Origin of the sequence: Citrobacter sp. L55, assembly GCF_002850715.1 — a bacterium.
In the GTDB taxonomy this organism is placed as follows: Bacteria; Pseudomonadota; Gammaproteobacteria; order Enterobacterales; family Enterobacteriaceae; genus Citrobacter; species Citrobacter braakii.
This window is the reverse complement of the sequence record NZ_KZ559399.1, coordinates 403,701-634,386: the sequence shown is the minus strand read 5'-3', so window position 1 is coordinate 634,386 and position 230,686 is coordinate 403,701. Positions and strand designations below refer to the sequence as shown.

At 51.8% G+C, this 230,686-nt stretch carries 209 protein-coding genes, 4 tRNA genes, 2 other RNA genes, 12 pseudogenes and 1 riboswitch (2 of these 228 only partly in view); of the genes and pseudogenes, 101 read left to right on the top strand and 126 right to left on the bottom strand.

The window, feature by feature from the left end:
- The 5 genes from B9P82_RS28430 to B9P82_RS03130 form a co-directional block, all read left to right on the top strand.
- Positions 1-148 carry the 3' portion of a hypothetical protein gene (locus tag B9P82_RS28430; protein WP_016156199.1) on the top strand. The gene continues 5 nt to the left of window position 1, outside the view, so the window shows 148 of its 153 coding nt (coding positions 6-153); the start codon falls outside the window, past its left edge; it ends in the stop codon at positions 146-148.
- A gap of 113 nt (positions 149-261) precedes the next feature.
- Positions 262-337: transfer RNA gene (locus B9P82_RS03145), tRNA-Asn, on the top strand.
- Between the two features lie 208 nt (positions 338-545).
- Complete coding sequence (shiA, locus tag B9P82_RS03140) at positions 546-1,862, top strand: shikimate transporter (protein ID WP_016156198.1); 1,317 nt, start codon at positions 546-548, stop codon at positions 1,860-1,862.
- 118 nt (positions 1,863-1,980) lie between these two features.
- Positions 1,981-3,435, top strand: a complete 1,455-nt coding sequence (locus tag B9P82_RS03135; RefSeq protein WP_016152657.1) for an AMP nucleosidase — start codon at positions 1,981-1,983, stop codon at positions 3,433-3,435.
- 15 nt (positions 3,436-3,450) lie between these two features.
- The gene (locus tag B9P82_RS03130) at positions 3,451-5,229 is read left to right on the top strand and encodes an aminopeptidase P family protein (RefSeq protein ID WP_101699925.1); all 1,779 of its coding nucleotides are present in this window, start codon (positions 3,451-3,453) and stop codon (positions 5,227-5,229) included.
- Positions 5,230-5,284: 55 nt separating this feature from the next.
- Here B9P82_RS03130 and ptsG read toward each other — a convergent pair whose 3' ends face one another.
- From ptsG to yceD, 14 genes and pseudogenes are all read right to left on the bottom strand, one after another.
- Complete coding sequence (gene ptsG / locus B9P82_RS03125; protein ID WP_016152655.1) at positions 5,285-6,718, bottom strand: PTS glucose transporter subunit IIBC; 1,434 nt, start codon at positions 6,716-6,718, stop codon at positions 5,285-5,287.
- 293 nt (positions 6,719-7,011) lie between these two features.
- Entirely contained in the window at positions 7,012-7,809 is a 798-nt protein-coding gene (locus B9P82_RS03120; protein WP_016156196.1) for a metal-dependent hydrolase, read from the bottom strand.
- Positions 7,810-7,819: 10 nt separating this feature from the next.
- Positions 7,820-8,824 carry a DNA polymerase III subunit delta' gene (holB, locus tag B9P82_RS03115; protein WP_016152653.1) on the bottom strand — a complete coding sequence of 335 codons (1,005 nt, stop codon included), beginning with the start codon at positions 8,822-8,824 and terminating at the stop codon, positions 7,820-7,822.
- On the bottom strand, positions 8,821-9,462 hold the full coding sequence (gene tmk, locus B9P82_RS03110; protein ID WP_016156195.1) for a dTMP kinase: 642 nt from the start codon (positions 9,460-9,462) through the stop codon (positions 8,821-8,823). The genes holB and tmk overlap by 4 nt, the downstream gene beginning before the upstream one ends.
- Entirely contained in the window at positions 9,452-10,474 is a 1,023-nt protein-coding gene (gene yceG / locus B9P82_RS03105; RefSeq protein WP_101699924.1) for a cell division protein YceG, read from the bottom strand. Before yceG ends, tmk begins: the two co-directional genes overlap by 11 nt.
- Positions 10,475-10,476: 2 nt before the next feature.
- Positions 10,477-11,286, bottom strand: coding sequence for an aminodeoxychorismate lyase (gene pabC / locus B9P82_RS03100; protein ID WP_101699923.1), 810 nt, complete (start codon positions 11,284-11,286; stop codon positions 10,477-10,479).
- 135 nt (positions 11,287-11,421) lie between these two features.
- Positions 11,422-12,662 (bottom strand): annotated as a pseudogene (gene fabF, locus B9P82_RS03095) (beta-ketoacyl-ACP synthase II).
- An 85-nt stretch (positions 12,663-12,747) separates the two neighbouring features.
- Entirely contained in the window at positions 12,748-12,984 is a 237-nt protein-coding gene (gene acpP, locus B9P82_RS03090) for an acyl carrier protein (RefSeq protein WP_000103754.1), read from the bottom strand.
- Between the two features lie 155 nt (positions 12,985-13,139).
- Entirely contained in the window at positions 13,140-13,874 is a 735-nt protein-coding gene (gene fabG / locus B9P82_RS03085; RefSeq protein ID WP_016152641.1) for a 3-oxoacyl-ACP reductase FabG, read from the bottom strand.
- Between the two features lie 12 nt (positions 13,875-13,886).
- Positions 13,887-14,816, bottom strand: coding sequence for an ACP S-malonyltransferase (gene fabD / locus B9P82_RS03080; protein WP_016152640.1), 930 nt, complete (start codon positions 14,814-14,816; stop codon positions 13,887-13,889).
- 15 nt (positions 14,817-14,831) lie between these two features.
- Positions 14,832-15,785, bottom strand: a complete 954-nt coding sequence (gene fabH / locus B9P82_RS03075) for a beta-ketoacyl-ACP synthase III (protein WP_016152639.1) — start codon at positions 15,783-15,785, stop codon at positions 14,832-14,834.
- 77 nt (positions 15,786-15,862) lie between these two features.
- Positions 15,863-16,942, bottom strand: coding sequence for a phosphate acyltransferase PlsX (gene plsX, locus B9P82_RS03070; RefSeq protein WP_071601761.1), 1,080 nt, complete (start codon positions 16,940-16,942; stop codon positions 15,863-15,865).
- A 122-nt stretch (positions 16,943-17,064) separates the two neighbouring features.
- Positions 17,065-17,238 carry a 50S ribosomal protein L32 gene (gene rpmF, locus B9P82_RS03065; RefSeq protein WP_003036242.1) on the bottom strand — a complete coding sequence of 58 codons (174 nt, stop codon included), beginning with the start codon at positions 17,236-17,238 and terminating at the stop codon, positions 17,065-17,067.
- A 16-nt stretch (positions 17,239-17,254) separates the two neighbouring features.
- Positions 17,255-17,776: a 23S rRNA accumulation protein YceD gene (gene yceD / locus B9P82_RS03060; protein ID WP_003036239.1), complete on the bottom strand. Its 522-nt coding sequence runs from the start codon at positions 17,774-17,776 to the stop codon at positions 17,255-17,257.
- Between the two features lie 197 nt (positions 17,777-17,973).
- Here yceD and B9P82_RS03055 point away from each other — a divergent pair, with 197 nt between their 5' ends.
- Positions 17,974-18,558 carry a Maf family protein gene (locus B9P82_RS03055; protein WP_016152637.1) on the top strand — a complete coding sequence of 195 codons (585 nt, stop codon included), beginning with the start codon at positions 17,974-17,976 and terminating at the stop codon, positions 18,556-18,558.
- Positions 18,559-18,649: 91 nt separating this feature from the next.
- Here the strand turns inward: B9P82_RS03055 and rluC are convergent, their stop codons facing one another.
- Positions 18,650-19,603: a 23S rRNA pseudouridine(955/2504/2580) synthase RluC gene (rluC, locus tag B9P82_RS03050; RefSeq protein ID WP_049259723.1), complete on the bottom strand. Its 954-nt coding sequence runs from the start codon at positions 19,601-19,603 to the stop codon at positions 18,650-18,652.
- A gap of 698 nt (positions 19,604-20,301) precedes the next feature.
- Between rluC and rne the strand changes: the two genes are divergently transcribed.
- A complete protein-coding gene (gene rne, locus B9P82_RS03035) occupies positions 20,302-23,550 on the top strand; it encodes a ribonuclease E (protein ID WP_101699922.1) in 3,249 nt (1,082 codons plus the stop codon).
- A 242-nt stretch (positions 23,551-23,792) separates the two neighbouring features.
- Here rne and flgL read toward each other — a convergent pair whose 3' ends face one another.
- From flgL to flgB, 11 genes are all read right to left on the bottom strand, one after another.
- Positions 23,793-24,746, bottom strand: coding sequence for a flagellar hook-associated protein FlgL (flgL, locus tag B9P82_RS03030; RefSeq protein WP_016152634.1), 954 nt, complete (start codon positions 24,744-24,746; stop codon positions 23,793-23,795).
- Between the two features lie 14 nt (positions 24,747-24,760).
- Positions 24,761-26,419, bottom strand: coding sequence for a flagellar hook-associated protein FlgK (flgK, locus tag B9P82_RS03025; protein WP_046274758.1), 1,659 nt, complete (start codon positions 26,417-26,419; stop codon positions 24,761-24,763).
- 64 nt (positions 26,420-26,483) lie between these two features.
- On the bottom strand, positions 26,484-27,434 hold the full coding sequence (flgJ, locus tag B9P82_RS03020) for a flagellar assembly peptidoglycan hydrolase FlgJ (protein WP_016152632.1): 951 nt from the start codon (positions 27,432-27,434) through the stop codon (positions 26,484-26,486).
- On the bottom strand, positions 27,434-28,510 hold the full coding sequence (locus B9P82_RS03015) for a flagellar basal body P-ring protein FlgI (protein ID WP_019076467.1): 1,077 nt from the start codon (positions 28,508-28,510) through the stop codon (positions 27,434-27,436). Before B9P82_RS03015 ends, flgJ begins: the two co-directional genes overlap by 1 nt.
- 33 nt (positions 28,511-28,543) lie before the next feature.
- On the bottom strand, positions 28,544-29,242 hold the full coding sequence (locus B9P82_RS03010) for a flagellar basal body L-ring protein FlgH (RefSeq protein WP_046274759.1): 699 nt from the start codon (positions 29,240-29,242) through the stop codon (positions 28,544-28,546).
- Between the two features lie 57 nt (positions 29,243-29,299).
- Positions 29,300-30,082 carry a flagellar basal-body rod protein FlgG gene (gene flgG / locus B9P82_RS03005; protein WP_003036202.1) on the bottom strand — a complete coding sequence of 261 codons (783 nt, stop codon included), beginning with the start codon at positions 30,080-30,082 and terminating at the stop codon, positions 29,300-29,302.
- A 13-nt stretch (positions 30,083-30,095) separates the two neighbouring features.
- The gene (locus B9P82_RS03000; protein WP_016156188.1) at positions 30,096-30,851 is read right to left on the bottom strand and encodes a flagellar basal body rod protein FlgF; all 756 of its coding nucleotides are present in this window, start codon (positions 30,849-30,851) and stop codon (positions 30,096-30,098) included.
- A gap of 20 nt (positions 30,852-30,871) precedes the next feature.
- On the bottom strand, positions 30,872-32,125 hold the full coding sequence (gene flgE / locus B9P82_RS02995) for a flagellar hook protein FlgE (RefSeq protein WP_016152628.1): 1,254 nt from the start codon (positions 32,123-32,125) through the stop codon (positions 30,872-30,874).
- A 26-nt stretch (positions 32,126-32,151) separates the two neighbouring features.
- The gene (flgD, locus tag B9P82_RS02990) at positions 32,152-32,850 is read right to left on the bottom strand and encodes a flagellar hook assembly protein FlgD (protein ID WP_016152627.1); all 699 of its coding nucleotides are present in this window, start codon (positions 32,848-32,850) and stop codon (positions 32,152-32,154) included.
- A 12-nt stretch (positions 32,851-32,862) separates the two neighbouring features.
- A complete protein-coding gene (flgC, locus tag B9P82_RS02985; RefSeq protein ID WP_006685091.1) occupies positions 32,863-33,267 on the bottom strand; it encodes a flagellar basal body rod protein FlgC in 405 nt (134 codons plus the stop codon).
- A 3-nt stretch (positions 33,268-33,270) separates the two neighbouring features.
- Positions 33,271-33,687, bottom strand: a complete 417-nt coding sequence (gene flgB, locus B9P82_RS02980; RefSeq protein ID WP_016152626.1) for a flagellar basal body rod protein FlgB — start codon at positions 33,685-33,687, stop codon at positions 33,271-33,273.
- Between the two features lie 157 nt (positions 33,688-33,844).
- Between flgB and flgA the strand changes: the two genes are divergently transcribed.
- The 3 genes from flgA to flgN all read left to right on the top strand — a co-directional run bounded on the left by flgA (position 33,845) and on the right by flgN (position 35,317).
- The gene (gene flgA, locus B9P82_RS02975) at positions 33,845-34,504 is read left to right on the top strand and encodes a flagellar basal body P-ring formation chaperone FlgA (RefSeq protein WP_016156187.1); all 660 of its coding nucleotides are present in this window, start codon (positions 33,845-33,847) and stop codon (positions 34,502-34,504) included.
- A 93-nt stretch (positions 34,505-34,597) separates the two neighbouring features.
- The gene (gene flgM / locus B9P82_RS02970; RefSeq protein ID WP_016152624.1) at positions 34,598-34,891 is read left to right on the top strand and encodes a flagellar biosynthesis anti-sigma factor FlgM; all 294 of its coding nucleotides are present in this window, start codon (positions 34,598-34,600) and stop codon (positions 34,889-34,891) included.
- 3 nt (positions 34,892-34,894) lie between these two features.
- On the top strand, positions 34,895-35,317 hold the full coding sequence (gene flgN, locus B9P82_RS02965; RefSeq protein ID WP_016152623.1) for a flagella biosynthesis chaperone FlgN: 423 nt from the start codon (positions 34,895-34,897) through the stop codon (positions 35,315-35,317).
- A gap of 85 nt (positions 35,318-35,402) precedes the next feature.
- Here flgN and murJ read toward each other — a convergent pair whose 3' ends face one another.
- The 4 genes from murJ to rimJ form a co-directional block, all read right to left on the bottom strand.
- Entirely contained in the window at positions 35,403-36,938 is a 1,536-nt protein-coding gene (gene murJ / locus B9P82_RS02960) for a murein biosynthesis integral membrane protein MurJ (protein ID WP_016152622.1), read from the bottom strand.
- Positions 36,939-37,161: 223 nt separating this feature from the next.
- Positions 37,162-38,085, bottom strand: a complete 924-nt coding sequence (locus B9P82_RS02955) for a Gfo/Idh/MocA family protein (RefSeq protein WP_101699921.1) — start codon at positions 38,083-38,085, stop codon at positions 37,162-37,164.
- Between the two features lies 1 nt (position 38,086).
- Positions 38,087-38,734, bottom strand: a complete 648-nt coding sequence (locus B9P82_RS02950; protein ID WP_047359336.1) for a YceH family protein — start codon at positions 38,732-38,734, stop codon at positions 38,087-38,089.
- 34 nt (positions 38,735-38,768) lie between these two features.
- Positions 38,769-39,353: a ribosomal protein S5-alanine N-acetyltransferase gene (rimJ, locus tag B9P82_RS02945; RefSeq protein ID WP_006685101.1), complete on the bottom strand. Its 585-nt coding sequence runs from the start codon at positions 39,351-39,353 to the stop codon at positions 38,769-38,771.
- A 259-nt stretch (positions 39,354-39,612) separates the two neighbouring features.
- Here rimJ and mdtH point away from each other — a divergent pair, with 259 nt between their 5' ends.
- The 9 genes and pseudogenes from mdtH to B9P82_RS02900 all read left to right on the top strand — a co-directional run bounded on the left by mdtH (position 39,613) and on the right by B9P82_RS02900 (position 46,357).
- Positions 39,613-40,821, top strand: coding sequence for a multidrug efflux MFS transporter MdtH (gene mdtH, locus B9P82_RS02940; protein WP_016156184.1), 1,209 nt, complete (start codon positions 39,613-39,615; stop codon positions 40,819-40,821).
- A 114-nt stretch (positions 40,822-40,935) separates the two neighbouring features.
- The gene (locus B9P82_RS02935; protein WP_016152618.1) at positions 40,936-41,496 is read left to right on the top strand and encodes a lipoprotein; all 561 of its coding nucleotides are present in this window, start codon (positions 40,936-40,938) and stop codon (positions 41,494-41,496) included.
- A gap of 105 nt (positions 41,497-41,601) precedes the next feature.
- Positions 41,602-42,648, top strand: coding sequence for a dihydroorotase (gene pyrC / locus B9P82_RS02930; RefSeq protein WP_101699920.1), 1,047 nt, complete (start codon positions 41,602-41,604; stop codon positions 42,646-42,648).
- Between the two features lie 65 nt (positions 42,649-42,713).
- Positions 42,714-42,959 (top strand): DNA damage-inducible protein I, encoded by a 246-nt coding sequence (dinI, locus tag B9P82_RS02925; RefSeq protein WP_003036157.1) that lies wholly within the window; start codon positions 42,714-42,716, stop codon positions 42,957-42,959.
- Between the two features lie 339 nt (positions 42,960-43,298).
- Positions 43,299-43,553, top strand: coding sequence for a biofilm formation regulator BssS (gene bssS / locus B9P82_RS02920; protein WP_003036154.1), 255 nt, complete (start codon positions 43,299-43,301; stop codon positions 43,551-43,553).
- Between the two features lie 114 nt (positions 43,554-43,667).
- Positions 43,668-44,785: pseudogene (solA, locus tag B9P82_RS02915) on the top strand (N-methyl-L-tryptophan oxidase).
- 52 nt (positions 44,786-44,837) lie between these two features.
- Positions 44,838-44,951, top strand: coding sequence for a YceO family protein (locus tag B9P82_RS02910; protein ID WP_003036148.1), 114 nt, complete (start codon positions 44,838-44,840; stop codon positions 44,949-44,951).
- A gap of 262 nt (positions 44,952-45,213) precedes the next feature.
- Complete coding sequence (locus tag B9P82_RS02905; RefSeq protein ID WP_016152615.1) at positions 45,214-45,780, top strand: cytochrome b; 567 nt, start codon at positions 45,214-45,216, stop codon at positions 45,778-45,780.
- 1 nt (position 45,781) lies between these two features.
- Positions 45,782-46,357, top strand: a complete 576-nt coding sequence (locus B9P82_RS02900; RefSeq protein WP_101699918.1) for a YceI family protein — start codon at positions 45,782-45,784, stop codon at positions 46,355-46,357.
- A gap of 46 nt (positions 46,358-46,403) precedes the next feature.
- On the opposite strand, the gene B9P82_RS02895 is transcribed toward B9P82_RS02900, so the two are convergent.
- On the bottom strand, positions 46,404-47,456 hold the full coding sequence (locus tag B9P82_RS02895) for an oxygen-dependent tRNA uridine(34) hydroxylase TrhO (RefSeq protein WP_016156181.1): 1,053 nt from the start codon (positions 47,454-47,456) through the stop codon (positions 46,404-46,406).
- 220 nt (positions 47,457-47,676) lie between these two features.
- Between B9P82_RS02895 and B9P82_RS02890 the strand changes: the two genes are divergently transcribed.
- From B9P82_RS02890 to B9P82_RS02880, 3 genes are all read left to right on the top strand, one after another.
- Complete coding sequence (locus tag B9P82_RS02890; RefSeq protein WP_016152612.1) at positions 47,677-48,597, top strand: Kdo(2)-lipid IV(A) acyltransferase; 921 nt, start codon at positions 47,677-47,679, stop codon at positions 48,595-48,597.
- 155 nt (positions 48,598-48,752) lie between these two features.
- Complete coding sequence (gene mdtG, locus B9P82_RS02885; RefSeq protein ID WP_101699917.1) at positions 48,753-49,973, top strand: multidrug efflux MFS transporter MdtG; 1,221 nt, start codon at positions 48,753-48,755, stop codon at positions 49,971-49,973.
- A gap of 81 nt (positions 49,974-50,054) precedes the next feature.
- Positions 50,055-50,432 carry a MysB family protein gene (locus B9P82_RS02880; protein ID WP_016152610.1) on the top strand — a complete coding sequence of 126 codons (378 nt, stop codon included), beginning with the start codon at positions 50,055-50,057 and terminating at the stop codon, positions 50,430-50,432.
- A gap of 1 nt (position 50,433) precedes the next feature.
- On the opposite strand, the gene B9P82_RS02875 is transcribed toward B9P82_RS02880, so the two are convergent.
- The 3 genes from B9P82_RS02875 to mdoG form a co-directional block, all read right to left on the bottom strand.
- Positions 50,434-50,661: a YceK/YidQ family lipoprotein gene (locus tag B9P82_RS02875; protein ID WP_016152609.1), complete on the bottom strand. Its 228-nt coding sequence runs from the start codon at positions 50,659-50,661 to the stop codon at positions 50,434-50,436.
- A 75-nt stretch (positions 50,662-50,736) separates the two neighbouring features.
- On the bottom strand, positions 50,737-53,265 hold the full coding sequence (mdoH, locus tag B9P82_RS02870; RefSeq protein ID WP_019076449.1) for a glucans biosynthesis glucosyltransferase MdoH: 2,529 nt from the start codon (positions 53,263-53,265) through the stop codon (positions 50,737-50,739).
- Positions 53,258-54,793 carry a glucans biosynthesis protein MdoG gene (mdoG, locus tag B9P82_RS02865; RefSeq protein WP_085951042.1) on the bottom strand — a complete coding sequence of 512 codons (1,536 nt, stop codon included), beginning with the start codon at positions 54,791-54,793 and terminating at the stop codon, positions 53,258-53,260. Before mdoG ends, mdoH begins: the two co-directional genes overlap by 8 nt.
- A gap of 271 nt (positions 54,794-55,064) precedes the next feature.
- Between mdoG and mdoC the strand changes: the two genes are divergently transcribed.
- Positions 55,065-56,225: a glucans biosynthesis protein MdoC gene (mdoC, locus tag B9P82_RS02855; RefSeq protein ID WP_101699916.1), complete on the top strand. Its 1,161-nt coding sequence runs from the start codon at positions 55,065-55,067 to the stop codon at positions 56,223-56,225.
- A 24-nt stretch (positions 56,226-56,249) separates the two neighbouring features.
- Here mdoC and B9P82_RS02850 read toward each other — a convergent pair whose 3' ends face one another.
- The 6 genes from B9P82_RS02850 to csgB all read right to left on the bottom strand — a co-directional run bounded on the left by B9P82_RS02850 (position 56,250) and on the right by csgB (position 60,127).
- Complete coding sequence (locus B9P82_RS02850) at positions 56,250-57,689, bottom strand: phospholipase D family protein (protein WP_152903216.1); 1,440 nt, start codon at positions 57,687-57,689, stop codon at positions 56,250-56,252.
- Complete coding sequence (gene ymdB / locus B9P82_RS02845) at positions 57,673-58,215, bottom strand: O-acetyl-ADP-ribose deacetylase (protein ID WP_101699915.1); 543 nt, start codon at positions 58,213-58,215, stop codon at positions 57,673-57,675. Before ymdB ends, B9P82_RS02850 begins: the two co-directional genes overlap by 17 nt.
- 100 nt (positions 58,216-58,315) lie before the next feature.
- Positions 58,316-58,636 carry a type 1 fimbrial protein gene (locus B9P82_RS02840; protein ID WP_016152603.1) on the bottom strand — a complete coding sequence of 107 codons (321 nt, stop codon included), beginning with the start codon at positions 58,634-58,636 and terminating at the stop codon, positions 58,316-58,318.
- 151 nt (positions 58,637-58,787) lie between these two features.
- Entirely contained in the window at positions 58,788-59,120 is a 333-nt protein-coding gene (gene csgC, locus B9P82_RS02835; RefSeq protein ID WP_016152602.1) for a curli assembly chaperone CsgC, read from the bottom strand.
- A gap of 61 nt (positions 59,121-59,181) precedes the next feature.
- Positions 59,182-59,631, bottom strand: a complete 450-nt coding sequence (gene csgA / locus B9P82_RS02830; RefSeq protein ID WP_006685125.1) for a curli major subunit CsgA — start codon at positions 59,629-59,631, stop codon at positions 59,182-59,184.
- A 40-nt stretch (positions 59,632-59,671) separates the two neighbouring features.
- Positions 59,672-60,127 (bottom strand): curli minor subunit CsgB, encoded by a 456-nt coding sequence (csgB, locus tag B9P82_RS02825; protein WP_101699914.1) that lies wholly within the window; start codon positions 60,125-60,127, stop codon positions 59,672-59,674.
- Between the two features lie 759 nt (positions 60,128-60,886).
- On the opposite strand from csgB, the gene csgD reads away from it, so the two are divergent.
- Genes csgD through csgG form a run of 4 tightly spaced genes read left to right on the top strand, consistent with a single transcriptional unit; the run spans position 60,887 to position 63,232 of the window.
- Positions 60,887-61,537: a biofilm master transcriptional regulator CsgD gene (gene csgD, locus B9P82_RS02820; protein ID WP_003036091.1), complete on the top strand. Its 651-nt coding sequence runs from the start codon at positions 60,887-60,889 to the stop codon at positions 61,535-61,537.
- A gap of 4 nt (positions 61,538-61,541) precedes the next feature.
- Positions 61,542-61,934, top strand: coding sequence for a curli production assembly/transport protein CsgE (gene csgE, locus B9P82_RS02815; RefSeq protein ID WP_016152600.1), 393 nt, complete (start codon positions 61,542-61,544; stop codon positions 61,932-61,934).
- A gap of 25 nt (positions 61,935-61,959) precedes the next feature.
- Complete coding sequence (csgF, locus tag B9P82_RS02810) at positions 61,960-62,373, top strand: curli production assembly/transport protein CsgF (protein ID WP_016152599.1); 414 nt, start codon at positions 61,960-61,962, stop codon at positions 62,371-62,373.
- A 25-nt stretch (positions 62,374-62,398) separates the two neighbouring features.
- Complete coding sequence (gene csgG / locus B9P82_RS02805) at positions 62,399-63,232, top strand: curli production assembly/transport protein CsgG (protein ID WP_016152598.1); 834 nt, start codon at positions 62,399-62,401, stop codon at positions 63,230-63,232.
- Between the two features lie 46 nt (positions 63,233-63,278).
- Here the strand turns inward: csgG and B9P82_RS02800 are convergent, their stop codons facing one another.
- From B9P82_RS02800 to ghrA, 4 genes are all read right to left on the bottom strand, one after another.
- Positions 63,279-63,761: a DUF1097 domain-containing protein gene (locus B9P82_RS02800; protein WP_016156175.1), complete on the bottom strand. Its 483-nt coding sequence runs from the start codon at positions 63,759-63,761 to the stop codon at positions 63,279-63,281.
- A 101-nt stretch (positions 63,762-63,862) separates the two neighbouring features.
- Complete coding sequence (locus B9P82_RS02795; protein WP_016152596.1) at positions 63,863-64,417, bottom strand: TorD/DmsD family molecular chaperone; 555 nt, start codon at positions 64,415-64,417, stop codon at positions 63,863-63,865.
- A gap of 23 nt (positions 64,418-64,440) precedes the next feature.
- Complete coding sequence (locus B9P82_RS02790) at positions 64,441-65,178, bottom strand: phosphatase (RefSeq protein WP_016156173.1); 738 nt, start codon at positions 65,176-65,178, stop codon at positions 64,441-64,443.
- Between the two features lie 86 nt (positions 65,179-65,264).
- Positions 65,265-66,203 carry a glyoxylate/hydroxypyruvate reductase GhrA gene (gene ghrA, locus B9P82_RS02785; RefSeq protein WP_101699913.1) on the bottom strand — a complete coding sequence of 313 codons (939 nt, stop codon included), beginning with the start codon at positions 66,201-66,203 and terminating at the stop codon, positions 65,265-65,267.
- 235 nt (positions 66,204-66,438) lie between these two features.
- Here ghrA and B9P82_RS02780 point away from each other — a divergent pair.
- The 7 genes and pseudogenes from B9P82_RS02780 (at position 66,439) to B9P82_RS29345 (ending at position 70,457) form a co-directional block, all read left to right on the top strand.
- Positions 66,439-66,526: transfer RNA gene (locus B9P82_RS02780), tRNA-Ser, on the top strand.
- A 44-nt stretch (positions 66,527-66,570) separates the two neighbouring features.
- Positions 66,571-66,707: non-coding RNA, RtT sRNA (locus tag B9P82_RS02775), on the top strand.
- 457 nt (positions 66,708-67,164) lie between these two features.
- Positions 67,165-67,519: pseudogene (locus B9P82_RS28815) on the top strand (tyrosine-type recombinase/integrase); the annotation flags it as partial.
- Between the two features lie 11 nt (positions 67,520-67,530).
- Positions 67,531-67,758: pseudogene (locus tag B9P82_RS02765) on the top strand (tyrosine-type recombinase/integrase); the annotation flags it as partial.
- Between the two features lie 148 nt (positions 67,759-67,906).
- Complete coding sequence (locus B9P82_RS02760) at positions 67,907-68,782, top strand: toll/interleukin-1 receptor domain-containing protein (protein ID WP_101699912.1); 876 nt, start codon at positions 67,907-67,909, stop codon at positions 68,780-68,782.
- 678 nt (positions 68,783-69,460) lie between these two features.
- Positions 69,461-70,225 (top strand): annotated as a pseudogene (locus B9P82_RS02755) (IS66 family transposase); the annotation flags it as partial.
- Complete coding sequence (locus tag B9P82_RS29345; protein ID WP_094762258.1) at positions 70,161-70,457, top strand: transposase domain-containing protein; 297 nt, start codon at positions 70,161-70,163, stop codon at positions 70,455-70,457. The pseudogene B9P82_RS02755 and the gene B9P82_RS29345, both read left to right, overlap by 65 nt.
- Before the next feature lie 277 nt (positions 70,458-70,734).
- On the opposite strand, the gene B9P82_RS29340 is transcribed toward B9P82_RS29345, so the two are convergent.
- Together B9P82_RS29340 and B9P82_RS02735 are read right to left on the bottom strand one after the other, a co-directional pair.
- Positions 70,735-70,980 carry a colicin E3-like toxin immunity protein gene (locus tag B9P82_RS29340; RefSeq protein WP_094762257.1) on the bottom strand — a complete coding sequence of 82 codons (246 nt, stop codon included), beginning with the start codon at positions 70,978-70,980 and terminating at the stop codon, positions 70,735-70,737.
- Between the two features lie 7 nt (positions 70,981-70,987).
- Positions 70,988-72,574 carry an S-type pyocin domain-containing protein gene (locus tag B9P82_RS02735; RefSeq protein ID WP_246842088.1) on the bottom strand — a complete coding sequence of 529 codons (1,587 nt, stop codon included), beginning with the start codon at positions 72,572-72,574 and terminating at the stop codon, positions 70,988-70,990.
- Between the two features lie 764 nt (positions 72,575-73,338).
- On the opposite strand from B9P82_RS02735, the gene B9P82_RS02730 reads away from it, so the two are divergent.
- Positions 73,339-73,707, top strand: a complete 369-nt coding sequence (locus B9P82_RS02730) for a hypothetical protein (RefSeq protein ID WP_080858584.1) — start codon at positions 73,339-73,341, stop codon at positions 73,705-73,707.
- A gap of 57 nt (positions 73,708-73,764) precedes the next feature.
- Here the strand turns inward: B9P82_RS02730 and phoH are convergent, their stop codons facing one another.
- The 6 genes from phoH to putP form a co-directional block, all read right to left on the bottom strand.
- Positions 73,765-74,553 (bottom strand): phosphate starvation-inducible protein PhoH, encoded by a 789-nt coding sequence (phoH, locus tag B9P82_RS02725; protein ID WP_016152592.1) that lies wholly within the window; start codon positions 74,551-74,553, stop codon positions 73,765-73,767.
- Positions 74,532-74,828: a hypothetical protein gene (locus tag B9P82_RS28425; RefSeq protein WP_168188430.1), complete on the bottom strand. Its 297-nt coding sequence runs from the start codon at positions 74,826-74,828 to the stop codon at positions 74,532-74,534. Before B9P82_RS28425 ends, phoH begins: the two co-directional genes overlap by 22 nt.
- A 246-nt stretch (positions 74,829-75,074) precedes the next feature.
- Positions 75,075-76,358: an iron uptake transporter deferrochelatase/peroxidase subunit gene (efeB, locus tag B9P82_RS02720; RefSeq protein WP_101699910.1), complete on the bottom strand. Its 1,284-nt coding sequence runs from the start codon at positions 76,356-76,358 to the stop codon at positions 75,075-75,077.
- A gap of 5 nt (positions 76,359-76,363) precedes the next feature.
- Complete coding sequence (efeO, locus tag B9P82_RS02715; RefSeq protein ID WP_101699909.1) at positions 76,364-77,497, bottom strand: iron uptake system protein EfeO; 1,134 nt, start codon at positions 77,495-77,497, stop codon at positions 76,364-76,366.
- A 51-nt stretch (positions 77,498-77,548) separates the two neighbouring features.
- On the bottom strand, positions 77,549-78,382 hold the full coding sequence (efeU, locus tag B9P82_RS02710; RefSeq protein ID WP_019076441.1) for an iron uptake transporter permease EfeU: 834 nt from the start codon (positions 78,380-78,382) through the stop codon (positions 77,549-77,551).
- 214 nt (positions 78,383-78,596) lie between these two features.
- Positions 78,597-80,105 (bottom strand): sodium/proline symporter PutP, encoded by a 1,509-nt coding sequence (gene putP / locus B9P82_RS02705; RefSeq protein WP_016152586.1) that lies wholly within the window; start codon positions 80,103-80,105, stop codon positions 78,597-78,599.
- A gap of 422 nt (positions 80,106-80,527) precedes the next feature.
- On the opposite strand from putP, the gene putA reads away from it, so the two are divergent.
- Both putA and B9P82_RS02680 read left to right on the top strand, forming a co-directional pair.
- Positions 80,528-84,490: a trifunctional transcriptional regulator/proline dehydrogenase/L-glutamate gamma-semialdehyde dehydrogenase gene (putA, locus tag B9P82_RS02695; RefSeq protein ID WP_101699908.1), complete on the top strand. Its 3,963-nt coding sequence runs from the start codon at positions 80,528-80,530 to the stop codon at positions 84,488-84,490.
- A gap of 776 nt (positions 84,491-85,266) precedes the next feature.
- The gene (locus tag B9P82_RS02680) at positions 85,267-85,662 is read left to right on the top strand and encodes a lysozyme inhibitor LprI family protein (protein ID WP_101699907.1); all 396 of its coding nucleotides are present in this window, start codon (positions 85,267-85,269) and stop codon (positions 85,660-85,662) included.
- Here B9P82_RS02680 and rutR read toward each other — a convergent pair.
- The 3 genes from rutR to B9P82_RS02665 form a co-directional block, all read right to left on the bottom strand.
- A complete protein-coding gene (rutR, locus tag B9P82_RS02675) occupies positions 85,659-86,297 on the bottom strand; it encodes an HTH-type transcriptional regulator RutR (protein WP_016156165.1) in 639 nt (212 codons plus the stop codon). The two genes, B9P82_RS02680 and rutR, sit on opposite strands and share 4 nt — an antisense overlap.
- 58 nt (positions 86,298-86,355) lie before the next feature.
- The gene (locus B9P82_RS02670) at positions 86,356-87,270 is read right to left on the bottom strand and encodes a DMT family transporter (protein WP_075847077.1); all 915 of its coding nucleotides are present in this window, start codon (positions 87,268-87,270) and stop codon (positions 86,356-86,358) included.
- 165 nt (positions 87,271-87,435) lie between these two features.
- The gene (locus B9P82_RS02665) at positions 87,436-87,609 is read right to left on the bottom strand and encodes a con-10 family general stress protein (protein WP_003036022.1); all 174 of its coding nucleotides are present in this window, start codon (positions 87,607-87,609) and stop codon (positions 87,436-87,438) included.
- 386 nt (positions 87,610-87,995) lie between these two features.
- On the opposite strand from B9P82_RS02665, the gene wrbA reads away from it, so the two are divergent.
- Positions 87,996-88,592, top strand: coding sequence for an NAD(P)H:quinone oxidoreductase (gene wrbA / locus B9P82_RS02660; RefSeq protein WP_003832057.1), 597 nt, complete (start codon positions 87,996-87,998; stop codon positions 88,590-88,592).
- 20 nt (positions 88,593-88,612) lie between these two features.
- Positions 88,613-88,840 (top strand): YccJ family protein, encoded by a 228-nt coding sequence (locus B9P82_RS02655; protein ID WP_016152581.1) that lies wholly within the window; start codon positions 88,613-88,615, stop codon positions 88,838-88,840.
- Positions 88,841-88,878: 38 nt separating this feature from the next.
- Here B9P82_RS02655 and agp read toward each other — a convergent pair whose 3' ends face one another.
- The 8 genes from agp to B9P82_RS02615 all read right to left on the bottom strand — a co-directional run bounded on the left by agp (position 88,879) and on the right by B9P82_RS02615 (position 95,757).
- Positions 88,879-90,120, bottom strand: coding sequence for a bifunctional glucose-1-phosphatase/inositol phosphatase (gene agp, locus B9P82_RS02650; protein ID WP_016156163.1), 1,242 nt, complete (start codon positions 90,118-90,120; stop codon positions 88,879-88,881).
- 87 nt (positions 90,121-90,207) lie between these two features.
- Positions 90,208-90,915 carry an ArsR/SmtB family transcription factor gene (locus B9P82_RS02645; RefSeq protein ID WP_101699906.1) on the bottom strand — a complete coding sequence of 236 codons (708 nt, stop codon included), beginning with the start codon at positions 90,913-90,915 and terminating at the stop codon, positions 90,208-90,210.
- A gap of 69 nt (positions 90,916-90,984) precedes the next feature.
- Complete coding sequence (locus tag B9P82_RS02640; RefSeq protein ID WP_049042390.1) at positions 90,985-91,740, bottom strand: sulfite exporter TauE/SafE family protein; 756 nt, start codon at positions 91,738-91,740, stop codon at positions 90,985-90,987.
- A 134-nt stretch (positions 91,741-91,874) separates the two neighbouring features.
- Complete coding sequence (locus tag B9P82_RS02635; protein ID WP_101699905.1) at positions 91,875-92,381, bottom strand: protein disulfide oxidoreductase; 507 nt, start codon at positions 92,379-92,381, stop codon at positions 91,875-91,877.
- A complete protein-coding gene (locus B9P82_RS02630; protein ID WP_016156160.1) occupies positions 92,371-92,994 on the bottom strand; it encodes a DsbA family protein in 624 nt (207 codons plus the stop codon). The genes B9P82_RS02635 and B9P82_RS02630 overlap by 11 nt, the downstream gene beginning before the upstream one ends.
- Complete coding sequence (locus B9P82_RS02625; protein WP_101699904.1) at positions 92,991-94,871, bottom strand: protein-disulfide reductase DsbD family protein; 1,881 nt, start codon at positions 94,869-94,871, stop codon at positions 92,991-92,993. Before B9P82_RS02625 ends, B9P82_RS02630 begins: the two co-directional genes overlap by 4 nt.
- A gap of 48 nt (positions 94,872-94,919) precedes the next feature.
- Entirely contained in the window at positions 94,920-95,282 is a 363-nt protein-coding gene (locus B9P82_RS02620; protein WP_016152574.1) for a hypothetical protein, read from the bottom strand.
- Between the two features lie 70 nt (positions 95,283-95,352).
- Positions 95,353-95,757, bottom strand: a complete 405-nt coding sequence (locus tag B9P82_RS02615; RefSeq protein ID WP_016156158.1) for a VOC family protein — start codon at positions 95,755-95,757, stop codon at positions 95,353-95,355.
- A gap of 397 nt (positions 95,758-96,154) precedes the next feature.
- Between B9P82_RS02615 and dsbA the strand changes: the two genes are divergently transcribed.
- From dsbA to B9P82_RS02595, 4 genes are all read left to right on the top strand, one after another.
- A complete protein-coding gene (dsbA, locus tag B9P82_RS02610) occupies positions 96,155-96,778 on the top strand; it encodes a thiol:disulfide interchange protein DsbA (protein WP_047359508.1) in 624 nt (207 codons plus the stop codon).
- Between the two features lie 206 nt (positions 96,779-96,984).
- Positions 96,985-97,911, top strand: coding sequence for a curved DNA-binding protein (gene cbpA / locus B9P82_RS02605; RefSeq protein WP_101699903.1), 927 nt, complete (start codon positions 96,985-96,987; stop codon positions 97,909-97,911).
- The gene (gene cbpM / locus B9P82_RS02600; RefSeq protein ID WP_016152570.1) at positions 97,904-98,197 is read left to right on the top strand and encodes a chaperone modulator CbpM; all 294 of its coding nucleotides are present in this window, start codon (positions 97,904-97,906) and stop codon (positions 98,195-98,197) included. The genes cbpA and cbpM overlap by 8 nt, the downstream gene beginning before the upstream one ends.
- A 121-nt stretch (positions 98,198-98,318) precedes the next feature.
- Positions 98,319-99,005, top strand: coding sequence for a Crp/Fnr family transcriptional regulator (locus tag B9P82_RS02595; RefSeq protein ID WP_016152569.1), 687 nt, complete (start codon positions 98,319-98,321; stop codon positions 99,003-99,005).
- Positions 99,006-99,052: 47 nt separating this feature from the next.
- Here the strand turns inward: B9P82_RS02595 and B9P82_RS02590 are convergent, their stop codons facing one another.
- From B9P82_RS02590 to B9P82_RS02575, 5 genes and pseudogenes are all read right to left on the bottom strand, one after another.
- The gene (locus B9P82_RS02590) at positions 99,053-99,889 is read right to left on the bottom strand and encodes an outer membrane protein OmpK (protein ID WP_016152568.1); all 837 of its coding nucleotides are present in this window, start codon (positions 99,887-99,889) and stop codon (positions 99,053-99,055) included.
- A 95-nt stretch (positions 99,890-99,984) separates the two neighbouring features.
- Positions 99,985-101,139: an MFS transporter TsgA gene (gene tsgA, locus B9P82_RS02585; protein ID WP_016156155.1), complete on the bottom strand. Its 1,155-nt coding sequence runs from the start codon at positions 101,137-101,139 to the stop codon at positions 99,985-99,987.
- Positions 101,140-101,177: 38 nt separating this feature from the next.
- Positions 101,178-101,885, bottom strand: a complete 708-nt coding sequence (gene deoD / locus B9P82_RS02580) for a purine-nucleoside phosphorylase (protein ID WP_101699902.1) — start codon at positions 101,883-101,885, stop codon at positions 101,178-101,180.
- A gap of 184 nt (positions 101,886-102,069) precedes the next feature.
- Positions 102,070-102,177: pseudogene (locus B9P82_RS28805) on the bottom strand (hypothetical protein); the annotation flags it as partial.
- 147 nt (positions 102,178-102,324) lie between these two features.
- Positions 102,325-103,134 carry a CatB-related O-acetyltransferase gene (locus B9P82_RS02575; protein ID WP_101699901.1) on the bottom strand — a complete coding sequence of 270 codons (810 nt, stop codon included), beginning with the start codon at positions 103,132-103,134 and terminating at the stop codon, positions 102,325-102,327.
- A 552-nt stretch (positions 103,135-103,686) separates the two neighbouring features.
- Here B9P82_RS02575 and B9P82_RS02570 point away from each other — a divergent pair.
- The 8 genes and pseudogenes from B9P82_RS02570 to B9P82_RS02535 all read left to right on the top strand — a co-directional run bounded on the left by B9P82_RS02570 (position 103,687) and on the right by B9P82_RS02535 (position 110,881).
- The gene (locus B9P82_RS02570) at positions 103,687-104,226 is read left to right on the top strand and encodes a GNAT family N-acetyltransferase (protein WP_016156152.1); all 540 of its coding nucleotides are present in this window, start codon (positions 103,687-103,689) and stop codon (positions 104,224-104,226) included.
- A gap of 211 nt (positions 104,227-104,437) precedes the next feature.
- A riboswitch (cobalamin riboswitch) is annotated at positions 104,438-104,662 on the top strand.
- 220 nt (positions 104,663-104,882) lie between these two features.
- The gene (locus B9P82_RS02565) at positions 104,883-105,938 is read left to right on the top strand and encodes an ABC transporter substrate-binding protein (protein WP_016152563.1); all 1,056 of its coding nucleotides are present in this window, start codon (positions 104,883-104,885) and stop codon (positions 105,936-105,938) included.
- 66 nt (positions 105,939-106,004) lie between these two features.
- The gene (locus tag B9P82_RS02560) at positions 106,005-107,072 is read left to right on the top strand and encodes a FecCD family ABC transporter permease (RefSeq protein ID WP_016156150.1); all 1,068 of its coding nucleotides are present in this window, start codon (positions 106,005-106,007) and stop codon (positions 107,070-107,072) included.
- Positions 107,069-107,884, top strand: a complete 816-nt coding sequence (locus B9P82_RS02555) for an ABC transporter ATP-binding protein (RefSeq protein WP_101699900.1) — start codon at positions 107,069-107,071, stop codon at positions 107,882-107,884. Before B9P82_RS02560 ends, B9P82_RS02555 begins: the two co-directional genes overlap by 4 nt.
- Positions 107,885-107,894: 10 nt before the next feature.
- The gene (locus B9P82_RS02550; RefSeq protein WP_047501117.1) at positions 107,895-108,335 is read left to right on the top strand and encodes a pseudoazurin; all 441 of its coding nucleotides are present in this window, start codon (positions 107,895-107,897) and stop codon (positions 108,333-108,335) included.
- A 27-nt stretch (positions 108,336-108,362) separates the two neighbouring features.
- Positions 108,363-108,914 carry a ubiquinol-cytochrome c reductase iron-sulfur subunit gene (gene petA / locus B9P82_RS02545; protein ID WP_101700007.1) on the top strand — a complete coding sequence of 184 codons (552 nt, stop codon included), beginning with the start codon at positions 108,363-108,365 and terminating at the stop codon, positions 108,912-108,914.
- Position 108,915: 1 nt separating this feature from the next.
- Positions 108,916-110,076 carry a cytochrome b gene (locus tag B9P82_RS02540; RefSeq protein ID WP_047501122.1) on the top strand — a complete coding sequence of 387 codons (1,161 nt, stop codon included), beginning with the start codon at positions 108,916-108,918 and terminating at the stop codon, positions 110,074-110,076.
- A 2-nt stretch (positions 110,077-110,078) separates the two neighbouring features.
- Positions 110,079-110,881 (top strand): annotated as a pseudogene (locus B9P82_RS02535) (cytochrome c1).
- Between the two features lie 387 nt (positions 110,882-111,268).
- Here B9P82_RS02535 and B9P82_RS02530 read toward each other — a convergent pair.
- Together B9P82_RS02530 and B9P82_RS02525 are read right to left on the bottom strand one after the other, a co-directional pair.
- Positions 111,269-111,904 carry a hypothetical protein gene (locus B9P82_RS02530; RefSeq protein WP_101699899.1) on the bottom strand — a complete coding sequence of 212 codons (636 nt, stop codon included), beginning with the start codon at positions 111,902-111,904 and terminating at the stop codon, positions 111,269-111,271.
- Between the two features lie 62 nt (positions 111,905-111,966).
- Positions 111,967-112,323, bottom strand: a complete 357-nt coding sequence (locus tag B9P82_RS02525; protein WP_101699898.1) for a hypothetical protein — start codon at positions 112,321-112,323, stop codon at positions 111,967-111,969.
- Between the two features lie 478 nt (positions 112,324-112,801).
- Here B9P82_RS02525 and B9P82_RS02520 point away from each other — a divergent pair, with 478 nt between their 5' ends.
- Positions 112,802-113,032: a type II toxin-antitoxin system Phd/YefM family antitoxin gene (locus tag B9P82_RS02520; RefSeq protein WP_049040815.1), complete on the top strand. Its 231-nt coding sequence runs from the start codon at positions 112,802-112,804 to the stop codon at positions 113,030-113,032.
- Between the two features lie 26 nt (positions 113,033-113,058).
- Complete coding sequence (locus B9P82_RS02515) at positions 113,059-113,388, top strand: type II toxin-antitoxin system RelE/ParE family toxin (RefSeq protein WP_049040818.1); 330 nt, start codon at positions 113,059-113,061, stop codon at positions 113,386-113,388.
- Between the two features lie 110 nt (positions 113,389-113,498).
- On the opposite strand, the gene B9P82_RS02510 is transcribed toward B9P82_RS02515, so the two are convergent.
- Both B9P82_RS02510 and B9P82_RS02505 read right to left on the bottom strand, forming a co-directional pair.
- A tRNA-Ser gene (locus B9P82_RS02510) sits at positions 113,499-113,586 on the bottom strand.
- A 142-nt stretch (positions 113,587-113,728) separates the two neighbouring features.
- Positions 113,729-115,357 (bottom strand): ABC transporter substrate-binding protein, encoded by a 1,629-nt coding sequence (locus tag B9P82_RS02505; protein WP_101699897.1) that lies wholly within the window; start codon positions 115,355-115,357, stop codon positions 113,729-113,731.
- A 270-nt stretch (positions 115,358-115,627) separates the two neighbouring features.
- On the opposite strand from B9P82_RS02505, the gene yccA reads away from it, so the two are divergent.
- Positions 115,628-116,287, top strand: coding sequence for an FtsH protease modulator YccA (yccA, locus tag B9P82_RS02500; protein ID WP_016152501.1), 660 nt, complete (start codon positions 115,628-115,630; stop codon positions 116,285-116,287).
- Between the two features lie 56 nt (positions 116,288-116,343).
- On the opposite strand, the gene B9P82_RS02495 is transcribed toward yccA, so the two are convergent.
- On the bottom strand, positions 116,344-116,820 hold the full coding sequence (locus tag B9P82_RS02495; protein ID WP_019076424.1) for a hypothetical protein: 477 nt from the start codon (positions 116,818-116,820) through the stop codon (positions 116,344-116,346).
- The gene (locus B9P82_RS02490) at positions 116,817-117,572 is read right to left on the bottom strand and encodes a winged helix-turn-helix domain-containing protein (RefSeq protein ID WP_016152499.1); all 756 of its coding nucleotides are present in this window, start codon (positions 117,570-117,572) and stop codon (positions 116,817-116,819) included. Before B9P82_RS02490 ends, B9P82_RS02495 begins: the two co-directional genes overlap by 4 nt.
- A 308-nt stretch (positions 117,573-117,880) precedes the next feature.
- Here B9P82_RS02490 and B9P82_RS02485 point away from each other — a divergent pair, with 308 nt between their 5' ends.
- From B9P82_RS02485 to tusE, 6 genes are all read left to right on the top strand, one after another.
- Positions 117,881-118,624: a fimbrial protein gene (locus B9P82_RS02485; RefSeq protein WP_168188429.1), complete on the top strand. Its 744-nt coding sequence runs from the start codon at positions 117,881-117,883 to the stop codon at positions 118,622-118,624.
- 74 nt (positions 118,625-118,698) lie between these two features.
- Positions 118,699-119,205, top strand: coding sequence for a CS1 type fimbrial major subunit (locus B9P82_RS02480; RefSeq protein WP_016152497.1), 507 nt, complete (start codon positions 118,699-118,701; stop codon positions 119,203-119,205).
- Between the two features lie 72 nt (positions 119,206-119,277).
- A complete protein-coding gene (locus tag B9P82_RS02475) occupies positions 119,278-121,995 on the top strand; it encodes a TcfC E-set like domain-containing protein (RefSeq protein ID WP_101699895.1) in 2,718 nt (905 codons plus the stop codon).
- A gap of 1 nt (position 121,996) precedes the next feature.
- Complete coding sequence (locus B9P82_RS02470) at positions 121,997-123,154, top strand: CfaE/CblD family pilus tip adhesin (RefSeq protein ID WP_019076420.1); 1,158 nt, start codon at positions 121,997-121,999, stop codon at positions 123,152-123,154.
- Between the two features lie 10 nt (positions 123,155-123,164).
- Entirely contained in the window at positions 123,165-123,716 is a 552-nt protein-coding gene (locus B9P82_RS02465; RefSeq protein ID WP_016152494.1) for a LuxR C-terminal-related transcriptional regulator, read from the top strand.
- Positions 123,717-123,785: 69 nt separating this feature from the next.
- Positions 123,786-124,115, top strand: coding sequence for a sulfurtransferase TusE (tusE, locus tag B9P82_RS02460; protein WP_016152493.1), 330 nt, complete (start codon positions 123,786-123,788; stop codon positions 124,113-124,115).
- Here tusE and yccX read toward each other — a convergent pair.
- On the bottom strand, positions 124,112-124,393 hold the full coding sequence (gene yccX / locus B9P82_RS02455; protein ID WP_016152492.1) for an acylphosphatase: 282 nt from the start codon (positions 124,391-124,393) through the stop codon (positions 124,112-124,114). The genes tusE and yccX overlap by 4 nt on opposite strands.
- A gap of 34 nt (positions 124,394-124,427) precedes the next feature.
- A pseudogene (locus B9P82_RS28800) lies at positions 124,428-124,574 on the bottom strand (AraC family transcriptional regulator); the annotation flags it as partial.
- A gap of 113 nt (positions 124,575-124,687) precedes the next feature.
- Between B9P82_RS28800 and rlmI the strand changes: the two are divergent.
- Together rlmI and hspQ are read left to right on the top strand one after the other, a co-directional pair.
- Positions 124,688-125,899, top strand: coding sequence for a 23S rRNA (cytosine(1962)-C(5))-methyltransferase RlmI (gene rlmI, locus B9P82_RS02445; protein ID WP_101699894.1), 1,212 nt, complete (start codon positions 124,688-124,690; stop codon positions 125,897-125,899).
- Positions 125,900-125,956: 57 nt separating this feature from the next.
- Positions 125,957-126,274 carry a heat shock protein HspQ gene (gene hspQ / locus B9P82_RS02440; RefSeq protein WP_016152490.1) on the top strand — a complete coding sequence of 106 codons (318 nt, stop codon included), beginning with the start codon at positions 125,957-125,959 and terminating at the stop codon, positions 126,272-126,274.
- Between the two features lie 67 nt (positions 126,275-126,341).
- On the opposite strand, the gene B9P82_RS02435 is transcribed toward hspQ, so the two are convergent.
- A complete protein-coding gene (locus B9P82_RS02435; protein WP_101699893.1) occupies positions 126,342-126,755 on the bottom strand; it encodes a CoA-binding protein in 414 nt (137 codons plus the stop codon).
- Between the two features lie 171 nt (positions 126,756-126,926).
- Here B9P82_RS02435 and B9P82_RS02430 point away from each other — a divergent pair, with 171 nt between their 5' ends.
- Together B9P82_RS02430 and mgsA are read left to right on the top strand one after the other, a co-directional pair.
- Positions 126,927-127,589, top strand: a complete 663-nt coding sequence (locus tag B9P82_RS02430; protein ID WP_016152488.1) for a curli synthesis inhibitor — start codon at positions 126,927-126,929, stop codon at positions 127,587-127,589.
- A gap of 93 nt (positions 127,590-127,682) precedes the next feature.
- Positions 127,683-128,141 carry a methylglyoxal synthase gene (gene mgsA / locus B9P82_RS02425; protein ID WP_016152487.1) on the top strand — a complete coding sequence of 153 codons (459 nt, stop codon included), beginning with the start codon at positions 127,683-127,685 and terminating at the stop codon, positions 128,139-128,141.
- Positions 128,142-128,173: 32 nt separating this feature from the next.
- On the opposite strand, the gene helD is transcribed toward mgsA, so the two are convergent.
- Positions 128,174-130,228: a DNA helicase IV gene (helD, locus tag B9P82_RS02420; RefSeq protein ID WP_101699892.1), complete on the bottom strand. Its 2,055-nt coding sequence runs from the start codon at positions 130,226-130,228 to the stop codon at positions 128,174-128,176.
- 125 nt (positions 130,229-130,353) lie between these two features.
- Between helD and B9P82_RS02415 the strand changes: the two genes are divergently transcribed.
- Together B9P82_RS02415 and yccS are read left to right on the top strand one after the other, a co-directional pair.
- Positions 130,354-130,800, top strand: coding sequence for a YccF domain-containing protein (locus B9P82_RS02415; protein WP_016152485.1), 447 nt, complete (start codon positions 130,354-130,356; stop codon positions 130,798-130,800).
- 18 nt (positions 130,801-130,818) lie between these two features.
- Entirely contained in the window at positions 130,819-132,972 is a 2,154-nt protein-coding gene (gene yccS, locus B9P82_RS02410; RefSeq protein WP_016152484.1) for a YccS family putative transporter, read from the top strand.
- Here yccS and B9P82_RS02405 read toward each other — a convergent pair.
- The gene (locus tag B9P82_RS02405; protein WP_016152483.1) at positions 132,950-133,564 is read right to left on the bottom strand and encodes a TfoX/Sxy family DNA transformation protein; all 615 of its coding nucleotides are present in this window, start codon (positions 133,562-133,564) and stop codon (positions 132,950-132,952) included. The genes yccS and B9P82_RS02405 overlap by 23 nt on opposite strands.
- Positions 133,565-133,780: 216 nt before the next feature.
- Between B9P82_RS02405 and sulA the strand changes: the two genes are divergently transcribed.
- Positions 133,781-134,290, top strand: coding sequence for an SOS-induced cell division inhibitor SulA (gene sulA / locus B9P82_RS02400; RefSeq protein WP_019076414.1), 510 nt, complete (start codon positions 133,781-133,783; stop codon positions 134,288-134,290).
- A 357-nt stretch (positions 134,291-134,647) separates the two neighbouring features.
- Positions 134,648-135,706 (top strand): porin OmpA, encoded by a 1,059-nt coding sequence (gene ompA / locus B9P82_RS02395; protein WP_016152481.1) that lies wholly within the window; start codon positions 134,648-134,650, stop codon positions 135,704-135,706.
- A 98-nt stretch (positions 135,707-135,804) separates the two neighbouring features.
- Here ompA and matP read toward each other — a convergent pair whose 3' ends face one another.
- Positions 135,805-136,257: a macrodomain Ter protein MatP gene (gene matP / locus B9P82_RS02390; protein ID WP_016152480.1), complete on the bottom strand. Its 453-nt coding sequence runs from the start codon at positions 136,255-136,257 to the stop codon at positions 135,805-135,807.
- 185 nt (positions 136,258-136,442) lie between these two features.
- Between matP and B9P82_RS02385 the strand changes: the two genes are divergently transcribed.
- On the top strand, positions 136,443-138,203 hold the full coding sequence (locus tag B9P82_RS02385) for an AAA family ATPase (RefSeq protein ID WP_101699891.1): 1,761 nt from the start codon (positions 136,443-136,445) through the stop codon (positions 138,201-138,203).
- A 68-nt stretch (positions 138,204-138,271) separates the two neighbouring features.
- Entirely contained in the window at positions 138,272-138,790 is a 519-nt protein-coding gene (fabA, locus tag B9P82_RS02380; RefSeq protein WP_003035875.1) for a bifunctional 3-hydroxydecanoyl-ACP dehydratase/trans-2-decenoyl-ACP isomerase, read from the top strand.
- Positions 138,791-138,897: 107 nt separating this feature from the next.
- Here fabA and rmf read toward each other — a convergent pair whose 3' ends face one another.
- From rmf to rlmKL, 6 genes and pseudogenes are all read right to left on the bottom strand, one after another.
- Positions 138,898-139,065, bottom strand: a complete 168-nt coding sequence (gene rmf, locus B9P82_RS02375; RefSeq protein ID WP_003035871.1) for a ribosome modulation factor — start codon at positions 139,063-139,065, stop codon at positions 138,898-138,900.
- A 257-nt stretch (positions 139,066-139,322) separates the two neighbouring features.
- Positions 139,323-139,886 carry a membrane integrity-associated transporter subunit PqiC gene (gene pqiC, locus B9P82_RS02370; RefSeq protein WP_101699890.1) on the bottom strand — a complete coding sequence of 188 codons (564 nt, stop codon included), beginning with the start codon at positions 139,884-139,886 and terminating at the stop codon, positions 139,323-139,325.
- Positions 139,883-141,523 carry an intermembrane transport protein PqiB gene (pqiB, locus tag B9P82_RS02365; RefSeq protein ID WP_003836843.1) on the bottom strand — a complete coding sequence of 547 codons (1,641 nt, stop codon included), beginning with the start codon at positions 141,521-141,523 and terminating at the stop codon, positions 139,883-139,885. The genes pqiC and pqiB overlap by 4 nt, the downstream gene beginning before the upstream one ends.
- Positions 141,524-141,527: 4 nt before the next feature.
- On the bottom strand, positions 141,528-142,775 hold the full coding sequence (pqiA, locus tag B9P82_RS02360) for a membrane integrity-associated transporter subunit PqiA (protein WP_016152477.1): 1,248 nt from the start codon (positions 142,773-142,775) through the stop codon (positions 141,528-141,530).
- Positions 142,776-142,790: 15 nt separating this feature from the next.
- Positions 142,791-144,697, bottom strand: a pseudogene (locus tag B9P82_RS02355) (ABC transporter ATP-binding protein).
- A 12-nt stretch (positions 144,698-144,709) separates the two neighbouring features.
- Positions 144,710-146,818 carry a bifunctional 23S rRNA (guanine(2069)-N(7))-methyltransferase RlmK/23S rRNA (guanine(2445)-N(2))-methyltransferase RlmL gene (gene rlmKL / locus B9P82_RS02350; RefSeq protein WP_016152475.1) on the bottom strand — a complete coding sequence of 703 codons (2,109 nt, stop codon included), beginning with the start codon at positions 146,816-146,818 and terminating at the stop codon, positions 144,710-144,712.
- Positions 146,819-146,916: 98 nt separating this feature from the next.
- On the opposite strand from rlmKL, the gene B9P82_RS02345 reads away from it, so the two are divergent.
- Positions 146,917-148,023 (top strand): YcbX family protein, encoded by a 1,107-nt coding sequence (locus B9P82_RS02345; protein WP_101699889.1) that lies wholly within the window; start codon positions 146,917-146,919, stop codon positions 148,021-148,023.
- On the opposite strand, the gene zapC is transcribed toward B9P82_RS02345, so the two are convergent.
- Positions 148,020-148,562 carry a cell division protein ZapC gene (gene zapC / locus B9P82_RS02340; protein WP_016152473.1) on the bottom strand — a complete coding sequence of 181 codons (543 nt, stop codon included), beginning with the start codon at positions 148,560-148,562 and terminating at the stop codon, positions 148,020-148,022. The two genes, B9P82_RS02345 and zapC, sit on opposite strands and share 4 nt — an antisense overlap.
- A gap of 165 nt (positions 148,563-148,727) precedes the next feature.
- Positions 148,728-149,738, bottom strand: a complete 1,011-nt coding sequence (gene pyrD / locus B9P82_RS02335; protein ID WP_016152472.1) for a quinone-dependent dihydroorotate dehydrogenase — start codon at positions 149,736-149,738, stop codon at positions 148,728-148,730.
- A gap of 242 nt (positions 149,739-149,980) precedes the next feature.
- Here pyrD and ssuE point away from each other — a divergent pair, with 242 nt between their 5' ends.
- The 5 genes from ssuE to ssuB are packed head-to-tail and all read left to right on the top strand — an operon-like array spanning position 149,981 to position 154,232.
- Complete coding sequence (gene ssuE / locus B9P82_RS02325; protein WP_016156133.1) at positions 149,981-150,556, top strand: NADPH-dependent FMN reductase; 576 nt, start codon at positions 149,981-149,983, stop codon at positions 150,554-150,556.
- Positions 150,549-151,523, top strand: a complete 975-nt coding sequence (locus B9P82_RS02320) for a sulfonate ABC transporter substrate-binding protein (protein WP_016156132.1) — start codon at positions 150,549-150,551, stop codon at positions 151,521-151,523. The genes ssuE and B9P82_RS02320 overlap by 8 nt, the downstream gene beginning before the upstream one ends.
- Entirely contained in the window at positions 151,520-152,665 is a 1,146-nt protein-coding gene (ssuD, locus tag B9P82_RS02315) for an FMNH2-dependent alkanesulfonate monooxygenase (protein ID WP_101699888.1), read from the top strand. Before B9P82_RS02320 ends, ssuD begins: the two co-directional genes overlap by 4 nt.
- Positions 152,666-152,676: 11 nt before the next feature.
- Positions 152,677-153,468 (top strand): aliphatic sulfonate ABC transporter permease SsuC, encoded by a 792-nt coding sequence (ssuC, locus tag B9P82_RS02310; RefSeq protein WP_101699887.1) that lies wholly within the window; start codon positions 152,677-152,679, stop codon positions 153,466-153,468.
- Positions 153,465-154,232: an aliphatic sulfonates ABC transporter ATP-binding protein gene (gene ssuB / locus B9P82_RS02305; protein ID WP_101699886.1), complete on the top strand. Its 768-nt coding sequence runs from the start codon at positions 153,465-153,467 to the stop codon at positions 154,230-154,232. The genes ssuC and ssuB overlap by 4 nt, the downstream gene beginning before the upstream one ends.
- 103 nt (positions 154,233-154,335) lie before the next feature.
- Here the strand turns inward: ssuB and pepN are convergent, their stop codons facing one another.
- Positions 154,336-156,948 (bottom strand): aminopeptidase N, encoded by a 2,613-nt coding sequence (pepN, locus tag B9P82_RS02300; RefSeq protein ID WP_101699885.1) that lies wholly within the window; start codon positions 156,946-156,948, stop codon positions 154,336-154,338.
- A gap of 265 nt (positions 156,949-157,213) precedes the next feature.
- Here pepN and pncB point away from each other — a divergent pair, with 265 nt between their 5' ends.
- From pncB to aspC, 4 genes are all read left to right on the top strand, one after another.
- The gene (pncB, locus tag B9P82_RS02295) at positions 157,214-158,416 is read left to right on the top strand and encodes a nicotinate phosphoribosyltransferase (RefSeq protein ID WP_101699884.1); all 1,203 of its coding nucleotides are present in this window, start codon (positions 157,214-157,216) and stop codon (positions 158,414-158,416) included.
- 165 nt (positions 158,417-158,581) lie between these two features.
- Positions 158,582-159,982 (top strand): asparagine--tRNA ligase, encoded by a 1,401-nt coding sequence (gene asnS, locus B9P82_RS02290; protein WP_016152464.1) that lies wholly within the window; start codon positions 158,582-158,584, stop codon positions 159,980-159,982.
- A 601-nt stretch (positions 159,983-160,583) separates the two neighbouring features.
- On the top strand, positions 160,584-161,660 hold the full coding sequence (gene ompF, locus B9P82_RS02285) for a porin OmpF (protein ID WP_016156126.1): 1,077 nt from the start codon (positions 160,584-160,586) through the stop codon (positions 161,658-161,660).
- Between the two features lie 183 nt (positions 161,661-161,843).
- A complete protein-coding gene (gene aspC, locus B9P82_RS02280) occupies positions 161,844-163,034 on the top strand; it encodes an aspartate transaminase (RefSeq protein WP_016152462.1) in 1,191 nt (396 codons plus the stop codon).
- 54 nt (positions 163,035-163,088) lie between these two features.
- Here aspC and B9P82_RS02275 read toward each other — a convergent pair whose 3' ends face one another.
- The 7 genes from B9P82_RS02275 to cmoM form a co-directional block, all read right to left on the bottom strand.
- On the bottom strand, positions 163,089-163,736 hold the full coding sequence (locus B9P82_RS02275) for an MBL fold metallo-hydrolase (protein ID WP_101699883.1): 648 nt from the start codon (positions 163,734-163,736) through the stop codon (positions 163,089-163,091).
- Between the two features lie 28 nt (positions 163,737-163,764).
- Positions 163,765-164,313 (bottom strand): peptidoglycan L,D-endopeptidase MepK, encoded by a 549-nt coding sequence (locus tag B9P82_RS02270; protein ID WP_016152461.1) that lies wholly within the window; start codon positions 164,311-164,313, stop codon positions 163,765-163,767.
- A gap of 177 nt (positions 164,314-164,490) precedes the next feature.
- Entirely contained in the window at positions 164,491-166,242 is a 1,752-nt protein-coding gene (ldtD, locus tag B9P82_RS02260) for a L,D-transpeptidase (protein ID WP_101699882.1), read from the bottom strand.
- A gap of 257 nt (positions 166,243-166,499) precedes the next feature.
- The gene (gene mukB / locus B9P82_RS02255) at positions 166,500-170,960 is read right to left on the bottom strand and encodes a chromosome partition protein MukB (protein WP_101699881.1); all 4,461 of its coding nucleotides are present in this window, start codon (positions 170,958-170,960) and stop codon (positions 166,500-166,502) included.
- On the bottom strand, positions 170,960-171,664 hold the full coding sequence (mukE, locus tag B9P82_RS02250; RefSeq protein WP_016152457.1) for a chromosome partition protein MukE: 705 nt from the start codon (positions 171,662-171,664) through the stop codon (positions 170,960-170,962). Before mukE ends, mukB begins: the two co-directional genes overlap by 1 nt.
- Positions 171,645-172,967, bottom strand: a complete 1,323-nt coding sequence (mukF, locus tag B9P82_RS02245) for a chromosome partition protein MukF (protein WP_016156123.1) — start codon at positions 172,965-172,967, stop codon at positions 171,645-171,647. The genes mukE and mukF overlap by 20 nt, the downstream gene beginning before the upstream one ends.
- Complete coding sequence (gene cmoM / locus B9P82_RS02240; RefSeq protein ID WP_016156122.1) at positions 172,960-173,763, bottom strand: tRNA uridine 5-oxyacetic acid(34) methyltransferase CmoM; 804 nt, start codon at positions 173,761-173,763, stop codon at positions 172,960-172,962. Before cmoM ends, mukF begins: the two co-directional genes overlap by 8 nt.
- Before the next feature lie 135 nt (positions 173,764-173,898).
- On the opposite strand from cmoM, the gene elyC reads away from it, so the two are divergent.
- Positions 173,899-174,663 carry an envelope biogenesis factor ElyC gene (gene elyC, locus B9P82_RS02235; protein ID WP_019076401.1) on the top strand — a complete coding sequence of 255 codons (765 nt, stop codon included), beginning with the start codon at positions 173,899-173,901 and terminating at the stop codon, positions 174,661-174,663.
- Between the two features lie 35 nt (positions 174,664-174,698).
- Here the strand turns inward: elyC and B9P82_RS02230 are convergent, their stop codons facing one another.
- From B9P82_RS02230 to B9P82_RS02165, 13 genes and pseudogenes are all read right to left on the bottom strand, one after another.
- Positions 174,699-175,592, bottom strand: a complete 894-nt coding sequence (locus B9P82_RS02230; RefSeq protein ID WP_016156120.1) for a YcbJ family phosphotransferase — start codon at positions 175,590-175,592, stop codon at positions 174,699-174,701.
- Between the two features lie 168 nt (positions 175,593-175,760).
- Positions 175,761-176,501: pseudogene (gene kdsB / locus B9P82_RS02225) on the bottom strand (3-deoxy-manno-octulosonate cytidylyltransferase); the annotation flags it as partial.
- Positions 176,498-176,680: a protein YcaR gene (gene ycaR / locus B9P82_RS02220; protein WP_003035793.1), complete on the bottom strand. Its 183-nt coding sequence runs from the start codon at positions 176,678-176,680 to the stop codon at positions 176,498-176,500. The pseudogene kdsB and the gene ycaR, both read right to left, overlap by 4 nt.
- 51 nt (positions 176,681-176,731) lie before the next feature.
- Entirely contained in the window at positions 176,732-177,964 is a 1,233-nt protein-coding gene (locus B9P82_RS02215) for a winged helix-turn-helix domain-containing protein (protein ID WP_101699879.1), read from the bottom strand.
- A gap of 41 nt (positions 177,965-178,005) precedes the next feature.
- The gene (lpxK, locus tag B9P82_RS02210) at positions 178,006-178,983 is read right to left on the bottom strand and encodes a tetraacyldisaccharide 4'-kinase (protein WP_101699878.1); all 978 of its coding nucleotides are present in this window, start codon (positions 178,981-178,983) and stop codon (positions 178,006-178,008) included.
- Positions 178,980-180,728 carry a lipid A ABC transporter ATP-binding protein/permease MsbA gene (msbA, locus tag B9P82_RS02205; RefSeq protein WP_101699877.1) on the bottom strand — a complete coding sequence of 583 codons (1,749 nt, stop codon included), beginning with the start codon at positions 180,726-180,728 and terminating at the stop codon, positions 178,980-178,982. The genes lpxK and msbA overlap by 4 nt, the downstream gene beginning before the upstream one ends.
- Positions 180,729-180,764: 36 nt before the next feature.
- The gene (locus B9P82_RS02200) at positions 180,765-183,029 is read right to left on the bottom strand and encodes a ComEC family protein (protein ID WP_101699876.1); all 2,265 of its coding nucleotides are present in this window, start codon (positions 183,027-183,029) and stop codon (positions 180,765-180,767) included.
- Positions 183,030-183,235: 206 nt separating this feature from the next.
- Positions 183,236-183,520, bottom strand: coding sequence for an integration host factor subunit beta (gene ihfB, locus B9P82_RS02195; RefSeq protein ID WP_003035780.1), 285 nt, complete (start codon positions 183,518-183,520; stop codon positions 183,236-183,238).
- A gap of 160 nt (positions 183,521-183,680) precedes the next feature.
- The gene (rpsA, locus tag B9P82_RS02190; RefSeq protein WP_003035776.1) at positions 183,681-185,354 is read right to left on the bottom strand and encodes a 30S ribosomal protein S1; all 1,674 of its coding nucleotides are present in this window, start codon (positions 185,352-185,354) and stop codon (positions 183,681-183,683) included.
- 113 nt (positions 185,355-185,467) lie between these two features.
- Positions 185,468-186,151: a (d)CMP kinase gene (cmk, locus tag B9P82_RS02185; protein WP_016152447.1), complete on the bottom strand. Its 684-nt coding sequence runs from the start codon at positions 186,149-186,151 to the stop codon at positions 185,468-185,470.
- 233 nt (positions 186,152-186,384) lie between these two features.
- Positions 186,385-187,668, bottom strand: a complete 1,284-nt coding sequence (gene aroA / locus B9P82_RS02175) for a 3-phosphoshikimate 1-carboxyvinyltransferase (protein ID WP_049042999.1) — start codon at positions 187,666-187,668, stop codon at positions 186,385-186,387.
- Positions 187,669-187,736: 68 nt separating this feature from the next.
- A complete protein-coding gene (gene serC, locus B9P82_RS02170; protein WP_016152445.1) occupies positions 187,737-188,825 on the bottom strand; it encodes a 3-phosphoserine/phosphohydroxythreonine transaminase in 1,089 nt (362 codons plus the stop codon).
- Positions 188,826-189,037: 212 nt separating this feature from the next.
- Positions 189,038-189,730 carry a DUF421 domain-containing protein gene (locus B9P82_RS02165; RefSeq protein WP_016156114.1) on the bottom strand — a complete coding sequence of 231 codons (693 nt, stop codon included), beginning with the start codon at positions 189,728-189,730 and terminating at the stop codon, positions 189,038-189,040.
- A 136-nt stretch (positions 189,731-189,866) separates the two neighbouring features.
- Here B9P82_RS02165 and ycaO point away from each other — a divergent pair, with 136 nt between their 5' ends.
- The 4 genes from ycaO to pflA all read left to right on the top strand — a co-directional run bounded on the left by ycaO (position 189,867) and on the right by pflA (position 196,157).
- Positions 189,867-191,627: a 30S ribosomal protein S12 methylthiotransferase accessory factor YcaO gene (gene ycaO / locus B9P82_RS02160; RefSeq protein ID WP_047414124.1), complete on the top strand. Its 1,761-nt coding sequence runs from the start codon at positions 189,867-189,869 to the stop codon at positions 191,625-191,627.
- Between the two features lie 404 nt (positions 191,628-192,031).
- Positions 192,032-192,889 (top strand): formate transporter FocA, encoded by an 858-nt coding sequence (gene focA / locus B9P82_RS02155; protein ID WP_003831909.1) that lies wholly within the window; start codon positions 192,032-192,034, stop codon positions 192,887-192,889.
- A 59-nt stretch (positions 192,890-192,948) separates the two neighbouring features.
- Positions 192,949-195,231, top strand: a complete 2,283-nt coding sequence (pflB, locus tag B9P82_RS02150) for a formate C-acetyltransferase (protein ID WP_016152441.1) — start codon at positions 192,949-192,951, stop codon at positions 195,229-195,231.
- A 185-nt stretch (positions 195,232-195,416) separates the two neighbouring features.
- Complete coding sequence (gene pflA, locus B9P82_RS02145; protein WP_003035751.1) at positions 195,417-196,157, top strand: pyruvate formate lyase 1-activating protein; 741 nt, start codon at positions 195,417-195,419, stop codon at positions 196,155-196,157.
- Between the two features lie 61 nt (positions 196,158-196,218).
- On the opposite strand, the gene B9P82_RS02140 is transcribed toward pflA, so the two are convergent.
- Positions 196,219-197,067 (bottom strand): MurR/RpiR family transcriptional regulator, encoded by an 849-nt coding sequence (locus B9P82_RS02140; RefSeq protein ID WP_016156113.1) that lies wholly within the window; start codon positions 197,065-197,067, stop codon positions 196,219-196,221.
- A 121-nt stretch (positions 197,068-197,188) separates the two neighbouring features.
- Between B9P82_RS02140 and B9P82_RS02135 the strand changes: the two genes are divergently transcribed.
- Genes B9P82_RS02135 through B9P82_RS02115 form a run of 5 tightly spaced genes read left to right on the top strand, consistent with a single transcriptional unit; the run spans position 197,189 to position 200,997 of the window.
- Entirely contained in the window at positions 197,189-197,464 is a 276-nt protein-coding gene (locus tag B9P82_RS02135) for a PTS sugar transporter subunit IIB (RefSeq protein ID WP_016152439.1), read from the top strand.
- A gap of 16 nt (positions 197,465-197,480) precedes the next feature.
- Entirely contained in the window at positions 197,481-198,746 is a 1,266-nt protein-coding gene (locus tag B9P82_RS02130; RefSeq protein WP_046274698.1) for a PTS ascorbate transporter subunit IIC, read from the top strand.
- 12 nt (positions 198,747-198,758) lie between these two features.
- Entirely contained in the window at positions 198,759-199,556 is a 798-nt protein-coding gene (locus B9P82_RS02125; protein WP_019076395.1) for a transketolase, read from the top strand.
- Positions 199,556-200,467, top strand: coding sequence for a transketolase family protein (locus B9P82_RS02120; RefSeq protein WP_019076394.1), 912 nt, complete (start codon positions 199,556-199,558; stop codon positions 200,465-200,467). Before B9P82_RS02125 ends, B9P82_RS02120 begins: the two co-directional genes overlap by 1 nt.
- Before the next feature lie 53 nt (positions 200,468-200,520).
- Positions 200,521-200,997 (top strand): PTS sugar transporter subunit IIA, encoded by a 477-nt coding sequence (locus B9P82_RS02115; protein ID WP_016152435.1) that lies wholly within the window; start codon positions 200,521-200,523, stop codon positions 200,995-200,997.
- 45 nt (positions 200,998-201,042) lie between these two features.
- Here B9P82_RS02115 and B9P82_RS02110 read toward each other — a convergent pair whose 3' ends face one another.
- Positions 201,043-202,191 carry an MFS transporter gene (locus tag B9P82_RS02110; protein ID WP_019076392.1) on the bottom strand — a complete coding sequence of 383 codons (1,149 nt, stop codon included), beginning with the start codon at positions 202,189-202,191 and terminating at the stop codon, positions 201,043-201,045.
- 385 nt (positions 202,192-202,576) lie between these two features.
- On the opposite strand from B9P82_RS02110, the gene ycaC reads away from it, so the two are divergent.
- Complete coding sequence (ycaC, locus tag B9P82_RS02105) at positions 202,577-203,203, top strand: isochorismate family cysteine hydrolase YcaC (RefSeq protein WP_016152433.1); 627 nt, start codon at positions 202,577-202,579, stop codon at positions 203,201-203,203.
- 30 nt (positions 203,204-203,233) lie between these two features.
- On the opposite strand, the gene B9P82_RS02100 is transcribed toward ycaC, so the two are convergent.
- The 8 genes and pseudogenes from B9P82_RS02100 to lrp all read right to left on the bottom strand — a co-directional run bounded on the left by B9P82_RS02100 (position 203,234) and on the right by lrp (position 215,400).
- Entirely contained in the window at positions 203,234-204,097 is an 864-nt protein-coding gene (locus B9P82_RS02100; RefSeq protein WP_016152432.1) for a dimethyl sulfoxide reductase anchor subunit family protein, read from the bottom strand.
- 1 nt (position 204,098) lies between these two features.
- Positions 204,099-204,716 carry a DMSO/selenate family reductase complex B subunit gene (locus B9P82_RS02095; protein ID WP_003035741.1) on the bottom strand — a complete coding sequence of 206 codons (618 nt, stop codon included), beginning with the start codon at positions 204,714-204,716 and terminating at the stop codon, positions 204,099-204,101.
- Positions 204,717-204,726: 10 nt separating this feature from the next.
- On the bottom strand, positions 204,727-207,171 hold the full coding sequence (dmsA, locus tag B9P82_RS02090) for a dimethylsulfoxide reductase subunit A (RefSeq protein WP_101699875.1): 2,445 nt from the start codon (positions 207,169-207,171) through the stop codon (positions 204,727-204,729).
- A gap of 236 nt (positions 207,172-207,407) precedes the next feature.
- Positions 207,408-208,699 (bottom strand): annotated as a pseudogene (serS, locus tag B9P82_RS02085) (serine--tRNA ligase).
- 92 nt (positions 208,700-208,791) lie between these two features.
- On the bottom strand, positions 208,792-210,135 hold the full coding sequence (rarA, locus tag B9P82_RS02080; protein WP_101699874.1) for a replication-associated recombination protein RarA: 1,344 nt from the start codon (positions 210,133-210,135) through the stop codon (positions 208,792-208,794).
- Between the two features lie 10 nt (positions 210,136-210,145).
- The gene (lolA, locus tag B9P82_RS02075; protein ID WP_003831898.1) at positions 210,146-210,757 is read right to left on the bottom strand and encodes an outer membrane lipoprotein periplasmic chaperone LolA; all 612 of its coding nucleotides are present in this window, start codon (positions 210,755-210,757) and stop codon (positions 210,146-210,148) included.
- A gap of 111 nt (positions 210,758-210,868) precedes the next feature.
- Complete coding sequence (gene ftsK / locus B9P82_RS02070; RefSeq protein WP_101699873.1) at positions 210,869-214,771, bottom strand: DNA translocase FtsK; 3,903 nt, start codon at positions 214,769-214,771, stop codon at positions 210,869-210,871.
- Positions 214,772-214,905: 134 nt separating this feature from the next.
- Positions 214,906-215,400, bottom strand: coding sequence for a leucine-responsive transcriptional regulator Lrp (gene lrp, locus B9P82_RS02065; RefSeq protein ID WP_002439523.1), 495 nt, complete (start codon positions 215,398-215,400; stop codon positions 214,906-214,908).
- Between the two features lie 547 nt (positions 215,401-215,947).
- Here lrp and trxB point away from each other — a divergent pair.
- The 6 genes and pseudogenes from trxB (at position 215,948) to infA (ending at position 221,772) form a co-directional block, all read left to right on the top strand.
- Entirely contained in the window at positions 215,948-216,916 is a 969-nt protein-coding gene (gene trxB, locus B9P82_RS02055) for a thioredoxin-disulfide reductase (RefSeq protein ID WP_101699872.1), read from the top strand.
- 114 nt (positions 216,917-217,030) lie between these two features.
- Positions 217,031-218,797, top strand: coding sequence for a heme ABC transporter permease/ATP-binding protein CydD (cydD, locus tag B9P82_RS02050; protein WP_047359392.1), 1,767 nt, complete (start codon positions 217,031-217,033; stop codon positions 218,795-218,797).
- Positions 218,798-220,519 (top strand): heme ABC transporter ATP-binding protein/permease CydC, encoded by a 1,722-nt coding sequence (cydC, locus tag B9P82_RS02045; RefSeq protein WP_049283208.1) that lies wholly within the window; start codon positions 218,798-218,800, stop codon positions 220,517-220,519.
- A 44-nt stretch (positions 220,520-220,563) separates the two neighbouring features.
- Positions 220,564-221,268, top strand: coding sequence for a leucyl/phenylalanyl-tRNA--protein transferase (gene aat, locus B9P82_RS02040; RefSeq protein WP_016152424.1), 705 nt, complete (start codon positions 220,564-220,566; stop codon positions 221,266-221,268).
- Positions 221,269-221,626 (top strand): annotated as a pseudogene (locus B9P82_RS02035) (hypothetical protein).
- Positions 221,554-221,772 (top strand): translation initiation factor IF-1, encoded by a 219-nt coding sequence (infA, locus tag B9P82_RS02030; RefSeq protein ID WP_002211347.1) that lies wholly within the window; start codon positions 221,554-221,556, stop codon positions 221,770-221,772. The pseudogene B9P82_RS02035 and the gene infA overlap by 73 nt, the downstream one beginning before the upstream one ends.
- Positions 221,773-221,851: 79 nt before the next feature.
- Here infA and B9P82_RS02025 read toward each other — a convergent pair whose 3' ends face one another.
- Positions 221,852-222,763, bottom strand: a complete 912-nt coding sequence (locus B9P82_RS02025; protein WP_101699871.1) for a LysR family transcriptional regulator — start codon at positions 222,761-222,763, stop codon at positions 221,852-221,854.
- 108 nt (positions 222,764-222,871) lie between these two features.
- On the opposite strand from B9P82_RS02025, the gene B9P82_RS02020 reads away from it, so the two are divergent.
- The 4 genes from B9P82_RS02020 to B9P82_RS02005 all read left to right on the top strand — a co-directional run bounded on the left by B9P82_RS02020 (position 222,872) and on the right by B9P82_RS02005 (position 224,844).
- Positions 222,872-223,732, top strand: coding sequence for a pirin family protein (locus B9P82_RS02020; RefSeq protein WP_019076384.1), 861 nt, complete (start codon positions 222,872-222,874; stop codon positions 223,730-223,732).
- 16 nt (positions 223,733-223,748) lie between these two features.
- Entirely contained in the window at positions 223,749-224,426 is a 678-nt protein-coding gene (locus tag B9P82_RS02015) for an isochorismatase family protein (protein WP_016156101.1), read from the top strand.
- 149 nt (positions 224,427-224,575) lie between these two features.
- Positions 224,576-224,663 (top strand) — tRNA-Ser (locus B9P82_RS02010).
- A 44-nt stretch (positions 224,664-224,707) separates the two neighbouring features.
- Positions 224,708-224,844: non-coding RNA, RtT sRNA (locus B9P82_RS02005), on the top strand.
- A gap of 141 nt (positions 224,845-224,985) precedes the next feature.
- Here the strand turns inward: B9P82_RS02005 and rlmC are convergent.
- The 6 genes from rlmC to potF form a co-directional block, all read right to left on the bottom strand.
- Positions 224,986-226,113, bottom strand: coding sequence for a 23S rRNA (uracil(747)-C(5))-methyltransferase RlmC (gene rlmC / locus B9P82_RS02000; RefSeq protein ID WP_046274662.1), 1,128 nt, complete (start codon positions 226,111-226,113; stop codon positions 224,986-224,988).
- Between the two features lie 41 nt (positions 226,114-226,154).
- Positions 226,155-226,643, bottom strand: a complete 489-nt coding sequence (locus tag B9P82_RS01995; RefSeq protein ID WP_016152418.1) for a YbjO family protein — start codon at positions 226,641-226,643, stop codon at positions 226,155-226,157.
- 59 nt (positions 226,644-226,702) lie between these two features.
- Complete coding sequence (gene potI / locus B9P82_RS01990; RefSeq protein WP_016152417.1) at positions 226,703-227,548, bottom strand: putrescine ABC transporter permease PotI; 846 nt, start codon at positions 227,546-227,548, stop codon at positions 226,703-226,705.
- On the bottom strand, positions 227,545-228,498 hold the full coding sequence (potH, locus tag B9P82_RS01985) for a putrescine ABC transporter permease PotH (protein ID WP_016152416.1): 954 nt from the start codon (positions 228,496-228,498) through the stop codon (positions 227,545-227,547). The genes potI and potH overlap by 4 nt, the downstream gene beginning before the upstream one ends.
- Positions 228,499-228,507: 9 nt before the next feature.
- A complete protein-coding gene (potG, locus tag B9P82_RS01980; protein ID WP_016152415.1) occupies positions 228,508-229,641 on the bottom strand; it encodes a putrescine ABC transporter ATP-binding subunit PotG in 1,134 nt (377 codons plus the stop codon).
- Positions 229,642-229,779: 138 nt separating this feature from the next.
- A protein-coding gene (gene potF / locus B9P82_RS01975) for a spermidine/putrescine ABC transporter substrate-binding protein PotF (RefSeq protein ID WP_101699870.1) crosses the window boundary here: on the bottom strand, positions 229,780-230,686 show its 3' portion. The gene runs 206 nt beyond the window's last position; the window shows 907 of its 1,113 coding nt (coding positions 207-1,113); its start codon lies off the right edge, out of view; the stop codon is at positions 229,780-229,782.

Here is a 230,686-nt window from a genome sequence, read left to right as displayed (position 1 = left end):
TGCCAGTTTAGTCAGCAGCCGTGTTTTACGGTTAAAACCGCGTAAAGTCAGGCTCAAAGGTGAAGAATGGACTTTTTGCACACCTGAATCTCTCATTCTGGCTGCCCTGGAAGAGGTAGACGCGCACCAGAATGGGGCAAAAGCATAAAAAGACGGAAAGATCGCCGCTTTGCTGATTTTGTCAGCAAACGAACGCACAAATGTATTTCCCCCTTTGACAAGCCTCATCGCCCTCGCTAATATGCGCCTCGTTCAAACGATTCCTCTGTAGTTCAGTCGGTAGAACGGCGGACTGTTAATCCGTATGTCACTGGTTCGAGTCCAGTCAGAGGAGCCAAATTTAGAGAAGCCCGCTTTTAAGCGGGCTTTTTGCTTTTCTGTTTTTCATTCGTCTTATTTTTCATGTAGCCCTCTGGTGAGGGAGATAATCGTTTTCTCTTCCCGTCTGTCGCGGTAATCTCATAACGGTCGTTAATATATCGACTGCAATGTGTGTAGCCCAATTCAAATACTAATAACTAAAAGACAGTACAGACAGGATAACTATGGATTCCACTCTCACCTCCGCGGGTCCCCAAGAGGACGTCTCTTCGCTTCATCGTGCCCGACGCGCTGCGCTTGGTAGCTTCGCTGGCGCCGTGGTCGACTGGTATGATTTTCTGCTTTATGGCATCACCGCCGCACTGGTCTTTAATCGCGAGTTCTTCCCGCAGGTTAGCCCGGCAATGGGAACACTTGCCGCATTTGCCACCTTTGGCGTCGGATTTTTGTTCCGTCCGTTAGGCGGGGTTATCTTCGGCCACTTTGGCGATCGCCTTGGCCGTAAACGCATGCTGATGCTCACCGTCTGGATGATGGGGATTGCCACTGCGCTGATAGGGATTATTCCTTCTTTTGACACTATTGGCTGGTGGGCCCCTGTGCTGCTGGTGACGCTACGCGCCATTCAGGGATTCGCCGTTGGTGGTGAATGGGGCGGCGCGGCGTTGCTCTCGGTCGAAAGCGCGCCGAAAAATAAAAAAGCCTTCTACAGCAGTGGCGTTCAGGTCGGTTACGGCGTCGGACTGCTGCTTTCTACCGGTCTGGTCTCACTGATTAGCTCGCAAACTACCGATGAGCAGTTCCTGAGCTGGGGCTGGCGTATTCCGTTCCTGTTCAGCATCGTACTGGTTTTGGGCGCGTTGTGGATGCGTAACAGAATGGATGAATCAGCCGAATTCGAACAGCAGCAACAGGCAGCGCAACCAGAGAAAAAGCGGTTACCGGTGGTCGAGGCGTTAATCCGTCATCCAGGCGCATTCTTAAAAATTATCGGCTTGCGCTTATGTGAACTGCTGACGATGTATATCGTCACCGCGTTTGCCCTTAATTACTCTACGCAGAACCTGGGCCTACCGCGCGAGCTGTTTCTGAATATCGGTTTGTTAGTGGGAGGACTGAGCTGTCTGACCATCCCCTGCTTTGCCTGGCTTGCCGACCGCTTTGGTCGACGGCGCGTGTACATTACCGGTGCACTGGTCGGTACGCTGAGCGCCTTCCCGTTCTTTATGGCGCTGGAAGCACAGTCTATTTTCTGGATCGTGTTCTTCGCGATTATGTTGGCCAATATTGCGCACGATATGGTGGTCTGCGTACAACAGCCTATGTTTACCGGTTTGTTTGGCGCAAGTTATCGCTACAGCGGCGCAGGCGTTGGCTATCAGGTGGCAAGTGTGGTTGGCGGTGGTTTTACCCCTTTCATTGCTGCAGCACTGGTAACATTCTCGGGCGGAGACTGGCACAGCGTGGCCATTTATCTGATGGCCGGGTGTCTTATTTCCGCCGCCACTGCATTGCTGATGCGGGATAAGCAGCACAGTTAAGCCCTGATGCGAAGGTCATTCGGCCTTCGCACAATCTTCCTCAACGTCTGACTTTTGTTTCATATTCCTGTGACATACTATCGGGAGAGCAGTACATCTGTGGAACAAGGAGACAGACATGAACAATAAGGGCTCCAGCCTGACCCCAACTCAGGCACTGGATAAACTGGACGCGCTGTACGAGCAGTCGGTTAAAGCACTGCGTAGCGCCATTGGTAAGTACATTGAAACAGGGACGCTCCCTGACATAATCGCCCGCCATAATGGTCTTTTTGTTTACCCATCGCTTTGTGTCACCTGGGATGGCAGCGCCACCAATCCTCCGAAAACCCGCGCCTATGGCCGTTTTACCCATGCGGGCAGCTATACCACTACGATCACCCGTCCGTCGCTTTTTCGTCCCTATCTTGAAGAACAACTCACGCTGCTGTATCAGGATTATGATGCGCATATCTCCGTCGAACCGTCGCAGCATGAAATCCCTTATCCCTATGTGATCGACGGTTCTGAACTGACGCTCGACCGCTCAATGAGCGCCGGATTAACGCGCCATTTCCCCACTACCGAGTTGTCACAGATCGGCGACGAAACAGCCGATGGTACCTATCATCCGGCGGAATTCTCCCCGCTGTCGCACTTCGACGCCCGACGAGTTGATTTTTCGCTCGCACGACTGCGTCACTACACGGGAACGCCGGTTGAACATTTCCAGCCATTTGTGCTGTTCACCAACTACACCCGCTATGTCGATGAGTTCGTGCGCTGGGGCTGCAGCCAGATCCTCGATCCGAACAGCCCTTATATCGCGCTGTCATGCGCAGGCGGGATCTGGATCACCGCTGAAACGGAAGCTCCGGAAGAGGCCATCTCCGATCTCGCCTGGAAGAAACATCAGATGCCCGCCTGGCATTTAATCACCGCCGACGGTCAGGGGATCACGCTGGTCAATATCGGCGTTGGCCCTTCTAACGCCAAAACCATTTGCGATCATTTGGCCGTCCTACGCCCTGACGTCTGGCTAATGATTGGACACTGTGGCGGCCTGCGCGAAAGCCAGGCGATTGGCGACTATGTTCTGGCCCACGCTTATCTGCGTGACGACCATGTGCTGGATGCCGTACTACCGCCGGATATTCCGATTCCGAGCATTGCGGAAGTACAACGCGCACTGTATGACGCCACCAAAGAAGTCAGCGGCATGCCCGGCGAAGAGGTTAAACAGCGCCTGCGTACCGGTACCGTCGTCACCACCGACGATCGCAACTGGGAGTTACGCTATTCCGCTTCTGCGCTGCGTTTTAACCTCAGTCGCGCGGTGGCTATTGATATGGAAAGCGCCACTATCGCCGCCCAGGGCTACCGCTTCCGCGTCCCTTACGGCACGCTGCTGTGCGTTTCCGATAAACCGCTGCACGGCGAGATCAAACTGCCTGGTCAGGCCAACCGTTTTTATGAAGGTGCCATTTCCGAGCACCTGCAAATAGGTATCCGGGCAATTGATCGTCTGCGTGCTGAAGGCGATCGACTGCACTCCCGTAAATTACGTACGTTCAACGAACCGCCGTTCCGTTAAGGCCTGAAGGTAACTATGCACAACTCAACTCCTCTTTCCGCTCTGCGCAACCTGCTGTTAGCGCAAGGGCTGGATGGCATGATTGTTCCGCGCGCCGACGCTCACCAAAGCGAAGATTGTACACCGCATGACAATAAGCTGGCCTGGCTGACCGGTTTTAGCGGCTCCGCTGGTCTCGCGTTGGTCCTGCGCGACCGCGCATTAATGTTTGTCGATGGACGCTATCAGGTCCAGGTGCGCAATGAAGTCTCGTTGGATGATTTTGAAATTCACCATTTACATGACGAACCGCTGGCCGACTATTTGCAGTCTCACGTTGCTGCGGGCGCGCGTATCGGTTTTGAACCGTTGCTGATGGTCAACAGCCAGTTTGAAGCACTGTCGGCGACCCATTGCGAGCTGGTGCCTCTTGAGCAAGATCCTTTCGACCAGGTATGGCTTGACCGGCCGGCAGCACCCTGCGGCATCATTCATGAAATGCCCATTGAAATCAGCGGGGAAAGCAGCACACAAAAACGTGCCCGCGTCGTGGATCTGCTCACGCAACAACAGGCCGACGTTCTGGCGATCACGCTGCCGGATAACATTGCCTGGCTGCTGAATGTGCGCGGTTCCGATCTGCCAATGGTGCCAGTGCCGTTTTCGTTCGCCCTGCTCCATCGCAGCGGCGAGCTGGAATGGTTTGTGGATAGCAACAAAACCCAGCAGCTCCCTGCTGCACTGCTGAATACGCTCACGCTGGCCCCACAAGAGAGTTTTCTTGCCCGCTGCCAGCAGTTGGCCAAAGGGAAACGCTTTTTGGTCGATAAAGACTACGCCCCGGTCGCGCTGCGTTTTGCCATTGTAGAACACGGTGGCGAGGTCTTATGGGCACCCGATCCCATCACCTTGATGAAAGCGCACAAGAATGACGTTGAACTGGCGGGCTATCGGGAATGCCATGAACAAGATGGCGCGGCCTGGGTTAACTTTCTGGCATGGCTTACGCATGAAGTTCCCTTGCGCGAAGCGGCAGGCAATCCGGTCACTGAGCTGGAAGCGCAGGCCAGGCAACTGGAATTTCGCCAGCAGCAGCCGGGATTTATCGAGCAAAGCTTCAACACGATTTCGGCCTCAGCCAGCAATGCCGCAATGTGCCATTACCATTCCAGTGAAAAAACCAATACGCCCATTACCTCTCAGGCCATGTATCTGAATGATTCCGGCGGCCAGTACCATAATGGTACGACGGATACAACGCGCACCCTCGCGTTTGGTCCACAGGATCCGCAGCGTCGTCTGCATTACACCGCTGTGTTGAAAGGCTTTTTGTCGCTTATCTCGCTGCAATTTCCCAGCGGCACTCAGGGTCATCAGCTGGATGCCTTTAGCCGTCGGGCGCTGTGGGATCTGGGTCTGGATTTTGATCACGGTACGGGACACGGCGTAGGCCATCAGCTCCTGATCCATGAGCAGCCCCATCGCATTGCCAAAAAAGTAAACCCCTGGCCCCTGGTTGCGGGCAATATCATTACCATCGAGCCGGGTTATTATCTGGCCGGAGAATATGGGATCCGTATTGAGAATCAGGTGGAGATTATCAACAGTCGTCCTGGCTTCTGTCGCTTCTCAACGCTGACGCTGGTGCCGATTGATTTAAGTCTGGTTGAACTGCATCTGCTAAGTGAGGCTGAAAAGCAGTGGATTGATGATTATCATCAGCAGGTCAGAGAGACGTTATCCCCACGCGTGAACGCAGAGGCTCGTCCGTGGTTGTTCGCCGCCACTGCGCCGATTCGCGTTCAGGCCAATTAATGCATTAAAAAAGGCAGCCCGCAGGCTGCCTTAATTCTCCCCAACTTTTTACTGCTTAGCTGTGACGGATGTACTCATCCATTTCAGTTTTCAGGTTATCGGACTTAGTACCGAAGATAGCCTGAACACCGGAACCCGCCACTACAACGCCCGCCGCACCCAGTTTCTTCAGGCCAGCCTGATCCACTTTGGCAACGTCAGCGACGCTGACACGCAGACGAGTGATGCACGCATCGAGGTTAGTGATGTTTTCTTTACCGCCGAATGCCGCAACCAGGGCCGGAGCCATTTCGCCGGACGCACCTGCTTTGGTGTCTTCGGTAGCATCTTCACGACCCGGAGTTTTCAGGTCCAGCGCTTTGATCAGCACACGGAAGATGGTGTAGTAAACAATCGCATAACCGATACCGACAATCGGGAACAGCCACAGTTTGCTGCTGTTACCGGACAGAACGATAAAGTCGATCAGACCGTGGGAGAACGACGTACCGTCACGCATACCCAACAGGATACAGATCGGGAATGCCAGACCAGCCAGAATTGCGTGGATGATGTACAGGATCGGCGCCACGAACATGAACGAGAACTCGATCGGTTCGGTAATACCGGTCAGGAACGAGGTCAGCGCCGCGGAGATCATGATACCGCCCACTTTCGCGCGGTTTTCTGGTTTAGCAGAGTGCCAGATAGCGATAGCGGCAGCCGGCAGACCGTACATTTTGAACAGGAAGCCACCGGACAGTTTGCCCGCAGTCGGGTCACCCGCCATATAGCGAGGGATATCGCCGTGGAATACCTGGCCCGCAGCATTGGTGTATTCACCGATCTGCATCTGGAATGGAACGTTCCAGATATGGTGCAGACCAAACGGCACCAGGCAGCGTTCAATGAAGCCATAGATACCGAACGCTACGACCGGGTTCTGGTATGCAGCCCACTGGGAAAACGTCTGAATAGCAGTCCCGATCGGCGGCCAAATGAAGGACAGAACCACACCGGTGAAGATAGCGGCCAGACCAGAAATGATAGGAACGAAGCGCTTACCCGCAAAGAAGCCAAGATACTCAGGCAATTTGATACGGTAGAAACGGTTGAACATATACGCTGCAATCGCACCGGAGATAATCCCCCCGAGAACACCCGTATCAGCAAGGTGTTTAGCTGCGATCTCTTCAGCAGGTAAATGCAGAACCAGCGGCGCAACAACAGCCATGGTCTTAACCATAATGCCGTAGGCAACAACGGATGCCAGTGCAGATACGCCGTCGTTATTGGTGAAGCCTAACGCGACACCGATGGCAAAAATCAGCGGCATGTTTGCAAAAACAGAACCGCCTGCTTCTGCCATTACGTGCGATACAACGGCTGGCAGCCAGCTGAAGTTAGCGGAACCGACACCCAGCAGGATACCTGCAATCGGGAGTACGGATACCGGCAGCATCAGCGATTTACCGACCTTTTGCAGGTTAGCAAATGCATTCTTAAACATAATTGAGAGTGCTCCTGAGTATTTGTGCTTTTCTACGTTCTCACGCATTAGCGAGGGGGGAGAACCTCGCCGTGTACAGGGCATCTAAGTACCCTTTATTTATTACACAGAGTAAAATAATTCAGTTTGTTTTTGTTTGACGGCTATCACAATTCAGTCGTGGATGGCCGTAAAATCCGCACATTCCGATAAAATGCGTTTCTGAATGTGTCAAACCGGTTATTCACCGCCCATTTTGAGGCGGTGAACTTTACTCGCTTTGCTTATTAATTACGAGCTTTAAAAAAAGTCAGTTAACGAACGGATTGCAGGCGAGAAGCGTCGATGTGAAACAGGCGAGCAAAGTTATCAGTGGTTGCCTGCGCCAGTTCTTCAACGGCAACACCTTTCACTACGGCCATATACTCCGCAACGTCACGGGTCATGGCAGGCTGGTTCTCTTTTCCACGATGCGGTACAGGCGCAAGGTAGGGAGAATCCGTCTCAACCAGCAACCGATCCAGAGGAACATAGCGGGCGGCATCACGGAGCTGATCTGCGTTACGGAAAGTGACGATGCCGGAAAACGAGATATAAAATCCGAGGTCCAGCAATTTGCCCGCCGTTTCTCTGTCTTCTGTAAAACAGTGTAGTACGCCACCACAATCCGTCACTTTTTCTTCGCGCAGAATAGACAGCGTATCGGCCCGCGCATCGCGGGTATGTACGATAACTGGCTTTTGTAACTCACGGCCAATCTGAATATGATGGATAAAAGATTCCTGCTGGCGCACCTTTGTTTCCGGCGTATAGAAATAGTCCAGCCCGGTTTCCCCCATCGCCACAACGCCCTCTTCGGCGGCAAAACGGCGCAGGTCTTCAACATCATAGGCTTCATCCTGATTTAACGGATGCACGCCGCAGGAGAACACCACATTGTCACGTTCACCGACCAGTTCGCGCATACTGCGGTATCCTGGCAGAGTGGTCGCGACGGCAAGACAGAATTTCACATCGCGTGCGGCTGCTTTCGCCAGCACGTCATCCACGTCCTTATGCAGAGATTGATAATCCAGGCCATCAAGATGGCAGTGTGAGTCGACTAAAAACATAATGTCTCTCTCAAAGATGGGGAACAGGCAGTACGGTGCCTGGTTGCAGGTAATGCTCAATACGCAGGATAAGATCGGTTAACACCAGTTCACGGTTTACGCCTGTTACGTTCAGCAACTGCTGACGGCAATGACAAACGTCACCGAGTATCGCCTGTATCCGGGCGACGGATAACCGTTCTGCGATAGAAGATATCAGGTCCAGCGCATCAGGATTGGTTAAATGGGAAACCCCATACGGACGCTTCAAGGCATCCGTCAACAACGTTGCCAGCCAGTGTAAACGGGCGGCGGCCTGATCGTGGTTTAACGCCGCGAGCAGGATATACCAGTCACCTGCGTTTAATGTGTTTGCCAGTGCCGCACAAAAATCTGTGCGATGCGCCCAGCTTTCAGCCTGTAATAACGAGAGTGCCGCACCAGGCGAACCCGCGCTCAGGCGTAATGCGCTCAACAGAGCTTCTGGAGATGCGGTCACTTCGCGGGCGAGCCAGGAGATAGCGTACGACTCAGCCGGCGGCGCAAGATGGTGTAACCGGCAGCGGCTGCGCAATGTCGCCAGCAATCGCGCAGGCTCTGTGCTGGCGAGGAAAAACCAGGTTTGTGCCGGCGGTTCTTCCAGCGTTTTTAGCAGAGCATTGGCAGCAGCATCAGTTAACTGGGCGGCATCAGGGATCCACACCACTTTCGCACCGCCAAGGCGTGAATGCTCGTACAGCTTTTCACTCACTTCACGTACCGCATCAACCCCCAGCGTGCTTTTGCCTTTTTCCGGCAGCAGCGAATAGTAATCAGGATGCGTCCCCGCCTGCATCAATTGACAGCCCCGGCAGTGTCCGCAGCTTTTATGCCCTTCCGGCTGCTGGCACATTAAATAGCGACTGAGCGCGTAAATCAGCGCGTCGTCACCCATTCCGGGTAACGCCTGAATCAGTAACGCATGGTGACCACGACCCGCCTGGTAGCTAGCTACCAGTTTTTCAAAATCTGGCCGTAACCATGGGTACCATTTCATGCGCCCTGCTCCTGCACCCACTGGGTGATGGTATTGCGGATATCAGCCATCACCGCTTCCAGCGGCTGCGTAGCGTCGATGGTACGAATGCTGGCATCTTTGGCAGCCAGTTCAAGATAGCGCGCGCGGGTGCGATTAAAGAAATCGAAAGATTCCTGCTCAATACGATCCAGCTCGCCGCGCGCACGGGCACGCTTCAATCCGACTTCTGGAGTCACGTCCAGATAGAGCGTCAGGTCCGGGCGAAAATCACCGAGCACAGCATCGCGCAGGGTTGCCAGCATGTTTTGATCGATGCCGCGTCCGCCCCCCTGATACGCCTGGGTCGACAAATCGTGACGGTCGCCAATTACCCATGCGCCTTTTGCCAGCGCAGGTTTAATAACGGTTTCGACCAGCTGTACGCGCGCAGCGTAAAACATCAGAACTTCAGCTTTGTCAGTGATGACCTCGTCACCCACCGACTTAATGTCCAGCACCAGACTTCTTAGTTTCTCCGCGAGCTGAGTTCCCCCCGGTTCGCGGGTAAAAACCATGTCACGAATACCGAGTTGCTCAAGTGTCTCTACCACCACGTTACGCGCAGTGGTTTTTCCGGCGCCTTCCAGGCCCTCGATGACGATATAGTTACTGCCCATTTTTTTCCTTAAGCACTTTCAGGTAATCCTGCACGGACCGGTTGTGGCTGGCAAGATTGGTGTTAAACGTGTGACCGCCTTTACCGTCAGCCACGAAATAGAGGTACGGCGTTTTTGCCGGATGCGCCGCGGCCTGCAATGAGGCCTCTCCCGGCATGGCAATCGGGCCAGGCGGCAGCCCCGTAATGGTATAAGTGTTATAGGCGGTCGGGGTATCTAAATCCACACGCGACAACTTGCCATTATACCGTGACCCCATCCCGTAAATCACCGTCGGATCGGTCTGTAAACGCATGCCAATCCGTAAGCGGTTAATAAAGACGGAAGCCACCTGGTCACGCTCGCTGGCAACCGCAGTCTCTTTTTCGATAATAGAGGCCATGGTTACCAGCTGATTTTTGTCCAGATAAGGCAGGCCTTCAGCGCGCCCTTCCCAGACCGAGTCTACCGCTTTAACCATTTTCTGATGCGCGCGTTTTAGCAACGCCACGTCGGTTGTATTGGCGGTATACATCCAGGTATCTGGCCAGAACCAGCCTTCTACCCATTGCGGGTTCTCCAGCTTCAGCGCCTGAGCAACGGTCTCGTAATTATCATCGCTCAGCGTATGTTTGATGTACGGGGCGTCACGAAGCTGTTTGAGGTAGTCGCTCAAACGCATCCCTTCAACCAGACGTAACGGGAACTGCGCCTCTTTACCGCTTTCCAGCAGTTGCAACATATCCCGTACCGTCATGTCGGGCGTAAAACGGTAGGTTCCGGCTTTAAAATGCGACAGTTCGGGTTCCACACGCAGCAGCCACTGGAATACACGCGGACGATTGATAACGTTGTCCGCATACAACTGTTCACCGAGAACCAGACGGCCCGTACCCGCTTTCAGCGTAAAAATCGTCTCTTCTTTAATCAATAACTTACTGTCCGCCAGATGGCGAACTTTCCACATTCCCACTCCCGCAGCTATGCCCAGCACAACCAGCAATAACAGGACAACAAGTAACAATTTTTTCATGACTAATTCGGGTGCTCACAAAGTGGGGCTAAAAAATCGAACAACATACGTGCAGACAGCAGCGTGTCGCCACAGGTGCGTACGGGAATAACAGGCATTAACGCATTACAGACGACGATTTCATCGGCCTGCATAACCTCTTCCAACCCGGCATACACTTCGACAATGCTGAACGACGATTGTGCCAGCATCCGGATACAGAATTGTCGCATAATGCCGTTCACTCCGGCCTGATCCAGCCGGGGAGTGTAAACCACATCCCCCTTACGCCAGAACAAATTAGCCGCACAGCATTCCGTAACCCATCCCTCACTGTCAAGAACCAGTGCTTCATCAGCTGCCGTCTGCTCAAGATGAGAGCGAATCAACACTTGTTCCAGTCTATTCAGGTGCTTAAGTCCGGCAAGCAACGGATTACGCCCCAGACGCACTGGACTTAACGCCAGCGTTATCCCCTCCAGTCGCCAACGATCGTAATGATCGGGCCAGGCTGAAACAGAGAGAATACGTGTGGCACTGCGACAGTTTGCGCCGCTGTAACCACGGCCACCGCTACCACGGCTGATAATCACTTTTAACACGCCCCGCGCATGCCCTTGCGCCAGCATTTTCATTTCACTTTGCAGCTCTGACCAATCTCCGAAAGAGATCAGCAATTTTTGGCAGGCGTCTTGTAAACGCGCAAGATGCGCTGCAAAGAGGCAAATTTCGCCGTCAATAATACGCGCAGTGGTAAAACAGCCATCACCGAATTGGGTCGCTCGATCGCTTGCGGCCAGCATATTCTGCTCGCAGCCATTAATTAAGAACATGGTGGCTCCTTATTTCTGGTCCGCTAGTTTGGCAGGATGAACAACACAGGACAAGGGTGGAAAACCGAATAAAAAAAGGCCCGACAAGCGGACCTTTTTAAATTGCTATCGATGCTAACGCACCACCTGGCAGACTTAAATCTTTTTAAAGATCAACGAACCGTTAGTCCCGCCAAAGCCGAAGGAGTTACACAGTGCGTACTCCAGACCACTAACCTGACGCGCTTCGTGAGGTACGAAGTCCAGGTCACAACCTTCATCCGGGTTATCCAGGTTGATGGTTGGCGGAATAGCCTGATCGCGCAGCGCCAGGATAGAGAAAATAGACTCTACCGCGCCCGCCGCACCCAACAGGTGTCCGGTCATGGATTTAGTGGAGCTTACCATCACACGGCTTGCCGCATCGCCAAAGACAGATTTCACTGCCTGGGTTTCGGCTTTATCGCCAGCAGGAGTAGACGTGCCATGCGCGTTGACATAGCCAATCTGACCCGCTTCGATAGCCGCATCGCGTAGTGCGTTGACCATTGCCAGCGCAGCGCCCGCACCGTTTTCAGGTGGTGACGTCATGTGGTAAGCATCGCTGCTCATGCCAAAACCAACGACTTCAGCATAGATTTTTGCACCGCGCGCTTTCGCATGCTCGTACTCTTCCAGTACCACCATGCCTGCACCGTCGCCAGCACAAAGCCATCACGTTCTTTATCCCACGGACGGCTTGCCGCTTGCGGGTTATCATTACGTGTAGACAGCGCACGTGCCGCGCCAAAACCACCCACACCCAGCGGGGTACTGGCTTTTTCTGCACCACCCGCAACCATCGCGTCTGCATCGCCGTATGCAATGATACGTGCTGCATGACCAATGTTATGCACACCTGAAGTACAGGCGGTCGCAATGGAGATGCTTGGCCCTTGCAGGCCGTACATGATGGTCAGGTGACCTGCCACCATGTTAACAATCGTTGACGGAACGAAGAACGGGCTGATCTTACGTGGACCGCCATTCACCAAAGAGGTGTGGTTTTCTTCGATCAATCCGAGACCGCCAATACCAGAGCCGATAGCGGCGCCAATACGGTGAGCGTTCTCTTCCGTAATTTCGAGACCAGAATCCTGCATGGCCTGAACGCCAGCGACAATTCCATATTGAATGAAAGCATCCATCTTGCGCTGTTCTTTGCGCGAGATAATGTCTTCACAGTTAAAATCCTTTACTAAGCCAGCAAATTTCGTTGCATAGGCGCTAGTATCGAAATGGTCGATCAGGCTGATGCCACTCTGACCGGCAAGGAGAGCTTTCCAGGTAGACTCTACGGTATTGCCGACAGGAGACAACATGCCCAGTCCGGTCACAACTACACGACGCTTAGACACGGTTGTCCTCCAGGGAGGGAAAATAATTCAAGTGGGATAAAAAGATAAAACTCAGGCGGTCGAATGACCGCCTGGAGATGTTCACTTACGCCTGGTGGCCGTTGATGTAATCAATGGCAGCCTGAACGGTAGTGATTTTCTCAGCTTCTTCGTCCGGAATCTCAGTATCAAACTCTTCTTCCAGAGCCATTACCAGCTCAACGGTGTCAAGAGAATCTGCGCCCAGGTCTTCAACGAAGGAAGCATTGTTGGTTACTTCTTCCTGCTTAACGCCCAGCTGTTCGCCGATAATTTTCTTAACGCGTTCTTCGATAGTGCTCATACTCTTAAATTTCCTATCAAAACTCGCTTTCGCGATGGTTTTCGTAGTGTATAAAATGTTGAAAAATTTGCAACTAAATCCCGGCAGGTCTTACCACGATTTTACGTTATTTTGAGGGCATTCACCCTAATAACGCAAATTTTTTTATCTCGTGGTTAAACCATGTACATCCCGCCGTTGACGTGCAAAGTCTCACCAGTGATGTAACTTGCTTCGTCAGAAGCTAAAAATGCAACCGCACTGGCGATTTCCTGAGCGCCGCCAAGGCGACCCGCAGGAACCTGCGCCAGAATACCCGCACGCTGATCATCAGACAGCGCACGCGTCATGTCCGTTTCAATAAAGCCCGGAGCAACAACGTTTACAGTAATGCCACGAGACGCAACTTCGCGCGCCAGTGATTTACTGAAGCCGATCAGACCCGCTTTCGCCGCAGCGTAGTTTGCCTGACCCGCATTTCCCATGGTACCAACCACAGAACCGATAGTGATAATACGCCCATGACGCTTTTTCATCATAGCTCGCATTACCGCTTTTGACAGACGGAAAACAGATGACAGGTTGGTTTCGATGATATCGTTCCACTCGTCATCTTTCATGCGCATTAACAGGTTATCACGAGTAATCCCGGCATTATTGACCAGGATATCGACTTCACCAAATTCTGCGCGAATATTTCCCAGAACAGATTCGATAGATGCCGGATCGGTCACATTCAACATCAGACCTTTACCATTTGCACCTAAGTAATCGCTAATGGCCTGCGCACCGCTTTCGCTGGTTGCAGTACCGATAACTTTCGCGCCACGGGCAACGAGTGTTTCAGCAATTGCGCGGCCAATGCCACGGCTTGCACCGGTAACCAGCGCGACTTTTCCTTCAAAACTCATGGTCTTCCTCTTTTATTGCTCTAGCGCCGCAGATAATGCCGCCGGCTCATTCAGTGCCGAAGCAGTCAGGGTGTCAACAATACGTTTCGTCAAACCGGTCAGAACTTTGCCCGGACCAACTTCATACAAGTGCTCTACGCCCTGGGACGCCATGAATTCAACGGTTTTAGTCCATTGAACCGGGCTGTACAGCTGGCGAACCAGCGCATCGCGAATAGCGTCTGCATCTGTTTCGCACTTCACGTCGACGTTGTTCACAACCGGAACAGTCGGCGCGTTAAAAGTGATTTTTTGCAGTTCAACGGCCAGTTTCTCAGCAGCAGGCTTCATCAGCGCGCAGTGAGAAGGAACGCTGACCGGCAGTGGCAGAGCACGCTTAGCGCCAGCAGCTTTACAAGCTGCGCCGGCACGTTCTACGGCTTCTTTGTGCCCGGCAATCACCACCTGACCTGGTGAGTTAAAGTTTACCGGTGAAACCACCTGGCCTTCGGCAGACTCTTCACACGCTTTAGCGATAGCAGCGTCGTCCAGACCGATAATAGCAGACATGCCGCCAGTGCCTTCCGGTACCGCTTCCTGCATGAATTTGCCACGCAGTTCAACCAGACGTACGGCATCGGCAAAACCGATAACACCCGCACACACCAGCGCAGAGTATTCGCCCAGGCTGTGACCAGCCATCAGCGCAGGTGTTTTACCACCCTGCTGCTGCCATACGCGATAAAGCGCAACAGAGGCAGTCAACAGTGCTGGCTGCGTCTGCCAGGTTTTATTCAGCTCTTCGGCCGGTCCCTGCTGAGTCAACGCCCACAGATCATAGCCCAGCGCAGCTGATGCTTCAGCAAAAGTTTCTTCAACAATTGGGTAGTTTGCTGCCATTTCAGACAACATCCCAACGGTCTGGGAACCCTGCCCCGGGAACACAAATGCAAATTGCGTCATGTTTAAATCCTTATACTAGAAACGAATCAGCGCAGAGCCCCAGGTGAATCCACCCCCAAAGGCTTCAAGCAATATCAACTGCCCAGCTTTAATACGCCCGTCGCGGACGGCTTCGTCCAGCGCGCACGGTACGGAGGCCGCGGAGGTATTGCCATGTCTGTCAAGCGTCACGACAACATTATCCATCGACATACCCAGCTTTTTCGCGGTTGCGCTAATAATGCGGAGGTTTGCCTGATGCGGCACCAGCCAGTCCAGTGCAGAACGATCGAGATTATTTGCTTCCAGCGTTTCATCAACGATATGTGCAAGCTCGGTCACCGCGACTTTAAATACTTCGTTACCCGCCATCGTCAGGTGAATCGGGTTTTCCGGGTTCACGCGATCGGCATTAGGCAGCGTCAACAGTTCGCCATAGCGACCATCAGCGTGCAGATGCGTAGAGAGAATGCCGGGCTCTTCTGATGCGCTCAGTACAACCGCACCTGCGCCGTCACCGAAAATAATGATCGTTCCGCGATCGGTTGGATCACAGGTACGAGCGAGGACATCTGAGCCAACCACCAGAGCATGCTTCACTGCGCCAGACTTAACGTACTGGTCGGCAACGCTCAGGGCGTAGGTGAAACCGGCACAAGCGGCTGCAACGTCAAACGCCGGACAGCCTTTGATCCCCAGCATACTTTGGATCTGGCATGCCGCACTTGGAAATGCGTGTGTGGATGATGTGGTGGCAACCACAATCAGACCAATTTGTTCTTTGTCGATGCCCGCCATTTCAATTGCACGGTTTGCGGCGGCAAAGCCCATCGTCGCAACTGTTTCATTTGGCGCTGCAATATGGCGTTCACGGATACCTGTGCGAGTGACGATCCACTCATCAGATGTCTCAACCATTTTTTCCAAATCGGCGTTAGTACGCACTTGTTCAGGCAGATAGCTGCCAGTACCAATAATCTTCGTATACATGTACGCTCAGTCACTTTTTGGTTATATACCGCCACGAGCAAATCGCTGATACGCTGGCAGCATTCACAAACGCACCGTTATCTGTGTGCTCGCGAGTTTGCGTTTTCGCCACCGTCCAGCAGTTCGAATCCAGCTGGGTATACAGATTCCAGGCGAGCGGCAATTCGCTGAGGAACTTGTCGCTGCACCGCCTGCACTGCCTGTTCAATCGCGACTTCAAATGCTCGCTGATTGGCCGCACCATGACTCTTAATCACCGTGCCGCGCAATCCTAACAGACAGGCGCCATTATACTGGTCGGGGTTGAGGTGACTAAATCGCCTTGTCAGGCTTTTTTGTAACCAACGTTTTAATAACAGCAGCCACCACGACCGTTTTTTGCCCTCACCCTGAGACTTCAGCAGTGAAAGGAACATTCTGACAACACCTTCCATCGTCTTTAATGTGACATTACCTGTAAAGCCGTCACAGACCAACACATCAGTTTTGCCAGTCAGTAACTCATTGGCTTCAAGATAGCCGATATAATTGATAGAAGGGATTGTTTTTAGCACTGCAGAAGCATCCCGAATACTGTCGAGACCCTTGGTTTCTTCTTCACCGATATTGAGCAACGCAACACGGGGATTGGCAATTCCAACCACCTCTTCTGCCAGCACGGAACCCATGACGGCAAATTGCACCAACATCGTGCTATCACAATCCACGTTGGCGCCCAAATCCAGCACCACCGTTTTGCCCTTTTGCTGATGGGGTAAAACCGTCACCAGCGCAGGACGCTCAATCCCCTCAAGGGGTTTGAGCAATAACTTCGCAAGTCCCATTAGCGCGCCTGTATTACCGGCGCTCACACAGGCTTCCGCTCGTCCTTCTTTCACGAGCTCCAGGGCAACGCGCATTGAGCTTCCACGACTGGCGCGAATAGCTTGCGAGGGCCGGGCATCACTGGCAATAACTGACTGAGCAGGGATAATCTGCAGACGTGAACGTTGTTCGAAGTCAGCTTTGGCAAGTAATGGCGTGATTGTATCGGGATCCCCGACTAAAAGAAGTGTGAGTTGCGAATTAGAATTCAGTGCCTGCAATGCTGCAGGCACTGTCACGGTAGGGCCAAAATCACCCCCCATGACATCTAACGCCAGGGTTAGACGTGTCAAGGTATCGTCGCTGCCCGGTTAGGTGTTTCCCCAGTTACCCGGGGAAAGCCTCACTAAGCTTCATCACGCGTGTACTCTTTGTCTTTCTCACCGTAGTAGGAAAGTCATTGAGTCATGCGTGATTACTTAGCGATTACCTTACGGCCACGGTAAAAACCGTCGGCAGTGATGTGGTGACGCAGGTGTTGTTCACCAGAAGTTTTGTCTACAGACAGGCTGGTGACTGCGGTCAGAGCGTCATGAGAACGACGCATGCCACGTTTGGAACGGGTTGGTTTATTCTGTTGTACGGCCATGGACCTTACTCCTCAATTACTTACGCTTTAAGCTGGCTAATACGGCAAATGGGTTTGGTTTTTGCGCTTCATCAGGCAATTCGCCAAAGACCATGTCCGCCTCGGACACTTCACAGTGTTCAGAATCATGCACCGGAACTACCGGCAAGGAGAGGATAATCTCATCTTCAACCATTGCAAGCAGATCGATTTCACCGAATTCGTTAACCTCAATCGGCTCATACGCTTCCGGGAGTGCTTCAGCCTGCTCGTCAGAACGGACAGGACTAAAACAATATGTTGTGTGAACATGAAGTGGGAACGGTTTCCCGCAACGCTGACATTCGAGCGTAACCGACACCTTTGCATCACCGGTTATAACGGCAAGGCGCTGGTTATCGATAGCGAACGACATGGAGCATTCCACATCACTGTCCACACTGACTACAGAATCGGCGACACGCTCAACCAGATCAGAAGTATAGATACCTTCATAATCGAGGCGTTTCTGAGCCGTACGAACCGGATCAAGAGTCAGGGGTAATTTTACCTTTTGCATAGGGCGCGCATATTAACTTTGTAACGTCATATAGTCAAAGAAAAAGGCAGCCTGTGGTTGCCTTTTGCCAATAATTCGCACACATTGCGGGTCATCGACTTAAAATCGCTCAACACAAGCCATTACAGCCAGCTTGTAGGACGAAGTCCATAGTTTAAAATGGCTCTCATCAATACGCTATATGCGAGGGAAAAAATATGCCTCAACTTATTCTTGCTTCTACCTCTCCCTGGCGTCGCGCTTTACTAGAAAAACTGGCAATCCCGTTCGAATGCGCAGCACCAGAGGTTGATGAAACGCCGTTACCGGGCGAAGCCCCCCGGCACTTAGTCTTGCGACTGGCGCAGAAAAAAGCGCAATCTCTCGCCCACCGTTATCCATCGCACCTTATTATTGGTTCCGATCAAATTTGTGTTCTCGATGGTGAAATAACCGGCAAACCGTTAACAGAAGAAAATGCACGCCAGCAGTTACTCAAAGCCCGTGGCAATATTGTGACGTTTTATACCGGACTGGCGCTGTATAATTCTGCGACCGGACATTTACAAACTGAAGTTGAACCGTTCGACGTCCATTTTCGTCATTTAAGCGAAACGGAAATTGAAGATTACGTGCGCAAAGAGCGCCCGCTGCATTGTGCCGGTAGTTTTAAAAGCGAAGGATTGGGCATTGCACTTTTTGAGCGCCTGGAAGGTCGTGACCCAAATACTTTAATCGGTTTGCCGCTAATCGCACTGTGTCAAATGCTGCGACGAGAAGATATGAACCCGTTAAAAGCCTGACGGGTTGACGGCTGTTTAGGCCTAATCCTGTAGGCCTGATAGGCACAACGCCATCAGGTCTACAGGTAATGCGCGATAATATCAATGCGCATCAGCCTTTACTGCGTAACACCTCGAGGCAGCGCTTCAACTGCTTATCCATTGGCGCTTCAATACGCATTACTTCACCCGTCCCCGGATGAGTGAATTTCAACGCTGCGGCGTGCAAAAAGAGCCTGCTCAGTCCGGTATCCGCCAGTTGCTTATCGAACTCACGATCGCCATAGCGGTCGTCAAAGGCAATCGGATGTCCGGCATATTGCGTATGCACGCGAATCTGGTGCGTTCGTCCAGTCACGGGACTGCAGCGCACAAGCGTAGCGAACGCGTAACGCTCTTCCACTTTAAAGCGCGTTTCCGATGGCTTGCCTTCCTGATTCACCCGCACGATACGCTCGCCGCTTTGCAGAATGTTCTTTAACAGCGGGGCCTGCACGGTTTTGACATGGGACTGCCACTGGCCGCGTACCAACGCGAGGTAATCTTTCTGCATGCCTTTTTCACGCAGTTGTTCATGCAACGAACGCAAGGCAGATCGTTTTTTGGCCACCAGCAGCACGCCGGAGGTATCCCGGTCGAGGCGATGCACCAGCTCAAGGAAACGCGCTTCCGGGCGCAGCGCACGTAAGCCTTCAATGACGCCAAAGCTTAATCCGCTTCCACCATGCACGGCCGTACCTGAAGGCTTGTTAAGCACCAGAATGTGGTCATCTTCATATAAAATGACATCGGTCAGCGCCGCGACCTTCTGCAAATTCGGTGAAATGGCCTCTTCTTCACGTTCAGCGACACGTACAGGTGGAATACGCACAATGTCCCCGTCTTCGAGTTTGTACTCGGGTTTAATGCGTTTTTTGTTCACCCGCACTTCGCCTTTACGCAAAATGCGATAAATCATACTTTTCGGCACGCCCTTGAGCTGGGTGCGCAAAAAGTTGTCGATGCGTTGCCCTGCTTCGTCGGCAGTAATGGCAACTGTTTTTACGGCTGGAGTCTCTGTTTTCATGGGGGCCGATTTTAAATAGCCATCAAGATTCGCGCCACACATTTTTCTATGCTTATATTAACTGCTATACCTTATTACTTAAGTTTGACATAGCCGATTTGGTGGTTATTAAAGCAATCACTACGCGGAAGTGAAAAAACTGTGAGTAACCGGGTGATAAATGGCAAAAGTCATCTTGCTATAACAAGGTTAGCAGTGGAATAATGAGGTTGTTTCCGTGTTGAATCTTGTTAAAACAAGACCTTTTCCGGAATGACCCAATTTTGCCCGACCGATCATCAACGCAGCAATGGCGTAAGACGTATTGATCTTTCAGGCAGTTAGCGGGCTGCGGGTTGCAGTCCTTACCGGTAAGTGCTCTATAGATTTCGCGTTGTAGGAAGGCGGCAAGTCTGGGAACCCCAGGTGCTTACTCCTGTAAGTGGTTGGGGTAAGAAGATGAAGCCAACGCACCCACAGCGTGAAAGACGATAAGCACAATGGAAGCTTCTCTGGAGAGTAACACCCAGACTGTTCCCCTGATAATTGCGCTGTGTTTCCGTATGAAATACAGGCAACCGACACTCTGCGCCTCTTTGAGCTGACGATAACCGTGAGGTTGGCGACGCGAATAGACACGAGGCCATCGGTTCACACCCGGAAAGGCATTACTCTGCCCGCAGCTTAGTCGTCAATGTAAGAATAATGAGTAAGTTACGATGAAAAGAATGTTAATTAACGCGACTCAGCAGGAAGAGTTGCGTGTCGCCCTTGTAGATGGGCAGCGTCTGTACGATCTGGATATCGAAAGTCCTGGACACGAACAGAAAAAAGCCAACATCTATAAAGGCAAAATTACCCGTATTGAACCGAGTCTGGAAGCTGCTTTTGTTGATTACGGCGCTGAACGTCACGGTTTCCTCCCGTTAAAAGAAATTGCCCGCGAATACTTCCCCGCTAGCTACAACTCCCATGGTCGTCCCAACATTAAAGACGTGTTGCGCGAAGGTCAGGAAGTCATTGTTCAGATCGATAAAGAAGAACGCGGCAATAAAGGTGCTGCGCTGACCACCTTTATCAGCCTGGCAGGTAGTTATCTGGTTCTGATGCCGAACAACCCGCGCGCGGGCGGCATCTCCCGTCGCATTGAAGGCGACGACCGTACCGAATTAAAAGAAGCGCTGGCAAGCCTGGAACTGCCTGATGGCATGGGGCTTATCGTGCGTACCGCAGGTGTCGGCAAATCTGCCGAAGCGCTGCAGTGGGACCTGAGTTTCCGCCTGAAGCACTGGGAAGCGATTCAAAAAGCCGCTGACAGCCGCCCTGCTCCGTTCCTGATCCATCAGGAAAGCAACGTTATCGTTCGCGCATTCCGTGACTATTTACGTCAGGACATCGGCGAAATCCTCATCGACAACCCGAAAGTTATGGAGATGGCGCGTCAGCACATCGCCGCGCTGGGTCGTCCGGATTTCAGCAGCAAAATCAAACTGTACACCGGTGAAATCCCGCTGTTCAGCCACTATCAAATCGAATCTCAAATTGAGTCCGCGTTCCAGCGCGAAGTGCGTCTGCCGTCCGGCGGCTCAATCGTTATCGACAGCACAGAAGCGCTGACCGCTATCGATATCAACTCCGCACGCGCGACCCGCGGCGGCGACATCGAAGAAACTGCGTTCAACACCAACCTTGAAGCAGCCGATGAAATTGCTCGTCAGCTGCGTCTGCGTGACCTCGGCGGCCTGATCGTAATCGACTTCATTGATATGACGCCGGTTCGTCACCAGCGTGCGGTTGAAAACCGTCTGCGTGAAGCCGTGCGTCAGGACAGAGCGCGTATTCAAATCAGCCATATTTCTCGCTTCGGCCTGCTGGAGATGTCCCGCCAGCGTCTGAGCCCGTCGCTGGGTGAATCCAGCCATCACGTATGCCCACGCTGTTCCGGCACGGGTACCGTACGTGATAACGAATCACTGTCGCTGTCTATTCTGCGTCTGATCGAAGAAGAAGCGCTGAAAGAAAATACCCAGGAAGTTCACGCTATTGTTCCTGTGCCGATCGCATCCTACCTGCTCAACGAAAAACGTACCGCGGTAAATGCTATCGAGACACGTCAGAATGGCGTGCGCTGTGTGATTGTGCCAAACGATCAGATGGAAACTCCGCATTACTCCGTGCTGCGCGTACGCAAAGGGGAAGAAACACCAACCCTGAGCTACCTGCTGCCAAAACTGCATGAAGAAGCGATGGCATTGCCGACTGAAGAAGAGTTCGTCGAGCGTAAACAGCCAGAGCAGCCGGCATTAGCCACCTTTGCAATGCCAGAGGTGCCGCCAGCCCCTGCTTTGCAGGAACCTACTGCGAAGGCCGCCGCGCCTAAAGCCGCAGCAGCGACCGCGGCCGTCGCCGCGCAGCCAGGTTTGATTAGCCGTTTCTTCAGCGCACTGAAGTCCATCTTCAGCGGTAGCGAAGAAGTGAAACCGGTTGAACAACCTGCGCCGAAAGCTGAAGAGAAAACCGATCGCCAGCAGGATCGTCGTAAACCGCGTCAGAACAATCGTCGCGACCGTAACGATCGTCGTGATAATCGCGACAACCGTGGCGAGCGTGATAACCGTAACGAGCGTTCAGAAAGCGGCGAAAACCGTGAAGACAACCGCCGTAACCGCCGTCAGTCGCAGCAGCAAAATGCGGAAGCGCGCGATAACCGCCAGCAGTCTACTGAGGTCGCCGACAAAGCGAAATCCGGTGATGACCAGCAGGCTCCGCGTCGCGAGCGCAACCGCCGTCGCAACGATGATAAGCGTCAGGCGCAGCAGGAAGTTAAAGAGCTGAACCTGGCAGAACAACCTGCGCAGGATACCGAGCAGGAAGAGCGCGTTCGTCAGCCTCAGACTCGCCGTAAACAGCGTCAGCTGACTCAGAAAGTTCGTTACACAGACAGCCCGGCTGTTGAAGCCGAAGTCGCTACTGTCGAGGTGGTCGCTGAAACGGCTGTCGCTCAGCCAACTGAACAGCCCGTACCGGCACAGCGTACTGAACTGGCGAAAGTTGATCTGCCTGCCGTCGTTGCGACTGAGCAGGAAGACAACAGCGAAGCGCGTGACTCCAATGGTATGCCGCGTCGTTCCCGTCGCTCACCTCGCCATCTGCGCGTCAGTGGACAACGCCGTCGTCGCTATCGTGACGAGCGTTACCCGGTTCAGTCGCCGATGCCGTTAACGGTTGCCTGCGCATCTCCAGAATTAGCGTCCGGTAAAGTCTGGATCCGCTACCCTGTTGCTCGTCCTCAGGATCAGCAGGTTGCAGAGCAGCGCGAGCAGGAAACGGTTCAGGGGCAAACAGCACCTGTCGCCGTAGAGCCTCAGGTTGCTGCAGCTGCCGTTGAGCATATTGTGAACGCCCCTGCGTCGGTTGAAACCGTACAGCCAGAGGTGGTCATTGCTGAACCTCAGGCTACCGTCGTTGAAACCACGCATCCGGAAGTCATCGCTACTCCGGTCGAGGAACAACCGCAAATTATCGCTGAATCTGACGCGCCTGTTGCTGAGGATACCGCGGCGAAAGCCGAACCTGTCGCTGAAATCGTGGCTGCGCCGGTTGTCGAAGAATCTGCGGAGGTTGTTATTTCTCAGCCTGAAGTGGCTGAAGAGATTGCCGAGGTTGTGGAAACAGCGCCAGTGGTTGAAGAAGTTGCCGCGCCGCAAGAGGTTGTTGCCGCACCGGTCGTCGAAGACGCGGTCGTTAAGGCTGAAGTTGTCTCAACCCGCGTTGACGCAGAACATCTTCACAGCCACGCGGCCGCCCCGATGACCCGTGCTCCGGCACCAGAGTATGTGCCTGAAGCGCCGCGTCATAGTGACTGGCAACGCCCGGAATTCACCTTTGAAGGTAAAGGTGCCGCAGGTGGACACAGCGCCACGCACAAGGCGACTGCGCCAGCAACGCGCCCGCAGCCAGTTGAGTAAGTCATAATCAACATCAAAGCCGACCTTCGGGTCGGCTTTTTTTTTATCTCTGCTCTACGCACTGGCAAACTGAGAAGGCGTGGTTACGCTGGCAATCTTTAGCGGCGCGATTGCGTGGGAAATAAGATTAACGGGGAATCTGTCGCTGAGAAAAAACAGTGGCCTAAAAAAATGCCCGCTCCGGGGTGTTAAAGGAGCGGGCAGACAAACATATCCAGTTTCATGATATGTTCAAAAAGGTGTTACCGGTTCAGTTGAAATAGTGACATTCCCTGCATATCGGTAAACGTTTTGTACGATGCCTGCAGTGCGGCCTGCTGCATCACGTAGGACGAAATCGCTGCGTTCCAGTCAACATCCACCAGATTGCTCATCTGCTGAGTCTGGCCCAATGCGCGATCGGCGCCCAGTGAATCCAGTGAACTTAACTCGCTGAGCTGAGTCCCTAATTCTGCACGAACAGAAAGCACGTTATTCAGTGAATTTTTCAGGCCACGACTGGTTTTATCAATGGCTGCAGAGGCAGTAGCTTTTGCCGCGTCATTACCCTCAATCGGGGTTTTGAGCGCATCAATAGCGGTATCCAGCATTTTGAACAGGTTCTTTTCCTGAGTACCGCCGCCTGGTTCCGGTACGGCATTGCTGGTCAGATTAACAAATACTTTATCGCCAGTATGACCAATCACCATGGTACGGGAGGCATCGACCTGCTGGGTCACATTTGTTGTACCGCCGCTGTAAGCGCCATCTGCCTGAGCAAATGGTGCAGATTCTGTTTTATATCCGCCAAAAATATAGCGCCCATTACCGTCGGTGCTGTTCGCCAGGTTCATCAGTTGATCGCGGATCCCCTGCAGGTCGGTGGCCAGCGATGCACGGTCGTCATCGCTTAACGTGCCATTCGCAGCATAGACAATTTTTTCCTGCGCGGTCTGAATTGCCGTCGTTACCTGACTCAGTACGTTCTCTTCCAGCGATACTTTTTGCGTCGCAAATGAACGCGCCAGCGTATATTGGCTGTTCTGCGCCTGTGCTTGAGAAAGCACCACGGCCTGCGAGGCGGCGATCGGATCGTCAGATGGGTTGATCACACGTTTTCCCGTTGACATCTGCTCGCCGAACTTCATCCATTCAGCCTGAGAGTTAGTGATGCCACGCATATTCTGCTGGTACATCATCTGGGTGCTGATACGCATTGTGTCCCTCTCCCTTAGCGAATATTAATCAGTGCATCAAACAGCGCATTTGCGGTTTGCAGCACTTGCGCGTTAGCCAGGTAATACTGTTGATAGCGTTGTAAGTTACCGTATTCTTCGTCGAGGTTGACGCCGGAAATAGACTGCTGCTGCTTATAAAGCTGCGTTACCACGTTGTTCTGGGTAATGGCGCTGGTTTTCAGCGTCGCGGTTTTGTTCCCGACATCGCTTACCAGCGTGGCATAGGCATCGTTGAAGGTCTTATTACCCACGGTAGCTTTGGTCTGCAGATCCAGCAGTTTCTGACCGTTACGGTTATCGCTTTTTCCCTTATCAATATCCGGGTCCGGATCATTTTTTGAGACCTGGGCCATGGCGATTTTCGACTCATCGGTCACCATGACTTTCATATCAACAACGGCGTTACTGACAGGTTTCACTGTGAAGCTGTCATTTGCTTTTGCGCCAGCATTTACGGTGATTTCCATCCCGTCAAAGGACATCTTCCCACCGGTAACGGTAGCTTTGAAGCTGGTATTATCCGCCAGGCGAGTAACCTGCCAGTCCGTCCCGTCATAAACGATTTTATAATCGGTCGCCTGTACAGCAGAGCTGTCGGTAATCTTCGCGCTTAACGATCCTGTTCCTGTATTTTTAGCGTTGTTGAATACTGCCGGGCTACCGATAGCAAAGAAATCCTTACCCTGATCGCCGTTCGCATCAAAACCTTCTTTATGCTGGGTGTTAAACGCATCGGCAAACGCCAACGCCAGTTGGCCCAGCGTGTTACGCGTCTGGTCAAGCTCTTGAGAGCGGAAAGTCAACAGCCCACCCAGTGAACCGGTATTCAACAGTTTTTCGGGAATTTCAACCTCGCCGGCAACCCCGTCGACGTAGGCCACTGTGGTTCGATTGGGATCATCACTGGAGGGCACAGCCGCCAGCTGGCGTGCATTGCTGCCCTGCACCAGTGAATAACCGTTCGCCATGGTTATGTTGTAAGTCCCGCCGTCCTGAACGCTGACTTCAACACCGACAATCTGGTTCAGTTCACTGACCAGTTGGTCGCGCTGGTCGAGTAAATCGTTAGGCGATGCGCCCGCGCCGACGCCGGTCAGACGGGAAATCTGATCGTTGAGGCTGGCAATCTGTTTTGAATAGTTGTTGATCTGGTCAACGCTGGCCTTGATCGCAGTATTAACCTGCTTGTCTTGATCACGCAGATACTGGTCGGTTGTTCTGAACTGGTTGACTAAACCATCAGCTTTACCGATCAGCGCCTGGCGCGCCGCCGGGTCTTCCGCGTTACTGACAAGCGTTTGCAGGCTGGTAAAAAAGTCCTGCATTGAGGTCGAAATGGAACTGGTTTTGCTGGAGAGCAGATTGTCGATTTTCGACATTTGTTCATAGCGCGTTGTCAGGCCGCTGCTTTGGTTCTGCGCGGCACGTAACTGATTCGTGATAAAGGAGTCATACTCGCGCTGTACGCCAGAAACATAGACGCCATTGCCAACCCAGCCCCCCGCACCCAGCGTGCTGTTCGCTTGCGCCATAATTGTCGTTTGACGGGTGTATCCGGCAACGTTATAGCTGGAGATGTTATTACTGGCAGAATTCAACGCGGCCTGCGCTGCGGCGAGTCCACTCATCGCGTTATTAATCAAGCTGGACATGGAGGTTCCTTGTAATCCTTCAATACTCGTTATTATCGGCAGCAGGTTGGTAGACTTGAGCTATTTAAAAGAGATTATCGATATTCGTACTGTAGGTTTTGCTCACTTTTTCGCTCATCGATTTCAACTGCTGGATCATGCTGGTTAATTTACGCGCATAGTTAGGGTCAGTCGCGTAACCGGCATTCTGCAAAGCCTGTGCCCCCTGCTCGGCGGTAGCAGCGGCGGTTACCGCCGCATAGCGCGGGTTACGCGATATCAGACCGACATAATCCGACAGTGCCTCAAGGTAAGAGCTATAGACGCGGAATCGGGCTTTCACCTTTTTCGCCTCGCCGTTTTCATATTCGGTGGTGGTGATTTCGGTGGTTGGGCCTTTCCAGCTTCCCGAAGCCTTCACGCCAAAAATGTTAAAGCTCGGTTCACCGTTCTCACGGCGGATTTGTCGCTGGCCCCATCCGGACTCCAGCGCCGCCTGCGCCAGAATCAGATGATGCGGAACCCCGCTTTGCTGACTTGCCAGCTTAGCCGGCAGCGATAGCTGGGCGAGGAAGTCTTTGCTGTCACCTGACAGCGGCTCATCATTGCTTTCCGTCGCGCGGGGAATGGCTTTACGGACCAGTTGCGTCAGCGCCTGGTTTTGATAGCTGGTCACCGTTTCCAGAGAGAACTTCATTGGCACCTGCGGCGCATCGTCTGCGGGTTGCGCCTGCCCTTCAGTCATCTGCTTAACCATCATTTCAGCCAGTCCCAGACCTTTACCTGCGGTCATCTGCTGCGCAATTTGTTGGTCATACATGCTGGTATACAAACGTGTTGAATCACTGCTAAAAACGCCATCTTTCGGCAGCGCTTCACGCATGCTTTTCAGCATCATTTGTACGAACATCCCTTCAACCTGACGGGCAACCGGGCGGATATTCGCCGCCGGGTCCTGACCCGCTTTCGCTTTCAGTTCGTTCAGTGATTGCGCATCCCAGGCGGCACTGGTCAGCAGTTTGCTGTCACCAATCATTAGATGATTTCCAGTTTGGCGCGTAAGCATCCCGCGCTCTGCATCGATTGCAGAATGGACATCAGATCCATCGGCGTTGCCCCTAGCGCATTAAGCGCGCGCACAACATTGTTCAGGTTGGCGCTGGAACGCACGCTTTGCAGCGAACCGCCGCTCTGGCGCAGATCGATCTGGGTTTGAGGCGTCACCACGGTCTGTCCACCGCCAAACGGTGTATCCGGCTGGCTGACGTTCGCCTGGCGGTTTACCGTAATCGACAAGTTGCCTTGCGCGACAGCACAGCTATCCAACGTGACTTCACGGTTCATAACGACGGATCCGGTGCGCGAGTTGATAATCACTTTCGCATCCTGCGGCGTGACATTCACCTCCATATTCTGGATGTCAGCAAGGAAACGCACCTGCGAACTGTTGCCGCTTGGCACGCGTACCTGAATCGTCCGGGCGTCCAGCGCAGTGGCGCTACCAAAGCCGCGCGAACGGTTAATGGTGTCGGTTATCTGCTGCGCCATAGTGAAATCTTCATTATTGAGCTGCAGATTAATAGTGTTACCGCCGCCGAACTGGCTGGGTAATTCACGTTCGATGGTCGCGCCGTTGGTAATACGTCCGCCATTGAGCTGGTTTACCTGCACGCTACTGCCACCCGCAGCCGCGCCTGCACCGCCTACCAGAATATTCCCCTGCGCCAGCGCATATACCTGGCTATCGACCCCTTTCAGCGGGGTCATCAGCAACGTTCCGCCGCGCAGGCTTTTGGCGTTCCCCATGGAAGAGACCACCACGTCAATGGTTTGCCCCTGACGACCAAAGGCCGGGAATTGCGCGGTCACCATCACCGCCGCCACGTTTTTCAGTTGCATATTGGTGCCGGTTGGCACGGTAATTCCCAACTGCGAAAGCATGTTGTTGAGCGTTTGCGTAGTAAACGGCGTCTGGGTAGTCTGGTCACCCGTGCCATCCAAACCGACCACCAGCCCATAACCGATCAACGAGTTTTCCCGCACGCCCTGAACGCTGGTCAGGTCACGAATACGGTCGGCATGCGCAAAGGTGGTTATCAGCACCAGTACCATTCCAACTAAAGATTTAAACACTGGCTACCTCGCTTACATCGGCGACAAGTTAAGGAAGAAACGCTGCAACCAGCCCATATTCTGCGCTTCATTGATGTAGCCGTTGCCGACATACTCAATACGTGCGTCCGCAACCTGAGTTGACGGTACGGAGTTGCTGCCACTGATGGTGCGCGGGTTAACGACCCCGGAGAAGCGAATGAATTCAGTGCCCTGATTAATGGCGATCTGTTTTTCACCCACAACATGTAAGTTGCCATTCACCAGTACCTGATCGACCGTTACGGTCAGGGTACCGCTGAAGGTATTTCTGGCGTTCGCGCCGCCTTTACCGTTAAAGGAGTTACCGCCTGAAGCTTCTACGTCAGCACGCTCATTGCCAAACAGTCCTTGCAAATAACGCGGTACGGTATCAAAACCAAAGTTGGTCTTGCCGTCACGGCTTGCATTAGCCGAAGAACTTTTGCTCGCGCTGACGTTTTCCTGCAATACGATGGTCAACGTATCGCCAATATTGCGCGGACGGCGGTCTTCGAATAGCGGCTGATAACCGTAGTTAATCGGTTGGGCCGACTGGAAGATTGATCCATTCGCCACTGGCGTCGGGCCAGGAACAGGCTGGGCAGACGTTGCGCCCTGCACGAGGGGCGTGGCCGGGATCCAGGCGCATCCTGTCAGTGAAACTACCAACAGGGCTAAAATTGGGTATGGGTGAAGCGCGTATTTTCGCATTGCGGTCATCTTCAAAATCAGTGTGCCGGTGAGGCTTTCACCCCACCGGGCCACACTTTAGAGTTGCGTCAGTTTTTGCAGCATCTGATCGGTGGTCGATACCGCTTTACTGTTGATTTCGTAAGCGCGCTGCACCTGGATCATGTTTACCAGCTCTTCCGCCACGTTGACGTTAGAGGTTTCAACATAGCCCTGGTACAGCAGACCCGCGCCGTTCAGCCCCGGAGTGCTCTCATTCGGCGCACCGGATGACTGCGTTTCGGTGTACAGATTCTCACCAATGCTTTCCAGACCGGTATCGTTCATAAAAGTAGTCAGGTTAAGCTGCCCTACCTGAACCGGTGCTGCCTGGCCCTGCTGGGTTACGCTGACGATACCGTCGCGTCCAATGGTGATACTGAGCGAGTTAGCCGGGATGGTGATAGCCGGCTGAACCTGAAAACCACCCGCAGTCACCAGTTGGCCGTTCTGATCCACCTGGAAAGAACCGTCACGGGTGTAGGCGGATGTGCCATCAGGCAGCATGACCTGGAAAAAGCCCTGCCCTTTAATCGCCACATCTTTACTGTTGTTGGTCTGCGACAGGTTCCCCTGGCTGTGTAAACGCTCGGTCGCGACCGGGCGCACACCGGTACCAATCTGCAAACCAGACGGCAGTGTGGTTTGTTCAGAAGACTGTGCGCCAGGCTGGCGAATCGTCTGGTACAACAGATCTTCAAACACGGCACGTTGACGCTTAAATCCGTTGGTACTGACGTTTGCCAGGTTGTTGGCAATCACATCCATGTTGGTTTGCTGCGCATCCAGGCCGGTTTTGGCGATCCACAATGAACTGATCATAAAATGTCCTGTATTAACTCATCGACAGCAGTTGGTTGGCGCGACCCGCGTTATCATCCACGCTACTGATAATCTTCATTTGCATTTCGAAACGACGGGCGTTGGCGATCATGTCACTCATCGCGGCTACCGGCTTAACGTTACTGCCTTCCAGTACACCCGACATAACGCGAATGCTGGGGTCGGCCTGTAACGTAGCGCCACGGGTAGCCTGCGCGGCCTGAGTCAGACGGAACATACCGTCATCGCCACGTTGCACTTCACTCCCCGTGGCCTTCACCAGTTTCAGTCGCCCAACTGGCGCAACGGTGTTAGCCGGATCGCCAGGGTTGAGCGCCGAGATCGTGCCGTCTGCCGCAATGGTGACTTCTGAACCTTCCGGTACGGCTATTGGTCCGGCTTCGCCAATCACCGGGTGTCCCTGAATGGTCAGTTCCCCCGTAGGGCTTACCTGAATGGCGCCATTTCGGGTATATCCTTCGCTACCGTCCGCGGTCTGCACAGCCAACCAGCCATCTTGTTGCAGCGCCACGTCCAGCGGACGTGAGGTATAGTCCATCTGACCCGGCGTCATATCGGCCCCCGGCGTGGAGGCCACCACCAGCGTACGCGTCGGTAAAGACAATCCTTCAACGGGAACCGCGCGCAGCGCATTGAGTTGCGCACGAAAACCCGGCGTTGAGGCGTTTGCCAGGTTGCTGGCCGTCACCGCTTGTTGATTCAGCGTCTGACTGGCCGCGCCCATGGCGGTATAAATTGCGTGATCCATTAAGCCATCCCGTCAGGCGCTTAGCGCAGGTTGACCAGCGTGTTGAGGATCTGGTCCTGGGTTTTGATGGTCTGCGCGTTCGACTGATAGTTACGCTGGGCGACGATCATATTCACCAGTTCTTTACTCAAATCCACGTTTGATGCTTCCAGCGCGCCGTTGGTCAGCTTGCCGAAGTTACCCTCGCCTGCAGTACCCAGCAGCGCCACGCCGGAAGACTGCGTGGCTGCCCAGACGTTGTCACCCTGAGAAGCCAGACCTTCGTTGTTGGCAAAGTTTGCCAGCACGATCTGCCCCAGAACCTGTTGCTGTTCGTTGGAGTAGTTACCGACCACAGTACCGTCATTGTTAATCTGGTAGCTCACCAGGTCGCCCGGCTTATAGCCATTCTGATTCGTGGCAACGATGTTGTTGGCGCCAGTGTTCTGCTGCATGGAATTGAGGAAGCTCAGAGAGAAATTTGCCGCATCAGCACCGTTAATCTGCCCGGTTGTGATGTTGATTTCCTTTGGCCAGACGGTAGGAGGCGTTGGTACCGCCTCGGCGGCTGTGGCGCTAATCCCTAAGAACACACCATTTTCATTAAAGCGCATAAACCCTGCTGATTTTGCAGCGGCTCCGGTTGAAGCATCCTGTGTGTGAACTTCCCAGGTGTTGCTCTGCGCATTTTTGACATAAAAAATATTCATGTCATGGGCGTTACCCTGGCTATCGAAAACGGTAACGGTGCCTTTTTTGTTGTAGGAATCCGCATCGCTGGGATTAAACGGGGTCTTCGTTGGCACCTTGTCAGTGGAGTTCAGGTTGATCTGCATTGACGCAGTCGTGGTGGTTTTAGCCGCCATCAGCGTATTCGGGATAGTGATCGGCGCCGGGTTAGCACCTTGCTGTATCGTTGGCGGTGTACCGGTAGCCGGATAGCCCGTCAGCTGTAGCCCCTGCATGTTGACGATATTGCGGTTTTCATCGAGCTTGAACTGACCGTTACGGCTGTAGAAAACGGAACCGTTGCTGTCTACCATGCGGAAAAAACCGTTCTGGCTGATAGCGACATCCAGCCCGCGACCGGTGTTGGTCGTGGTACCGTCGGTAAAGTCCTGGGTAATGCCCGCAACTTTAACGCCCAGACCCACTTTAGAACCGGCGAACATATCGGCAAAAGAGGCCGTACCGGATTTAAAACCGTAGGTGGCGGAGTTGGCGATGTTGTTACCAATGACATCGAGGTTGGTCGCTGCAGCGTTCAGACCGCTGACCGCTTGTGAAAAGGCCATGACTTACTCCTGATAAGTGTGAAGGCTTAAATGATCTGCCGTACTTCGTCGAGGGTGGTGGTTCCATAGGTGCCCAGATCCAGCGTATTACCGCCGTTGCTGCGAATAACGCCCTGCACCAGCGCAAACTGAAGCGGCTGAGCCACCAGTTGTGTTCCGCCATTACTGGCAGCAATTGACACGTTGTAAGAACCGCTTGGCGCATCCGTGCCATCGGTCATGGTGCCGTCCCAGGTAAAGGTATGAACGCCCGCTTTCAACCCACCAATATCAATGGTGCGTACCACCTTGCCGTCTTTATCGGTAATGGTTGCGGTAACCTTATCTGCCGGTTGCTGCAGTTCAACGCCAAACGGCGTAGTGGTGGTTTTTGCGCCCTCTTCCGTACCTTTACCGGTCAGGATGGTGGTACCTGGGATCATGACACCGTGGCCAATCAGCGTACTGGCCTGCAGCGACTGACTGTTGTCGATCTGCCCGGAGATCGATCCCAGCGTGGTGTTCAGTTTCTCAATTCCGCTCACGGTACTGATTTGCGCCAACTGGGTGGTCAGTTCGTTGTTTTGCAGCGGGTTGGTTGGATCCTGGTTTTTCAGCTGTGCAACCAGCAGCGTAAGGAAGCTGCTTTGCAGGTCCGCGGCGTTGCTGCCCGTCAGCGAACTCTTCCCCGTTGCGTCATTCACACCCGTCGTGCTCGGGTCATTCATTTTTACAGCAATAGACATGTGCGCCTCCTTTTACTGGCCTAGCGTCAGCGTTTTGAGCATCAAGCTTTTCACCGTATTGAGCACTTCGACGTTTGCCTGGTAGCTACGCGAGGCTGACATGGTGTTGACCATTTCGCCGACGACGTCCACATTCGGCATTTTTACGTAACCGTTCGCATCGGCCAGCGGATTACCGGGTTCATAAACCAGCTTATCCGGCGCCTGGCTTTCAATGACGTCAGCGACTTTTACGCCACCGGTTGCCGCACCTGGCGCGGCATCAACCTGAAACACAACCTGCTTCGCGCGATACGGCTGACCGTCAGGTCCGGTGACGCTATCCGCATTCGCCATGTTGCTGGCCGCCACGTTCAGGCGCTTAGACTGAGCCGTCAGCGCAGAGCCTGCGATATCAAAAATATTTAACAGCGCCACGAATTAGTTCCCTCCTTGCAGCACGTTCATCATGCCTTTGATTTGTCCACCCAACGCGGTCAGCCCCATTTGATACTTGAGGCTGTTGTCTGCAAATTGCGTACGCTCCCGGTCCATATCTACCGTGTTGCCATCGAGAGACGGCTGATCAGGAATGCGGTAGAGCAGTTCCGTAGAAGGAGCGGAAACGGTCTGGGCCGGAATGTGTTGTGCAGAGGTCAGCGTCAACGAGACACCGCCGGTTTCTTCCCGTCCTCGCACCATGACTTTTTTTAATTCACTGGCGAAATCCAGGTCGCGCGCCTGATACCCCGGCGTGTCGGCATTGGCTATGTTGGCCGCCAATACTTCCTGGCGTTGGGCGCGCAAATTCAGCGCTTCCTGTTGAAAACGTAAGGCGGCGTCGAGCTTATCGAGCATATCTCCTCCGCAAATGACAAAATTCAGCCGACAGCTTAAATCCCATTACGCGCGCGTTATCGCCGGAATAAACGCAAAATGCGTCGCTATTTGTTGCGTTGATGACTGCGTCACACAGGTAGAATCCTGTCACTACCTGAAAAAGCGCGAGGTTTTGATGCAAACGTTTAAACGTGGAGTCGTCGTGGCAGCACTGCTGTTCAGTCCTATGACGCTGGCGCAAGACCTGAATTCACAGCTGACGGCATGGTTTTCCCAGCGACTGGCCGGATTTAGCGATGAGGTCGTCGTTACTATCCGAACGTCGCCAAACTTATTGCCGAGCTGCGAACAACCAGCATTAAGCGTGTCCGGGAGTGCAAAATTGTGGGGTAATGTGAACGTGCTGGCGCGCTGCGCCAACGAGAAACGTTATCTGCAGGTGAACGTGCAGGCCACGGGAAACTACGTTGTTGCCGCCGCGCCCGTCGCTCGGGGTAGCGCCCTGACTTCGGCCAGCGTAACGCTAAAACGAGGTCGACTGGACCAACTCCCTCCGCGCGCCGTGCTGGATATGAATCAGGTGCAGGATGCCGTAAGCCTGCGCGATCTGGTCCCTGGTCAGCCGATACAGCTTTCCATGTTGCGCCAGGCATGGCGAATCAAGGCCGGTCAGCGCGTCCTGGTTATCGCCAACGGAGATGGCTTTCGGGTGAATGCCGAAGGTAAAGCGCTGAACAATGCCGCCGTCGCCCAGAATGCCCGAGTACGGATGATTTCAGGCCAGGTGGTGAGCGGTGTCGTCGATTCTGATGGGAATATTCTTATTAACCTATAATAGGTTAAAGATTTTTTAGCGTGTGCCGATAGATAAACAACCAATGATTACAGCGGGCCGCTATAGCGTAACCCCTCGATGAGGATAAACAAAATGAGCATTGATCGTACCTCACCATTGAAGCCAGTAAGTACCGTTCAGCCACGTGAAACCAGCGATGCGCCGGTACAAAAAACGCGGAAGGAAAAAACCACCGCCACCACCAGCACCAGCGTCATGCTGAGCGACGCCCAGGCCAAACTGATGCAGCCCGGCACCAATGACATCAATATGGAACGCGTGGAAGCACTGAAAACCGCGATCCGTAATGGCGAGCTGAAAATGGACACCGGAAAAATTGCCGACTCGCTGATCCGCGAGGCGCAGAGCTACTTACAGAGTAAATAAAGTATGACTCGTTTGTCAGAAATACTTGACCAGATGACGACCGTCCTCAATGACCTGAAAACGGTAATGGATGCTGAACAGCAGCAGCTTTCCGCAGGATATATTAACGGCAGCCAGCTACAGCGTATTACAGAAGAAAAAAGCTCTTTGCTGGCAACCCTTGATTACCTGGAGCAGCAGCGCCGTCTGGAGCATGACGCCACGCGCAGCGCCAATGATGAAATTGCCGAGCGTTGGCAGACCATTACCCGGAAAACACAGGACCTACGCGAACTCAACCAGCACAACGGTTGGCTGCTGGAAGGGCAGATCGAGCGCAATCAACAAGCGATTCAAGTGCTGAAACCGCACCAGGAACCGGCGCTGTATGGCGCAAACGGTCAAACCTCTGCTGCGCACCGCGGCGGGAAAAAATTCTCTATCTGATGCTAGCCTGATAACGTTTTGCTTATCAGGCCTACGCGTTTTGTAGGCCGGATACGGCGTCATGCCGCCATCCGGCATTAATCTGTTACGCCGTCCGGCGCACAAACTCTTTCACTTTAAAGCCCAGCACCGCGAGCGCAGCGAAGTAAGCAGCAATACCTGCCACCACAACGGCCATCAGACGCAGCAGACGCCATAACATCGTTCCCTGCGACCAGTCCGGCATGATGTATAGCATCCCAACCAGCGCCGCCGACATCACCAGCACAGAAATCACCAGTCGCGCCAGGAACCAGGCCCAACCCGGTTGTGGGGTAAAAATTTTCTGTTTCCGCAGTTGCCAGTACAGCAGTGAAGCGTTCAGACACGCCGCCAGACCAATCGACAGCGACAGCCCGGCATGTTTCAGCGGCCCAATAAACGCCAGGTTCATTACCTGGGTCATAATCAGCGTGACAATGGCAATCTTGACTGGCGTTTTAATATCCTGGCGCGAATAAAAACCAGGGGCCAACACTTTCACCACGATCAAGCCAATCAAACCTACCGAATATGCCACCAGCGCGCGCTGCGTCATCGCTGCGTCAAAGGCGGTAAATTTACCGTACTGGAACAGAGAAACCGTCAGCGGTTTGGCCAGAATCCCCAACGCCACGGCGCTCGGTAATGCCAACAGAAAACACAAACGCAGGCCCCAGTCCATCAGACGGCAATACTCATCATGATTACCGCTGGAAAAACTTTTGGATAGCGAGGGCAGCAGGATAGTCCCCAACGCGACACCAAGTACGCCAGACGGAAACTCCATCAGACGGTCAGCATAATACATCCATGACACTGAGCCAGAGGCCAGAAACGAAGCGAAAATCGTATTGATGATCAGTGAAATCTGGCTGACAGATACCCCAAGGATCGCCGGGCCCATTTGCTTGACGACGCGCATCGCCCCCGCATCACGGAAGTTCACGCGCGGCAGCACCAGCATGCCAATTTTCTTCAGGTGCGGAAGCTGATAAATCAGCTGTAGCACGCCGCCAACGGTAACGGCCCACGCCAGCGCCAGCACCGGAGGGTGAAAATAAGGCGCAGCAAACAGCGCGAAACCGATCATGCTGATATTCAGAAAGGTCGGCGCAAACGCCGGAATGGAAAAGCGATTCCAGGTATTCAGGATCGCACCCACCAGCGAAGCCAGTGAGATCAGCAGAATATACGGAAAGGTGATCCGTAGCAGTTGAGTGGTCAGCGCAAATTTGTCCGCGGTGTCGGCAAACCCAGGCGCGGTGACTAAAATCACCCACGGGGCAGCCAGCATCCCGGCGACCGTCACCACGGCCAGCGCCAGGGTCAACAGCCCGGAAACGTAAGAGACAAAGACGCGGGTCGCATCCTCACCCTGCTTACTTTTATATTCGGCAAGAATAGGCACAAACGCCTGCGAAAAAGCGCCCTCAGCAAAGATTCGGCGCAGCAGGTTAGGAAGTTTGAACGCCACAAAAAAGGCATCAGTCGCCATCCCTGCGCCAAAGATTCTGGCGACAATCGCATCACGCGCAAAACCCAGCACACGTGAAAACATCGTCATCGAGCTGACGGCTGCCAGCGACTTTAATAAATTCATCTATGTTGTATTCCAGACTCTGAGGCAAACCCCCGACAAACCTGCCCGTAGGTCGGATAAGGCATGATCGCCGCCATCCGGCACTTTTGCTGTGCCTGATGGCGACGCCGTAGCGTCTTATCAGGCCGACAAACCAGCCTATGGTTGAAAAGAGGTGTTATTTTTGAGTTGGCATATAGTACCTGGATTACAATGAATTACTACCGCCAGATGTTACAGGGGGTTATTCAGCCATTGCCTCCCGCCACAGCTTTTCGACAACGCGCTGGGCCAAGAGCGCCTGCTCACCTGCCGTCTGGGGAACCGTCTGATTTTGCACGCACTCAATGAAATGACGTGCGCATCCGGCAAAACCACGCTGCTCCAGGGTAGTTTGCCAGCCTGCTACCGGCTTGTGCACCACACCTTGCCCGCGCTCTTCCCGCCATTCCCGCATATCCGTGACGTCAATCAGGCCACCATCCGTCACCGCCTGCACGCTCTCGCGCTGGCTACCGGCGCGGCGATGCATACTGGTCGTTATCTGCATTTGCCCGGCACAAAAATGGTGCTCCGCATAGAGCATCGCGCCGGATTCATTGGTTAACAGCGTACCGTTATTTAACTGCGCTTTCTCTCCCGCCAGCCACAATGCGGTATCGACAACGTGCAGATAGTCGTCCAGTAGAGTGAAGCGCAGATCGTGCGGCCCGACGCTGTCCGTCCGGTGCTTATCCATGCGTACGGACGCCGCATTGCCCAACTGGGATTTGAGATCCTGATACAGCGGCGCAAATCGACGGTTAAACCCCACCATCAGCGTCAGCTTTTTCCTCTCGGCCAGCTCCACCAATTGTTCAGCCTCGCGCAGGTTTTCCGCCAGCGGTTTATCCACGCACACGTGAACCCCGGCATTCAGCAGTTCGCTGACCACCGCATAGTGCGTTGCGGTACTGGAATGGACGAAAACCGCATCGCAGGTTTGCGCCAGATTAACCAGTGAATCAACGTAAGGTATCCGCCAGGTATCACAGATACGCTGCGCTTTTTCCCTCGAAGGTGAAAATGCCCCTTCCAGCGTCCAGTCTGCACTAGCGCCCAGCACGGGCAGCCAGGCCTTTTGCGCAATCCCGCCGAGCCCGACAACGCCGATACGTAATTTATTCACATCAGTCTCCCAGGTGCGCCAGCAAGGAATCAAGCCGCTGCTTAAGCTCCGCGACGTCTGTTTCCAGCGCGTCAACGCGCGCCTGTAGATCGCCCGAAGCTGCCGGAAGTTCATCTGTGGTGGCCATCGCTTCATCAACGTCACCGCAAAACAGGTGCATATAACGGCTTTCACGTTTGCCCGGCTCACGCGCCAGGCGAACGACATAAGGACCATCTTCCCGGGTTGCCAGTTTCTCCAGTGTCGACTCTACTTCGGCCATGTCGCTGAATTCGTACATCCGGGAGGCGCGGCTACGCAGTTCACCAGGTGTTTGAGCGCCGCGCAGCAACAGCGTGGTAATGAGCGCGACTTCCCCCGCGCTGAGCTTAAGATTGCCAAACTCAGAGTTGCAGAAACGCTGCTCATATTTCGTGACGCGATTACCAAAGCCACTCACCGTACGCAGGAAATGCCGTTTCACCAGGTTATCAAGCTGATCCTGCACGTCGGATTCCGACAGGTTCATCACGGGTTCACGATTCGTTTTTTGATTGCAGGCGGTTACGACTCCGTTAACGGAGAGCGGATACTGTTCAGGTGTAGTCACTTGTTTTTCTAATAAACAGCCAATCACCCGTGCTTCAGTGGCGGTTAATTCGTATTTCATCGTCTTCTCCATTAATCATGGCTGCATCTGAAACTTAGCGGCCGGGGGTCCATTCTGATGTGGTCAACGCCGTCAGCACGTGATCGCGCCACTGCCCGTCAATCAGCAGGTAGTCTTTGGCATACCCTTCTTTTTCAAAACCCAGTCGCGCCAGCAGGTCACCGCTGCGTTTATTATGTGGCATGTAGTTAGCCATAATGCGGTGAATATGCTGCGTGCGCTGCATATAGCGGATGGCCGAGGTTAAGGCTTCATACATCAGCCCCTGCCCCTGCCACTTCTGTGCAATGGAGTAACCGAGATAACAGGCGTGGAAAGATCCCCGCACGACGTTCGAGAAGTTCGCGACGCCAATAATCTCTTTTTCTTCCGGATCGAGCAGCGCAAAGTAATAAGCGGTGCCCTGTTTATGAAACTCAGAGATCATGCTCAGACGCGCCTGCCAGCCTGACGGATAACAGTGGCTTTCATCGCGAATAGGTTCCCAGGGTTTTAAGAAATGACGATTTTCTGCGTAATAATCTGCCAGACGCCAGGCATCACGCTCATGCACTAAACGCACGACCAGGCGGTCCGTGGTTAAGCGCACTTTTGGCACGTTACTGCGATAGCCAAACATTCTATACCTACTCCTTCCCGTAACGTCTTCAATACGCTATTCGCATTACTATACCTGCGCAAATACGCCCTGTGAAAAGAGCAAAATGCCATTTTTTGAATTATTCACACATTTTGATGAAAACTCTCTATCAAGACGGACTTTTGATAAAAAAATATTGTCCCGCGAAGGGTGGGAAAAGCGATGACGACACCGCAGAATAGGAGGTGCTTATCTTTTAAACTCTATCCAGAGTGACGAGTTTTTCCCTGGAGGGGAAATGTCGCAAGTCTCGCAGGCAAGGAACCTGGGTAAATACTTCCTTCTTATCGATAACATGCTGGTCGTGCTGGGTTTCTTCGTCGTTTTCCCGCTGATCTCAATTCGTTTTGTCGATCAAATGGGCTGGGCTGCCGTGATGGTCGGTATCGCGCTTGGATTACGTCAATTTATCCAGCAAGGTTTAGGTATCTTCGGCGGTGCTATTGCTGACCGTTTCGGGGCAAAACCGATGATCGTCACCGGCATGCTGATGCGCGCTGCCGGATTCGCCACCATGGGCATTGCCCATGAACCGTGGCTGCTGTGGTTTTCCTGCTTTCTTTCCGGGCTGGGCGGCACGTTGTTCGACCCTCCCCGCTCGGCGCTGGTGGTCAAACTGATCCGTCCGGAAAAGCGCGGGCGTTTTTTCTCTATTCTGATGATGCAGGATAGCGCCGGGGCAGTGGTTGGCGCGTTGCTCGGCAGTTGGTTATTGCAATACGATTTCCGTCTGGTGTGTGCCACCGGCGCAATTTTGTTCGTTCTGTGCGCGGCGTTTAACGCCTGGCTACTTCCGGCATGGAAGCTGTCGACGGTGAAAATTCCGGTGCGCGAAGGAATGAGCCATGTGATGCATGACAAGCGCTTTGTCACTTATGTGCTGACGCTGGCGGGCTATTACATGCTGGCGGTACAAGTGATGCTGATGCTGCCAATAATGGTAAACGACATCGCTGGCTCACCGGCCGCTGTGAAATGGATGTATGCCATCGAGGCGTGCCTCTCTTTAACGTTGCTCTACCCGATTGCCCGCTGGAGTGAAAAACGCTTTCGCCTTGAGCATCGCCTGATGGCCGGTCTGCTGGTGATGTCTTTAAGCATGATGCCCATCGGCCTGGTCGGAAATTTGCAGCAGTTGTTCACCCTGATTTGCACGTTCTATATTGGCTCAATCATCGCCGAACCGGCGCGTGAAACCCTGAGCGCCTCGCTGGCGAATGCACGTGCCCGGGGAAGCTATATGGGTTTCAGTCGACTGGGACTCGCCATCGGCGGCGCCATTGGTTATATCGGCGGCGGCTGGCTGTTTGACATGGGTAAAGCCCTGGCACAACCGGAGCTGCCCTGGATGATGCTCGGCATTATCGGCTTCATCACTTTCCTGGCGCTGGGGTGGCAATTCAGTCTCAAACGCCCAACGCGTGGTATGCTGGAGCCTGACGCCTGATAGCCAATCTGGCGTACGCGCATTTTTCAGTTTTTTCTGCTGTTACCCGCAGCGCTGGTGCTCGATGATGCTTTGTGTCACGATTACACCACAAGCATCATGTTGAGGAACCCCATGAAAAAGTTTTTTTTTGCCGCTGCACTAATTGTCAGCGGCCTGTTGGTTGGTTGTAATCAACTCACGCAATACACGGTTAGCGAGCAAGAGATTAATCAGGCCCTGGCGAAGAATAATAACTTTTCAAAAGATATCGGTCTGCCTGGTGTCGCTGAAGCACATATCGTACTGAACAATCTCGCCAGCCAGATAGGCCGTGAAGAACCCAATAAAGTGACGCTGACCGGAGACGCCAACCTGGACATGAACTCCCTGTTTGGCAGTCAGAAAGCGACCATGAAGTTGAAGCTAAAAGCCTTACCGGTTTTCAATAAAGAAAAAGGCGCGATTTATCTGCAAGAAATGGAAGTCGTGGACGCTACCGTCACGCCGGAAAAAATGCAGTCGGTACTGCAAACGCTGATGCCTTATTTAAATCAGTCGCTGCGCAACTATTTCAACCAGCAGCCGGCGTACATTCTGCGGGATGACAGCAGCCAGGGGGAAGCGCTAGCGAAAAAACTGGCGAAAGGCATTGAGGTGAAACCGGGAGAAATCATTATCCCGTTCACCGACTAATATGACAGAGGGCGCCGATGCGCCCTTTTTTTTCGTGCAAACGAAAACGTTTCCGCTTATCCTTTGTTTCCGGCAAAAAAGACTATCCTCAGCCGGAGCATATTGATGACTGCACCATCCCAGGTTTTAAAGATCCGCCGCCCAGACGACTGGCATCTTCACTTTCGCGATGGCGACATGTTAAAAACTGTCGTGCCCTATACCAGCGAAGTTTATGGCCGCGCCATTGTCATGCCGAACCTGGCTCCGCCCGTCACCACGGTTGACGCGGCTATCGCTTACCGCCAGCGAATTCTTGACGCGGTTCCTGCCGGACACGACTTCACGCCATTAATGACCTGCTACTTAACGGATACGCTGGATCCCAATGAGCTGGAACGTGGATTCAACGAAGGCGTGTTCACCGCCGCAAAACTCTATCCGGCCAATGCCACCACCAACTCGACGCATGGCGTAACCTCTATTGATGCCATCATGCCAGTGCTGGAACGGATGGAAAAATTGGGTATGCCTCTGCTGGTGCACGGCGAAGTGACGCATGCGGATATCGATATTTTCGATCGCGAGGCGCGCTTTATTGAAACGGTGATGGAACCACTGCGTCAGCGCTTAACTGCGCTGAAAGTGGTGTTCGAACATATCACGACTAAAGATGCTGCCGAATACGTGCGCGACGGCAACGACCTTCTGGCGGCGACCATTACGCCGCAGCACCTGATGTTTAACCGCAACCACATGCTGGTCGGCGGGATTCGCCCTCATCTGTACTGCCTGCCGATCCTCAAACGTAACGTCCATCAACAGGCGCTGCGTGAGCTGGTCGCCAGCGGGTTTAACCGCGCCTTCCTCGGTACCGACTCAGCGCCGCATGCGCGTCATCGCAAAGAGTCAAGCTGTGGCTGTGCGGGCTGCTTTAATGCGCCGACCGCACTGAGCAGTTATGCCACCGTGTTTGAAGAGATGAATGCGCTGGACCATTTTGAAGCCTTCTGCTCACTCAATGGCCCACAGTTCTACGGTTTGCCGGTGAATGAAACCTTTATTGAGCTGGAACGCGTGGAGCACCAGGTCCCGGAGAGCATTGCGCTGCAAGATGATACGCTGGTGCCTTTCCTGGGTGGCGAAACGGTACACTGGTCCGTGAAAAGCTAAAAAAAGTGTAGCCAACTGGTGAGAATAACTGTATAAATAAACAGTATATTCCACAGGGGGCTACTATGCGTATTGAAGTCACTATTGCCAAAACTTCACCTTTACCTGCTGGTGCAATTGACGCGCTGGCAGGTGAACTCTCCCGCCGTATTCAGCACCATTTTCCGGATAACGAAGGTAACGTTACCGTCCGTTATGCCGGCGCAAACAATCTGTCGGTTATTGGTGCCACCAAAGAGGATAAAGAACGCATCAGCGAGATCCTCCAGGAGACCTGGGAAAGCGCGGATGACTGGTTCATCAATGAATAAATAATGATATGCAGTGATGTTTGTTTGCCGGGTCGCCCCGGCTTTTTTATACACACCATCTTTTAATCAATAGTTCATTCCTTCTGGCAAACTGATATTTTAATAATAAATTCCTGTCTATCTTTTAACCACAACACCAAAATAATTGTGCAACATGCTTAAAAAAAATGAATAACATGTCGGTTTGTTAGTCAGATAACGCTGAAAACGAAAATTTTATGTGCTTACCTCTTTAAATTTTCAATGAATACCCTTATTTATTGATATACTGAAGTTGCTTCAGAAAAAACGCATTGAACCTCGAAAACCGTTGTCTAGTAACACGAATTAGGGGGCATGATGGAAAAGAATAATGAAGTCATTCAGACTCATCCGTTAGTAGGATGGGACATCAGCACTGTTGATAGCTACGATGCGCTGATGCTGCGTTTGCACTACCAGACCCCGAATCGTCCAGACCCGGATGGGACTGAAGTTGGTCAAACGCTCTGGTTAACCACTGATGTTGCCAGGCAATTTATTTCGATATTAGAAGCAGGAATCGCTAAAATTGAATCCGGCGATTACCAGGTAAATGAGTATCAGCGACATTAAATCTGATACATCCAACCATCAAAAGGCACCTTTCCGGTGCCTTTCTTATTTCCAGGTTGAATATTCCGGGTCACTTATTTACCCTGCTACTATCGCGATTGCAGAGAGAAGCGGATGAAATACGACTTAATCATAATTGGCAGCGGTTCCGTGGGTGCCGCAGCCGGATACTATGCCACTCGCGCCGGTCTGAAGGTTCTGATGATCGATGCGCATATGCCACCGCATCAGCAGGGCAGCCACCACGGCGACACTCGATTAATTCGTCATGCCTATGGCGAAGGTGAAAAATATGTTCCGCTGGTGCTGCGTGCGCAAACATTATGGGATGAATTATCCACCCAAAATGAAGAGCCGATTTTTGTGCGCTCTGGTGTCATCAACCTTGGTCCGGCAGATTCAACCTTCTTAGCGACCGCGGCGCAAAGCGCAAAACAGTGGCAACTCAATGTTGAACAACTGGATGCAGCAGCCATTATGGCGCGCTGGCCAGAGATTCGCGTACCTGAAAACTATATCGGTCTGTTTGAAGCGGAGTCTGGTTTTTTACGTAGTGAGTTAGCGATTAAAACCTGGATCCGTCTGGCGGAAGAAGCAGGCTGTGCGCAGCTATTTAAATGCCCGGTCAGCGCAATTCGTCATAGTGATGATGGCGTCACGGTAGAAACCGCCGATGGTGACTATCACGCGCAAAAAGCGGTGATCAGCGCCGGAACCTGGGTACAGGCATTAGTCCCTGAACTACCGATACAACCGGTACGCAAAGTGTTCGCCTGGTATCAAGCCGATGGGCGTTACAGCGTTAAGAATAACTTCCCTGCCTTCACCGGAGAGCTACCAAATGGCGATCAATTCTACGGTTTCCCGGCAGAAAACGACGAGCTAAAAATTGGTAAACACAATGGCGGACAGGTAATTCATTCGGCAGAAGAGCGCAAGCCGTTTGCCGCTGTAGCCAGCGATGGTTCTGAAGCCTTCCCATTCCTGCGCACAATTCTGCCAGGCGTGGGCTGCTGTCTGCACGGTGCGTCCTGCACCTATGATAACTCACCAGATGAAGACTTTATTATTGATACTCTACCGGAGCATGACAACACGCTGATCATCACCGGGCTGAGCGGACATGGCTTTAAGTTTGCCTCCGTCCTCGGAGAGATTGCGGCAGACTTCGCCAGGACAAATCGTCTGACTTTGACCTGACGCCCTTCAGGCTAAATCGTTTTAAGCGATAATAAATGAATGGCCTCGTTGGTGAGGCCATTTTTAATGACAGGAATAACGTTGATGCGCCGCATCTTTCACTATCTGGTTAATAATATTCGCGAGCATCTTATGCTCTACATTATTTTATGGTCGCTGCTGGCAATTATGGATGTGATATATATTATGTTTTTCTGAACCCACAACGCTGACACTAATTGACATAAACTGATATTAACTTAATTTTCATTGCAATTAACTGAACAAGAAAAACACCTTAAACACCCTGAAACCAAGCCTTAATGTCATCCACCCCCACTAATTCCTTGATGATTGCTTCACAATTCAATCAATTTTATTGAATCAGAAACAAATATCACCATTATTGTTATTTATTAGTTGCATTAATGTCTTTTACGCGCCATTTTCATTCACTTCTGAAATATCTAACGGTGCACTTATGCAATTCAATAATACTCCACAACGCTATGGCGTGGTGTCTGCCGCTTTGCACTGGCTGATTGCGATTGCTGTATATGGCATGTTTGCGCTGGGATTGTGGATGGTCACGCTCAGCTATTACGACGGCTGGTATCACCAGGCCCCTGAACTGCATAAAAGCATCGGCGTTGTGCTTATGATGGGGCTGGTTATCCGCGTCGTCTGGCGGTTGATCTCCCCTCCTCCTCCTGCGCTGGCAAGTTATTCCCGTTTCACCCGCATCGCGGCGGCACTGGGTCACCTCGCGCTATACACATTGCTCTTTTCTATTGTCATCAGCGGGTATTTGATTTCCACCGCTGATGGCAAAGCGATAAGCGTATTTGGTTGGTTCGACATTCCTGCCACCCTTGCCAATGCGGGCGCTCAGGCCGACCTCGCCGGTAGTCTGCACCTGTGGCTTGCGTGGACCGTGGTGGTTTTATCGCTTCTGCACGGACTGATGGCCCTGAAACATCACTTTATCGATAACGACGATACCCTGAATCGCATGTTGGGAAAATCGTCATCTGACTATGGAGCTTAAAATGAAAAAAAACCTGCTGGGACTTACACTCGCCTCTCTGTTATTCACCACCGGGTCAGCCGTGGCGGCAGATTACAAAATTGACAAAGAAGGACAGCATGCCTTTGTTAATTTCCGTATTCAGCACCTGGGTTACAGTTGGCTGTACGGCACATTTAAAGATTTCGACGGGACTTTTACCTTTGATGAGAAAAATCCCTCAGCCGATAAGGTTAACGTCACCATCAACACCAACAGCGTTGACACCAATCACGCCGAACGCGACAAGCACCTGCGTAGCGCAGATTTCCTTAACGTGGCCAAATTCCCGCAGGCGACCTTTAGCTCTACCAGCGTGAAGAAAGAGGGGAACGACCTGGATATCACCGGTAATCTCACCCTGAACGGCGTCACCAAACCGGTTACGCTGGATGCGAAGCTGATCGGTCAGGGCGGCGATCCGTGGGGTGGCACGCGTGCAGGTTTTGAAGCAGAAGGTAAAATTAAGCTGAAGGACTTCAACATCACCACCGATCTCGGCCCGGCGTCTCAGGAAGTCGATCTGATCATCTCAGTGGAAGGCGTCCAACAGAAGTAACGTATGAGTTGCCGGATGGGGCTAAAGCCGCCATCCGGCATGATGACTATTGCGCAGGGTCCGGAATACCCAGTTTGGTATTCAGGCGACCGCGTGACTTATTAAAGATTTTGTTGCCATTTTCACGTCCGGCGCGCAGACGACGTTGCTCTTCTTCCGGCAACTTACTCTCTTCGCTACACAACTCGCTACAGCAGCCGTTATACTTCTGCGCGCAGGCCGGACACTGGATAAACAACAGATGGCAGCCATCATTTTTGCAATTAGTATGGCTGTCGCACGCCGTTCCGCACTGATGACAATGCGCAATAACATCTTCAGAAATCCTTTCGCCCATACGCTCATCAAAAACGAAATTTTTACCGACAAAACGCACAGGAAGCCCCTGTTCACGCGCCTTGCGGGCATATTCAATAATACCCCCCTCAATGTGCCAGACTTTGCTAAATCCGTTGTGTTTCATCCAGGCGCTGGCTTTCTCACAACGGATCCCGCCCGTGCAATACATAACGATTTTTTTATCTTTATGCGCCTGCATCATTTCAACGGCTTTCGGTAACTGGTCGCGGAACGTGTCTGCCGGGATTTCTAGCGCATTCTCGAAATGGCCCACTTCATATTCATAGTGGTTGCGCATATCAATGAATACCGCGTCAGGATCGTCCAGCATGGCGTTTACTTCCGCCGCCTTCAGGTAATCACCTACGTTGCTGGCGTCAAATTGCGGATCGTCAATGCCATCCGCCACGATGCGTTCACGCACTTTCATGCGCAGCACCCAGAAAGATTTACCATCATCATCCAGCGCGATATTCAGACGTAACCCGGCGAATGCGGGATCAAACGCATAAAGCTGCTGGCGGAATGCCTCGACGTTGCTTTGCGGTACGCTGATTTGCGCATTGATTCCTTCATGGGCAAGATAAACGCGCCCGAAGACGCTCAATGCAGTGAACATCTGGTACAGCGCATCACGCGTGTGCTGAGGATTGGCGATGGTGAAATATTTATAGAATGAGATCGTCGTGCGCGGCTCGGTCTCAGCCAACATTTTGGCTTTGAGCGCATCGTTCGAAATGCGGTTGTGTAACACTGGCATGGTGTACGTATCCTGCAAATAGGGAGAAAATGAAAATCGGCGGCATAATAAAGCAAACACCGCCAATTTACATCCACACATTTTACGCTACATTTCTTACTCCAATATAAAAGTGCAACAACAATTGCTGGTTTAATCACCGTTCTCCCGTCACAAATTTTTGATATGCGCGAAAAAATGCGACAATACAGGCAATTGGTCGTTTGAAGACAGGATAGACATGACGAATTTACCCAAGTTTTCGGCTGCGTTACTGCATCCACGTTATTGGTTAACCTGGCTGGGCATTGGCATCCTTTGGTTAATCGTGCAGTTACCCTACCCGGTTCTTTACAAGTTGGGCTGCGCATTAGGTCGTCTGGCATTACGTTTGATGAAACGTCGGGCAAAAATTGTTTCCCGTAATCTGGAACTGTGCTTCCCGCAAATGAGCGAGCAGGAACGCCAGCAGATGATCATCAAGAACTTCGAGTCCGTGGGCATGGGCGTGATGGAAACCGGAATGGCCTGGTTTTGGTCTGACAAGCGCATTTCACGCTGGACGGAAGTTATCGGGATGGAACATATCCGCGACGTTCAGGCGCAAAAACGGGGAATTTTGTTAGTGGGTCTGCACTTTCTGACCCTTGAACTGGGTGCGCGTCAGTTTGGTTTGCAGGAGCCGGGGATAGGCGTATATCGCCCTAACGACAACCCACTGCTCGACTGGCTACAAACCTGGGGCCGTATGCGCTCTAATAAATCCATGCTCGATCGTAAAGACCTGAAAGGAATGATTAAAGCGTTGAAAAAAGGCGAAGTGGTCTGGTACGCGCCGGATCATGACTACGGTCCCCGCGCCAGCGTATTTGTCCCGCTTTTTGCTGTTGAACAGGCCGCAACAACCTCCGGGACCTGGATGCTTTCACGCATGTCGAATGCCTGCCTGGTACCGTTTGTTCCCCGCCGCAAACCTGACGGTAAAGGTTATCAATTGATTATGCTGCCTCCGGAGTGTTCACCGCCGTTAGACAACGCGGAGACTACGGCAGCGTGGATGAATAAGATTGTTGAGCAATGCATCATGATGGCCCCGGAGCAGTACATGTGGCTACACCGTCGTTTCAAGACGCGTCCTGAAGGTTCACCTTCCCTGTACTAAAGCACGGTTGCAGTCCTGTGGACTGCAACACCTTCCCTGCCCGCTTTAGGTTTAACTGCTATCCGCATTGCAGCAACTATCTACCAGGCGCATAATTAGCCTGCTTGCTTATATTCAATCGATAGCGCAAACAGCGCGCCACACTGCGGAACGCTATGTCCCCCTCAGATGCTCCCATAAACTTGAAACGCAACCTCACCGTTGCCTGGCTGGGTTGTTTTTTAACCGGTGCAGCATTTAGCCTGGTTATGCCCTTTTTGCCCCTCTATGTCGAGAGCCTCGGCGTCACGGGTCATAGCGCCCTGAATATGTGGTCAGGTCTGGTCTTCAGCATCACTTTTCTCTTTTCCGCCATCGCCTCTCCTTTCTGGGGTGGCCTTGCCGATCGCAAAGGGCGAAAAATCATGCTGCTGCGTTCCGCATTGGGTATGGCGATTGTGATGCTGCTGATGGGGCTGGCGCAAAATATCTGGCAGTTCCTGGTCCTGCGTGCCCTGTTGGGTCTGCTCGGTGGTTTCATTCCCAACGCCAATGCGCTGATCGCCACCCAGGTTCCGCGCAATAAAAGCGGCTGGGCGCTGGGAACGCTTTCCACCGGCGGCGTCAGCGGCGCGTTGCTCGGACCGTTGGCTGGCGGGCTGCTCGCGGATCAGTACGGACTACGCCCGGTATTTTTCATCACCGCCAGCGTACTGCTGCTCTGTTTTATCCTGACGCTATTTTTTATTCGCGAACGTTTCCAACCGGTGAGCAAGAAAGAGATGCTGCACATTCGCGAAGTCGTGGCCTCGTTAAAAAATCCCAAACTGGTGCTGAGCCTGTTTGTCACAACGCTGATAATCCAGGTGGCAACCGGGTCCATCGCGCCAATTCTGACGCTGTACGTTCGAGAGCTGGCTGGCAACGTCAGTAACATCGCCTTTATCAGCGGGATGATTGCTTCCGTACCGGGCGTGGCTGCGTTAATCAGCGCCCCGCGGCTCGGCAAATTAGGTGATCGAATTGGCCCGGAGAAGATCCTGATTGTTGCTCTGGTCATCTCCGTGCTGCTGCTTATTCCAATGTCGTTTGTACAATCGCCCTGGCAACTTGCCGTTCTGCGCTTTTTATTGGGGGCCGCTGACGGGGCTCTGCTCCCGGCAGTACAAACGCTGCTGGTCTATAACTCAACCAATCAGATAGCCGGGCGTATTTTCAGTTATAACCAGTCATTTCGCGATATCGGTAACGTAACGGGGCCGTTAATGGGGGCGGCAATTTCCGCCAACTACGGTTTTCGCGCCGTCTTCTGCGTGACCGCGGGCGTCGTACTGTTTAACGCTTTCTACTCGTGGAATAGTCTGCGCCGTCGCCGGAGCACTGAGGCTACGGGATGATTTTTGTGCATTCATACTTGCAATATCGGAGAATCAACTATTATTTCCCTGAATACTTCATTAAATCAAAGGGAGACTCTGATGACCATGTATGCCACGCTGGAAGAAGCCATTGATGCCGCTCGTGAAGAATTTCTGGCTGATAACCCTGACCTTGAGCCCGACGAAGCCAGCGTTCAACAGCTTAGCGTACAAAAATACGTGCTACAGGATGGTGACATTATGTGGCAGGCGGAATTCTTTGCTGATGAGGATGAGGGCGAGGGTGAATGCCTGCCAATGCTGAGTGGTGAAGCGGCCCAAAGCGTTTTTGATGGCGACTATGATGAAATTGAAATCCGTCAGGAGTGGCAAGAAGAAAACACGCTTCACGAATGGGATGAAGGTGAATTCCAGCTGGAACCTCCCCTGGATACCGAAGAGGGTCAGACCGCGGCCGATGAATGGGATGAGCGATAGCTTACTCGTAAGGTCCGTGGTGAATGTCGAGCGGGAGCAGCAAAGTATCAAACACCAGCGAAAATGGCAGGTCGAGGATGGTGACGTAGCGCCACGCGGAGTCCCGGACATCCCATTGCACGCCAGGATAGTATTGGTTTCCGTGCCCTTGCCCTGGGATAGTTCGGCTAATAATACTGCCGCATCCGCTCAGCAAGCACACCATGATTGCCACTGCCAATATTCGCACCTGATACCTCACGGCTCTTTTATTTAGTATAAAAAAATACCGGCACCAGGCCGGTATTTTCACGTTACATAACGCTTACTTTTTCCTGAGCGCCAGCGGATTCAGGGTCAGTCCCTGGTAGTAATTCACCCACGAAGAATACTTATCAGGTGAATTCCAGACGCGATAGTGCAAACGCGCCATCGTCACCGGATCGCTCAACAGCACCAGACGGCGGTCACGGTTTAGTTTCTCCGGCGTTTCGTTCAGCGCCTGCTCCACATGGCGGTCACGGGCAATCTCAAGCACGTTACTCGCGCGGTGACGTGCAGTCGCCATTGCCGTTGCCAGTGCGTTAAATGACGGGTTAAACACCGCATGCATAAAGCCGTCGTCCAGCGTACGATTGCGGTTCATCACCAGATAGGTATCCGTATCAACCAGCACCTGCGGCGGAGAATACTCTTCCGGGATCAGGAACAGCTTCCAGCGCTTGGTACGTAACCCAACCGTGGAACGGCTGGAAATCACGGAAACAAACGGCGACAGGATCAGCGAGAAGACAATCGGCGCCAGCCAGAACAGGAAACGCAGATCCAGCCAGGCCATACCTACCGCCCACACCAGCCCCAGCAGTAACTGAGAACCGTGACGCATAAATGCTTCACCCCACGGGGTGGAATCGTCATCACGCTGTGGCGAATTCCACACCACTTCCCAACCGAGGAAGGCGCTCACGACAAAGACGGTATGGAACAGCATACGCACCGGCGCCAGCAGCACGGAGAACAGAACCTCCAGCAGCAGCGACAGCGTAACGCGGATAAACCCGCCGTACTCTTTCGTCCCTTTACACCAGATGAGCAAAATACTCAGCAGCTTCGGCAGGAACAGCAGCACCATCGTAGAAGCAAACAGCGCGATCGCCAGTTCAGGACGCCACTGCGGCCATACCGGGAACAGCTGGCGCGGTTGCAGGAAGTACTGTGGTTCCGTCAACGCATGCACCACCTGCAATGCGGTCGATAACGCGAGGAACATAAACCACAGCGGCGCGGACAGATAGGACATAACGCCGGTCAGGAACACCGCACGGTGAACCGGGTGCATCCCCTTCACCAGGAACAGACGGAAGTTCATCAGGTTGCCATGACACCAGCGACGGTCACGCTTGAGTTCATCCAGCAGGTTCGGCGGTAGCTCTTCATAAGAGCCCGGCAGATCGTAAGCAATCCATACGCCCCAGCCGGCACGACGCATCAACGCCGCTTCGACGAAGTCATGGGAGAGGATCGAACCCGCAAACGAGCCTTCGCCCGGTAACGGCGCAAGCGCACAGTGTTCGATAAACGGCTTCACGCGAATAATCGCGTTATGGCCCCAGTAGTGCGATTCCCCCAATTGCCAGAAGTGAAGTCCAGCGGTAAACAACGGACCATAAACACGGGTCGCAAACTGCTGACAGCGTGCATACAACGTATCCATACCGGAAGCCTTCGGTGAAGACTGGATAATCCCGGCATTTGGATTCGCTTCCATCAGGCGCACCAGTCCGCTCAGACAGTCACCGCTCATCACGGAGTCAGCGTCCAGCACCACCATGTAGCTGTACTGATTTCCCCAGCGACGGCAGAAGTCATCAATGTTGCCGCTTTTACGCTTCACGCGACGACGACGACGACGGTAGAAAATCTGCCCTTCGCCTTGCACTTCGGCAATCAGCTCCATCCACGCTTTTTGTTCTGCTACGCAGATATCGGGGTTGTAACTGTCGCTCAGGATGTAAACATCAAAATGCTCGGCGTTGCCCGTCGCTTTGACCGACTCCCACGTGGCGCGAAGTCCCGCGAATACGCGGTCAACGTCCTCGTTACAGATCGGCATAATCAACGCAGTCCGGTGTTCGGGATTTAACGGTTCGTCCCCAACCGTTGAGGCGGAGATACTGTACTTATCTCGCCCAATCAACAGTTGCAGGAAGCCCATCAACGCGGTCCAGAATCCTGCTGAAACCCAACAGAAAAGCACGGCAAACAAAATGAGAATGCCGGTCTGGAGCATGTAGGGCAGCAGTTGCATAAAGGAGACCCATAAATCCTGCCCCATCATGTCAACAGGATTAATGAATGCCCAACCCTGATACGGAAGGATCGTCTTCATATACCAGGTTGCGACGACCGTTTGCGCCAGCGTTAAGATCAACAACGTATAGCGGCGGATGGTGCCAACCGTACGCCATTTTTGCTCGCTCTCCTGTTCTTCTTTCGTCAAACGCGAAAGATAACGCGGAGTCACATCGCGCCCGCGCAGGCGATCCCAAAAGCGGCCAACCGGGTTGGTACGCCAGGGATCGGGGAACATAGAGGTACGCGTTGCTTTTGGCATCGCCTGCAGCTGATCGCGCCCCTCATCGTCCTTAACCAACTGCTCTTTGGCCAGAGAATCAGGCCACGCCTGCTCCAGGCGAGCTTTCACCGAACCCTGCGGTGAATCATCTTCGCGCGAGTACGTACGATGCTCGGCATCCAGCGCCTGATGAACGGCGCGGATGTCAGTTTTCGGCAGTGCCGCTTTTTCGATATCCGAAAGCGGCATTGCGTCAATATACTCAGTTGTCTTATTCATTGGCAGGTAACTGGTAGCTCCAGGTTTCACTCAGCGTCTGATCGGCATTGACCAAGGCAGCACGCATTTCAGTGGTTTTCTTCACATCTTTCACTTTCACGCGCAATACCAAACGCCAACCTTTAGTTACCGGGTTGTAGCGCACAGTACTTTCAACGATCTCGCCGTTGTCGCCAATACTGGTTTGTGCGGTAACCGGGGTATCCTGCGGCAGCTTTTTCATATCCGTGCCGGTAAAGTCCACCACAAACGCGATAGTGCCATCAGGCTGACGAATGAGATTAGACTGTTTTACATCACCGGTAGAACGACGAGTCTGCTGGACCCAGGCGCTATCAGGGGCATGAAGCTTGTCTTCGTCACGCGTGAACGTCAGGGTGTACTTGAAGTTCATCTCTTTGCCGGCTTCAGGCAGTTGATCCGGCGTCCAGTACGCAACGATGTTATCGTTCGTTTCATCGTTAGTTGGGATTTCAACTAACTCAATCTTACCTTTACCCCAATCACCTTTTGGCGTGATCCAGGCGCTTGGGCGCAGATCGTAACGATCGTCGATATCTTCAAAACGCGAGAACTGACGGCCACGCTGCAGCAAGCCGAAACCTTGCGGGTTTTCCATCGCAAAGCTGCTCACCGCCAGATGTTTCGGGTTATTCAGCGGACGCCAAATCCACTCGCCGTTGCCAGCGTGGATCGACAAACCGTTAGAGTCATGCAGTTCCGGACGATAGTTGGTCGCCGGAGAAGGCTGGTTTGGTCCGTACAGGAACATACTGGTTAACGGTGCCACGCCCAGCTTGCCCACTTTGTCGCGCAGATAAACTTTGGACTGAACATCGACTACCGTGTCACGACCCGGAATGATGACAAAGCGATACGCTCCGGTTGCGCGCGGAGAATCCAGCAAGGCATAAATGGTCAAACGTTTGTCAGTCGGTTTCGGACGCTCGATCCAAAACTCACGGAAGCGGGGAAATTCTTCGCCAGAAGGCAGAGCGGTATCAATCGCGAGACCGCGCGCAGACAGACCGTAGACCTGCCCTGCCCCCAGAACACGGAAATAGCTGGCACCGAGCATGCTGACGATTTCGTCGTTTTTATCTTTGCTGTTGATCGGATACAGCACTTTGAACCCGGCGAAACCGAGATCTTTTACCGTGTCTTTATCATGCTGAACATCGCCAAAATTAAAATAATCCGGGCTGTATTTGATTCTTTTCACCGCTGTAGCGGTAACTTCGTTGATTTTGACCGGCGTGTCGAAGTACATACCCTGGTGGTAGAACTCGAGCTTAAATGGGGTCTTGAGATTGCTCCAGTAGGCTTTATCGCGGTTAAACTGGATCTGCTGATAATCCGCATATTTCATGTCGCGGAAAACGGAGGGCAAGTTACTTTTTGGCGCCTCATAGCCTTTACCGGCTAAGGATTGAGCTTGTTTTGCAACATCATCGATGCTGAACGCCCAGCTCGATGATGTGTACAGCGTTAACATAACTGCTGCACCCAACCAACGCATTTTCATCATTTGTAGTTTATGTTTCATAATTAGTAAGCACTTCCCCCTTTGTGTGCTTATATTGATCCGATCCATTTTAATGGATAATCGGGTATTCCGACAACTGAATCCCTGTATTGTTCGCGCGCTGGCTCATGGTTTAATCAGGTTCAACTACCTGTTTTCACTTTGCGTGCTTATCCTGGAGACAGGTTGTTGGACTTCGTGTAGGGTTGCCCTCGAATGTAACCATTATTCGTCTTAGGGATAAGACGAAAAGTCTGAGAATACATAACTGTCTATGAGCTCTGTATCACCACCACGCGAATATTTTCTTGACTCCATCCGTGCCTGGCTAATGTTGTTAGGGATCCCATTCCATATTTCATTGATTTACTCGACCCACACCTGGCACGTGAACAGTGCTGAACCGTCGTGGTGGTTGACCCTGTTTAACGACTTTATCCATGCTTTTCGCATGCAAGTCTTCTTTGTCATTTCGGGTTATTTTTCCTACATGCTATTTTTGCGCTATCCGCTAAAGCGCTGGTGGAAGGTGCGTGTAGAACGCGTGGGGATCCCGATGCTGACCGCGATTCCATTACTTACGCTGCCGCAATTTATCATGCTGCAATACGTAAAGGGAAAAGCAGACAGTTGGCATACTCTCAGCGGCTACGATAAATACAATGCGCTGGCCTGGGAGCTGATTTCCCATCTGTGGTTTTTACTGGTTCTGGTCGTATTAACGACCGTGAGCATGTGGATGTTCACCCAGATGAAAAACAGACTGACGCGTAGTGATGCCGCCAGCGCCCCGGCGGTGTCGATGACTAAATTATCGCTGATCTTCATCTTGTTAGGTGTCGGTTACGCTGCCGTCAGAAGGACAATTTTCATCCTCTACCCTTCGATTCTCAGCGATGGCATGTTCAATTTTATCGTTATGCAAACGCTGTTCTATGCGCCGTTCTTTATCCTCGGCGCACTGGCGTTTATCAACCCGAATCTGAAAGCGCTGTTTACCACACCGTCACGCGGTTGCACGCTCGGTGCTGCATTCGCATTTGTGGCATACCTGCTCAATCAGCGTTATGGCAACGGCGATGCCTGGATGTATGAAACCGAATATGTCATTACCATGGTCATGGGACTGTGGATGGTGAACGTCGTCTTTTCGTTGGGTCACCGTTTGCTTAATTTCCAGTCTGCCCGCGTGACCTATTTTGTCAACGCGTCGCTGTTTATCTATCTGGTGCACCACCCGTTAACGCTGTTTTTTGGCGCTTACATCACACCGCATATCACGTCGAATCTGCTGGGTTTTCTCTGCGGTCTGCTGTTTGTGGTTGGGATTGCGGTAATACTGTACGAAATCCATTTACGCATACCGGTGCTGAAGTTTCTCTTTTCGGGTAAACCGCCCGTTAAGCAGGATAAAAACAAGGCCGTAGCCGGCTAGTTTTTCCCTCAATCATTGTGTGGTTCAAAGCAGCCATTCAATGGGTAACACGGACGCCAGCTTTACCAGAACCCGCTTCCAGAATCCTGTGGCGGGTTCTTTTTTCAGGACCTGTTCACTGCCAGAAAGTCGGTCGACCCAATTAATTCTCCCCCAACGGTCAAGGCGTAGCTGCCAGGCCATATCACGCTGGCTTTGCATAAACCGTTTATGAATCAATTCGGCCAGCACTTCACTCTCAATCACAAACCCCATTTCCGTATTGAGCAGCGTCGAACGAGGATCAAAATTAAGCGAGCCGATAAACACTTTGCGATCATCAATACTGAACGTTTTCGCATGCAGGCTGGACCCTGAATTACCTGTTAATCCACGATCGTGAACGACCGAGACGCGATCGCGGGTCGGTTTAAGTTCGTATAATTCTACACCGTAGCGCAGCAGTTTTTTTCGCCAGCGCGCATAGCCCGCATGGACGATCGCCACATCATTCGCCGCCAGTGAATTGGTTAAAATGGCAATCTTGACGCCTTTTCTTACCAGTCTCAGGAGCTGCGCCACACCGGCACGCGTCGGCACAAAGTAGGCAGAAATAATATCAATACGTTCGGTCGGCGAACCCATTACGTCAAACAAACGCTGCGGTAATAGCGAGTGGCGCGGCGCTTTCCCTTCTCCTTTTGCAGGATCATCGCTCAGCAAACGCGTTTTGGCCCAAATTAGCGGCAGCGATCTTTGATCGAGACTGGACATAAACTGGCTGGTTTCCAGCTTATGCAGATAGCGGCGGGTAATATCATCGTTATACCAGGATTCGGGTAGCTCAATACGCTGTACAGAATCTGGCTCGGACATCTCAAGCACATTTTGTAACGTTGAAACCGAGCGGCAGTGCCAGTAACGCTCAAAATCATCCGCCACATCTTTGACAACCGGCCCGATAGCCATGACGTCCAGGTCGGAAAACAGCGGTTGCTCACCCGCGCCAAAATAGGCATCGCCAATATTACGCCCACCAACGAGGGTCACCACGCCGTCAGCGGTATAACTTTTATTGTGCATGCGCCGATTAAGCCGGGCAAAATCGGTTAAATAGCCCAGCGCGCGCAGGATGCGAAAGGAAAACGGATTGAAGAGGCGAACTTCTATATTGGGGTGCTTATCCAGCAGACGCAGCGTGTCGTCCAGACCCGGCGTATTGTTATCATCCAGCAGCAAACGCACCCGTACGCCTCGCTTCGCTGCGGCCAGCAGAACGGAAAATAGCAATAGCCCGGACATGTCGTTTTCCCAGATGTAATACTGCACATCCAGGGTACGTTCCGCCATTTCCGTTAACCGATAGCGAGCAGCAAACGCATCCAGGCTGTCATCCAACGCAAGAATGCCGCATTCTCCCGGGTGGTCTTCGCAAAGGGGCGTGATGGCACGCTCAAGTCGCGTCATATCAGTCCGTGTGATCATCACCTTGTTGTGTTAGCAATCTCTTATAAAGTTGAGCGTTTTCGTCATCAAAGCACACCAAGTATATCTGATCAGGAAGTGCGCGGCGGGTAATAAATTTCAGCACCGTTTTCACCGCTATTTCTGCCGCTGCGGCGCGTGGATAGCCATAAGCCCCGGTGCTAATCGCCGGAAAAGCAATGGAGTGATAACCATTGGCCAGGGCCAGTTGCAGGGTGTTTAAGTAAGCTTCTTCGAGGCGTTCGGCCTCATGATGACCTCCTCCTTGCCAGACCGGTCCTACGGTATGAATGACCGCTTTTGCCGCAAGCGCCCCCGCCAGAGTGATCACCGCATGCCCTGTCGGGCATTCTCCTTGTTGCTGGATAACCTGTTTGCAGGCCTCCAGCAATGCTGGTCCGGCAGCGCGATGGATTGCGCCATCGACGCCACCGCCTCCCAGTAGCGATGAATTCGCCGCATTGACAATCACATCAACAGCGACAGTCGTAATATCGCCATGTAACACATGAACACGTGATTGCATAAGTTCCCCCTGACAAAACACCATTCGTTAAGTGTACAGCAGGGTTTTCCCTTAAATCTCTCTTTTTAACCGTAAGTGTGCATATCTACGCCACAGCGAGTCATTTATATTCAATATTAAGAATCGCCATGTTTTTCTGTTCATTGAGGTAGTGCATTTTGACTGTGGCAATTTCCTGCACATTCTGAGGGGCTGTCGCGAGCTGTTGCGGGTTGTAAAGACTATTCTGGTTGGTGCCGTTGCGGATACATGACAATTCAATTTGCTGCTGCTGTCTGTTAACGTCGCAAGGTGATTCAACTATCGCTCCGCGAAAATGAATAACCCCGCCGGTTGTGATTTGCTGCGCAATTGCAGGGAGGGTTAAAAGAGAAAAAGCACATAAACTGGTACTTAAAATACGCTTTAATAATGTACACATAAGGGTTCCTCAATGATTAGCCATCTTTGAGGGATCGAAATGATCCTTCACCGCTACGATTAACGATCAATTACAAACGCTCACACGCTTCTATATTCATAGAACAGCAGCGCATTCCCAGCCACACCCTTAATGCAAATACAGCAAAAAATTATGGGTGACTGTTTGAGTCAGGCCATTGTTGCGACAGATGCAGAGACTGCCCATCTGAAACGGTAACGATAATTTTGACCGAATCCTCAGATGAAATATTAAAGCTCAGTTTGGTTAATTCAATCGGTCGATTAGCAGGGACCGAAAGGCTTATTTTCTGCTGCGACTGGCTTTGTCCCCCCTGCCCTTTACGTATGGCAAGGACTTGTACCTCACATACGCACGGTTGGGTTAACGTCACCTGAGGAATAATGGTGTACATATCACCTTGCTGAGTTGTATTGAATGTTATTTGATTTGCCAGCGCGGCAATGAGTAATAGCGTATGCATCATATTCTCCCGAAAAAAAAACAGGGCTCACGCCCTGTTTATTATCAGTCAGAAAACTGAATTAGTGTTGGTTAGCTGTAGCGTTGTTGCCAAAGCCAACTTGCTGAATCAGCACATTGGAGTCAGACGCGGTCTGATTAACCAACGCACCATTACGGCCACCGAACTGGGTTACACTAATATCAGCATTTTTAGCATTCCACTGATCGATAGTGGCATTGTTCTGGAAGCCAGTCTGTTTCAGGCTAATGGTACTGTCATCAGCGCCTTGACCAACTACAGCCCCGTTACCACGCCCATGTTGTGTGATAGTGACATCTGATTTACGCGCATCACTTTGCAGAGCATTCGCAGCGTTGTTTGACCCATATTGGTAGATACTCAGTGAAGAGTCTGGGCCATAATTACTACCGCCACCATGATGATTGCCGCCCCATTGCGGAACAACACCAGCCAGAGCACTGCCAGAAACTACGATTGCTGCGAATGCTGCCACTTTTAAAAGTTTCATGGTAAACCCCCATCGGATTGATTTAATCGTCGTTAATGGATTAGCGTTGAGTTACGCGAATTGCCATATGCGACTGTCTCTGCACCACAACTGCTGTTTTTTGTGTACCGTACTGAGTAATATTGGCTTTATTACCAGAACCTTTCTGGATAATTACCGCCGTATTACCGTATGAACCTTGTTTAATACTCGCGTCATTGGAACTACCCGTTTGATCAATATATGCAAAGTTATATGACCCCGTCTGGTCTGTTTTCGCTCGGTTACCAGAACCTTCTTGCGAAATAACCGACAATAACTTCGAGCCCCCCTGTCGAGTATTTGCACTGTTCGCAGTGCCAACCTGACCAATAATGGCTGCCTGATTAAATGAAGACTTACTTAATTCATTTACCGCAAAGTTATATTCTGAGTTAGCTAAATCATAACTTGTAGCGGATGCAATCCCAGGCACACCCAGCATTGTAAACATCATAAATAACAACTTGTTTTTCATGTTGTCACCCTGGACCTGGTCGTACATAAGGTTAAATTATTTACCACTCAAATTATTGTTAACGTGACTTACATTTGTTAACGCCACGTTACGATGAAGAGTATGTCCGTTGAAACATTTTAAATAACTCACCCACCAGTTGTATTTTTATATCCAGATTCACCCCAAAGTACTAATTAACAGCAATTAACACCGTTATAGCTCTGGATTTTATTTCTTTTGTAACCCGATGAGTGAATTTCTATGCAGTAACAAAAAAACGCGTTTTCCGCGTTTTCTGGGCCTTGCAGACGGTAGTGGGATTGTCCTCGGTACAAGTCGTGACAAGTGTCATTTTTTTCTATCTAAAATTGTTCAACTTAAAGTGAGACAAAAAAATCAAAATTCATTAGAAATCTAAAACCATCTAATTATAATTTTATTTCTTAAAATTCAATAAGATATTATAATTTGTATGATTTTTTAAATCTATGCAATAACGCTAAAATGTACAACTTTACTATCAAATCTAAACTCCACAAAAACGCAAAAATCACATTTTAATATATAAATTTACATTATGTAACATGTTTAACACTTGCTTTAAGATTTGTAATAGCTAGATTGAAATCAGTTGAAGTCCATTTGTTTTAATATTTTCACCCCGTTGGGTCGAAGTTTTATTTCTACACAGCAGTGCAACATCTGTCAGTACTTCTGGTGCCTCTATTTTAGTAGAGGCAACTGTCAGGTGTGCGACTAAAAAAGTGGAGTTTCATCATGTTTAATGAAGTCCATAGTATTCATGGTCATACATTATTGTTGATCACTAAACCATCCCTGCAGGCAACTGCGTTATTACAGCATTTAAAGCAATCGCTGGCGTTAACCGGAAAACTACATAATATTCAACGTTCTCTGGATGATATATCCTCCAGCTGCATTGTTTTACTGGATATGATGGAGGCAGATAAAAAACTGATCCATTACTGGCAAGATAATTTGAGCAGAAAAAACAACAATATAAAAACTTTATTGTTGAATACCCCAGATGATTATCCTTACCGGGATATTGAAAACTGGCCGCATATCAATGGCGTATTTTACGCAACTGAAGATGAGCAGCGTGTAGTCAGCGGTTTGCAGGGTGTGTTGCGGGGCGAATGCTACTTTTCGCAAAAGCTTGCCAGCTACCTGATCACGCATTCCGGGAACTACCGCTATAACAGCACGGAGTCGGCATTACTTACGCACCGTGAAAAAGAGATCCTTAATAAACTGCGTATCGGCGCCTCAAATATTGAAATCGCGCGTTCACTATTTATTAGTGAAAATACGGTGAAAACACATCTTTATAATCTTTTCAAAAAGATAGCTGTCAAAAATCGTACGCAGGCGGTCTCGTGGGCCAATGATAACCTCAGGCGATAAAGCCATGAAACGCTATTTGACCTGGATTGTGGCAGCAAATTTGTTCCTTGCTGCCGGGAATCTACACGCGGCTGTAGAGGTGGAGGTTCCCGGACTGTTAACCGACCACACTGTCTCTTCCATTGGCCATGATTTTTACCGGGCCTTTAGTGACAAGTGGGAAAGTAAGTACACAGGAAACTTAACCATTAATGAAAGACCCAGTGCACGTTGGGGAAGTTGGATCACCATAACGGTCAATCAGGACGTTATCTTCCAGACTTTTTTATTCCCGACGAAAAGAGACTTCGACAAAATTGTGGTCTTTGCATTGGCAGAAACTGAGGAAGCATTAAATCGTCGGCAAATAGATCAAACACTATTAAGCACGAGCGATTTAGCGCGCGATGAATTCTAAAACATGATTTTGTCCGGAGGCTTTCATGCGTGTCAAACATGCAGTGGTTTTGCTCATGCTGATTTCACCATTAAGTTGGGCCGGAAATATGACGTTCCAGTTCCGCAACCCTAACTTTGGTGGTAACCCAAATAACGGCTCTTTTTTACTGAACAGCGCACAGGCGCAAAACTCGTATAAAGATCCGAGTGCCGGCGACTACGGCATTGAAACCCCAACAGCGCTGGATAACTTTACCCAGGCGATCCAGTCACAAATACTCGGTGGCTTACTTACCAATATCAATACCGGTAAGCCGGGAAGGATGGTAACCAGCGATTTTATCGTTGATATCGCCAACCGGGATGGACAACTGCAACTGAATGTCACGGACAGGAAAACGGGGAGAACGTCGACTATTGAAGTGTCGGGTTTACAAAATCAGTCGACCGATTTCTAAATTATAGCCACGAAAGGAAAAAATCATGCAGCGCTTACTTATCATGGTGGCAGTAATTTTACTCAGCGGATGTTTAACAGCCCCGCCGCAAGAAGCCGCTAAGCCGACATTAATGCCCCGAGCCCAAAGCTATAAAGACTTGACGCACCTGCCCATGCCTACAGGTAAGATTTTTGTCTCGGTATACAATATTCAGGATGAGACTGGCCAGTTTAAACCTTATCCGGCAAGTAACTTCTCAACCGCCGTCCCGCAAAGCGCCACGGCGATGCTTGTCACCGCATTGAAGGATTCTCGTTGGTTCGTTCCGCTGGAACGTCAGGGATTGCAGAACTTGCTTAACGAACGAAAAATCATTCGTGCGGCTCAGGAAAACGGCACAGTTGCCATTAATAACCGGATCCCTCTGCAGTCTCTGACCGCGGCAAACATCATGGTAGAAGGGTCAATTATTGGTTATGAAAGCAACGTTAAATCGGGTGGCGTTGGTGCGCGCTATTTCGGTATTGGCGCCGATACGCAGTACCAGCTCGACCAGATAGCGGTCAACCTGCGTGTGGTTAACGTTAGTACCGGTGAAATCCTCTCATCGGTGAATACCAGCAAAACTATCTTGTCTTATGAAGTGCAGGCTGGGGTATTCCGCTTCATTGACTACCAGCGACTGTTGGAAGGTGAAATTGGCTACACCTCTAACGAACCGGTTATGCTTTGTCTGATGTCAGCAATTGAAACCGGCGTTATCTTCCTGATTAATGACGGGATTGATCGCGGATTGTGGGATTTGCAGGATAAGAAACAAGTTGATAATGACATCCTGGTTAAATACCGCCATTTGTCGGTACCTCCGGAATCCTGAGTGGTCGATACAGCATAAAAAGCGTGAGGAAAACCCTCACGCTTTTTTATTTACTGGTCAGCGTCGACGATAGCCGATTCTCACGACGAGATGCCAGCCACAATCCGCTGTTTTTCATCGCATAGCCGAATACCAGCCCCAGCGCCAGAGAAGGCACGACCAACTGCCAGTCACCCTGCCCTGCAAACGTTGCGCATGCGCCAATAAAGGTACCCGGCACAAATGAAAGCAACCATTGCTTTGCCTGAATACACATTAGAAACGCGACAATTCCCGTCATGACATAACCAATAATGTCCATATGCGGGGCAAGCGCGCTACCGTTAATAATCACCAACGCCCACACCACACCGCTTAGCAGCGTACACGCCGAGATCCACAACCCTTTCAGCCCACCCTGCGGACAGGCAAAATAGGCCGTGCAGCCCAGAAAGCCAGCCCAACTGAGTAAACCAAGAGATACGGCCACCCATCCCCAAATCCCAGAGAGAATGCCCGTTGTGATTGCAATTGAGAGAAGTATGTTCATGCCGCGTATCTTAGCAGAAAAACGGCATGGGAATGAGATCGTGCACACAATTCATGCAATGATGTAAATTGAGTTGCAGTTTAATGAGATCTAAATCACATTTACTCTTCAGTATCTTCCTGCAATTCGTCCCACATCGCGCCAATGGCATCACGCGTTAACGGTGCCATGGTACGCCAGAACTGTGTGTTTGCATGCGCTTCAACTTTGCCAAGGAACGTGCCGCACCAGGGCAACAGGTATTCCACAAACAAGGTTTCGAGTGCTTCACTTTCATCTTCCGCAGACTGGTCTTCAAGCCATGAAGCCGCCAGCAACAGCGTGCCAATATGATCTGCAGGCGTATCTGCCAGCGGCATTCCGCGGGCAGAAAGAAAAGCACGAACATCGGATTCTTTCGCCCCTTCTACCCAGGCGCTACGATAAGGCGGCACCGCACACTCGTCGCCGACAAACAGCGCGTTGTAATCCGCAGCCAACTGAGGCATATCGCAGCTTTTCTGCAGACGAGTGAGCAGTTCGTCCTGTTCCAGCGGCCAGTTGGCGGACAGTTTACCTTCACTAATCAGGGTAAACAGAGGAACCAGTAAAGGGTCCTGCGGTTGGCGGTAAAACAGCGAGCCCAGTACACGACACAGGATAGAAAACTCGTTCATTGATATATTCCAGTTAGTAACAATTACAGTTCAGCAAATTCCGCGATCGGCTCCATGCCTCGCGATTCCAGAAACGCCAGCAGGCGTTTAGGGGTGACGTTTAAAATTCTGTCTTCCGGGAAATTTACATCATCCAGAATTTTACGGCATTCACCAAATTCACCCAGTGTGAAAGCGGTATGTGAATCCGACCCTAACGCCACCCAGCCCCCGGCATCACGCACCGCCGCAGCGACCGCGCGACAATTGTCCTCACTCCCCTTACGCGAATGCAAAAACGAGGAGTTATTGATTTCCAGCGCGACCTGGTATTTTGCCGCCGCCTGCGCAATCGCTGTGATATCAACGGGATATTTGGGATTCCCCGGATGGCTGATGATGTGCACGTGACCACTGGCCATCGTGGCTATCATTGCCTGGGTATTGGTGTCTTTATCGTGAGGTGCAAAAACCGGCTCATGGAAGCCCGCAATGATGAGATCCAGAGAGGTAAACATCGGACCTGAACAGTCGATTTCGCCTTCAATATTCTTAATATTCGCCTCGATACCGCGCAGGATCCCTACGCCATCGACGATACGAGGCCAAATGCGCATATTAATAAAGTGCCAGTGATGAGGCGCATCCGCCATGTCCGGTCCATGATCGGTTATGGCAAACAGCTTGATGCCTTTGCGATGGGCTTCAGCGATGTAATCACTTAAGGTGCTGTAGGCGTGGGTACTGGCGACGGTATGCATATGCAGGTCAACGGGATACATAACTCTCTCCTGTAGTCATTTTCCGTCAAGGATAGCAGGTATCGTCGCCATTTATTAGCTGAAACCCGGCACTTGCCGGGTTACCATCAATATCCCCGAACGCGATCGACCTGACCCGTTACGGATTTCCCACTTTCCAGGTCCAAAATCGTACGGGAGATGTAGTCCACCGCCTCTGCCGGGCGTGTTACCGCGGCGATATGCGGCGTCATTGCCACACGCGGATGTTTCCATAGCGGGCTGGTTTCCGGCAGCGGTTCACGGCTATAGACATCCAGCATGGCACCTTTTACTTTGCCGCTGTCCAGCGATGCCAGAAGAGCGTCTTCATTGAGATGAACGCCGCGCGCCAGGTTGAGCACGTAAGCGCCATCCTGCAATTGGCTGAGTAAATCAGCGTTAATAATGCCTACGGTTTCTGCCGTATTAGGCAGGAGGTTGATCAGCACGCGAGTTTGACTCAAAAACGCGCCCAGTTCCTCGGTACCGGCGAAGCTTTCTACACCAGACCAGGATTTACGCGTACGGCTCCAGCAGCGTAGCGGGAACCCCCATGCTTGCAGACTTTCTGCAACTTTTGCACCTAAAACACCAGCGCCCATGATCCCGACGCTAAACTCATCGCGGGTATATTCTGGCAACGGTTGCCATTTCGCCTGGTTTTTTAATGCCTGGTAGTCATCAAAGCGACGGAACCAGTGCAATACCTGACTAACCGCATATTCCTGCATTTGCAGGCCCATCCCCGTATCTTCCAGACGGAAAAGCGGGATCGACGCATCCAACATTTCCGGATGAGCGTTTAGTTTACTGAGAATAGAATCGACGCCCGCACCCAGCGCAAATACGGCTTTTAATTTTCGTCCGGCGAGCATTTCAACCAGAGGATGCCAGACCAGCGCGTAGTCAGCATGCGCATTATCACCTGCCTTCCACTCACGGACCCGCGCGCCAGGTATGGCCTTTGTCAGCGCATTAAGCCACCAGGTCGTATCGAATGTTGGGTGATAGAAAATTATATCCATAACGTCTCCTGAACATTGTTATGCGGAACGTACTCGCACTTATAATCATCATTTTTCGAGGGAACATCAGAGTAGCAAATTTTAGGGTGCTGGCAAAAAAAACAATTCCCGCTTATTTAAGCTGCATATTGATTGAAGTTTGTGTAAATGCACGTTTTTTTCAAAAAGTTGATTGACGCCGGAGCGGTATTTCCCTAAATTAGCGCCCGTTCCGGTAGCACAGGAACAACAATATGGTGAGGTGTCCGAGTGGCTGAAGGAGCACGCCTGGAAAGTGTGTATACGGCAACGTATCGGGGGTTCGAATCCCCCCCTCACCGCCATATTTGAGAAAGAGCTCGTACGTAAGTACGGGCTTTTTTTTCGCATGTTGCACGCCTGCGGGGGGATGAGAAGCCCCGACCGGGGTTCGACAACTGGCGCAGCCAGTTGGACAGACTGAGAGCGCAGCGAACAGGCTGCCCGAAGGGCGAGCGAAGCGAGTCAATCCCCCCCTCACCGCCATATTCGAGAAAGAGCTCGTACGCAAGTACGGGCTTTTTTTTCGCATGTTGCACGCCTGCGGGGGGATGAGAAGCCACGACCGGGGGTCGACACAAAATTGCCGGGAGCAATTTTGAACAGCGCATGCGCTGGCCCCGTAGGGGCGAGGCCCAGGGATGGGCCGAGTAGCAGCGCAGCCAGTTGGACAGACTGAGAGCGCAGAGAACAGGCTGCCCGAAGCGAGTCAATCCCCCCCTCACCGCCATATTTGATACAGAATCAATCAGTTACAACGTAATATTGGTTTTGTCCTGCATAAAGAAGCTCGTGTAAACGGGCTTTTTGTATCTGAACTTATTGTTTTTGCTGTGATTTTCCTAATGGAAGTTTTTTTTGGACCTTTGATTACTACAACAAACTTGCTATAGGTTGTGTGAAAACGCCCCACCTGAACACTCCAGAAAATTATCTCACGACAGGGAAAGAACACAGGGTTCTTCCTTCCAAGCTGCTGTTACCTATTAAAAGATTTACCCTATTTTAAGAGCAATAACTTTGTGTCCCCTGCCATTCGTAAAGGGCAGTTTTCCGACACGGCTTTGCTGGCATTCCTAAAGCGAACGGGATGCACCAACTTAACACAGCATGGGTTTAGATCGATATTTCGTGATTGGGCTGGTGAAACGACTATCTACCCGCGTGAGGTTATTGAACATGCGATAGCTCACCAGTTAGCAGATAAGTCAAGGGCTGCGTATCAACGTGGGACGTTATGGTCTAAGCGGGTGGCGTTGATGGATGAGTGGTCGGGGTATTGCCTTGCCAAGGTTTAGCTGTTCTGATTGAAAACACAATCAACAAGGCGCTGCGTAAGATGGGCTATGACACCACACAGGACATCTGCGGTCATGGTTTCCGCACGCTGGCATGTAGTGCTCTTATTGAATCAGGGCAATGGCCTGAAGGTGCGGTAGAACGCCAGATGAGCCACAAGGAAAGCAACAGTGTTCGTGCTGCCTATCCCCATAAGGCTAAGCATCTTGAGCAGCGAAGATTGATGCTACAGTGGTAGGCTGATTTTGTTGAGACTAATCATGATGGGATGGTCAGGCCGTTTTAGTTTGCTCAGTCAAAGCTTCATTAACTCAAGACACAAGGATGTGCCTTGATGGTATCCGACGAAGCTGTAAGTTATTACATAACTTCTTGTTGAGGGACCTATGAGTATTAGAGTTTTTTTAAGCCATAATCATAATGACAAGCCATTTGTCAGAAAGTTAGCAAGAGACCTTGAAAATCACGGTGTACGTTATTGGCTTGATGAGGCAGAAATGAAAATTGGCGACTCTCTGATTCAAAAAATCAGGGAGGGTATTGATAGTGTTGATTACTTTGCTGTTGTTCTATCGCCTGATTCAATAAATGCGCCTTGGGTAGTCAATGAACTTGATGTGGCAATGAATTATCAAATAAGCGGTAAAAAAATAAAAGTATTACCTATTATGCTGAAAGAATGTGAGCCTCCGGGTTTTCTCATTGGGAAACTGTATGCAGATTTTAGAAATGAAGATAACTATGTTGAAGCCTTTAAAAGATTAATTCAAAGCATAGGGATGGTTTTTAATAAAAACGTCATGAGCGACGAGAAAATATTTGATAATCTTGGCACCGCTTTAGATAAAGCATCTCATGCCAATACCCCTATAATGTGTAAACCATTTCACAGACCGTTTCAATACATGGGAATGCAAATTCCACAAGCAGAAAAAATCTTTGAGTGTAAAGGCAATGAAGTTGGCAGCATCTTTGTAGAAGATGATGATTGCCGGATGCATCTTTGTGCTGAAGGTAATTATATTAGCTTTGTAGAAGTTGATTTTAAAAAAACAATTCCGCATTACAGAAATCAAGAATTCGATTCTGAAATTTTCCTCGGAGCATTAAGTATAGGCTTATCAGAACTTGAGTTAGTTGGTAAAAAAACGCATAGCCACACATATTATGATCATCGACGGAAATTAAAAATAACTGTAAGTTGTTTATACGATGAAGCACCAATAACCGTATCGTTTAGCTCTAAGTATTACGGGATGTAATATTTTACATGTAGGCATTCAATTTTGTAATTGGATGCCATTATATTTATACACAAGCTTTCAAATTCTTATGCCTTGTGGCCTATCGATTAGATACTGCATACAATGTATTGTTGAATATAATTTATTCAACGCATTAACGATGAGGTATATTAAATGAGTGTTACGATTAGAGCTGAAGACGCGACATGCTTATTAGATATATTATCTGAACATACTACCATTTGTATAGAAGGACATACTTGATCTGGAAAGACAACAGCAGGTAAAAAATAGCGGAGACGTTTGGAGCTAAATTTTTCGATACAGATGATTATATAATAAAAGTTCAAAATCCAACTATTGAAGAATATGAAGACTTGATAGATATTAATAAACCATCAAAAGAACTAAATGAGGAAGAAGGCAAAAAGGTCATAGTTGGAATATGTCTTCGGAACATATTAAGATTAGCTGAGTCAGATGAAAAATCAATATTTATTTATATTATAATGCATATTAATAACATCATTTCAATGGATAGAGAAAAATACATTAGATGATCTGAGGGAGGGAAACATTGATATAGATAGAATCCCAGAACCTCATGCAAGCGATTATCGATATATTTTAGAAAGGAGTCCTCAAAATAAGGCAGATATTATTTTCGAACGATTGGAAGAAAATATCTAACCGCATATGATACACCTGCTGAAAGAAGCCCTGATGCTGGCCCGTCAGCAGCGCGTTGGCCGTCAGGCCGAATCCTTCAGCGGCTTACAGCGTTCCCTGTTCGAAGAGGATGCCGACGCGGATATCGCTTCTGCACAAGCGCAGCTTGCACGCCTGCTGCCGGAGCCGGAAGAGAAGAAAACATGTCCCATCCGTCAACCGCTGCCTGCACACCTTCCGCGCAAAGAAACCGTTATCAGACCTCACGCCTGCGCCTGCCCGGACTGCGGCCAGCTGCTGCGGCATATCCGCGATGAAATCAGCGAGCGGCTGGACTACATCCCGGCGCGGTTCGTGGTGACGCGTTACGTTCGTCCGCAGTACGGCTGCGACGGCTGCCAGCGCGTGGTGTCAGGCAGTCTGTCCGCGCAGATTATCCCGAAAGGCATTCCTGAAGCGGGTCTGGTGGCGCAGGTCCTAGTCAGCAAGTTCTGCGACCGCCAGCCACTGTATCACCAGCAGCAGGTGTTCGCCAGGGCCGGAGGGGAACTGTCGGTCAGCACGCTGGCCGGATGGGTGGGCGCGGCCTGCGTCTGGCTGATGCCGCTGGCGGAACTGCTGCGCACGGAACTGTTAAACCGCCCGGTGATTCATGCGGATGAAACGCCGCTGCAAATCCTGAACACGTAAAAGGACGGGAAGGCGCAGAACGGCTACCTGTGGGCGTATGTCAGCGGCGAAACCACGGGCGACGGCGTGGTCTGCTTCGACTGTCAGCCCGGACGGGCAGCGCGTTATCCCGAAGCGTGGCTGGCGAGCTGGAGCGGAATACTGGTCACGGATGGTTATGCGACAACGGTATGCGAAACCGCAACTGGATGCGCTGTGGGCCTGGCTGACGGCGCGGCTGAACGGCGTGGAGCCGTATGGCTGGCTGAAATCGGCGCTGAAACGTCTGCCTTCATTACCGGAAGAGCGACAGCACGAACTATTACCCTTCGCGAAAAATCCCCTGAATAACTGAGCCGGGCTGTGAAATGCAGAACCGATCAGTGCTGTCAATGTGAGTTCACCGGAACGTTACGATCAATTCATCGACATCGATCGATAAAAACTATCAACAATACAACTATCGATCTTTACAACCAATTGATTTATGAGGCAGATATGCGAATACCTGAAGTCTTATACGATTATTCGTGAACAAAAATCAGAAGATAAAGGAACGAAGAAATATATTATATGGGAGATTATTTAAAGTTAAAAATATGCTCTACCACAGCGATAGAGCAATAATTCAATCAAATTGGACGAAAAGCTAGCTGATAATCATATCGCTGCAAATTTATTTGATGCTGAAAATACGGTTGTATATATGGCAACCATTCGACTACCACGTCATATACACCATCATAGATCTGAGGTTCGTTAGATAGACCAATCTTATCCAAAAAATAAACATTATTATCTAAAACACCTGAAAATTCCTTTCCTTCACCCTCAGATGTTTGTTTGTTGAACCACTGTAATCGTATTTTATAAGACATGCCAACCTCACAAATAACGTTTAATATTCCTACCCTTAACGGCAGGTTTTAATCTAGAGCCAGTTAAATGATCCAAAGAGCCAAGGTGCTCTCCATCACTCGCTCGGTATTCTTCCAATTCACCATGTTGCGAATCCCATTCATAAACCCGTCGTTTCTTCTTGTCCATCCAACGTTCTCGTGTTCCTCCTCCACCTTGTTTAGGTGTGCGACCCTTAACTTCAATCAGATCAGCAATACCCGTTATTTCTTCTGTTTCTGGAGCTGGATGATAAGAATGGCCTTTATCTGGCATTCCTTTTCTTTGGCTCAAATAAACATAAATAGGTAGAATATCTGATATTGGTAGAACAAGAATATAATCCGCAAAATTCTTCTCTTCCGGTGCCGGAGTGGTTGTAGCCTCAATACTGGTATTTTTCGGCAGCGGATCAACAACAACTGGATTAGGTATCCTTACCGGGTTCTGGTTGCCTGTATTTGAAGGAACATTGACACCTGAACTGTCTGGCGTCCAAATGATTGTTATACGCGGATCTTCCTCTGTAGTAAATGTATATGCTTTTCGGCTACTGTCCCACGCCATTTTGCGCACACGCACCATATCTTTACCGGGTGGTGTATGCCAGCCATGAGGAATCAGATTACCTTTATCGTCCTGCTCCCATGTATAACGCACACGGCTTGGCGCTTCACGCATCTGTTCCAGACGCATACGGTCAATAAAGTCCTGTTCACCCTCATTGAGCCTGCCGGGCATCATTCCCACTACAATAGCTGCGATGAAAGCACCGGGACCTGCAGCGGCTATTTCTCCAAGGGTTGCCCCCCGAACAGCCCACGTTCCTGACGTAATGGCACTTCCACCTACCAGACCAAGGATACTGGCTCCTTCAACAGCCATTTGAGCATTAGCAGCACTTGTCGCTGCAGCCGTTGCCCGCTGATATTCGATTTCTTCGTGATCACCGTTCAGCCATTTATACAGGGCACTTCGCTTTTTCGGTTTCGGTATATCATCTACAGGTTTCTTTTTCTTGGCAGTCTGAGCATGTTGGGGAACATCAGTATCGGATGCTGGATCGGCAGAAGGAAGAGACTGATAAAATGCCAATGAAGCAAAATTAGTATGAGGTTCCTGCTCTTCCCCGGCATCATTACAGCCCTCACCACGAAGGCAGGATTTAGCAAAGACACGATTACGATCACGTTCTTCCGCCAGTCGTTTTTCCTCTGCTTTCTGCTGCTCCTGCTCTTCCCGCAGAGTGACAAGAGCGAGCAATCGCGCCTTTTCTGCCTGCTCTTCGGGCGTATCATCCTTGATATAGCAATCCGGGATTGACTGGATGAACCTTGCCCGGCACGGACAGGAACTGACACTGTCCAGCGTTCCTGCCAGCCTTCTGCCTACGTCCCATGTATCAGATGTTCCACCCAGAATTCTATACGTTCCCGGATGCTGACCGCACGACACGACGTCACCTTCCCGTGCTCCTGCCACACCATACCAGCTTAACGTTTCATCCCCGGTCAGTATCTTTCCCCCGCAGGTAGTCGGATCACCTACCCGCAGGTAAAACCCCATAGCTCCCATTAGTCTGTTCTCCTGTCCTTAAAGACGTTACCTGACGAAATATCCGGGGGTCAGTTCATTGTTGTATTGACGATCCATTCCCTTTTCCTTGTCATTCCTATGGTTTAGTTGATGCAATACTAACCGAACTATGATTTGACATAAAAGTGATGTTTGTCATGAGGTAAGAAAATTAAAGACGAAACAACAAAACAGGAATTCAGATCAGGGCATTAATGAAAGGAGGTAATAACTGTAATCTTTAATGCAGATGCTTTCACCACTTTCCAGCATAAGCTTTATTCCGCCTTCACTTTCTACCATATCGGTTGCAATACATGTCATAAAAGGTACTTTTTCGTTTATTTTAAAGATACTTATTATTTTTATGTTTTCCATTATAAGGCGGACAGTTCTCTGGCTTTCTTTGGCATAATCCCCACTATTCTGTAATGCATCCTGTACTGCATAAAATGACGGATTTACAAAAAGATAGCAATACGCCAACGAACAAACAATAATGACAACACATTGTATATAAATAATAATTAACGCGAATGATAATGAAAGTAAACATGGCAGCCCCCCTCACTGCCATATTCGAGAAAGAGCTCATACGCAAGTACGGGCTTTTTTTTTCGCATGTGACCCGTCCTGAATAGCGTTAACCTGTAGGTCTGATAAGCATCGCGCTATCAAGCATCATCCCCCGCCCCGTTGCACATTATCCAATCCACTCTTATGCTGTAACAACCGCTTTCTCAAGCAATCAGGAAAATAACGGCATGTTAAACATAGAAGGAACTTTGCTGGATGAGCTCATGTCGCAGGCAGACGAAGCAGGATTTATTCCGTTGAAGGTTTTCTCGCGAAAAATCCTCAAACGTACACCGAATGAAATAAATACGTTTTTCGATCCTGACAGCCGATTCTACGAAGAGTATCAGCGAACGGTTATTTGCAACGTCAGGCATAACGTCACCATTAAAAAAACCTACACCAGCAATGGGATCTTACGAAAAGAAACTACGGTAGGTGGGATTTATAAGGATGACCTGCTGACCTTTCTGGCACAAGCGCTAAAGAAAATAGACGAAAATAACCAGCTGTTTGACCAGGCCTGCGCCAACTACTGGAGCAGCAAAAGAAAGTAATCTGCTGACGTCAAATAACAAAGCCCGGTTTCCCGGGCCTTGAAGACGGAGTACTTATCAGTTGTAAGCATTGAGCGTCCGCTGACAGAGTGCCGAACGGACGCAATCGTCTTTATTGAAACGAACAATCCCAACCATATCATCTTCTTCGAAACGGGCCAGCGCATCGCTTAGCCCTGAGCGAACGTGGGCGGGTAGATCGCACTGGGTCACATCCCCGTTCACAATCACCGTCACATTCTCTCCGAGGCGAGTCAAAAACATCTTCATCTGTGCTGCAGTAACATTCTGAGCCTCGTCAAGAATGACCACTGCATTTTCAAATGTGCGTCCACGCATATAGGCGAATGGCGCGATTTCCACCTTACCAATCTCAGGCCGCAGGCAATATTGCATGAAGGAGGCGCCCAGACGTTTCACCAGCACGTCATACACTGGACGAAAATAAGGCGCAAACTTCTCGGAAACATCTCCAGGTAAGAAGCCGAGGTCTTCATCAGCTTGCAGAACTGGACGGGTTACAATGATCCTGTCCACGTCTTTGTGGATCAGGGCCTCTGCTGCTTTTGCCGCGCTGATCCAAGTTTTACCACACCCGGCTTCACCTGTAGCGAAGATCAGCTGTTTACTCTCGATAGCATTCAGGTACTGGGCCTGAGCTTCATTCCGCGCCGTGATTGGCGTGGCGTCGCGACTATCACGCGCCATACCAATCGCTTCTACGCCGCCCATCTGTACAAGCGAGGTGACCGATTCATCTTCACGTTGTTTATGACTACGCGAATCCCGCCTCAGCACACGTTTTGCTTCACGACGAGCTTTGATCACTGCTTTTTGTCTTCCCATGGATAGCACCTTGAGTTGTAGGTATACATCACACGTGCCGTTGGCGGCACGATTATGCGCACGAACATCTGAGGGTTGGCTTCCTTGTAAGCCATTGCTTGCTTTCGGATAAGACGCCACACACGGCTACGCGCACCGTACAAGGTGTCAGTTACGAAGATAAGAAGTGAAAGGGAGAGAAATTTAGCGGTGACGAGGTGGCTACCGGAAGAGAAACGTCCGCGTAACGTACTGCAGCTACTGTGAAAAATGTGTCCAATACAGGACTTTTCCATCGCGATCTCCATAGTGAACGACTATCACCGCCGGGAACTACCGCTGTTTCTTATAATTACATCATAATCTTTCGTTAATGCAACAATATTTTTACTTGCTGTTAACTTAAATTCTATCTAATCACCAGAGACAGTCTCTTGCAGAGAGATGACAGAATTATTTCAGTCTCATACCGATCATAAAAAATAATTTGTTCATTCATACAGATGTCAGGAAAAGCCCCGCTGTACAACGGGGCGTGATCATCAGGCTTCGAGTAGAGATTGTCCCAGATATTGATCAGCGGTTTTGACACCCGGCAAAGCAAAGAAGTAGCCCCCACCAATTGGTTTGACGTACTCTTCCAGCGCTTCACCGTTGAGGCGTTTCTGCACAGTCAAAAAGCCTTTTTCCAGATCGTGTTGATAGCAGACAAACAACAGTCCCATATCCAGTTGACCGGATGGGGTCACACCGAGCGAATAACTGTAGCCACGGCGCATCATCAGGCTGGACTCGGTCTCTTTCGTGCGCGGATTCGCCAGGCGGATATGACTGTCGAGCGCAATCACCTCACCCTCGGGATCGCTGGCATAGTCAGGCACATCGTGCTCGTGCTGCATACCCAGCGGCGCGCCGGTGTGTTTATCTCGACCAAATATCGTTTGCTGCTCTTTCAGCGGCGTACGATCCCAGAACTCGACGCGAAACTGAATGAGCCTGACGGCCTGATAACTACCACCTTGCGCCCAGACAGGTTCGCCCTGCCCGTCCGTAACCCACACCACGTCTTGCATCAACTTCGCATCCGTCGCGTCCGGATTCGCGGTGCCATCCTTAAAACCAAGCAAGTTGACCGGGGTCTCTTTGCCTTTGCTGCGCGCGGCATGGTCGGAAATAAACCCTTCACGTTTCCAGCGCACGCTAAGGAGATCGGGCGTATGTTTAATGATATCGCGCAGCGCATGGATAACGGTGTCCTGCATGTTGGCACAAATCTGCAGCAGCAAATCACCATGGCACAGCGCCGCATCCAGCGAATCATTCGGGAAGCGGGTCATTTTTTGCAGCTTTTTCGGCATCTGCGATTTCAGGCCATAACGTTCATCAAATAGCGAGGCGCCGACTGACAACGTCATCGTCAGGTTGTCTGGCGCAATGTATGCGCCGAGGATACCGGAATCCATAGGGGGTAAACGCGGGTTCGGCGTATCCGGTGCCGGCCCGCCCGTGGTCAGAAACGCAAATCGGGTAGTCAGCAAGCGGAACAAGCGTTCCAGATCAGCCTTATCGCTGGCGAGAACATCGAACGCCACCAGCATCATCGATGCCTGCTGCGGCGTCAGGATCCCTGCCTGATGCTGACCATAAAACGGCTGCGCTTCACTACGCGCATCGGGGGACAGCGTTCCCGGCGCGCTTTGTGGTTTTTGCGCGTGGGCAACCGGACATCCACCCGCCAGCGCCAGCGCCCCACCCAGGGCGCCCATCCCTTTCAGTAAACGTCGGCGTGAAGGTTCGCTCACGCCGTTTTCATTATCTTGCTGCATTTTGCTTAATCCAGACCCAGAACACCGCGTAATTGCGACAAGTCTTCCGCCAGCGTCGTGATTGGCCCTTTCAGCGCATTGCGATCGGCGTCGGTCAGTTTGTCATAGGTTTCAAAGCCGTCTTTGGTACGGTACTTGCTCAGAATGGTATCGACTTTTTTGAAGTTCGCATCCACCTTCGCCAACAGCTCAGCATTGGATTTTTGTAACTGAGGGCGCAGGAGATCGACGATTTTCTGCGCGCCATCGATATTGGCCTGGAAATCCCACAGATCGGTATGGCTGTAGCGATCCTCTTCTCCGCTGATTTTGCTGGCAGCGACTTCTTCAATCAGTCCTGCTGCCCCGCCAACCACTTTTGACGGTGGGAAGGCCAGTTCGCTAATACGCGTTTGCAGGTCAAGAACATCGCGGTTTAATTGGTCGGCATACTTGTCCATTCCTTTGGTGGTGTTGTCGCCGAACAACGCTTTCTCCAGGCGGTGGAAGCCGGTGAATTTAGGATCGGCGGCTTTTTGCTCATAATCATCTTCACGCGCATCGATGCTGCCGTCGAGATCGGAGAACAGTTCAGCAATCGGTTCAATACGCTCATAATGCTGACGGGTTGGCGCATACAGCGATTTCGCTTTTTCCAGATCGCCAGCTTTAATCGCATCGGTGAATGCTTTGGTGCCCGCAACCAGTTGTGCAGTTTCGGCTGTCACATAGGCTTTGTATTCGGTAATTGCGCCACTTAGGCTCAGCAGAGCGTCGCCCTGCGCGGCATCCGCCGTTGCGCTACCTTTTACAATGAGTTTGCCTTTCGGGTTGGTCAACAGGCCGCAGGTCATATCATATTCACCAGGCTGCAGGTTAGCTGTCATTTTCTGGCTAAAGCCCGGCGCAATGTTTTCACGTTCTTCAACCACCATAACCCCTTTAAGGATCTCCCACTCCAGCGCTTTCTGGCTGTGGTTCTGGATGATGAACTGCGTTTTCCCAGCGTTAACCGTGATCGTCATCGGCTCACACTGTTTGTCGTTAACCGTGACTTTCACCTGCGGGATATCGGCGGCTTGTGCAGAAAAAGCGGAGGCAAACAGCGCGGCAATACCCAACTGCAGCGCACTACGGCGAAAATTAACGTCATAACCTATCCCTATAAATAAGTATGTTGTAACTAAGGAGTATTCTGCATCGCGTTTTTATCAGGGTGCGGTACGCGATGCCGTAGTGCCTGAACGCGGCGGCAGTGCAAACATAATCAATGCCGGAATCAGGTAGATAAACCAAATGGCGACTTCACTGACGCTCGGCGCTTCCTGATAGCCGAAAATACCTTCCATCAATGTGCCAAACAGCGAATGCGTTGAAAGCACGCTGCTCATGTCAAACGCCACATCCTGAAAATGATTCCATAACCCGGCTTCGTGGAACGCGCGGATGGCCCCAGCGGCAAGACCAGCGGCCACCAGCAAAATGAACAGGCTGGTCCATTTGAAGAATGCCCCGAGGTTGAGGCGAATGCCGCCGAGGTAAATCAAGTAACCCAGTACCACCGCGGTGGCCAGCCCCAGCATCGCACCTAACGGTGGCCAAATGCCTACATCCTGCTGGAATGCCGCCAGCAGGAAGAACACCGATTCCAGCCCTTCACGGGCAACGGCAAAAAAGACCATCATCACCAGCGCCCAGCCGTGATGATTGCCGCGTTGCAACGCGTTATCGACAGCCTGTTCAAGCTGGACTTTGACGTTGCGCGAAACTTTACGCATCCAGAACACCATCCAGGTGAGGATCACCACGGCAATGACCGCCACGATGCCTTCAAACAGCTCCTGTTCCTTTTGCGGAAATTCACCGGTGGTTTCATTGATGAAAACGCCTAACGCCAGACATAACGCCGCCGCCAGCAGAACACCAATCCACATCACACCAATCCATCGACCACGCTGAGTCCGTTTCAGGTAGCTGGCAATCAGGCTGACTATCAGCGCGGCCTCTAACCCTTCGCGCAACATAATAAGAAATGGAACAAACATGCGAAGAACCCTTAAACGTTATTCTCAGTCAATTGATGAAAAGAAAAGTAAATTACAGTGATAGTGATTATCATTACAGTAAAGAAAAACTCAAGCAGAATGTTTTGAGAATGATGACTTAATGTAAACAGTTAGGCGGGTAACGATTAGGGCGGTTTTGCAGCGGGGACAAATAAAAAAGCCCGCACGCGGCGGGCTTAAGGAGCGAGGCGGATTACTCTGCCTGTAAACGCGATGGCGGAGCTGTGTGATAATGCGCATCAGCCTCGGCAAAACGTTGCTGCATAGCGGCTGAAGGCGCTTTACCTAACAGGCTGAAGACCACAATACCGATGCTGCCGAAAATAAAGCCCGGGATGATTTCATACAGACCCAACCAGGCAAACTGCTTCCAGACGATTACCGTCACCGCACCGATAAGCATCCCGGCCAGCGCGCCGTTACGCGTCATACGCGACCACATTACGGAGAACAGAACCACCGGACCAAACGCCGCGCCAAAGCCGGCCCAGGCGTAGCTTACCAGACCAAGCACACGGTTCTCCGGGTTCGCCGCCAGCGCGATAGACACCAGCGCTACAACCAGCACCATGATGCGACCAATCCATACCAGCTCTTTCTGGCTGGCATTTTTACGCAGGAACGCTTTATACAAGTCTTCGGTAATTGCGCTGGAGCACACCAGCAGTTGGCAGCTCAGAGTCGACATCACCGCAGCAAGGATCGCAGACAGCAGAATACCGGCAATCCACGGGTTGAACAGGATTTGCGCCAGTTCAATAAACACGCGTTCGGCGTTCTGGTTAACGGCACCGGCAAGCTGTGGGTTGTTGTTAAAGTAAGCGATACCAAAGAAGCCAACGGCAACTGCACCTGCCAGACACAGGATCATCCAGGTCATACTGATGCGGCGAGCATGAACAATGCTATGGTGAGAATCAGCCGCCATAAAGCGCGCCAGAATATGCGGCTGCCCGAAGTAGCCCAGACCCCAGCCCATCAGGGAAATAATGGCAACAAAATTCAGCCCTTTGAACATGTCCACGTTCTCAATGCTCTTTTGTTTAATCACTTCCAGCGAATCGTCAAACCCACCCACGCCAATGACTACCATCACCGGCGTCAGGATCAGGGCGAAGATCATCAGGCTGGCCTGGACGGTATCGGTCCAGCTTACCGCGAGGAAACCACCGATAAAGGTATAAATAATCGTCGCGGCCGCCCCTGCCCACAGCGCTGTTTCGTAACTCATGCCAAAGGTGCTTTCAAACAGACGCGCCCCTGCCACAATACCTGAAGCACAATAGATGGTGAAAAACAGCAGAATAACCAGCGCGGAGATAATACGCAGAATTCGGCTTTTATCTTCAAAGCGACCGGTAAAGTAATCCGGTAACGTCAGCGCATTGTTATTGTATTCGGTATGCACGCGTAAACGTCCGGCCACCAGTTTCCAGTTGATCCACGCGCCCAAAATAAGGCCAATAGCGATCCAGCTTTCTGAAATCCCCGACAGGAAAATCGCGCCAGGCAGCCCCATCAGCAACCAGCCGCTCATGTCAGATGCCCCGGCGGATAACGCGGTCACGAATGGACCCAGACTGCGTCCACCCAGAATGTAATCGTCAAAGTTTTTGGTTGAACGCCATGCAATAAACCCTATCAATATCATGCCGAAAATATAGACACAGAATGTCACTAACATCGGTGTGCTAATAGCCATCAAAACTCTCCAAAATTATGTATCAGCAATGCCGTGGCTTGCCGTTTTATTACCCTGCCGGAACGTGGCAAAGATATCTATGTTTACCAGGGCGACCGTATCCTGCCGGAAGCGATGGTCATTCACAATCGATTTAACACACCATTTACATCAAATTTGATCCAGAGTAGATAGCATTTTTCTGTAGGTTGCACTCTCTCACACTTTTTTCGGTTGCACCTTTTAAAAGTGTTAACTACCGCAGAGAAAAAGATTCGGCAACTTTTATAGCCCCCGTCAAAACACTCACGTTTATTAACATTTCATTCATTTCCAAGCTTGCAAACCAAGTCACATTTAACACGGTTGCACAAAGTTGCAACATAGTGGATATTTCTCGGTAACTATCAGCCCCGTATTTCAGTACAACAGGAGTAAACGGCATGGGAACCACCACGATGGGGGTTAAGCTGGATGACGCCACTCGCGAGCGTATTAAAACAGCAGCATCACGAATCGATCGCACGCCACATTGGCTGATCAAACAAGCCATTTTTAATTATCTCGAAAGACTGGAAAATGACGACGCGCTTCCTGAACTACCGGCCCTGCTGGCGGGTGCTGCGAATGAGGGCGATGAGTCGACCACGTTGCAAAATGAAGCGCATCAGCCTTTCCTGGAATTTGCTGAACAGATCCTGCCGCAGTCAGTTTCCCGCGCGGCAATCACCGCTGCTTACCGCCGCGCCGAAACTGACGCCGTACCTATGCTGATGGAGCAGGCTCGTCTGCCGCAGCCCATCGCCGAGCAGGCGCATAAGCTGGCATACGATCTGGCAGACAAACTGCGTAACCAGAAGACCGCCAGCGGTCGCGCCGGGATGGTACAAGGTTTATTGCAGGAATTCTCCCTTTCTTCACAGGAAGGCGTCGCGCTGATGTGTCTGGCCGAAGCCTTGCTGCGTATTCCAGATAAAGCGACCCGCGATGCGTTAATCCGCGACAAGATCAGCAACGGTAACTGGCAGTCGCACATTGGCCGCAGCCCGTCTCTGTTCGTCAACGCGGCGACCTGGGGGCTGTTGTTTACCGGTCGTCTGGTTTCAACGCATAACGAAGCCAGCCTCTCACGCTCACTCAACCGTATTATCGGCAAGAGCGGTGAGCCGCTGGTGCGTAAAGGCGTCGACATGGCCATGCGCTTGATGGGCGAGCAGTTTGTCACCGGGGAGACCATCGCTGAAGCGCTGGCTAACGCGCGTAAACTGGAAGAAAAAGGCTTCCGTTACTCCTATGACATGCTGGGCGAAGCGGCCCTGACCGCCGCCGATGCACAGGCTTATATGGTTTCATACCAGCAGGCGATCCACGCCATTGGTAAGGCCTCTAACGGGCGCGGTATCTATGAAGGGCCAGGCATTTCTATCAAGCTGTCGGCACTGCATCCGCGTTACAGCCGTGCGCAGTACGATCGAGTGATGGATGAACTCTATCCTCGTCTGAAATCGCTTACTCTGCTGGCACGTCAGTACGACATCGGCATTAATATCGACGCCGAAGAGGCTGACCGACTGGAGATCTCCCTCGATCTGCTGGAAAAACTGTGCTTTGAACCCGAACTGGCAGGCTGGAACGGGATCGGTTTTGTTATCCAGGCCTACCAGAAGCGCTGCCCGTATGTTATCGACTACCTGATTGACCTCGCCACGCGCAGCCGCCGCCGCCTGATGATCCGTCTGGTTAAGGGCGCCTACTGGGATAGCGAAATTAAACGTGCCCAGATGGACGGTCTGGAAGGTTATCCGGTCTACACCCGTAAGGTGTACACCGACGTTTCTTACCTGGCCTGTGCGAAAAAACTGCTTGCCGTACCGAATCTGATCTACCCGCAGTTCGCCACCCACAACGCCCATACGCTGGCGGCGATTTATCAGTTAGCCGGTCAAAACTACTACCCAGGCCAGTACGAGTTTCAGTGCCTGCACGGCATGGGCGAACCGCTGTATGAGCAGGTCACCGGCAAAGTTGCGGATGGCAAACTGAACCGTCCATGCCGCATTTATGCACCGGTCGGCACGCACGAAACGCTGCTGGCGTACCTGGTGCGTCGTCTGCTGGAAAACGGCGCCAACACCTCGTTCGTCAACCGCATTGCCGACACGACCCTGCCGCTGGATGAACTGGTTGCCGATCCGGTCGAGGCTGTTGAAAAACTGGCGCAGCAAGAAGGTCAGGCCGGTCTGCCGCATCCGAAGATTGCCCTGCCGCGTGACCTGTACGGTAAAGGCCGCGAAAACTCAGGCGGGCTGGATTTAGCTAACGAACATCGTCTGGCCTCGCTGTCCTCTGCCCTGCTCAACAGCGCGCTACAAAAATGGCACGCTAAACCCATTCTGGAGCACCCGGTTGCTGACGGAGAAATGACGCCAGTCGTTAACCCGGCCGAGCCGAAAGACATTGTCGGTTACGTGCGTGAGGCGACTCACGCTGAAGTAGAACAGGCGTTACAGAACGCAGCGAATAACGCGCCGATCTGGTTCGCCACACCGCCACAAGAGCGCGCCGCCATTTTGCATCGTGCCGCCGTTCTGATGGAAGGTCAGATGCAGCAGCTGATTGGCATCCTGGTACGCGAAGCGGGTAAAACCTTCAGCAACGCCATTGCGGAAGTGCGCGAAGCGGTAGACTTCCTGCATTATTATGCTGGTCAGGTTCGCGATGATTTCGATAATGAAACCCATCGACCGTTAGGACCGGTGGTTTGTATCAGCCCATGGAACTTCCCGCTGGCCATTTTCACCGGGCAGATTGCCGCCGCGCTGGCGGCGGGTAACAGCGTGCTGGCGAAACCGGCGGAACAAACCCCGTTAATTGCCGCCCAGGGCATCGCTATTTTGCTCGAAGCGGGTGTACCGCCGGGCGTGGTGCAACTGTTGCCTGGTCAGGGTGAAACCGTCGGGGCTCAGCTCACTTCCGATGAGCGCGTACGCGGCGTCATGTTTACCGGCTCAACGGAAGTCGCCACGCTGTTGCAACGCAATATTGCCACCCGCCTTGATGCTCAGGGGCGTCCAATCCCGCTTATCGCCGAAACCGGTGGGATGAACGCAATGATTGTCGACTCCTCCGCGTTGACGGAACAGGTCGTGGTCGACGTTCTGGCTTCAGCGTTTGACAGCGCCGGACAGCGCTGCTCCGCGCTGCGCGTCCTGTGTCTGCAGGATGATGTAGCCGACCATACGCTGAAAATGCTGCGCGGCGCGATGGCGGAATGTCGCATGGGTAATCCAGGTCGCCTGACCACGGATATTGGGCCGGTAATTGATGAAGAAGCCAAAACCAATATTGAGCGCCATATTCAGGCCATGCGCGCCAAAGGACGCCCGGTGTTTCAGGCCGTGCGCGAAAACAGCGACGATGCGCGTGAATGGCAAACCGGTACCTTTATTGCTCCGACGCTGATCGAGCTGGAAAGCTTCGACGAATTACAAAAAGAGGTGTTTGGTCCGGTACTGCACGTCGTGCGCTACACCCGTAACAATCTGGGCAACCTGATTGAGCAAATTAATGCCTCCGGCTACGGCCTGACGCTGGGCGTACACACTCGTATCGATGAAACCATCGCCCATGTCACAGGATCGGCACACGTGGGGAACCTGTACGTTAACCGCAATATGGTCGGTGCCGTTGTCGGCGTGCAGCCATTCGGTGGCGAAGGCTTGTCTGGTACAGGGCCAAAAGCAGGTGGACCGCTGTATCTGTATCGCCTGCTGGCTAACCGCCCGGAAAATGCGTTAGGCATTACGCTTGCCCGTCAGGATGCAGACTACCCGGTCGATGCGCAGCTTAAAGCTGCACTCGTTCAGCCGCTGGAAGCACTCAGCGAATGGGCAACCGATCGACCCTCGCTGCATGCGCTCTGCCAGCAGTTTGGCGAACTGGCGCAGGCCGGTACTCAGCGTCTGCTGCCAGGACCCACTGGCGAGCGCAATACCTGGACGCTGTTGCCGCGTGAACGCGTACTGTGTATCGCCGATGATGAACAGGACGCGCTGGTACAGGTTGCCGCTGTGGCTTCCGTTGGTAGCTTAATCCTGTGGCCAGATGATGCGTTCCATCGTGAACTGGCAAAACGTCTGCCAGCCGCCGTCTCCGGGCGAATTCAGTTTGCCAAAGCGGACAACATCACTACGCAGCCGTTTGATGCCGTTATTTTCCACGGCGATTCCGACCAACTGCGTTCACTGTGCGAAGCGGTAGCTGCCCGCGAAGGGGCGATTGTATCAGTCCAGGGCTTTGCCCGTGGCGAAAGCAATATTCTGCTGGAGAGGCTGTACATTGAACGCTCCCTGAGCGTCAATACCGCCGCTGCCGGGGGGAACGCCAGCCTGATGACAATCGGCTAAGGTTGTGGTTAATTAAGGCTCCGGTTAGGGGGTAATGCCTGTCAATTAAGCATTACGGCGAACATGTGATTTCGGCTCAGGGTTCCGTTCACCTCAGTGGTATCACTTTTCTGAGGCTCAGACACCCGTGAACGTGCAAGAGAGGCTCACCGCCGCCTCCCTTGCATCCCTGGCTCCCGGCGGGAAAATCGTCGCTGCGCGATTCATTCGTCTTATGCCGTCTGCCTTCGGGTCGGGGCCGGGCCTGCGTCCCTGCAGGCCGTCCCCTCTGCCCGCCTCCCTGCGGGCAGACCCGGTCAGCCGTCAACGCCTCATCGATTTTCAGCCGGACCGGGGTCATCGCTGCAACGCACTGACTTCCAGTTAACTCTGTTTTGCTGTTCAGATAAAAAACGCAGGGGGTCAGGTGTGGGCTGGTCCGGCTGAAAATTGCCGACGTGTTTCCGTAAGGCCGGGAGAACCCGCAGGGATGCGGGTTCAGGGCGCGTTTTACAGGGAAGTTTCCTCGCGCCCGGCCCGGTAGCCTGGAGGAATAAACGGAGGGGACCACGAAGTGGCAATTTTCCCGCCGGGAGCCGGGATTGTTAAGGGTACGGCGATAGTACCCTTAACACGTTCACAGGGAGGATCTTTTCAGAGAAGTGACAAACGTAAGGTGAACGTAGCAATATACCGGAGGCAACAGATTCATTACCTCCGTATGTGCCACTCATCCTCGTTAACTGACAAGCATGACTCCGGTAACGGGGCCTTTTTTTATGGATCCAGAGGGAAGCATGAAACGAATCGTACTGACATGTGCAACGCTGCTGTTGAGCGGCCAGGCGCTGGCGGATGACTGCGCCAACGCGAACACTCAGATTGAGATGAACACCTGTGCGGCAGAGCAGTTTAAGGCGGCCGATACCAAACTTAATGACACTTATCAGAATGCGCTTAAGCGCGCCGCCCCAACCCAGCGCGATTTACTGAAAAAAGCGCAAATCTCATGGATAACCCTGCGCGATGCGGACTGCGCGTTAATCAGTTCCGGCACCGAAGGCGGTAGCGCCCAGGCGATGATTTCCAGCCAGTGTCTGACGGATAAAACCAACGAGCGTGAAGCGTTTCTCGCCTCACTCTTACAGTGCGAAGAGGGCGATTTAAGCTGTCCGTTACCGCCAGCCAGTTAACGCACGCGGATCCCTTCAATAATCATCCGCTGCACGCTCTCCACCGTTTGGTTAAAAAAGGCTTCATCACGCAGCGTTGCGCCCGTTACCGCCTCTACCTGTGGGGCAAAGTCGGCGTAGTGCTGGGTTGAAGCCCAAATCATAAAAATCAGATGATGCGGATCGACCGGAGCCAGTTTCCCACTTTTGATCCAACCGGCAATCAGCGCCGATTTCTCATCAATTAGCGTTTTGAGATCGCCCGTTAATTCAGCCATCAATAAAGGCGCACCTGCCAGCATCTCCATACAAAACAGTCGTGAAGCCTGAGGGTAATCGCGCGACACTTCCAGCTTAAGGCGAATGTATTCTTTAATGGCCACCAGCGGCGCAAAGTCTTCGCGAAAAGCCTTCAACGGAGCCAGCCAGACGTCGAGGATTTGCCGCAAAACGGCAATATAGAGCACCTCTTTTGACGGGAAGTAATAAAGCAGATTCGTTTTTGACACACCCGCCTGCTCAGCGACCTGTTCGAGACGCGTGCCGTGGATCCCATATTGGGAGAAGATATTTAATGCCGCAGTTAATATGGCCTGGCGTTTTGCACTGACGGCCTGCGAGCGCTTACCTGTTTTTTTCTCTGCGCGTTGGACCATGCGCCCTCTCCTTCTTGTGAGGGCGTCAGCATACCAAATCACGCGGTGAATGGTTAAATTAAAGCGACTCCGGCGGTGCCTCTTGCACTCCCCCTTTTTTCTTTTTGAACTTCAGTTCGCTGACCAGCACGCCAACAATAATGAATGCTGCGCCGAGCAAAGCCAGTAGCGGTAAGCGTTCCCCCGCCAGGCGACCAAAGATCCCCGCCCACACCGGCTCACCGGTATAAATGACCGTCGCGCGCGTCGGCGAAACGCTGCGCTGTGCCCAGTTCATGGTGACCTGAATAATCGCACTGAAAATCCCCAATCCCAGCGCCACCACCAGCAATCCCGTAGACATCGGGGGTACGGTCTCTCCGGCCGGTCCCATCGCAATAAACGCCACTATCGAAGCGGTTGCCAGTTGTACCACCGTTACCCGCCGCACATCCACTTTTCCCGCCCACGCGCTAATCAGGATAATTTCTGCCGCAATCGCCACCGCGCCGGCGAGTGTGATCCACTCTCCTTCGCCTAAAGCCAGCAAATTGCCTCCCGGTCCGGCGAGAAAAATCAACCCGATAAAGGCCAGCACAATGCCGACACACGGCATCAGGCCGGGCATACGCCCCAGACACAGCCATTGTAAAAGCGGGACCAACGGCACATACATCGCGGTAATAAACGCCGATTTACTGCTGGGAATAAACTGTAGCCCCCAGGTTTGCAGACTATAGCCCAACGCAATTGCGATACCGATCGCAACGCCTGCTTTGACTTCCAGCCACGTCAGTTTATGCAATGTGCGTAGTGACAAAAGCGCGACCGCCAGCGCAGCGGTGGCAAAACGCACGCCGACAAAGAAAAAAGGTCCGCTCAGGGTAACGGCATATTGCACGGCCAAAAACGTGCCACCCCAGAACATAGTGATCACAATGAGGATCGCTTCCTGAGGTTTAACAGAGAAGGAATAACGAGAAAGTAATGACATGAGACACCCGATTAACTGAATGTCGTTAGTCTGCGTTGCGTTTTGTTACAGTTCAACCTTGCAGACAAAAAAAACCGCCGGAAGAAACCGGCGGCGGTGGGTGGCTACGTAACGTCTGACTCTGATCCTCAGCCGTCACGGCATATCTGACAGCTAGCCCGGCAATTACGATTTGTTGTTGCCGTGGCTATTTTTGCCCCCTTTTTTGCCTGCCTCTGAAGCGCGTTGCGGGTCATTCTTAAAGTTGCCCCCGCTGTGCTGGCCACCTTTTCGACCTGCTTCTGATGCTCTTTCGCGATCTTCCGCAAAGTTGCCGGAACCGCCTCGATGGTTTGCCATTACTGACCTCCGTCATTGATTAGACATCATATTGCATAGGTACTGAGGAGTGATACCTCACGCAGCGTTACGGGCGATACCCTGAAAATAACTGCGTGGGATTAAGCATAGTGAAGCGTGGCCTGAGCAGCCGCTAACTGTAATATCCTGCAACAGGATTGGCGGTGATAGAGAAATAATCACAGCGAGAAATCAATAAGTCTTTCTTATGACTACCAAATTCCACCCGGTTAAATATGTATCATTTTGCAACAAGAGAAGTTGTTATAAAAATTGTTATAAATCAAAGAAGTGATTGTGAAATTTGCACTCCTGACAGTACGTCATATCTTTAAAGGTAGGTAGCGAGTCGCTACGGACACGGTTAACTCGAGGAGTAGTGTAAAATGGCAAAAGTTCTGGTGCTTTATTATTCCATGTACGGACACATTGAAACTATGGCCCATGCAGTCGCAGAAGGCGCAAATAAGGTTGATGGCGCGGAAGTGATTATTAAGCGCGTACCAGAGACCATGCAGCCGGAGATTTTCCTCAAAGCTGGCGGCAAAACACAAAACGCACCAGTCGCAACCCCGCAAGAACTGGCAGATTACGATGCCATTATTTTTGGTACCCCCACACGCTTTGGCAATATGTCCGGTCAGATGCGCACCTTCCTCGACCAGACTGGCGGGCTGTGGGCTTCAGGCGGCCTGTACGGCAAACTCGCCAGCGTATTCAGCTCGACAGGAACCGGCGGCGGTCAGGAACAAACCATTACATCAACCTGGACTACGCTTGCTCACCATGGGATGGTGATTGTGCCTATCGGTTACGCGGCGCAAGAGCTGTTTGATGTTTCTCAAGTTCGCGGCGGTACCCCTTACGGCGCAACCACCATCGCCGGAGGTGACGGCTCTCGCCAGCCAAGTCAGGAAGAATTATCTATCGCCCGCTATCAGGGTGAATATGTCGCAGGTCTGGCAGTAAAACTCAACGGCTAATCTTCAACAGGAGGATTCGAATGCCAACTCAAGAAGCGAAAGCCCATCGCGTCGGCGAATGGGCAAGTCTGCGCAATACATCGCCGGAAATAGCCGAAGCCATTTTTGAAGTCGCGCATTATGACGAGAAACTGGCGGAAAAAATTTGGGAAGAAGGTAGCGACGAGGTGCTCATCAAAGCCTTTAAGAAAACAGACAAAGATTCGCTCTTTTGGGGTGAACAGACTATCGAACGCAAAAACGTCTAGCGCTCAGACTCCCCCGCGAACACGGGGGAGTTTTTCTTTTACTTAGCCGCCTCATTCAACACGCTGTCGAACTTATCTATCGGGCAAAAGCCATCCGCATCTATCGGACACCCTTTCAGCTCCAGCGTTACGCGCTGCGCCGGGGATTTCAGGGTCAGAACGTCAGCATTACGCAACTGCTGCGAGCTCTGATACACGTACTCGATTTTCATCAGATCACGATTCGCGTTGCTGTCATGCCAGCGCTGGAAGACAATCTTCCCGCCAATCGGCGTACGCTCGTTCTGATCGTGAAGCTGGTACGGTTTGAAATCCAGCGCGGTGAGCAGCGATGCGATGTTTGAGTCATGCCCCACCAGCACGGTTATTTTTGGCGCTTTTACGCGTTCAGTAACCAGCGCATTATCAATATACTTCACCAGCGGTTTGGCGACATTCTGCGCCACTTCCGGGGAGGTGAACAGGCTGTCCTGATAGCCATTTTTCAGCTTCGACAGAACCTTCCACTGTTGATCGGATTTAATCTCGCCCCAGGCGACCTTGTCCATCGGGAAGCCTTCGTAATATTGCAGCGTGAAGGCATCAACCAGCGAATTCCCGACCTTCAGCGGCCCCGAAACCCCAGGCTCCTGCTGGTATTTCGCGCTAAACGTATCTTTGGCATCGGTCAGGGAACACTGCTGTTTTTCTTTGCAGGACGGAGAGTCTTTGTAGTCGGTCATTTGCTCAAGCAACTGATAGCTGTCGTTGAGCTGCATTTGGCTACGCTCTTTCTCCATTGCCTGAACCGCCTGCTGGCTGAAGGCGGCGGAATCATCGGTGATCACCGGGTTAAAGGTGGGATCCATGGTGCCCATTTTTTCCTGATGATGGACCGGGACGTCGCAACCCGGGAAAGCACCGGTGACAAAGAACTGCGCCGTCGCGACCGTACGCTGCAGGCTGTTAGCATAGGTATAGACCGTACCCGGCGCCGGACATTCGCCCGATTTCACCATCCCCTGCTCTGCCAGCCACTCTCGCATATAGTGGCCCATATAGATTTCCAGCACGCCGCCTTTGGTGGTCAGTTGTCCGCCGGGGACATCCCATTCTGGCCATTGTTTGGGGGTGGACTGCTCAAGAACACTGCCATTATTGGCTAAAGGTGCGCGTAAGTTATGCCGACTCATCATCAATACTTGCTGAAGCTGATAGCCTTCCGGCGCGGTCTGCGCCTGCGCGGCGGTTGACATTAATACAGCCCCTGCCACGGCTGCGGCGATTAACGATTTATTCATCCCTACGACCTCTTGTTGTTATCAATCACAACAGAGTGTGACAGAAATATGACATATTTCCCGGAACGCTTTCGCAAAACGAACCATCTACGGTGTCGTTTTAATACCGAACTCGGTTTCTAATTTGCGAATGCCAAGCGGGGTGAAGGTGACGCGGCGACCACTCAGCTCCGTTTTTATCCATCGTTTTTCAATCAGCCAGCGTAGCAGCGATGCGCCAAGCACGCCGCCGGGATGGTAACGTCGTTCACTCCAGTCCAGACAACCGCAGGTTAATTTCCGCCGCGATGCGCTCGCAGCAAGGACAATCCCCATTTGTGCCAGTTTTACCTGCCCAAGAGAGGTCAGCGTTTCACCATCCGGCGTTAACCACTCACGGGAAACCAGCGTATCGAACAGCCTCACCGCCACCTCGCCAGCGAGATGATCGTAGCAGGTTCGGGCATGTCGTAAGCCTGGCGGCGTCGTGATTTTTCGTGGCGTAGATGTAGCCCACGCCACGCCCATCAGGCGCTCCAGCAGTTCAGCGATATCAGAGCCTGCAAGGCGAAAATAACGATGCCTGCCCTGCGCGAGCGCCACAACAAAACGTTGTTCGCACAGACGCGCCAGATGCGCACTGGCGGTCGACGCTGACACATCCGCCACTGCGCTGAGCTCGGTCGCGGTCCAGGCGCGGCCATCCATCAGGGCGCACAACATTCGCGAGCGCGATTTATCGGCCATCGCCGCCGCGGTGAGCGCCATTCGCGACTCCAGAGCGCCCTCTTCCTCACTTAACATCACTGATGCCATAGCGACCTCTTTGACCCTGAATGTCTGAATTAACGATGCCATGAAAGCGTTCTAAAGTCACCGCACAGGTCACGCCGCACGCAGCATCATCTCGATACCCAACCCGACCAAACAAAACAGAAAACAACGTTTAAACACGAGCGGAGAAATAACCCGTCGTACACGGGTTCCTAACCACTGACCAATCAGCGCAGGAACAATGGCCAAAGCCGATATGCTCAACGACTGTACGGGCAGCGCGTTGTGCCACCACAGACCAAGCGCCAAAGCCAATGTCGAAAACGTAAAAGAGATCCCGAGCGCCTGAACCAGCTCATCTTTCTCAAAACCCAATGACTGGATCCAGGGCACGGCGGGCATCACAAATACACCGGTTCCACCAGTCAATAAGCCAGTAACAAATCCTATGACGAGGGAGTACGGTTTTTCATGCTGCGGAGCCACTGCGATTTTCTTTCCGGCCAGCGTCCAGATAGCGTAAGCCACCAGCGCCACGCCGAGCGCAAACTGGGTACGGGTGGTATCGCCGCCGGTAATCCAGGCGCTGGCAAGCAGTGTCGCCACCACCACCGTCAATAACATTGGCCACAGTCGTTTGACTAATTGACGCGTATTTCCGCCACCGCCAAACTGAAACAGATTGCTAATCAGCGAAGGCAACAGCAGCATGGCCGCCGCCGCAACCGGCGAAATAAGCGATCCGAGGATCCCCATAGCCACGGTGGGCAATCCCATACCAGTGACGCCTTTTACCATCCCGGCGAGGACAAACGTGGCGGCAATCATCATCACCAGAGCGGGCCCAAACGCTAACGAACTCGTCATGTTGCACTTTCCTGAAAAAGAGAAGATGACCCATTCTGGACGTTAATCGCGGTGCTCGCTTCGCCAGGCAACGAAATATGTCTTCCCGCTTACGGGTAATAATATAAAAAATGCCGGGTTTCCCCGGCACATTATCAGAACGTTTTGGCCCACCACAGCCGAAGCTTCATGCCCCAGTAGCTGGTCCAGCCGCTGGTTGTTGACACCACCCGACCTTGTGACACTACCACCAGCGTGGGCGTGACGCTAATCGCCCAACTGCGGGAAATTGCCCCGTTCGCATCATTGATGACCGGAAAGTCCACGCCTTTACGCGACAGCCAACGAGACACCTCAGCTTCACTGCCGGAGCGTAACGCAATGGTCATCACGTTTTCCCCTTCCGAACGCAGCCTGGCGACTTCCGGCGTCGTGAAGCGGCAAACGCTGCACCAGCTCGCCCAGAAATAAAGCAGCACCGGCTCGTCTTTGCTGAGCGCCGCCAGCGTGACGGTTTCACCATCCAGCGTTTGCAAAGGCGTGCTGTCAAAAGAGCCAGGGAGCTGCGGCGCGCGCCAGACATCCATCAGCAGTATCGCCCCTGCCAACAGCGCCAGTAAGATCAGCCCTTCGCGCAGCCAGCGGCGCAGTTTACTGAGCATTGGCCGCCGCCAGCTTTTCTTTGACCACTTCCTCAAGGGTTTCCCACGGCACCGCACCGGGAATAAGCTCATCACCAATAATCGTTGCGGGGGTGCCCTGCACGCCCACCAGTCGCGCCAGTTGCAGGTTAGTGCTTAGCGTTTCAGCACTTTGGGCATCCAACGCCACCGGACTGGCTCCCGATTTTTCCTGCGCCTGTTTGATACTGACGTCGGTATGGTAACCCTTTTTCTGCATCAGTTTTTCATGTAGCGCCAGAAACTGCTGCGGATGCTCAAGCCAGGTAGTCAGCACGGTCCGCGCCGCCAGTTCCGAACTTTCCCCTTTAAACGGCAGCGGTTTAATCACTACCGCCACGTCAGGATATTTCTGCACAATTTTTTCCAGCATGGGATCCAGTTGCTTGCAGTACGGGCAGTTGTAATCGGTGAAGTTTATCAGGGTCAGTTTCGCCTGCTTAGCGCCAATCCGCGGGCTGTTGGGATCGTTAAACAGGGCCTCCTGGATTAATGCTTCAATTTGCTTTTCCTGTTCCGGTGTAAACGGTGCAGGCTCTTTCGCTACGCTGACGGCAGAAAACAGGGTTAACAGCAGAACAATCATTATTTTCATGGGGTTACTCCTTTGGCGTCGGTCAACGTTTGCAATACCGCATCGCGGGTTAACAACGTTGGTAACGCCTGGCCTTCCGGCAGACCGGGGCCATAAATTTGGTTATACGGCACAGCAACCTGGCCGCGTTTTTTCAGAAATTCGGTGATGGCTTCAGAAGGGAGCGTCCAGTCGCCGCGCAGCGCCACTACATCCGGCTGTTGCAACGCGGCCTGTACGTCATCTTTATGCAACACGTTGTATTTGTTCACCTTACAAGTGATGCACCAGTCGGCAGTGACGTCAATGAACACACGCTTATGTTGCGCCAGCGCATCCTCAATCGCCTGCTCGCTAAGCGGTTGCCAGTTCACGCTTTCTTTAGCGCTAGCGTGTCCGGCCAGCCCTAAATGTGGGAGCAGCAACGTCGCAAGCCAGATAGCCGAACCCAGCATCATGACACCGAGAAGACGCCGCAAACTATTCATCCAGCGTCCCGGACGCGGCAAACGCAGCGCCAGACCGGGACGCAGAGCCACCAGCAGCCACGGCAAGCTCATCCCCAGGCCGAGTGCGATAAACAGTCCCCACAACGTTGGCAACGAAGCGGTCAATGCCACCGCTACCGCTGTTCCCAGAAACGGGGCGCTGCACGGCGTGGCGAGCAGGGTCGCAAATGCGCCTTGCCAGAAATGTCCCGACAAGCCGTTGCCACCGTGAGTCGCCAGCGTGGTGGTCATCGCCGAAGGCAGGCGGAATTCAAACCACCCGAACAGGCTGGCGCTGAACGTCAGCATCACCACGACCATGACGCTAATGAACCACGGGTTCTGAAACTGGATCCCCCAGCCCAGCGCCTGATTGGTTAAACGTAGCACTGTCATCAGTAGCGCCAGGGCCATAAAGGAGACCAGGATCCCGGCTACCGATGCGAGGAACTGACGGCGGATCTGGTGACGGCTTTTTTCCTCAACCAGCAAAATAGAGCCCAGTTTCATGCCGAGAACCGGTAACACACAGGGCATCAGGTTGAGGATCAAACCGCCCAGCAGCGCCATTAGCACCACCTGCCACAATGGGAGTGAGGCGTTCTCAATAACCGGGGCTTCGCCAATCGCAAGACGACTTTCCTGGGCAACACCGTTATCTGCCAGCACCAGCGTGACCGACTTACCGCGTAAATCCGGCGCGCCTTCCCCCCAACCATCATGAACGGGCACCGTGGCGCGTAACGTCTCACCTGCGACGTGAATTTGCGGCATGCCAAAATCAGCATCATCAACGGCGTCCAGATACAGCCCAGGCGCAGTCCAGCCTCCCGCGCGGTGAGCCTCGACGACCAGCTCGCCGGCCCGTGCGCCAGCGCGCAAAGTATCGGTCAGGCCGCTGGCAAGCGGGATCTGCCCCATTGCCTGCGCATAGTCATGCGCAAAAGTCGGGTCCTGGGTCGTGGAGGTCACGGAAAAAGGAAAATCCGTCAACAGGCAAACGTTGCTACAGGTGGATAGCGTCAAAACACCGCTAAGCGTGGCGGGCGATCTGCCGCGCACAACCATCGGGAATGTCACATTATCGTGATAGCCCTGGGTCGTGATATTAGCGACCTCAAAGCGTGCAGGGGTTGGCCAGAACCAGTCGACCGCAGGCATTTCCCCTTGCCAGGCGATAGATGGCGCGACGCCTCCCTCGCCCGGCGAACGCCAGTAGGTTTTCCAGCCGTCCTCCAGTTTAACATCCAGCAACAGACGAGTTTCGCCGCCTGAGGACGTATCAGCGCGTAACCGTACGCTGGCGTGATCGTTATCGGGTGAACGCAGCCAGCCGGGTTCAGCCGCCCAGGATACGGGCAGCCATAGCAATAACAGACAGAGCAGCGCCTGCCTGAAAACAGTCATCATATATTTTCTCCGTGAATAATTATCTAACAGTCAGCAACGGCTGTTCTGTCATTCACGGAAGACGCAAAATCGCAGATGTACCCTTAGCGTGGGCGGCGAGATGGCTCGCGGTGGGAAAAAAGGCAGACGAAACGCCCGCACTGGCGCCAGCAGCGACAGTAGCAGACACAGCACCAGAATAGCGCCTTCGAACAGTACCGGGGGCGCCGCCAGTAATGACTTCGCGCTCAGTTCACAAGGGGTAACGGACGAGGCCTCATCGGTCTGCGCTTGTGCGCTTACGACCACGCTTGTGGCAACGGTGTCCATCTGCAACGCGTGCAGGCCCGCCATGCGTTGTGCGGTACAAACCATCACCACAACACATGCCAGACAGAGGAACCACCATCCCATCCGTTGACGTTTCGCCATTATACCCTCACTGATTGATGCGAGTTATCTTAACCACTCACCAGGTTTTGGCAACCTTTGCGCTGTAAAGTTATGTCCTGTCATCAGCAGGATATACCGCGATTTCAATCAGATTGAGATCGGGATCTCTGACATAAACCGAGCGAATCGGTCCCATCGCACCGGTTCGTGCAACCGGCCCCTCAACAATATCGACCCCGTGCGTTTGAAACGTGGCTATCACCTCTTCCAGCGCACGCGTGGTGATAAAACACAAATCCAGCGCCCCCGGCGTTGGCGCGTAAGCTTTGGGTTCAAACTCCTTTCCCCGAATGTGGAGGTTAATTTTCTGATTGCCAAAGACGAAGGCTTTCCGCCCTTGCGCGAAGGTTTCCAGCCTCATCCCTAAAAGTTCGACATAAAAACGAACGCATGCCTCTTCATTATTGGAGGTCAATACCAGATGATCCAGGTGGTCAATCATAGCGATATCCATTTTGGTTGCTCATCACTGACACTTACCCTATTCATTCACACGCTACAAGAAAAAGAGAATCTTACGGCTGCGTTGACAGAACATAGCGCAACGCGTTGCGGCTCACGTTTTATAAATCAAATGATAATTAATCATATTTCCGTTTTTATTTATTACAATATAACATTGCCAAAGTAATTACAAAAATATCACGGAAGTGATCATTCACTATTTACGAAGAGTACCAAAGGATATTCGCAGAACAGTACATAAATACTGTCCCGCTACGTATTGATGCGTAAATGAAAGTAAGGGGCAGCGCATTTTTAGGTGATTATCGTATTATAGCCCGACGCAATGAAGAGCGTATTCATTCGCAGAAAATTTGTTTATTGAATGTTATTTAGAGTATATGGAAATGAAAAAATATTTATTACCCCTGATTGGGTTACTTTTTACCGTTAGCGCTCAGGCAGCACCATTTACCGACGGCAAAGAGTTTATCTCACTGGAAAAACCCGTCGCTTCAGCCCCGGCAGCGCTGAAGTTTTTCTCATTCTATTGTCCTTCCTGCTATCAGTACGATGAAGTTTTTGAAATCACTGATAACGTGAAAAAAGTTTTGCCTGCTGACGTCAAACTCACCGAATACCACGTCGACTTTTTAGGCCCTCTGGGGCAAGACATGACGCACGCCTGGTCCGTCGCCATGCTGTTGAACGTGCAAGATAAAGTTAAACCGTTGCTTTTTGATGCCGTGCAGAAAAAACAAACCATTAAATCGGCGGACGATATTCGTAACGTATTTATCAGCGCGGGCGTCAGTGCCAGTGATTATGATGCTGCATGGAATAGTTTTGCCGTGAAATCACTAACCGCCAAACAGCAAGAAATGGCTAAAGCTGTAGATTTAACCGGTGTGCCCGCCTTTTTTATCAACGGTAAATATATGATCAATCCGAAAGGACTGAAATCTGATGACCTTAACGCATTCGTACAAAACTATGCTGATACGGTCCGCTTCCTGATCACTAAATCCTGATGTTTAGCTAATCTCACTATTCGCACCACACAACAGACGCCATAACGTTAAAAAGCGCTGTTGGTGGTGCAACGCCCGCATCGTTTATAGCAATATCCTCCCTTCCCGGTTGGCATTCTCCGTTATCAGGATTACCCTAAACTTAGCGGTGATACCTGTTGTCAGGGTTCACCTTCTGCAAGTGTTGATTTACACGAGAGAACGCTATGGAATTAAAGGATTATTACGCCATTATGGGCGTGAAACCGACAGACGATCTCAAGACAATCAAGACCGCCTATCGTCGACTCGCCCGTAAATATCATCCTGATGTCAGCAAAGAGACTGACGCGGAGGCCCGGTTTAAAGAGGTTGCTGAAGCCTGGGAAGTCCTGAGTGATGAACAGCGACGCGCCGAGTACGACCAGTTGTGGCAGCACCGCAACGACCCACAGTTCAACCGTCAATTCCAACAAGGAGAGAATCAACGCTATAACGCCGAAGATTTCGACGATATCTTCTCCTCCATTTTTGGTCAGCATGCGCAACAGTCTCGCCAGCGTCATGCCAGCCGCGGGCACGATATTGAAATTGAAGTCGCCGTATTCCTCGAGGAAACGCTTACTGAGCATAGCCGCACGATCAGTTACACCCTGCCAGTTTACAATGCGTTCGGCATGGTCGAACGTGAAATTCCTAAAACGTTGAATGTAAAAATTCCGGCTGGCGTCGGTAACGGTCAGCGTATTCGTCTGAAAGGCCAGGGCACCCCCGGTGAAAACGACGGGCCAAACGGTGATTTGTGGCTGGTGATTCATATCGCGCCACATCCGCTGTTCGATATCGTTAATCAGGATCTGGAAGTGGTCGTTCCCCTGGCTCCGTGGGAAGCCGCGCTGGGCGCGAAAGTAACCGTTCCGACGTTAAAAGAGAGCATCCTGCTGACCATTCCTGCGGGCAGCCAGGCCGGGCAGCGGTTACGCATTAAGGGCAAAGGTCTGGTAAGTAAAAAACATACCGGCGATTTGTATGCGGTGATCAAAATCGTCATGCCGCCGAAACCTGACGACGCCAGCGCCGCCCTGTGGCAGCAGCTGGCGGATGCACAAAAGACCTTTGATCCGCGCAAAGAGTGGGGAAAGCATAATGGCTAACGTCACCGTCACCTTTACCATTACCGAGTTTTGTCTGTACACCGGAGTGTCAGAAGAAGAGCTACATGAGATTGTCGGCTTAGGGGTGATAGAACCTCATGAAGACGAAACTTTTGACGATCATGCGCTGACCGTCATGCGTCGCGCGATACGCCTGCGTCAGGAGCTGGAACTTGACTGGCCGGGAATTGCCGTTGCGCTGACGTTGCTGGAAGAGAACGCTCAACTGCGGCAGGAAAACCGCCTGCTGCGCCAGCGACTGTCCCGTTTTATCAGCCATCCTTAATGTGTCAAGGCCAGCATGATGCTGGCCCTTTTATTATCCGCAACCCGCTCTTAATGACATTGCGCAGCAGATGGCATACAGTCAGCGATAAGAATTATCTCAAACAATAAGACGTTGAGCCATGCAGCTTAAGCCCCTCACAAAAGGTCGTTTTCACAATATCTGGCAGCAAGATGATGCCTTAATTGAGAAGATATTCCAGGAGTTGCTCTCTGAAACACAGATTATCCAGGAAGATGACTATCTTTACCGCCAGGGACAGGTAGTCGATCGACTAATCATGGTGCAGTCAGGGAGAATTTCTCTGCGTTATAGCGCGGAGAATGGTCGCCGTTTTCAACTGGGTGCAATGGAATGTGATGAGCAACTGTTTGGCGAAATGGAGTTTTTTACCGGGTATCGTTGCCAGCTTGATATCGTAGCCGAAGAACCGCTGACCGTGGCGGTATGCAACTGTGACCGTCTGGAGGAAGCGCTGAACCAGCACCCCAGACTGGCGATATTTTTCGCCAGCGCAATGGCCGTTGATTATCAGGATATGCTGGAAATCTTCCTGCACCGGATGCTCTACCCTATCGTACATAACGTGGCGTATGACCTGTATCGCCAGCATCAGGACAAGCAGCCAATGGATGGTTTTCATAAAAAATACCAGGAAGCTGAGCGATTTGGCACCACCGACCGGGTCTATCGGCGGGCGGTGAAAGCGCTGACGGATGCCGGGCTGGTAACGCGCACGAAGCAAGGACTGGAGATTAAGGATCTGGATGGGCTGCGTAAATTTCTCGGCAATGACATCATTGACTGACACACCAACCCTGGCAAACGGAGCATTGGTGTGTCATTTCAGCGCAATCAGAACTTATAGGTGAGGTTGAAATAGTGACCCAGCCCGGTGGTACGCCCTGCTCCACCGTGGTTTTCCATTAATGCCATGTTGCGAAAATATTTTAAGCCATAACCTACTGCATAATGCTCTGAATGCCAGTAGATGCCGTTATACCATTCAATCGCGTTATTGCTATATAACGGCTGGTTAGCAATCTTGTTCGCGGCGAACTGGTAGTCAAAGTAACCCTGATAGTTCAAATAACTGCCGTTGGCGAACGTATAGAACGGCGTCGACCAGTTGGTCGAGAACATGTAACCATCCCACTTACCTTCGTTATCTGCACCGTAATTTTCACGTACATAGTGCGCATAAATGTTCATTCCCACCAGACCAAACCACGGCACTTTAACATCCGTGCCGAGACCAACGTAATGCTCAAATAATTCCCGGTCACCAATGTTATTTACCGTTGCGATATAGAATTCGTTAAATGGCCCAACGGATAAATCTTTATTAAAAATGGCGTCCAGGGAAAAACGTGGAGATATCTTGGCAAAGAAGTTATCCCCCCCGTGACGATCGTCCTGCTCGCGATCCAAAATATCAAAGAAATCCACATAACCATACAGATCGATAATCCCGGATCGTGCGCCAAACTCCAGCTCAAGATAGGTGTCATTACGAATACCATAAGGCACTTTCGCATCCACACTTTGCATTAAGTTCATCTGCATCCAGTTAAAATCATTTTTGCGGATGTTGCCATCGGCATAATCAGCCGCAAGCGCTTGCGTACAGCACATCGCAATTACCGCACCCAGAACTGTTTTTTTCATCATTGATTTATTTTTCTTCAGCATTTTCAATTCCTTTGAGCAAGGTTGAGTGTCGCCCCACCAGATAAATGGCGTGACGGCGGGCTATCTAATTAAAGAGGTAAGCGTTATTACTGTGTTTAATTACGTTTGAGTTTTAATGTACCCATCAACATAATAAAGATAATTAAATACAACACCGGTATTGCGTACATGATTTTCTGCAACCCCATAGTTTTTTCCATTAGCGCACTGATCGCCGGACTAAACATGGCGCCAGCACTACCGCTAATTAAAATATAAGAAACGTTCTGGCTGCTCGCGCGCTTCACGAAAGAAACCCCGTAGGCAATAAAGGAGTTATACAGCGCTGCGCAGACAAACCCGTAACTATAAGCCAGATAATCAAGCCCGGAGATATTTTCCTTCGTGACAATGATGGTGGTAATAACGCAAGCTAACAAAATAATGCTAAGCAAGAAATAATGTATCTTTACGCGGGAAACAATAACGGTTGAGACTAACGCGCCGACCAGCGCAGCACCCCAGTATTGCGTAATAATATTACCTGCTTCTTCGAAGGGAATACCAAATTTGTTCTTCACAAATAATGGTGCCCAGGTCAGGAAGGTATACAGCGCCAACATACCTAAGAACAAGCCGATGCCTCCGCTGATAATCCCTGGATTCCACTCGGATTTCACCGGGTCTGCGCTATCCGCTGCAGGGGCCGTTTCACAGGCGGTAAAGCGGGTGAGAGCCACAACGCCCAGCGTGAGTAAGGCCACTATGCCTACGCTCAGATAGCTGTAACTCCACGACATATTGTGCGTCAGGGCGAAGGTGGTAATCAGCGGGAAAACTACGCCCGCGACGTTAAAGGTGGCGTCCTGCACCACCAGCATCGTACTTTGAATGCGATCCTGCCAAACCGAAACCACGATCGTTCCCGCCACGCACAGACCAATCCCGCCGCAGAAACCCACCAAGGTCATGGCGACCATCACCGGCCATAAGCCAGGGCTTAAGTGCATTGCCAGAGCGCAGAGGAACACTATCGAATAGATAATGAGCGTCATACGCTTAACGCCGATTTTCTCAATCAGGAAAAAGGCGGCGATGGTCCCGGCTAACGCCCCACCGTTAAGCAACGAAAATATCGAGGCGACGGTATTCACATCGGCACTGTAGCGTACTGCAATCGGTTCAATCAGCATGCCAAACTGACTGGCAAATCCTGCCATAATAAAATTTGCCAGAAAACTAATCAGCGTAAGTGCTATTTTATTCTTCATATAATGCCATCTCTGATTGGTTCATTTAAATGCTGATGCTAAGCCGTAACAGCTGTATTTAGCGCCAGCTCTATCATATTTTTAAAGGTTAACTGCCGTTCTTCCGCCGTTGTTTCTTCTCCTGTCAGGCAATGATCGGATACGGTTAATATAGCCAACGCTTCAATATTAAACTGATGCGCTAAAGCGTATAACCCTGCCACTTCCATATCCACACCCAGCACACCAAACTTTTCCAGTGCAGGTATTAAATTTTCGTCAGGATCGTAATAAAGATCGCCACTGAAGACATTGCCGACTTTAACGTCAATACCGGCCTTCTGCGCCAATGCCCACGCCTGCTGCAATAATGGGAAATGGGCAGATGTAGCCATCGCGTAGCCCGCGCTACGTTTTAAATTTGTGACGGAATCCGTTCCGGCGGCGATGGCAAGAATAATATCTCGCATTTTGACATGATGTTGTGTTGCCCCCAGACTGCCGACACGAATAATTCTCTGTACACCGAAGTCATGTACCAGTTCATGAGCATAAAGCGTCATTGACGGAATACCCATGCCATGTCCCATCACCGAAACAGGTTGCCCAAAATAAAGACCGGTATAGCCCAGCATATTGCGTACATTGGTGACTTCGCGGTAATCCATTAGATAATTTTCGGCAATAAACTTAGCGCGAAGCGGATCGCCCGGCATAATAACGGTTGGCGCAAAATCACCCGCTTTGGCATTAATATGTGCAGTCATAACAATTCCTGAATTATGGGTATTGAAGATATGCAGGGATTGTAACCAGCGGATTGCAGAGGATTGAGGACAAAAGTCCTGCTCAGAGGATCGGCCTCTCATTTCTGAGAGTTAGTGTTGCGGGCAGATGGAAAAGCAGAAAACGGCGTCCCCGCCGCGCAGGCAGGGAAAACGCGCAGGACTATCAGGATTTATCGTTCTGTCTGAACAATAGAGCGGTGTAACGAGTATTCACTTTCCCGCTACGCTTACCATCTGGCCCGAAATAGCGATCGTTTCTACACAGACGCTCGGTGCCAGTCTGGTTAGTCCGGTCGTTGCTGCGTATGCTGACAATGGCAAAACGCTCATCACTAGCAAGATGCTAACTTTTGTCATCGTGTTGTCCTTATCTCATTTTGCTTTCGCCGGATAACAGTCCCAACAATGACATATTAAACTAAAGAGTTGTAAATATTTCGGTAAGATTAAATTTTTTATATGCTTTTTCTTTTATAGTGCCATTCGATATCAACGTGCTCATTTCAGTGACAAAATTTATAATATCATCACACTTGCTGTTATCGGGTAAATCGGTGTAATTATAGTTCCACCATTTTATTTTTAACAACTGTTCAATAATATCTGACTCAAATCTGTATTTGATAATTTTCGCAGGAACCCCTGCGACAATAGCATATGGAGGCACATCTTTAGTAACAACGGAATTTGCTGCAACAACAGCACCATCACCAATTGAAATACCACCTTTTAAAACGACATCATTGCCAATCCAGACATCATTGCCAATCGTTGTATTTTTAGGCTTTGTAATAAATGGTTTCAATACCCAGTTTTGTCCGAACTCGTTGGCAGCGTATTTATCAAACTCGCCATTATAAGTAAGCATATGAGTTGTAAAACGATTCATAGGATGGTTTCCTCCCATGATTTTTACGTTTGATGCAATACTACAAAATCTTCCGATATTTACATTACCCGGAAAATAACAGGTTGGAAATGAAAACGCACCAACGCTAGAAAAACTTTTTACTGGCATTGTGGAATATTGTTCAGCAATAACATCAGCTTCAATTCTAATTTTGTCACCTTTCGCGAACAGTAACAAATTTCTTTCTTTATAAACTTTCTTACCTCTATGATTCAAAAAGATATCGTTATCCATGCAAAATTCATAGTGCTTCCGAGTCCATCTAAAAACAAAAATTTCATTTGTGTCTTCTGAAAAATTATAGAGTCTGGTTTTCATACTGTTATTGTCTGCTTTTATTTGAAAATCTACGATTAGATTAAAGATACTCTAAACCCTAACCTTAATCAACTATTACAGTATGAAATAATCCATATTGTAAATCACCTTGTTGTGACATTTACTCTTACCACTCATAATTTAGTTTCTATAATATTCTGCTTAGAGAATGAATACAGATATGTTTTGAGACGTCGTTTTCAAAAACAAAATGTCAGATGCTTTTCTATTAGGGCAATCCAGGTAATGAAGAAAAAAATGCAGCCTCAGTTGCAAATACCTGGCAGCCCAATAGGATGCAATTCTTTTTTCTGTCCCAAGAAGACGCTGAAAACCTTAGTTCTCGCGACAGCCTGACCTTCTGCGCGAAGAATTTTGTTAAGTTTTTCTGCCTGATTGCACTCTGTGGTGGCCGCCCAAACACCCATTTATAACCCGTAATGAGAATAGCTCCGTATGCAATTGCGAGTCTGTCTCTTACTGCTCAATATTGTTTTTAAAGTGGTCTTATTGTTATTATCATTTTCCGTTCTAAATTTGAGTTATGCTGCCATGATCCCATTTAGGTTTAGTGAGATGACTCCCGCCGATATTCCTGCTGTTCAGTCGTTTCTTGTTGAGCATCTTAATTTATACTTCAATGCCGGTAGAGCCATGCCTTCTGCCGAAGAAGATCTCTTTGATCTCGCACAACAGTATATCTTGCAGGAAAGGAATTCATTGCTTTGCGCGTGGAGTGAAAACCAGGAATTAATCGCTACACTGGCGGTATGTCAATATGATGATCGTATTACTGAACTACGTGGTCGCTATAACTTGTCTGAAACAGCGGAAATTTGTCGTTGCTACGTGGATGAGCGCTACCGCAGACAGGGGATCGGAAGTCAATTGTTTGCCTTAGCTAAGGTATTCTGTCAGCGACATCAATATAAGACTTTATATCTCCATACACATCATTTTTTACCCGGAGGGTATTATTTCTGGTTGCGTAACAATTTTAACGTGATTATGGATATGCAGGATGAGTGGCAATTGGTACATATGGAGAGTACACAAAAAAAAGAGTCAAGCGCTGATATGCGGGATTTTTGATGGTAATCAATATGTTTCATACACAGAAGTTTCAGCATGCGTGTAATTTGATCAATATCAACCAATTCTCATTTAGCTTCCTGTTGTTATTTTCATTTACAACATCGCAGTAACCAACAAAATCATAACTCACTGTATTAAATGGGTATTTTTTTCTACACCACTACCTTTTATCTCTTGCCCTCTATGGTTGACCTTGTTAACAATTGCCGCTAGAGTCGCTTTCGACAGCATTTCATTACATTTTTGTATATGAATAGGAATATGGTGAGAATTATTCAATTCAATTCCATAACTGCCCCCGCAACTGTAGGCGGATGCAGAATATCCCTGTGTGGCTCATAAACCACAGGTCACTGTAAAGTTCATCTTTATGGGAAGGCCGATATTCTGATTACCGTGAGTCAGGAGACCTGCTGTCAAAGGTGTATGCCATTGAGTGGACGGGATGGTCCATGGGATGAATTATTTGACGCAAGCGGTAGTGTATTTATGAATAAGATTTTGGCTGAGTAAAGCTTATTTGCATTTTTTGCATATCTTCATTCTTAAATTTCACGATTCAATGTCATCTATCTTCATGTCTCCTCCCGATATATGGAATGAAATAAGCCATGACCAGACCTTAAGATTCTGGCATCAACGGGACGATGATAATGCACGCTAATTCTACCTTTTACTTCTCTAAAAAAACGCTTCTGGCTATTTTTGGCACGACTGCTCTCCTGCTTACTTCCGGTTTTTCCGAGGCAGCAAAAACCGAATATCCTCTGACGATTAAAAACTGTGGCCGCGATATTACCTTCAATCAGGCACCAACGCGCGTGGCGACGGTGGGTCAGAACAGTACCGAGATTCTCTATTCACTGGGGCTGGCCGATCGCGTCGTGGGTACTTCGCTGTGGTTTGGCCCGGTACTGGAAGCTTATAAAACAGCAAATGAAAAAGTCGCCGTTATCGCGCAAAATATTCCAAGCTTTGAAGGGATCGTGGCGAAAAAACCGGATCTGATCGCCAGTCAGTTTGAGTGGCAAATCGGCCCTGCTGGCACGGTTGCCTCTTACGAACAGTTTAGTGAACTTAAAATTCCCGTTTACACCGCGCCAGCTGACTGTGCGAAAGATAACGAAGATGGTGGTGATGGTGTCCGTAAGGGCATGTTTGATATTGCCATGGTGTATCAGGAAGTCGCCGATCTGGCGAAAATCTTCGATGTTCAGGATAAAGGCGAGGCGCTGATTGCCAGCCTTAAAGCACGTGAAGCCGCAGCGAAAAACAAAATTACCGGAATGGATGAGAATGTTTCCGCCGTGTTCTGGTTCTCAAGCGCCGACCTCCAGCTTGACCCTTACGTTGCCGGGAAGTTTGGTCCGGCGGCATGGATCGCCCAAACGCTGGGAGTGAAGAATGTGATTGATTCTGCTGAAGAGTGGCCAACGGTGGGTTGGGAAACCATCGCAAAAGCGAATCCTTCACTCATTGTGCTCGGTGAAATGAGCCGTCGCCGCTTCCCGGCGGATGACTGGAAGGTCAAGATGGAATACCTCAAGTCCGATCCTGTCGCCAAACTGGTTCCTGCCGTCAAGGAAAACCATCTACCGGTCATTGACGTACAGACCATGAATGCCGGGATCAGAACTATTGATGGTGTGGAAAAACTGGCTGATGCCCTTGTTGAATATGGCTTAGCACATCCGCAGGCTGCTCATTAATCTACGTTTTGCGCTATATCCTCGCACGGTGTAGCGCATCTCCGTTACTCAGGAACGCAGATAATCATGAGTGATTCACGCAGGATGCGTCGCGCTGTTGGTCAGCTTGCGGTGAGAGTCAGTGGGCATGCCGTTTGGGTCAGTGCGCTAATGTGTGGCGTACTGCTGGCGGGGATTTCCATCGGCGAAACGCTTATCCCCTGGCAGCATGTTCTCAGCACGCTGGCAAATCATCTTTTTGATACACACTATCCTGTCGATGCGCTGGATGCAGGGATCGTCTGGAACTATCGCCTGACCCGAGCGCTGGTCTCCGCCAGTTGCGGCGCGTGCCTGGCTGTTTCCGGCGTAGTGTTACAGTCGCTGCTACGCAATGCGCTCGCCGAACCCTATCTACTGGGGATTTCTGCCGGAGCGTCCACCGGAGCGGTGCTGATTGCTCTCACTGGGCTTGGGGCTGGCATCATCAGTATGTCATTGGGCGCTTTCATTGGTGCGCTGACGGCATTTCTGTTCGTTGCGCTATTGGCGATGGCCGCTGGCGGTAGACAAGGTGGGGGTGTGACAACCCAAATCATCCTTGCCGGGATCGCCAGCTCCCAGCTTTTCAATGCGATCACGTCGCTTATCATTACCCGCTCAGCAAACGCCGAGCAAGCACGCGGTATTATGTTCTGGCTGTTGGGCAATTTGAGCGGTGTACGCTGGCCCGATGTTGTCTTAGCCATTCCTACCGCTCTGGTCGGTATCGCGCTGTGCTTCTGTTATGCCCGCCATCTTGATGCTTTCTCCTTTGGCGCGGAGTCTGCGGCATCGCTGGGCATTCCGGTAAAACGTACCCGTGCAGTGCTGATTGCCGCCGTCACCGGCATGACGGCGATTATGGTCTCCATTGTGGGTGCGATCGGTTTTGTCGGTCTGGTGATCCCTCATGCTGCTCGTCTGCTGGTCGGCAACCAGCATCATCGACTGCTGCCGGTTAGTGCGCTTACCGGAGCTATTTTCCTCATTATCGCTGATGTTATTTCCCGCACGTTACTACCCGGTCAGGTACTCCCAATAGGCGTGATCACGGCTCTGGTTGGCGCTCCTGCGTTTTCAATCATTCTGATTAGAGGAAACCAGAACAAATGACGGTGAATCTCGTACAGCCACTCGTTACCTCTGCGCAAGTCGTTATTGAAGCCTGTAATTTGTACTGGAAGGTAAAAGGTAAGACGATTGTTGAAGATATTTCGCTCAGCGTAACGCCCGGCGAGTTTGTCGGCATCATCGGTCCTAACGGCTCGGGCAAAACGTCACTGATTTCACTGCTGGCCGGTTTGCTGAAGCCAACTTCCGGGCGTATCGCCCTGCAGCAAAAGGCGCTCCAGCATTATTCGCGGCGTCACCTTGCGCAGCGGGTGGCGTTGGTCGAACAACAGGCAGAAACCAGCGAGCGTCTTACCGCTTTACAAGCCGTTTCTCTGGGGCGCACGCCCTGGCTTAGCCTGCTCTCGCCCTGGTCCGCCAAAGATGACGATATCGTGCAAACTATGCTGGGGAAGGTCGATCTCCGTGAATTACAGCACCGATGCTGGCATACCTTTTCCGGGGGAGAAAAACAGCGCCTGCATATCGCCCGGGCGCTGGCGCAGCAGCCGCAGTTGTTACTGATGGATGAACCCACCAACCATCTCGACATTCAACATCAGATTGGCCTGCTTAGTCTGGTTAAACGTGAAAAGCTCACGGTCATTGCCGCTCTGCACGACCTCAATCATGCCGCGATGTTCTGCGATCGCATCATCGTCATGACATCCGGGCATATGGCAATGCAGGGGACTCCTTGCGCCGTGTTTACCCGTGAAAACCTCCATGCCTGGTTTGGTATCGACGCCATTGTTGAACATGAAACTGGCGCTGAAAACTGTTTTATCCGTTATCAAAGACCTGATGAATTTTAAGGAAGAATCGATGAAATATCTCAAACAGAGTCTGAAAGTTTTATGTTTACTCGCCCTCGCCTCTTCAACCTTCGCACAAACTCACGACGTTTTGATGAAAAATCGTGGGTCTGCGGGACCAATGGTCTATGAGCCGGATTATCTGGAGATCCAGCCCGGGGATACGGTGAAGTTTATCCGTAAACATAAGAGTCACAACGCGGCTTCAATCGCTGAATTGTCTCCGGCTAACTATCCCGGTTTTTTGGGAAAAATCGATGAAGAGATCGAAGTAACTTATGACAATGCCGGATTTTACGGAATCAAATGTACACCGCATTACGCTCAGGGCATGGTGATGCTGATAAAGGTTGGAGATGCCACGTTACCAGCAAGCTATCGGGCATTCAAAGCGCCGGGTATTGCTGATAAGCGCTTTCAGGAAATTTACGCGCGTATCGACAAACGTTAATCCGCGATGCTCAGGGAGAAATACGAGGTGACAGAGAATAAACTTGCAGATGGCGAAATCCAGGAACAGCGCCGGGAATGTCTGTGTAAACTGACAAAATTCGTCGGTGCGGCAGGCGTCGCTGCTGCCGTCTGGCCGCTGGTTTCGGCCCTGGGTCCGGATGAGAAGACTCTTGCGGAAAATGAACCGATTGATGTCTCTCTTGCGGGGGTTGCTGCTGGACAAACCGTCAGACGCGTATGGCAGGGAAAGCTGATTCTTATTCACCATCGCACCCAGGATGAGATTATTACTGCCAGAAGTGCCGACTGGCATACGCTTATCGACCCACAACCGGACAGCGAGAGGGTCTCAGCAGCTCATCCTCAATGGCTGGTGGTTCAAGGGTATTGCCCACATGCCGGGTGCGTACCCAACGCCCGACCAGGAGGGGTGGGTTGGATCTGTCCGTGCCACGGCTCAGAGTTTGATACCTCCGGGCGCGTAACGCGCGGCCCCGCGACGACCAACCTGGCAATCCCGGACTACGTTATTCATTCGGATGGTCAGGCCGTGCGTATCGGCACGAAGGAAGCCTGAAATGAGGAGTGAGCGCGTCTATTCGCTTCGCTGGCGTATCCCGTTTCCTCGCTCGATTGCCGGACTCTGGGTATTCGCAATCGGCGCCATCCTGCTGGTTATACTCGGTGTGCAGATCCTTACGGGTATCGTGCTGGCGATGTTTTACGTGCCGACAGCCGAGCTGGCATTTGACTCCATTATTCATATTATGCGTGCGGTTCGCCATGGAGAACTGTTACGCAACATGCATGCTATTGGCGCGTCGCTCTTTTTCTTTGCCTGTTATCTGCATATTTTTCGTGGCATGTACTACAGCGTTTACCGCAAGCCCTGGACGACAATGTGGATGATTAGCGTGACGCTATATATCCTGCTGATGATGACCGCATTTCTTGGTTATAGCCTTATCTGGGGGCAAAAAAGCTACTGGGCGGCCACGGTAATTACCCGCTTTGCCCAGGCCATTCCGCTGGTGGGTGATACCCTTTACGCATATTTAGTCGGCAGCCATACTCCGGGAACGCCGATGCTTGGCCGCTTTTTTGTTCTCCACTTTATTCTTCCCTTTGTGATTGTTGGAGCAACGGTTTTTCATATTCGCACCGTACAGTCGGCGTTTGCGCAGGCGATGAAAAAGAGGTTTAGCGAGAAAGAGTCCAGGAGCCTGCTGTTCGATTACAAAATTACCGATCTTGATGCCATCAAAATCATCCTTTTTTTGATGATCTTCGCCTGGTTCTTATTCTTCGCGCCGCACTATCTGAGCAGCGCCGATAATTTTATTCCTGCGGACCCAACAGTTACACCCGCGATTGTTGCGCCGGAATGGTATTTTCTCCCCTTCTTCTCCATCTTGCGTTGCTTCCCAAATGAATTCGTTGGCTTAGCCGCAATGTGCAGCTCGGTACTGATTTTCTATTTCCTTCCCTGGCTTGATACTTCCCGGGCTCGTTTTCGCCATTACAGCAAACTGGTTAAATGCGGATTCTGGCTGTGGGTCATTAATGCCTGCTTTTTAGGCTGGTTAGGGTCGAAAGCGCTGGTTGGCCCCGATCTTATTGACGGTTTCCGTAACGAAGAGGGCTGGATCCGTGCCGCATCGCAGCTTTCGACTCTCATTTGGTTTGCCTGGTTTTTAATCGTATTACCTTGCCGTCGTTTTCTGGAAAAACAGGACTGATGATGAAACAACTATTGAAAATCAGCATTCTGTCCTTTTCTCTGTTGGGACTGGGTTCCTCCTATGCGCAGGAAGCCACGCCTGAACGGCAGGAATGGAGCTTCAGCGGCATCAATGGCCAGTATGATAAAGCGCAGCTTCGGCGTGGCCTGCAGGTTTATGAAGAAAGTGTCGCGCTTGTCACGGCATGAAGCACCTTAGCTTTCGGTCGTTGACCAGGCCCGGCGGTCCGGAACTCACGGCTGAAGAAGCAAGAAGTATCGCCAGCGGCTATCAGTTTCCTGAGCTTCAGGATGACGGCCAGATTGGTGAGCGAGACGGGACGCTAAATGACAGCTTCATCTCGCCGTATCTAAACGAGCAGGAAGCACGATACCTTAACAATGGCGCTTCTCCCGTTGACCTGAGCTATATCGTGCGTGCCCGCTCATACGATCGCGGATTCCCGCAATTTCTGTTGGATGCTTTTCTGCCCTACACGGACCAGGGAGCAGATTACGTCTACGCACTGCTAACCGGTTATCAACCTGCCGATCCCGAACTGAAGGCTAATCGCTATTTTCCCGGTGGCGTGATTAACATGCCGAAACCGCTGACCAGCGGAGAGATTCAATGGCGCCCGGCGTCGCTACAAGCTGAAACGGAGGAGCAATATGCCAGGGATGTTACCGCCTTTCTGGCATGGGCGGCCGACCCAACGCTCGCAGAACGAAGACAGCAGGGATATTACGTTATGGGCTACCTGGCCTTTATGCTGGGGCTGCTATGGATATTACGACGAATGAAAAGACGTTCGCTCATGTAGGCCTTGCCAGATATGAAGATGATTCAGTTCGTCAGCTTTCCGCCGGGCAGCAGCGCTGAGTTGCACTTGCGCGACTAAGGCTGGAGAAAGATGGCATGACATAAACTGCACAAAACGAAAAAACCCCGAGCTATTAAATAGCTCGGGGTTTATGTTTGGCGGAAGCGTAGAGATTCGAACTCTAGAACCCTTTCGGGTCGCCGGTTTTCAAGACCGATGACAATTTCAATAAAATCAATGATATGATATTTGTTCTTAGTAAATTGTACGAACTTTGCACCCAGAAAAAACAACATGTTAGGCACAACCTTGAAGATAGTATACCAACACTTTCAAAGAAATCTGCCTTCCATGGCTATCAATTCCGGTTCATCATAATCACCATCATCAGGTGGTGTTCCCGGCATTGGCGGCCGGGGATGTATTAGTGCCACTGCCCCCCCCCTTTTTTCTTAATCCCCTCACCAGCATTCCCAGTAAATCTTTTCCATCCTGACTGCGTAAAAAATCCGGCTGCACAGTAATATTTTCAGCCACAAATTTTAAATCATCGCCGGGCAGAGATTCTTCAAGAACGGCAATAATTGTCTGCATGGGTTGCGGCGCCTCTGGTTGGCGCTCCTGAATGTACCTGTCGACTTCAGTTCGGATACTCTGCACAAAATGATCGTTTTTCTGAGACTGCATGGCTTTTCGCCCCATATCCTGTGAGGCCTTAAAAACACGGTTGGTTACATCAGCCAGCGTTTCATTTGCTTTGACGGCGTTAACCAGTTTGTTGCTTAATTCAGTCCATGCGTTTGCGTATTCAACAACAACGTTTGCTGATAATGCGGTCGCTACCGCTGATGCAACGGCGCTTAATTTGCCAAATGAGGCACTGACTTTTTTTACGGAATTATCAGTTTTGTCAAAACCCGACTGCATTTTTTTGTTCGCGCTATCAACCTCTTTTTGTGCGATCAATAAAGGGGCTGTCTGGGCATTTACTGTGTAATAAATGCCTCCCAGGTCTTCTGACATGATTTCCTCCGGGCAATAAAAAACCCCGCCGGAGCAAGGTTTTAGTTATTTAAAATTATTATCTATTTAGCGTTAAAACACCCTGGCAGGGTTTTATCCAGTATCAGGTTGCCTTCAACCGTAAACCCCTGAACACCAAATAAAAATGCGTACATATAGTGTTCGACAACAACATTAGTTAATCCCACAGCGCAACGATCTTTCTCAATAGCCTTGTCCGCTGCTTCCTTAACATTTGGCATACCGAGAGGGAAAATAACTATCGCGGAACTATCCTCCCCGGTAACACGATTACCGGTGACAAATTGTCCTCCGTTCATATTGTAATTTTTAGTGCTTGCCACCGTCAGATCAGCAACGCGCTGACTGCACCCCGATAAAAATAACACTCCCAAAATACACATCGCCACTCGTTTCATTTTACAACTCCATGCCTGGAAAAATCGCACCGTATCACTACGCGCGAACAGTGCCAGAGCGAATCCGTGATTTTAACAACTTTAGGAATTTATAAAAATTAACTGAAATTATTCATTAGAAGTAAACATTCACTGCAATAGATGATCTTAATAACAGTGATTTTTATCACGATGAGTTATTTACGGATACTAATCTATTAGTCTCTTCGTTTAAAAGTGCTGTTGGCGCGGAATATATTCGGTACTGGCGGTGAGTTTGTTGTGACGACAAACAAAGGCGGTCGGGTGATCCCGAAACGTTGAATAACTGGTGGAACGATGCGAAACGAACTGCAGAGCAGAAAGCCGGCGTTCCGTTCGGCTGCAAAGTGAAGGTGACGCCGACGTTGGACGCTCCATTCATTGAAAAACAACACCGTTGCATTTAGATCAAATTTAGACTAAATTAAGACTCCCATAACTGATAAAGGACAGTGCGATGCGAATTGAGACTATTAGCTTCGTTAAGAAAAACGCAGCTTCTCTCAATTTATCTGAGCCGATCCTAGTAACACAAAATGGCACTCCCGCGTACGTTATCGAGTCTTATGAACAAGTGCAGGAGCGGGAAAATGCTATTGCTCTTCTGAAGCTACTCACACTGTCTGAGAAAGATAAATCTGACGGTAAGGTACTTTCGAAGGAGCAGTTACTGGATGGGCTTATATGAGAGAATACTGATATAAGGATCCTGTAATGGAAAGCGTCAAAATCGAATACACGCATACAGTCAAAACCTGCATTGATGACATTGCCAACTATCTGCATCACGTTGACGTGGAAGTGAAGCCCGTGATTACCGACATTCTTGAGCAGTTTGAGAAACAGGTCAGCCAGTTTCCCCTCGGTTGCCAAGTTTGCCCGGAGTTGATCAAGATTGGGGTTGCAAAGTATCGTGAGTGTAACACTGCAGGTGGTTATAGAGTTTTGTATTCGGTAGATGGTTCAACGATTACGGCACATGCAATTTTATCACACCGCCAAGACGTCAAACAGTTGCTGTTTAAACGACTAATCCAAGCCTAAAAATCTCCCGCTTCGGCGGGATTTTTTTCGTCTAAGTTCTGACAGATGAGGAAAATATTCCAGTAGCCAAAACAACAAGGGGCTACCTTTCGGTAACCCCTTGTTTAATTTGGCGGAAGCGTAGAGATTCGAACTCTAGAACCCTTTCGGGTCGCCGGTTTTCAAGACCGGTGCCTTCAACCGCTCGGCCACGCTTCCAATGAGGCGCACTATAAACATCCCGAACGGACCTGTAAAGCACCAATGCGTTCGTTTGCCTGAAAAACAGCCAAAATATTGTTAATCGACTGAAATAACAACAGATTGACCGTTTATTCAGCACAAATACTGGCTACAGCGCTTAATGTTTTTTGATGAACATATCTTTGGTGTAGTAATTTCCCCGGTTATCTGGCGCAAATCCTCCCACCCACGGCTTCACAAGATGCGTGCGGACATAGTGGTAAACTGGAATCGCTGGCACATCCTCTCCTAAAAGGTCTTCAGCCTGCTGGTAGTATTTGCCTCGCTCCTCCAGCGAAGTTGCTTTCGCCGCATTGCGCATCGCGTCATCAAAAGCGGGATTGCTGTACCTGGTGGTATTCTCGCTATCGCCGGTACGGAAAATATTGAGGAAACTTGAGGCATCATCATAATCGGCGATCCATGCGTAGCGCACGACGTCAAAATTACCGGTGTGCATGGTATCCAGCATGGTTTTCCATTCCTGATTTTGCAGCTTGGCTTCAACGCCGAGGTTTTTCTTCCACATTGACGATGCGGCAATGGCAATACGCTGGTGCGTTTCGAAAGTGTTATAGAGCAGATTTAGGCTAAGCGGATGCTCAGGGCCATAACCGGCTTCAGCCAGCAATTTCTTAGCTTCGGCAATGCGTTTTTCGAGCGGCCACGCCGCATATTCCGGCGCATGCAATTGCACTCCCCCTATTTCCGGCTGGCTGATAACCCACGCCGCGCGTTGCCCCTGCCCCATCACCTTTTGTGCGATGATGTCTTTATCTAACGCCATATTCAGCGCCCGGCGCACGCGCGGGTCATTAAACGGTGCTCGAGTCGTATTGAACTGATAGTAATAGGTTGAAAGCTGAGGTGAGACATGGAGTTCATCGCCCATCGTCTTTTTCAACTGCGCGAACTGATTGACCGGGACGCTATACACAATGTCGATTTCGCCGGCCTTATAGCGGTTAACGTCTGCGGACTCTGAACTGATGGGCAAATAAGTGACCTTATCAATGACGGTATGCCGATCGTCCCAATAATGCGGGTTACGCACGGCAACGATGCGCTCATTGACTACCCACTGCGATAACTTGTACGCCCCGCTGCAGACAAAATGTTCTGGCCGGGTCCACTTATCACCAAAGCGGCCGATCAGCACTTTATCCAGCGGAACCAGTGACGGGTGCGCCAGCATCGCCAGAAACGCCGCCGTTGGCTGCGTCAGGGTAATTTCCAGCGTGCTATCATCCAGGGCTTTGACCCCGATATCGGCAGGATCTTTTTTCCCTTGGGCAATATCGAGGGCGTTTGCTACGTGCATATTGCCCAGATACGAGGAATAAGGTGAAGCTGTTTGCGGTGAGACCAGACGCTGCCAGCTCCAGACGACATCCTGTGCGGTGATGGCAGACCCATCTGACCAGGTTATGCCCGGACGTAAATGAAAGGTCCAGACGGTGTTGTCTTTGTTCTCCCAGGACGCGGCCAGCCGGGGTTCGATAGACCCATCCGACTTAACCGCCACCAGTCCGTCGAACATATCGCTGATTAAATTAAACTCAACGTTGCTTTCGACTTTATGCGGATCCAGCGACGCTGGCTCACTGCCATTGTTTCTGACCAGTTCCTGTTTTTCTGCAAGAATTGTTCCTGCGGGAACATTTGCCGCCATCGCCGCGCCGTTGATAGACATCAAACAGACAGTCAACAGCGTAAACGTCAATATCTTCGATTTATGTTGAATCATTCCCTTTACCTTATTGCTCTGTTTTATGTAGACACCGCTGTCACTGTCAGAGAGAAACAGGAATAACGCAATATTTTTCAGTCACCTGGCAGATATCTAACAGGCATTTTTACACATATAGTGCTAACATCTGATTCGGGAGCTTTTGTTGAAATAATATGCTTAAGCCTGGCGGGTTAAAATGCGTAAAGATGGGTAAAACCGCTGTGTCATTCCCCTTGATTTCATTATCCTCCATCATTAATTACATCTGTCATAAGAGAGTGACTCATGGATCGTATTATTAGTTCTTCACGCGATCGTACATCGCTACTCAGCACGCATAAGGTGCTGCGCAATACCTATTTCCTGCTCAGCCTGACGCTGGCGTTTTCGGCGCTCACTGCGACTGCCAGTACCGTACTGATGCTGCCTTCTCCGGGGCTTATTCTGACGCTGGTGGGTATGTATGGTCTGATGTTCCTGACCTATAAAACGGCGGATAAACCGGTTGGTATTCTGTCAGCTTTCGCTTTCACCGGCTTCTTGGGCTACATTCTGGGACCGATCCTGAACACATACCTGTCTGCGGGCATGGGTGATGTTATCGCCATGGCTCTGGGCGGTACGGCGCTGGTCTTCTTCAGCTGCTCAGCCTACGTGCTGACCACGCGGAAAGACATGTCCTTCCTCGGCGGTATGCTGATGGCAGGGATCGTGGTGGTGCTGATTGGTATGGTTGCGAATATCTTCCTGCAGTTGCCGGCTTTACATCTGGCGATCAGCGCGGTGTTTATTCTGATTTCTTCAGGCGCAATCCTGTTTGAAACCAGTAATATCATCCGTGGCGGTGAGACCAACTACATCCGTGCCACCGTCAGCCTGTACGTTTCGCTGTACAACATCTTCGTCAGCCTGCTGAGCATTCTGGGCTTCGCCAGCCGCGATTAATCAGCATCACTGATACGAAAAAAGAGAATGCCATTGGCATTCTCTTTTTTTATACCTTATTGACCCCGGCAGATATAGGTAGGATAGCGCCGGTCCTGAATAAGCCACACAGCAGGTGAAAGTTCAGAGATCGTCAGGTAGTAGCGTGAGGTCGGATAGGCGAAACTCCCCCATTGGGCATTCGGCGTATTGTCATTGTGGCGAAGCCAGGTTTTGGTGTAGGTCAATACAATGACGTTGTCATCGTCCCGCTGCTCCCACGTAAAGTCTACATCCCTGTCAACGATAAAATTTTGCCCGCCAGCTCTTGCCGCACCTTTATAGGTGGTCAACCCTGTACCGTCCCGATGAAAATAGAACTGAGCAAGGGCATTTACCTTCACTTCACTTGCTTTCCCTTCATTGCGCGTAAAGTTAAATTCAGTGCTGCAGGCCAGCACATCGCTTTTTCCCGTCGCGCCGCAATAGTAAAACAGCGCCAGCGCGCCGCCGACCAGGGCTCCGCCCAGTCCAAAAAGAAGCCTTATTTTCATTTTCCAGCCCCGTTTTTATAGCGAATGGTCTTGCACAGACGTGTTTTATTGACCGGGCAGGCCCCGATAAACAGTTCATCAGCAGTTGCAAGCGAAAAACGGGCGCTGAAAAAATAAATAGCATACTCCTCGCGCTCGCAAGCCACGTCATTGGCCTCCAGTCGCTCAGCTAATTTTGATAGCACTAACGGCCGTCCATGATCTTCGATAACCCAGATACTACAACGCGCGATTTTTTCCTGGACCGGCTTTAATTTCGCCGGAACAGTTATCTCCTGCGGGCGGCTAACGTAAAAGATCGCTCCCAACGGCACGGCAATCAATGCCCCTATTCTGAACCACTTTTTCAGGGATACTCGCCGGGGCAGAACGTCTTGTTGCGCTGAGGGGGGTTGCGGATCAACGGCTTGAATTTTCTCTCCAGGCTGAAAAATCACATCAGCATCAAAACGGAAACCATAGCGCGGGACAGTGACGATCAATTCGTGCCCCTCTCCCAGAGACTGGAAGCTTTTACGCAGTTCGCTTACCGCTTTATTGAGATTATTTCCTGATGGCGTAAAGCCAAATTCTTCCCACACGCGAGCGATCAATTCCTCCCGGCTTAAGTCGCGTCCTCGGTGTTTAATGAATTCCTGTAAAAGACGAACGGCTGGCGCCGAAAGTGTTAATACAGACTCGGGTTGTCCAACAAGACTTATTGCATGTGCTTCAGGATCAAATAACAACGAATTATTGCATATAAAAAACATCTTTTATTCTCGGCTGTTACCGCATGCTTTTTATTCCCTGGTACGTCGATATGAAAACCGCCCCCTGACCTGCTTATTTTTTCATCAGAAGGAATTTTCCTCCCATCCTTGGCCGCGGTATTTTCGCTTAACTATACAACCTTAAAGCCAGAAAAGCAGGATAAAAAACTGTATATAACGAGTTAACTAATACAAATTTTCACAAATCGCTGTTCTGGTTAAAGTTTCCCTGCCCTGAAGCGATACGAAAGCAGACGGTGTCCTGGTGTTAACGCGCCGCCTTTAAACTCAGAGCAGGCAGACTGATTGTGAAACAGAAAAAAAGAGTGAGCATGACAACCGCCTTTTATGTCGCCGCGCTGTCATTGCCATTTTTCTCAGAAATGACAATGGCCAATATGAGCGTGTATCCCATGGAGCTGAATGTAGACAGATCCGGTGCGGCGCAAATTAAGGTGGCTTCAAAAACGGATGATATTCAGTTCATTCGGGTGAGGCAAAAGAAAATTCTTAATCCCGGAACGGCCCAGGAAAAAGAAATTGACGTCGCTTCGTGGAAAGAAGGTGGCGTGGTGGTTACGCCCGAGAAATTTGCTCTAGCTGCAGGCGCGATGCGCGTTGTTCGTCTGGTATCGCTTATACCTCCGAAAAAAGAGACCACCTGGCGTGTCTATTTTGAAGGGGTAAAACAACCTGACAGCATTATTCCGGGCAAGGCAGAAACCTCTGCAGCAATGGCGACATTAGGTGTCAATGTGATCTGGGGCGCACTGGTCCACATTGCTCCAGAAGAAAACGTAATTTCACTGTCGATTGACCCTCGCCGGGGAACGTTAAAAAACAACGGCACATTGCGTGTGCCGCTCAGAGAGATTGGTATTTGTGATGCTATTTCATCGTGTAAATGGATAAAAGAAGACGCGACGATTTATCCGGACACTGAACGGAAATTAAAAACGCTCACTATGAAACAGGGTCAGAAATATAAGTTCCGCTACTTCAACTGGGTGAATAAAACCGCTGAAGAAGCTGATTTACCCGTCGTGCAATAACACGACGGCACAGTAAAAACCCACGTAGTTTGTTTAAAGAGCCAAGGTGCTCATTTGTAAATATGGAGATATCAATGCGTAACTATATTAAACCTCTGATGATTGTTGCCGCGATGGCCTCGTCCTTTAGCGCGCTGGCGATTCAAAAAGATATTACCGTCAACGCCAGCGTTGACTCACAGTTGGATATGACTCAGGCCGATAACACGCCACTGCCGGCCAGCATCGACATGCAGTACCTGCCAGGTCGTGGGCTGGAAAGCTACCGCCTGAACACCAAGGTGTGGTCTAACTCCGCCACCAGCAATGTCAAAGTGCGCCTCGTTAGCGCAGCTAAGCTCACCAATATGGATGGCGACGAGACTGTACCGATGACGGTGATTCTGGGTGATAAAACACTGTCTACCACCGATGCCGAATTTACCGGAACTGAACTGTTCCCAGGCAGCATTGAAAACGGTTCAGCGGTACTGCCACTGACCATTTCTCAGACCACCAAAGGCATTCTGAAAACCGGTCAGTACAGCGGCGTTGTCAGCCTGATGCTGACGCAGGCGACGACCACGGAAGGCGGTGCGTAACACCACAGTACATAAGGGATAACGTCAGAGGGTGCCCACCCTCTGACGTCAGGATGATGTCGAGGCTTGGTCATGGCGTTTCACAGAAATACTCTCCTCTTGGTTGCTTTATTACCCGCATCCATCCAACTCGCCTGCGCCGAGATGGCCGTCCCGGCAGGTTTCGAAGATCTGGCGAAAACGCAGCGCCTGTGGATAGAGGTTAACCTCTATGGCGAATCGCTTGGCCTTTTTGAAACGGATATCACACTTGAATCGGTAAGTTTTGTCGCACCCGAAACCGTGGTCGCGGCTATCAAACGTCAGTTTAATGACGCTCCTGCCCTCGTCGCCACTGTGTCTGCAGCTCTCGCCGTTCCACTTGCCCGTAACGGCAACCTGGCGTGCAGCAGCAATGGCTCCGCAACGGGATGTGATCACATTGATACCCATCGTGCGGCCATTATCTATGATGAGAATAACGCGCGCATTAGCCTGTTTTTGGACAAGAAATTTCTGCCTAAACAGACCACAGAAAACCAGTGGTATCAGCCTACGCAGGGCACTGAGAATGCGTTGATCCATCAACAAAATATCAATTTTGTTGCCGACAGGGATTACCAGTCAGCCACCGTTCAGGGCAATGGCGCGTTGGCCATGACGCAGGACGGCTACTTTAATCTCGACTGGACCTGGCTGGGGCAGCGTTCAAGGCACCAGCAGCAACAAGAAATAACCGTCAACAATGCCTGGTTTCGCCAGGATATCTGGCGTCAGTACTATATTCAGTTAGGCGAGATGGATACCCGCGATCTGTTCAGTAATGCTGGTGGGAATATCAACCTCAGCCAACTGCCGCTGGGCAAAATTCGCGGCATGCGCACAGGCTCGACAAGGGCATGGATCAATCCGGTTCAGCAGTCAAAGGGTACCCCCATCACCGTGCTGCTTTCCCATGATGCACGTATTGACGCCCGCCGGGGCAATCAGCTGCTGGCCAGTTTTTATCTCAATGCCGGGGCTCAGACCCTGGACACGCGATCGTTCCCCGATGGGAGCTATACCGTGACGCTGTCCGTCTATGAAAATAACCGGCTGACACGTACCGAGCAGATACCGTTTACCCGCACCGGTATTACGCCGTTTGACCGCGTCGAGTGGTTCCTGCAGGCGGGCGAAACCGACAATAACAATCAAAACGATGAACGTAGCACGGTCGCTCAGGCGGGTGTCCGCCTGCCTGTCACTCCAACGCTGGCACTCACCAGTGGCGCAGCGATAAAGAAAAACCAACGTTTTCTGGAAAATGCACTCGACTGGAGTCGTGGTTTCAATGCGGGTCCGATCGATGGCGTACTCTCGACCCGGTTTAGCTACCTTTACGGCAGCGAAGGACAACGCGGCAATATTCAGCAAATCAGCTATAACGACGGTTTTTCACTGAGCTTCTATCGCAACGCGTTATCAGCGGAAAACTGCAATACCCGAAGCGCGGGATATGACGCCGTAAATGGCTGTTACCGAAGCCTGTCGGTGATGTTCTCCGTCCCTGTCGGCACCTGGTACGCCAGCCTGGGATATTCGGATAACCGCAACGAAGGACGATACGTTTCTCGTCGGGAACTCCCGGACAGTGACGATCGCCACGATGCAGGCTTGCCCAGGGAGTCGGTTTATATGACCCGCTCACGCACGCGGGCCTGGCAGGGTGGCTTGAGTACGGCTTTCAGCACGCGCGGTCTGAACATCAACAGCAGTATTAACCTTTTCATGCGTAACGATGACTCGCGCGAAGGCAGGGATAAAGGCGGCTACCTGAGCGTGAGTCTGTCAATGGCGCATAACCGTCAGGGCAATGCGACAAGCTATACCTCTCTGGGCGCGACATGGCAGCACCAGCAGCATGATAAAAACCAGCTGAGCTATAACGTGGCGCACAACTGGTATGCCGACGCACGTGGTGAAAATGAGTATGGACTGAGCGCATCAGGTATTAACAGCGATTCACTCAATACCTCTGCCTACACGCGCCAGGGCGGACGATATGGCAACGGGAGCCTGACAGTCAGCGATGCCTGGGATCGTCAGGATCGGCGCCATACCCTGAGCAGCAGCGGCAATTACAACTCCACGCTTGCGCTGTCGCGCTCTGGTCTGTGGCTGGGCCGCTGGAGCGACGGACGTCCTGCTTCAGCCATCGCGGTTAACGTTGCCACACCGGAAGATTCCCAGGATCCGAGCATTGCCGTGTCGCTGGATAACGGCGGCAGTGCAGACATTCCAGGCAATAGCCGCGCCCTCTTCGCCGTGCCGGGCTATCAGCAGACTACGTTGACGATTAACGAATCGCTGGATGTCTCGCGGGGTGCCAGCAGTGAAATCACACAAGGTTCAGGCAGCAGAACGTTGTTTATGGTGCCAGGCAAACTGCTCCGCCGGGACGTGCAAACCACGGCAAGCTACACCTGGCTCGGCCAGTTAACTGACGAGCAACATTCGCCGTTTATCGGCGGCGTGCCACTGAACGTTAACGGCTGGAGCGACCTTGGCAACGGCGGGTTTAGCGCTCAAAGCGACGCTCTGCTGCATAACCTCTACCTGGTGCGTCAGCAGCAGTTTTATCAGTGCGAGCTGAACGTAAAGAGTATGCGCGACGTCGTGCGTTACGTCGGGTCGATCCCTTGCCGGGAATTAACCTTCTCTGCCCTGCCGGATACTGTCCAGCAACAGGCTCAGCTGATGCTCGCCGGACGATCGGTACCAACGGGTCCAACTGCCATGAATGCAAACAACGTCACAAAAGGGAAATGATGTGAACAAGCACTTAATTATTTTACTTTTTTTAAGTCTGTGGGCGGGCCAGACCCAGGCAGCGGCCCCTGCCGGAAGAAACACCAGCGTCGATATCAGCTTCGATCGCATGGCCCCCCCCGCGCGCTTTGATATCTGGGTTCATGAACCGAGCGGCTATGATGTCGCCGATCCGCAAAAATGGGGACGTAATACCCTGACGTGTCTGTCCCGTACCGACTCCGCAGTGGGCGCCTGCATGACCGCCCCGGTCTGGTTCACGGCGAACCCAGGGACACCTTATGCCATCAATTTACGTTTTACGCATGCCCTTACCAGCAAAACGGTGGATCTTAAGATTTATGGCGACCACTACATGTTTATCAATAATAAAGTTTTTACCTATGCCAGTTTTGTCACGGGAGGGACAAATATTGTTGCAAACTGGAACAGAGAACCTTACTTCGATTTCTATATCGTGAAAAGCGAGCTGGAAAAGCTCGCTCTGCCGGGTATCTGGACCGCAACGCTGAAGCAGAACCTGCGTGAATGGGATACTGCCAACTGCGGCGGGAACTTCAACGACGTCAATACCGGATGTCCAGGCTATCGCGCCATTGCTAGCTGGCAGGCCACGATACGCATTGAGGTTGTCGATCCGGGTAATCAGCAGATTTATCTGCCGGCATTTCCGCACTCAACGCCTGTCGTTAACCTCAACCTGACCAACTTCCCGGGGCGGCCGGGTGGCAGTGAAATCCAGGGTGAAAACACGCTGGATATGTGCCTGTACGACGGCAAAAACAGTACCAGCACCCGCACTTATCTTCGGTTTGAGGACGACGGACTCCCCTCAACGGACCGTGCGGAAGAGGCATTTTCAATCCGGCGACGCGGCGGAAGTCAGACCGATGCGCGGGATCGTCTCGACTATCAGGTTTTCGTCACTAATCCCGTCACGGGCGCGACCGAAACCGTCGCCAACGGTAAAACCCTGGTCTGGCAAGGCACCAACGATCCGCAGCATCTGCGTCAGGTCGTCCTGCCCGGCGGACGTGAGAGCGTACTGTGCGTACCTGCCCCTATTGTTCTGAAAACCCCAGCGTTTGCAGCCAGCAGTAAAAACGCCGGGGATTACACCGGCACGCTACGCATCATCTACACACCCAGTACGTTATAAAGAGGCCGCCGTGAATTACGTCATTCTTGATAATAATCGTTTTTATGCCGAAGGGTTGCGCTACGCCCTTCTGCGCCGTAACGCTCACACTCAAGTTGAGAGCGGCGCGTTACAGTGGCACCGTTCGCTGTTGGCCTGCGACACCCTCGTTGTGCGTTGCCGCTTTTCCGTCGCGAGGACGCATCTGGCGCTGGTCGACATTCTGCTTCAACTGGAGGCCAGGCGCTGGGAGGGAACGGTTTATCTGGTGTGCAATGAAAAAGGCTGGGCACTGGCCACGCATTTACGAAAGCGTTTTGCCACGCTGACCTTACATATCATTGATGACAGAATTGCCGTCGTGGATGCGGCGTATCTGCTTGCTAAAGAGCCCCGTCGGGTACGCAGTCTGAATTGCTGCCTGACTGGCATGGAGTTCAATGTTCTCGACAGGCTGGTTAACGGTCAATCGGTAAAACATGTTGCGCATATGACGCAGATTAGCGAAAAACAGGTTTCGACGTATAAATGCAACGCGCTGAAGAAGCTTAATGCCAACAATCTGCTACAGCTTCTTCTGTAGGTCGAGGTTTCTCACGCCGCCCCTTATTTGCTAAACTAAGGGCGGTTTTTACTTTATCGACAGAGCACTATGTTCATTTTTGCAGGCCATGAAATTGAGACCGATAGCGAAGGCTATCTGAAAGACACCACGCAATGGAGCGAGCCGCTGGCGGAGAAAATCGCCGAAAACGAAGGTATCGTTCTCTCCCCCGAACACTGGGAAGTGGTGCGTTTCGTTCGCGAGTTTTATCTGGAGTTTAATACCTCCCCCGCAATCCGCATGCTGGTAAAAGCGATGGCCAACAAGTTTGGCGAAGAAAAAGGCAACAGCCGTTATCTCTATCGCCTGTTTCCGAAAGGCCCAGCTAAGCAGGCAACTAAAATTGCCGGCCTGCCGAAACCGGTGAAATGTATTTAATAGCGGATACTAAATCCCTTTAGCTCGTCGCCAGGGCGGTGCGGTTCGCTGAGAACCCGATCAACCCTGGCGCTGCGCGGTCCCCCGGCTTTCAACCACTTCATCAGTTGTTCCACCCGCTCGCTTTCGCCACAGGCGACAACTTCTACGCTGCCGTCATCCATATTCTTCGCATAGCCGGTCAACCCCAGCCGTTGCGCTTCATGCTGGGTGGTGTAGCGAAATCCTACCCCCTGAACCCGGCCATAGACCCAGGCGATGATGCAGACTTTCGACATTGCGGTTCTCCTTATCAACATAAATGAAAGAACAGGTACCGATGGACAGATGACCGGCAATCTCCTGAGCTGTCCATAGATTAGCAGGGGATAACTGAATAAGTTGTCGCACCTGTTCAGTGAGATTAAACCGTCGCTCGATAAGCAGAGGCCCCGCCACACCATCATGCAGTAGCGCCAGACGCTGATGATTGACCTCATCATCTGTGCTACTCTACGCGCCATTTTATTTTAATGGTTTCAGGTTGGTACTTTCATCCAACCCGCGTCACTGTTTGTGAGAGGTTGCTCCGCATGACTGAATCTACAATTCCACATTATCCTCGTTTAGTGTTAGCCAAGGGGCGCGAAAAATCATTACTTCGCCGCCATCCATGGGTATTTTCCGGTGCGGCCGCACGTATGGAAGGTAAAGCCAACCTCGGTGAAACCGTTGATATTGTTGACCACCAGGGGAAATGGTTAGCGCGCGGTGCGTTTTCTCCTGCGTCGCAGATCCGTGCGCGCGTCTGGACCTTCGATAAGTCTGAATCCATCGACATTGATTTCTTTACCCGTCGTCTGCAGAAGGCGCAGACATGGCGTGACTGGCTGGCGAAAAAGGACGGTCTGGACAGCTACCGTCTGATCGCCGGAGAATCCGACGGCCTGCCGGGTGTCACTATTGACCGCTTCGGCAACTTCCTGGTATTACAGTTGCTCAGCGCGGGTGCTGAATACCAACGCGCCGCGCTGATTAGTGCTCTGCAAATTGTTTTCCCGGACTGCGCTATTTATGACCGTAGCGATGTGGCCGTGCGTAAAAAAGAAGGTATGGCGCTGACCCAAGGGCCCGTCACGGGCGAACTGCCGCCTGCTCTGCTGCCTATCGAAGAGCACGGGATGAAGCTGCTGGTTGATATTCAGCACGGTCACAAAACCGGCTATTACCTCGATCAACGCGATAGCCGCCTGGCGACGCGTCGTTATGTGGAAAACCAGCGTGTCCTGAACTGTTTCTCCTATACCGGCGGCTTTGCGGTCTCCGCATTAATGGGCGGATGCAGTCAGGTGGTCAGCGTCGACACCTCTCAGGAAGCACTCGATATTGCCCGCCAGAACGTGGAACTGAACAAGCTGGATCTGAGTAAAGCCGAGTTCGTGCGTGATGATGTCTTCAAACTGCTGCGCGCCTATCGCGATCGCGGTGAGAAATTTGATGTCATCGTGATGGATCCGCCGAAATTTGTCGAAAACAAAAGCCAGTTGATGGGCGCCTGCCGCGGTTATAAGGACATCAATATGCTGGCTATTCAGTTGCTGAACCCAGGCGGCGTACTGCTGACATTCTCCTGCTCCGGGCTGATGACGACCGATTTATTTCAGAAAATCATCGCTGATGCCGCAATAGATGCTGGTCGTGATGTACAATTTATAGAGCAGTTCCGTCAGGCCGCCGATCATCCGGTGATCGCTACCTACCCGGAAGGGCTGTATCTGAAAGGGTTTGCCTGTCGCATCATGTAACTTGAAAAGTGGAATATTACCCTTACATAGAGGGTATCTATTTCCCGGGAGGTGACTATGATTGCCAGCAAATTCGGTATCGGCCAGCAGGTCCGCCATTCCCTGTTAGGTTATCTCGGAGTGGTCGTGGATATCGACCCGGAATATTCGCTTGATGAGCCGTCAGCCGATGAGTTGGCGGTTAACAGCGAACTTCGCGCCGCTCCCTGGTATCACGTGGTGATGGAAGACGATAATGGTCTGCCAGTGCATACGTATCTGGCCGAAGCGCAACTGAGTAGCGAGCTACAGGAAGAACATCCGGAGCAACCGTCAATGGATGAACTGGCGCGCACAATCCGTAAACAGCTTCAGGCTCCGCGCCTGCGTAATTGATACTAACACAGGCCCGATGGCGCTTCGCTTATCGGGCCTGTGCGTTTCATCCGGCGACAGTCCAACTTTACTTCGCCAGTCCCAGTCGCGGGATCTCAATCGCCGGGCAACGATCCATCACCACCATCAGCCCCGCATCACGCGCCAGCACGGCCGCCTGCTCGTTAATTACGCCAAGCTGCATCCATAGCGTCTTCGCGCCAATGGCGATAGCCTCCTGAGCGACGCCCCACGCCGCTTCAGAATTACGGAAGACATCGACCATATCCACTTTCTCTGGCACATCCGCCAGCGTTGCATAGCCCTGCTGCCCCAGCAGCATTTTCCCGGCAACCTTCGGTGAAACGGGAATAACGTGATAGCCCTGGTCGAGTAAATACTTCATCACGCGATAGCTTGGGCGATCGGGTTTATCGCTTGCGCCAACCAATGCAATCGTGCGGGTAGATGTCAAAATGCCAGCAATATCGGTCTCTTTCATCGTTTTCCTCCAGGCTGTTTAACAAAGTGTACGACAAACCTGGCCCCGCAACCATTCATCCCATACTGGCGTATGAGAGCTAAACTCAAAAATATGTCTATATGTTAGTAAACGTGATTATCGAAAAATTTAGATACATGTTTGCAGCTATTTTCTGGACAGGAGAAACCTATGAAAGCCGGCATTGTGACAGCCTTAATTGCCCTGTGTTTGCCGGTAACCGTTTTTGCTACCTCATTACGCCTGTCTAATGATATTGACCTTTTGGTGCTGGACGGAAAAAAAGTCTCCAGCTCATTACTGCGTGGCGCCGACAGTATCGAGCTGGAAAATGGTCGCCACCAGCTCGTATTTCGCGTAGAAAAAACCATTCGCTTGTCCAGCCACGAAGAACGTCTGTATATTTCGCCTCCGCTGGTCATCAGCTTTGATACGCAACTCGTCAGCCAGGTTAATTTTCACCTCCCGCGTCTGAACAATGAGCGGGATACAGCGCATTTTGATGACGCTCCACGCGTGGAATTGCTGGATGGGGACTCCATGCCTATCCCCGTCAAGCTGGATATTCTGTCAATCACATCCACAGCAAAAATCGTGAATTATGAAATGGAAACTGAACGCTATAACAAAGCGGCTAAACATGCGTCATTACCGCAGTTTGCTACGATGATGGCCGATGACAGCTCGCTGCTTTCCGGGGTATCTGAACTGGATCGCGTGCCGCCTCAGTCGCAAACGCTGACCGAACAGCGCTTAAAATATTGGTACCAGCAGGCCGACGCACAAACGCGAAGTAACTTTTTGCAATGGGCTCAGAAACAGCCTCCTTCATGACATTTATGTTCGCATACGCATTTTTTTTGTCTTTCTCTTGCAGCGTCAAGAGCTTCCAGTACTCTGTAACCAGGTTAACTTGGGAGCTGTACTATGGAATTAACAACTCGCACATTGCCAGCGCGTAAACATATTGCGCTGGTTGCACACGATCACTGTAAAAAGATGTTGATGAGCTGGGTGGAACGCCACCAGCCGTTGCTGGAAAAGCACGTTCTGTACGCCACAGGCACGACGGGAAACTTAATCCAACGCGCAACGGGAATGGACGTCAACGCCATGCTGAGCGGTCCGATGGGGGGTGACCAGCAGGTGGGTGCGCTGATTTCAGAAGGGAAAATTGATGTGCTGATTTTCTTCTGGGATCCGCTGAACGCCGTACCTCACGATCCTGATGTCAAAGCCCTGCTGCGTCTGGCGACGGTATGGAACATTCCGGTTGCCACCAACGTGTCGACCGCCGATTTTATTATCCAGTCGCCAAACTTCAACGATGCAACGGACATCTTGATCCCAGATTACGCCCGCTATCTGGCAGAGCGCCTCAAATAAACGCCAGGCAGGCGGCAATTGCCGCCTGCTATTCAGGGTTTTCTTGCTACCGGAACATCCAGTTGTTTAAGCTCATCAACAAAGCACGACGGTGTTTCTTTATTAAACAGCAGCCATACCCGATGCCGTGCCCGCGTTAGCGCCACATACAGCAAGCGTCTCTCTTCAGCATCCGGGAAATCCTCCACCGCCGGAAGCAACGCCTCTTCCATAATCGACTCGCGGGCCGGGGCGGGAAAACCATCATTCCCATCATGAAGCCCCACAACAATAACGTAATCTGCCTGCTGTCCCTTACTGGCATGGATAGTCATGAAATCCAGCTGTAGCTTAGGCCAACGGGTGGCAGCTTTCTCCAGACTGGCAGGTTTCAGATGATGGTATCGCGCCAGCACCAGAATTCTCTCTTCTGCCTTCACAAATCCCGACAGCTTATCCAGTAGCAGATCCAGCTGGCTTTCATCGAGCAACGTGACGGCTTTTTTATCGCCTGCCATCAGACTGTTGAGCGGTTTCGTAAGCTGATGAGGGTTTTGCTGGATAAACTGGTTTGCGACTTCACCGATGCGGCTATTAAAACGGTAAGTCGTATCCAGATTACAACGGTCGCCCTCGCCGAAGTTTTGCTGGAATGCGGTGGTCAACGAAAGCTGTGCTCCGCTGAACCGGTAAATTGCCTGCCAGTCATCCCCTACGGCGAACAGCGTAGTGTGTGAGTTTTGCTTGCGCAGTGCGGCTAACAGGGCGGCACGCTGAGGAGAAATGTCCTGAAATTCGTCGACCAGAATGTGTTTCCACGGACTGATAAACCGCCCTTTTTCCAGAATGACAATGGCCTGATGAATCAACCCGGAAAAATCGACGGCATTCTCATCCTTCAGGGCGCCCTTCCAGGCCTTGAGCAGGGGAGACATCAGCTTAATGCGTTTACTGAACAGATCGCGAATCTCCTCCGGAGCATTGGCGATCATCTCAGCCTGCGCTCCGCCATGCATACGCATCAGGCTAACCCAACGATCCAGCCGGGAAGCCAGCCGGCGCTGTAATTTTTCGTCATCCCAGAAGTTACCTTCGGGTACAGACCACTGCATCTCTTCTTCTAACCATTGCCGCCAGCCTTTGGCCTGTGCCTTTTTCTCACTGCACTGTTGACGCCAGGTCGTGATAAAAAGTTTGCTACGCGCGGCAACATCATTTTCCAGCTTGCTAACCGTCGGGACTTTTTTGCTCCCCTGCGAAATAATGTGCAACGCCAGTGAATGAAACGTCCTCGCGGTGATCTCTTCCGTATGCAGACGTTCACGGATGCGATCGTCCATCTCCTGGGCCGCTTTGCGTCCAAACGCCAGCAGCAGGATTTGTTCGGCCGCCGCTTCCCCTCGCGCAAGTAGCCAGCCCGCACGGGCGACCAATACGGATGTTTTGCCGCTTCCGGCCCCCGCAAGAACCAGTAATGATTGTTCGCCGTTCACCACCGCCCGCGCCTGGGCCGGATTCAGCGGCGAGGACTCAATTTGCTGGAAAAATTCGGCATGTTCTTCCAGCATGGCATCGGTATACGCCTGGTTGTGCTGTAAGCGACAAGCTTCAATGTCCTTCAACCATGCCTGGCATTGACGTAACGCCTCACGGCAATTTTCAAATTCTTCCAGCCGGTTGATCGGGAGCGGCAATGCGGCAAAGGCGCGGCGGATCTGCTGCTGTAGTCCTGACGTCTGTTCGCGCGTCAGCCATTTATTCTCACTGGTGCGGGTGGCGATCGCCTCCAACTGCTGCTGTAAAACTCCCGCAGCGACGTCGCTCATTTCCTGACTCCACTGCTGCCAGAGCGAATTCAAATGGTGATGGAAGCGCTGGGTTTCAGCCCATTCAGTGCCGTGAAGACGAACTACCTTATCATCCGGGAGCACAAACTCCAGCTCACCCCATACCAGGCCGCGTTTACAATGAATAGCCAGTAACTGATTGAAGGGAATAAGATACTCGTGACGATCGCCGGAAACCTTAATCCCGGCATTGAGAATAACGGCCCGATCGTAAGGGTGTTGTGCCAGACGTTTTCCAAGAGAAGTTGCTTTCAGTTCCATAAGACTCAAGCGGATCCACACGAAGAGGTTTGCTTATCAGTGTAACCGCCAGAGAAAACGTGCTCCAGCCCAAAAAAACGTTACAATTGCCGAATTCACAGAAAACCAGAGTTAACCGAGGGTTTATGCGTACTGTTCTGAATATTTTAAATTTTGTGCTCGGGGGATTCGCCACCACCTTAGCCTGGTTACTGGCTACGCTGGTCAGTATTGTGCTGATTTTTACTCTCCCCCTGACCCGCTCATGCTGGGAAATTACCCGACTCTCGCTGTTTCCCTACGGTAACGAAGCGATTCATGTCGATGAGCTTAATCCAGCGGGCAAAAACGTCCTGTTGAATACCGGAGGCACCGTGCTCAATATTTTCTGGCTGATTTTCTTCGGCTGGTGGTTGTGCCTGATGCACATTGTCTCCGGTATTGCCCAGTGCATTACGATTATTGGTATCCCGGTTGGCATTGCGAATTTCAAAATCGCGGCGATTGCACTGTGGCCGGTGGGGCGCCGGGTGGTGTCAGTTGAAGTTGCTCGCGCAGCGCGTGAAGCCAACGCGCGTCGTCGCTTCGAATAATCAGGACCGATGGCCTTTATGTTAAGTCCTCTGCTCAAACGCTATACCTGGAACAGCACCTGGCTGTACTACGTGCGGATTTTTATCGCGCTTTGCGGCACAACAGCGCTGCCCTGGTGGCTGGGTGACGTTAAGCTGACCATCCCGCTCACGCTGGGTATGGTCGCAGCCGCGCTTACTGACCTGGACGATCGTCTTGCAGGCCGCCTGCGCAATTTGATCATCACGCTGGTGTGCTTTTTCATTGCCTCGGCCTCGGTCGAACTGCTCTTCCCATGGCCATGGCTGTTTGCCCTTGGGTTAACGCTTTCCACCAGCGGCTTTATACTGCTGGGGGGATTAGGGCAGCGCTATGCAACCATCGCCTTTGGCGCGTTGCTGATCGCCATTTACACGATGCTCGGCACCTCGCTTTACGATCAGTGGTATCAGCAACCGATCCTGCTGCTCGCGGGCGCCATTTGGTACAACCTGTTAACCCTGACCGGACATCTTCTGTTCCCTATTCGTCCGTTGCAGGACAATCTGGCGCGTAGCTATGAACAGTTAGCGCACTATCTGGAACTGAAATCGCGTCTTTTTGATCCCGACATAGAAGATGAAAGCCAGGCGCCGCTGTATGATTTGGCTCTTGCGAATGGGCAACTGATGGCGACCCTAAACCAGACAAAGGTGTCACTGCTGACCCGCCTGCGCGGCGACCGCGGACAGCGGGGAACACGTCGCACGCTACATTACTATTTTGTGGCGCAGGATATTCACGAACGCGCAAGCTCCTCGCATATTCAGTACCAAACGCTTCGCGACCATTTCCGCCACAGCGACGTGATGTTTCGCTTCCAGCGCCTGATGTCGATGCAGGGGCAAGCGTGTTCGCAACTGTCTCGCTGTATTTTATTACGCACGCCTTATCAGCACGATCCGCACTTTGAGCGCGTCTTCACCCATATTGATGCTGCACTTGAGCGCATGCGCGCGAGTGGTGAGCCTGCCGACCTGCTCAACACGTTGGGATTTTTGCTGTCAAACCTGCGGGCCATTGATGCCCAGTTGGCTACCATTGAGTCCGAACAGGCTCAGGTACTTTCGCGCAATGAGTCTGAAAATCAACTTGCCGATGACAGCCCGCATGGGTTCAGTGATATCTGGTTGCGTCTGAGCCGTAATTTCACGCCTGAGTCCGCCCTGTTTCGTCATGCTGTTCGCATGTCGCTGGTGCTCTGCGTCGGCTATGCCATTATCCAGATAACCGGAATGAACCACGGGTACTGGATCCTGTTGACCAGTCTGTTTGTCTGCCAGCCAAACTACAACGCCACCCGACATCGTCTGGCACTAAGGATTATCGGCACATTAGTCGGGATCGCCATTGGGTTACCGATCCTGTGGTTTGTACCTTCTCTCGAAGGGCAATTGATCCTTCTGGTGATCACCGGCGTGTTGTTTTTTGCCTTTCGTAACGTCCAGTACGCGCATGCCACCATGTTTATCACGCTGCTGGTGCTGCTGTGCTTTAACCTGCTCGGTGAAGGTTTTGAAGTTGCACTTCCGCGCGTCATCGATACGTTGATCGGCTGTGCCATCGCCTGGGCTGCTGTCAGCTTTATCTGGCCAGACTGGCGTTTTCGGAATCTGCCGCGAGTGATTGAACGGGCCACTGACGCTAACTGTCGTTATCTTGATGCTATTCTCGAACAATATCATCAGGGGCGTGATAATCGTCTGGCATACCGTATCGCCCGCCGTGACGCGCACAATCGTGATGCGGAACTTGCTTCGGTGGTGTCGAACATGTCGAGTGAACCGGATGTCACGGCCCAAACACGCGAAACGGCGTTCCGCTTGCTGTGTCTTAACCATACGTTTACCAGCTATATTTCCGCCCTCGGCGCACATCGCGAGCAGTTAACCAATCCTGACGTCCTGGCATTGCTGGATGATGCCGTCTGCTATGTAGATGATGCGCTTCACCATCAACCTGCTGATGAGCAGCGCGTATACCAGGCGCTGGAAGATCTGAAGCAGCGAATTCAGCATCTCGAGCCACGTCCGGACAGTAAAGAGCCGCTGGTCGTACAGCAAGTTGGGTTGCTGATTGCCCTGCTCCCGGAGATTCGGCGATTACAGCAACAAATTGCTGTGCTGCCATCTAATACCCCGGTTCCGGCGTAAGAGAACTCACCCACTCCACCAGCTCCTGGCGACGCGTCGCCGGGAGCGCGGCTTCATGCACCCCGTCAACCGCTCCTTCAAGGGCATAGAGTATTTTTACCGTTAAGGCAGGGTTATTTTGCCGAAGTTTCAACCAGCACATCTGAGCTCCCAGCGATCGCAATGTCCCCTCATCCTTAATTCCTGCTTCATTTAGCAAGGTCTCCAGATGAAACGTCATATTCGGTAATTCCCGCAGGCGATGTTGTGCAAAGCGACTCTGTTTTTCCTTAACGGCTGCATCGAGTGAAAATTGTGATAGCGATACTAACTGCTGCTGGTTCTGCCACAGGGTATCGTTCACCTGGTAATAATTGAGTACAACCGGACGCCCGCGCTTGATAAATGTTAGCCAGACAGGAGAATTTTTTACACAGTACTGGGCGCTCTGCTCACAGGCGCGAAGATATAACTCACCGCTGGCAACCATGGCAAAGACCGTATCACCAACCGTCAGACTATAGCCGCCAAACAGTGAGCGGTAGTGAATTGTTCCCAGAGAAGCCAGATATTCTTGTGATTTATAGATTCTTGCATAAGACTTTTCTTTCATAAAAATCCTTTTAAATCATAACGTAAGCAAATAATTTGCAGTAGCAGATCCGTTAATGACGAAAATAGGCAACTTATGCGTATGGGGCAAGATGAATTTTATTTTTCCCGTGATGATGACTAAAAATTGCGAACCTGTTTCCGAAAATAAGGTTGATCTTTATTGATGGCAGGGTTACTGTATATCCATACAGTAACTCACAGGGCTGGATTGATTATGTACACTTCAGGTTATGCAAATCGTTCTTCGTCGTTCTCTTCCGCATCGAGCAGCATTGCGCGCGTTTCAGCAGAGAACGCTACCGCTGGGCTTATCAGTGAAGTGGTCTATCGCGAGGACCAGCCCATGATGACGCAGCTCCTGCTGCTTCCCCTGCTGCAACAATTAGGGCAACAATCACGCTGGCAGCTGTGGCTGACGCCTCAGCAAAAATTAAGCCGTGAGTGGGTGCAGTCGGCCGGGCTTCCATTGACCAAAGTCATGCAAATCAGCCAGCTCTCCCCCTGCAATACGCTGGAATCGATGGTTCGTGCGCTGCGCACGGGTAACTACAGCGTCGTTATCGGCTGGTTGACGGAAGAATTAACCGAAGATGAACATGCCGAGCTGGTAAAAGCGGCAGATGAAGGTAATGCGATGGGATTTATCATGCGTCCTGTTCGCGCTCAGTCACTTGCGGGGAGACAGCATTCCGGGCTAAAAATTCACTCGAATTTGTATCATTGAGTAAAATTAGGATTTATCCTGGAATTTTTTTTCATGTTTTAATTTGCCATTGAGCTGTAACGCGTTTTCCGGCTGAAGGCCTGTCTGAAGCGGTTTTCAGGAAATCTTCAGTACATTTATTCATCTATAAATGTTAAATATTGTGTACACAAGCCTTTTTTTTTCATATGCCTGACGGACTTCACACTTGTAAGTTTTCAACTACGTTGTAGACTTTACATCGCCAGGGGTGCTCGGCATAAGCCGCAGATATCGGTAGAGTAACTATTGAACTGGTCCCCGGGTGAAGGATTTAACCGTGTTATCTCTCTTCGGAGATATTCATGGCGAATTTTGGATGATAACGAGGCGCAAAAAATGAAAAAGACAGCTATCGCAATTGCAGTGGCACTGGCTGGTTTCGCTACCGTGGCGCAGGCCGCTCCGAAAGATAACACCTGGTACACTGGTGCTAAACTGGGCTGGTCTCAGTACCATGATATTGGCAACAACCAGATCAACAACTCCGGTCCTACCCACGAAAGCCAACTGGGTGCTGGTGCATTCGGTGGTTACCAGGTTAACCCGTACGTTGGTTTCGAAATGGGTTACGACTGGTTAGGTCGTATGCCGTACAAAGGCGCCACCGATACTACCCACAATAATGGCGCTTTCAAAGCTCAGGGCGTTCAGCTGACCGCTAAACTGGGTTACCCAATCACTGACGATCTGGACGTTTATACCCGTCTGGGTGGTATGGTTTGGCGTGCAGACGCTAAAAACAACGACGGCTTCAAAGACCACGACACTGGTGTTTCCCCAGTATTCGCTGGTGGCGTAGAGTATGCAATTACTCCTGAAATTGCTACCCGTCTGGAATACCAGTGGACCAACAACATCGGTGACGCGAACACCGTTGGCGGTCGTCCGGATAACGGTCTGTTGAGCGTTGGTGTTTCCTACCGTTTTGGTCAGCAGGAAGAAGCAGCTCCAGTAGTTGTTGCTCCGGCTCCGGCTCCAGAAGTACAGACCAAACACTTCACTCTGAAGTCTGACGTTCTGTTCAACTTCAACAAAGCAACTCTGAAACCAGAAGGCCAGCAGGCTCTGGATCAGATGTACAGCCAGCTGAGCAACCTGGATCCGAAAGACGGTTCCGTAGTGGTTCTGGGCTTCACTGACCGCATCGGTTCTGACGCTTACAACCAGGGTCTGTCCGAGAAACGTGCTCAGTCCGTTGTTGATTACCTGATCTCTAAAGGTATTCCTTCTGACAAAATCTCTGCACGTGGCATGGGCGAATCCAACCCGGTTACTGGCAACACCTGTGACAACGTGAAAGCTCGCGCTGCACTGATCGACTGCCTGGCTCCGGATCGTCGTGTTGAGATCGAAGTTAAAGGTATCAAAGACGTTGTAACTCAGCCTCAGGCTTAAGTTATCGTCTTATGAAAAAACCCCGCTTTGCGGGGTTTTTTTTTCACTTTTTATCAATCAAAGCACGCCTGTACACAACACATTTTGCCACTCTGTGGTTATTCTTTTCCCAGCAGCGCCTGTAAATCCTGCTTCAATGTCGACATTTTATTCGCGTACTTCTCTTTATGCTCTGCGTCTTCAATCAGTTGCACAATAGTTTCAGAAAGCGTTTTGCCGCGCCGCTGCGCAAGCCCCGCTAAGCGCTGCCAGACCATAAATTCCAGATCGATAGATTTCTTTCGCGTATGCTGATGCTCCGCGTTAAAGTGCCGCTTACGCCTCGCCCGTATGGTTTGTTTCATACGATTTAGCAGCGCAGAGTTCATGTGTTCTTCAATCCAGGTATTGACCCGAACCGGTTCATTTTCGAGGGTTAGCAACAAATCAACGGCTTCTTCGGCAGCGCTGGCCTCTACGTAACGGGTGATTAATTCCCCCTCACGATGCTTCTTCACCAGATACTTCCATTTCCAGCCGCTTTCAAGGTTTTCAAGTTGTTGATATTTCATTGCGATCTCAATGTTACCGTGTAACTCTTATCAGAATATCAGCTTTTTCGGCATCTGAAGAAAAGAATATCCAGCCTGTGAACTGTCGCGCGTCATCGCATTCGTTTCACAGCGCTTTCCACGTGTGCAGTGATGATGGTTACGGTATAATCTCGTTTTTTACAACAGACTAAAAAACATCAACTTTGACCATTACGAAACTTGCATGGCGTGATCTGGTTCCTGACACCGATAGTTATCAGGAAGTATTTGCACAGCCGCACGTCACTGACGACACCGATACCTTACTTAGTGATACTCAGCCACGTTTACAATTTGCGCTGGAGCAGCTTCTTCAGCACTGGACGACGTCTTCGTTCATGCTGGTAAAAGCACCGGAAGAGCTTGAGTACATCAACCTTATTGCAGAGGCCGCGCGGCCTCTGCACTCGGATGCCGGAAGTCTCACCGGAGGTCATTATGATATCTCCGGTCACACTATCCGCTATCGTACAGCTGAGACAGCTGAAGACAATTTTGCGACATTAACCCAGGTAGTCTGCGCTGACTGGGTTGAAGCCGAACAACTGTTTGGCTGTCTGCGTCAGTTCAACGGCGAAATTACCCTACAGCCAGGCCTTGTGCATCAGGCCAACGGTGGTGTGCTGGTTATTTCGTTGCGCACGCTACTGGCCCAACCGCTGCTGTGGATGCGCCTGAAAGCCATTGTCAGCCACGAGCGTTTTGACTGGGTAGCTTTTGATGAGTCTCGCCCGCTGCCCGTCTCCGTTCCACCTATGCCGCTTAAACTCAAAGTGGTATTAGTTGGTGAACGTGAATCACTGGCAGACTTCCAGGACATGGAGCCGGAGCTGGCTGAGCAGGCTATTTATAGCGAGTTTGAAGATAATCTGCAGATAGTGGATGCCGAAACCATGACGCAGTGGTGTCAGTGGGTAACACATACCGCTACGCGCAACAATTTGCCCTACCCGACCCCTGATGCATGGCAAGTGCTGATCCGTGAAGCCGTTCGTTATACCGGCGAACAGGATACATTGCCGCTTAACCCGCTGTGGATCACCCGACAGTTCAAAGAAGTGGCCCCGTTATGCGAGGGCGAAACCTGCAACGCTGAGCAGTTCAGCCTGATGCTAACCCAGCGTGAATGGCGGGAAGGTTTCCTCGCCGAACGAATGCAGGATGAGATCCTGCAGGAACAGATCCTGATCGAGACGGAAGGCGAGCGTATTGGCCAAATCAACGCCCTGTCGGTGATTGAATTTCCTGGTCACCCCCGCGCGTTTGGTGAGCCTTCTCGTATCAGCTGTGTGGTTCATATTGGCGACGGCGAATTTACGGATATTGAGCGCAAAGCCGAGCTTGGCGGAAATATTCATGCGAAGGGTATGATGATTATGCAGGCGTTCCTGATGTCGGAACTCCAGCTTGAGCAGCAAATCCCCTTCTCTGCCTCGCTGACCTTTGAGCAATCCTACAGCGAAGTGGACGGCGACAGCGCGTCCGTGGCAGAACTTTGCGCATTGATTAGCGCCCTCGCCGACGTTCCTGTTAATCAAAGCATCGCCATTACCGGTTCTGTCGATCAGTTTGGTCGGGCACAACCTGTTGGTGGTCTGAACGAGAAAATTGAAGGCTTCTTCGCCATCTGTCAGCAGCGTGAGCTGACAGGCACACAGGGCGTTATCATTCCTTCCGCGAATGTCAGACACCTGAGCCTGCAGCCTGCTCTGCTACAGGCCGTAGAAGAAGAAAAATTCACTATCTGGGCGGTGGACGACGTGACCGATGCGCTGCCACTGTTATTAAATCTGGTGTGGGATGGTGAAGGCCAGACAACGCTGATGCAAACTATCCAGGAGCGTATTGCTACGGCAACGCAGCAGGAAGGTCGTCACCGTTTTCCCTGGCCGCTACGTTGGCTGAACTGGATTATTCCGAACTGATCGGACTTGTTCAGCGTACACGTGTTAGCTATCCTGCGTGCTTCAATAAAATAAGGCTTACAGAGAACATGGTAGATAAACGCGAATCCTATACAAAAGAAGACCTTCTTGCCTCTGGTCGCGGTGAGCTGTTTGGCGCAAAAGGGCCACAACTGCCTGCACCAAGCATGCTGATGATGGACCGTGTCATCAAGATGACCGAAACCGGCGGCAACTTTGACAAAGGTTATGTTGAAGCTGAACTGGATATCAACCCGGACCTGTGGTTCTTCGGATGCCACTTTATCGGCGATCCGGTGATGCCGGGCTGCCTGGGTCTGGATGCCATGTGGCAGCTGGTTGGATTCTATCTCGGCTGGCTGGGCGGCGAAGGTAAAGGCCGCGCGCTGGGCGTAGGCGAAGTTAAATTCACCGGCCAGGTTCTGCCGACTGCGAAAAAAGTGACTTACCGCATTCACTTCAAACGCATCGTTAATCGTCGCCTGATCATGGGCCTGGCTGATGGTGAAGTGCTGGTTGATGGTCGTCTGATCTATACCGCAAACGATCTGAAAGTGGGTCTGTTCCAGGACACTTCCGCGTTCTAATCAAGGTCAGCTTAGCAGCCAGACATTAACGTTTGTTCGTCTTGTCTGGTGGGCAAAAAGGCGAAACCTCCGCTCTGCGGAGGTTTCTTTTATCTAAAGAGACAGAATCAGGCCATTAAAACCCTATCCCCCATGGCTTCTCGCCAGCCTCCCAGCCAGTATGACCTCTGATTCAGCGTCTGATAGGGACACATTTCTTTTGAGCGTCCGGCAATGCCGGCCTGATATCCACGTTGATGTGCCCGTTCCAGGCGATCTCGTTTTTGTCTCTTCATGCCTCGTTTCCCTCATCTTTGGGTCTGGTGGAAAAGAAAACAGTGATTACTAAGTGTGCAATCACACTAAAACGAATACCCCTAAACATCAGGCTCGTCAATGCGCAAAATTCACGCCAGTGTCATATTTGTGAGCTACCCGCAAAATCATTTGTACAAAAATAGTCTGTCAGAACAGCTATCTCCACGGCTAAAAAAATAAAAAAAACCGCCCCGGGCAATGAACCAGGGGCGGCATAATTTACAATTATTTAAGCTTAAGGGATGCGTTTCAGCTCTTGAGCCATTGCCGTCGCTTCCTGGCTCCAGGCGTTGGCCAGAACCTTCACCATCTCATCGTAGCCGTCTTTAGTTTGTACAGCTTCGATGTGGAATGGACGCTTGATCAACTGCCCCTGGTGATTCAGCAGCCATTCACCGCTCACGATGACCTTACCATCGTACCGACCGTGGAAGCCGGTCACGGTAACGTTCAACGTGTCCTGAGTGCTTCCCAGCGGCTGCGAAGCGACAACCCAGCCAGGCAACTGCATACTGAGGTTCGTAACCAGGGTATTGCGCAATTGCTGATCTAAGGGGCTGGCCCAGAGATTATTATTCGCTATCACATATTGCACATCGCTGGTCTGGTAAACCACCCCATTACCCGCCAGATAGTCCGGGACCGCAATCTGTTCAACCCACAGCAGACGGTTACCCTGGTTAGCTGAGCTCTGTACGCCCCCTTGCGCGATAGGAAGCTGGTAATAGCTTTTATTTTCTCCGCTGGAGCTGCATGACGTCAGCCAGACCGCCATCATCGCCACTAGCAACTTTTTCATTGTTTCGCCCTCTTCGGCTCTGGATCTTTTTTGTCCTTCGCTTCAAATACCAGCGCATTGCTCTTATCGTTCAACGTTTTCAGTACCGGTTGCAGTTCTCGCAGTACCTGATCAAGACGCTGCATATCCGCCACCATCTTGTTGTAGGCGGCGGAACCCGGCTGGAAGCCCTGCATACTACGGTTCAGTTCGCGCAGCGTGTTCTGCATATCCGCCGGAAGATCCTGCATCGACTGACTGGACGTGATCTTATTCATGTTGTCCAGCGTGGTTTGCAGATGCTTCATCGTACGCTGGCTTTCCGACAACGTATTGGTCGCCTGCTCAATCATCGGGTTCAACGGCAGATTGTTAATCTTATCCAGCGCTTCCATCAGTCGCTGCTGGATCTGCGCCAGACCACCGCTCACGGTCGGAATAATTTGATAACCGTTAAATTCGCGCACACCGGTAATCGGCGGTTCTTTCGGGTAGAAGTCGAGATCGACATACAGAGCGCCAGTCACCAGGTTCCCGGTTTTCAGCGATGCCCGTAAGCCGCGTTTAAGCAATTCTGCCAGATGAGCGCCAACATCAGTATCTTCTCCCAGCTGTGCCTTCAGACGTTCTGGTTCGATACGTACCAGCACCGGAATGCGGTAATCATTGTTGAAGACCTGACGCATATTCGGTGAGAAGAAAGGTACTTTACTTACCGTACCCAAACGGATGCCACGGAATTCCAGTGGCGCGCCGGGCTGCAGGCCACGAATTGAATCTTTAAAGAACATCAGGTAATCAATATGATCGGTATACAGTGAATCCTGAATACTTTTTTGGTCGTCATAAAGATTAAACGCAGACTGTTGTGCGACCGGTTCGCCTTGTTCCAGCCCTTCTGGCACATCAAAACTTACGCCACCGCCAAACAGCGTGGAGAGAGATCCCATTTCCACGCGCATACCTGCCGAAGTAAGATCCACGGCGATCCCACTGTCCTTCCAGAAACGCACATTGCTGGTCACCAGACGATCGTTAGGCGCATTGATAAATAGCTGATAGCTAATCGTACGCTTTTGCGCATCAAATGTGCTGGTTTCAACCGAACCTACACGATAACCACGGAACAGAACCGGGTCGCCCGGGCTCAACTGACCGGCTTTTTTGCTGTCCAGAATCACACGGATCCCTTTCGCATCTGGCGGCGCCAGCGGCGGTGAATCCAGCAGTTGGTAATTTTCCAGCTTGCTGCCTTTATTGCCAGGCTGCAGTTCAATATAAGCCCCGGACAATAGCGTGCCGAGCCCACTGATACCTTCACGTCCAACCTGCGGCTTCACCACCCAAAAGACAGAATCTTTATGCAGCAGCTTTTCCATTCCGGAGTTAAGACGAGCTTTAATTTCCACATGGGTCAAATCATCAGTCAGGGTTGCGCTCTCGACGATACCGACATCCACGCTGCGGCTCTTAATCGTCGTTTTGCCCCCTTCAATACCTTCGGCATTAGTGGTAATCAGCGTGACTTGTGGCCCCTGATGACTGTAGTGATAAAACAGGACCCACGCGCCAATGAGGGCAGTGACTATAGGGAATATCCACACGGGCGACCAGTTTTTTACCTTTTGCACTTTGGCTTCCCCACTTTTAGATTCCATGCTGTCAGGACTCCTCATGATCTGGTTCACGGTCCCACGACAGACGGGGATCAAATGTCATCGCAGAAAACATTGTCATAATGACGACTAAAGCAAACATCAAAGCACCCATTGCAGGATAAATGTTCATTAACCCTCCCATGCGCACCAGCGCAGAGAGTACGGCAATTACAAAAACGTCGATCATTGACCAGCGACCGACAAATTCTACAACCTCGTAAATTAAATGCATTCGTTCACTGTCGCGTTTGCCGTGCCCTTTGGCATCCCAACACAGCCAGGCAATGGCGATCATTTTCAACGTCGGCACCATAATACTGGCGATAAAGATAACCGCAGCCACCGGGTAAGAGCCTTCGCTCCAGATTAAAACCACGCCCTCGAGTATCGTCGAAGGTAGCTTTGACCCGAGCAGATCGGTGATCATGATCGGCAGAATATTGGCAGGAAGATAAAGCATGATCGACGTAAACAGTAATGCCAATGTCCATTGCAGACTGTTTTTACGCCGCACATAACCTTTCGTCTGACAGCGTGGGCATACCAGCTCGTCTGCCGGAAGAATAGCGGTGCAGCAGGAACAGGAACGCAATCCTTGTCGGATGCCGGGCACACCAGGCTTTAATTCCTGCTTAATGGCTGGCATAGGGGCAATATCATCCCACAGCCAACGGCGATCCACACACTGAAAAGCCCGCAACTGGAGCATACAAAACATGCACCAAGGGATGAAGCTGCTGCCCACGCCGATATCGCCGTAGGCCATCAGCTTAACAAAGCTCACCAGCACGCCCGCGAGGAAAATTTCTGCCATTCCCCAGCTTTTTAACTGAAACAAAATACGCGCCAGCCATGTTTTAAGCCGCTCAGGCATATGAACCCGATTCACCAACAGCAAAATGGTCAACAAGCAAAAAGCGGGAACCAACTGAACGAATAAGATAAAGAAGGTACCGAGGCTGGCGTAATCTTCCGAAAAGAGAACGCTGGGGATTTGCAGCAGCGTCACTTCGCTGCTCACCCCCGCAACATTCATATTCACAAAGGGAAAGAGGTTTGACAAAAGCAGCATAAATAATGCTGCTAACACATAGGCGGTAGGACGCTGCCGTGGCGCGTCCCACTCAACCGTTAACGTAGTGCCACATCGTGGACATGCCGCTTTCTGACCATGCTCAAGGCGAGGTAACGCCACCAGCATGTCACACTGCGAGCACAGAATATGCTTCGCGGCATGGTGATGTTCGCACATATGTGCTCCTTTAAATTATGCGCCGTTCTTCAAAGACTCAAGATACTCCCAGCGCTCAAAGGCTTGCTCAAGTTCTTGTTCAGCTTCGTTCAGATTAGCTAATACCTGTTGCGTTTGCTCATGCGGCTGACTGAAAAAAGCGGCGTCAGCTACCTGAGCTTGTAATGCTTCCAGTTTAGCTTCCAGTTCTTCAAGCAGCGCGGGGAGCAGCTCCAGTTCGCGCTGCGTTTATAGCTTAGTTTGCTCGTGCTGCGTTTGACAATTTCTGCTTTAGGAGCAACGGTTTCCTCTGTTTTTTTCGCAACTGGCTGTTTAAACGCCACATACTGCGATTGCTGGCTGCGGGCATCATGATAACCGCCGACATAACGACCAATTTTACCGCCGCCTTCGAAGATCCAGCATTCGGTGACGGTATTATCCACAAACTGACGGTCGTGGCTCACCAGCAGCACGGTGCCCTGGTAGCTATCAATCAGCTCTTCAAGCAGTTCCAGCGTTTCGACGTCCAGATCGTTCGTTGGTTCATCGAGAATCAAAAGATTACTGGGTTTGAGAAAAAGACGCGCCAGCAGTAGGCGATTGCGTTCCCCACCAGAAAGCGCACGTACTGGCGTCATCGCCCGTTTCGGATGGAACAGGAAATCCTGGAGATAGCCCAGCACATGGCGAGGTTTACCGTTAACCAGCACCTCTTGCTTACCCTCAGCAAGGTTGTCCATCACGGTTTTATCCGGATCCAGTTCGGCGCGGTGCTGATCGAAATACGCCACTTCCAGCTTCGTGCCGACGTGAATGCGTCCGCTGTCAGCCTGAAGCTGACCTAACATCAGCTTCAGCAGCGTTGTTTTACCGCAGCCGTTAGGTCCAATTAGCGCAATCTTGTCGCTACGTTGCACCTGCGCGGAGAAATCTTTTACCAGTTGCTTTCCATCAACCTGGTAATCAACATTCTCCATTTCGAAGACAATCTTGCCAGAACGGCTCGCCTCTTCGACCTGCATCTTCGCCGTGCCCATCACTTCGCGACGTTCGCCACGCTCGCGACGCATGGCTTTCAGCGCCCGCACGCGGCCTTCATTACGGGTACGACGCGCTTTGATGCCCTGACGGATCCAGACTTCTTCCTGCGCCAGCTTGCGATCAAATTCCGCGTTTTGGAGATCTTCCACCCGCAGCGCTTCTTCTTTATCCAGCAGATACTGATCGTAGTTCCCCGGATAGGTCACCAGCTTGCCGCGGTCGAGATCGACAATACGCGTCGCCATATTGCGAATAAATGAACGGTCGTGGGAAATGAAAATAATTGTCCCATTGAAGGATTTCAGGAACCCTTCCAGCCAGTCGATAGTTTCAATATCCAGGTGGTTAGTTGGTTCATCCAGCAGCAGTACGCGCGGGTTGCTCACTAACGCGCGGCCCAGCGCCGCCTTACGCAGCCAGCCGCCCGAAAGCGAAGAAAGCGCGGCGTTAGGATCCAGTCCCAGTTGCGCCAGCACTTCATTAATGCGGCTTTCGAGCTGCCACAGATTATGGTGATCGAGCATTTCCTGAACCCGCGCCATTTCATTCAGGTTTCTGTCGCTGGGATCGGTCATCACCAGGCGCGAAATATCGTGATAACGCTTCAGATATTCAGCCTGTTCCTCAATACCTTCAGCAACGAAGTCATAGACGCTGCCCTCAACATTACGCGGCGGATCCTGCTGCAGACGCGCCACAACCAGGTCCTGCTCATAAATAATACGCCCGTCGTCAAGACCCTGTTCACGGTTGAGGATCTTCATCAGCGTCGACTTACCTGCGCCATTACGGCCAACCAGACAGACGCGTTCGTTATCTTCGATATGCAGTTCTGCATTATCAAGAAGCGGCGCATCGCTGAACGACAGCCATGCACCATGCATACTGATCAATGACATTTATTTATCCTTTCAGGCTGCGGTAATCAGCCAGCAATTGTGGATCTGACGGTTACGGGCAAAATCCTGGGAAAGCGTTTTTTGGGTGATTTCTTGTGCTTTTAATCCCAGTTCAGCCAGACCGTCGAGATCCATACGGAACCCACGCTTGTTGTTGGAGAACATGATCGTACCGTCTTTACGCAGCAGACGTTTCAGATCTTTCATCAGCGCCAGATGATCGCGCTGTACATCAAACGAGTCTTCCATACGTTTTGAGTTAGAGAACGTCGGCGGATCGATGAAAATCAGATCAAACTGTTCATTGGCATCGCGCAGCCAGCCCAGGCAATCGGCTTGAATTAAACGGTGAGCGCGACCACTCAGGCCGTTCAGCCGCAGGTTACGCTCAGCCCACTCCAGGTAGGTACGCGACATATCAACCGTCGTGGTGCTACGCGCACCGCCCAGTCCGGCATGAACGCTGGCACTGCCGGTGTAGGAGAACAGGTTAAGGAAATCCTTACCTTTACTCATCTGGCCCAGCATGCGGCGCGCAATACGGTGATCGAGGAACAAACCGGTATCAAGATAGTCTGTCAGGTTGACCCACAGGCGCGCGTTGTACTCGCTTACCTCAATGAATTCACCCTTCTCATTCATCTTCTGATACTGGTTCTTCCCTTTCTGGCGCTCACGGGTTTTCAGCACCAGTTTATTTGGCGCGATTTCCAGGACCGACAGCGTTGCGGCAATGATATCGAACAGACGTTGACGTGCTTTTTGCGCATCGACCGTCTTCGGCGGAGCGTATTCCTGAACCACGACCCACTCACCGTAACGGTCCACTGCAACGTTGTATTCCGGCAGGTCAGCATCATACAGGCGATAGCATTCAATTCCTTCCTGACGCGCCCATTTTTCCAGCTTCTTGATATTCTTGCGCAGGCGGTTGGCATAATCTTCCGCGACCGTGGCTGGCTTGCTGTCCGCAGTGGTCTCTGCAACGTGATAGTTTTTCTGTACGCAATCCAGCGGACCGTTTTTCGCTTTGAACTGCTTATCAGCACGCAATTGCAGGCTGCTGAGCAAATCCGGAGATGCGCTGAACAGCGACAAATTCCAGCCGCCAAATTGGTTTTTCATCGTACGGCCCAGCAAGCTATGCAGGGCAATCAGTGCCGGTTCGCTATCCAGACGTTCGCCGTAGGGCGGGTTACTGATCACCGTACCATACGGTCCCTTCGGCAGTGGATTACTCAGTTTGGCGACATCTTTCACGTCAAATGTCATCAGATCGGCAATACCTGCGCGACGGGCGTTACTACGCGCTTTTTCAATCACGCGCGCATCGCTGTCGGAGCCATAGAAGTGCGAAGTATAGTCAGCAAGCCCCTTACGCGCACGCACCTGAGCTTCGGCTTTAACCTCTTGCCAGACGGCTTCATCGTGCTGTGCCCAACCGCTAAAGCCCCAGTACCCGCGGTGCAGGCCCGGCGCGCGATCGGTTGCCCACATCGCCGCTTCAATCAGCAGCGTGCCGGAGCCGCACATCGGATCGAGTAACGGTGTGCCCGGCTGCCAGCCAGAACGCATAACAATAGCGGCGGCCAGCGTCTCTTTAATCGGCGCCTGACCCGCGCGATCGCGATAACCGCGCTGATGCAAACCGTCACCGCTCAGATCAAGTGCAATGCTGGCGGTATCTTTGTTCAACCAGACGTTGATACGCAGATCCGGAGATTCACGATCCACATTCGGACGCGGCAGATTTTTGCGGGTAAAGGCATCGACAATCGCATCCTTGACCTTCAGCGCGCCGTACTGGCTGTTACGAATGGTCTCGTTCAGGCCGCTAAAATGGACGGCAAACGTAGCACCAGGATTAAATATCTCTGTCCAGTCGATTGCCTGAACGCCGAGGTACAGATCAAGATCGCTGTAGACCTTGCACTCTCCCATCGGCAGGATAATGCGCGAGGCCAGGCGGCTCCACATCAGGCTCTGGTAAACAAGCCGCGTGTCGCCCTTAAAATGGACCCCACCCTGAACGACCTGACACTCCAGCGCGCCGAGGTTTTCCAGTTCAGTTTTTAACAGCTCTTCCAGCCCGCGGGCCGTACTGGCAAACAGAGAATTCATAATGTCACTTTTACTCCTAGAAAATTGCTGCGCATTATAGCTAATATGGGCTGTATGTCATAAAGTTGAAGGCTTATTTTCGTTCAAGGGGCTGTGCAGTGGTAACGTTGACCCGACTTTTTATTCATCCGGTTAAATCAATGCGTGGAATTGGACTCACGCACGCCCTGGCAGACGTGAGCGGTCTCGCCCTGGATCGTATATTTATGATTACCGAACCCGACGGGACGTTCATTACCGCCCGACAGTTCCCGCAAATGGTCCGCTTTACCCCTTCCCCTTTCCACAATGGACTTCATCTCACGGCTCCAGACGGCAGCAGCGCGCTCGTGCGATTCGCAGACTTCGCCACCCAGGATGCGCCGACTGAAGTGTGGGGAAACCATTTTACCGCGCGTATTGCACCAGCGGCTATCAACCTGTGGCTGAGCGGCTTTTTCTCCCGTGACGTGCAGTTGCGCTGGGTGGGTCCGCAACTGACACGCCGGGTGAAGCGCCACGCTGATGTTCCTTTGTCCTTCGCCGATGGTTATCCCTACCTGCTGGCCAACGAAGCATCTCTGCGCGATGTGCAACAGCGCTGTCCGGCAAGTGTCAAAATGGAACAGTTTCGCCCCAATCTGGTGGTTGCGGGGGCTGATGCCTGGGCAGAAGACACCTGGAAAGTGATTCGCATTGGCGACGTCATTTTTGATGTGGCAAAACCCTGTAGCCGCTGCATTTTCACTACCGTTAGTCCAGAAAAAGGCCAGAAACATCCGTCTGGCGAGCCGCTCGCCACGCTGCAAACCTTCCGGACAGCGGTGGATAACGGCGACGTTGATTTCGGCCAGAATCTTATCGCACGCAACAGTGGCGTTATTCGCGTCGGCGATGAGGTAGAAATTTTGGCAACCGGTCCCGCCAGAGCTTACGGTGCGGCGGAGCCAGATGATACCGCACTGGAACAACAACCCGATGCCACGGTACTTATTGACTGGCAGGGACAGACCTTTCGCGGAAATAATCAGCAGGTATTGCTTGAACAGCTGGAAAACCAGGGTATCAGAGTGCCCTATTCATGCCGGGCAGGAATTTGCGGATGCTGTCGAATTCGACTGTTGGAAGGCGAAGTTAGTCCGCTGAAAAAATCAGCGATTGGGGATGACGGGACGATTCTGTGCTGCAGTTGCGTTCCCAAAACGACAATCAGGCTGGAGAGTTAAACCGCCTGTTCAAGGCTGAAACTGTCGGCAATAACCTGCGGTTTCAGTCGGTCATTCATTATTTTAATCGCGTCGCCAAGTTGCATTGTGCGCCCGGCAATAACCACACCAGGTTGTGCAAGCAGACAAAGCGCGGCATTTTCACCCGGTTCAACCACTAACAGGTTTACCTGTTCATCGGTATCGCTTAAATCCACACAAGCAGCATCCCCCACGACTGGCGACCAGTTAATACCGTGTGCGACAAAGTGCCAGCTTTTTGGCATTTGCGGTTTAAGGTAACGAATCGCTACCAGCGCATTAAGCACCAGTTCCGCCTTTTGCTCTTTGGCTAAATCCAGGTAGCGACATTTTTCTTCAAAGGAAAAATAAAGCGCGGCGTCATCAACACAAAAACCCGACGGAGAAAAAGCATCCGGAGTGAGCATTTTACGAGCAAAACGCGAACGGAATAACATGCCATTGGCTAAATCGAGCATCATACGATCGTGCTCTTCATCATAATACCAGCGCCAGTTATCGTCGGGTTTAATTCGCATCAGTTTCTCTCCTTTCCTTAATCATCACCATTACGACAGTATCCTTTTGCCGCTTCGTTTATTGCCTTAATAATAAAAGCTCAGAATGTTTAAATAAGCAACAGTAAAGGAATATAAAACAACCAGGGCCAGAAATAAAGCCCTGGATTGTGATTAAGGTAGCATTCAGATATTGGTGACGATTTCTTTAATCAACGGTGGGCCTTTAAAAATAAAGCCCGAATAAATCTGTACCAGGGAAGCACCGGCAGCTATTTTCTCACGCGCCGCGATTACTGAGTCGATACCACCAACCCCAATAATCGGCAGCTGACCTTTTAATTCCTGAGACAACTGGCGAATAATTTCTGTACTTTTTAATTGTAACGGTCGACCGCTGAGGCCGCCCATTTGATCGCAATTTTTCATTCCCTGAACGAGAGAACGATCGAGAGTGGTGTTAGTCGCAATTACGCCATCAATATTATGACGAACTAAACTGTCAGCAACCTGGATCAGTTCTTCCACAGAAAGATCCGGGGCGATCTTAACCGCCACTGGAACATATTTATGGTGGATCGCTTGCAGATCATTTTGCTTATTTTTAATTGCCGTCAGAAGATCATCCAGCGCCTCACCATATTGCAGCGTACGTAATCCCGGCGTATTCGGTGAAGAGATATTAATCGCGATATAACCAGCATAAGCATAGACTTTTTCCATACAAATCAGATAGTCATCTTTGCCGTTCTCTACCGGAGTATCTTTATTCTTACCAATATTAATCCCCAGAATACCGTCAAAATGCGATTTTTTGACGTTCTCAACCAGGTTATCAACCCCCAGGTTATTAAACCCCATGCGGTTGATCAAACCCTCTGCATCGACCAGACGAAACAGACGTGGTTTATCATTACCCGGCTGAGGACGCGGCGTCACGGTACCAATCTCAATGGAACCAAATCCCATCGCGCCGAGCGCATCAATGCACTCCCCGTCTTTATCCAGTCCGGCAGCAAGCCCGAGTGGATTTTTAAACGTCAGCCCCATACAGGTAACCGGTTTTGCGGGTACTTTCTGGCGGACAAGCGCTTCGAGCGGCGTGCCGGTAATGCGACGTAATTGCTGGAATGTCAATTCATGAGCGCGCTCTGGATCGAGCTGGAAAAGGGCTTTACGAACGAAGGGGTAGTACATGAACTCTCCTGGATTCCCGGTGTGCAAACCGGGGGCGTATTATGTGCGATCGCGAGCAAAAAGGGAATTGACCTGCGGCAATAAATAGCAATCGTTTTCCTGCTTCCTCCTTTTTATTCATTTTTCAACTTTTCTATCCCGTATAAATCATTTCGATAAACAAAGTCTCTCTGCCAGACTGCACAAATTGTTATCAATGTTAATAAAAAGCAAACAATTGGTTATAAGGGGAGAATGAAATTATGCGCGTCATCACTCTGGCGGGAAGCCCACGCTTTCCCTCTCGCTCCAGCGCGTTGCTGGAATATGCCCGAGAAAAATTGAACGGCCAGGATGTCGAAGTCTTTCACTGGAACCTGCACAACTTTGCCCCGGAAGACCTGATCTATGCCCGTTTTGACAGTCCGGCGCTGAAGACTTTTATCGAACAACTGCAGGATGCAGACGGGCTGATTGTCGCAACGCCGGTCTACAAAGCCGCTTACTCTGGCGCACTGAAAACGCTGCTCGATCTGCTCCCCGAGCGGGCGCTGGAAGGAAAAGTGGTTTTGCCGCTGGCGACTGGCGGCAGCGTGGCGCATTTACTGGCCGTCGATTACGCGCTGAAACCGGTGCTGAGCGCGTTAAAGGCTCAGGAGATCCTGCACGGCGTGTTTGCCGATGATTCGCAGGTCATCGACTATCAGCATAAACCGCAGTTTACGCCCAACCTGCAGCAGCGCCTGGACAGTGCGCTCGACACTTTCTGGCTGGCGTTGCATCGTCGCGATGTCCAACTCCCGCAACTGAACGCCCTGCGAGGTGCCGCCCATGCTTAATCTGCTCAAGCGTCACACCCCATGGCTGGCATTAACTGGGCTGTTGTCCCTGTCATCCTTGGCGCATGCCGCAGAATCGGCTCCGGATGCCCTGCGCATTGGCTACCAGAAAGGAAGCGTCAGCATGGTGCTGGCAAAAAGTCATCAGCTACTGGAGAAACGTTACCCACAGACCAAAATCTCGTGGATTGAGTTCCCGGCTGGACCGCAAATGCTGGAAGCACTCAATATCGGCAGTATCGATCTCGGCAGTACCGGTGACATTCCGCCAATTTTCGCCCAGGCCGCCGGAGCCGATCTGGTTTATGTGGGCGTCGAACCACCCAAACCGAAAGCCGAAGTGATTCTGGTGCCAAAAAATAGCCCGATCCAGAGCGTTGCGCAGCTCAAAGGGCATAAAGTCGCCTTCCAGAAAGGTTCCAGCGCCCACAATTTACTGCTCCGGGCGCTGCAACAGGCAGGGTTGAAATTTACCGATATTCAACCGACTTATCTGACCCCCGCCGATGCGCGAGCGGCCTTCCAGCAAGGAAACGTCGATGCGTGGGCTATCTGGGATCCCTACTATTCGGCCGCATTACTGCAAGGTGATGTGCGCGTGCTGAAAGACGGCTCAGACCTCAAGCAGACCGGTTCGTTTTATCTCGCTGCACGTCCTTATGCCGAAAAAAATAGCGCTTTTGTTCTTGGCGTACTGGATACCTTTAGCCAGGCGGATGCGTTAACTCTCAGCCAACGCCAGCAAAGTATTACTCTACTGGCTAAAACCATGGGCCTGCCCGAGCCGGTAATTGCGTCTTATCTGGATCACCGTCCGCCAACCACCATTACGCCCGTCAGCGCCTCGGTTGCCGCCCTACAGCAACAAACCGCGGATCTGTTTTATGACAACCGTCTGGTGCCGAAAAAAATCGATATTCGCCAGCGTATCTGGCAACCCACTCAGCAGGCAGGAGAAAAATTATGAGTCTGAACATGTTCTGGTTTTTACCCACCCACGGTGATGGTCATTATCTGGGGACGGAAGAAGGTTCGCGCCCGGTCGATCACGGTTATTTGCAACAAATTGCGCAAACAGCCGATCGCCTGGGATTTACCGGCGTTCTGATCCCAACCGGTCGCTCCTGTGAAGATGCCTGGCTGGTCGCCGCGTCGATGATCCCGGTCACCCAGCGATTAAAGTTTCTGGTCGCGCTTCGTCCAAGCGTAACCTCGCCGACGGTCGCCGCCCGCCAGGCTGCGACGCTCGACAGACTCTCTAACGGCCGGGCGTTATTCAACCTGGTAACCGGCAGCGATCCACAGGAGCTGGCGGGTGACGGCGTGTTCCTTGATCACACCGAGCGCTATGAAGCCTCTGCTGAATTCACTCAGGTCTGGCGGCGTTTGCTGCAAGGTGAAACCGTGGATTTCAACGGCAAACACATTCATGTCCGCGGCGCGAAACTGTTTTTCCCTCCTGTACAACAACCCCGGCCACCGCTTTATTTCGGCGGTTCGTCTGATGTTGCACAAGATCTTGCTGCCAAGCAGGTTGATCTCTATCTGACCTGGGGCGAGCCGCCTGAACAGGTGAAAGAGAAGATTGAACAGGTGCGGGCCAAAGCGGCGGCGCTCGGGCGCAAGATCCGCTTTGGTATTCGTCTGCATGTGATCGTCCGGGAGACAACACAAGAGGCGTGGCAGGCAGCGGATCGTCTGATAGCCCATCTGGATGACGACACCATTGCCAAAGCCCAGGCCGCCTTCTCAAGAGCGGATTCGGTTGGTCAGCAGCGAATGGCTGCACTGCACAACGGTAAACGCGACAAACTGGAAATCAGCCCGAACCTGTGGGCAGGAGTAGGACTGGTGCGCGGTGGCGCGGGTACCGCGCTGGTCGGAGATGGTCCGACGGTCGCGGCGCGTATCAACGAGTATGCCGCACTGGGAATCGACAGTTTTGTGTTGTCCGGGTATCCACATCTGGAAGAGGCATACAAGGTTGGCGAGCTGCTGTTCCCACATCTGGATGTCGCTATACCAGAAATTCCACAGCCGCAGCGCCAGCATCAACAAGGTGAAGCGGTGGCAAACGAATTTATCCCACGCAAAATCGCGCAAAGCTAAGGAGCCTGCTGATGGCAACGCCGAAAAACAGGTGGTTACTGCGCCTCGCACCCTGGTTTTTACCGGTTGGGTTGGTCGCGCTCTGGCAGCTCGCATCATCAATGGGCTGGTTGTCCACCCGCATCCTGCCCTCTCCGGAGGGCGTTGTCGAAGCCTTCTGGACGCTTTCCGCCAGCGGCGAGCTTTGGCAGCATCTGGCGATCAGCTCCTGGCGCGCGCTGGTAGGCTTCTCCATCGGCGGATCGATTGGCCTGACGCTGGGACTGATTAGCGGTCTTTCGCGGTGGGGAGAACGCCTGCTGGATACTTCGGTGCAGATGCTGCGTAACGTGCCGCATCTGGCGCTGATCCCACTGGTGATTTTGTGGTTCGGCATTGATGAATCCGCCAAGATCTTTCTCGTCGCGCTGGGCACGCTTTTTCCGATTTACATCAACACCTGGCATGGGATCCGCAATATCGATCGCGCTCTGGTAGAGATGGCTCGCAGCTATGGGTTGTCTGGTTTTTCACTATTTATTCATGTGATCCTCCCCGGCGCCCTGCCCTCGATTATGGTTGGCGTGCGTTTTGCTCTCGGGCTGATGTGGTTAACGCTTATTGTCGCGGAAACCATTTCAGCCAATGCCGGCATTGGTTACCTGGCAATGAACGCCCGCGAATTTCTGCAAACCGATGTGGTCGTGGTGGCCATTATTCTCTACGCCCTGCTCGGCAAACTTGCCGACGTCAGCGCCCAATGGCTGGAGCGGATCTGGCTGCGCTGGAACCCGGCTTACCATGTGAAGGAGGCTACCGTATGAATACCGCACGCCTGAACCAAGGCACGCCGCTTTTACTGAGTGCCGTGACGAAGCAATACGCCGCCAATACGGTGCTCAATCAGTTAGATTTGCACATTCAGGCCGGACAGTTTGTTGCCGTGGTTGGCCGCAGCGGAGGAGGTAAAAGCACGCTGCTGCGTCTGCTGGCTGGGCTGGAGTCTCCCACCTCAGGTGCATTACTTGCCGGAACCACCCCGCTGGCAGAAATTCAGGAGGATACGCGAATGATGTTTCAGGATGCGCGTCTGCTGCCCTGGAAGACGGTTATCGATAATGTGGGTCTGGGTCTGAAAGGTCACTGGCGCGATGCGGCCCGGGACGCGCTGGCCGCAGTTGGGCTGGAGAATCGTGCTCAGGAATGGCCTGCTGCCCTGTCCGGTGGACAAAAACAGCGCGTGGCCCTGGCGCGGGCATTAATTCATCGTCCCGGTCTGCTGCTGCTGGATGAACCCCTCGGTGCGCTGGATGCCTTAACCCGCCTTGAAATGCAGGAGCTGATTGTCTCTTTATGGCAAGAGCACGGTTTTACCGTACTGCTGGTCACCCATGACGTCAGTGAAGCGGTGGCAATGGCCGATCGCGTGTTGCTTATTGAAGATGGAAAAATCGGACTGGATTTAACGGTGGATATTGCGCGACCACGCCGGATTGGTTCGGTGCGTCTGGCAGAGCTGGAAGCGGAAGTGTTGAACCGGGTAATGCAGCGTAGCGAAACGGAACAGCCGATCCGCCAGCATGGATAAGCATTCAGAAAAATCAGGCCCAGTAAGCGCAAGCGCCACCGGGCCTTTTGCCGGATAGCGGCGTTACCGCCTAATCCGGCTTACAAAACGACAGGTCAACGTTTCAGGCTAACGCTTTGGTTACCTTCTCGAACAGATCGCCGGAGAGATTCTCCAGACCTTTCAGCTGCTCCAGCGCCGCGCGCATCTGCGTCTGACGTTTTGCATCATACCGTTTTAAGCGAATCAGCGGCTCAATCAGACGTGACGCCACCTGAGGGTTACGGCTATTGAGTTCAGTCAGCATGTCGACCAGGAACTGATAGCCGCTGCCATCTTCCGCATGGAATGCCGCCGGGTTGCTGCCCGCAAAGGCGCCAATCAGAGATCGGATTCGGTTCGGGTTACTCATACTGAAGGAACGGTGCTTCAGTAAGCCACGTACCGTTTCCAGCACGTTTCTCGCCGGGCTGGTGGATTGCAGGATAAACCATTTGTCCATCACCAGACCGTCATGATGCCACTTATCGTCATACTCCTGCATTAGCGTGTCGCGGCAAGGCAGTTGCGCCGCGACTGCCGCGGACAGCGCCGCCAGCGCATCGGTCATATTGTTTGCTTCACGGTACTGCTTGCTGACCAGCGTGTCGGCCAGATGGGTTTCGCCAAAGGCCAGGAAACGCAGGCAGGCATTACGTAGCGTACGCTTGCCAATATCGGCATGCTCAACGCGGTACTCATCAAGATGATTAGCGTTATAGATGGCGAGGAATTCATCCGCCAGTTCGGCCGCCAGCGTGCGAGTTAACGCTTCACGTACTTCCGTTATCGCCACCGGATCGATGATGTCGAACAGTTCAGCAATTTCATTCACCGAAGGCAGCGTCAGAATCTCTGCCGCCAGTGCCGGATCGATTTTCTCATCCAGCAAAATCGCCCGGAATGCATCGGCCACGTGTACCGGCAGCGACAGCGGCTGTCCCTGCTGATGGCGGGCTACGTTGAGCTTAATATAGGTCGCCAGCAAGCTTTGCGCCGCGTCCCAACGAGAGAAATCGTTACGCGCATGACGCATCAAGAAAGTCAGCTGCTGATCGCTCCATTTGTATTCCAGTTTTACCGGTGCGGAAAATTCGCACAGCAGTGCCGGAACCGGCTGGAAGTAGACATTATCAAAGACAAACGTCTGCTCAGCCTGGGTGACATTGAGTACGGAATTCACCGGGTGCCCGCCTTTTTGCAGCGGGATCACTTTCCCTTGGTTGTCATACAACTCGAGGGCGAAAGGAATATGCAGCGGCTGTTTTTCGGCCTGATCCGGCGTGGCCGGCGTGCGCTGGCTGATAGTCAGCGTGTACTGCTCAGTGGATGGATTGTAGTCATCACGCACGGTCAGAATCGGCGTACCGGACTGACTGTACCAGCGGCGGAAATGCGACAGATCGACGTTGGACGCATCTTCCATCGCCTGCACGAAATCATCACAGGTTGCAGCGCTGCCGTCATGACGCTCAAAGTACAACTGCATCCCTTTCTGGAAGTTAGCCTCACCGAGCAGGGTATGGATCATACGAATAACTTCAGCGCCCTTTTCGTACACGGTCAGGGTATAGAAGTTGTTCATTTCAATGACCATATCCGGACGGATAGGATGCGCCATTGGGCTGGCATCTTCGGCAAACTGCAGGCCGCGCATGGTGCGCACATTGCTGATCCGGTTTACCGCGCGTGAGCCGAGATCGGAACTGAACTCCTGATCGCGGAACACGGTTAGCCCCTCTTTCAGGCTCAACTGGAACCAGTCGCGACAGGTCACGCGGTTGCCGGTCCAGTTGTGGAAATATTCGTGACCGATGACGCGCTCAATATCGAGGTAATCTTTGTCGGTGGCGGTATCGGTACGTGCCAGCACATATTTGGAGTTAAAGATGTTCAGACCTTTATTCTCCATCGCCCCCATGTTGAAGAAATCGACCGCGACAATCATATAAATGTCGAGGTCATATTCGAGGCCAAAGCGCTCTTCATCCCATTTCATGGAGTTTTTCAGCGAGGTCATCGCCCACGGCGCGCGGTCCAGGTTGCCGCGATCGACGTACAGTTCCAGCGCCACTTCACGCCCGGAACGAGTGGTAAAGGTGTCGCGCAGGACGTCGAAATCACCAGCTACCAGCGCAAACAGATAACACGGTTTCGGGAACGGATCCTGCCACTGTACCCAGTGACGACCATTTTCCAGTTCCCCCTGCGCCACACGGTTACCGTTGGAGAGCAGGAACGGATATTGGGTTTTATCGGCGATAATTTTGGTGGTAAAACGCGCCAGGACATCCGGCCTGTCGAGATACCAGGTAATATGGCGGAACCCTTCCGCTTCACACTGGGTGCACAGCGCGTCGCCGGACTTGTACAGTCCTTCCAGCGCGGTATTGGCCGCCGGGCTAATTTCATTCACGATACGCAGCGAAAAACGTTCCGGCAGTTGACTGATGACCAGAGCGCCCTCTTCTTCTTTATACTCTGCCCACGGCTCGTCGTTCACGTGGATCGACACCAGGGTCAGATCTTCACCATTCAGGCGCAGGGGCGCATAGGACGCGCCATGACGGACAGCCTGGCTCACGGCGGTGACCACGGTTTTTTCAGCATCCAGGTCAAAGGTCAAGTCAATATCAGTAATCTGGTAATCCGGCGCACGATAGTCGTGACGGTATTTGGCTTGTGGCTGTTGTGTCATAATAAACCTTTAGCATCTTTGGTAGAGTCTCGGCTTCAGTCTATTCCTGTTGCGTAAATCGCGCTACGCAGAATGTTCATCTTTTCAGGCACAAACACCCTTTTTGCTACATTTTTATAACACGCGGCACGAATTGCCCTCGACCAGAAAGACAGCTTATGGTGTGATCGGGGTTCAATAAATCGCTAAACAAGGTATACTCCAGCGGTTTTCTTAGTTGTTTATTGTACTAAACGCTCCCGTGAGAGGATGCTACTGCGCACCTATGACACAATTCGCTTCTCCTGTTCTGCACTCGCTGCTGGATACAGACGCTTATAAGTTGCATATGCAGCAAGCCGTTTTTCACCACTACTATGAAGTACAAGTAGCGGCTGAATTTCGTTGCCGTGGCGATGACCTGCTCGGTATTTATGCCGATTCTATTCGTGAGCAGGTGAATGCTATGCAACACCTGCGACTGCAGGAGGACGAGTACCAGTGGCTCTCCAACCTGCCTTTCTTTAAAGCTGATTACCTCACCTGGTTACGTGATTTCCGCTATAACCCGGAACAGGTTTGCGTCACCAATGATAACGGTAAGCTGAACATCCGCTTAACCGGGCCGTGGCGTGAAGTGATCATGTGGGAAGTCCCGCTGCTAGCGGTTATCAGCGAGATGGTACATCGTTACCGTTCGCCCGAATCAGGCGTCCCGCAGGCACTCGATGAGCTGGAAAGCAAACTAGTAGAATTCTCTGCTTTAACGAAAGATGTCGATATGTCCCGCTTCCATCTGATGGATTTCGGTACGCGTCGTCGTTTTTCACGCGAAGTACAGCAGGCTATTGTTAAACGCCTGCAGCGAGAGCCCTGGTTTGTCGGCACCAGTAACTACGATCTGGCCCGCCGCCTGTCATTAACCCCAATGGGTACGCAGGCGCATGAGTGGTTCCAGGCTCATCAGCAAATCAGCCCTGAGCTTGCCACCAGCCAGCGCGTTGCCCTGGCCGCCTGGTTAAATGAATATCCTGACCAACTCGGCATTGCGCTGACCGATTGCATCACCATGGATGCGTTTTTACGCGACTTTGGCGTCGAGTTTGCGACCCGCTATCAGGGTTTACGCCATGACTCAGGCGACCCGGTGGAATGGGGTGAAAAAGCCATCGCCCATTATGAAAAACTGGGCATTGATCCGCTGAGCAAAACGCTGGTGTTTTCAGATAACCTCGATTTGAAAAAAGCGATTGAGCTCTACCGCCACTTCTCTTCTCGTGTGCAGTTGAGTTTTGGTATTGGCACACGTTTAACCTGTAATATTCCCCAGGTTAAGCCGCTCAATATTGTAATCAAGCTGGTGGAATGTAACGGCAAACCTGTGGCGAAGTTATCTGATAGCCCGGGTAAAACCATCTGCCACGATAAAGCGTTCGTGCGCGCGCTACGCAAAGCCTTCGATTTGCCGCATATTAAAAAAGCCAGTTAAACCTTCCAGGGAGCCAGTTTGGCTCCCTTTTCACGCTAATTTCCGAAATCTTTCACTCCAGCTACGAATTCTGCTTGTCTGATTGCAGATGCCAGGTAACATAGGTATCCCCCCATTACGGGTGGACATGTGTTTATATATCCGACTATTAACAGAGAGAATATTATGAGCGTTGTGCCTGTAGCCGACGTACTCCAGGGCCGCGTAGCCGTTGACAGCGAAGTCACCGTGCGCGGATGGGTGCGTACCCGCCGAGATTCAAAAGCTGGCATCTCCTTCCTCGCCGTTTATGACGGTTCCTGCTTTGATCCTGTACAGGCCGTCATCAATAATTCTCTGCCCAATTACAATCAGGACGTACTGCGCCTGACGACGGGTTGTTCAGTTATCGTAACGGGTAAAGTCGTTGCATCACCTGGACAAGGACAGAGCTTTGAAATTCAGGCCACTGAGGTTGAAGTAGCCGGCTGGGTTGAAGATCCTGATACCTATCCAATGGCGGCTAAGCGTCACAGCATTGAGTATCTGCGTGAAGTGGCGCACATGCGTCCACGTACCAACATGATTGGTGCCGTCGCGCGTGTACGTCATACGCTGGCGCAAGCGCTGCATCGCTTCTTCCACGAGCAGGGTTTCTTTTGGGTATCGACTCCGCTGATCACCGCTTCCGACACCGAAGGTGCCGGTGAAATGTTCCGCGTGTCTACGCTGGATCTGGAAAACCTGCCGCGTAACGATCAGGGCAAAGTCGATTTCGACAAAGACTTCTTTGGTAAAGAAGCCTTCCTGACCGTTTCCGGTCAGCTGAACGGCGAAACCTACGCCTGTGCTCTGTCCAAAATTTATACCTTTGGCCCGACGTTCCGTGCAGAAAACTCTAATACCAGTCGTCACCTGGCAGAGTTCTGGATGCTGGAACCGGAAGTGGCTTTCGCCGACCTGAACGATGTTGCAGGCCTGGCTGAAGCGATGCTGAAGTACGCGTTCAAAGCCGTACTGGCTGAGCGTGCGGATGATATGAAATTCTTCGCCGAACGTGTCGACAAAGACGCGATTTCACGCCTGGAACGTTTCATTGAGGCTGACTTCGCGCAGGTGGATTACACCGACGCGGTAAGCATTCTGGAAAAATGCGGCAAACAGTTCGAAAACCCGGTTTACTGGGGTGTGGATCTGTCTTCTGAGCACGAACGTTACCTTGCTGAAGAGCACTTTAAAGCGCCGGTCGTCGTTAAAAACTACCCGAAAGATATCAAAGCGTTTTATATGCGCCTTAACGAAGACGGTAAAACCGTTGCAGCAATGGACGTCCTGGCTCCAGGAATCGGTGAAATCATCGGTGGTTCTCAGCGTGAAGAGCGTCTGGACGTCCTGGATGCCCGTATGCTGGAAATGGGTCTGAACAAAGAAGATTACTGGTGGTATCGCGACCTGCGTCGCTACGGTACCGTTCCACATTCCGGCTTCGGTTTGGGCTTTGAGCGTTTGATCGCTTACGTTACCGGCGTGCAGAACGTCCGTGACGTTATTCCGTTCCCGCGTACCCCGCGTAACGCCACGTTCTAACCCTGCATTTTTGATACAAAAGCCAGCATTGCTGGCTTTTTTTGTCACCGCTTCACGTTTTGGGATCCCCCTCCCGCGTTTAACACAACCCTTCGCCTTCCCCCCTTCCTGTTACGTAATATTTCACTGCAACATATTTGAACAAAAAATAATCAGCATTTTTATTGTGGATTAGTATTTTCTGATTAAATAGTACATTTTCTGACCATTTGCACGGCATTCCAGACGTCCAGAAATAGCCATCTGTAAAGCAGGAACTTTATGGCAGAACAGAGAAAAAAGGAGTTTATCTAAATTAAATATAAGAAAATCATATAAATAGAAATAGAAGCGGTGATTTTTAGCGTACGGACATCTGAAATTTGAAGTTGTTCACAAAGTTGCACAAAAATAACATTTTGTTACACACTTTTTCTTTTTGAAACCAAATCTTTATATTTGTAGCACTTTGACGGTAGCGAAACGATAGTTTGAATGGAAAGATGCCTGTCAGACACATAAAGACACCAAACTCTCATCAATAGTTCCGTAAATTTTTATTGACGGAAATTATTGGCGGCAGTGGCAGGTGTCATATAAAAACCGATGAGGGTAATAAATAATGATGAAGCGCAATATTCTGGCAGTGGTTATCCCTGCTCTGCTGGTAGCCGGGGCAGCTAACGCTGCAGAAATCTATAACAAAGATGGCAACAAAGTAGACCTGTACGGTAAAGCAGTAGGTCTGCACTATTTTTCCAAGCACAACGGTGACAATGCCTACGCACCTAATGGCGATCAGACTTACGCCCGTCTTGGTTTCAAAGGGGAAACTCAGATTAACGACCAACTGACCGGTTACGGCCAGTGGGAATACCAGTTCAGCGGCAATAACTCTGAAGGCGGTGATGATGCTCAGAATGGCAACAAAACCCGTCTGGCGTTTGCCGGTCTGAAATTCGGTGATGCAGGCTCCTTCGATTACGGTCGTAACTACGGCGTCGTTTACGATGCTCTGGGTTACACCGATATGCTGCCAGAATTCGGTGGTGATACTGCTGCTTCCGACCAGTTCTTCTCTCAGCGTAACGGCGGTCTCGCAACTTACCGTAACTCTAACTTCTTCGGTTTGGTTGAAGGCCTGAACTTCGCTGTTCAGTACCTGGGCAAAAACGAGCGTGATGACGTTCGTCGCTCTAACGGTGATGGCGTTGGCGGTTCTGTTAGCTACGAATTCGAAGGTTTTGGTATCGTAGGTGCGTATGGTGCAGCTGATCGTACCGATGCCCAGCAAAACCCACTTCTGCGCGGCCACGGCGACAAAGCTGAGCAGTGGGCGACCGGCTTGAAATACGATGCTAACAACATCTACCTGGCGGCGAACTACAGCGAAACCCGTAACGCAACCCGTATCGCTAACGGTTATGCTAACAAAACTGAAGACGTCCTGTTGGTTGCTCAGTACCAGTTCGACTTCGGCCTGCGTCCGTCCCTCGCCTATACCAAATCTAAAGGTAAGGACATCGAAGGAATCGGCGACGTAGATCTGGTGAACTACTTCGAAGTGGGTGCGACTTACTACTTCAACAAAAACATGTCCACCTATGTTGATTACATCATCAACCAGATCGATTCTGACAACAAACTGGGCGTAGGCTCTGACGACACCGTTGCAGTGGGTATCGTTTACCAGTTCTAATAGCAGACCTCTTTGTTAAATGCCTAAAAAACAGGACTTCGGTCCTGTTTTTTTATCTCTGCTAGCGGATTCTTGCGTCTTAAAAAAACACCTCGGCTTTTCGTCAGTAACGGTTGGCATTTTGTAAATCTACCGTTAACCTGATAGCGGACTTCCCTTCTGTAATCACTATGGAACCTCGTCATGTTTGAGAACATTACTGCCGCTCCTGCCGACCCCATTTTGGGTCTGGCTGATTTGTTTCGTGCCGATGACCGCCCAGGAAAAATAAACCTTGGGATCGGTGTATATAAAGATGAGACAGGTAAAACGCCGGTACTGACCAGCGTTAAAAAAGCCGAGCAATATATACTGGAAAATGAAACCACCAAAAATTACCTTGGCATCGACGGTATTCCAGAGTTTGGTCGCTGCACTCAGGAATTACTGTTTGGTAAAGAAAGTTCGCTTATCAACGACAAACGTGCGCGTACAGCACAGACTCCTGGCGGCACTGGCGCACTGCGTGTGGCCGCTGATTTCCTGGCAAAAAACACCTCAGCTAAACGCGTATGGGTGAGCAATCCAAGCTGGCCAAACCATAAGAGCGTCTTTAACTCTGCCGGTCTGGAAGTTCGTGAATACAACTATTACGATGCCGCGAACCACTCATTAGACTTTGATGCGCTGCTGGCAAGCCTCAGCGAAGCGCAGGCTGGCGACGTGGTGTTATTCCACGGCTGCTGCCATAACCCAACCGGTATCGATCCTACGCTGGAGCAGTGGCAAACGCTGGCTCAGCTTTCTGTCGAAAAAGGTTGGTTGCCGCTGTTTGACTTCGCATACCAGGGCTTTGCCCGCGGTCTGGAAGAAGATGCAGAAGGTCTGCGCGCATTCGCTGCGCTGCACAAAGAGCTGATCGTCGCCAGCTCCTACTCCAAGAACTTTGGTCTGTACAATGAGCGCGTAGGCGCCTGTACGCTGGTTGCAGCCGATGCTGAAACCGTCGACCGCGCGTTTAGCCAGATGAAATCCGTCATTCGTGCCAACTATTCCAACCCACCAGCACACGGTGCGTCGGTTGTGGCAACCATCCTGAGCAACGATGCCCTGCGCGCTATCTGGGAGCAGGAACTGACTGATATGCGTCAACGCATCCAACGCATGCGTTTGCTGTTTGTGAATACGCTGCAGGAGAAAGGTGCGAACCGCGACTTCAGCTTTATCATCAAACAGAACGGCATGTTCTCATTCAGCGGCCTGACCAAAGAGCAGGTTCTGCGTCTGCGTGAAGAGTTTGGTGTCTATGCCGTCGCTTCCGGACGTGTGAACGTAGCAGGAATGACGCCAGATAACATGGCGCCGCTGTGCGAAGCGATTGTCGCAGTACTGTAATTTATCGCGTACTAAAAAGGCCGCAATAGCGGCCTTTTTCATTTATCTGCGGTGTTACCAGACTGGCATTTCATCCTGCAGGAACGGATTATGTAGCCGTTCGTTGCCCAACGTCGAAAGTGGGCCGTGACCTGGAATAAACGTCACGTCATCGCCCAACGGCAACAGTTTACGTTTAATCGAATCAATCAATTGACTATGATCTCCGCGAGGAAAATCGCTGCGCCCAACGCCGCCTTTGAAGATCACGTCACCAGAAATCAGTAGCTTTGATTGTTCATCAAAGAAGACCACATGTCCCGGCGTGTGGCCCGGGCAATGCAGTACCTGCAACGTCACGTTACCCACGCTTACCCGGTCGCCTTCATTCAACCAGAGATCGGGCGTCAGCGGCTCACAATCGCCCAGGCCAAACATGCGACTCTGAGCAGGAAGTCCTTGTAACCAGAACTCATCTTCTTTTTCCGGACCAATAACCGGTACACCATAATGCTGTGCCAGTTCAGCCGCCGCACCTACGTGATCAAGATGACCATGGGTGAGCAGGATCTGCATTAGCGTCAGGCCACTGGCATCGACTTCCTGTTTGATTTTCTCAGCATCGCCGCCGGGATCGACCAGCGCAGCCAGACGGGTTTGCTCACACCAGATTAACGAGCAGTTCTGGGCGAATGCAGTGACCGGAATAATACGATAGTTCATACGGCTCCTGTTTCATTAAGCTTATGGATCACCAATGACGCGCCGGTCCGGTGTCAATATGCACAAAGTTACTGCGTGGGTAGTATCCTACACCACCTGCGCGCATAGATAACGCAGCTTTGCGAATATTACTTAATGCGATGCCTTCAATATGGAAATCCATGGCCTGCCCTTTAGTGTGGTAGCTTTTCTTTGCCACACCGCGGCTGTGCGCACGTAATTCATTATTGGTATCAATAGAGCGGTAACCAGAAATAAGCTGTACGGGTTTACGCGTGCCCAGCAGGCCCTGCAGACGGAAGAGTTGATCGAACAATCCCGGATCGATGGATTTCACTTTATTCGCACGAAAATCACGGAAAAAGTGATTAAGTTTAGCTAATTCGTCCTGAATATAGCCCCTGCCATCAAAAAACTCTGCTTTTATTGACTCACCGGTATGCAGGTTATTCAGAGTCAAAATGCGCGGACGTGGGGTAGAGAGTGTAGCAAACGCAGGCGTAGGCAGGATGGCAGCGCCGAGGGCAATGCCACCAAGCGCCAGCAGTTTGCGGCGATTAGCGTCAAATTTGTCCATGGTTTTAAGGTCTACAAGGTCAATGTTATCGTATGTATGCTCTAGCGCACGCGGGAAACCTTATCTGGCTAAGTAGTCCACGTCAAGGCTCCCAACCCCAGGAAATACGGGGCTTGCAGCCATTTCGCCCCGTTTCCAGCATAACTTACGACAATTATTTTCCTCGAACTGCTTCATTTATCTGATTAATTGTTCAGCTTTTAACACAATTTGTGCACTGGATCGCGCTGTCTGATCGTAATTGTAAATATCTGTACGATACTGCGTGCGACCATCCGGGCCAACAAATGCGGTCAGATAGTAGAGGTTGACGGGGATATTCTGGCGAATATTCACGTACCTTGTATCCCCTTGCTTCAGGGCATCCGAGATGCGCGTATCATTCCACCCCGCATCCTGTAGCAGCATATTCGCCAGCTCAGATGCCTTGTTCACGCGCACGCAGCCGGAGCTTAACGCCCGCGAATCCTTCTGGAACAGAGTGTGGTTCGGCGTATCGTGCAGATAAATAGCATCCGAACTCGGCATATTGAATTTATAGCGTCCGAGCGAGTTACGCGCTCCCGGAGCCTGCTGGAAGCGGAACGGCAGATTGGAGGCGGTGATGGTGGCCCAGTCAACCTGCCACGGATCTATCGTCTCTTTGCTGTTCCAGCCGCGCATTACGGTATAGCCGTGACGCTCAAGATACCCTGGGTCATTCCAAACCTTAGGCAGAATATCCTTCCGGGCCAGCGTCGGCGGCACGTTCCACGGCGGGTTAACGACCACGTTATTCAGCGCACTGCTCATCATCGGCGTTTTACGATCGGGACGTCCGACGATAACGCGCGAGGCCAGTACCTGATTGCCGTTTTGATAATACACCAGCGAGTAGGCAGGAATATTCACCATGATACCGGTAGACAGCGTACCCGGCAGCAGGCGCAAGCGCTGAATATTTAACGCCAGCACGCCCGCACGTTGAGCGGGCGTCACGTTCAGCCAGTCACGCGTGGCAGGGCCAATCGCGCCATCGGCCCCAAGCCCCTGCCACGTCTGAAAACGCTTAACCGCGTCAACGAGTTCACGATCGTAAGCGCTACGGCCTTCTTTGGCAGCCGTACTGACAACAGACTCCAGCATCCCGGTGCGGCGCAAAATTTCACGCAGCGCAGGGATATCCTTACTCCACTCCCCCGGACGCAGCGTCGCGGTACTGGTCAGTTGCGGCCAGGGCCGCGTATCGCCCACCAGCTTGAGCAGCGATTCATGCATGGCTGCGTACTGCGGATGTTGCGGTGCCAGGCTGGCGACAAACGAAGTCAGTTGACCGTTATCCAGCGCGACTTGCCATTGGTTGATCACGGAAATCGGCGGCGTCGTCAGCGCATAGGGCTTATCGCTATAGAGCCAGCGATTACCTTTGACGGGGATGTTGGCAATAAAGTGCAGATATCCCATCATCGCATCTGAGAGCACGATATCTCGCGCCTGACCGGTTACTGCCGGGTCAGTCAGTAGAGCAACCCAGGTGGTGAACTGCGGCTGAAAGCCGGCAATCGCCACTTCAGCTAACTGTTGCTGAAAGGCTTTTACCGCATCACGATTTTCCCACATCGGTTTCATTTCGCGTGCGGCATACAGCAGTTCCAGTTGGCTCATATAAACCGGTGTGAAGCCCGCTGGAAGTTGAGATTGTAATTCGGCGCGGGCTTTATCAACTGACACGCCCTCGGGCAGCGGTTGGATACCTGCCATGATAGCCGTCGCGGAAGATTGAGCCTGCGGCTGTAATAACGCTGTTGGCTGTTCACTGACGGTCGCTGAGCTATCGCCAGGGATCATTTCAGGCTCATCGGCCTGCGCATTGAACAGTGGAGCGAATGTTACGGCCAGGCACAAACTAATTGCCGACAGCCGACGACCACACATTTTATTAAGCAACATCCCTTGCCCCCTGTTTTTTTATCATACTTTGAGTAGCCAGGCCGTATGTCTTCCCCTTATTTTGGCGGGGCCGAACCTGTAAAACGCCAATACAAGCTGAAGTATGACGAGCAAGCCTGTGACGCGTTAGGCTTACCTTTAGTATATAAACATGAAAAAATTTTTGCCTAACCTAATGTAAAGAAGTTTAAAGAAATTACACCAGTTATTGAGAGTTTCCGGAAAAAAAAGAAGGCGGCCATTTAGCCGCCTTTTATTTAGCTTGCCTGCGAGGAGGCATCTTCGGTGCCAGGCAGCGGCTCAGGTAACTGAGGCGCAAACCCGCGCAGACCTACCACGTGAACGTGTTCGGTGTTCTGGAATACTTTACGCACCAGTTTGTAGGTGGTCCCTTTCTCCGGGCTAATGTTTTCTGGGGCTGCGATAATCAGTTGCATTTGCAGACGCTCGCACAGTTCAAACAGAGTCGCGATAGAGCGTGCATCAAGTCGCGCAGCTTCATCAAGGAACAACAGACGGCAAGGAGAAATATCTTTCCCGCGCAGTCTACGCCCTTCGTCTTCCCAGCTTTGCACAACCATCACCAGAATAGACATCCCGGTCCCGATCGCTTCACCGGTTGACAGCGCGCCAGATTCAGCACGCAGCCAGCCGTCAGAGCCACGGTTAACCTCAACTTCCATTTCCAGATAGTTACGGTAATCCAGCAGCTCTTCACCAATGGTTTGCGGCGTACGTTGCCCCATATCAATCTGCGGATTCAGACGCTGATACAACTTCGCCAGCGCTTCAGAGAAGGTCAGACGATTGCTGTTAAACAGATCCTGGTGCTGCTCATGCTGTTCGGAAAGTACGTCCAGCAAGGTAGCATGCGTCTCGCGTACGTTGACGTTCAGACGAACGCTGTTTACCTGGCCAAACGACACGCTTTGCAGCCCCTGGTTCAGCATGCGAATACGGTTCTGTTCGCGCTGAATGGTCTTACGAATGATATTCGCCACGCTGCGAGAGCTGATCGCCAGTTTCTGTTCGCGGGACGTTAATTCTTCCGTCAGACGGCTCAGCTCAATCTCCATCTGTTCGATGGCTTCAACCGGATCGTCGGTACGGATGATATCCTGGCGAATACGTTCACGCAGATGCTGATAAACTGCAACAAAGAACTGAATTTTACGCTCTGGGCGTTTTGGATCTTCAGACATGCGCAGTACATCGCGCAGGTGTTCGTTATCCGCAACCGCCAGGCGCAGTGCACCAAGCGCCTTATCCGACATCGAGCGCAGTTCATCACCGGAAAGATACGCCAGCTCACGACGGTGCAGGCGGCGTTCAACGCCGTTATCTTTCACCATCCGCATCACCGCACACCATCCGGCTTTCGCGGTAACCACCTGCTCGCGCATTTCAAAATAATCACGTTCCAGCTTGCGCAACCTGCGGGTCAGGTTTTCCATCTCCGCTTCGCAGAAGGTCAACGCTTTTTCCAGTTGGTTACGGCGCGCACGGTTGTTGCTGAGCTGCGCATGCAGTTCATCACGACGAATACGCGCGCGCTCTTCGGCACCGCTGTCCGCACGAACGCCAATATCCTGCAGTTCACGTTGTAAATCGTTAAGCAGCTCTTTTTTGGTGTCATAGGAGCTTTTCAGCGACGCCATGACCTGGTTGTACTGGCTTAACTGTGCAGCGTGACTGCGTAGCGCTTCACGGGCGCGGGTACGTTCAGCTTCCGCCTGTTCCAGGCGCTCACGCAGTTTTTCGTTCAGATCGCTGTTGCCGCTAAGCATTTCAGCAGAGTCGGAATAGCTAAAGTGCGCCCGGCGCTGCACCACTTCGGTCAGAGCAAAAGCTTGCTGACGTGCATCGCGCTGCATCTGCTGGGAATACGCGTAGTCTTCCTTCAGTTGTTCAAACTGCTCAGGGTCATTTTGCAGGACCGAAACAATCGGTTCCAGTTTGGCTAACTGGTTGCCATGTTGCTGTACAAAACGCGCCGCTTCCTGGGCTTCATCCAGGCGCTCACGAATTTCGTCCACGCGATCGGCCAGCGTGTCATCCGCCAGCAGATTCAAACGCGGGAGAAGGCGGTTAAGAGCAGAGACCCCCTCTTTCGCCTGCTCAAACTGCATACGGCTTTGCTGATTATCATTTTCATGATTGCTCAGCGCACGTTCCAGTTCAACGCGACGGCCATTCAGTTGGCGAATTTCCGCTTCCGGATCGGCTTCAAACGCCACCGACAAATGACTGCCAATGAAACGACTGAACGCCTGATGCAGACGCTGGGTTTTCTGGACGTCAAAGGAGAGCGTTGCGAAACGTTCAGACAGCCCTTCACGCTCGGCATGCAGGGTTTCGATACGGCTTTCGCGCGCTGCACGGCCAAAAATCGGCACCGTCGGGAAGCGGGAATAACGCCACTGACGCTCGGCGGTTTTCACCACTACCGCTTTTTCCAGCTCATCAACGCTGAAAACGCTGTCATCAAACGACTGCGGATCCCCTTCGATGAAATAGAGATCTTCCGGACAATCCGTCAGCCCTTCAAGCTGCTCGGTAATCAGCGTCAGATCCGGCACCACGATGGCATGACGCGAAGGACCGTACAGCGCAGAGAAGTACGGCGCATCTTCAAGGCTAACGTCGTCATAGATTTCTGACAGCAGAACGCCGCCGAAGCGCTCCGCCAGCGCGTTCAGACGCTGATCTTCCGCCCCGCCCGGCTGACTTAAACGTTCAATTTCTTCATCAACTGCATTTTTGCGCGCACCGACTTCATCACGCTCAACAATGGCTTCACGCTCGCGCTCCAGCAGTTGTTGCAGATACTCGGTCACGTCCTGGCTTGAGGTAAACTCTTCGCCACACTGCTCGCTAAGCTGATTCAGGCTATTCTGCGCGGCCAGCCAGACAGGCGCACGTTTCATCAGATGCTGGATACGAGACTGCAGCTGTTCCTGCTCCTGACGCAACGTCATACGCTGTTCGCTGGCAGAAGAGACGCTGTCCGACAAGGCGGCGATGCGTGCTTCCAGCTCCTGGTGCAGCGCTTCCAGCTCATCGATATCGAACTGTTTACCCTGACGCTTGCAGAATTCAGCCAGCAGACGCTCGGCGTCTTGCTGTTCGCGCAAACGCTGCTCCAGCTCGCTAAGTCGCATACGCAACGGCTGAACCTGTTCCGCCAGGTGGCGCTGTTCAACGCCTTCCCGCAGCAGTTCACGCGCCACGCTCCAGGCTTCACCACGCGCCAGCGGGCCATTGATAGCCGCCACCAGCTGATAAGCCTGTTCGAACTGGCTGTGCGCGGTTTGCGCCACGCTCATTTTTTGTTCCAGCGTCAGCAGTTTTTCAGTGGCTTCCTGCTCTTTAGCCTGGAAGGTTTCCAGCCATTCAGCAGCGCTGTCGGCGGTCAGATCCGGTAAATGGCAGAGCTCTTTCGCCCGATTCAGCGCCTGGATCGCCTGGGTATATTGGATGGCTCGCGTTTGCTGGACGTCCAGCGCTTGCTGATAATCGGCAAGCTGGCTTTTCAGCTCATCCACTTCCAGTTCCGCGGCTTCTGCGCGGGCTTCGTTTTCATCCTGGCGGTCAACGGCTTCCGCGACCACCTCATTTTGTTCTTCGAGACGGACCTGCAGTTCTTCGAGATCCGCTTCGTAGCGTTCAATTTTTTCCTGCTGACGCAGCGCGGTTTGCACCAGATTCAGGTGATCGCTCGCGGCCTGGTAATCAGCTTCCAGATCGCCTTCCGCGCCGTTATGCTCGCCCAGTTCGCGCGCCATATCCACGTGCTTATACTGCTCCGCGGCCAGCTGCTTACGTGAAGTATGCAGCTCACGACGATATTCCAGCGCTTTATCAAGATGGATACGACGTTCGTTGGCGTGACGCATATAATCCGCGGCCACATAGTTGGTCGCTTCGCTGATCAAATGCTTAAACAGATCGCGGTCAGACTGAGTTACGCGAATCGCTTCCAGCGTCATGCGGTTTTCACGCAGCGCAGCTTCCATATCCTGGAAGGCTTTACGCACGCCGCTGTTTTCCGGCAGCAGGTAGTCACGTAGTGAACGGGTAATGGCACTGGAGATCCCGCCGTACAGCGAGGCTTCAATCAGACGATAGAATTTACTACGGTCAGACGCGGAACGCAGACGACGGGCGATGATGCCCAGATCGAACATCAGTGAGTGATAATCGGTGATTGAGTTGAACTGTTTAAACTGCACACCTTCCATCTCATCAAGCTTCTCTTTCAGCTCAGAGAGGGACAGCACGCGCGCCTGGCGTTCATTCAGCGTTTCCGTCACCAGTTGGGTTGGCTGCACCGACATCGGCAGTCCCTGAATGGCAAACGGTTTGATATCCACTTTACGATCGCGACCGGCAACCTGTTGCAGACGCACCCCCACGACTACGCGCTGATGGCGCGAGTTGAGGACGTCGAGCATTGAGTAACAGACGCCCGCTTTCAACTTACCGTGCAGGCCCTTATCACGTGAACCACTGGTTGCACCGGCTTCGGTGGTGTTACGGAAATGCAGCAGGGTTAAGTCCGGAATGAGCGCTGTAACAAATGCCGCCATGGTGGTGGACTTACCCGCACCGTTACCGCCGGACAGCGTGGTAACCAGTTCATCAAGGTCGAATGTACGGGCAAAAAAACCATTCCAGTTAATCAGCGTAAGTGAGCGAAATTTACCGCGTTCAATCATTATTCTTCTTCTCCACTGTCCGGCTGATTCTCTTCGGGCTCATCGTTGAGCTGCAGGCGGTTCTCGACCGGCATCGCTTCGCCATCACGAATTAAGCGACGCTGCGCTTCGCGCGGATCGTCACCGCTGCGCACGTCCGCGCCAAAGCGGAAGACTGATTCCGTAATACGGAATTTGCTGCTGTCGTGACCCATAAACCACACCATGCCTAAACGGCGCAGACGGTTTAGCGAAGAACGAACTTTTTCCTGTAGCTTCTGGCGATCAACATCCGAACCGGTTGAACGGTTGTTCACCAGTTTCAGCAGCTTCGCTTCATCAGCCAGCGTTAGCAGCTCGTCGTACAACTCTTGCTGGGTAAAAATCCCTTCGTTCGCCAGGCGTTCCGGGCTGAGATAGAGATAGCAAAGAATTTTACCGACCATCATGTCCAGTTCAGACAGGACCGAACGGGGAATGAGCGTCGTTGAACGCGGGCGAAGGTAGAAGAACCCTTCCGGCGCACGGATCAATTCCACGTTATAGCGGCTGTAAAACTCTTCAAAATATTCCTGAAAATCCATCAGGAAGGCATGATTATCCAGTTCATCCAGACCGATATGGCGGCCCGAACGTAAGGCGCTGTCCAGCGCCGGAAATAACGGATTCGCCAGCGCCTGCGCCAGCTTTACCGGCATCACTTGTTCAATATTTGTCAATGACATGCGCCTGTACCTTGGCTCCGTAATCATTAATCGGCTGCCATTTGGCTGGCAGTCCGGTGAAGTCTGCTTGCGCTACGCCAAGGCGTACCGCCTGATCGATAACTATGCGCGCGACGTCGAAATGACGCGCACGTGGGTATTGCGCCAGATACTCGCGCACGACCAAACCGAGATCCAGTGGTGTTTGTCTGGATTTGTAGATAGCCAGCTGTTCTTCGATGATCGCCGCCAGCTGTTCACGGATCTCGTTAAATTCTTCATATTCCAGATCTTCCGGAAGCTCGCCGGTGACCTCTTCGTCACGCAGCACCATCTCTTCGTCACGCATATCCAGCAGACGATCGGCGTTGGCATAGGTTAGCGCCCACGGATCGTCAAAGTATGTCTGCACGGACTGGCGCAGACGCTGGGCAAAGACGCGGTTTTTATCCATATCGATCGCGGTACGGATAAACTTATGCACGTGACGATCGTAGCCGATCCATAAATCAATGGACTGCTGACCCCAACTGATAATGCGGTCGAGCTTACTTTGTAAGTCAAACACCAGCCGATCGACGAAATGCAAATCGTCATGCGTCATCGTGGCGTCCTGGATGTGTAACAGGTGAGCCTGCAGCTTATCCCCCGCCGCTTCCAGCGTATCCTGCAGTTCACGCAGCGTACCAGACGTTTCAGAGAGCAGCAGTTCACAGCTGGAGATCGCCGCCCGCCAGTCTTTATTAAGCAACTGTGCGATGTCGTCTTTTACCTGCTGCTGCTGTTCATCCATGATGCGCTGGGTCAGATCGATACTGTCGAAAATCTCCGCCACCGAGTATTTCAATGGCGCGTAGACGTTACGATGCCAGTGGAACTCATCGCCGCCTTCCGCTGCCGCATCCGCCGCGCGCTTTAGTTCACCTGCAACAATCGACAGCTGCATTGAAAGACGTAGCGTAGAGAATTCGCGCTGACGAATGTAGTAATCCGTGATGCCAATTCCCAATGGCGTTAAACGATATATAGCGTTGCCTTCCGCCTGCTCGCTGGTAAAGCGGTTCAGCAGACGTTGACGCACCATATCGTTGATCGCGTTGTTGGCGCGTACGCCGATGGTTTCGCTGGTTTGCTCAAACGCATCACTCACATGGCGGAACGCATCCACCAGCTCACCTTCACTCATCTCGCCGTCAAGTCGCTCACCGTTCAGGGTCGCGACCGCCAGCAGGAACGAAAGTCTGTCTACCGGCAGAGAGATGGAGAAGTCATTTTTTCTGGCCCAGGCAACCAGTTCGGGGACTGTCTGGGAAAATTCACTCATAAATTATCCTTGCATCTGCGGCTCGGGCCGAACTTTTAATCGCGGTGACATGAATATAGCGCCCAAGGCTGATATACGGTTCCTGGCGGCAATAACGCGTTTCTAACTCAAGTAACATTTCAAAGTCGTCATGCTGTTTATGTTTATCTCGCAGATAATCATGAAACACACGGACGCCCGTTTTACCGGTTATCTGCCAACCGATCTCGTCCAGCCACTGGTAGACCTGCCCCGGATCGCGCGGGTAGTCCGGTGAAAGCGTGCGTTTTTTACGTTTCGGCATCCCCACCTGCACATAGTCAAAGTTCCCTGCGACCATGTTATGCATCAACAGACCGTTAGCATTGTAGAACATTAACGACAGCGCGCCGCCAGGACGCAATACTGACCACAGAGTCTGCAACACGTTGACCGGATCTGTCACCCACTCCAGCACAGCATGAAACAATATCAGATCAACCGGGCTTTCCAAATGCGAAGCAACATCCTGAGCGGCGCATTGTATAAAATGCATGTTCCCGCTCACACCTTTTGCCTCTGCCGCCTGTTGCGCTCGGGCGATCATCTCGCCAGACAGATCGCATAATGTGACGAAATGTCCTCGTTCCGCCATTTTGATGGCCGTTTGCCCTTCACCACCACCGGCATCCAGAATGTGCAGTTTTTGCTCACCGAACGTTTCCAGTAATCGATCCAGATCCTGCCAAAGGATAGCCTGTCTTAATTGACCTTTGGTGGTGCCGTAAATGTTACGGGAAAACTTCTCTGCAATGTCATCAAAATTGCGATCCCGCATCGGGCTCTCCGCATACTGGCTTTAGGGTGACTAAGTAAAACCGCTATTTTGTCACACCCACGCCGAGAATGAACCTTCCTGGTGTAATATCCCTGCAGATCCCCTGCTGTATGGTTAAAAAAGGAACCAAAAAGGATGCTTTTTACGCTGAAGAAAGTGATTGGCGGTATGATGCTGCCGCTGCCACTGATGCTAATTATGATGGGTATTGGCCTGGCGCTGGTCTGGTTCAGTCGCTTTCAAAAAACAGGGAAAGTGTGTATTAGCCTGAGTTGGCTGGCACTGTTACTCCTTAGTTTACAGCCCGTCGCCGACAGCCTGTTGAAACCGATTGAGGACAGTTATCCAACGTGGCAAGGTTCGCAAAAAGTGGAATATATTGTGGTGCTGGGCGGAGGGTATACCTGGAATCCGCAGTGGGCGCCGAGTTCAAATCTGATCAGCAACAGCCTTCCACGTCTGAATGAAGGTATTCGCCTATGGCGCGCAAACCCGGGATCGAAGCTCATCTTTACCGGCGCTGCCGCAAAGACGAATAACGTCAGTACCGCAGAAGCTGGTGCCCGAGTTGCGCAGTCGCTGGGGGTGCCAGCCAATGAAATCATCACCCTGGATCACCCCAAAGATACCGAAGAAGAAGCCGCAGCGGTAAAGAAGGCCATCGGCAATGCGCCGTTCCTGCTGGTAACCTCTGCCTCCCACTTACCGCGGGCGATGATCTTCTTCCAGCAGGCCGGCTTGCATCCGCTGCCAGCGCCAGCCAATCAGTTAGCAATTGATTCACCGCTTAATCCGTGGGAGCGCGCTATACCTTCACCCGTCTGGTTGATGCACAGCGATCGCGTTGGTTACGAAACCCTGGGACGCATCTGGCAGTGGCTGAAGGGATCGGAACATTGACAGGAATGCTGCCTGATAAGGTGTTCACATGTTTATCATGCGAGCCACGGCAGCAATGATTTCGTTGCCAGGTCAAAGTTGGAACGATTAAAGCGTCCGGTGTTGACCAATTGCGTCACTTCATCCCATAACACATACAACCAGCGCCGCCAGATGAATGACTCCGCCACTGGCGCGCGCTGCAGGTATTGCCAAAGCAGGCTTTCCGCCAGCGCATTATCCATCAAGCGGAACAGTTCATATTCCCTTGGCGCCCACAGCATCAACCCCGGTCCCACCATAGCCAGAAGCTGATCGCTACGGGCATCTTTGAGCATGCTACGTAAACTGAAATTACCGTGGATCAGCACGCAGTTATCATTGAATCCTTCAAATAAGGCAGGCAAACACTCACGCGTGCGAAACAGGATCCGCTTGTCCTGCATCGTTAGCCCGGTATTGTTGAACTGATTTAACGTGGTCCACAGCACCTCAACCCGCTGACGATACCATGATGGCCAGATATTCTCTTGCGTGTTATCCACCATTCCCACGCAGCCAGCACTATCCTGCCGATGCCATGACAGCAGACCTTCTACGATCTGATCTTTTAAATGTTCCCAGCGTTCGGGCGTTCGGGCAGGCGCTTCCACCGGCACTCCACGTAAACGCTCAAGCAGTAGCACATCAGGACCGGGATGTTCCTCGTGGGTTAAGACCCCATAAATGACGGGCATACGCACCGTACCACTGCGCGCCAGCATGGAGGTTTTCCATGCCAACTGCTGCGCCATACCCGGCGTGGTGAAACTTCTCGCCATCAGTGGCATCGGATTTCCCTGGCTGTCGTACAGTGACCACAGGGCCGTATCCACTTTTTCATTCACGCATTCTATACGACTGAGTTTTTCACCCAACAGATGACTGAGTTCGGCACGCAACTGTTCCATTTCGGATTGCCCTCATAAATGCTACTGCTTTCATAATGAGCGTCGTGCAGACAGATGTCACCCGGATGAGATCAATTGATGAAAAGAAAAGTGGCGGGAAAGCGTAACGATATGACACTCCTCCCAAAAATTCGCGTCATCAGGGGGAGTGTCGTGAGAAAAACTAACCATTTCGGCGCGAACGCGCTCAAGATCTTCGGCAGTGTCTACGCCGGTACCGGGTACTTCTTTTGCGACGGCAACATGAATTTTTTCGCCGTACCACAACACACGTAGTTGCTCCAGCATTTCAATATGCTCAAGCGGGCTGGGCTGCCAGTTAACATAACGGCGGATAAAACCGGCGCGATAGCCGTAAATACCCAGATGTCGCAAGAAGGTGTCACCCACCGTTTCCAGGCTTTTAGCGAAACGGTCGCGATCCCACGGAATGGTCGCGCGTGAAAAATAGAGTGCATAACCTTCGGCGTCCAGAACGACTTTCACCGCGTTCGGATTAAATGCCTCTTCCGCACTGTGAATCGGGGCAGCAAGGGTCGCCATACCGACCTGGCGCTGTGCCAGATTCTCAGCGACCTGGCGAATAATGACCGCCGGGATCATCGGCTCATCACCCTGTACGTTCACAATAACGGTATCATCGCTAAAGCCACATTTCTCGACGACTTCCGCCAGACGCTCCGTACCGGACTGGTGATCGGCGCGGGTCATGCATACTTCACCCCCCACCGCTTCTACCGCGCGAGCGACATCTTCGTGATCGGTCGCAACGATAATACGTTCAGCGCCAGATTCACGCGCACGCTCCAGCACATGCACGATCATCGGCTTGCCATTGATATCCAGCAGCGGCTTGCCCGGCAAACGTGTGGACGCATAACGCGCAGGAATAATGACCACAAAACTCATGATTTACTCTCATCAGCAGTCAGAACGCGAGCTTCGGTTTCCAGTAACACGGGAATGCCATCACGCAGTGGGAAAGCAAGGTTATCCAGTTTACAAATCAGTTCCTGTTTTTCCTGGTTAAACCAGAGTTTGCCATTGCATACCGGGCAGGCAATGATTTCAAGCAGACGATGATCCATAGTTCCTCCAGATGGACCGGATTGTGAATCCGTAAATATTAACATAATCGCTTACCGTGCTGGGTCTATTTCCCAACCATGGCGTGCATCAGCAAATAAACCTTCAGGATAGCGTCCCAGCGTCACACGTGTTGCCTGCTGCCAGCGGGCAAAATCATCAATCGCCTGAAACAATCCTTTTTGCAGAGTAACCCCAGGTTTGACGCCATCCTGTAACCACAGCGAAATCATTTCCAGTACGCCCGTTTTGCGGTGCATTTTGGCATCCATCCGCCCAACTAACTGCCCGCGATGCAGCAGCGGCAAGACGAAATAACCATACTGACGTTTCGGTGCTGGCGTGTAACATTCGAGCCGATAGCTAAAATCGAATAGCTGCTCTGCCCGTTTACGATCCCAGACCACCGGATCAAAGGGTGATAATACTGCGCTATGCGTCGCCGTTAATTTACCCGTCAATGCCTGCTCCAGCAGCGGCTGAAGGTGGCTATGCAGCCACAGGGTTCCTAACCCTTCGACATCGACAGGAATAATCTGTTGCTGCTGTGCACGTACGTTGCACCAGTTTTTTAGCGCCGGACGCTTCAGGCGATAGTAGTCTGCCAGCCATTGTTCGCGAAAAATCCCCAGACTGCGGGCACTGTTATCCAGCATGAGGCTTTCTGCTTCTTCCTGTGAAAGCCGGTCGCGTTCATCATCCCAGTGCGGCATGACGCGATGGGTTAAATCATACACTCGCTGGAAATTACGCCGTTCCACCACCATCACTTTCCCGGCGGTGAACAGGCCTTCAAGATGACGCTTATGCGGTTTCCATGCCCACCAGCCGCTGGCCCCCTTGTGCAGATGCTCAAAATCGGCAGAGCGTACTGGTCCGTTATGCTGGATGTGCTGGAGCAGTTGCTCAATCTCATGCGCATGTTCTTCCATCCACTCCGCTTTATATTTCCAGCCCATTTTCTCCGGGGCCAGCATGCGGTGACGTATCAGCATAAAGTCGCTACGCGGCAAAAAGCAGGCCTCGTGCGCCCAGTATTCCATCAGTTCGCCCCGCTGCAATGCGTCATCCAGCCACTGGGGCGAATAATCACCCAACCGACTAAACAGCACCAGGTAAGGGCTGCGCGACACAATATTGATGGTATCGATTTGCAATAACGACATGCGCGAAATGGTAGCAAGAATATCTGCTGGGGTTGCCCGACGGCGTGTTTTTTTCAGCAGCCCTTGAGCGGCAAGGTGAAGATGACGGGCATCCGTCAAAGAAAGACGCGGCAACGACATTTATGGCCTCATAAATGATTCGCTGCCGCAGCGTGAATCAGTTAGCGAGTCAGCGAGATTAAGCTATCCAGCAACATATCAGGCCGATCGCCTGACAAATGAGCGTCAACAGGTAAATACCACCAGTTTTCATCGGCAAATGCACGGCACTTAACCGCATCTTTTTCCGTCATCACCAGCGTTTGCCCGGCGTCTGCAAACGCACTGACGTCACTGTAGGTCAGAGACTGATGGTCTGCCAGCGCAATACTTTTTTGCACGCTGGCACCGCATGCTTCCAGCGTGGCAAAAAAACGCGGTGGATGGCCAATGCCCGCCATGGCGACAATATTGGACAGCTGCGACACATCGCGGCGTTCACCCGTACGTAAATTAACGGCCTGCCCCGGTTCAAGTCGCATAGGGATTTCCCCTGGCTGCGCAACGCCACCGTTAACGATAGTCGCATCCACCGATTTAAGCCGACCTGCGCGTTCCCGCATGGGACCCGCGGGAAGCCACCAGCCATTGCCAAACCGACGTTCTCCGTCAATAACCACGATTTCAACATCTCGCGCCAGACGGTAGTGCTGTAGCCCATCGTCCGTCACAATCATCTGCACATCGTGTTGGGCCAAAATGGCTTTGACCGCATCCGATCTTACCGGGGATACCGCTACGGGCACGCCGGTACGTTGGGCGATCAGCACAGGTTCATCACCCGCTTCTGCCGTAGTGGTATCTGCGGTCAGTAATAGCGGGTAAGCAGCCGCTTTCCCGCCATAACCACGCGACACCACGCCCACGCGAATCCCACGTTGACGCAGTTGTTCAACCAGCCAAATCACCACTGGTGTTTTGCCATTGCCGCCCGCGGTCAGGTTTCCGACCACCACAACCGGGACTGGTGCACGCCACGTGCGTTTAATCCCAAGCTTGTAACATAAGCGGATCCCCCCGCTCACCAGGCCATACAGCCAGGAGAGTGGGAGTAACAGTCGCCACAGCGGCGACTCACCAGACCAGATTCGAGCGATCATTGACCGAATTGCATTTTATGTAATTGTGCATACACCCCACGCTGCTCAATCAGCTCGCTATGGGTTCCACGCTCAACAATAATACCGTCTTCCACCACGATGATTTCATCCGCCTGTTCAATGGTAGAAAGGCGGTGAGCAATCACCAGGGAGGTACGGTTTTTCTGAAGCTCATCCAGAGCAGCCTGAATCGCGCGTTCAGACTCGGTATCGAGTGCCGACGTTGCTTCATCAAGGATCAGAATCGGACTGTCACGCAACAAGGCGCGGGCAATAGCGATACGCTGGCGCTGACCACCAGATAGCAGGACGCCGTTTTCGCCAATCACCGTATCCAGGCCATTGTCCATCTTATTGATGAAATCCATGGCGTAAGCCATTTTCGCCGCTTTTTCGATCTGCTCACGGCTGTACAAATCGGTACGCGCGTAGGCGATGTTGTTGGCAACCGTATCGTTAAACAGGTGCACATTCTGCGAAACCAACGCAACCTGATCGCGCAGGGATGCCAGGGTATATTCACGTAGATCGTGTCCGTCCATTAGAATCTGCCCTTCATCAATATCATAGAAGCGCGTGATCAAGCTGGCGATGGTGGATTTCCCTGAACCCGAACGGCCAACCAGGGCAACGGTTTTCCCCGCTGGAATATTCATGTTGATGTTGCGCAGCGCAGGTACTTCACGTCCCGGATAGGTGAATGTCACGTTGCGGAACTCGAGATTGCCGGTAGCGCGTTCGATTTCGCGCGTACCTTCATCTTTTTCCTGCTCGCTATCCAGAATCGTAAATAAGGTCTGGCAGGCCGCCATACCGCGCTGGAACTGTGCGTTGACGTTGGTCAGCGATTTCAACGGACGCATCAGCGCGATCATTGAGGAGAAGACAACCGTAATTGTCCCTGCAGTCAGGTTTTCCATTACGCTTGGGAAGCTGGCTGCATACAACACGAAGGCCAGAGCCAGAGACGCAATCAGCTGGATGATAGGATCGGAGATAGAAGAGGCGGAAACCATCTTCATGCCCTGCAAACGCATCTTATTGCTGACTTTATCAAAGCGCTTAGTTTCGACTTCCTGACCACCAAAAATCAGAACTTCTTTGTGGCCTTTCAGCATCTGCTCCGCACTGGTCGTAACCTGACCCATGGTGTTTTGCATATTTTTACTGATGCTACGAAAACGCTTGGAAACTATACGAATCGCCACTGACACAATTGGCGCCAGTACAATCAGGATCAATGACAGCTGCCAGCTGTAATAGAACATCATGATAAACAGGCCAATAATTGAAGCCCCTTCACGTACCACGGTGATCAGCGCGCCGGAGGACGATGATGCGACCTGCTCTGAATCATAGGTAATACGTGACAACAGCGTACCTGTAGACTGTTTATCAAAAAAGGAGACCGGCATGCCCATCATATGGCCAAACAGGCGGCGACGCATGGTCATGACCACTTTGCCTGATACCCATGAGATGCAGTAGCTGGAGACATAGCTGGTGAATCCGCGAAGAACCATTAGTCCAATGACCACCAGCGGCATCCACAGCAGCACCGAGCGATCCGTTTTACCAAAACCATCATCCAGTAATGGCTTAAGGAGCGATAGCATGAAGGTATCGCTGGCCGCGTTCAGGATTAACGCTATACCCGCCACGATCAGACCCGATTTAAAAGGCGCTATGGTTGGCCATAGTCGGCGAAACGTCTGCCACGTAGAGAGATCTTTATCGTTATGCATTCAAAAAACCAGCATTTGTTAGAATAGCCGCATATTCTACCCGTTATCCTCCGACACGCCAAACCACTGATGATACCAACGAGGTAAAATCTGATCCCGCAAGCTGTTTATTCGCCAGTTTTTTTGATAAAAATCCAGCGTAATCTGCCCCTGGTGGGGTGTATCCAGCCATTGATAATTTTGTTGCCGATAACGTTGCTTCACTTTCCTGGACGGGAGACGCCAGGCATTGTAACGGGATGCGGAGGCTAACGCGGCCTGCCCGCCGACCCGCTGAATCAGCGCCTGCGATGATGAGGTATTGCTACCATGGTGTGGAACCTGTATCACCGTAGACTGCAGATGCTGCCAGTAGTGACTGAGCATTTTTTGTTCAGCGGGAGACTCAATATCTCCGGTCAGCAGAATACTCTGATGCCCGTCATCGACCTTAACCACGCAGGAGTGGTTATTCCCCAGATCTTTATTTCCACGCACGGGCCAATGCGCACTAAAGGTTAACCCTTGCCATTGCCAGCGCTCCCCGCGTAAACACGGGAGATGCCCTTCCCAACCTAATGGGCTTCTTATCCATAGCGACGGCCAGGCTTGCTGCAGCGAACGCAACCCGCCCCGGTGATCCATATGCTCATGGCTTAAAATAATGCCTTCTGGCTCCAGGTTGTGCCAATGTAGCCAGGGAATAATCAGCTGTTGCGCGCTATCGCCTTCAGGCCATGCCAGACCGGTATCGTAAAGAATCGCTTTCCCATTGCGCGCAATGACCATCGCCAGCCCCTGCCCGACGTCCAGCATATGCACTTGCCAGACATCAGTACGTGGCGTTCGCCAGAACGGGGCGCTCAGTAAAAGGAGCACAGTGACACAAACTACCGGTATAGTTCGCCACGCGTTCAGCCGATATGCGATGAGCAGGAGTCCGGGTACAAATGCAAGCCATTGCCAACGTGCATCAATATTGATCCACCCTTCAGGCAGGCTCCTGAGCCCCCAAAATAATAGCGCGAGGGAGCGATCCGCTAAATACCATAGGTTCGACTCAACCATCGCCAGCCCGGTTAAATGCACGATCATGCCTGCTAATATCAATGGTACGGAAATAAACGTAACCAGCGGTACAGCAAACAAATTCGCCAAAAATGAGGTCAGGCTAAAACCGTGAAACATCGCGATTTGCACAGGCAGAAGCAGGAGCGTAATTCCCAATTGCAAATGAGCAAGCGCCAGAAATTGGCGTCCAACGCGAGACAGCGGCCAATCCGGCATCGGAACCCATTGATACCAGAACAGCAGCGCCGCAACGGCAAAAGCAGACAACCACAGACTTTGTGAAAGAACGGCGACAGGATCCACCACCAGAATGGCTGCCAGACAGCAGATCCACACCGACCATCCACTCCACTGCCTGCCGCTGAGTTTTAGCCCTCCCCAGACCAGTAGCGCAACAACCGTACGTAATGCCGGGGGCTGTAGCCCTGTTAACCAGGCATAGAATGTTGCGCAGACGATCCCGCCAACTAACGGAACCTGCCAGCAAATCCATCTGGTTGGCATAAAAAATTGCCCCGCGCGAATTAATCCTGCTGCCAGAAGTGCGGCAAATGCAATATGCAGCCCGGAGATAGCCATCAAATGGGCCGTACCGGTATCACGCATAATGGTTTTCACCGCTTGTGACACGGACAAGCGCTCCCCCATTCCCAGGCCCAGTATAACCTGCTGCCAGGGATAGTCAGCGAGCGCGCTTTTCAACGAGGAGAGATACCGCGAACGCAAACTGCATTGTTGTGTGATAACCGAAGCCTGCAAAAATCTTCCCGTCAGCAGCTGGTGCTGCGCCAATGCGTAACGCTGGCTATCAAACCCGCCCTCGTTCAATTGACCGTGTATAGCACGAACCTTCAACGTCATCGCCCATGTCTGGCCCGCACAAACGTTGCCGGGTAGGTACTGCCCATACAGAGTAATTCCGATAGCAGGAAATACCCGCTTCCCCTGCATATGCGTGATCTGGCCGTAGTGCGTTGTCATATTATCGGTTCCGGTTATCCGCACGATGGCCTGCTGGCTTTTTGCAGGCAGCGTATTACCGGCCCACAGCGCATCTTTCGCAGCCAGAACTCCCCAAAGAAAAAATAGCAGGGTTAATCCGGCGAAACGTACAGGGCTGTGAGAAATAAGGCAGAGCAGAATTGCCAGACCAAATATAACGCCGATGCACAGCATGTCAGGTAACGCAGGTAATAGCATAAGCGGGAGAATGCCGAATAATGCACTCGTACTAACCGTTGTTATTTTCATCAGTCACCTCCCTGTAGCAGGAAGTGTGCAGTAATGTTCGACGGTTGTCTGGTGCCAATTTAGCGTTATACGGTATGCATTCCGCTAACATTTAGCGGCGCTTGTAACGTGCAAATTAACTGGGATGGAGACTCCAGGATGGGTTGGCAGAAATGAAAAAAGCACCCATGCGGGTGCTTTTCTCGGCGTTAAGTCTCGCTAAAAACTTAACCGTAAATATTGGCGCGATCGCGCAGTTCTTTACCTGGTTTAAAGTGCGGAACGTATTTTCCTTCCAGGTCCACTTTATCGCCGGTCTTCGGATTACGTCCGGTGCGCGGTGCGCGGTAATGCAAAGAGAAACTGCCGAAACCGCGGATTTCAATACGCTCGCCCTGCGCAAGAGTCGAGGCCATATGTTCCAGCATCTCTTTAACTGCATCTTCAACCGCTTTCGCGGGAATATGAGGTTGCTGGGTTGCAAGTCTTTCAATCAATTCTGACTTGGTCATGATTCCTCCGGTTCCTTAAAGGCATAATTAGCTGCTGCATTGATTAAGGGCGGCCTTAGCCGCCCTTTGTCATTGATTACAGGACGAATCCTGTAATCTGTCAAGCTACTCGTCACCCTTTGTGCTGTTAACAGCACAAAGGATTTAGGAGCACTCGATATTACTCGCCTTTAGCTGCTTTGAAAGCTTCAGCCATTGCGTTGTTAGAGAAGTTAGCATCTTCCTGTTTGTTAACAGTTGCGATTGCATCTTTCTCATCAGCTTCGTCTTTAGCACGAACAGACAGGCTGATTGCGCGGTTCTTACGATCAACGCCGGTGAATTTAGCTTCAACGTCGTCGCCTACGCTCAGAACCAGAGTTGCATCTTCAACGCGGTCGCGGGAAGCTTCAGAAGCGCGCAGGTAACCTTCAACGCCGTCAGCCAGTTCTACGGTTGCGCCTTTAGCATCAACTGCAGTGACTTTACCGTTTACGATTGCGCCTTTCTTGTTCAGTGCAACCCAGTTGTTGAACGGATCTTCTGCGAGTTGTTTAACGCCCAGAGAGATACGCTCACGCTCTGCGTCAACCTGCAGAACAACAGCTGCGATTTCGTCGCCTTTTTTGTATTCACGAACTGCTTCTTCGCCTGCAACGTTCCAGGAGATGTCAGACAGGTGAACCAGGCCGTCGATGCCGCCGTCCAGGCCGATGAAGATACCGAAGTCAGTGATAGACTTGATTTTACCTTCAACACGGTCGCCCTTGTTGTGGGTTTCCGCGAACTGCTGCCATGGGTTGTTTTTGCACTGCTTCAGACCCAGGGAGATACGACGACGTTCTTCGTCGATATCCAGAACCATAACTTCCACTACATCGCCAACGTTAACAACTTTGGACGGGTGGATGTTTTTGTTGGTCCAATCCATTTCGGAAACGTGAACCAGGCCTTCAACGCCTTCTTCGATTTCAACGAAGCAGCCGTAGTCGGTCAGGTTGGTCACGCGACCAGTCAGTTTGGTACCTTCCGGATAACGCTTAGCGATAGCTACCCATGGATCTTCGCCCAGCTGTTTCAGGCCCAGAGATACACGAGTACGCTCGCGGTCGAACTTCAGCACTTTAACAGTGATTTCGTCGCCAACGTTTACGATTTCGCTCGGATGCTTAACGCGTTTCCATGCCATGTCGGTGATGTGCAGCAGGCCGTCAACGCCACCCAGATCAACGAATGCACCGTAGTCAGTGAGGTTCTTAACGATACCTTTAACTTCCATGCCTTCCTGCAGGTTTTCCAGCAGCTGATCGCGTTCTGCGCTGTTTTCGGATTCGATAACGGCACGACGGGAAACAACAACGTTGTTACGCTTCTGATCCAGCTTGATTACTTTGAATTCAAGCTCTTTGCCTTCCAGGTGCAGCGTGTCGCGGACCGGACGAACGTCTACCAGGGAACCCGGCAGGAACGCGCGAATACCATTCAGCTCAACAGTGAAGCCACCCTTGACTTTGCCATTGATAACACCAGTAACGGTTGCAGCTTCTTCGTAAGCTTTTTCCAGCGTGATCCAAGCTTCGTGACGTTTAGCTTTTTCACGGGACAGCAGGGTTTCACCGAAGCCGTCTTCTACTGCATCCAGAGCAACGTCAACTTCGTCACCAACCTGGATTTCCAACTCACCCTGGGCGTTTTTGAACTGCTCTGCCGGAATGGCGGACTCAGATTTCAGACCAGCGTCAACCAGTACTACGTCTTTGTCGATAGCAACAACAACACCACGAACGATGGAACCCGGACGGGTTTCGATTTCTTTTAAGGATTCTTCAAACAGTTGAGCAAAAGATTCAGTCATGTTTAATCTTCAGGTTTCATATTTAACGTCCACCTGGCTCCATGCCGGATGGGGTTGTTTAACATACCCGCTGTCAATCCATTGCAACGGGGGTACTGCAAATTCGGTCGCACTTAAGCGAGTGCCAGTTTTTGGCGCGCGTATTGTAACGCTTTTTCAATCACTTGCTCAATGCTTAATCGGGTTGAATCCAAAACTAAAGCATCAGCAGCGGGAACCAGCGGCGCTACAGCACGATTACGATCGCGGAAATCGCGTTCTTCGATCTCGGCCAAAAGGCGTTCAAAGTTAACACTAAAGCCCTTTTCCTGCAACTGTAGCATACGTCTATGCGCACGTTCTTGCGAGGAGGCGTCCAGGAAAATTTTCACTGGTGCATCCGGGAACACCACGGTCCCCATGTCTCGTCCGTCGGCAATCAGGCCGGGCGCTTCACGAAACGCGCGTTGGCGGCGTAACAGCGCTTCGCGTACGCGAGGAAACGCAGCGACCTGAGATGCGGCATTCGCTACTTCCTGGGTGCGGATTTCGCCGCTGACATCTTCACCTTCCAGAATGACTTCCAGGTTGCCGTCCGTTGAGATAAAACGCACATCCAGGTGTGAGGCAAGCGGTACCAGAGCATCTTCAGATGTGACATCAACATGGTGATGCAACGCTGCGAGCGCCAGTACGCGGTAGATCGCGCCTGAATCTAACAGATGCCATTGCAATGCTTCCGCCATTGCCTTGCACAAGGTGCCTTTTCCTGCACCACTTGGGCCATCAATGGTAATAACCGGGGCAATTGCCGTCATCTTTTTCTCCTTAAACGGGCATACGTTAACGTGAACGCCGCGCATTATACGCGCCAACGCTAATAATCGTTAACACAGAGTGTAAAAACCCGATTAGTCTGTAACGATGTGAGGAAGAATTGCGCAATTATAGCGGGCTGGCGAGAAACCAGCCCGGAAGATGACACTGATTTACTGTTTATCTGCAGCGATGCGCTCACGAATATGCTGAGCGCGATCGTCAGATGTGAGGATCAGGCAGGTATACTAATACGCGCCAGCTGTTCGAAATAATCCGGGAAGGTTTTGGCGGTACATTTAGGGTCCAGAATGGTCACCGGCGTGTCAGACAACGCCACCAGCGAGAAACACATCGCCATGCGGTGATCGTTGTAGGTCGCGATCTCCGCAAACTGTAACGTCGCCGGTGGTGTGACACGAATATAGTCTTCGCCCTCTTCAACGATCGCGCCCACTTTACGCAACTCAGTCGCCATCGCGAACAGGCGGTCGGTCTCTTTGACGCGCCAGTTGTAGATGTTACGTAAGGTCGTGGTGCCTTTAGCGAACAGCGCTGCCGTGGCAATGGTCATCGCCGCATCGGGAATATGGTTCATATCCATGTCTACCGCGTTCAGCTCACCGTGAGTACAGGCAATAAAGTCATCGCCCCAGGTAATGGTCGCCCCCATTTTTTCCAGCACATCAGCAAAGCGGATATCACCCTGCATACTGTTGCGGCCAATCCCGGTGACTTTTACCGTACCGCCTTTAATGGCTCCTGCTGCGAGAAAATAGGAAGCGGAAGAAGCATCACCTTCAACCAGATATGCACCCGGTGACTGATACTGCTGCTGACCCTGCACAATAAAGCGCTGGTAGTTCTGATTCTCAATTTCAACACCAAACGTTTTCATCAGGTTCAGTGTGATATCAATGTAAGGTTTGGATACCAGCTCGCCTTTAATGGCGATCGTCGTATCCTGCGGCGCCAGTGGCGCAGTCATCAGCAGCGCAGTCAAGAACTGGCTGGATACGCTGCCGTCTACCTCAACCTGTCCTCCGGTAAAGCCACCGCGCAGACGTAAAGGCGGATAGTTTTCCTGCTCCAGGTATTCAATGTTGGCTCCGCCCTGGCGTAACGCATCAACCAGATGGCCAATCGGGCGCTCTTTCATGCGCGGCTCGCCCGTCAACACGATGTCATTGCTGCCCAGACACAGCGCAGCGGCCAGCGGGCGCATTGCGGTTCCGGCATTGCCAAGGAACAGTTCCACTGCGCCTTCGGCATGCAGCGCACCGCCATTGCCGATAATCTCGCAACGCGTACGGTCGGCAGAAAGGGTATAGCTAATTCCTAACGCATTCAGAGCATTAAGCATATGGCGGACATCATCGCTGTCCAGCAGGTTGGTCAGGACAGTGGTGCCATTTGCTAATGCAGCCAGCAGCAAAGCGCGGTTAGAAACACTTTTGGATCCAGGCAGATTGATGGTGCCATCCACCCGCGCAATGGGTTGTAACGTCAGGGATTCCATGAAACTCGACTCTCAAAAACAGACATAAAAACCCCACAGACTGGCTGTGGGGATGAAAATACAGCAGATTAACCGCGGCGGCGCTCGAAATCGACCATGAAATCGGTCAGCGCTTTTACACCTTCTAGCGGCATTGCATTGTAGATGGACGCGCGCATACCGCCGACCACACGGTGCCCTTTCAACGCGTGCAGACCCGCAGCGAAAGACTCTTCCAGGAAGAGTTTATCCAGGGCGCTGTCAGCAAGCTGGAACGGTACGTTCATGCGTGAACGGTTCGATTTTGCCACGTCGTTACGGTAGAAATCGCTGTTATCGATTACGCCGTACAGCAGTTCCGCTTTTTGCTGGTTAATTTTATCCATCGCGTTAACACCGCCCTGCTCTTTCAGCCATTTAAAGACCAGGCCAGACAGATACCAGGCAAAGGTTGGCGGCGTGTTGAACATGGAGTCGTTGTCATTCAGCACGGTATAGTCGAGGATTGACGGGCATGACACATGAGCCTTACCCAGCAAATCTTCACGTACGATGACAATGGTCAGCCCGGCCGGGCCGATGTTTTTCTGCGCCCCGGCATAAATTACGCCATAACGGCTCACGTCAAGCGGTGCAGAAAGAATGGTAGAGGACAGATCCGCCGTAACCACCACATTGCTGGCAAAATTCGGCGTTTCATCGATCGCAATGCCATCAATGGTTTCATTCGGGCAATAGTGCAAATACGCCGCGTTGTCAGAAAGCTGCCATTCGCTCATTGGCTTAACAGCACGCAGTCCGTCAACGGTGACTTTGGCGTCGATAACGTTTGGCGTACAGTATTTTTTCGCTTCTTTAATTGCGCTGGCGGCCCAATAACCGGCATCAACGTAATCCGCCGTGGTTTTGTCACCCAGAATATTTAACGGGATGCCCGCAAACTGCCCGCGCCCACCGCCATGGCAGAACAACACTTTATAGTTGGAGGGGATGCTGAGAAGATCGCGAAAATCCTGCTCCGCTTCCTCTGCGACCTGGATGAATTCTTTGCCACGGTGGCTAATTTCCATCACCGACGTGCCAAGACCGTTCCAGTCGCGAAGATCCTGTTGAGCCAGTTTAAGTACTTCTGCCGGTAACATTGCCGGACCTGAACTAAAATTGAAGACCTGAGCCATTTCCCCTCACCACGTTGTGTTGTTGTCCAATCAACATCCTGTCATTGGCGATAATCCGGTGACAGACATTGGTATAAGTTATTCCTGTGGATATCGGTTTTATCATTCAGTGACACGCGCCGCAATGGGTAAAACTGGCCGGGGTAAAAATGTGTCATTGGTCACACAACAGAATCTATCGGATTGACGGGTAAAAACCGAGATTTTCGCTGTCAGGTGACCCGTTTTGCCCGACTGGCCTTCGACCATTCTGGATTTGCACAGCGTGGACATAATTGATGATCTCCGGCGTTCATTTGCACCACTTCACTACACCGTATACATGCATAGTCCCCAGCTTCAGGTATCACTTTAAATCGCTGTGTACAGCGTTTAGGCAAAATACTGAGCCCCGGCTTTACGTCTTCATCTGCAAAGAAATAGACGCTGATTTGCCCATTTGTCTCCAGGATGGCCAGTCTCACCTGTCCCAATTGCTCCACGCCGTTCAAACGCAATTCCATAAAGAATTCGAATTCCGTCATATTGGCGCTATTGAGCTTCGACCATGCCAGCTCGCCGTCCTCAATGATCACAACGGGCTTGCCCTCCAGCAAATCCTCCATTTTCTCGCTATGCGCCATCAGCCACATAACCAGCCGATACAGCACAGCAAGCGTAATAAAGACCACCAGCACCGGCAGCATCGGGACATCATCATAAAATGCCACGTCTCCCGCCGCGGACCCCAGCGTAAGGATAATCAGCACTTCAAAAAGCGACATCTGGCGTACGCCGCGACGTCCGGTGATTTTTAAAAACAGAAAAACCAATATAAAGGTATAGAGGCTGCGCAGAGCAACTTCTCCCAGAAAATCCATGGGCACCTTATCCAGTACCATTCGGTGTAAATCGAAAGCTTTCATTATTATGCTCTAAACGTGGTTGGCTGTAGGAAAGCATAGCTAATACTTTTATTTACGTCTGAACTCCGGCGACGATAGCGCCATTCATTTAAAACCCGTATCATTGCGCGCTTTCCGTACGACAAAAGTGATTTTCATGACGCAAACATTTATCCCCGGCAAAGATGCCGCTCTGGAAGACTCCATCGCTCGCTTCCAGCAAAAATTGCTCGACCTTGGTTTTCAAATTGAAGAAGCCTCGTGGTTGAATCCCGTCCCTAACGTCTGGTCTGTACATATTCGCGACAAAGAATGCGCGCTGTGCTTCACCAACGGTAAAGGCGCGACGAAAAAAGCGGCGCTGGCTTCCGCGCTGGGCGAATATTTTGAGCGTCTGTCGACTAACTATTTCTTTGCGGATTTCTGGCTGGGTGAAACCATCGCCAACGGCCCATTCGTGCATTATCCGAACGAAAAATGGTTCCCGTTGACTGAAGAAGACGACGTACCAGAAGGTCTGCTGGATGCTCGTCTGCGTGCGTTTTACGATCCAGACAACGAACTGACTGGCAGCATGCTTATCGATCTGCAATCCGGTAATGAAGAACGTGGGGTCTGCGGCCTACCGTTTACCCGTCAGTCGGATAACCAGACCGTCTATATTCCGATGAATATTATTGGCAACCTGTACGTTTCTAACGGCATGTCTGCGGGTAACACCCGTAACGAAGCGCGCGTTCAGGGCCTGTCTGAAGTCTTTGAGCGTCATGTGAAGAACCGTATTATTGCGGAAAGCATCAGCCTGCCGGAAATCCCGGCCGAAGTCATGGCGCGCTACCCGGCAGTGGTGGAGTCCATCGCCAAACTGGAAGCGGAAGGTTTCCCAATTTTCGCCTACGATGGCTCCCTGGGCGGCAAGTATCCGGTGATTTGCGTTGTCCTGTTCAACCCGGCCAATGGTACCTGCTTTGCCTCCTTCGGTGCGCACCCGGATTTCGGCGTTGCGCTGGAGCGTACTGTCACTGAACTGCTGCAGGGCCGTGGTCTGAAAGATCTTGATGTCTTCACCCCACCAACCTTTGACGACGAAGAAGTGGCTGAACACACTAACCTTGAAACCCACTTCATCGATTCCAGCGGCCTGATCTCCTGGGATCTGTTCAAGCAGGATGCTGACTATCCGTTCGTTGACTGGAATTTCTCCGGTACCACCGAAGAAGAGTTCGCCACCCTGATGGCCATCTTCAATGCTGAAGATAAAGAAGTGTATATCGCCGACTACGAGCACCTGAGCGTTTATGCGTGCCGCATTATTGTTCCGGGAATGTCTGACATCTATCCGGCTGAAGATCTGTGGTTAGCCAACAACGCCATGGGCGCCCATCTGCGTGACACTATTCTCTCGCTCCCGGGCAGTGAATGGGATAAAGAAGACTATCTCAATCTGATCGAACAACTGGATGAGGAAGGCTTTGACGACTTCACCCGCGTACGCGAGCTGCTCGGTCTGGCAACCGGTGCGGATAACGGTTGGTACACCCTGCGCATTGGCGAGCTTAAAGTGATGCTGGCGCTGGCCGGCGGCGACCTGGAGCAGGCGCTGGTCTGGACAGAATGGACGATGGAATTCAACGCCTCTGTCTTTAGCGCTGAACGTGCCAACTACTACCGCTGTCTGCAAACGCTGCTGCTGCTATCTCAGGAAGAAGATCGTCAGCCGCTACAATATCTGAACGCGTTTGTGCGCATGTACGGTGCCGAGGCGGTTGAAGCCGCAAGTGCAGCATTAAGTGGCGAAGCGCCGTTCTACGGGCTTCAAACTGTTGATAGCGATCTGCAGGCTTTCCCGGCGCATCAGTCTCTGCTGAAAGCTTACGAAAAACTGCAGCGCGCGAAAGCAGCACATTGGTCAAAATAGTGACAATCAGCCTGCGCTGAGTAGGCTAAAGGTATTGTCTGGGCTATATTACGGGGCGCTTAATGCGCCCTGTTTTTTATTTTGGTCAAATCAAAAAATAAATGTAAAAACAAGGTTAAATATTAGTAGTTGATATTAAGAAAATTAGCTTATTAATGTGGTTTTTTATCTCAATTACTCCATTTTAATTAACCGCCCCAGAGGAGACAGAAAGAAAAAATTCAACTCACTTTATAATTTTTAAAATTTATCTTTATTTGGATAATCAATAAGTTACACCGTAATCGCATAAAAACCATGCGCCTTACGGGCCTATAAGCCAGGCGAGATATGATCTATATCAAATTCTCATCTATAATGCTTTGTTAGTATCTCGTCGCCGACTTAATAAAGAGAGAGTTAGTGTGAAAGCTGACAACCCTTTTGATCTTATTCTTCCTGCTGCAATGGCCAAAGTTGCCGAAGAAGCAGGCGTCTATAAAGCAACGAAACATCCGCTTAAGACGTTCTATCTGGCAATTACTGCCGGTGTATTCATTTCAATTGCCTTTGTTTTCTATATCACCGCCACAACCGGTACCGGCACAATGCCTTTCGGCATGGCGAAGCTAGTAGGTGGTATCTGCTTTTCCCTGGGGCTGATTCTCTGCGTTGTCTGCGGTGCAGACCTCTTCACCTCAACCGTACTGATTGTCGTAGCGAAAGCCAGTGGTCGCATCACCTGGGGCCAATTGGCGAAAAACTGGCTTAACGTTTATGTCGGCAACCTGATTGGCGCCCTGATCTTCGTGTTACTCATGTGGCTTTCTGGCGAGTATATGACCGCTAACGGCGCGTGGGGTCTCAACGTCCTGCAAACAGCCGACCACAAAGTGCACCATACTTTTGTTGAGGCGGTAAGTCTTGGCATCCTGGCGAACCTGATGGTGTGTCTGGCAGTATGGATGAGCTATTCGGGTCGCAGCCTGATGGACAAAGCGTTTATCATGGTATTACCGGTCGCAATGTTTGTTGCCAGCGGTTTTGAGCACAGTATCGCAAACATGTTTATGATCCCTATGGGTATTGTAATTCGCGATTTCGCCACCCCGGAATTCTGGACCGCTGTTGGGTCTTCTCCGGAGAATTTTTCTCACCTGACCGTGATGAATTTCATCACCGATAACCTGATTCCGGTTACGATCGGCAACATTATCGGCGGCGGTTTGTTGGTCGGGTTGACATACTGGGTCATTTATCTGCGTGGTAACGATCATCATTAATCTGATGATGCCCATTACACGCAGTAAATAAAAAATCCACTTAAGAAGGTAGGTGTTACATGTCCGAGCTTAATGAAAAGTTAGCCACAGCCTGGGAAGGTTTTACCAAAGGTGATTGGCAGAATGAAGTAAACGTCCGTGACTTCATTCAGAAAAACTACACTCCGTATGAGGGTGACGAGTCCTTCCTGGCTGGCGCAACTGATGCGACCACTGCACTGTGGGACAGCGTGATGGAAGGCGTTAAACAGGAAAACCGCACTCACGCGCCTGTTGACTTTGACACCTCCGTTGCTTCTACCATCACTTCTCACGACGCTGGCTACATCAACAAAGCGCTCGAGAAAATTGTTGGTCTGCAGACTGAAGCTCCGCTGAAACGTGCGATCATTCCGTTTGGCGGCATCAAAATGGTTGAAGGTTCCTGCAAAGCGTACAATCGCGAACTGGACCCGATGCTGAAAAAAATCTTCACCGAATACCGCAAAACCCACAACCAGGGCGTATTCGATGTTTACACCAAAGACATTCTGAACTGCCGTAAATCCGGTGTTCTAACTGGTCTGCCAGATGCCTATGGCCGTGGCCGTATCATCGGTGACTACCGTCGCGTTGCGCTGTACGGTATCGACTACCTGATGAAAGACAAATACGCTCAGTTCGTCTCTCTGCAGTCCGATCTGGAAAACGGCGTAAACCTGGAAGCCACTATCCGTCTGCGTGAAGAAATTGCTGAACAGCACCGCGCACTGGGTCAGATCAAAGAAATGGCTGCTAAATATGGCTGCGATATCTCTGGTCCGGCAACCAACGCTCAGGAAGCTATCCAGTGGACTTACTTCGGCTACCTGGCCGCGGTTAAATCTCAGAACGGCGCAGCAATGTCCTTCGGTCGCGTATCCACCTTCCTGGATGCCTACATCGAACGTGATATCAAAGCAGGCAAAATCACCGAGCAAGACGCTCAGGAAATGATTGACCACCTGGTCATGAAACTGCGTATGGTTCGTTTCCTGCGTACCCCTGAATATGATGAACTGTTCTCCGGTGACCCGATTTGGGCAACTGAATCTATCGGTGGTATGGGCGTTGATGGCCGTACTCTGGTTACCAAAAACAGCTTCCGCTTCCTGAACACCCTGTACACCATGGGTCCTTCTCCGGAGCCGAACATCACCGTTCTGTGGTCTGAAAAACTGCCTCTGAACTTCAAGAAATTCGCCGCTAAAGTGTCCATCGACACCTCTTCTCTGCAGTACGAGAACGATGACCTGATGCGTCCGGACTTCAACAACGACGACTACGCTATCGCTTGCTGCGTAAGCCCGATGGTTGTTGGTAAACAAATGCAGTTCTTCGGTGCGCGTGCAAACCTGGCGAAAACCATGCTGTACGCAATCAATGGCGGCGTTGATGAAAAACTGAAAATGCAGGTTGGTCCTAAATCTGAACCGATCAAAGGCGACGTTCTGAACTTCGACGAAGTTATGGAGCGCATGGATCACTTCATGGACTGGCTGGCTAAACAGTACGTCACTGCACTGAACGTTATCCACTACATGCACGACAAGTACAGCTACGAAGCCTCTCTGATGGCGCTGCACGACCGTGACGTTATCCGCACCATGGCGTGTGGTATCGCTGGTCTGTCCGTTGCTGCTGACTCCCTGTCTGCAATCAAATATGCGAAAGTTAAACCGATTCGTGACGAAGACGGTCTGGCTGTCGACTTCGAAATCGAAGGCGAATACCCGCAGTTTGGTAACAACGACTCTCGCGTTGATGACATGGCGGTTGACCTGGTAGAACGTTTCATGAAGAAAATTCAGAAACTGACTACTTATCGTAACGCTATCCCGACTCAGTCTGTTCTGACCATCACCTCTAACGTGGTTTATGGTAAGAAAACCGGTAACACCCCAGATGGTCGTCGTGCTGGCGCGCCGTTTGGACCGGGTGCTAACCCAATGCACGGTCGTGACCAGAAAGGTGCTGTTGCCTCTCTGACCTCCGTTGCTAAACTGCCGTTTGCTTACGCTAAAGATGGTATCTCTTACACCTTCTCTATCGTTCCGAACGCACTGGGTAAAGATGACGAAGTTCGTAAGACCAACCTGGCTGGTCTGATGGATGGTTACTTCCACCACGAAGCGTCCATCGAAGGTGGTCAGCACCTGAACGTGAACGTCATGAACCGTGAAATGCTGCTGGATGCGATGGAACATCCGGAAAAATATCCGCAGCTGACCATCCGTGTTTCTGGCTACGCAGTACGTTTTAACTCCCTGACTAAAGAACAGCAGCAGGACGTTATTACTCGTACCTTCACTCAGACCATGTAATTGGTTTTGACTGAAATCGTACTTTAAAAAGCGTACAATAAAGGCTCCACGTAAGTGGGGCCTTTTTAATAGCCTGCTTTGTCAGCTATCTATACTTATGGATAGCAGCCAAAACAGACTCGACACAGTTAATAACTGTGCACTAACACAGGCCCCGGATGGGCCACACCTGGAGAAACACCGCAATGTCAGTTATTGGTCGCATTCACTCCTTTGAATCCTGTGGCACTGTTGATGGCCCGGGCATCCGTTTTATTACCTTCTTCCAGGGCTGCCTGATGCGCTGCCTGTATTGTCATAACCGTGACACATGGGATACGCACGGCGGCAAAGAAGTCACCGTCGACGAGTTAATGAAAGAGGTCGTGACCTACCGCCACTTTATGAACGCCTCCGGTGGCGGTGTAACAGCTTCCGGTGGCGAAGCTATCCTGCAAGCTGAATTTGTACGCGACTGGTTTCGTGCCTGTAAAAAAGAAGGTATTCATACCTGTCTGGATACCAACGGTTTTGTTCGCCGCTACGATCCGGTGATCGATGAATTGCTGGAAGTCACCGACCTGGTGATGCTCGATCTCAAACAGATGAATGATGAAATCCATCAGAATCTGGTGGGCGTATCTAACCATCGTACGCTTGAGTTCGCACGTTACCTGTCCAATAAAGACATCAAGGTGTGGATCCGCTACGTCGTTGTACCTGGCTGGTCTGACGATGACGACTCCGCGCACCGCCTGGGCGAGTTTACCCGCGATATGGGCAACGTAGAGAAAATCGAACTGCTGCCATACCATGAGCTGGGCAAACACAAATGGGTGGCAATGGGTGAAGAGTACAAACTTGACGGTGTTAAGCCACCGAAGAAAGAGACCATGGAGCGCGTGAAAGGCATTCTTGAGCAGTATGGTCATAAAGTAATGTACTAAGGTATGACGACCACGGCGTCGCAGCGCTCTGCTTGAGTAGCGCGACGCCAACGTTCGATGCCTACGACATAAAATATTCTGAAAGTTTATTGGTCACGCTTTCAATAGAGAAAATACGTTTCTGGTGTGCTTTACGACACTGCACGTAACGCTCATCCTGCTCTTCCAGAGCACTGAGTATGCGATCCGCCACCATCATCGCACCAGCAATTTCAGCAAAACCAGACTCACCTTCCCCCTGTAATGCAACCGCCGCCTGCAAATTCCAGTCAGAAAGCCGATTTAATGGAGCAAACGATCCGCGAGTTAACGAGAGAATTTTTATGCCTTGTTCCTTCGCTAGCGTCAGCGACTGCATCATATCGGTAGAGACTTGTTCTGTATGAATAACGATAATCCCTGTTTTTTGGCTGTCCGCCAACGGAGAGATAGCCGCCGGATAAAATCGGTCGATATAACTGGCTATTTTCCCCATCTGCACCAGATTGATTTGCAGGAATAACGCCACCGGCACCGCAGTACCTACCGCATAAATTGCAATATTACTGAGCTGATTTAACCAGGTCGCAACCGCCTGCAACTCTTTGCTGTCAATGATGGCATTGCTGTCACAAACGCTTGCCAGTACCGCCGCCGTCTCCTCACTTCCTCCATCATTCGGCCGTGCAGCTCCTTGCTCCAGTGCAAGAGCCGTTCTGAAATCAGAAAACCCCTTAAAACCAAAGGCACGGCAAAAACGAGTGATGCTCCCCTCACTGGTATCAATAGAATCGGCCAGCTCGGTTATCGTATGCCGCATCACAAAATCAGGATTTTCAGTGATAAAACGCCCTACCTTTTCCAGGATCGGACTAAGCTCTGAAGCCCCATTTCTTATGTTAATCAATAAATTAGTATCTATCTGACTCATTTTTCGCCTTTTTGCACAAAATGCAAATGCTGTCACATACTTTGCCCGGCTTTGCGATAATAATTTTTATCGCACCAATGATAATTAAAAATAATTATTTTTACAAACAGGAGAACGTCTAATGAAAGGTCTGATCGTCTGTCGTACCGGTATGGGCAGTTCGCTAATGCTGAAAATCAAAGCCCAAAAAGTCATCGATAAACATGGCTGGGATATCGATCTTGAACACGATGTCCTGTCAGGGCTACGAACCTGGCAAAACATCGACTTCGTGATCACCATGAGCGACCTGACCGATGAGGTAGAAGCCGCCGGGTTCAGAGCAATCGGTATCACCGATCTGATGAACAGCGAAGAAATGGAATCTGCGCTCACCAGCGTTGTTCAAAACAACTAACCTCTCCGGGGGAAATATGGATCTCCTAAAGTTCATTGTATTCGACATTTTGGGTGTAACCCCACTTTTAGTTGGCTTTATTGCGCTAATTGGTTTGCTTATCCAGCGTAAACCCATCGAAAAAGTGCTTTCAGGTACCTTTAAAACCATCGTCGGATTTCTGGTATTTGCCGGCGGAGCAGGGATTGCGGTGACATCCTTAGGTAATTTTCAGACCTTATTCAGCGATGGATTCGGTCTGAAAGGTGTGATGCCGTTAGCCGAAGCGTTAACTGGGCTGGCACAAACCAAGTTTGCCATGTGCGTTTCACTCATCATGGTCGTTGGTTTCGGCTGGAACTTGTTTTTTGCCCGCGTAACACCGTTCAAATACATCTTCCTGACGGGCCAACATAATCTGTATCTGTCTGCCCTCTTAACCGTTACGCTTAAGGCGCTTGGCTACAGCGATGTAACAACAATCATCGTCGGTTCCATACTGCTGGGGCTTGCGGCCTGTGTCTATCCAGCTATCGCTCAGCCGTGGATGCGTAAGATTACCGGTAATGATGAAATCGCGATGGGTCATTACGTTACTCTGGCCTACGCGCTATCGGGATGGATCGGTTCGAAAGTGGGTGATCCTAAGCAGTCAACAGAAAAGCTAAATCTTCCCGGATGGTTGGGGATTTTTAAAGACTACATCGTCTCCGTGTCCATCTCTGTCAGTATTTTCTATTACATCGCGGCGCTTGCCGCAGGCGAAGAAGCGGTAACGGCCGCCGCCGGTGGAATGCATTGGCTGGTTTATCCGCTATTCCAGTCACTCACGTTTACCGCATCGCTTTATATCATCATCACCGGCGTTCGCTTGCTGTTGTCAGAAATAGTCCCGGCATTTCTGGGCATCTCTGAAAAATTTATCCCGAACGCCAAACCCGCACTGGATTGCCCAGTCGTCTTTCCGTATGCCCCAACCGCCACCGTTTTAGGTTTCATCTCTTCCTTTGTGGGTGGATTGGTGGTTATGGGGGTACTCGCATTAATTGGGCAAACGGTCATTATCCCCGTCGCCATCCCCTACTTCTTCATTGGTGCTACCGCCGCCGTCTTCGGTAATGCGTCAGGAGGCTGGAAAGGGGCCATCGCCGGTAGCTTTGTCACTGGCATATTAATTGGTATTGGCCCGGCACTCATCTATCCCATCATGGAGTCGGTTGGATTGTCCGGTACTAGCTTCCCGGAGACAGATTTTGTCGCCCTCGGCTTAGTGGTTTATTACATCGGCAAAATGTTGCCCTGATAAGGAATGAACATGAATATTGACGAATTAAAATCCCATGCGCTGGCTGCTCGCCGGGATATTGTCACCATGATTTATGAATCAGGCATTGGCCATCCTGGCGGTGCATTGTCCATCATCGACATTCTGACCTGGATTTACGATCAAGAGGTGGACTTCTCCTGCACCCCTCGCGCTCGCGTGGTCATGAGCAAAGGTCATGCGGTTGCTGCTCAGTACGCCATGTTGCATCAAAAAGGCAAAATTGAGCGCAGCGAATTTAATACTTTTCGACAAATTAACTCACGTTTACAGGGGCACCCTAGCATCAAATCTCTGCCCGAAGTCGATGCAACAACCGGCCTGCTGGGCCAGGGATTATCCATTGCCTTTGGTATGGCGGCGGCCAAAAAACAGCGGGGGGAATCACAGCGCGTTTTCGCCATCATTGGCGATGGCGAAATGCATGAAGGGCAAATCTGGGAGACGCTACAACAGGCAGGCCATATGAAGATGGATAACCTGGTGGCGATTATCGACTACAACGGTTTTTCCTCCCACGACCCCGTTAATCAGGTGGTGAATCTGGAACCTCTGGCCGACAAAGTGCGTCTTTTCGGCTGGCACGTACTCGAACTCCATAACGGTAACGATATGCATCAGGTTGCCGACACGCTGATGCTCTCACGCCATCTGAAAGGCAAACCTGTCGCCATTATTGCGCATACCACCAAAGGCAGTGGCGTTAGCTATATGGAAAATAACGGTGACTGGCATTCAAAAACCCCAACCACCGAACAATATCAGCAGGCTATGGAGGAGTTGCAGTGATGAAAGCCCCACGTGATGAAATTGGTAACGCACTCATTGCCCTGAAAAAAAAGGGCTATCCCATTGTCGCCATTGATAGTGATTTAGCCAGCTCCACCCGCACTGACCAGTTCCAGGCCGTCTATCCAGACGCTTTCTTTGAAATGGGTATTGCGGAAGGATCGGCAATGAGCTTTGCCACTGGCCAGGCGTTGGAAGGAAATATTCCGTTCTACGTTAACTTTGCGATGTTTGTGACAGGCACCGCCTGGACTCAACTGCGCCAGGCATGCTACGCGAAAGCTAATATTAAATTAGTTGGTAGCCACCCAGGAATGGATGATGGACCTGACGGCGCATCGCATCATGCGCTGGAAGATCTGGCCCTGACGCGCGTACTGCCGGGGCTCACAATTCTGACGCCTGCCGACGCTGAAGAAGTTGAGGCCGCATTTGAACAGGCAGTAAACATTCCCGGTCCGGTCTATATTCGCGTAGCCCGAGAACCGATGCCCGTGCGCGATAAATCTGCCGTTCCGCGAGTGACCGATATCGCCGCCGTGGAGGACTCAGGCAATGACTTCGCCATTCTCTATGAAGGGACCGTTCTGGAGCAGGCAAGCGCAGGTTATGTGCAGCTGTGCGCCCAGGGAAAACGTGGCAAGCTGATTCACGTCGCTATGCTAAAACCGTTTAACCGCCAGCGCTTTCTGCAACTGATTGCCAACTGCCCGCAGATCGCAACAATTGAAAATCACACGATCACCGGTGGGCTTGGCGGACAGGTTGCTGAAGTATTGGCGGAGGAAGGATTAACCACGAGATTAATCCGACTGGGGACACAAGATACGTTTACGGAATCAGGCAATAGCCGCCAGTTGAAAGAGAAATACGGTATTTCGGCGACCGCACTCTTTGAAGCCCTCAGATAGTTCGGGTTGGCAGACCGCAATGCGGTCTGCTGCTCTGAAATAAGGAGAACACAATGACATCTGCGCTATTTTCTGCCTGTCAGTTTCGTGAACAATGCCACTCCTGGCAGGAGGCCGTGACGCTGGCTTGCCAGCCTTTGGAAGAACTGGGCGCGATTACGTCCGCCTACGCTCAGGCAATCATCCGTGAAACAGAACAACTGGGACCGTGGTACATCCTAAGCCCTGAGTTTGCCCTACCGCACGCTCGTCCGGAAGAAGGAGTGATAAGCAGTGAGACACATCTGTCGCTCTTGTGTCTGAAAGAGGCGGTGCCTTTTCCAGGGCATCCAGATGTGCGGTTAATTATTGTCCTGGCGGCTGCCAGCAGCACCCGACATATTGAAATGATTCAAAAACTGGTTTGCTGGCTGGATGAAGGGGAGCATTTACAACAGCTGACGAGTATGACCAGTCAGGCGCAGCTTCACTGCACGCTGAAAGCATGCGAATACCTCGCAACTTCCGGCATACCCGCAATGGGAAAATGAGTCACGGTATGCAAACATTTTGCCTTGCATACCGTCTGGCGCGCTTTATACGTGAGCCACCGGAGTCGGCGTATGTCTGGCGCTACGCAACAACATCAGCAGATAAATAAACGATACGCTGGCAATCATAATGAATAACAGATTATCGGAATAATTCTGCATCAGCATTGCGGTGAATGAAGGACCAAGCAGGCTGCCAACGGTATAGCTTAATAACAATGCCTGATTCATGGCGACCAACTGATGATGTTCAACCTTTTCACAGGCCCAGGCCATCGCCACCGGATAGAGGGTAAAACCTGCCGCACCCAACATAAACAACGCAGGCGCCATCGCCGCCTGATTCAGCATGGCGATACTTCCGACGATAACCACGAAGACCTGGACGCGTAAAACCAGCAGGCGTCCCAGCTTGTCTGCCAGGCGACCAATCGGCCATTGCCCCAGAATACCGGCGCTAACCAAAACCGCCATCCAGAAACCAATGCTGGCGTTGCTCACCCCTTGATGGTTGAGATACAGCGGCATCAGGCCATACAAAGACCCCAGCACAATCCCGGAAATAATACAGCCGTTAACGCCCAGACGCGCCTGACGCAGCCTCAGCATGGAGGTAATAGGAGTAGACTGCTGTTCATCACCCTGCTGATTGGCAATGCGCGTAAAGAGCAATGGCAAAACGCCAGCCAGGATCGTACCCGTCACCCACGGCAGGACGTTCATCAATTCTGTTGATACTTTACTGACCAGTAGCTGGCCTAAAAACGTCCCCACGTAATAGATCATCATATAGGCGGCAAGCAAGCGTCCGCGATTACGCGAATTCCCGCTGCACATCAGCGCACTTTCCACTACCACCCAAATCATGGCGCAGCCAACACCGGCGATAAAACGCCAGGTCATCCAGCTCCAGAATCCCACCATAACCCCCAGGCCGATACAGCCCGCGGCAAAAATAAGCGAGGCAATGTAATAGCTGCGATTAAAACCAAGGTGTTTTATTAAATACCCGGTCAACAACGTCCCTACCAGATTGCCGGTAAAGTAGGAAGAACTCACCACACCTACCTGCCAGGTGGGCAAATTTTCATGGGCGAGCCAAAGCGGGACGAGCGTGTTTAACACGGCGATCGCCAGGGTCAGCAGAAGCAGCCCGCACAGCAACAGCATGACGGGACGGGTATAGATGGACATGAATAAAAACCGTGAGGAAGTTCAAATTTCATGCGCATCATGCCACTGCCAAAAACATTGTCAATCGGCGCAATCAAAGGGCTGAGGCGCTTTCCGGACGATCGATTTGCATTACTGATTCTTAATGTGAATAGATAAAAAACACAAAAACACATCTGCTTGTTTTTATTGATCTAAAACAAAAATCTCGCGTTGCGTTCAGTCGAAAAATTTCATGGACTCCCCTTACTTTTATTTCTTACTAAACTCTATGCGGGATGCAGATCTGCATTGTCTTCAAAATAGAACAGTGAGTTCTTATTTAGGTATCTAATCCATATATCGTTCTTTCTGTAGACTTAAACTCATCAAATTTCCCCCACAGATGCTGAACAGGAGAAATATCATGACTAAACCTTACGTAAGACTTGATAAAGATAATGCGGCAGTACTGCTGGTCGACCATCAGGCTGGCCTGCTCTCTCTGGTTCGGGATATCGATCCCGATAAATTTAAAAACAACGTGCTTGCCCTCGGCGACTTAGCAAAATACTTCAAACTCCCAACCATTCTGACAACCAGTTTCGAGACAGGACCAAACGGGCCACTGGTACCGGAACTGAAAGCTCAATTTCCCGATGCGCCTTATATTGCTCGCCCCGGAAACATTAACGCGTGGGATAACGAAGATTTCGTGAAAGCAGTGAAAGCGACCGGTAAAAAACAGCTGATTATTGCCGGTGTCGTGACGGAAGTTTGCGTTGCTTTCCCTGCGCTCTCGGCTATTGAAGAAGGTTTTGATGTCTTTGTCGTAACCGATGCGTCGGGTACGTTTAATGAAATTACTCGCCATTCAGCATGGGATCGGATGTCCCAGGCCGGTGCTCAACTGATGACGTGGTTTGGTGTCGCATGTGAGTTGCATCGCGACTGGCGCAACGATATCGAAGGTCTGGCGACGCTGTTCTCTAATCACATTCCTGATTATCGCAATCTGATGACCAGCTACGACACGTTAACTAAACAGAAGTAAAAAAACCGGGGCTATGCCCCGGTTTGTCATTTAGCTGGCAACCGCCATACCGACGGTCATATGCAGCCCGTAGAACACGCCACGACCAATCAACTCGCCGACTAACAGCAGAATAAACGCGACGGAAAGCAGCGGAACTGCAGGCTGGTAGCCTTTCACTTGCGGTACAATCCAGCAGCACAACGCTAATGCCAGAGCGACAATCCGCCACGCCATCAGCGAGCCGTAATCCGGAACCAGCGCAGACGCCTGTTGAATGGAACTGTGGATCGTCGCCAGTTCAGCCCCCTGCATTACAGACATGATGGCGCTCACGACCAGAGCAAGCACTGAAATAGCCGGCAACAGGCGCATCGCCCAACCGTCCACGCCAGCAATTCTCAGCAACAGATATCCCAGCAGCGGACCGCCCATAAACATCGTCAGGAAGAAGCCCAGCGGCGTCCAGATGCTGTACCAGGTCGGTACGGTATCGATGGTGTTATACACGCGCACCATCATCCAGACAAAAACCACGCCCAGTACCATGGTAACAACTAACCACAGATTGCGTAATACGGGCGACATTTTTTTCAACGTTGCCAGCAGCCAGCCGATGCCGCCAACGGCAAAGAAGATTGAGCCGCTGGCAATTTCATTACTCAACGCAGAAGACCCTACACGATTGAGTGAGTTAAAGGCGCGCATCGGTGAGCCCAGGTGGAGCATGGAAGCAATAAAGCCAATGCCCATTAATACCCACAGCCCGAACATGCAGGCAATCACGCGCTGCTGCGATTCAGGGCGTAAGTCCCCTTTCATCAACGCCAGCGCCAGAACGATAAAGCCACCAACTACACACTGTCCGAAGACAGTGAAGATCATCAGCGGCCATTCATGCCATCCACTTCCCATCTTACACCTCCTTCGGATTGGCCAGATAACCTGTAGTATCCCCTGTCGGGCGGCTATTGGCGTTAGGTTTGATGACAATACTTGGTTTGGTAAAGTGCGCGCCCGGCAGTGGCGCTACCGCAGCCAAAGTACCGTGTTTTTTGCGCAGCTCTTCAATCGGACCAAAATCCAGCGCACGCAGTGGGCAGGACTCCACGCAGATAGGTTTCTTACCCTCAGCGACGCGCTCATGGCAGCCATCACATTTAGTCATATGCCCTTTTTCAGCATTGTACTGTGGCGCACCGTAAGGACAGGCCATGTGGCAATACCGGCAGCCAATGCAAACATCTTCGTCGACAACGACAAAACCATCTTCACGTTTGTGCATCGCACCGCTCGGACAAACCTTGGTACAGGCCGGATCTTCACAGTGGTTACACGCAATGGAGAGGTAATAAGCAAAGACGTTCTGATGCCAGACGCCGTTGTCCTCCTGCCAGTCGCCGCCTGCGTATTCATAAATGCGGCGGAAGCTGACTTCCGGGGTTAAATTTTTGAAATCTTTGCAGGCCAGTTCGCAGGTTTTGCAACCGGTGCAACGGCTGGAATCAATAAAAAATCCATACTGGGTTGTCATCGGTTACTCCTTACGCCTTTTCAACCTGAACAAGGTTCGTGTGTGACGGATTCCCCTTTGCGAGAGGAGACGGACGCTGGGTCGTCAGGACGTTAATGCAACCGCCCTGATCCACGCGTTTTGCATCCGGGTCATACCAGGCCCCTTCGCCCAATGCCACCACGCCGGGCATCATACGTGGCGTCACTTTCGCCTCAATATGCACTTCACCACGATCGTTAAAGATACGTACCTTGTCGCCGTTGTTTATACCGCGTCGCTGCGCATCCATCGGGTTGATCCACATTTCCTGGCGGCAGGATGCTTTCAGGACATCGACGTTGCCATAGGTCGAGTGAACGCGAGACTTATAGTGGAAGCCGGTCAGCTGCAAAGGGAATTTCTCCACCAGCGGATCGTTTAAGCTTTCAAAGCCTGGGGTATAAATCGGTAGCGGATCAATTACATCACCTTCCGGCAGTTCCCAGGTTGCCGCGATCTCGGCAAGCTGCTGCGAATAAATTTCGATCTTACCTGACGGCGTGGTCAGCGGATTGGCTTTAGGATCCTCACGGAATGCCTTGTACGCCACATGATGTCCTTGCGGATCGCGCTGTTTAAAGATCCCTTGCTGACGGAATTCTTCAAACGTAGGCAGTTCAGGAATCGCTTTGCGCGACTGCTCATACAGATGGCGCATCCACTCTTCCTGAGTACGACCTTCTGTAAACTGCTGCTCAACGCCAAGGCGCTTCGCCAGCTCGCTAGTCATCTCGTAGATAGTCTTGCATTCGAAGCGTGGTTTGATCGCCTGATCGGTGAAAATCACATAGGACATGTTCCCGCATGAGGCATCCAGCGCGAAATCCATCTGTTCGGAGGCGGTGCAGTCCGGCAGCAAAATGTCCGCGTATTTCGCCGAGGAAGTCATATGACAGTCGATGACGACGATCATCTCGCACTTCTTCTCGTCCTGGAGGATTTCATGCGTGCGGTTAATATCAGAGTGTTGGTTTATCAGACAGTTACCGGCATAGTTCCAGATCATCTTAATAGGAACATCGAGCTTGTCTTTGCCGCGTACGCCGTCACGTAGGGCCGTCATCTCCGGGCCTCGCTCAATCGCGTCCGTCCACATGAACATTGAGATGCTGGTTTCAACAGGGTTTTCCAGCGTTGGCATACGCTCAAACGGCAAACTGTATGAACCCTCACGCGCCCCGCTGTTGCCGCCGTTGATCCCAACGTTACCGGTCAGGATAGCGAGCATAGAAATGGCGCGGGTCGCTATTTCACCGTTAGCATGACGCTGCGGTCCCCACCCCTGGCTGATGTATGCCGGTTTAGCGCTACCTATTTCGCGCGCCAGTTTGACGATACGTTCAGCGGGAATACCGGTAATCTGCGCCGCCCACTCCGGGGTCTTGGCAATGCCGTCCTTACCCTGCCCAAGAATATACGCCTTATAGTGACCGTTCTTCGGTGCGTCGGCCGGTAAGGTTTTCTCGTCGTAACCCACGCAATATTTGTCGAGGAACGGTTGGTCAACCATGTTTTCGGTGATCAGGACATACGCCAGACCATTGACCAGCGCCGCATCAGTACCAGGACGGATCGGGATCCATTCATCTTCACGCCCCGCACCGGTATCCGTATAACGGGGATCGATAATGATCATGCGGGCATTGGATTTCTGTCGCGCCTGTTCAAGGTAATAGGTTACCCCACCCCCGCTCATACGGGTTTCACCAGGGTTATTACCGAACAGAACCACCAACTTGCTGTTTTCAATGTCGGACGGGCTGTTACCGTCAGCCCAGCCGCCGTAGGTATAGTTCAACCCGGCAGCGATTTGCGCTGAAGAGTAGTCACCGTAGTGATTAAGATAGCCGCCGCAGCAGTTCATCAACCGTGCCACCAGCGTTTTACCCGGCGGCCACGAGCGCGTCATAGTGCCACCCAGCGTACCGGTACCGTAGTTCAGGTAGATAGACTCATTGCCGTAGTCTTTGATAAGACGCTGCATATTGCTGGCAATGATGTCGTAGGCTTCATCCCAACTGATGCGCTCAAATTTTCCTTCGCCACGCTTACCAACGCGTTTCATCGGGTATTTCAGACGATCGGGATTATAGACTCGGCGACGCATGGATCGACCACGCAGACAGGCGCGTACCTGGTGCAGACCGTCATAGTTGTCATCGCCGGTGTTGTCGGTTTCGACATACTTTATTTCACCGTCGACCACATGCATACGCAGCGGGCAGCGGCTGCCGCAGTTCACCGTACACGCGCTCCAGATCACTTTCTCATTAATCGGTGTCGGATTAAGGGCTTCTGCAGCATTAGCAATACGGGTAAATGGCAGGGTAAACGCGCTACTGGCCACCGCCAGTCCGCCTATCGCCGTCGTTTTCACCAAACCGCGGCGAGTAACCTCAGCTGCCAGCACGGCATCGGGGATCTTAGTTTTCATAGTGGCTCACTCTGCTGCTCACAATAAACAAAATACAAATATTCGATGTATAGTTTTTTATATAACGTTAATATCGATATACGGGCTGGTAGAAACTGAATTTGCTAAAAGACAGAGAAAAATACTGACTTTCATTCGAAGTCAGTATTACCCCTATGGGAGTAGTCGTTATTGTCCGACGTCAAACGGGCATAAAAAAAGCGCCCTGAGGCGCTTTTTTAGCAGAGAAAGGTAACTTAACCGATGAATTCCAGGCCATTCATGTACGGACGTAATACTTCCGGAACCTGAATGCGGCCATCAGCCTGCTGATAGTTTTCCATTACCGCAACCAGCGTACGCCCAACCGCCAGACCGGAACCGTTCAGAGTATGCACTAAACGGGTCTTTTTGTCGGATTTGCTGCGGCAACGCGCCTGCATACGACGAGCCTGGAAATCCCACACGTTGGAGCAAGAGGAGATTTCGCGATAGGTATTCTGCGCCGGGATCCACACTTCCAGATCGTAAGTTTTGCATGCGCCGAAGCCCATGTCGCCAGTGCACAGGATGATTTTGCGATACGGCAGACCCAGCAGTTGCAGGACCTTCTCGGCATGGCCGGTCATCTCTTCCAGCGCGTCCATCGAATCTTCCGGGCGAACAATCTGCACCATCTCAACTTTATCGAACTGGTGCATACGGATCAGACCACGCGTGTCACGACCGTAAGAACCTGCTTCAGAACGGAAGCACGGCGTATGCGCAGTCATTTTGATCGGCAGCGCATCTTCATCGATGATTTCGTCGCGCACCAGGTTGGTCAGCGGAACTTCTGCCGTTGGGATCAGCGCATAGTTGCTGCTATCAGCTTCTTCATCCAGCGGACGGGTATGGAACAGATCGCCAGCGAATTTCGGCAGTTGGCCTGTACCGTACAGCGTGTCATGGTTAACCAGATACGGGACGTAGTTTTCGCTATAGCCATGCTGTTCAGTATGCAGATCCAGCATGAACTGAGACAGCGCACGGTGCATACGCGCAATCTGCCCTTTCATGACCACGAAACGAGAGCCGGTCAGCTTAACCGCAGCGGCGAAATCAAGACCCGTGTGCATTTCACCCAGGGTAACATGATCGCGCACTTCGAAATCAAACTCACGCGGAGTACCCCAGCGGCTGACTTCGACGTTGTCATTTTCATCTTTACCCACCGGAACATCGTCCGCTGGCAGGTTAGGAATAGTCAGCGCAATGTCGCGGATCTCGGCCTGTAAGGTATCAAGTTCAGCTTTCGCGGCATCCAGCTCTTCGCCCAGTTTGTTCACTTCCAGACGTAAAGACTCGATATCTTCCCCGCGCGCTTTTGCTGGCCGATGGATTTCGATCGCGAGTTACGCTCTGCCTGCAGGTTTTCAGTTTGTACCTGCAGAACTTTACGACGCTCTTCAAGAGCGCGCAGCTTATCTACATCCAGCTTAAAGCCCCGGCTTGCCAGTTTTTCTGCGACTGCGTCTGGCTCATTACGCAGCAGATTGGGATCGAGCATGCTTATCCTGTGCTTATCGAATTAAAATAGGAGAAAGTGACCACAGCCTGCGGTCACAGGGATACAGAGACAACATTACCGCAACGATAACACTAACGGTAGCGTTTTATAGGGCTATTTTGATCCTGTCCGGCGAGCCAGGCGAGCTTTTCGCCAATCTTGCCTTCAAGACCTCTGTTTGTGGGGCGATAATAGCGCGTTTGTGCCATTTCCTGCGGGAAGTACTCTTCTCCGGCGGCATAGGCATTAGGCTCATCATGGGCATAACGATACTCCTGACCGTAGCCCATCTCTTTCATCAGCTTAGTCGGCGCATTGCGCAGGTGAACCGGCACGTCGTAATCCGGACGTTCGCGGGCATCAGACAGCGCGGCTTTGAAGGCGGTGTAAACCGCATTACTCTTCGGCGCACAGGCCAGATAAACAATCGCCTGAGCAATCGCGCGTTCGCCTTCCGCGGGTCCCACGCGGGTAAAACAGTCCCATGCGGAAATCGCCACCTGCATGGCGCGGGGATCGGCATTGCCGACATCTTCTGAGGCAATCGCCAGACAGCGACGGGCAACGTACAGCGGATCGCCACCAGCGGTAATAATTCGCGCATACCAATAAAGCGCCGCATCTGGGGCGCTTCCACGTACCGACTTGTGTAATGCGGAGATGAGATCGTAAAAACGATCGCCTTTATTATCGAAACGCGCACTACGTTCACCGGCAATTTCGGTGAGCAATTCTGGTTTCAATACGCGCTTGCCGGAATCATCAACTTCGGCCATATCGGCCATCATTTCCAGCGTATTCAGCGCCCGCCGCGCGTCACCATTAACCAGTTCGGCAATAGCCCGACGCGTTTCTGGCGGCAGAACAATATCCTGGTCGCCATAACCACGCGCTTTGTCTGACATCGCCTGGTCCAGCACCTGTTCAATGTCGTCGGAAGTTAACGATTTCAGTAGATAAACGCGCGCACGCGACAACAGCGCCGAGTTGAGCTCAAACGAGGGGTTTTCAGTGGTGGCACCAATAAACGTAATGGTACCGTCTTCAATATGCGGTAAAAACGCATCCTGTTGGCTTTTATTAAAACGGTGAACTTCGTCCACGAACAGGATCGTGCGTCGCCCCGCGTTACGGTTCTGACGCGCACGCTCAATCGCTTCACGAATTTCTTTCACGCCAGACGTAACTGCCGAAATTCGTTCGACATCGGCGTTGGCGTAACGGGCAATAACTTCGGCAAGCGTCGTTTTCCCGGTCCCCGGCGGTCCCCATAAAATCATGGAGTGCAGATGCCCGGCCTCAATGGCGCGCGGCAAGGGTTTGCCCGCAGCCAGCAGATGCTGCTGGCCGATATACTGCGCTAAATTTTCTGGCCGCATACGCGCGGCCAGCGGCTGAAAAGTATTATCAGAAAAGTCGAGCGACAGATTGCTCACTCACACGCCTCTACTTACGTTGATCGTCAACCGTTACACCTTGCGGCGGGGTAAAGGTGAATTTAGAGGGTTCAATCGCACCATTCTGCTGAGATTTCAGCTGATAACTGCTGCGCTGATCGTCTTGTTCAACGGCGCTGAACTGGTGGATCGTCCCGTCACGCCCAACATTGATAGTAAACTGTTTAAGGTTACCGCTGCTGGTTTTTGGCGTCAGCACGAAATCATCGCCATTTTGCTTAATATTGTACTGCTGCCAGTCGCTGGCCTGGTTACGCGCAATCAGCATGAACGGCGTGTTGCCCGTGGCGTCTTTCAGCCATGTCGCAGTCGCCTGCTCAACAAACGGGTTAAAGAACCACAGCGTTTTACCATCAGAAACCAGGATGCTCTCGTCAGGCTGCGTCATATGCCAGTTAAACAGATTAGGACGTTTAACCCATAAGTCACCCTGACCTTCCTGCACCGCCGCACCGCTACCGTCCGTGACCTTCTGAGTAAAGCTGGCATGGAAGCTACTGACTTTATCCAGGCGGCTTTTCAGGTCGCTGGCAGCATCTGCCCAGACGCTGCTCACCACAAAGCTCGACAATAATGCACAGGTGATTGCGATTCTTTTCATCGTTATTCCTCAAAATACGTCACTCCCAACGGGGAGATCCCTCTGCTATCCATTTCAGGCCAAAAATCAGCATGAGGAAAGTAGAAAATACTGAATTACTTAACTTTGCAATCATTCGAAGGGCGGCGGAGCCAGCACTTCACGATTACCATTATGCCCTTGCTCGCTGACAATTCCCTGCGCTTCCATCTGTTCGATGATGCGCGCCGCTCGGTTGTAACCGATACGGAACTGACGCTGGACGCCGGAGATTGAGGCTTTGCGTTTCTGGGTAACAAAGTTTACCGCCTGATCGAACAGCGGATCTAACTCTTCGCCACCATCAAAGCCGCCACCGCCGCCTTCGCTTTCGCTGTCAGACGTAATGCCGTCAACGTATTGTGGACGACCGCGCGCTTTCCAGTCCTGAACCACAGCGTGAACTTCTTCATCACGTACAAAGGCGCCGTGTACACGCACAGGGATCGTTGAGTTTGGTGCGGAATACAGCATGTCACCCATACCCAACAGCGATTCCGCGCCGCCCTGGTCAAGGATGGTACGCGAGTCAATTTTACTGGACACGGTAAAGGCGATACGCGTTGGGATGTTTGCTTTAATCAGACCAGTGATAACGTCAACCGACGGTCGCTGGGTCGCCAGCACCAGGTGGATCCCCGCCGCACGCGCTTTTTGCGCCAGACGAGCAATCAGTTCTTCCACCTTTTTACCCACGGTCATCATCAGGTCGGCGAATTCATCCACCAGCACAACAATATACGGCAGTTTTTCCAGCACCGGATGCTGAACATCCATACTGTCGCCCGGCTTCCAGTACGGGTCCGGAATCGGACGTCCCATACGGGCGGCTTCAGCAATTTTTTCGTTATAACCGGCAAGGTTACGCACGCCAAGCGCCGACATCAGCTTGTAGCGACGTTCCATTTCATTGACGCTCCAGCGCAGGGCGTTGGCAGCATCTTTCATATCGGTCACAACTTCAGTCAGCAAATGCGGAATGCCTTCATAAACCGACAGTTCCAGCATTTTCGGGTCAATCATGATAAAGCGAACGTCTTCCGGCTGCGCCTTGTATAACATGCTGAGGATCATGGCGTTCACCCCAACCGACTTACCGGAACCGGTTGTCCCTGCCACCAGCAGGTGCGGCATTTTCGCCAGATCGGCAACCACCGGTTCGCCCGCAATATCTTTACCCAGTACCACGGTCAGCGGAGATGAGTTATCACGGAATTTGGCGTTATCCAACACTTCGCGCAGATAAACGGTTTGACGTTTTTTGTTGGGTAACTCCAGCCCGACATACGGTTTGCCCGGAATTACCTCGACCACGCGTACCGCTGCGGTCGACAATGAACGCGCCAGATCTCGCGACAGGTTGGAAATACGCGCCGCTTTAACTCCAGGAGCAAGATTAAGCTCAAAGCGGGTAATAACCGGACCAGGTGAGTAGTTCACCACATCGGCTTTAATGCGGAAGTCCGCCAGACGAGCCTCCACCAGACGAGCCATTTGCTCCAGAGCGAAAGTATCTATCGGCTCAACCTCACTCGGCGGCGGCGTGAGCAGATCCAACGATGGCAGCGGCGTACTTGGACGGTGCGCCGGACGACTGTCGCCATTACGCATCAGGAGCGGATGGATCAGGCTATCCTGCGGCGGCGCTGTAACAGGCTGCGCCGGCTGCTGATAATGCTGCTGCGGTGCGACTGGCTGCGCTGGCTGCTGATAATGCTGCTGTGGTGCGACAGGCTGCGCCGGTTGCTGGTAATGCTGTTGTGGTGCGACAGGCTGCGCTGGCTGCTGGTAATGCTGCTGCGGTGCGACTGGCTGCGCTGGCTGCTGGTAATGCTGCTGCGGTGCGACAGGCTGCTGGTACTGCGGCGCAGGCTCCGGCATTACGCCTGGAGTAAATAGCGGCTCATGTGGACCATCATCCACCAGCGTTTTCATTGGCGAAAATTCAAAGTCATCAAGCGAGAACGGATTCGCTCCGGCAGGCTGTTCACCGGAATAGCGCTGCTGCTGGGAAGAGGCAAACTGGCGTGCCAGTTCTGCTTCTGCGGCTGAATCATCATCAGTCTGACTGGCATCATCCTGATACTCGTCGCCATAGCGGTGCTGCTGCGACTGGGCGAACTGACGCGCCAGCTCATCTTGCTGCATTGCGTCAATTTCTTCGTCACTGTACGCATCTGTATCAAGATGCTCTTCGCGCGCTTTCTCTTCAGCCATACGTTGTGACGGCAGTTTTATGCCATACGACGCCAGCTCCCGACGAGTAGGCACGCGCACACGATTCGGACGCGGTAACTGCGGACCAATCCCCTCTTTCACCTGTGGACGCGGCGCACCGCTACCCGCAAGACTAAAGACAGGTGCTGCGGCAGCCGCACCCGCCCCTAAAGCGGCGTTTTTCACCCCGGCGGCCAGCGGCGCAACGGCAGCTACTGACTCAACGGGCGGTATGGATGCTGCCGTCGGCATAGACGGCTTAACACGTTCAGGCTCCTGAGCAGGCTCTGGAATCGGCTGATACCAGGCAGCCAGTTGCTCGCGCTCACGTGCACGTTTCTCTTCAACTTCTTCAAAATAGTAGAGTGGCGGACGAGTCGGTTTAGCCTCTTCAACCACCGGCTCAGGTTCCACTACAGGCGGTTGTTCAACCGCAGGCTGCTGGAACGCGGCGTTTTGTTGAAAGGTTGATTCCGGCTGATAAACAGGTTGCTGCACGGGCTCCGGCTGATAAGCAGGTTCCGGCTGCCAGTTGTGGTCCGCGGTAAATTCCTGCGGCTGCGGACTTTCCTCCACAACCGGCTGCTGCCATGGTTCATACTGCTGCACCGGTGGCTGTGCGTAGTGGGCTGGCTGAGGATACCCCTCAGGTGCTGGCGCAATCACCGCATCACCGGTTTGCGGACCAGGCACGGCTTGCCAGGCTACGGCTGGGGCCGGTTGTTCCATAACAGTATTGGTCACTGGCGATGTTTGCAGCAGCGGATCAACCGGTGCGCTCCAGGCCTGAGCTGCCGTTGTCGCTGCCGCTGCGGCGGCAACTGGCTCTGTCACCGAATGGCCATTCAGCAGTGGGTCAAGTTCGTCATATTCAGGCAGCGTCGCACGATTACCGGAGAACAGCACATCGTTAGGATCGGCAACCACGCCACGAGCGCTGTATTCAATTTCATCTTCATCATCCATGCGTTTGCCGGAAAACAGCGCAGCATCAGTATGACGGCCAAGCGGGTTGGTAAATTTCTCCGCCAGACGCTTACGGCGCGCTAACGCACCGCGCAGAATACGCGCCCGACGCGATTCATCAGGTTTGCCATCAGCGGTGTCGAAAGACTCATCTTCATCTTCATATTCTTCGTCATCGACCCAGGTATCGTCGCGGCGGGTACGGTTGCTGGCAAACGTCAGGATATTGAGTAACCAGCCGCCCAGTTTTTCCGCAATGCTCACCCATGACCAGCCGGTAAACAGCGTTAATCCCGCAGCCCAAATGCACAATAGCGTCAGCGTACCGCCGCTACTGTGCAGTAATGGTTGCAACGTGGTGCTGAGCAGGCTGCCGATCACGCCGCCAGAGGCGAAATACCAGATGTCATCGGCATTGATTGCGGCAAGCCCGCAGGAGGTAAGGATCAGCGCCAGAACGCCAATAATACGCAGCGAAACGGCAAAATAATCGACGTATTCGTCGCTGGCCTGGTGTCGCCATGCAAACCAGCAGCCGCCGACAATGATGACGGGAATGGTGTAGGCCATGACGCCAAAAATAAAGAACAGTGTGTCTGCCAGCCATGCTCCGGGTATTCCCCCCAGATTATGGATAGGTTCGTGCCACGCGGTTTGCGACCAACTAGGATCCGAAGGGTTAAAGCTGAGTAAGGCAGCCATCAACCAGACGGCAAAAAGGGCAATAAGGATCAGTAGCGCTTCCAGGAGTCGGCGCCCGCTGCTTAACTTCGTCAATGTGACGTCTTTGTCTTCAGTGTATTCCTGGCTCAAAAACGGCTCTCCAGGTTTCAGGCTTTTCCTGCCCGATGCTAAAACGGACAACAGCACCGGGTTGCCCCGGCACTGTTGCTGTATGGATTAACAGGAGTGTAATCAAACTGCGTCGATTTTGCACCTGTTCCGTGTTAGCGCGTCTTAATTACCAGACGATTGCTCTGTTTGACTTCTTCCATTACGACATAAGTACGTGTGTCATTCACGCCAGGCAGACGCAGCAGGGTTTCCCCCAACAGCTTACGGTACGCCGACATATCCGGTACGCGTGTTTTCAACAAATAGTCGAAATCACCGGAAACCAAATGACACTCTTGAATTTCTTCAAGTTTTTGTACTGCAGAGTTAAATTGCTCAAACACATCCGGGGCGCCACGATTCAGAGTAATCTCAACAAAAACCAGAAGTGATGCATCCAGATAATGCGGGTTTAACAGCGCTGTATAGCCCTGAATAAAACCCTGTCTTTCCAACCGACGCACACGCTCAAGGCAGGGCGTTGGTGAAAGTCCCACACGTTTAGAAAGCTCGACGTTAGAAATACGCCCATCCTTTTGCAGCTCATTAAGAATGTTACGATCGATACGGTCGAGATCTTTGCCAGGGCGCTTCTTACTATCTACCATTATTATTGTCTCTCTGTATTCCTTCCCTACTCCTGCCTGACTCTACCAACATCACTGTTCAGAGTCGCTACCCATCAAAATAAACCGCAACCCAGAGGGATTTTCGGTTTGTAATGCCTGGGCTTATGGTGAGAAGACCGTTGCCTGTCGGCGGCTATCGACATCACGAATGGCATCTGTCCACACCATGCGTAGATTTCGCTAACACGGTAAACATGGTATCTACATGCATGATTATGCAGCACATACATGACACATTTTTTTTCTTCCTTGACTGTTTTCGCAAAACAGCAGGTGATTGTCAAAGTAAAACATCGATTTTTAGTACAACATGCCAGTTATTCATTCGCAGTGATGGAAAATCGTCATTTTATCACCTTATAACTGACCGATTTTTAGTAGAAATCGTTATAGTATTACGACTTATTCCCCCGCTCATCGGTTTCTGCTATTACACAAATTGTTAACAAAATCGCCATACTCTTTTTTTACGCCTGTAAATTCCCTACAATCCTGCTCATTGCCTGCCAACAACTATGGGGATCTCATGGGCGCAACCAAACACAGTAAACTTCTTATTCTGGGCTCAGGCCCTGCGGGATATACCGCTGCGGTCTACGCTGCACGCGCTAACCTGCAACCGGTACTGATTACCGGTATGGAAAAAGGTGGTCAACTGACCACAACAACAGAAGTGGAAAACTGGCCTGGCGATCCGCACGATCTCACTGGCCCGCTGCTGATGGAGCGTATGCACGAACATGCGACCAAATTTGATACAGAAATCATTTTTGATCACATCAGCAAAGTTGATCTGCAAAACCGCCCTTTCCGTCTGATCGGCGATAGCGGAGAGTACACCTGTGACGCACTGATCATCGCTACCGGCGCTTCAGCACGTTACCTGGGCCTGCCTTCAGAAGAAGCGTTCAAAGGCCGCGGCGTTTCCGCCTGCGCGACCTGCGACGGTTTCTTCTACCGTAATCAAAAAGTTGCGGTGATTGGCGGTGGCAACACTGCGGTTGAAGAAGCACTGTATCTGGCGAATATCGCATCTGAAGTGCATTTGATTCACCGTCGCGACAGTTTCCGCGCTGAGAAAATTCTCATCAAGCGTTTAATGGATAAAGTTGAAAACGGCAACATCGTGTTGCACACCCACCGCACGCTGGAAGAAGTAACCGGTGATCAAATGGGCGTAACCGGGCTGCGCCTGCGCGATACGCAAAACACTGACAATGTGGAGTCACTTGACGTTGCCGGATTGTTTGTCGCTATCGGTCACAGCCCGAATACCGCCATTTTCGACGGTCAGCTTGAACTGGAAAACGGCTACATCAAAGTTCAGTCCGGTATTCACGGTAATGCCACACAAACCAGCATTCCGGGGGTCTTCGCAGCCGGTGACGTGATGGATCATATTTATCGCCAGGCGATCACCTCTGCGGGCACAGGCTGTATGGCCGCGCTTGATGCAGAACGTTATCTCGACGGTCTGGCGGACGCTTGCAAATAAGTTTTACAAATCAGTAACAAAAGTAAAAAAGGCGACTATAAGTCGCCTTTATTTTTGCCTCGTTGTAACATTGCCCTGCCCAAAAATTCCAATAACTCACCTGCTAAGCGTGCAATGAATAAAACCCGTCAAAAAGAGCTGACCCGCTGGTTAAAACAGCAAAGTGTAATTTCCCAACGATGGCTGAACATTTCACGCCTGTTGGGGTTCGTGAGTGGTCTGTTAATCGTCGCTCAGGCCTGGCTCATGGCCCGCATTCTGGACCATATGATCATGGCCAATATTCCCCGAGAGGCGCTGCTGCTTCCGTTCATCGTGCTGGTATTGATTTTCATCCTGCGGGCATGGGTCGTCTGGTTACGCGAACGGGTCGGGTTTCACGCAGGGCAACATATTCGCTTTGAAATTCGCCGCCAGGTGCTTGACCGTCTGCAACAGGCTGGTCCGGCCTGGATACAGGGCAAACCGGCCGGAAGCTGGGCCACGCTTATCCTGGAACAGATTGACGATATGCATGATTACTATGCACGTTATCTGCCGCAAATGGCGCTGGCCGTATGTGTCCCATTATTGATTGTGGCGGCGGTATTCCCGTCAAACTGGGTAGCCGCCCTTATTCTGCTCGGAACAGCCCCGCTGATCCCGTTATTTATGGCAATGGTCGGTATGGGCGCTGCCGATGCTAACCGCCGCAATTTTCAGGCTCTTGCCCGCCTCAGCGGTCATTTCCTCGATCGTCTGCGGGGTATGGAAACGCTAAGAATATTTGGTCGCGGTGAAGCCGAAACGGAAAGCATCCGCGCTGCGTCGCAAGATTTCCGCCAGCGCACCATGGAAGTCCTGCGCCTGGCGTTCCTGTCATCCGGTGTCCTTGAGTTCTTTACCTCTCTGTCTATTGCGCTGGTGGCGGTTTACTTCGGTTTTTCCTACCTCGGAGAGCTCGATTTCGGCCACTACGGGACGGGCGTCACGCTGGCAGCAGGCTTCCTCGCGCTCATTCTGGCGCCGGAGTTTTTCCAGCCCCTGCGTGATCTGGGCACGTTTTATCACGCCAAAGCGCAAGCCGTTGGTGCAGCAGATAGTCTGAAAACCTTCATGGAAACCCCGCTGGCTCATCCAGAGCGTGGCGACATTGAGCTGGCGACGAAAGACGCCGTTTCAATTGAGGCACACGATCTGATTATCACTTCGCCGGAAGGTAAAGTGCTGGCCGGCCCGCTCAACTTTACCCTGGCTGCCGGGCAACGTGCGGTGCTGGTTGGACGCAGCGGTTCCGGTAAAAGTTCGCTGCTTAATGTCCTGTCCGGTTTCCTCTCTTATCGGGGATCGCTGCGAATTAACGGCTTTGAACTTCGCGACCTGTCACCTGATTCCTGGCGTAAACAGCTGTCATGGGTCGGGCAAAATCCGCAGCTTCCTGCCGCCACGTTACGCGAAAACGTTCTGCTGGCTCGCCCCGATGCCAGCGAAGAACAGCTACAAGCCGCACTCGACAGCGCCTGGGTCAGCGAGTTTTTACCGCTGCTGCCGCAGGGCGTGGATACGCCAGTCGGCGATCAGGCGGCCCGACTTTCCGTCGGGCAAGCGCAGCGCGTTGCCGTCGCTCGCGCCTTACTCAATCCCTGTCAGTTACTGCTGCTGGACGAACCCGCCGCCAGCCTTGATGCGCACAGCGAACAACGCGTGATGCAGGCGTTGAACGCGGCATCTCGCCGCCAGACCACGCTGATGGTAACGCACCAGTTGGAAGATCTTGCCGACTGGGACGCTATCTGGGTGATGCAGGATGGACAGATCGTTGAACAAGGTACCTGGACCGAACTTAGCTCAGCCAACGGGGCTTTTGCGACATTACTGGCTCATCGTCAGGAGGACATCTAAATGCGCGCTTTGCTACCTTATCTGACACTGTATAAACGTCACAAATGGATGTTAACGCTGGGGATCGTTCTGGCGATCGTCACGCTGCTGGCAAGTATTGGCTTACTGACGCTTTCAGGTTGGTTCCTGTCGGCTTCTGCGGTGGTTGGCGTCACCGGGATTTACAGCTTTAACTATATGCTCCCTGCCGCAGGCGTACGCGGCGCAGCGATCACCCGCACCGCGGGGCGTTATTTCGAACGACTGGTCAGCCATGACGCAACATTCCGTGTGCTGCAGCATTTGCGTATTTATACCTTCAGCAAACTGCTGCCGCTCTCCCCTGCGGGCCTGTCCCGTTATGGACAGGGTGAATTACTTAACCGCGTGGTGGCTGATGTCGACACGCTCGATCATCTGTACTTGCGCGTGATCTCCCCGCTGGTAGGGGCTTTTGTCGTCATCATGGTGGTCACGCTGGGTCTAAGCGTTCTCGATTTCACGCTGGCTATCACCCTCGGCGGTATTATGCTGCTGACCTTATTTATTCTGCCCCCACTCTTTTATCAGGCAGGCAAAAGCACCGGACAAAGTCTGACGCATCTGCGTGGGCAATATCGTCAGCAGTTAACCTCCTGGCTACAGGGCCAGGCTGAATTGACCATTTTTGGCGCCAGTGAACGCTACCGCGCTCAAATGGAAGCCACCGAGCTGCAATGGCACGAAGCCCAGCGACGCCAATCTGAATTAACGGCGTTGTCGCAGGCGGTCATGCTGTTAGTTGGCGCGCTGGCAGTGATTATGATGCTATGGATGGCCTCAGGCGGCGTGGGCGGTAACACCCAGCCAGGCGCACTGATCGCGCTGTTTGTCTTCTGTGCGCTAGCCGCGTTCGAAGCGTTAGCGCCTGTCACCGGCGCATTTCAACATCTCGGCCAGGTTATTGCCTCTGCGCTGCGCATCACCGAACTGACCGAACAGCAGCCAGAAGTGACCTTCCCGGATGCGGGTTCCTCGGTTTCAGAGCAGGTAACCCTTACGCTACGCGATGTATCATTCAGCTATCCAGGACAGGCGCAAAAGGCGCTCGATACACTTTCCCTGCAGGCCAACCCCGGTGAACACATTGCGATTCTCGGTCGCACCGGCTGTGGTAAGTCAACGTTATTGCAATTGTTAACCCGCGCATGGGATCCGCAGAGTGGCGAGCTCCTGATTAACGAACAGCCGATTGCGACCCTTAGTGAAGCCACGCTGCGCCAGAGTATCAGCGTCGTGCCACAGCGCGTGCATCTGTTCAGCGCTACGCTTCGCGATAACCTGTTGCTGGCGGCACCGCACGCCGGCGATGACGCATTAGCCGCGATGTTGTGCCGCGTCGGTCTGGACAAACTGCTTGAGGATGATGGACTCAACGCCTGGCTTGGCGAAGGCGGTCGTCAGCTTTCTGGCGGCGAGCTCCGTCGTCTGGCTATCGCCCGCGCCTTATTGCACGATGCTCCGCTGATGCTGCTGGATGAACCCACCGAAGGGTTGGATGCCACAACGGAAAGTCAAATGCTTGAATTAATTAGCGATGTCATGCGCAACAAAACCGTATTAATGGTTACACATCGTCTGCGTGGGCTGTCACGTTTTGATCAAATAATAGTAATGGACAACGGACAAATTATTGAGCAAGGTAATCACGCAGATCTGTTAGCCAGGCAGGGGCGTTATTACCAGTTTAAGCAACGTCTGTAAGCTATTATTGAACGATCAAACTCGCGTAGTGGAGTTTCGCTGTCATGCGCCTGGTGCAACTGTCCCGCCATTCCATAGCCTTCCCTTCACCGGAAGGCGCTTTACGCGAGCCTAACGGTTTATTGGCGCTTGGCGGCGATCTCAGCCCTGCCCGCCTGCTGATGGCTTATCAGCGCGGTATTTTCCCATGGTTTTCACCTGGCGACCCCATCCTTTGGTGGTCGCCCGATCCGCGCGCCATTCTTTGGCCCGAGAAATTTCACCTCAGCCGCAGCATGAAACGCTTTCATAAAAATTCGCCTTATCGCGTGACGCTCAATTACGCGTTTGGTCAGGTGATTGAAGGCTGCGCGAATGACCGGGAAGAAGGCACCTGGATAACGCATGATGTGGTGGATGCTTACCATCGCCTGCACGAACTGGGGCATGCCCACTCAATTGAGGTGTGGCGACAAAATGAATTAGTGGGCGGTATGTATGGCGTGGCGCAAGGTACGCTGTTTTGTGGCGAATCGATGTTCAGCCGTCAGGAAAATGCGTCCAAAACCGCACTGCTTGTTTTTTGCGCTGAATTTATCCGTCAGGGCGGAAAATTAATCGACTGCCAGGTATTAAATAGCCACACAGCCTCGCTGGGCGCCGTCGAAACACCGCGTCGGGAGTACCTTGAGCACCTGAGCAGACTGCGCCAGCAGCGGCTACCGAGCCATTTCTGGATTCCCAGGACGTTATTTTCACCTCAGGAGTGAATGTTTTCGGCACATTTTTTGTCGGGGTGTTATAATTGTCGCGCAGAGTTGGTTTAGCCCATTACCCCGCCGCCGTTAAGGAACAGTTCGCGTCAGGCAACGCCTATCGTTTATCTCCTCGTTCCCTTACACGTTGCGCTTTAAGTGCGGCTTTGCCGTGTGTGGATAGAGTAATGCGCCAAACCCGATTTGCTGTGTTTTAAACGCACAAATCTTTACTTATTAAAAGAACTTCGGCATTATCTTGCCGGTTCAAATTACGGTAGTGATACCCCAGAGGATTAGATGGCCAAAGAAGACAATATTGAAATGCAAGGTACCGTTCTCGATACGTTACCTAATACCATGTTCCGCGTAGAGTTAGAAAACGGTCACGTGGTTACTGCACACATCTCCGGTAAAATGCGTAAAAACTATATCCGCATCCTGACGGGCGACAAAGTGACTGTTGAGCTGACCCCGTACGACCTGAGCAAAGGCCGCATTGTCTTCCGTAGTCGCTGATTGTTTTTAACGCCCGAATGGCGTCCAGATAATAAAAGGTCGGTTTAACCGGCCTTTTTTGTGGGCTAAAGCCGGGTATTTAATCCTCAATCATCCGCGCATATTCTTCCGTTAAGAAATCCACTAATGCGCGCACTGACGGTAATAATCCCCTGCGTGATGGAAAGACTGCGTGGATAATTTCTCGCTTAGGTTCCCAACCGTCGAGCAACGCCACCAACTCACCCGCAGCTAATTGATCTTTTACCATCAACTGTGGAAGTTGAACAACACCTACGCCGGCGACTGCGGCTTCGCGTAACGCCAGCATATCGGTGGTGATCATACGCGGCGTGAAATGCACATCCGCCCGCGCGCCCTGCGGGCCGAATAACTCCCAACGATGCACATGTTTACCAGAGGCCAGACTCAAACCTGGCCAACGGGTCAGCTCTGCCGGAGAGTGTAGCGCCCCCATCTGCTCAATTAACTGCGGGCTGGCATACAAGCGATGTCCTCTGTCCGCCAGGACGCGCATCACCAGGTCGCTATCCTCAAATGGCCGAGGTCTGACGCGAATCGCCACATCCAGACCTTCTCCAACGACGTCAACACGACGGTTAGTGGCCTCCAGTTGTACTGATACGTCAGGATAACGTGCCATAAAACGGGCAAGCATTGGCCCGATATGCACATGCAGCAACGTAACAGGACAAGTCAGCTTCACAACGCCACGCGGTTCAACCTGTAACGCGGCAATGGCATCCTGCGCCGCCTGCGCCTCCACCAGCATCGCCTTACAGTGTTCGTAAAAGGTTTGCCCGACTTCAGTCACGTTAAATTGCCGGGTGGTTCGCTGAATCAGTCGTACCCCTAGTCTCTCTTCGAGTTGCGCTATTCGTCGGCTCAGTTTTGATTTAGGTTCATCAAGCGCCCGACCCGCCGCCGCGAATCCCCCTTCCTCTACAACATGCACAAACCATGCAAAATCATTGAGATCCGGCCTTGTCATTTCATTGTCCTATTTTTGAGACAGTGAGAGCTATTTTAGCTACTACCCAGCTCGCTGTCATGAATATAAGCTTATTCACATCAAAACAACGCCACTGAGGAGACACATATGAAACAAGTAACAGGCGTCTACACCGCACCTCGCCCACACTGGGTTGGCGATGGATTTCCGGTTCGCTCGATGTTCTCTTACCAGTCTCATGCTGAGCAATTAAGCCCGTTCCTGCTGCTTGATTACGCGGGTCCGCATACGTTCACGCCGGGTAACGAAAAACGCGGCGTAGGTGAACACCCTCACCGCGGTTTTGAGACGGTGACTATCGTTTACAGCGGCGAAGTTGAACACCGTGATTCAACCGGTCGCGGCGGCATTATCGGCCCTGGCGATGTGCAGTGGATGACCGCCGGTGCAGGAATATTACACGAAGAGTTCCACTCCCCGGAATTTACCCGTCAGGGCGGTGAACTGGAAATGGTGCAACTGTGGGTCAATCTGCCGGCAAAAGACAAAATGGCCGTACCGGGTTATCAGGGCATCAGCAGCGATGTTATTCCCACCGTCGCCTTGCCCGATGATGCAGGCAGCATTCGCGTGATCGCGGGCAGCTATCAGGATACGAAAGGCCCGGCACACACCTTTTCACCGCTGAACGTCTGGGATATGCGCCTGCAACGTAATCATCCGCTGACGTTGTCCCAGTCTGAAGGGTGGAGCACCGCTCTGGTGGTATTAAAAGGGAATATCACCGTAAACGGCACCACGCCTGCCGGCGAAGCACAACTGGTAGTGCTAAGCCAGCAGGGGAAAACGCTACACATTGAAGCCACCAGCGACGCCAGCGTGCTGCTGCTGTCTGGCGAACCGTTGAACGAGCCGATTGTAGGTTACGGTCCGTTTGTGATGAATACGAAACAAGAAATCGCTGAAGCCGTCCGCGATTTTAACTCCGGCCGCTTTGGCCAAATCTGAATCGAAGGAGAAGAATATGTCCAGTCCTGCAAACTTTAATGGTTCACGTCCGGTCATCGATGTGAATGATTCCGTCATGCTGCTTATCGATCATCAGAGTGGGCTGTTCCAGACCGTCGGCGATATGCCCATGCCGGAACTGCGTGCGCGTGCCGCCGCGCTGGCTAAAATCGCAACCCTGGCGAAGATGCCGGTAATTACCACGGCATCGGTACCGCAGGGGCCTAACGGCCCGTTGATCCCAGAGATCCATGCCAATGCGCCACATGCCCAATACGTAGCACGTAAAGGCGAAATCAACGCCTGGGATAACGAAGACTTCGTGAAAGCGGTCAAAGCTACGGGTCGTAAGACGCTGATTATCGCCGGTACGATCACCAGCGTGTGCATGGCTTTCCCGGCCATCAGCGCGGTTGCGGAGGGCTACAAGGTCTTCGCAGTGATCGACGCTTCCGGTACTTACAGCAAAATGGCACAGGAAATCACCCTGGCACGTGTTGTTCAGGCTGGTGTGATACCGATGGATACCGCCGCCGTCGCTTCTGAAATTCAGGGGACATGGAACCGTGAAGACGCCGCTGAATGGGCGGAAGTGTATACCAAAATCTTCCCGGCTTATCAGTTGCTGATTGAGAGCTATAGCAAGGCCCAGGAAGTCGTGACCAACGGCGAAAAACTGGACTCGCAGCGCTAATCATATTCTCCGCGCCTGTCCGGGCGGAGGAATATGTACATTGCGTAACCAAACGAGAGTTAACACGTAAATTCTGCTTGACCGTTTTAGCGCAACTCCCTATAGTAGCGCCCCGTTGCCCCCCAAGCGGTCAGGCAGCAATACAATATGGTGAGGTGTCCGAGTGGCTGAAGGAGCACGCCTGGAAAGTGTGTATACGGCAACGTATCGGGGGTTCGAATCCCCCCCTCACCGCCATATTCGAGAAAGAGCTCGTACGTAAGTACGGGCTTTTTTTTCGCATGTTGCACGCCTGCGGGGGGATGAGAAGCCCCGACCGGGGTTCGACCACTGGCGCAGCCAGTTGGACAGACTGAGAGCGCAGCGAACAGGCTGCCCGAAGGGCGAGCGAAGCGAGTCAATCCCCCCCTCACCGCCATATTCGAGAAAGAGCTCGTACGTAAGTACGGGCTTTTTTTTCGCATGTTGCATTTGCCGGATGCAGCGCATGCGCCTTATCGGGCCTACATTTCAACATCTCTGCGTAGCCTGATAAGCGTAGCGCTATCAGGCATGTCGGTTATTGTCGGCTGAGCAGAGTTAACACTTCGTAATGCGCGGTATGTGGGAACATATCAAAAAGTTGGACGCGTTCAATGCGATATCCAGGCAACTCGCGGATATCCTTTGCCATGGTTTGTGCATTACAGCTGGAGTAAACGATAAAACGCGGTGCCATGCGGGAGAGAAAATCGCACAGCGGCTTCCCAATCCCCCGACGAGGCGGATTCACCAGCACCAGGTCCGGCACTTCTCCCTGCGCGGTAGCAAACTGGGTTGAATCCAGCGCCTGAAAATGCAGATTCTGCAACCCAAGCTCCTGCGCCGACTGTTTCGCACAGGTAATGGCCTCTGGCGCAATTTCAATACCCGTCAGTTTCATCTGCGGCGTGGCGCAGTGCAAACCAAAACCCCCGACGCCGCAAAACAGATCCCACATGTGATTAACCGGAAGCTGTCGCACCCAGTCGCGCGCCGTGGCATATAAATACCCAGCCACCACGGGGTTGGTCTGGAAGAAGCTCTGTGGGCGTATCCACAATGGCACATCGTTAAAGCGTTCAGCCAGCGCCTGTTGTTCCGTCAGGAAGATTTCGCTCTCCCCTTCCATAATCGCCATATGCACAGGTTGAATATTGGCGGTGATCACTTTTAACTGCGGAAGCTGCGCCTGTAACCATGGCAGCGCCGTACGCAGTTGTGCCAGTTTCGCATCGGAGCGCAGAACAAAACGCAGCATCATACCGCCATCAAACCGGCTTTCCGTTAACAGCAGATATTTCAGCTCCCCGCGTTTGCGCGCCACGTTATAGGGCGTCAACCCCGCACGGGCGATAAACGGTTTAAGTGCGGCAAACACCGGCGCAAAAGACTCAGGATAGAGCGGACACTCGCACAAATCCTCCGGCGTACCGTCACGATGCAGCATCCCCAGCAGCGGTTTTTCCACGCTGCCGCTGACCACCATTTTGGCTTTATTACGAAAAGCGCTCTCCGGGCCGCTGACCGGCGCGCACCATTCTCCGACCGGATAATCGGCCAGCAGATTCTGCAGATCGGCTGTTTTGGCGAAGAGTTGATCGGCGACAGGCTGCGTTATCCACTGACAAGAGCGGCAGCGTTCGGCGTCATAAAGTGCGCACTGCATACAAAAACCTACAAATTAACAGGGGGCGAAGATTATACACGTTATTGCAAGCGGAAGAACCGCCTGCTGGACGCAGGAACAAACAGCAGTAGCAACACCAGCATATCCGGTAATTTTTGCATCACCAGCGTATGCAGGATTTCACGTCTGGACTCTCCCGCAATACTGAACAGTTCCGGATATCCATAGCCCAATGAGGCCGCCCACAGATAGACGCTGGCGATAATCTGGGTCAGTAGATAGACCCAGCGTGCCCAGTTCCGACCTTTAACCAGCGAAAATGCGCAGTAAATTTCGATAAACAGCAGCACCAGGCTACCCAGAAACACCAGCGTCAAATTCCAGGTCTGGACGCTGCGATGAATAAACTCGCTGGTTCCGCGAAACCCGAGCGTATTAAAAATCATCAACAGATCGAGACAGCGGATCATGATAATAGCCAGCGCCGCCACCTGCACTAAAGTAGGGACGTTTAAACGGGCATGTGATGTGGATGATTTCTTAAAAAATCCCAACGCGTCGTCTTCCATGAAAACGGCGCAGCCACCGCAGCTGCGCCGTATAGACAGGTTGGCAGATTTTAGTTTTTTCAGCCGCGTCTTGCACGTTGGATATCGCGAATCCGTTGTTTTTCTGTTCGCGCCATCAGATACCACGCGATAAATCCGATAATTCCTACTACACCAAGTATCAACGTCGCCAGCGCGTTGATCTCCGGATTGACCCCCATACGTACGCTGGAGAACACCAGCATGGGTAACGTTGTGGCGCCAGGACCAGAGACAAAACTGGCAATGACCAGGTCATCGAGCGACAGCGTAAAGGCCAGTAACCACCCTGAGATCACCGCCGGCATAATCATCGGCAGCGTGATGACGAAAAAAACCTTCAGCGGCGTGGCACCAAGATCCATCGCCGCTTCCTCAATGGAGTGATCCAGTTCGCGTAAACGCGAGGAAATCACTACCGCCACGTACGCTGTACAGAATGTGACGTGCGCCAGCCAGATGGTCAACATACCGCGATCCGCTGGCCAGCCGATGGCGTGCGCCAAAGCCACAAACAGCAGCAGCAGCGACAAACCGGTAATGACATCCGGCATCACCAGCGGTGCGGTGATCATAAAGGCGAAACCATTTGATCCACGAAAACGACCAAAGCGCACCATCACCACGGCGGCGATGGTACCGAGAATTGCCGCCATCGTCGCAGCACAGGCGGCAATCGTTAAGCTCATGCCGACGGCGCTTATCATCGCGCTATCGTGGAAAAGCTCACCATACCAACGCGTTGACCACCCCGCCCAGACCGTCACCAGCTTGGAGCTGTTAAACGAATAGATAACCAACATCAGCATCGGCGCGTACAGGAAGGTAAAACCCAGTACCAGGATAAAAATACGCCACGGCGAGCGAACGACCGGTAAGTTATTCATCCGTGTTCCCCCACGCTTTTTTGCTGATATTTATGAAACCACATGATCGGCACAATCAGTAACAGCAGCATAATAATGGCGACGGCAGAAGCCACCGGCCAGTCACGGTTATTGAAAAACTCCTGCCAAAGCACACGCCCAATCATGATGCTGTCCGGGCCGCCCAGCAGTTCCGGGATCACAAACTCCCCAACCGCCGGGATAAACACCAGCATTGACCCGGCAATAATCCCGCCCTTGGTCAACGGCACGATCACGCTAAAGAAGGTTTTCAATGGTCGGGCGCCTAAATCCAGTGCCGCTTCCACCAGCGAGTAATCAATACGCGTCAGCGCGGTATAAATCGGCAGCACCATAAAGGGCAAATAGGCGTAAACAATACCGATATAGACCGCCAGATTGGTGTGCAGAATCGTCAACGGTTGGTCGATAACGCCCAGCCACATCAGAACGTTGTTCAGGACACCGTTATTTTTCAGGATCCCCATCCAGGCGTATACGCGAATCAAAAATGACGTCCAGGACGGCAGGATCACCAGCAGCAACAGAATATTGCGTGTCGAGGGTTTGCTGTGCGCGACCGCCCATGCCAGCGGATATCCCAACAGCAGGCAACAGACAGTCGAAATCCCTGCTACCTGCAAAGATTGCAGGTACGCATCAAAATAGAGCGGATCGTCCGTCAGTTGCAGGAAATTGCCTAAATTGAGGGTGATGGATAACTGATCGTCAGCCCATGAAATGAGGTCGGTATACGGCGGAATAGCCCGCGCCATTTCAGCCAAACTGATTTTGAAGACGATCAGAAATGGCAGCAGAAACAGGAGCATCAGCCACACATACGGCAGCGCGATGACCAGCTTGCGCCCGTGCTTCATTTGCAGACGCGACATAAACAGCGTGAAACGCCCCACGTTATCCACGCGCGCCGGAGGTTCAAGTGTACTCATCTTCGCTCCTTAAACCGTCAACACCACACAGCTGTCCGCATCCCAACATAAACGGACTTCGTCACCCCAGGTTGGTAATCCCTTGCGATAACGATGTTCATTTTGTAGCTGAGCGCTCAACATCTGGCCGCTTTTCAAACGTACGTGGTACACCGACAAATCACCCAGATAGGCAATGTGCACCACTTCGCCTACCGCGAAGTTATATCCCTCTGGCGGAGGGGCTTCGCAGAGCATGATTTTTTCCGGGCGCAGCGCAACATACACCGGGACGTTATCGACAACGGAAGCGTCTGCGTCCACTTTCAGCGGATGTACCAGTCCTGGAGACTCAATAACCAGACCATCTTCCTGACGTTCTTTCAGCAGCCCCTCAAAGACGTTAACCGAACCGATAAATTCTGCACTGTAACGCGTAGTCGGATGCTCGTAGATCTCTTCAGGCTCGCCGATCTGGACAAATTTTCCACGGTTCATGATCGCAATGCGGCCCGCCATCGTCATGGCTTCTTCCTGATCGTGCGTCACCATCACGCAGGTCACGCCGACACGTTCAAGGATATCCACCACTTCCAGTTGCATGCGGTCACGGAGCTTTTTATCCAGCGCCCCCATTGGTTCATCCAGCAGCAGCAGCTTCGGGCGTTTCGCCAGGCTACGCGCCAACGCCACGCGCTGACGCTGACCGCCAGAAAGCTGATGCGGCTTACGTTTGGCGAACTCCTGCATATGCACGAGGCCCAGCATCTCACTCACCCGGCTGGCGATTTCAGCCTTTGGCAGCTTGTCCTGCTTGAGGCCAAAGGCAATGTTCTGCTCTACCGTCATGTGCGGAAACAAGGCATAGGACTGAAACATCATATTAATCGGACGCAGATAAGGCGGGACATGCGCTAAATCGACGCCATCAAGCATAATTTGCCCAGTTGTTGGCTGTTCAAATCCCGCCAGCATCCGCAACAGGGTCGATTTACCGCAGCCGGACGCCCCGAGCAGAGCAAATATTTCACCTTTGTAGATAGTAAGATTGACGTCATCAACGGCGTGCTGACCGTCAAAGGACTTGGTCAGGTTGCGAATTTCAAGCAGCGGGGTCAGCGCCTTGCGGATTTTCGCTTGTGGGCGTGGGGTTGCATCATTCAATTAGGCGCTCTCCGGCATAAAACAAAGAAACGGTGCAAATAACGCACCACGGTGGTGCGTATTGCCGGGTTATATGTGTCCGGGATCAACACTGCCCGGCAGGTGTAAATCCTGCCGGGTCACGTCCCGTACATCGGGTTATTTCCCGCTTTTTACCTTCGTCCAGGCGCGAGTACGTACACGGTCGATCTTCGGATCCTGTACTTTCAGCGTGAACAGCTTGGCGCGAACATCCGCAGGCGGGTAAATGCCCGGGTTGTCGCGCACGTCCTGGCTGACCAGTGCTGTCGCTTCTTTGTTGGCATTGGCATAGAACACGTGGTCAGAAATATGCGCAATTACATCAGGGCGCAGCAGGTAGTTGAGGAACTGATAGGCTTCGTCTTTGTTTTTCGCATCGGCAGGCATCGCGAACACATCAAAGAAGGCCATCGCACCTTCCTTAGGAATTGAGAAGGAAATATTGACGCCATTTTTCGCTTCTTTCGCCCGGTTTGCCGCCTGCCATACATCCCCGGCCCAGCCAATCGCCACGCAGGTATCACCGTTTGCCAGGTCGTTAATGTACTGCGAGGAGTGGAAGTAGCGAATGTTCGGGCGCAGTTTCAACAGCAGATCGGTTGCCGGTCCGGTGTAATCATCCGCTTTGGTACTGTTTGGATCTTTACCCAAATAATTCAGCACGGTGGCAAACACTTCTTCGGGCGCGTCGAGGAAAGAGACGCCGCAGCTTTTGAGTTTTTCCAGATTTTCTGGCTTGAGGATCAAATCCCAGCTATTAACCGGCGCATCCGGCCCCAGTACCGCTTTCACTTTATCCACGTTATAGCCAATACCGGTTGTTGCCCACATATACGGCATCGCAAACTTGTTGTCCGGATCGTGTTTACCCACCAGCTTCAGCAATTCAGGATCGAGGTTTTTCCAGCCAGGCAATTTGCTCTTATCCAGCGGCTGGAAGACGCCCGCGGTCAGTTGACGCTCAAGGAAACTGGCGGATGGAACGACAAGGTCAAAGCCGGTACTGCCAGCCATGAGCTTACCT

Coding starts and splice junctions, on each gene's coding strand:
- cbpA (WP_101699903.1), top strand. CDS start 96,985: ATGGAATTAAAGGATTATTACGCCATTATGGGCGTGAAACCGACAGAC.
- B9P82_RS02635 (WP_101699905.1), bottom strand. CDS start 92,381: ATGCTCAGTAAACTGCGCCGCTGGCTGCGCGAAGGGCTGATCTTACTG.
- flgG (WP_003036202.1), bottom strand. CDS start 30,082: ATGATCAGTTCATTGTGGATCGCCAAAACCGGCCTGGATGCGCAGCAA.
- pqiB (WP_003836843.1), bottom strand. CDS start 141,523: ATGGAATCTAAAAGTGGGGAAGCCAAAGTGCAAAAGGTAAAAAACTGG.
- B9P82_RS02405 (WP_016152483.1), bottom strand. CDS start 133,564: ATGAAAGAAAAGTCTTATGCAAGAATCTATAAATCACAAGAATATCTG.
- tusE (WP_016152493.1), top strand. CDS start 123,786: ATGTTCATTTTTGCAGGCCATGAAATTGAGACCGATAGCGAAGGCTAT.
- ihfB (WP_003035780.1), bottom strand. CDS start 183,520: ATGACCAAGTCAGAATTGATTGAAAGACTTGCAACCCAGCAACCTCAT.
- B9P82_RS02110 (WP_019076392.1), bottom strand. CDS start 202,191: ATGTCCATCTATACCCGTCCCGTCATGCTGTTGCTGTGCGGGCTGCTT.
- mdoC (WP_101699916.1), top strand. CDS start 55,065: ATGAGCTCTGTATCACCACCACGCGAATATTTTCTTGACTCCATCCGT.
- yccA (WP_016152501.1), top strand. CDS start 115,628: ATGGATCGTATTATTAGTTCTTCACGCGATCGTACATCGCTACTCAGC.
- B9P82_RS02495 (WP_019076424.1), bottom strand. CDS start 116,820: ATGAAAATAAGGCTTCTTTTTGGACTGGGCGGAGCCCTGGTCGGCGGC.
- yccX (WP_016152492.1), bottom strand. CDS start 124,393: ATGTCGAAAGTCTGCATCATCGCCTGGGTCTATGGCCGGGTTCAGGGG.
- fabH (WP_016152639.1), bottom strand. CDS start 15,785: ATGTATACGAAGATTATTGGTACTGGCAGCTATCTGCCTGAACAAGTG.
- B9P82_RS29340 (WP_094762257.1), bottom strand. CDS start 70,980: ATGTCTTATAAAATACGATTACAGTGGTTCAACAAACAAACATCTGAG.
- B9P82_RS02625 (WP_101699904.1), bottom strand. CDS start 94,871: ATGATGACTGTTTTCAGGCAGGCGCTGCTCTGTCTGTTATTGCTATGG.
- pqiC (WP_101699890.1), bottom strand. CDS start 139,886: ATGAAAAAGTTGCTAGTGGCGATGATGGCGGTCTGGCTGACGTCATGC.
- acpP (WP_000103754.1), bottom strand. CDS start 12,984: ATGAGCACTATCGAAGAACGCGTTAAGAAAATTATCGGCGAACAGCTG.
- matP (WP_016152480.1), bottom strand. CDS start 136,257: ATGAAATATCAACAACTTGAAAACCTTGAAAGCGGCTGGAAATGGAAG.
- efeB (WP_101699910.1), bottom strand. CDS start 76,358: ATGCAGCAAGATAATGAAAACGGCGTGAGCGAACCTTCACGCCGACGT.
- flgJ (WP_016152632.1), bottom strand. CDS start 27,434: ATGATTGGTGACAGCAAACTGCTGACCAGTGCCGCCTGGGATGCGCAA.
- B9P82_RS28425 (WP_168188430.1), bottom strand. CDS start 74,828: ATGGAAAAGTCCTGTATTGGACACATTTTTCACAGTAGCTGCAGTACG.
- csgA (WP_006685125.1), bottom strand. CDS start 59,631: ATGAAACTTTTAAAAGTGGCAGCATTCGCAGCAATCGTAGTTTCTGGC.
- B9P82_RS02615 (WP_016156158.1), bottom strand. CDS start 95,757: ATGGATATCGCTATGATTGACCACCTGGATCATCTGGTATTGACCTCC.
- msbA (WP_101699877.1), bottom strand. CDS start 180,728: ATGCATAACGATAAAGATCTCTCTACGTGGCAGACGTTTCGCCGACTA.
- B9P82_RS02200 (WP_101699876.1), bottom strand. CDS start 183,029: ATGAAAATAACAACGGTTAGTACGAGTGCATTATTCGGCATTCTCCCG.
- holB (WP_016152653.1), bottom strand. CDS start 8,824: ATGAAATGGTACCCATGGTTACGGCCAGATTTTGAAAAACTGGTAGCT.
- ycaO (WP_047414124.1), top strand. CDS start 189,867: ATGACGCAAACATTTATCCCCGGCAAAGATGCCGCTCTGGAAGACTCC.
- cydD (WP_047359392.1), top strand. CDS start 217,031: ATGAATAAAACCCGTCAAAAAGAGCTGACCCGCTGGTTAAAACAGCAA.
- mdtG (WP_101699917.1), top strand. CDS start 48,753: ATGTCCCCCTCAGATGCTCCCATAAACTTGAAACGCAACCTCACCGTT.
- mukF (WP_016156123.1), bottom strand. CDS start 172,967: ATGAGTGAATTTTCCCAGACAGTCCCCGAACTGGTTGCCTGGGCCAGA.
- fabG (WP_016152641.1), bottom strand. CDS start 13,874: ATGAGTTTTGAAGGAAAAGTCGCGCTGGTTACCGGTGCAAGCCGTGGC.
- B9P82_RS02480 (WP_016152497.1), top strand. CDS start 118,699: ATGCGTAACTATATTAAACCTCTGATGATTGTTGCCGCGATGGCCTCG.
- asnS (WP_016152464.1), top strand. CDS start 158,582: ATGAGCGTTGTGCCTGTAGCCGACGTACTCCAGGGCCGCGTAGCCGTT.
- rlmI (WP_101699894.1), top strand. CDS start 124,688: ATGACTGAATCTACAATTCCACATTATCCTCGTTTAGTGTTAGCCAAG.
- helD (WP_101699892.1), bottom strand. CDS start 130,228: ATGGAACTGAAAGCAACTTCTCTTGGAAAACGTCTGGCACAACACCCT.
- flgM (WP_016152624.1), top strand. CDS start 34,598: ATGAGCATTGATCGTACCTCACCATTGAAGCCAGTAAGTACCGTTCAG.
- B9P82_RS02880 (WP_016152610.1), top strand. CDS start 50,055: ATGACCATGTATGCCACGCTGGAAGAAGCCATTGATGCCGCTCGTGAA.
- B9P82_RS02120 (WP_019076394.1), top strand. CDS start 199,556: ATGAAAGCCCCACGTGATGAAATTGGTAACGCACTCATTGCCCTGAAA.
- B9P82_RS02680 (WP_101699907.1), top strand. CDS start 85,267: ATGAAACGAATCGTACTGACATGTGCAACGCTGCTGTTGAGCGGCCAG.
- B9P82_RS02270 (WP_016152461.1), bottom strand. CDS start 164,313: ATGGACAAATTTGACGCTAATCGCCGCAAACTGCTGGCGCTTGGTGGC.
- aspC (WP_016152462.1), top strand. CDS start 161,844: ATGTTTGAGAACATTACTGCCGCTCCTGCCGACCCCATTTTGGGTCTG.
- mdoH (WP_019076449.1), bottom strand. CDS start 53,265: ATGAATAAGACAACTGAGTATATTGACGCAATGCCGCTTTCGGATATC.
- yceD (WP_003036239.1), bottom strand. CDS start 17,776: ATGCAAAAGGTAAAATTACCCCTGACTCTTGATCCGGTTCGTACGGCT.
- mukE (WP_016152457.1), bottom strand. CDS start 171,664: ATGTCATTGACAAATATTGAACAAGTGATGCCGGTAAAGCTGGCGCAG.
- B9P82_RS02800 (WP_016156175.1), bottom strand. CDS start 63,761: ATGAACATACTTCTCTCAATTGCAATCACAACGGGCATTCTCTCTGGG.
- B9P82_RS02015 (WP_016156101.1), top strand. CDS start 223,749: ATGTCCAGTCCTGCAAACTTTAATGGTTCACGTCCGGTCATCGATGTG.
- aroA (WP_049042999.1), bottom strand. CDS start 187,668: ATGGAATCCCTGACGTTACAACCCATTGCGCGGGTGGATGGCACCATC.
- ssuD (WP_101699888.1), top strand. CDS start 151,520: ATGAGTCTGAACATGTTCTGGTTTTTACCCACCCACGGTGATGGTCAT.
- csgG (WP_016152598.1), top strand. CDS start 62,399: ATGCAGCGCTTACTTATCATGGTGGCAGTAATTTTACTCAGCGGATGT.
- ycaC (WP_016152433.1), top strand. CDS start 202,577: ATGACTAAACCTTACGTAAGACTTGATAAAGATAATGCGGCAGTACTG.
- B9P82_RS02095 (WP_003035741.1), bottom strand. CDS start 204,716: ATGACAACCCAGTATGGATTTTTTATTGATTCCAGCCGTTGCACCGGT.
- dsbA (WP_047359508.1), top strand. CDS start 96,155: ATGAAAAAATATTTATTACCCCTGATTGGGTTACTTTTTACCGTTAGC.
- yccS (WP_016152484.1), top strand. CDS start 130,819: ATGTTAAGTCCTCTGCTCAAACGCTATACCTGGAACAGCACCTGGCTG.
- B9P82_RS02100 (WP_016152432.1), bottom strand. CDS start 204,097: ATGGGAAGTGGATGGCATGAATGGCCGCTGATGATCTTCACTGTCTTC.
- B9P82_RS02890 (WP_016152612.1), top strand. CDS start 47,677: ATGACGAATTTACCCAAGTTTTCGGCTGCGTTACTGCATCCACGTTAT.
- bssS (WP_003036154.1), top strand. CDS start 43,299: ATGGAAAAGAATAATGAAGTCATTCAGACTCATCCGTTAGTAGGATGG.
- B9P82_RS02520 (WP_049040815.1), top strand. CDS start 112,802: ATGCGAATTGAGACTATTAGCTTCGTTAAGAAAAACGCAGCTTCTCTC.
- B9P82_RS02905 (WP_016152615.1), top strand. CDS start 45,214: ATGCAATTCAATAATACTCCACAACGCTATGGCGTGGTGTCTGCCGCT.
- B9P82_RS02125 (WP_019076395.1), top strand. CDS start 198,759: ATGAATATTGACGAATTAAAATCCCATGCGCTGGCTGCTCGCCGGGAT.
- putA (WP_101699908.1), top strand. CDS start 80,528: ATGGGAACCACCACGATGGGGGTTAAGCTGGATGACGCCACTCGCGAG.
- ssuB (WP_101699886.1), top strand. CDS start 153,465: ATGAATACCGCACGCCTGAACCAAGGCACGCCGCTTTTACTGAGTGCC.
- B9P82_RS02135 (WP_016152439.1), top strand. CDS start 197,189: ATGAAAGGTCTGATCGTCTGTCGTACCGGTATGGGCAGTTCGCTAATG.
- B9P82_RS02140 (WP_016156113.1), bottom strand. CDS start 197,067: ATGAGTCAGATAGATACTAATTTATTGATTAACATAAGAAATGGGGCT.
- B9P82_RS02910 (WP_003036148.1), top strand. CDS start 44,838: ATGCGCCGCATCTTTCACTATCTGGTTAATAATATTCGCGAGCATCTT.
- ymdB (WP_101699915.1), bottom strand. CDS start 58,215: ATGCAATCACGTGTTCATGTGTTACATGGCGATATTACGACTGTCGCT.
- serC (WP_016152445.1), bottom strand. CDS start 188,825: ATGGCTCAGGTCTTCAATTTTAGTTCAGGTCCGGCAATGTTACCGGCA.
- B9P82_RS02230 (WP_016156120.1), bottom strand. CDS start 175,592: ATGGAACAGTTGCGTGCCGAACTCAGTCATCTGTTGGGTGAAAAACTC.
- B9P82_RS03015 (WP_019076467.1), bottom strand. CDS start 28,510: ATGGTACTGGTGCTGATAACCACCTTTGCGCATGCCGACCGTATTCGT.
- B9P82_RS02130 (WP_046274698.1), top strand. CDS start 197,481: ATGGATCTCCTAAAGTTCATTGTATTCGACATTTTGGGTGTAACCCCA.
- yceG (WP_101699924.1), bottom strand. CDS start 10,474: ATGAAAAAATTGTTACTTGTTGTCCTGTTATTGCTGGTTGTGCTGGGC.
- B9P82_RS02165 (WP_016156114.1), bottom strand. CDS start 189,730: ATGAAAGCTTTCGATTTACACCGAATGGTACTGGATAAGGTGCCCATG.
- wrbA (WP_003832057.1), top strand. CDS start 87,996: ATGGCAAAAGTTCTGGTGCTTTATTATTCCATGTACGGACACATTGAA.
- B9P82_RS02640 (WP_049042390.1), bottom strand. CDS start 91,740: ATGACGAGTTCGTTAGCGTTTGGGCCCGCTCTGGTGATGATGATTGCC.
- ghrA (WP_101699913.1), bottom strand. CDS start 66,203: ATGGATATAATTTTCTATCACCCAACATTCGATACGACCTGGTGGCTT.
- B9P82_RS02025 (WP_101699871.1), bottom strand. CDS start 222,763: ATGACAAGGCCGGATCTCAATGATTTTGCATGGTTTGTGCATGTTGTA.
- B9P82_RS02760 (WP_101699912.1), top strand. CDS start 67,907: ATGAGTATTAGAGTTTTTTTAAGCCATAATCATAATGACAAGCCATTT.
- B9P82_RS03120 (WP_016156196.1), bottom strand. CDS start 7,809: ATGTTTTTAGTCGACTCACACTGCCATCTTGATGGCCTGGATTATCAA.
- csgB (WP_101699914.1), bottom strand. CDS start 60,127: ATGAAAAACAAGTTGTTATTTATGATGTTTACAATGCTGGGTGTGCCT.
- B9P82_RS02950 (WP_047359336.1), bottom strand. CDS start 38,734: ATGAAATACGAATTAACCGCCACTGAAGCACGGGTGATTGGCTGTTTA.
- ssuE (WP_016156133.1), top strand. CDS start 149,981: ATGCGCGTCATCACTCTGGCGGGAAGCCCACGCTTTCCCTCTCGCTCC.
- mdoG (WP_085951042.1), bottom strand. CDS start 54,793: ATGATGAAAATGCGTTGGTTGGGTGCAGCAGTTATGTTAACGCTGTAC.
- B9P82_RS03130 (WP_101699925.1), top strand. CDS start 3,451: ATGCACAACTCAACTCCTCTTTCCGCTCTGCGCAACCTGCTGTTAGCG.
- mgsA (WP_016152487.1), top strand. CDS start 127,683: ATGGAATTAACAACTCGCACATTGCCAGCGCGTAAACATATTGCGCTG.
- B9P82_RS02560 (WP_016156150.1), top strand. CDS start 106,005: ATGAGTGATTCACGCAGGATGCGTCGCGCTGTTGGTCAGCTTGCGGTG.
- B9P82_RS02665 (WP_003036022.1), bottom strand. CDS start 87,609: ATGGCAAACCATCGAGGCGGTTCCGGCAACTTTGCGGAAGATCGCGAA.
- rmf (WP_003035871.1), bottom strand. CDS start 139,065: ATGAAGAGACAAAAACGAGATCGCCTGGAACGGGCACATCAACGTGGA.
- B9P82_RS02645 (WP_101699906.1), bottom strand. CDS start 90,915: ATGGCATCAGTGATGTTAAGTGAGGAAGAGGGCGCTCTGGAGTCGCGA.
- B9P82_RS02595 (WP_016152569.1), top strand. CDS start 98,319: ATGCAGCTTAAGCCCCTCACAAAAGGTCGTTTTCACAATATCTGGCAG.
- efeU (WP_019076441.1), bottom strand. CDS start 78,382: ATGTTTGTTCCATTTCTTATTATGTTGCGCGAAGGGTTAGAGGCCGCG.
- deoD (WP_101699902.1), bottom strand. CDS start 101,885: ATGACTGCACATATTAATGCCAAAGCGGGTGATTTTGCGCCAACCGTT.
- agp (WP_016156163.1), bottom strand. CDS start 90,120: ATGAATAAATCGTTAATCGCCGCAGCCGTGGCAGGGGCTGTATTAATG.
- mukB (WP_101699881.1), bottom strand. CDS start 170,960: ATGATTGAACGCGGTAAATTTCGCTCACTTACGCTGATTAACTGGAAT.
- rpsA (WP_003035776.1), bottom strand. CDS start 185,354: ATGACTGAATCTTTTGCTCAACTGTTTGAAGAATCCTTAAAAGAAATC.
- B9P82_RS02430 (WP_016152488.1), top strand. CDS start 126,927: ATGAAAGCCGGCATTGTGACAGCCTTAATTGCCCTGTGTTTGCCGGTA.
- B9P82_RS02555 (WP_101699900.1), top strand. CDS start 107,069: ATGACGGTGAATCTCGTACAGCCACTCGTTACCTCTGCGCAAGTCGTT.
- flgL (WP_016152634.1), bottom strand. CDS start 24,746: ATGCGTATCAGCACCCAGATGATGTACCAGCAGAATATGCGTGGCATC.
- phoH (WP_016152592.1), bottom strand. CDS start 74,553: ATGGGAAGACAAAAAGCAGTGATCAAAGCTCGTCGTGAAGCAAAACGT.
- mdtH (WP_016156184.1), top strand. CDS start 39,613: ATGTCGCAAGTCTCGCAGGCAAGGAACCTGGGTAAATACTTCCTTCTT.
- flgA (WP_016156187.1), top strand. CDS start 33,845: ATGCAAACGTTTAAACGTGGAGTCGTCGTGGCAGCACTGCTGTTCAGT.
- B9P82_RS03000 (WP_016156188.1), bottom strand. CDS start 30,851: ATGGATCACGCAATTTATACCGCCATGGGCGCGGCCAGTCAGACGCTG.
- trxB (WP_101699872.1), top strand. CDS start 215,948: ATGGGCGCAACCAAACACAGTAAACTTCTTATTCTGGGCTCAGGCCCT.
- flgE (WP_016152628.1), bottom strand. CDS start 32,125: ATGGCCTTTTCACAAGCGGTCAGCGGTCTGAACGCTGCAGCGACCAAC.
- fabA (WP_003035875.1), top strand. CDS start 138,272: ATGGTAGATAAACGCGAATCCTATACAAAAGAAGACCTTCTTGCCTCT.
- rlmKL (WP_016152475.1), bottom strand. CDS start 146,818: ATGAATTCTCTGTTTGCCAGTACGGCCCGCGGGCTGGAAGAGCTGTTA.
- B9P82_RS02730 (WP_080858584.1), top strand. CDS start 73,339: ATGTTAAACATAGAAGGAACTTTGCTGGATGAGCTCATGTCGCAGGCA.
- B9P82_RS02275 (WP_101699883.1), bottom strand. CDS start 163,736: ATGAACTATCGTATTATTCCGGTCACTGCATTCGCCCAGAACTGCTCG.
- rimJ (WP_006685101.1), bottom strand. CDS start 39,353: ATGTTTGGCTATCGCAGTAACGTGCCAAAAGTGCGCTTAACCACGGAC.
- B9P82_RS02575 (WP_101699901.1), bottom strand. CDS start 103,134: ATGAAAACCAGACTCTATAATTTTTCAGAAGACACAAATGAAATTTTT.
- B9P82_RS02020 (WP_019076384.1), top strand. CDS start 222,872: ATGAAACAAGTAACAGGCGTCTACACCGCACCTCGCCCACACTGGGTT.
- pflA (WP_003035751.1), top strand. CDS start 195,417: ATGTCAGTTATTGGTCGCATTCACTCCTTTGAATCCTGTGGCACTGTT.
- B9P82_RS02320 (WP_016156132.1), top strand. CDS start 150,549: ATGCTTAATCTGCTCAAGCGTCACACCCCATGGCTGGCATTAACTGGG.
- B9P82_RS02505 (WP_101699897.1), bottom strand. CDS start 115,357: ATGATTCAACATAAATCGAAGATATTGACGTTTACGCTGTTGACTGTC.
- pyrC (WP_101699920.1), top strand. CDS start 41,602: ATGACTGCACCATCCCAGGTTTTAAAGATCCGCCGCCCAGACGACTGG.
- flgD (WP_016152627.1), bottom strand. CDS start 32,850: ATGTCTATTGCTGTAAAAATGAATGACCCGAGCACGACGGGTGTGAAT.
- B9P82_RS02840 (WP_016152603.1), bottom strand. CDS start 58,636: ATGTGTACATTATTAAAGCGTATTTTAAGTACCAGTTTATGTGCTTTT.
- B9P82_RS02670 (WP_075847077.1), bottom strand. CDS start 87,270: ATGTCATTACTTTCTCGTTATTCCTTCTCTGTTAAACCTCAGGAAGCG.
- tmk (WP_016156195.1), bottom strand. CDS start 9,462: ATGGGCAGTAACTATATCGTCATCGAGGGCCTGGAAGGCGCCGGAAAA.
- sulA (WP_019076414.1), top strand. CDS start 133,781: ATGTACACTTCAGGTTATGCAAATCGTTCTTCGTCGTTCTCTTCCGCA.
- B9P82_RS02550 (WP_047501117.1), top strand. CDS start 107,895: ATGAAATATCTCAAACAGAGTCTGAAAGTTTTATGTTTACTCGCCCTC.
- B9P82_RS02565 (WP_016152563.1), top strand. CDS start 104,883: ATGCACGCTAATTCTACCTTTTACTTCTCTAAAAAAACGCTTCTGGCT.
- B9P82_RS02790 (WP_016156173.1), bottom strand. CDS start 65,178: ATGTATCCCGTTGACCTGCATATGCATACCGTCGCCAGTACCCACGCC.
- csgE (WP_016152600.1), top strand. CDS start 61,542: ATGAAACGCTATTTGACCTGGATTGTGGCAGCAAATTTGTTCCTTGCT.
- B9P82_RS02630 (WP_016156160.1), bottom strand. CDS start 92,994: ATGAAAATAATGATTGTTCTGCTGTTAACCCTGTTTTCTGCCGTCAGC.
- shiA (WP_016156198.1), top strand. CDS start 546: ATGGATTCCACTCTCACCTCCGCGGGTCCCCAAGAGGACGTCTCTTCG.
- rlmC (WP_046274662.1), bottom strand. CDS start 226,113: ATGCAGTGCGCACTTTATGACGCCGAACGCTGCCGCTCTTGTCAGTGG.
- B9P82_RS02620 (WP_016152574.1), bottom strand. CDS start 95,282: ATGGCGAAACGTCAACGGATGGGATGGTGGTTCCTCTGTCTGGCATGT.
- B9P82_RS03055 (WP_016152637.1), top strand. CDS start 17,974: ATGCCTCAACTTATTCTTGCTTCTACCTCTCCCTGGCGTCGCGCTTTA.
- B9P82_RS02795 (WP_016152596.1), bottom strand. CDS start 64,417: ATGAACGAGTTTTCTATCCTGTGTCGTGTACTGGGCTCGCTGTTTTAC.
- B9P82_RS03135 (WP_016152657.1), top strand. CDS start 1,981: ATGAACAATAAGGGCTCCAGCCTGACCCCAACTCAGGCACTGGATAAA.
- B9P82_RS29345 (WP_094762258.1), top strand. CDS start 70,161: ATGTCAGCGGCGAAACCACGGGCGACGGCGTGGTCTGCTTCGACTGTC.
- B9P82_RS02115 (WP_016152435.1), top strand. CDS start 200,521: ATGACATCTGCGCTATTTTCTGCCTGTCAGTTTCGTGAACAATGCCAC.
- B9P82_RS02435 (WP_101699893.1), bottom strand. CDS start 126,755: ATGAAAGAGACCGATATTGCTGGCATTTTGACATCTACCCGCACGATT.
- murJ (WP_016152622.1), bottom strand. CDS start 36,938: ATGAATTTATTAAAGTCGCTGGCAGCCGTCAGCTCGATGACGATGTTT.
- lolA (WP_003831898.1), bottom strand. CDS start 210,757: ATGAAAAGAATCGCAATCACCTGTGCATTATTGTCGAGCTTTGTGGTG.
- B9P82_RS02590 (WP_016152568.1), bottom strand. CDS start 99,889: ATGCTGAAGAAAAATAAATCAATGATGAAAAAAACAGTTCTGGGTGCG.
- rluC (WP_049259723.1), bottom strand. CDS start 19,603: ATGAAAACAGAGACTCCAGCCGTAAAAACAGTTGCCATTACTGCCGAC.
- B9P82_RS02540 (WP_047501122.1), top strand. CDS start 108,916: ATGAGGAGTGAGCGCGTCTATTCGCTTCGCTGGCGTATCCCGTTTCCT.
- B9P82_RS02415 (WP_016152485.1), top strand. CDS start 130,354: ATGCGTACTGTTCTGAATATTTTAAATTTTGTGCTCGGGGGATTCGCC.
- zapC (WP_016152473.1), bottom strand. CDS start 148,562: ATGCGAATTAAACCCGACGATAACTGGCGCTGGTATTATGATGAAGAG.
- tsgA (WP_016156155.1), bottom strand. CDS start 101,139: ATGAAGAATAAAATAGCACTTACGCTGATTAGTTTTCTGGCAAATTTT.
- ompA (WP_016152481.1), top strand. CDS start 134,648: ATGAAAAAGACAGCTATCGCAATTGCAGTGGCACTGGCTGGTTTCGCT.
- rutR (WP_016156165.1), bottom strand. CDS start 86,297: ATGGTCCAACGCGCAGAGAAAAAAACAGGTAAGCGCTCGCAGGCCGTC.
- B9P82_RS02525 (WP_101699898.1), bottom strand. CDS start 112,323: ATGAAACGAGTGGCGATGTGTATTTTGGGAGTGTTATTTTTATCGGGG.
- flgN (WP_016152623.1), top strand. CDS start 34,895: ATGACTCGTTTGTCAGAAATACTTGACCAGATGACGACCGTCCTCAAT.
- lrp (WP_002439523.1), bottom strand. CDS start 215,400: ATGGTAGATAGTAAGAAGCGCCCTGGCAAAGATCTCGACCGTATCGAT.
- elyC (WP_019076401.1), top strand. CDS start 173,899: ATGCTTTTTACGCTGAAGAAAGTGATTGGCGGTATGATGCTGCCGCTG.
- ptsG (WP_016152655.1), bottom strand. CDS start 6,718: ATGTTTAAGAATGCATTTGCTAACCTGCAAAAGGTCGGTAAATCGCTG.
- B9P82_RS02895 (WP_016156181.1), bottom strand. CDS start 47,456: ATGCCAGTGTTACACAACCGCATTTCGAACGATGCGCTCAAAGCCAAA.
- ssuC (WP_101699887.1), top strand. CDS start 152,677: ATGGCAACGCCGAAAAACAGGTGGTTACTGCGCCTCGCACCCTGGTTT.
- pabC (WP_101699923.1), bottom strand. CDS start 11,286: ATGTTCTTAATTAATGGCTGCGAGCAGAATATGCTGGCCGCAAGCGAT.
- cmoM (WP_016156122.1), bottom strand. CDS start 173,763: ATGCGGGATCGCAATTTTGATGACATTGCAGAGAAGTTTTCCCGTAAC.
- B9P82_RS02215 (WP_101699879.1), bottom strand. CDS start 177,964: ATGTCGTTGCCGCGTCTTTCTTTGACGGATGCCCGTCATCTTCACCTT.
- ycaR (WP_003035793.1), bottom strand. CDS start 176,680: ATGGATCATCGTCTGCTTGAAATCATTGCCTGCCCGGTATGCAATGGC.
- rne (WP_101699922.1), top strand. CDS start 20,302: ATGAAAAGAATGTTAATTAACGCGACTCAGCAGGAAGAGTTGCGTGTC.
- B9P82_RS02655 (WP_016152581.1), top strand. CDS start 88,613: ATGCCAACTCAAGAAGCGAAAGCCCATCGCGTCGGCGAATGGGCAAGT.
- B9P82_RS02850 (WP_152903216.1), bottom strand. CDS start 57,689: ATGATCACACGGACTGATATGACGCGACTTGAGCGTGCCATCACGCCC.
- pepN (WP_101699885.1), bottom strand. CDS start 156,948: ATGACACAACAGCCACAAGCCAAATACCGTCACGACTATCGTGCGCCG.
- rpmF (WP_003036242.1), bottom strand. CDS start 17,238: ATGGCCGTACAACAGAATAAACCAACCCGTTCCAAACGTGGCATGCGT.
- aat (WP_016152424.1), top strand. CDS start 220,564: ATGCGCCTGGTGCAACTGTCCCGCCATTCCATAGCCTTCCCTTCACCG.
- flgB (WP_016152626.1), bottom strand. CDS start 33,687: ATGCTCGATAAGCTCGACGCCGCCTTACGTTTTCAACAGGAAGCGCTG.
- B9P82_RS02530 (WP_101699899.1), bottom strand. CDS start 111,904: ATGTCAGAAGACCTGGGAGGCATTTATTACACAGTAAATGCCCAGACA.
- B9P82_RS01995 (WP_016152418.1), bottom strand. CDS start 226,643: ATGGAAGACGACGCGTTGGGATTTTTTAAGAAATCATCCACATCACAT.
- cmk (WP_016152447.1), bottom strand. CDS start 186,151: ATGACGGCAATTGCCCCGGTTATTACCATTGATGGCCCAAGTGGTGCA.
- csgF (WP_016152599.1), top strand. CDS start 61,960: ATGCGTGTCAAACATGCAGTGGTTTTGCTCATGCTGATTTCACCATTA.
- pncB (WP_101699884.1), top strand. CDS start 157,214: ATGACACAATTCGCTTCTCCTGTTCTGCACTCGCTGCTGGATACAGAC.
- B9P82_RS02735 (WP_246842088.1), bottom strand. CDS start 72,574: ATGGGAGCTATGGGGTTTTACCTGCGGGTAGGTGATCCGACTACCTGC.
- pqiA (WP_016152477.1), bottom strand. CDS start 142,775: ATGTGCGAACATCACCATGCCGCGAAGCATATTCTGTGCTCGCAGTGT.
- dmsA (WP_101699875.1), bottom strand. CDS start 207,171: ATGAAAACTAAGATCCCCGATGCCGTGCTGGCAGCTGAGGTTACTCGC.
- ompF (WP_016156126.1), top strand. CDS start 160,584: ATGATGAAGCGCAATATTCTGGCAGTGGTTATCCCTGCTCTGCTGGTA.
- B9P82_RS02935 (WP_016152618.1), top strand. CDS start 40,936: ATGAAAAAGTTTTTTTTTGCCGCTGCACTAATTGTCAGCGGCCTGTTG.
- B9P82_RS02475 (WP_101699895.1), top strand. CDS start 119,278: ATGGCGTTTCACAGAAATACTCTCCTCTTGGTTGCTTTATTACCCGCA.
- pyrD (WP_016152472.1), bottom strand. CDS start 149,738: ATGTACTACCCCTTCGTTCGTAAAGCCCTTTTCCAGCTCGATCCAGAG.
- pflB (WP_016152441.1), top strand. CDS start 192,949: ATGTCCGAGCTTAATGAAAAGTTAGCCACAGCCTGGGAAGGTTTTACC.
- potH (WP_016152416.1), bottom strand. CDS start 228,498: ATGAGTACACTTGAACCTCCGGCGCGCGTGGATAACGTGGGGCGTTTC.
- cbpM (WP_016152570.1), top strand. CDS start 97,904: ATGGCTAACGTCACCGTCACCTTTACCATTACCGAGTTTTGTCTGTAC.
- hspQ (WP_016152490.1), top strand. CDS start 125,957: ATGATTGCCAGCAAATTCGGTATCGGCCAGCAGGTCCGCCATTCCCTG.
- B9P82_RS02900 (WP_101699918.1), top strand. CDS start 45,782: ATGAAAAAAAACCTGCTGGGACTTACACTCGCCTCTCTGTTATTCACC.
- putP (WP_016152586.1), bottom strand. CDS start 80,105: ATGGCTATTAGCACACCGATGTTAGTGACATTCTGTGTCTATATTTTC.
- dinI (WP_003036157.1), top strand. CDS start 42,714: ATGCGTATTGAAGTCACTATTGCCAAAACTTCACCTTTACCTGCTGGT.
- flgK (WP_046274758.1), bottom strand. CDS start 26,419: ATGTCCAGCTTGATTAATAACGCGATGAGTGGACTCGCCGCAGCGCAG.
- fabD (WP_016152640.1), bottom strand. CDS start 14,816: ATGACGCAATTTGCATTTGTGTTCCCGGGGCAGGGTTCCCAGACCGTT.
- csgC (WP_016152602.1), bottom strand. CDS start 59,120: ATGCATACGCTATTACTCATTGCCGCGCTGGCAAATCAAATAACATTC.
- B9P82_RS03010 (WP_046274759.1), bottom strand. CDS start 29,242: ATGCGAAAATACGCGCTTCACCCATACCCAATTTTAGCCCTGTTGGTA.
- B9P82_RS02490 (WP_016152499.1), bottom strand. CDS start 117,572: ATGTTTTTTATATGCAATAATTCGTTGTTATTTGATCCTGAAGCACAT.
- B9P82_RS02570 (WP_016156152.1), top strand. CDS start 103,687: ATGATCCCATTTAGGTTTAGTGAGATGACTCCCGCCGATATTCCTGCT.
- lpxK (WP_101699878.1), bottom strand. CDS start 178,983: ATGATCGCTCGAATCTGGTCTGGTGAGTCGCCGCTGTGGCGACTGTTA.
- cydC (WP_049283208.1), top strand. CDS start 218,798: ATGCGCGCTTTGCTACCTTATCTGACACTGTATAAACGTCACAAATGG.
- csgD (WP_003036091.1), top strand. CDS start 60,887: ATGTTTAATGAAGTCCATAGTATTCATGGTCATACATTATTGTTGATC.
- B9P82_RS02515 (WP_049040818.1), top strand. CDS start 113,059: ATGGAAAGCGTCAAAATCGAATACACGCATACAGTCAAAACCTGCATT.
- infA (WP_002211347.1), top strand. CDS start 221,554: ATGGCCAAAGAAGACAATATTGAAATGCAAGGTACCGTTCTCGATACG.
- ldtD (WP_101699882.1), bottom strand. CDS start 166,242: ATGTTGCTTAATAAAATGTGTGGTCGTCGGCTGTCGGCAATTAGTTTG.
- potI (WP_016152417.1), bottom strand. CDS start 227,548: ATGAATAACTTACCGGTCGTTCGCTCGCCGTGGCGTATTTTTATCCTG.